At 66.6% G+C, this 224,504-nt stretch carries 215 protein-coding genes, 1 tRNA gene and 1 riboswitch (2 of these 217 running past the window's edge); of the genes, 91 read left to right on the top strand and 125 right to left on the bottom strand.

Annotation, left to right across the window (positions count from 1 at the left end):
• Positions 1-478 carry the 3' portion of a GGDEF domain-containing protein gene (locus tag HAV22_RS10745; protein WP_166859073.1) on the top strand. The gene continues 689 nt to the left of window position 1, outside the view, so 478 of the gene's 1,167 nt are visible here — the last part of the coding sequence; the start codon falls outside the window, past its left edge; its stop codon occupies positions 476-478.
• Positions 479-506: 28 nt separating this feature from the next.
• Entirely contained in the window at positions 507-1,205 is a 699-nt protein-coding gene (locus HAV22_RS10740) for a 2'-5' RNA ligase family protein (protein WP_166859072.1), read from the top strand.
• A 44-nt stretch (positions 1,206-1,249) separates the two neighbouring features.
• On the opposite strand, the gene HAV22_RS10735 is transcribed toward HAV22_RS10740, so the two are convergent.
• Both HAV22_RS10735 and apbC read right to left on the bottom strand, forming a co-directional pair.
• Positions 1,250-2,293, bottom strand: a complete 1,044-nt coding sequence (locus HAV22_RS10735) for an RNA methyltransferase (protein WP_166859071.1) — start codon at positions 2,291-2,293, stop codon at positions 1,250-1,252.
• Between the two features lie 90 nt (positions 2,294-2,383).
• A complete protein-coding gene (gene apbC / locus HAV22_RS10730; RefSeq protein WP_166859070.1) occupies positions 2,384-3,472 on the bottom strand; it encodes an iron-sulfur cluster carrier protein ApbC in 1,089 nt (362 codons plus the stop codon).
• Between the two features lie 147 nt (positions 3,473-3,619).
• Between apbC and metG the strand changes: the two genes are divergently transcribed.
• The 6 genes from metG to HAV22_RS10700 all read left to right on the top strand — a co-directional run bounded on the left by metG (position 3,620) and on the right by HAV22_RS10700 (position 10,297).
• Entirely contained in the window at positions 3,620-5,758 is a 2,139-nt protein-coding gene (metG, locus tag HAV22_RS10725) for a methionine--tRNA ligase (protein WP_166859069.1), read from the top strand.
• A gap of 279 nt (positions 5,759-6,037) precedes the next feature.
• Positions 6,038-7,372 (top strand): enoyl ACP reductase FabMG family protein, encoded by a 1,335-nt coding sequence (locus HAV22_RS10720; RefSeq protein WP_166859068.1) that lies wholly within the window; start codon positions 6,038-6,040, stop codon positions 7,370-7,372.
• 83 nt (positions 7,373-7,455) lie between these two features.
• Positions 7,456-7,653, top strand: a complete 198-nt coding sequence (locus HAV22_RS10715) for a DUF3460 family protein (RefSeq protein ID WP_166859067.1) — start codon at positions 7,456-7,458, stop codon at positions 7,651-7,653.
• Between the two features lie 30 nt (positions 7,654-7,683).
• Complete coding sequence (locus HAV22_RS10710) at positions 7,684-8,568, top strand: segregation and condensation protein A (RefSeq protein ID WP_166859066.1); 885 nt, start codon at positions 7,684-7,686, stop codon at positions 8,566-8,568.
• A gap of 24 nt (positions 8,569-8,592) precedes the next feature.
• Complete coding sequence (gene panC, locus HAV22_RS10705) at positions 8,593-9,432, top strand: pantoate--beta-alanine ligase (RefSeq protein ID WP_166859065.1); 840 nt, start codon at positions 8,593-8,595, stop codon at positions 9,430-9,432.
• A 133-nt stretch (positions 9,433-9,565) separates the two neighbouring features.
• A complete protein-coding gene (locus HAV22_RS10700) occupies positions 9,566-10,297 on the top strand; it encodes a flagellar regulator YcgR PilZN domain-containing protein (protein ID WP_166859064.1) in 732 nt (243 codons plus the stop codon).
• 73 nt (positions 10,298-10,370) lie between these two features.
• On the opposite strand, the gene HAV22_RS10695 is transcribed toward HAV22_RS10700, so the two are convergent.
• The 15 genes from HAV22_RS10695 to flhD form a co-directional block, all read right to left on the bottom strand.
• On the bottom strand, positions 10,371-11,579 hold the full coding sequence (locus tag HAV22_RS10695; RefSeq protein WP_166859063.1) for an EAL and HDOD domain-containing protein: 1,209 nt from the start codon (positions 11,577-11,579) through the stop codon (positions 10,371-10,373).
• 59 nt (positions 11,580-11,638) lie between these two features.
• The gene (gene cheZ, locus HAV22_RS10690) at positions 11,639-12,274 is read right to left on the bottom strand and encodes a protein phosphatase CheZ (protein ID WP_166859062.1); all 636 of its coding nucleotides are present in this window, start codon (positions 12,272-12,274) and stop codon (positions 11,639-11,641) included.
• Positions 12,275-12,670 (bottom strand): chemotaxis response regulator CheY, encoded by a 396-nt coding sequence (gene cheY / locus HAV22_RS10685; protein ID WP_036230336.1) that lies wholly within the window; start codon positions 12,668-12,670, stop codon positions 12,275-12,277.
• 167 nt (positions 12,671-12,837) lie between these two features.
• Positions 12,838-13,911, bottom strand: a complete 1,074-nt coding sequence (locus tag HAV22_RS10680; RefSeq protein WP_166859061.1) for a protein-glutamate methylesterase/protein-glutamine glutaminase — start codon at positions 13,909-13,911, stop codon at positions 12,838-12,840.
• 17 nt (positions 13,912-13,928) lie between these two features.
• Positions 13,929-14,528 carry a chemoreceptor glutamine deamidase CheD gene (gene cheD, locus HAV22_RS10675; RefSeq protein WP_166859060.1) on the bottom strand — a complete coding sequence of 200 codons (600 nt, stop codon included), beginning with the start codon at positions 14,526-14,528 and terminating at the stop codon, positions 13,929-13,931.
• A gap of 14 nt (positions 14,529-14,542) precedes the next feature.
• A complete protein-coding gene (locus HAV22_RS10670; protein ID WP_166859059.1) occupies positions 14,543-15,424 on the bottom strand; it encodes a CheR family methyltransferase in 882 nt (293 codons plus the stop codon).
• A 64-nt stretch (positions 15,425-15,488) separates the two neighbouring features.
• Positions 15,489-15,986 (bottom strand): chemotaxis protein CheW, encoded by a 498-nt coding sequence (locus tag HAV22_RS10665; RefSeq protein ID WP_166859058.1) that lies wholly within the window; start codon positions 15,984-15,986, stop codon positions 15,489-15,491.
• Positions 15,987-16,025: 39 nt separating this feature from the next.
• On the bottom strand, positions 16,026-18,185 hold the full coding sequence (cheA, locus tag HAV22_RS10660) for a chemotaxis protein CheA (protein ID WP_166859057.1): 2,160 nt from the start codon (positions 18,183-18,185) through the stop codon (positions 16,026-16,028).
• A gap of 58 nt (positions 18,186-18,243) precedes the next feature.
• Positions 18,244-18,609, bottom strand: a complete 366-nt coding sequence (locus HAV22_RS10655) for a response regulator (RefSeq protein WP_036230353.1) — start codon at positions 18,607-18,609, stop codon at positions 18,244-18,246.
• A gap of 105 nt (positions 18,610-18,714) precedes the next feature.
• Positions 18,715-19,266: a chemotaxis protein gene (locus HAV22_RS10650; protein WP_166859056.1), complete on the bottom strand. Its 552-nt coding sequence runs from the start codon at positions 19,264-19,266 to the stop codon at positions 18,715-18,717.
• 24 nt (positions 19,267-19,290) lie between these two features.
• Positions 19,291-20,292: a flagellar motor protein MotB gene (motB, locus tag HAV22_RS10645; protein WP_166859055.1), complete on the bottom strand. Its 1,002-nt coding sequence runs from the start codon at positions 20,290-20,292 to the stop codon at positions 19,291-19,293.
• A 48-nt stretch (positions 20,293-20,340) separates the two neighbouring features.
• Positions 20,341-21,201, bottom strand: a complete 861-nt coding sequence (gene motA / locus HAV22_RS10640; protein ID WP_166859054.1) for a flagellar motor stator protein MotA — start codon at positions 21,199-21,201, stop codon at positions 20,341-20,343.
• A gap of 134 nt (positions 21,202-21,335) precedes the next feature.
• Positions 21,336-22,067, bottom strand: a complete 732-nt coding sequence (locus tag HAV22_RS10635; RefSeq protein WP_371869602.1) for a class I SAM-dependent methyltransferase — start codon at positions 22,065-22,067, stop codon at positions 21,336-21,338.
• Between the two features lie 88 nt (positions 22,068-22,155).
• The gene (gene flhC / locus HAV22_RS10630; RefSeq protein WP_166859053.1) at positions 22,156-22,701 is read right to left on the bottom strand and encodes a flagellar transcriptional regulator FlhC; all 546 of its coding nucleotides are present in this window, start codon (positions 22,699-22,701) and stop codon (positions 22,156-22,158) included.
• A gap of 125 nt (positions 22,702-22,826) precedes the next feature.
• Positions 22,827-23,144, bottom strand: coding sequence for a flagellar transcriptional regulator FlhD (gene flhD / locus HAV22_RS10625; RefSeq protein ID WP_036230363.1), 318 nt, complete (start codon positions 23,142-23,144; stop codon positions 22,827-22,829).
• A gap of 175 nt (positions 23,145-23,319) precedes the next feature.
• Between flhD and HAV22_RS10620 the strand changes: the two genes are divergently transcribed.
• From HAV22_RS10620 to HAV22_RS10590, 7 genes are all read left to right on the top strand, one after another.
• Positions 23,320-23,883, top strand: a complete 564-nt coding sequence (locus tag HAV22_RS10620) for a hypothetical protein (RefSeq protein ID WP_166859052.1) — start codon at positions 23,320-23,322, stop codon at positions 23,881-23,883.
• Positions 23,880-25,154, top strand: coding sequence for a kynureninase (kynU, locus tag HAV22_RS10615; protein ID WP_166859051.1), 1,275 nt, complete (start codon positions 23,880-23,882; stop codon positions 25,152-25,154). The genes HAV22_RS10620 and kynU overlap by 4 nt, the downstream gene beginning before the upstream one ends.
• A gap of 8 nt (positions 25,155-25,162) precedes the next feature.
• Complete coding sequence (kynA, locus tag HAV22_RS10610) at positions 25,163-26,002, top strand: tryptophan 2,3-dioxygenase (protein ID WP_166859050.1); 840 nt, start codon at positions 25,163-25,165, stop codon at positions 26,000-26,002.
• Positions 26,003-26,050: 48 nt separating this feature from the next.
• Positions 26,051-26,596 (top strand): RBBP9/YdeN family alpha/beta hydrolase, encoded by a 546-nt coding sequence (locus HAV22_RS10605; RefSeq protein WP_166859049.1) that lies wholly within the window; start codon positions 26,051-26,053, stop codon positions 26,594-26,596.
• Between the two features lie 16 nt (positions 26,597-26,612).
• Positions 26,613-27,728 carry an acyltransferase family protein gene (locus tag HAV22_RS10600; RefSeq protein WP_166859048.1) on the top strand — a complete coding sequence of 372 codons (1,116 nt, stop codon included), beginning with the start codon at positions 26,613-26,615 and terminating at the stop codon, positions 27,726-27,728.
• A 135-nt stretch (positions 27,729-27,863) separates the two neighbouring features.
• Entirely contained in the window at positions 27,864-29,096 is a 1,233-nt protein-coding gene (locus HAV22_RS10595; RefSeq protein WP_166859047.1) for an energy transducer TonB, read from the top strand.
• Positions 29,093-30,178, top strand: coding sequence for a DUF4034 domain-containing protein (locus HAV22_RS10590; RefSeq protein ID WP_229421178.1), 1,086 nt, complete (start codon positions 29,093-29,095; stop codon positions 30,176-30,178). The genes HAV22_RS10595 and HAV22_RS10590 overlap by 4 nt, the downstream gene beginning before the upstream one ends.
• A gap of 15 nt (positions 30,179-30,193) precedes the next feature.
• Here HAV22_RS10590 and htpG read toward each other — a convergent pair whose 3' ends face one another.
• The gene (gene htpG / locus HAV22_RS10585; protein WP_166859046.1) at positions 30,194-32,116 is read right to left on the bottom strand and encodes a molecular chaperone HtpG; all 1,923 of its coding nucleotides are present in this window, start codon (positions 32,114-32,116) and stop codon (positions 30,194-30,196) included.
• Between the two features lie 250 nt (positions 32,117-32,366).
• Between htpG and HAV22_RS10580 the strand changes: the two genes are divergently transcribed.
• The 6 genes from HAV22_RS10580 to HAV22_RS10555 all read left to right on the top strand — a co-directional run bounded on the left by HAV22_RS10580 (position 32,367) and on the right by HAV22_RS10555 (position 36,818).
• Complete coding sequence (locus HAV22_RS10580; RefSeq protein ID WP_208296137.1) at positions 32,367-32,855, top strand: VOC family protein; 489 nt, start codon at positions 32,367-32,369, stop codon at positions 32,853-32,855.
• Entirely contained in the window at positions 32,852-33,277 is a 426-nt protein-coding gene (locus HAV22_RS10575; RefSeq protein WP_166859045.1) for a YciI family protein, read from the top strand. The genes HAV22_RS10580 and HAV22_RS10575 overlap by 4 nt, the downstream gene beginning before the upstream one ends.
• A gap of 11 nt (positions 33,278-33,288) precedes the next feature.
• Positions 33,289-34,191 (top strand): YciI family protein, encoded by a 903-nt coding sequence (locus tag HAV22_RS10570; RefSeq protein WP_166859044.1) that lies wholly within the window; start codon positions 33,289-33,291, stop codon positions 34,189-34,191.
• Positions 34,192-34,585: 394 nt separating this feature from the next.
• Complete coding sequence (locus tag HAV22_RS10565; protein ID WP_166859137.1) at positions 34,586-35,836, top strand: RNA polymerase sigma factor; 1,251 nt, start codon at positions 34,586-34,588, stop codon at positions 35,834-35,836.
• Positions 35,833-36,201, top strand: a complete 369-nt coding sequence (locus tag HAV22_RS10560) for a hypothetical protein (protein WP_166859043.1) — start codon at positions 35,833-35,835, stop codon at positions 36,199-36,201. Before HAV22_RS10565 ends, HAV22_RS10560 begins: the two co-directional genes overlap by 4 nt.
• Positions 36,202-36,209: 8 nt before the next feature.
• Positions 36,210-36,818 (top strand): GyrI-like domain-containing protein, encoded by a 609-nt coding sequence (locus tag HAV22_RS10555; RefSeq protein ID WP_166859042.1) that lies wholly within the window; start codon positions 36,210-36,212, stop codon positions 36,816-36,818.
• Here the strand turns inward: HAV22_RS10555 and HAV22_RS10550 are convergent.
• Positions 36,796-37,692, bottom strand: coding sequence for a LysR family transcriptional regulator (locus tag HAV22_RS10550; RefSeq protein ID WP_166859041.1), 897 nt, complete (start codon positions 37,690-37,692; stop codon positions 36,796-36,798). The genes HAV22_RS10555 and HAV22_RS10550 overlap by 23 nt on opposite strands.
• Positions 37,693-37,790: 98 nt before the next feature.
• Here HAV22_RS10550 and HAV22_RS10545 point away from each other — a divergent pair, with 98 nt between their 5' ends.
• A complete protein-coding gene (locus tag HAV22_RS10545; protein ID WP_166859040.1) occupies positions 37,791-38,405 on the top strand; it encodes a glutathione S-transferase family protein in 615 nt (204 codons plus the stop codon).
• A gap of 142 nt (positions 38,406-38,547) precedes the next feature.
• Here HAV22_RS10545 and HAV22_RS10540 read toward each other — a convergent pair whose 3' ends face one another.
• On the bottom strand, positions 38,548-39,978 hold the full coding sequence (locus HAV22_RS10540; protein WP_166859039.1) for an aminotransferase-like domain-containing protein: 1,431 nt from the start codon (positions 39,976-39,978) through the stop codon (positions 38,548-38,550).
• Between the two features lie 111 nt (positions 39,979-40,089).
• On the opposite strand from HAV22_RS10540, the gene HAV22_RS10535 reads away from it, so the two are divergent.
• From HAV22_RS10535 to HAV22_RS10520, 4 genes are all read left to right on the top strand, one after another.
• The gene (locus HAV22_RS10535; RefSeq protein WP_229421177.1) at positions 40,090-41,010 is read left to right on the top strand and encodes a DMT family transporter; all 921 of its coding nucleotides are present in this window, start codon (positions 40,090-40,092) and stop codon (positions 41,008-41,010) included.
• Between the two features lie 93 nt (positions 41,011-41,103).
• The gene (locus HAV22_RS10530; protein WP_166859038.1) at positions 41,104-41,565 is read left to right on the top strand and encodes a RidA family protein; all 462 of its coding nucleotides are present in this window, start codon (positions 41,104-41,106) and stop codon (positions 41,563-41,565) included.
• A 140-nt stretch (positions 41,566-41,705) separates the two neighbouring features.
• The gene (locus tag HAV22_RS10525) at positions 41,706-42,899 is read left to right on the top strand and encodes an aminotransferase-like domain-containing protein (protein ID WP_166859037.1); all 1,194 of its coding nucleotides are present in this window, start codon (positions 41,706-41,708) and stop codon (positions 42,897-42,899) included.
• 187 nt (positions 42,900-43,086) lie between these two features.
• A complete protein-coding gene (locus tag HAV22_RS10520) occupies positions 43,087-44,418 on the top strand; it encodes a diguanylate cyclase (RefSeq protein WP_166859036.1) in 1,332 nt (443 codons plus the stop codon).
• 2 nt (positions 44,419-44,420) lie between these two features.
• Here the strand turns inward: HAV22_RS10520 and HAV22_RS10515 are convergent, their stop codons facing one another.
• From HAV22_RS10515 to HAV22_RS10505, 3 genes are read right to left on the bottom strand one after another with little or no spacing between them, the layout of a single operon-like run.
• Positions 44,421-45,986: an FGGY-family carbohydrate kinase gene (locus HAV22_RS10515; RefSeq protein WP_166859035.1), complete on the bottom strand. Its 1,566-nt coding sequence runs from the start codon at positions 45,984-45,986 to the stop codon at positions 44,421-44,423.
• The gene (locus tag HAV22_RS10510; protein WP_166859034.1) at positions 45,976-47,571 is read right to left on the bottom strand and encodes a glycerol-3-phosphate dehydrogenase/oxidase; all 1,596 of its coding nucleotides are present in this window, start codon (positions 47,569-47,571) and stop codon (positions 45,976-45,978) included. Before HAV22_RS10510 ends, HAV22_RS10515 begins: the two co-directional genes overlap by 11 nt.
• Positions 47,568-49,160, bottom strand: a complete 1,593-nt coding sequence (locus HAV22_RS10505) for an FAD-binding oxidoreductase (RefSeq protein ID WP_166859033.1) — start codon at positions 49,158-49,160, stop codon at positions 47,568-47,570. The genes HAV22_RS10510 and HAV22_RS10505 overlap by 4 nt, the downstream gene beginning before the upstream one ends.
• A 104-nt stretch (positions 49,161-49,264) precedes the next feature.
• On the opposite strand from HAV22_RS10505, the gene HAV22_RS10500 reads away from it, so the two are divergent.
• Positions 49,265-50,290 carry an AraC family transcriptional regulator gene (locus tag HAV22_RS10500; RefSeq protein ID WP_229421176.1) on the top strand — a complete coding sequence of 342 codons (1,026 nt, stop codon included), beginning with the start codon at positions 49,265-49,267 and terminating at the stop codon, positions 50,288-50,290.
• 130 nt (positions 50,291-50,420) lie between these two features.
• A complete protein-coding gene (locus HAV22_RS10495; protein ID WP_166859031.1) occupies positions 50,421-52,691 on the top strand; it encodes a glycoside hydrolase family 31 protein in 2,271 nt (756 codons plus the stop codon).
• A gap of 169 nt (positions 52,692-52,860) precedes the next feature.
• Here HAV22_RS10495 and HAV22_RS10490 read toward each other — a convergent pair whose 3' ends face one another.
• A complete protein-coding gene (locus tag HAV22_RS10490) occupies positions 52,861-53,619 on the bottom strand; it encodes a YoaK family protein (protein WP_166859030.1) in 759 nt (252 codons plus the stop codon).
• A 106-nt stretch (positions 53,620-53,725) separates the two neighbouring features.
• Between HAV22_RS10490 and dapC the strand changes: the two genes are divergently transcribed.
• From dapC to HAV22_RS10470, 4 genes are all read left to right on the top strand, one after another.
• Complete coding sequence (gene dapC, locus HAV22_RS10485) at positions 53,726-54,946, top strand: succinyldiaminopimelate transaminase (RefSeq protein ID WP_166859029.1); 1,221 nt, start codon at positions 53,726-53,728, stop codon at positions 54,944-54,946.
• 23 nt (positions 54,947-54,969) lie between these two features.
• Entirely contained in the window at positions 54,970-55,794 is an 825-nt protein-coding gene (gene dapD, locus HAV22_RS10480) for a 2,3,4,5-tetrahydropyridine-2,6-dicarboxylate N-succinyltransferase (protein ID WP_166859028.1), read from the top strand.
• A gap of 124 nt (positions 55,795-55,918) precedes the next feature.
• A complete protein-coding gene (locus tag HAV22_RS10475; protein ID WP_166859027.1) occupies positions 55,919-57,058 on the top strand; it encodes a PilT/PilU family type 4a pilus ATPase in 1,140 nt (379 codons plus the stop codon).
• 635 nt (positions 57,059-57,693) lie between these two features.
• Positions 57,694-58,278 (top strand): hypothetical protein, encoded by a 585-nt coding sequence (locus tag HAV22_RS10470; protein ID WP_166859026.1) that lies wholly within the window; start codon positions 57,694-57,696, stop codon positions 58,276-58,278.
• 77 nt (positions 58,279-58,355) lie between these two features.
• Here HAV22_RS10470 and HAV22_RS10465 read toward each other — a convergent pair whose 3' ends face one another.
• A complete protein-coding gene (locus tag HAV22_RS10465; RefSeq protein ID WP_229421175.1) occupies positions 58,356-58,544 on the bottom strand; it encodes a hypothetical protein in 189 nt (62 codons plus the stop codon).
• Positions 58,545-58,959: 415 nt separating this feature from the next.
• On the opposite strand from HAV22_RS10465, the gene HAV22_RS10460 reads away from it, so the two are divergent.
• From HAV22_RS10460 to HAV22_RS10445, 4 genes are all read left to right on the top strand, one after another.
• Positions 58,960-59,322, top strand: coding sequence for an ArsC family reductase (locus HAV22_RS10460; protein ID WP_166859024.1), 363 nt, complete (start codon positions 58,960-58,962; stop codon positions 59,320-59,322).
• Positions 59,319-60,470 (top strand): succinyl-diaminopimelate desuccinylase, encoded by a 1,152-nt coding sequence (gene dapE / locus HAV22_RS10455; RefSeq protein ID WP_166859023.1) that lies wholly within the window; start codon positions 59,319-59,321, stop codon positions 60,468-60,470. The genes HAV22_RS10460 and dapE overlap by 4 nt, the downstream gene beginning before the upstream one ends.
• A 15-nt stretch (positions 60,471-60,485) precedes the next feature.
• Positions 60,486-61,373 carry a 50S ribosomal protein L3 N(5)-glutamine methyltransferase gene (gene prmB / locus HAV22_RS10450; protein ID WP_166859022.1) on the top strand — a complete coding sequence of 296 codons (888 nt, stop codon included), beginning with the start codon at positions 60,486-60,488 and terminating at the stop codon, positions 61,371-61,373.
• Between the two features lie 98 nt (positions 61,374-61,471).
• Positions 61,472-63,442 (top strand): ATP-binding cassette domain-containing protein, encoded by a 1,971-nt coding sequence (locus HAV22_RS10445; protein ID WP_166859021.1) that lies wholly within the window; start codon positions 61,472-61,474, stop codon positions 63,440-63,442.
• Positions 63,443-63,445: 3 nt separating this feature from the next.
• Here the strand turns inward: HAV22_RS10445 and HAV22_RS10440 are convergent, their stop codons facing one another.
• The gene (locus HAV22_RS10440) at positions 63,446-63,925 is read right to left on the bottom strand and encodes a chemotaxis protein CheW (RefSeq protein ID WP_166859020.1); all 480 of its coding nucleotides are present in this window, start codon (positions 63,923-63,925) and stop codon (positions 63,446-63,448) included.
• A gap of 140 nt (positions 63,926-64,065) precedes the next feature.
• On the opposite strand from HAV22_RS10440, the gene HAV22_RS10435 reads away from it, so the two are divergent.
• Positions 64,066-65,166 (top strand): HDOD domain-containing protein, encoded by a 1,101-nt coding sequence (locus HAV22_RS10435; protein ID WP_229421174.1) that lies wholly within the window; start codon positions 64,066-64,068, stop codon positions 65,164-65,166.
• 129 nt (positions 65,167-65,295) lie between these two features.
• On the opposite strand, the gene HAV22_RS10430 is transcribed toward HAV22_RS10435, so the two are convergent.
• The 3 genes from HAV22_RS10430 to HAV22_RS10420 form a co-directional block, all read right to left on the bottom strand.
• A complete protein-coding gene (locus tag HAV22_RS10430) occupies positions 65,296-67,164 on the bottom strand; it encodes a M2 family metallopeptidase (RefSeq protein WP_166859134.1) in 1,869 nt (622 codons plus the stop codon).
• 234 nt (positions 67,165-67,398) lie between these two features.
• A complete protein-coding gene (locus HAV22_RS10425; protein ID WP_371869600.1) occupies positions 67,399-69,318 on the bottom strand; it encodes a flagellar assembly protein A in 1,920 nt (639 codons plus the stop codon).
• Positions 69,319-69,446: 128 nt separating this feature from the next.
• Complete coding sequence (locus HAV22_RS10420; RefSeq protein WP_166858835.1) at positions 69,447-69,830, bottom strand: hypothetical protein; 384 nt, start codon at positions 69,828-69,830, stop codon at positions 69,447-69,449.
• A 206-nt stretch (positions 69,831-70,036) separates the two neighbouring features.
• On the opposite strand from HAV22_RS10420, the gene ompR reads away from it, so the two are divergent.
• The 4 genes from ompR to HAV22_RS10400 all read left to right on the top strand — a co-directional run bounded on the left by ompR (position 70,037) and on the right by HAV22_RS10400 (position 73,664).
• On the top strand, positions 70,037-70,804 hold the full coding sequence (gene ompR, locus HAV22_RS10415) for an osmolarity response regulator transcription factor OmpR (protein WP_308789211.1): 768 nt from the start codon (positions 70,037-70,039) through the stop codon (positions 70,802-70,804).
• Positions 70,805-70,854: 50 nt separating this feature from the next.
• Positions 70,855-72,180: a sensor histidine kinase family protein gene (locus HAV22_RS10410; RefSeq protein ID WP_166859131.1), complete on the top strand. Its 1,326-nt coding sequence runs from the start codon at positions 70,855-70,857 to the stop codon at positions 72,178-72,180.
• Between the two features lie 106 nt (positions 72,181-72,286).
• Positions 72,287-72,646, top strand: coding sequence for a YXWGXW repeat-containing protein (locus HAV22_RS10405; protein ID WP_166859019.1), 360 nt, complete (start codon positions 72,287-72,289; stop codon positions 72,644-72,646).
• A gap of 292 nt (positions 72,647-72,938) precedes the next feature.
• Positions 72,939-73,664 (top strand): helix-turn-helix transcriptional regulator, encoded by a 726-nt coding sequence (locus HAV22_RS10400; RefSeq protein ID WP_166859018.1) that lies wholly within the window; start codon positions 72,939-72,941, stop codon positions 73,662-73,664.
• 24 nt (positions 73,665-73,688) lie between these two features.
• Here HAV22_RS10400 and HAV22_RS10395 read toward each other — a convergent pair whose 3' ends face one another.
• Positions 73,689-74,009 carry a hypothetical protein gene (locus HAV22_RS10395; RefSeq protein WP_166859017.1) on the bottom strand — a complete coding sequence of 107 codons (321 nt, stop codon included), beginning with the start codon at positions 74,007-74,009 and terminating at the stop codon, positions 73,689-73,691.
• A gap of 207 nt (positions 74,010-74,216) precedes the next feature.
• Between HAV22_RS10395 and HAV22_RS10390 the strand changes: the two genes are divergently transcribed.
• The 3 genes from HAV22_RS10390 to HAV22_RS10380 all read left to right on the top strand — a co-directional run bounded on the left by HAV22_RS10390 (position 74,217) and on the right by HAV22_RS10380 (position 76,906).
• Entirely contained in the window at positions 74,217-75,209 is a 993-nt protein-coding gene (locus HAV22_RS10390; protein ID WP_371869598.1) for a DMT family transporter, read from the top strand.
• A gap of 524 nt (positions 75,210-75,733) precedes the next feature.
• The gene (locus tag HAV22_RS10385) at positions 75,734-76,546 is read left to right on the top strand and encodes an alpha/beta hydrolase family protein (protein ID WP_166859015.1); all 813 of its coding nucleotides are present in this window, start codon (positions 75,734-75,736) and stop codon (positions 76,544-76,546) included.
• 123 nt (positions 76,547-76,669) lie between these two features.
• Positions 76,670-76,906 (top strand): hypothetical protein, encoded by a 237-nt coding sequence (locus HAV22_RS10380; protein WP_166859014.1) that lies wholly within the window; start codon positions 76,670-76,672, stop codon positions 76,904-76,906.
• 78 nt (positions 76,907-76,984) lie between these two features.
• On the opposite strand, the gene HAV22_RS31660 is transcribed toward HAV22_RS10380, so the two are convergent.
• Positions 76,985-77,473: a gluconate 2-dehydrogenase subunit 3 family protein gene (locus HAV22_RS31660; RefSeq protein WP_308789210.1), complete on the bottom strand. Its 489-nt coding sequence runs from the start codon at positions 77,471-77,473 to the stop codon at positions 76,985-76,987.
• 153 nt (positions 77,474-77,626) lie between these two features.
• On the opposite strand from HAV22_RS31660, the gene HAV22_RS10370 reads away from it, so the two are divergent.
• A complete protein-coding gene (locus HAV22_RS10370; RefSeq protein WP_166859013.1) occupies positions 77,627-77,968 on the top strand; it encodes a DUF4124 domain-containing protein in 342 nt (113 codons plus the stop codon).
• Between the two features lie 107 nt (positions 77,969-78,075).
• Here HAV22_RS10370 and HAV22_RS10365 read toward each other — a convergent pair whose 3' ends face one another.
• The 3 genes from HAV22_RS10365 to HAV22_RS10355 all read right to left on the bottom strand — a co-directional run bounded on the left by HAV22_RS10365 (position 78,076) and on the right by HAV22_RS10355 (position 82,921).
• A complete protein-coding gene (locus HAV22_RS10365) occupies positions 78,076-81,033 on the bottom strand; it encodes a putative bifunctional diguanylate cyclase/phosphodiesterase (RefSeq protein WP_166859012.1) in 2,958 nt (985 codons plus the stop codon).
• Between the two features lie 98 nt (positions 81,034-81,131).
• Positions 81,132-81,917, bottom strand: coding sequence for a hypothetical protein (locus HAV22_RS10360; protein ID WP_208296135.1), 786 nt, complete (start codon positions 81,915-81,917; stop codon positions 81,132-81,134).
• Between the two features lie 134 nt (positions 81,918-82,051).
• Complete coding sequence (locus HAV22_RS10355; protein WP_166859011.1) at positions 82,052-82,921, bottom strand: PhzF family phenazine biosynthesis protein; 870 nt, start codon at positions 82,919-82,921, stop codon at positions 82,052-82,054.
• A gap of 136 nt (positions 82,922-83,057) precedes the next feature.
• Between HAV22_RS10355 and HAV22_RS10350 the strand changes: the two genes are divergently transcribed.
• Positions 83,058-83,696, top strand: coding sequence for an SdpI family protein (locus HAV22_RS10350; RefSeq protein ID WP_166859010.1), 639 nt, complete (start codon positions 83,058-83,060; stop codon positions 83,694-83,696).
• 10 nt (positions 83,697-83,706) lie between these two features.
• On the opposite strand, the gene HAV22_RS10345 is transcribed toward HAV22_RS10350, so the two are convergent.
• Positions 83,707-84,603: a LysR family transcriptional regulator gene (locus HAV22_RS10345; protein WP_166859009.1), complete on the bottom strand. Its 897-nt coding sequence runs from the start codon at positions 84,601-84,603 to the stop codon at positions 83,707-83,709.
• A gap of 104 nt (positions 84,604-84,707) precedes the next feature.
• On the opposite strand from HAV22_RS10345, the gene HAV22_RS10340 reads away from it, so the two are divergent.
• Positions 84,708-85,913: an MFS transporter gene (locus tag HAV22_RS10340; protein ID WP_166859008.1), complete on the top strand. Its 1,206-nt coding sequence runs from the start codon at positions 84,708-84,710 to the stop codon at positions 85,911-85,913.
• A 20-nt stretch (positions 85,914-85,933) separates the two neighbouring features.
• A complete protein-coding gene (locus HAV22_RS10335) occupies positions 85,934-86,248 on the top strand; it encodes an aldo/keto reductase (protein ID WP_208296134.1) in 315 nt (104 codons plus the stop codon).
• Between the two features lie 149 nt (positions 86,249-86,397).
• Here HAV22_RS10335 and HAV22_RS10330 read toward each other — a convergent pair whose 3' ends face one another.
• Positions 86,398-87,105, bottom strand: a complete 708-nt coding sequence (locus tag HAV22_RS10330) for a glutathione S-transferase (RefSeq protein WP_166859007.1) — start codon at positions 87,103-87,105, stop codon at positions 86,398-86,400.
• Between the two features lie 240 nt (positions 87,106-87,345).
• Between HAV22_RS10330 and HAV22_RS10325 the strand changes: the two genes are divergently transcribed.
• Both HAV22_RS10325 and HAV22_RS10320 read left to right on the top strand, forming a co-directional pair.
• Positions 87,346-88,299, top strand: a complete 954-nt coding sequence (locus HAV22_RS10325; RefSeq protein WP_166859006.1) for a DUF535 family protein — start codon at positions 87,346-87,348, stop codon at positions 88,297-88,299.
• 101 nt (positions 88,300-88,400) lie between these two features.
• Positions 88,401-88,499: riboswitch (TPP riboswitch) on the top strand.
• An 80-nt stretch (positions 88,500-88,579) separates the two neighbouring features.
• On the top strand, positions 88,580-90,712 hold the full coding sequence (locus HAV22_RS10320; protein WP_166859005.1) for a TonB-dependent siderophore receptor: 2,133 nt from the start codon (positions 88,580-88,582) through the stop codon (positions 90,710-90,712).
• Between the two features lie 123 nt (positions 90,713-90,835).
• Here the strand turns inward: HAV22_RS10320 and HAV22_RS10315 are convergent, their stop codons facing one another.
• Together HAV22_RS10315 and pnuC are read right to left on the bottom strand one after the other, a co-directional pair.
• Positions 90,836-91,363, bottom strand: coding sequence for an AAA family ATPase (locus tag HAV22_RS10315; protein ID WP_166859004.1), 528 nt, complete (start codon positions 91,361-91,363; stop codon positions 90,836-90,838).
• Positions 91,360-91,980 (bottom strand): nicotinamide riboside transporter PnuC, encoded by a 621-nt coding sequence (gene pnuC, locus HAV22_RS10310; RefSeq protein ID WP_166859003.1) that lies wholly within the window; start codon positions 91,978-91,980, stop codon positions 91,360-91,362. Before pnuC ends, HAV22_RS10315 begins: the two co-directional genes overlap by 4 nt.
• A 202-nt stretch (positions 91,981-92,182) precedes the next feature.
• On the opposite strand from pnuC, the gene HAV22_RS10305 reads away from it, so the two are divergent.
• From HAV22_RS10305 to HAV22_RS10280, 6 genes are read left to right on the top strand one after another with little or no spacing between them, the layout of a single operon-like run.
• Positions 92,183-93,430 carry an efflux RND transporter periplasmic adaptor subunit gene (locus HAV22_RS10305; protein WP_166859002.1) on the top strand — a complete coding sequence of 416 codons (1,248 nt, stop codon included), beginning with the start codon at positions 92,183-92,185 and terminating at the stop codon, positions 93,428-93,430.
• Positions 93,431-93,444: 14 nt separating this feature from the next.
• Positions 93,445-94,128: an ABC transporter ATP-binding protein gene (locus HAV22_RS10300; protein ID WP_166859001.1), complete on the top strand. Its 684-nt coding sequence runs from the start codon at positions 93,445-93,447 to the stop codon at positions 94,126-94,128.
• Positions 94,118-95,359 carry an ABC transporter permease gene (locus HAV22_RS10295; protein WP_166859000.1) on the top strand — a complete coding sequence of 414 codons (1,242 nt, stop codon included), beginning with the start codon at positions 94,118-94,120 and terminating at the stop codon, positions 95,357-95,359. Before HAV22_RS10300 ends, HAV22_RS10295 begins: the two co-directional genes overlap by 11 nt.
• Positions 95,359-96,555, top strand: coding sequence for an ABC transporter permease (locus HAV22_RS10290; protein WP_166858999.1), 1,197 nt, complete (start codon positions 95,359-95,361; stop codon positions 96,553-96,555). Before HAV22_RS10295 ends, HAV22_RS10290 begins: the two co-directional genes overlap by 1 nt.
• Before the next feature lie 17 nt (positions 96,556-96,572).
• Positions 96,573-97,967, top strand: coding sequence for a sigma-54-dependent transcriptional regulator (locus HAV22_RS10285; protein ID WP_166858998.1), 1,395 nt, complete (start codon positions 96,573-96,575; stop codon positions 97,965-97,967).
• A complete protein-coding gene (locus HAV22_RS10280; RefSeq protein ID WP_166858997.1) occupies positions 97,964-99,352 on the top strand; it encodes a sensor histidine kinase in 1,389 nt (462 codons plus the stop codon). The genes HAV22_RS10285 and HAV22_RS10280 overlap by 4 nt, the downstream gene beginning before the upstream one ends.
• 123 nt (positions 99,353-99,475) lie before the next feature.
• On the opposite strand, the gene HAV22_RS10275 is transcribed toward HAV22_RS10280, so the two are convergent.
• From HAV22_RS10275 to HAV22_RS10265, 3 genes are all read right to left on the bottom strand, one after another.
• Entirely contained in the window at positions 99,476-101,614 is a 2,139-nt protein-coding gene (locus tag HAV22_RS10275) for a S46 family peptidase (protein ID WP_166858996.1), read from the bottom strand.
• Between the two features lie 164 nt (positions 101,615-101,778).
• Positions 101,779-102,453: a hypothetical protein gene (locus HAV22_RS10270; protein ID WP_166858995.1), complete on the bottom strand. Its 675-nt coding sequence runs from the start codon at positions 102,451-102,453 to the stop codon at positions 101,779-101,781.
• Positions 102,450-104,186, bottom strand: coding sequence for a rhamnogalacturonan lyase B N-terminal domain-containing protein (locus tag HAV22_RS10265; RefSeq protein WP_166858994.1), 1,737 nt, complete (start codon positions 104,184-104,186; stop codon positions 102,450-102,452). Before HAV22_RS10265 ends, HAV22_RS10270 begins: the two co-directional genes overlap by 4 nt.
• 292 nt (positions 104,187-104,478) lie before the next feature.
• On the opposite strand from HAV22_RS10265, the gene HAV22_RS10260 reads away from it, so the two are divergent.
• Positions 104,479-105,471 carry a bile acid:sodium symporter family protein gene (locus HAV22_RS10260; protein ID WP_166858993.1) on the top strand — a complete coding sequence of 331 codons (993 nt, stop codon included), beginning with the start codon at positions 104,479-104,481 and terminating at the stop codon, positions 105,469-105,471.
• Between the two features lie 235 nt (positions 105,472-105,706).
• Here HAV22_RS10260 and HAV22_RS10255 read toward each other — a convergent pair whose 3' ends face one another.
• The 10 genes from HAV22_RS10255 to HAV22_RS10210 all read right to left on the bottom strand — a co-directional run bounded on the left by HAV22_RS10255 (position 105,707) and on the right by HAV22_RS10210 (position 121,692).
• Positions 105,707-106,096 (bottom strand): hypothetical protein, encoded by a 390-nt coding sequence (locus HAV22_RS10255; RefSeq protein WP_166858992.1) that lies wholly within the window; start codon positions 106,094-106,096, stop codon positions 105,707-105,709.
• Between the two features lie 3 nt (positions 106,097-106,099).
• The gene (locus HAV22_RS10250; protein ID WP_166858991.1) at positions 106,100-107,554 is read right to left on the bottom strand and encodes an efflux transporter outer membrane subunit; all 1,455 of its coding nucleotides are present in this window, start codon (positions 107,552-107,554) and stop codon (positions 106,100-106,102) included.
• Positions 107,551-110,820, bottom strand: a complete 3,270-nt coding sequence (locus tag HAV22_RS10245) for an efflux RND transporter permease subunit (protein ID WP_166858990.1) — start codon at positions 110,818-110,820, stop codon at positions 107,551-107,553. Before HAV22_RS10245 ends, HAV22_RS10250 begins: the two co-directional genes overlap by 4 nt.
• Positions 110,817-113,933 (bottom strand): efflux RND transporter permease subunit, encoded by a 3,117-nt coding sequence (locus HAV22_RS10240; protein ID WP_166858989.1) that lies wholly within the window; start codon positions 113,931-113,933, stop codon positions 110,817-110,819. Before HAV22_RS10240 ends, HAV22_RS10245 begins: the two co-directional genes overlap by 4 nt.
• Positions 113,934-114,039: 106 nt before the next feature.
• Positions 114,040-115,371: an efflux RND transporter periplasmic adaptor subunit gene (locus tag HAV22_RS10235; protein ID WP_166858988.1), complete on the bottom strand. Its 1,332-nt coding sequence runs from the start codon at positions 115,369-115,371 to the stop codon at positions 114,040-114,042.
• Positions 115,372-115,679: 308 nt separating this feature from the next.
• Positions 115,680-117,551, bottom strand: a complete 1,872-nt coding sequence (gene sppA / locus HAV22_RS10230; RefSeq protein ID WP_166858987.1) for a signal peptide peptidase SppA — start codon at positions 117,549-117,551, stop codon at positions 115,680-115,682.
• 15 nt (positions 117,552-117,566) lie between these two features.
• The gene (locus HAV22_RS10225) at positions 117,567-119,054 is read right to left on the bottom strand and encodes a sodium:solute symporter (protein WP_166858986.1); all 1,488 of its coding nucleotides are present in this window, start codon (positions 119,052-119,054) and stop codon (positions 117,567-117,569) included.
• 58 nt (positions 119,055-119,112) lie between these two features.
• Positions 119,113-119,553, bottom strand: coding sequence for a hypothetical protein (locus tag HAV22_RS10220; RefSeq protein ID WP_229421173.1), 441 nt, complete (start codon positions 119,551-119,553; stop codon positions 119,113-119,115).
• A 121-nt stretch (positions 119,554-119,674) separates the two neighbouring features.
• Positions 119,675-121,177 (bottom strand): NYN domain-containing protein, encoded by a 1,503-nt coding sequence (locus HAV22_RS10215; RefSeq protein ID WP_166858985.1) that lies wholly within the window; start codon positions 121,175-121,177, stop codon positions 119,675-119,677.
• A 92-nt stretch (positions 121,178-121,269) separates the two neighbouring features.
• Positions 121,270-121,692: a DUF1810 domain-containing protein gene (locus HAV22_RS10210; RefSeq protein ID WP_166858984.1), complete on the bottom strand. Its 423-nt coding sequence runs from the start codon at positions 121,690-121,692 to the stop codon at positions 121,270-121,272.
• 54 nt (positions 121,693-121,746) lie between these two features.
• Between HAV22_RS10210 and HAV22_RS10205 the strand changes: the two genes are divergently transcribed.
• From HAV22_RS10205 to HAV22_RS10170, 8 genes are all read left to right on the top strand, one after another.
• Positions 121,747-121,956 (top strand): DUF3820 family protein, encoded by a 210-nt coding sequence (locus HAV22_RS10205; RefSeq protein WP_166858983.1) that lies wholly within the window; start codon positions 121,747-121,749, stop codon positions 121,954-121,956.
• Between the two features lie 101 nt (positions 121,957-122,057).
• Positions 122,058-122,759: a pirin family protein gene (locus tag HAV22_RS10200; RefSeq protein ID WP_166858982.1), complete on the top strand. Its 702-nt coding sequence runs from the start codon at positions 122,058-122,060 to the stop codon at positions 122,757-122,759.
• Between the two features lie 466 nt (positions 122,760-123,225).
• A complete protein-coding gene (locus HAV22_RS10195) occupies positions 123,226-123,609 on the top strand; it encodes a response regulator transcription factor (RefSeq protein ID WP_166858981.1) in 384 nt (127 codons plus the stop codon).
• Positions 123,606-124,712, top strand: coding sequence for a HEAT repeat domain-containing protein (locus HAV22_RS10190; protein ID WP_166858980.1), 1,107 nt, complete (start codon positions 123,606-123,608; stop codon positions 124,710-124,712). Before HAV22_RS10195 ends, HAV22_RS10190 begins: the two co-directional genes overlap by 4 nt.
• Positions 124,712-126,133, top strand: a complete 1,422-nt coding sequence (locus HAV22_RS10185; protein WP_166858979.1) for a glycosyltransferase family 2 protein — start codon at positions 124,712-124,714, stop codon at positions 126,131-126,133. The genes HAV22_RS10190 and HAV22_RS10185 overlap by 1 nt, the downstream gene beginning before the upstream one ends.
• A gap of 2 nt (positions 126,134-126,135) precedes the next feature.
• Positions 126,136-127,770, top strand: coding sequence for a hypothetical protein (locus tag HAV22_RS10180; RefSeq protein WP_166858978.1), 1,635 nt, complete (start codon positions 126,136-126,138; stop codon positions 127,768-127,770).
• A 75-nt stretch (positions 127,771-127,845) separates the two neighbouring features.
• Positions 127,846-129,489, top strand: coding sequence for a family 43 glycosylhydrolase (locus tag HAV22_RS10175; RefSeq protein ID WP_166858977.1), 1,644 nt, complete (start codon positions 127,846-127,848; stop codon positions 129,487-129,489).
• 69 nt (positions 129,490-129,558) lie between these two features.
• Positions 129,559-131,751 carry a sensor domain-containing protein gene (locus HAV22_RS10170; protein ID WP_229421172.1) on the top strand — a complete coding sequence of 731 codons (2,193 nt, stop codon included), beginning with the start codon at positions 129,559-129,561 and terminating at the stop codon, positions 131,749-131,751.
• On the opposite strand, the gene HAV22_RS10165 is transcribed toward HAV22_RS10170, so the two are convergent.
• Complete coding sequence (locus HAV22_RS10165) at positions 131,724-134,009, bottom strand: ATP-binding protein (protein WP_166858976.1); 2,286 nt, start codon at positions 134,007-134,009, stop codon at positions 131,724-131,726. The genes HAV22_RS10170 and HAV22_RS10165 overlap by 28 nt on opposite strands.
• 213 nt (positions 134,010-134,222) lie before the next feature.
• Here HAV22_RS10165 and ribA point away from each other — a divergent pair, with 213 nt between their 5' ends.
• From ribA to HAV22_RS10145, 4 genes are all read left to right on the top strand, one after another.
• Positions 134,223-134,870: a GTP cyclohydrolase II gene (gene ribA, locus HAV22_RS10160; protein WP_166858975.1), complete on the top strand. Its 648-nt coding sequence runs from the start codon at positions 134,223-134,225 to the stop codon at positions 134,868-134,870.
• A 33-nt stretch (positions 134,871-134,903) separates the two neighbouring features.
• Positions 134,904-136,331 carry a S1 family peptidase gene (locus HAV22_RS10155; RefSeq protein ID WP_166858974.1) on the top strand — a complete coding sequence of 476 codons (1,428 nt, stop codon included), beginning with the start codon at positions 134,904-134,906 and terminating at the stop codon, positions 136,329-136,331.
• On the top strand, positions 136,328-137,296 hold the full coding sequence (locus HAV22_RS10150) for an FHA domain-containing protein (protein ID WP_166858973.1): 969 nt from the start codon (positions 136,328-136,330) through the stop codon (positions 137,294-137,296). The genes HAV22_RS10155 and HAV22_RS10150 overlap by 4 nt, the downstream gene beginning before the upstream one ends.
• A gap of 85 nt (positions 137,297-137,381) precedes the next feature.
• Positions 137,382-138,029 carry a dihydrofolate reductase family protein gene (locus HAV22_RS10145; RefSeq protein ID WP_166858972.1) on the top strand — a complete coding sequence of 216 codons (648 nt, stop codon included), beginning with the start codon at positions 137,382-137,384 and terminating at the stop codon, positions 138,027-138,029.
• Positions 138,030-138,032: 3 nt separating this feature from the next.
• Here HAV22_RS10145 and HAV22_RS10140 read toward each other — a convergent pair whose 3' ends face one another.
• A complete protein-coding gene (locus HAV22_RS10140) occupies positions 138,033-138,344 on the bottom strand; it encodes a YciI family protein (RefSeq protein WP_166858971.1) in 312 nt (103 codons plus the stop codon).
• Positions 138,345-138,451: 107 nt separating this feature from the next.
• Between HAV22_RS10140 and HAV22_RS10135 the strand changes: the two genes are divergently transcribed.
• Both HAV22_RS10135 and HAV22_RS10130 read left to right on the top strand, forming a co-directional pair.
• Positions 138,452-139,507: a sensor histidine kinase gene (locus HAV22_RS10135; RefSeq protein ID WP_166858970.1), complete on the top strand. Its 1,056-nt coding sequence runs from the start codon at positions 138,452-138,454 to the stop codon at positions 139,505-139,507.
• Between the two features lie 7 nt (positions 139,508-139,514).
• Positions 139,515-140,228, top strand: a complete 714-nt coding sequence (locus tag HAV22_RS10130) for a LytR/AlgR family response regulator transcription factor (RefSeq protein WP_166858969.1) — start codon at positions 139,515-139,517, stop codon at positions 140,226-140,228.
• Positions 140,229-140,231: 3 nt separating this feature from the next.
• Here HAV22_RS10130 and HAV22_RS10125 read toward each other — a convergent pair whose 3' ends face one another.
• Positions 140,232-141,842 carry a S53 family peptidase gene (locus HAV22_RS10125; protein ID WP_166858968.1) on the bottom strand — a complete coding sequence of 537 codons (1,611 nt, stop codon included), beginning with the start codon at positions 141,840-141,842 and terminating at the stop codon, positions 140,232-140,234.
• A 252-nt stretch (positions 141,843-142,094) separates the two neighbouring features.
• Here HAV22_RS10125 and HAV22_RS10120 point away from each other — a divergent pair, with 252 nt between their 5' ends.
• Positions 142,095-143,204: a Gfo/Idh/MocA family protein gene (locus HAV22_RS10120; protein WP_166858967.1), complete on the top strand. Its 1,110-nt coding sequence runs from the start codon at positions 142,095-142,097 to the stop codon at positions 143,202-143,204.
• A 1-nt stretch (position 143,205) separates the two neighbouring features.
• Here the strand turns inward: HAV22_RS10120 and HAV22_RS10115 are convergent, their stop codons facing one another.
• A complete protein-coding gene (locus tag HAV22_RS10115; protein WP_166858966.1) occupies positions 143,206-144,141 on the bottom strand; it encodes an SMP-30/gluconolactonase/LRE family protein in 936 nt (311 codons plus the stop codon).
• A 143-nt stretch (positions 144,142-144,284) separates the two neighbouring features.
• Here HAV22_RS10115 and HAV22_RS10110 point away from each other — a divergent pair, with 143 nt between their 5' ends.
• A complete protein-coding gene (locus HAV22_RS10110) occupies positions 144,285-145,772 on the top strand; it encodes a DUF5666 domain-containing protein (RefSeq protein ID WP_166858965.1) in 1,488 nt (495 codons plus the stop codon).
• A gap of 3 nt (positions 145,773-145,775) precedes the next feature.
• On the opposite strand, the gene bluB is transcribed toward HAV22_RS10110, so the two are convergent.
• The 3 genes from bluB to HAV22_RS10095 all read right to left on the bottom strand — a co-directional run bounded on the left by bluB (position 145,776) and on the right by HAV22_RS10095 (position 147,894).
• Entirely contained in the window at positions 145,776-146,438 is a 663-nt protein-coding gene (gene bluB / locus HAV22_RS10105) for a 5,6-dimethylbenzimidazole synthase (protein ID WP_166858964.1), read from the bottom strand.
• 85 nt (positions 146,439-146,523) lie between these two features.
• Positions 146,524-147,063, bottom strand: coding sequence for a hypothetical protein (locus tag HAV22_RS10100; RefSeq protein ID WP_166858963.1), 540 nt, complete (start codon positions 147,061-147,063; stop codon positions 146,524-146,526).
• Between the two features lie 342 nt (positions 147,064-147,405).
• The gene (locus HAV22_RS10095; RefSeq protein WP_229421171.1) at positions 147,406-147,894 is read right to left on the bottom strand and encodes an RNA-guided endonuclease InsQ/TnpB family protein; all 489 of its coding nucleotides are present in this window, start codon (positions 147,892-147,894) and stop codon (positions 147,406-147,408) included.
• Between the two features lie 4 nt (positions 147,895-147,898).
• Here HAV22_RS10095 and HAV22_RS31505 point away from each other — a divergent pair, with 4 nt between their 5' ends.
• On the top strand, positions 147,899-148,030 hold the full coding sequence (locus tag HAV22_RS31505) for a hypothetical protein (protein ID WP_267874759.1): 132 nt from the start codon (positions 147,899-147,901) through the stop codon (positions 148,028-148,030).
• Between the two features lie 253 nt (positions 148,031-148,283).
• On the opposite strand, the gene HAV22_RS10090 is transcribed toward HAV22_RS31505, so the two are convergent.
• The gene (locus tag HAV22_RS10090; protein ID WP_371869595.1) at positions 148,284-148,814 is read right to left on the bottom strand and encodes a phasin family protein; all 531 of its coding nucleotides are present in this window, start codon (positions 148,812-148,814) and stop codon (positions 148,284-148,286) included.
• Positions 148,815-149,037: 223 nt separating this feature from the next.
• On the opposite strand from HAV22_RS10090, the gene HAV22_RS10085 reads away from it, so the two are divergent.
• From HAV22_RS10085 to HAV22_RS10065, 5 genes are all read left to right on the top strand, one after another.
• On the top strand, positions 149,038-149,796 hold the full coding sequence (locus tag HAV22_RS10085; protein ID WP_166858961.1) for a hypothetical protein: 759 nt from the start codon (positions 149,038-149,040) through the stop codon (positions 149,794-149,796).
• 328 nt (positions 149,797-150,124) lie between these two features.
• The gene (locus HAV22_RS10080; protein ID WP_229421170.1) at positions 150,125-151,705 is read left to right on the top strand and encodes a flavin monoamine oxidase family protein; all 1,581 of its coding nucleotides are present in this window, start codon (positions 150,125-150,127) and stop codon (positions 151,703-151,705) included.
• On the top strand, positions 151,702-152,097 hold the full coding sequence (locus tag HAV22_RS10075) for a c-type cytochrome (RefSeq protein ID WP_166858960.1): 396 nt from the start codon (positions 151,702-151,704) through the stop codon (positions 152,095-152,097). The genes HAV22_RS10080 and HAV22_RS10075 overlap by 4 nt, the downstream gene beginning before the upstream one ends.
• A 20-nt stretch (positions 152,098-152,117) precedes the next feature.
• Positions 152,118-152,627: a RidA family protein gene (locus tag HAV22_RS10070; protein WP_166858959.1), complete on the top strand. Its 510-nt coding sequence runs from the start codon at positions 152,118-152,120 to the stop codon at positions 152,625-152,627.
• Between the two features lie 41 nt (positions 152,628-152,668).
• A complete protein-coding gene (locus HAV22_RS10065; protein WP_166858958.1) occupies positions 152,669-155,161 on the top strand; it encodes a TonB-dependent receptor plug domain-containing protein in 2,493 nt (830 codons plus the stop codon).
• A gap of 31 nt (positions 155,162-155,192) precedes the next feature.
• Here HAV22_RS10065 and HAV22_RS10060 read toward each other — a convergent pair whose 3' ends face one another.
• The 29 genes from HAV22_RS10060 to HAV22_RS09920 form a co-directional block, all read right to left on the bottom strand.
• Positions 155,193-157,130: a two-component system response regulator gene (locus tag HAV22_RS10060; RefSeq protein WP_166858957.1), complete on the bottom strand. Its 1,938-nt coding sequence runs from the start codon at positions 157,128-157,130 to the stop codon at positions 155,193-155,195.
• Between the two features lie 113 nt (positions 157,131-157,243).
• A complete protein-coding gene (locus tag HAV22_RS10055; RefSeq protein ID WP_371869606.1) occupies positions 157,244-158,134 on the bottom strand; it encodes an ion transporter in 891 nt (296 codons plus the stop codon).
• On the bottom strand, positions 158,134-158,553 hold the full coding sequence (locus HAV22_RS10050; protein ID WP_229421169.1) for a VOC family protein: 420 nt from the start codon (positions 158,551-158,553) through the stop codon (positions 158,134-158,136). Before HAV22_RS10050 ends, HAV22_RS10055 begins: the two co-directional genes overlap by 1 nt.
• 4 nt (positions 158,554-158,557) lie before the next feature.
• Positions 158,558-159,112 (bottom strand): NADPH-dependent FMN reductase, encoded by a 555-nt coding sequence (locus tag HAV22_RS10045; RefSeq protein ID WP_166858954.1) that lies wholly within the window; start codon positions 159,110-159,112, stop codon positions 158,558-158,560.
• A 76-nt stretch (positions 159,113-159,188) separates the two neighbouring features.
• A complete protein-coding gene (locus tag HAV22_RS10040; protein ID WP_166858953.1) occupies positions 159,189-159,497 on the bottom strand; it encodes a hypothetical protein in 309 nt (102 codons plus the stop codon).
• A 5-nt stretch (positions 159,498-159,502) separates the two neighbouring features.
• The gene (locus HAV22_RS10035) at positions 159,503-160,717 is read right to left on the bottom strand and encodes an MFS transporter (RefSeq protein ID WP_166858952.1); all 1,215 of its coding nucleotides are present in this window, start codon (positions 160,715-160,717) and stop codon (positions 159,503-159,505) included.
• A gap of 157 nt (positions 160,718-160,874) precedes the next feature.
• Complete coding sequence (gene ispF / locus HAV22_RS10030; RefSeq protein ID WP_166858951.1) at positions 160,875-161,387, bottom strand: 2-C-methyl-D-erythritol 2,4-cyclodiphosphate synthase; 513 nt, start codon at positions 161,385-161,387, stop codon at positions 160,875-160,877.
• A gap of 8 nt (positions 161,388-161,395) precedes the next feature.
• Positions 161,396-162,100, bottom strand: a complete 705-nt coding sequence (gene ispD, locus HAV22_RS10025) for a 2-C-methyl-D-erythritol 4-phosphate cytidylyltransferase (protein ID WP_166858950.1) — start codon at positions 162,098-162,100, stop codon at positions 161,396-161,398.
• 12 nt (positions 162,101-162,112) lie between these two features.
• Positions 162,113-162,820: a hypothetical protein gene (locus tag HAV22_RS10020; RefSeq protein WP_371869594.1), complete on the bottom strand. Its 708-nt coding sequence runs from the start codon at positions 162,818-162,820 to the stop codon at positions 162,113-162,115.
• Complete coding sequence (locus HAV22_RS10015; protein ID WP_166858949.1) at positions 162,821-163,378, bottom strand: NUDIX domain-containing protein; 558 nt, start codon at positions 163,376-163,378, stop codon at positions 162,821-162,823.
• Positions 163,379-163,426: 48 nt separating this feature from the next.
• Positions 163,427-163,747, bottom strand: coding sequence for a DUF2818 family protein (locus HAV22_RS10010; RefSeq protein WP_166858948.1), 321 nt, complete (start codon positions 163,745-163,747; stop codon positions 163,427-163,429).
• A gap of 7 nt (positions 163,748-163,754) precedes the next feature.
• A complete protein-coding gene (nuoN, locus tag HAV22_RS10005; protein ID WP_208296133.1) occupies positions 163,755-165,281 on the bottom strand; it encodes an NADH-quinone oxidoreductase subunit NuoN in 1,527 nt (508 codons plus the stop codon).
• A gap of 23 nt (positions 165,282-165,304) precedes the next feature.
• A complete protein-coding gene (locus HAV22_RS10000; RefSeq protein WP_166858947.1) occupies positions 165,305-166,831 on the bottom strand; it encodes an NADH-quinone oxidoreductase subunit M in 1,527 nt (508 codons plus the stop codon).
• Between the two features lie 16 nt (positions 166,832-166,847).
• Positions 166,848-168,971, bottom strand: coding sequence for an NADH-quinone oxidoreductase subunit L (gene nuoL / locus HAV22_RS09995; protein ID WP_166858946.1), 2,124 nt, complete (start codon positions 168,969-168,971; stop codon positions 166,848-166,850).
• A 45-nt stretch (positions 168,972-169,016) separates the two neighbouring features.
• A complete protein-coding gene (nuoK, locus tag HAV22_RS09990) occupies positions 169,017-169,325 on the bottom strand; it encodes an NADH-quinone oxidoreductase subunit NuoK (protein WP_029757428.1) in 309 nt (102 codons plus the stop codon).
• Positions 169,322-169,984: an NADH-quinone oxidoreductase subunit J gene (locus tag HAV22_RS09985; protein ID WP_166858945.1), complete on the bottom strand. Its 663-nt coding sequence runs from the start codon at positions 169,982-169,984 to the stop codon at positions 169,322-169,324. Before HAV22_RS09985 ends, nuoK begins: the two co-directional genes overlap by 4 nt.
• A gap of 25 nt (positions 169,985-170,009) precedes the next feature.
• On the bottom strand, positions 170,010-170,498 hold the full coding sequence (gene nuoI / locus HAV22_RS09980; protein ID WP_029757430.1) for an NADH-quinone oxidoreductase subunit NuoI: 489 nt from the start codon (positions 170,496-170,498) through the stop codon (positions 170,010-170,012).
• 13 nt (positions 170,499-170,511) lie between these two features.
• Positions 170,512-171,579, bottom strand: a complete 1,068-nt coding sequence (gene nuoH / locus HAV22_RS09975; RefSeq protein WP_371869592.1) for an NADH-quinone oxidoreductase subunit NuoH — start codon at positions 171,577-171,579, stop codon at positions 170,512-170,514.
• 36 nt (positions 171,580-171,615) lie between these two features.
• Positions 171,616-173,946, bottom strand: a complete 2,331-nt coding sequence (gene nuoG, locus HAV22_RS09970) for an NADH-quinone oxidoreductase subunit NuoG (protein WP_166858943.1) — start codon at positions 173,944-173,946, stop codon at positions 171,616-171,618.
• A gap of 21 nt (positions 173,947-173,967) precedes the next feature.
• The gene (nuoF, locus tag HAV22_RS09965; protein ID WP_166858942.1) at positions 173,968-175,263 is read right to left on the bottom strand and encodes an NADH-quinone oxidoreductase subunit NuoF; all 1,296 of its coding nucleotides are present in this window, start codon (positions 175,261-175,263) and stop codon (positions 173,968-173,970) included.
• Positions 175,260-175,736 (bottom strand): NADH-quinone oxidoreductase subunit NuoE, encoded by a 477-nt coding sequence (gene nuoE / locus HAV22_RS09960; RefSeq protein ID WP_166858941.1) that lies wholly within the window; start codon positions 175,734-175,736, stop codon positions 175,260-175,262. The genes nuoF and nuoE overlap by 4 nt, the downstream gene beginning before the upstream one ends.
• 16 nt (positions 175,737-175,752) lie before the next feature.
• Complete coding sequence (locus HAV22_RS09955) at positions 175,753-177,006, bottom strand: NADH-quinone oxidoreductase subunit D (RefSeq protein WP_166858940.1); 1,254 nt, start codon at positions 177,004-177,006, stop codon at positions 175,753-175,755.
• Complete coding sequence (locus HAV22_RS09950) at positions 177,006-177,599, bottom strand: NADH-quinone oxidoreductase subunit C (protein ID WP_166858939.1); 594 nt, start codon at positions 177,597-177,599, stop codon at positions 177,006-177,008. Before HAV22_RS09950 ends, HAV22_RS09955 begins: the two co-directional genes overlap by 1 nt.
• Before the next feature lie 18 nt (positions 177,600-177,617).
• Positions 177,618-178,094, bottom strand: a complete 477-nt coding sequence (locus tag HAV22_RS09945; protein ID WP_036230641.1) for a NuoB/complex I 20 kDa subunit family protein — start codon at positions 178,092-178,094, stop codon at positions 177,618-177,620.
• A 3-nt stretch (positions 178,095-178,097) separates the two neighbouring features.
• Positions 178,098-178,457, bottom strand: coding sequence for an NADH-quinone oxidoreductase subunit A (locus HAV22_RS09940; RefSeq protein ID WP_166858938.1), 360 nt, complete (start codon positions 178,455-178,457; stop codon positions 178,098-178,100).
• Positions 178,458-178,749: 292 nt separating this feature from the next.
• A tRNA-Leu gene (locus tag HAV22_RS09935) sits at positions 178,750-178,834 on the bottom strand.
• A gap of 208 nt (positions 178,835-179,042) precedes the next feature.
• Positions 179,043-179,474 (bottom strand): preprotein translocase subunit SecG, encoded by a 432-nt coding sequence (gene secG / locus HAV22_RS09930; RefSeq protein WP_166858937.1) that lies wholly within the window; start codon positions 179,472-179,474, stop codon positions 179,043-179,045.
• A 100-nt stretch (positions 179,475-179,574) separates the two neighbouring features.
• The gene (tpiA, locus tag HAV22_RS09925; RefSeq protein WP_166858936.1) at positions 179,575-180,321 is read right to left on the bottom strand and encodes a triose-phosphate isomerase; all 747 of its coding nucleotides are present in this window, start codon (positions 180,319-180,321) and stop codon (positions 179,575-179,577) included.
• Positions 180,322-180,423: 102 nt separating this feature from the next.
• A complete protein-coding gene (locus HAV22_RS09920) occupies positions 180,424-181,410 on the bottom strand; it encodes an NAD(P)H-quinone oxidoreductase (RefSeq protein ID WP_166858935.1) in 987 nt (328 codons plus the stop codon).
• A 57-nt stretch (positions 181,411-181,467) separates the two neighbouring features.
• On the opposite strand from HAV22_RS09920, the gene HAV22_RS31500 reads away from it, so the two are divergent.
• The gene (locus tag HAV22_RS31500; protein WP_267874758.1) at positions 181,468-181,590 is read left to right on the top strand and encodes a hypothetical protein; all 123 of its coding nucleotides are present in this window, start codon (positions 181,468-181,470) and stop codon (positions 181,588-181,590) included.
• 134 nt (positions 181,591-181,724) lie between these two features.
• On the opposite strand, the gene HAV22_RS09915 is transcribed toward HAV22_RS31500, so the two are convergent.
• From HAV22_RS09915 to rpsO, 15 genes are all read right to left on the bottom strand, one after another.
• A complete protein-coding gene (locus HAV22_RS09915) occupies positions 181,725-182,051 on the bottom strand; it encodes a KGG domain-containing protein (RefSeq protein ID WP_166858934.1) in 327 nt (108 codons plus the stop codon).
• A 168-nt stretch (positions 182,052-182,219) separates the two neighbouring features.
• On the bottom strand, positions 182,220-182,834 hold the full coding sequence (locus tag HAV22_RS09910; RefSeq protein ID WP_166858933.1) for a tetratricopeptide repeat protein: 615 nt from the start codon (positions 182,832-182,834) through the stop codon (positions 182,220-182,222).
• A gap of 76 nt (positions 182,835-182,910) precedes the next feature.
• Positions 182,911-183,672, bottom strand: a complete 762-nt coding sequence (locus HAV22_RS09905) for a GIN domain-containing protein (RefSeq protein WP_166858932.1) — start codon at positions 183,670-183,672, stop codon at positions 182,911-182,913.
• A gap of 287 nt (positions 183,673-183,959) precedes the next feature.
• A complete protein-coding gene (locus HAV22_RS09900) occupies positions 183,960-184,148 on the bottom strand; it encodes a hypothetical protein (RefSeq protein ID WP_166858931.1) in 189 nt (62 codons plus the stop codon).
• A gap of 627 nt (positions 184,149-184,775) precedes the next feature.
• Positions 184,776-186,686, bottom strand: coding sequence for a hybrid sensor histidine kinase/response regulator (locus HAV22_RS09895; RefSeq protein WP_166858930.1), 1,911 nt, complete (start codon positions 186,684-186,686; stop codon positions 184,776-184,778).
• Between the two features lie 10 nt (positions 186,687-186,696).
• Entirely contained in the window at positions 186,697-188,034 is a 1,338-nt protein-coding gene (locus HAV22_RS09890) for an ATP-binding protein (RefSeq protein ID WP_166858929.1), read from the bottom strand.
• Positions 188,031-189,062 carry an ATP-binding SpoIIE family protein phosphatase gene (locus tag HAV22_RS09885; protein WP_166858928.1) on the bottom strand — a complete coding sequence of 344 codons (1,032 nt, stop codon included), beginning with the start codon at positions 189,060-189,062 and terminating at the stop codon, positions 188,031-188,033. Before HAV22_RS09885 ends, HAV22_RS09890 begins: the two co-directional genes overlap by 4 nt.
• Positions 189,050-189,517 (bottom strand): anti-sigma regulatory factor, encoded by a 468-nt coding sequence (locus HAV22_RS09880; RefSeq protein ID WP_166858927.1) that lies wholly within the window; start codon positions 189,515-189,517, stop codon positions 189,050-189,052. The genes HAV22_RS09885 and HAV22_RS09880 overlap by 13 nt, the downstream gene beginning before the upstream one ends.
• The gene (locus HAV22_RS09875) at positions 189,517-189,873 is read right to left on the bottom strand and encodes an STAS domain-containing protein (protein WP_056137019.1); all 357 of its coding nucleotides are present in this window, start codon (positions 189,871-189,873) and stop codon (positions 189,517-189,519) included. The genes HAV22_RS09880 and HAV22_RS09875 overlap by 1 nt, the downstream gene beginning before the upstream one ends.
• Before the next feature lie 9 nt (positions 189,874-189,882).
• The gene (locus tag HAV22_RS09870) at positions 189,883-190,752 is read right to left on the bottom strand and encodes an STAS domain-containing protein (RefSeq protein ID WP_166858926.1); all 870 of its coding nucleotides are present in this window, start codon (positions 190,750-190,752) and stop codon (positions 189,883-189,885) included.
• A gap of 415 nt (positions 190,753-191,167) precedes the next feature.
• A complete protein-coding gene (locus HAV22_RS09865) occupies positions 191,168-191,389 on the bottom strand; it encodes a hypothetical protein (protein ID WP_166858925.1) in 222 nt (73 codons plus the stop codon).
• Positions 191,390-191,757: 368 nt separating this feature from the next.
• On the bottom strand, positions 191,758-193,482 hold the full coding sequence (locus tag HAV22_RS09860; protein WP_166858924.1) for a hybrid sensor histidine kinase/response regulator: 1,725 nt from the start codon (positions 193,480-193,482) through the stop codon (positions 191,758-191,760).
• Between the two features lie 7 nt (positions 193,483-193,489).
• A complete protein-coding gene (locus HAV22_RS09855; protein WP_166858923.1) occupies positions 193,490-194,662 on the bottom strand; it encodes an FIST signal transduction protein in 1,173 nt (390 codons plus the stop codon).
• Between the two features lie 240 nt (positions 194,663-194,902).
• Positions 194,903-197,011: a polyribonucleotide nucleotidyltransferase gene (gene pnp, locus HAV22_RS09850; protein WP_166858922.1), complete on the bottom strand. Its 2,109-nt coding sequence runs from the start codon at positions 197,009-197,011 to the stop codon at positions 194,903-194,905.
• Positions 197,012-197,349: 338 nt separating this feature from the next.
• Positions 197,350-197,619, bottom strand: a complete 270-nt coding sequence (gene rpsO, locus HAV22_RS09845) for a 30S ribosomal protein S15 (RefSeq protein ID WP_036230908.1) — start codon at positions 197,617-197,619, stop codon at positions 197,350-197,352.
• Positions 197,620-197,807: 188 nt separating this feature from the next.
• On the opposite strand from rpsO, the gene HAV22_RS09840 reads away from it, so the two are divergent.
• The 4 genes from HAV22_RS09840 to HAV22_RS09825 all read left to right on the top strand — a co-directional run bounded on the left by HAV22_RS09840 (position 197,808) and on the right by HAV22_RS09825 (position 200,584).
• The gene (locus tag HAV22_RS09840; protein WP_166858921.1) at positions 197,808-198,311 is read left to right on the top strand and encodes a hypothetical protein; all 504 of its coding nucleotides are present in this window, start codon (positions 197,808-197,810) and stop codon (positions 198,309-198,311) included.
• Between the two features lie 17 nt (positions 198,312-198,328).
• Positions 198,329-198,847, top strand: a complete 519-nt coding sequence (locus HAV22_RS09835; protein ID WP_229421168.1) for a hypothetical protein — start codon at positions 198,329-198,331, stop codon at positions 198,845-198,847.
• A 74-nt stretch (positions 198,848-198,921) separates the two neighbouring features.
• Positions 198,922-199,644, top strand: coding sequence for a hypothetical protein (locus HAV22_RS09830; RefSeq protein WP_166858920.1), 723 nt, complete (start codon positions 198,922-198,924; stop codon positions 199,642-199,644).
• 322 nt (positions 199,645-199,966) lie between these two features.
• Entirely contained in the window at positions 199,967-200,584 is a 618-nt protein-coding gene (locus tag HAV22_RS09825; protein WP_166858919.1) for a phasin family protein, read from the top strand.
• Between the two features lie 107 nt (positions 200,585-200,691).
• Here HAV22_RS09825 and pssA read toward each other — a convergent pair whose 3' ends face one another.
• The 6 genes from pssA to HAV22_RS09795 form a co-directional block, all read right to left on the bottom strand.
• Positions 200,692-201,537 carry a CDP-diacylglycerol--serine O-phosphatidyltransferase gene (gene pssA, locus HAV22_RS09820; RefSeq protein WP_166858918.1) on the bottom strand — a complete coding sequence of 282 codons (846 nt, stop codon included), beginning with the start codon at positions 201,535-201,537 and terminating at the stop codon, positions 200,692-200,694.
• A gap of 92 nt (positions 201,538-201,629) precedes the next feature.
• A complete protein-coding gene (locus HAV22_RS09815) occupies positions 201,630-202,406 on the bottom strand; it encodes an SIMPL domain-containing protein (protein ID WP_166858917.1) in 777 nt (258 codons plus the stop codon).
• A gap of 171 nt (positions 202,407-202,577) precedes the next feature.
• Complete coding sequence (gene ilvC, locus HAV22_RS09810; RefSeq protein WP_166858916.1) at positions 202,578-203,594, bottom strand: ketol-acid reductoisomerase; 1,017 nt, start codon at positions 203,592-203,594, stop codon at positions 202,578-202,580.
• 160 nt (positions 203,595-203,754) lie between these two features.
• Positions 203,755-204,246 carry an acetolactate synthase small subunit gene (gene ilvN / locus HAV22_RS09805; RefSeq protein WP_056136997.1) on the bottom strand — a complete coding sequence of 164 codons (492 nt, stop codon included), beginning with the start codon at positions 204,244-204,246 and terminating at the stop codon, positions 203,755-203,757.
• Entirely contained in the window at positions 204,246-205,970 is a 1,725-nt protein-coding gene (locus HAV22_RS09800; protein ID WP_166858915.1) for an acetolactate synthase 3 catalytic subunit, read from the bottom strand. Before HAV22_RS09800 ends, ilvN begins: the two co-directional genes overlap by 1 nt.
• Positions 205,971-206,467: 497 nt before the next feature.
• A complete protein-coding gene (locus HAV22_RS09795) occupies positions 206,468-207,103 on the bottom strand; it encodes a glutathione S-transferase family protein (RefSeq protein WP_166858914.1) in 636 nt (211 codons plus the stop codon).
• Between the two features lie 187 nt (positions 207,104-207,290).
• Here HAV22_RS09795 and HAV22_RS09790 point away from each other — a divergent pair, with 187 nt between their 5' ends.
• The 4 genes from HAV22_RS09790 to HAV22_RS09775 are packed head-to-tail and all read left to right on the top strand — an operon-like array spanning position 207,291 to position 209,591.
• On the top strand, positions 207,291-207,860 hold the full coding sequence (locus tag HAV22_RS09790) for an RNA polymerase sigma factor (protein WP_166858913.1): 570 nt from the start codon (positions 207,291-207,293) through the stop codon (positions 207,858-207,860).
• Entirely contained in the window at positions 207,857-208,282 is a 426-nt protein-coding gene (locus HAV22_RS09785) for a DUF3619 family protein (RefSeq protein ID WP_166858912.1), read from the top strand. The genes HAV22_RS09790 and HAV22_RS09785 overlap by 4 nt, the downstream gene beginning before the upstream one ends.
• Positions 208,283-208,285: 3 nt before the next feature.
• Positions 208,286-209,050: a DUF3106 domain-containing protein gene (locus HAV22_RS09780; RefSeq protein ID WP_229421167.1), complete on the top strand. Its 765-nt coding sequence runs from the start codon at positions 208,286-208,288 to the stop codon at positions 209,048-209,050.
• Between the two features lie 7 nt (positions 209,051-209,057).
• Positions 209,058-209,591 (top strand): RDD family protein, encoded by a 534-nt coding sequence (locus HAV22_RS09775; protein ID WP_166858911.1) that lies wholly within the window; start codon positions 209,058-209,060, stop codon positions 209,589-209,591.
• 1 nt (position 209,592) lies between these two features.
• Here HAV22_RS09775 and HAV22_RS09770 read toward each other — a convergent pair whose 3' ends face one another.
• Together HAV22_RS09770 and HAV22_RS09765 are read right to left on the bottom strand one after the other, a co-directional pair.
• Positions 209,593-210,093, bottom strand: a complete 501-nt coding sequence (locus HAV22_RS09770; protein WP_166858910.1) for a thioredoxin family protein — start codon at positions 210,091-210,093, stop codon at positions 209,593-209,595.
• Positions 210,094-210,103: 10 nt separating this feature from the next.
• Positions 210,104-210,802, bottom strand: coding sequence for a cytochrome c biogenesis CcdA family protein (locus HAV22_RS09765; protein WP_166858909.1), 699 nt, complete (start codon positions 210,800-210,802; stop codon positions 210,104-210,106).
• A 173-nt stretch (positions 210,803-210,975) separates the two neighbouring features.
• Between HAV22_RS09765 and HAV22_RS09760 the strand changes: the two genes are divergently transcribed.
• Both HAV22_RS09760 and HAV22_RS09755 read left to right on the top strand, forming a co-directional pair.
• Entirely contained in the window at positions 210,976-211,719 is a 744-nt protein-coding gene (locus HAV22_RS09760) for a response regulator (RefSeq protein ID WP_166858908.1), read from the top strand.
• Positions 211,716-213,026 (top strand): ATP-binding protein, encoded by a 1,311-nt coding sequence (locus tag HAV22_RS09755; protein ID WP_166858907.1) that lies wholly within the window; start codon positions 211,716-211,718, stop codon positions 213,024-213,026. Before HAV22_RS09760 ends, HAV22_RS09755 begins: the two co-directional genes overlap by 4 nt.
• A gap of 143 nt (positions 213,027-213,169) precedes the next feature.
• Here HAV22_RS09755 and HAV22_RS09750 read toward each other — a convergent pair whose 3' ends face one another.
• Positions 213,170-213,517, bottom strand: coding sequence for a glutathione S-transferase N-terminal domain-containing protein (locus tag HAV22_RS09750; protein WP_208296132.1), 348 nt, complete (start codon positions 213,515-213,517; stop codon positions 213,170-213,172).
• Between the two features lie 152 nt (positions 213,518-213,669).
• Here HAV22_RS09750 and HAV22_RS09745 point away from each other — a divergent pair, with 152 nt between their 5' ends.
• Entirely contained in the window at positions 213,670-214,140 is a 471-nt protein-coding gene (locus HAV22_RS09745; protein ID WP_166858906.1) for a MarR family winged helix-turn-helix transcriptional regulator, read from the top strand.
• Positions 214,141-214,151: 11 nt separating this feature from the next.
• On the opposite strand, the gene HAV22_RS09740 is transcribed toward HAV22_RS09745, so the two are convergent.
• The 13 genes from HAV22_RS09740 to HAV22_RS09680 all read right to left on the bottom strand — a co-directional run.
• Positions 214,152-215,102, bottom strand: coding sequence for a DUF2268 domain-containing putative Zn-dependent protease (locus HAV22_RS09740; protein ID WP_166858905.1), 951 nt, complete (start codon positions 215,100-215,102; stop codon positions 214,152-214,154).
• Positions 215,103-215,142: 40 nt separating this feature from the next.
• Positions 215,143-215,853 (bottom strand): RNA pseudouridine synthase, encoded by a 711-nt coding sequence (locus HAV22_RS09735; RefSeq protein ID WP_166858904.1) that lies wholly within the window; start codon positions 215,851-215,853, stop codon positions 215,143-215,145.
• Positions 215,850-216,887: a low-specificity L-threonine aldolase gene (gene ltaE / locus HAV22_RS09730; RefSeq protein ID WP_166858903.1), complete on the bottom strand. Its 1,038-nt coding sequence runs from the start codon at positions 216,885-216,887 to the stop codon at positions 215,850-215,852. Before ltaE ends, HAV22_RS09735 begins: the two co-directional genes overlap by 4 nt.
• Positions 216,888-216,894: 7 nt before the next feature.
• The gene (locus HAV22_RS09725; protein ID WP_166858902.1) at positions 216,895-217,758 is read right to left on the bottom strand and encodes a class I SAM-dependent methyltransferase; all 864 of its coding nucleotides are present in this window, start codon (positions 217,756-217,758) and stop codon (positions 216,895-216,897) included.
• Positions 217,745-217,939 carry a Fe-S cluster assembly protein IscX gene (gene iscX / locus HAV22_RS09720; RefSeq protein WP_166858901.1) on the bottom strand — a complete coding sequence of 65 codons (195 nt, stop codon included), beginning with the start codon at positions 217,937-217,939 and terminating at the stop codon, positions 217,745-217,747. Before iscX ends, HAV22_RS09725 begins: the two co-directional genes overlap by 14 nt.
• Before the next feature lie 17 nt (positions 217,940-217,956).
• A complete protein-coding gene (gene fdx / locus HAV22_RS09715; protein WP_166858900.1) occupies positions 217,957-218,295 on the bottom strand; it encodes an ISC system 2Fe-2S type ferredoxin in 339 nt (112 codons plus the stop codon).
• A 107-nt stretch (positions 218,296-218,402) separates the two neighbouring features.
• Complete coding sequence (gene hscA, locus HAV22_RS09710) at positions 218,403-220,292, bottom strand: Fe-S protein assembly chaperone HscA (protein WP_166858899.1); 1,890 nt, start codon at positions 220,290-220,292, stop codon at positions 218,403-218,405.
• Between the two features lie 134 nt (positions 220,293-220,426).
• Positions 220,427-220,942 carry a Fe-S protein assembly co-chaperone HscB gene (gene hscB / locus HAV22_RS09705; RefSeq protein ID WP_166858898.1) on the bottom strand — a complete coding sequence of 172 codons (516 nt, stop codon included), beginning with the start codon at positions 220,940-220,942 and terminating at the stop codon, positions 220,427-220,429.
• Positions 220,943-220,958: 16 nt separating this feature from the next.
• Positions 220,959-221,282 carry an iron-sulfur cluster assembly protein IscA gene (gene iscA / locus HAV22_RS09700; protein ID WP_166858897.1) on the bottom strand — a complete coding sequence of 108 codons (324 nt, stop codon included), beginning with the start codon at positions 221,280-221,282 and terminating at the stop codon, positions 220,959-220,961.
• A gap of 119 nt (positions 221,283-221,401) precedes the next feature.
• Positions 221,402-221,803: a Fe-S cluster assembly scaffold IscU gene (gene iscU, locus HAV22_RS09695; protein WP_166858896.1), complete on the bottom strand. Its 402-nt coding sequence runs from the start codon at positions 221,801-221,803 to the stop codon at positions 221,402-221,404.
• Positions 221,804-221,831: 28 nt separating this feature from the next.
• Positions 221,832-223,088 (bottom strand): IscS subfamily cysteine desulfurase, encoded by a 1,257-nt coding sequence (locus HAV22_RS09690; RefSeq protein WP_166858895.1) that lies wholly within the window; start codon positions 223,086-223,088, stop codon positions 221,832-221,834.
• Positions 223,088-223,585 (bottom strand): Fe-S cluster assembly transcriptional regulator IscR, encoded by a 498-nt coding sequence (iscR, locus tag HAV22_RS09685; protein WP_166858894.1) that lies wholly within the window; start codon positions 223,583-223,585, stop codon positions 223,088-223,090. The genes HAV22_RS09690 and iscR overlap by 1 nt, the downstream gene beginning before the upstream one ends.
• 439 nt (positions 223,586-224,024) lie before the next feature.
• Positions 224,025-224,504: the 3' portion of a uracil-DNA glycosylase family protein gene (locus HAV22_RS09680; protein ID WP_166858893.1), read on the bottom strand. Its footprint extends 282 nt past the window's final position; 480 of the gene's 762 nt are visible here — the last part of the coding sequence; its start codon lies beyond the right edge, outside the window — the gene reads right to left on this strand; it ends in the stop codon at positions 224,025-224,027.

Here is a 224,504-nt window from a genome sequence, read left to right as displayed (position 1 = left end):
GCTCGACGGCGAGATCGCGCGCGCGCGCCGCTACGGCCTGGACCTGTCGCTGATCATGTGCGACCTGGACGGCTTCAAGGCGATCAACGACACGTACGGCCACCATGCGGGCGACGAATTGCTGCGCTGCTTCGGCCACCTGCTGCAAGCCCTGACGCGCGACGCCGTCGACACGGTCGTGCGCTACGGCGGCGAAGAATTCCTCATCATCCTGCCCGAGACGCAACTGGACGGTGCCGTCGAACTGGCCGAGCGCATCCGCACGGCGTTCGCCGCCCGGCGCGTCGACTGCGGTGACGCGGTGCTCGCGACGACGGCCAGCTTCGGCGTCGTCGGCGTGGATTTCGGCGCCGGCGCGGCCGTCACGCCGCAAGCCCTGATCGCCGTTGCGGACGAGCTGATGTACGACGCCAAGCGCGCCGGCCGCAACCGCGTCTGCGCGCGCCAGCTGGCGCCCAGCATCGGACGCGCGGCATAACACGCCCGGAGCAGCGATAATCGCCACGATGAGCGCTTCCCTACTCCACTTGCAATCCCACTACGATGCGATGTGGGACCGTGCCTGGCCCGCCGTCTCCCGCGGCGACGTCGAATGCGACCTGCACCTGACCGGCGGCCTCGATCCGCGCCGCGGCATCAGCCTGGTCGCGCGCCCCGACCCGGCGCTGGCGGCGCGCCTCGCGGACCTGCAGGACCGGCTGGCCGACGCCGACCCGCGCCAGTACCGCCAGCCCCTGTCCGACTTGCACATGACGGTGCTGTCGCTGTTCACCGTCACCGAACATTGCGCGCCGCACCTGGCGCGCAGCGCAGATTACGCCACGGCCGTGCGCGCCGCCGTGGCAGGCGTGCCCGCGTTCGACGTGGACCTGGCCGGCATCACGACGTCGCGCGGCGCCGTGCTGGTCCGCGGCTTTCCCCGCGACGACACACTGGAACGGCTGCGCACGCGCCTGCGCGACGTGCTGCGCGTGTGCGGCCTGGGTGCCGGGCTGGACCAGCGCTACCGGCTCGTGACGGCGCACATGACGGTGTTGCGCTTCGTGACGCCGCCCGCCGATCCGGCACGGCTCGCCGCGGCATTGGCCGCACTGCGCGACACGCCGCTCGGCACGATGACCGTGGATACGCTGGAACTCGTCGTCAACGACTGGTACATGTCGAGCGCGGCGGTCGAACCCATCGAACGATTTGCCCTGGTGTAGGGTGGGCATCCCATGCCCACGCGGACGTTTGCGACAAGTTGGCGCTACCCGTCGCACGCCCCGTTCGCGCGACGCAGCGTGACCGTACGCTCCCCCACCGCCCGCGCCCGCAACTGCCCGCAGCCGCCATCGACGTCCTGCCCGGCCGAATCGCGCAGCTTGGTCAACACCCCGCGCTCGAACAGCATTGCTGCGATCGCGCGCGCCTTGTCCCAGCCGGGCCTTTGAAACGGCAAGCCGGGATTCGTGTTGTAGGGGATCATGTTCAGCACGGCGTACTTGCCGCGCAAGAGGTCAACGAGGGCATCGAGCTCGTCGTGCCCGTCGTTGACACCGTCCAGCAACGTCCACTGGTACTGGATCGGATAGCCGGTCAGGCGGGCATAGCGTTCGCCCTCCTCGACCAGTTCGCGCGCCGTGAAGCGCGGTGCGCGCGGCAGCAGGCGCGCGCGCAGGTCCGGTTTCGTCGTGTGCAGCGACAGCGCCAGCGCCGGCTTCACGCGGCCGGCAGGCAGGCGCTCGAACACGCGCGGGTCGCCCACCGTCGAGAACACGAGATTCTTGTGCGCGATATTGCCTTCGATGCCCAGCAGGTCGATGGCTTCGAGCACATTGTCGAGGTTGTGCGCGGGCTCGCCCATGCCCATGAACACGACCTTCTTGACGGGCCGCAGCCGGCGCGCCAGCACGACCTGCGCGACGATCTCGCCACTCGTCACTTGCCGGATCAAGCCGCTTTGCCCCGTCATGCAGAACTGGCAGCCGACGGCGCAACCGACCTGGCTCGACACGCACACGCCGTCGCGCGGCAGCAGCACGGTTTCCACCGTCTGGCCGTCCGCGAGGCCGACCAGGAGGCGCGCCGAGCCATCGTCGGCCGGGTGCGTGCTGAGCACGCGCGCGAGCGCATCCAGCTCCGCATCGAGTTGCGGCAGTGCGGTGCGCACGGGCTTCGGCAGGAAATCGTCGGGGCGCCGCCGGCCACGGTCGTGGTCCATCACGCGGACCCAGTCGCGCAGCACGCGGTCGACGTGCAGCGGCTGGGCGCCCAGGTCGCGCAGGCGCGCGCGGAACGTTTCAATCCTCATAGGGTCATCGTAGGGTGGGCACCATGTGCCCACGCGAACGCATGCGTCGCGCGAACGTCCGCGTGGGCACGGTGTGCCCACCCTACCCGTTCAGTCGTTCTTGACGACGATCGTCGGAAACTTCGCCGACATGTCCTTGGCCTGCTCCGCCACCTTGACGGCGACCTTGCGCGCGATGTCCTTGTAGATCGCGGCGACGGAACCATCCGGCTCCGCGACGACGGTCGGCGTGCCGGAATCGGTCTGCTCGCGGATCGACAGCTGCAGCGGCAGCTTGCCGAGGAAGTCGACGTGGAAGTCGGCGCACATCTTCTCGCCGCCGCCCTGGCCGAAGATCGCCTCGACGTGGCCACAGTTGGAGCAGATGTGGGTGCTCATGTTTTCCACGACGCCGACGATCGGGATGCCGACCTTCTCGAACATCTTGAGACCCTTGCGGGCGTCCAGCAGGGCGATGTCCTGCGGGGTGGTGACGATCACGGCGCCCGTGACGGGCACTTTCTGCGACAGCGTCAGCTGGATGTCGCCCGTGCCCGGGGGCATGTCGACGATCAGGTAGTCGAGGTTGCGCCAGTTCGTCTGCTCCAGCAGTTGCTGCAGCGCCTGCGTGACCATCGGGCCGCGCCACACCATCGGCTCGTCCGGATCGATCATGAAGCCGATCGACGACACCTGCACGCCGTGGTTTTCCAGCGGCTCCATCGTCTTGCCGTCCAGGCTTTGCGGACGGCCGGTCACGCCCAGCATCATCGGCTGCGACGGACCGTAGATGTCGGCGTCGAGCAGGCCCACCGACGCGCCCTCGGCCGCAAGCGCAAGCGCCAGGTTGACGGCGGTCGTCGACTTGCCGACGCCGCCCTTGCCGGATGCGACGGCGATGATGTTCTTCACGTTCGGCATCACCTTCAGGCCCCGCTGCACGGCGTGCGACAGGATCTTGCTCGTGACGTTCACGCTGACGTTGTCCACGCCGGGCAGCTTGCGCAGCGCGTCGACGACGGACGCGCGGATGCCCGCGACCTGGCTCTTCGCCGGATAGCCGAGCTCGATGTCGAAGGCGACGTTGCCGCCATCGACCTGGATGTTCTTGACTGACTTGGAGGTGACGAAATCTTTATTGGTATTGGGATCGACGACAGCGGCCAGGGCGGCCTTGACGTCTTCAAGCGTGATGCTCATTGGGTTCTCCGGATGTGATGCGCAAGTTTAGCGCAAAACGGGGGAACGACTGTTGCCAGGCTGGCAAATGGGCAAAGTACCCCCTGCGCGCTCAGGGTCATCCGCTGGTAAAATGCCTTTTTTCATATACCTTCCAAACCATCGACCATGACACGCAAGCTGTTCGTCACCACCGCCCTGCCCTACGCCAACGCTGCCTTCCACATCGGCCACATGATGGAGTACATCCAGGCCGACATCTGGGTCCGCTTCCAGCGAATGCAGCGCGACGCCGGTGCCCAGCGCGTGGTGCACTTCGTCGGCGCCGACGACACGCACGGCACGCCGATCATGATCGCCGCCGAGAAGGAAGGCGTGACGCCGCAGGAATTCGTGGCGAAGATCGCGGCCGGCCGCGCGCAATACCTGGACGGCTTCCACATCGCGTTCGACAACTGGCATTCGACCGACTCGCCCGAAAACGTCGACCTGTCGCAGAGCATCTACCGCCGCCTGCGCGACAACGGCCTGATCTACACGAAGACCGTCGACCGCTTCTACGACACGGCGAAGGGCATGTTCCTGGCCGACCGCAACATCAAGGGCGAATGCCCCGTCTGCCACGCGAAGGACCAGTACGGCGACAACTGCGAAGTGTGCGGCGCCGCCTACCAGCCAACCGAGCTGATCAACCCGTACTCCGTGTTCACGGGCTCGACGCCGATCCTGAAGCCGTCCGAGCAGTACTTCTTCAAGCTGTCCGACCCGCGCTGCTTCCAATTCCTCAAGGAGTGGCTGAACACGCCGGGCCGCCTGCAGCCCGAGATGGTCAACAAGGTCTCGGAATGGCTGGGCGAGAACGGCGAAAAGCTGGCCGACTGGGACATCTCGCGCGACGCCCCGTATTTCGGCATCCCGATCCCGGACGCGCCGGGTAAATTCTTCTACGTGTGGCTGGACGCGCCGGTCGGCTATCTCGCCAGCCTGAAGAATTACTTCGAAAAGCAGGGCATCGACTACGAAGCGTTCCTGAACGATCCGTCCGCCGAGCAAGTGCACTTCATCGGCAAGGACATCGTGTCGTTCCACCTGCTGTTCTGGCCGGCGATGCTGAATTTCTCGGGCCACCCGATCATCGACAAGCTGAAGGTCAACGTCCACGGCCACCTGACCGTGAACAACGAAAAGATGTCGAAGTCGCGCGGCACCGGCATCTCGCCGCTGCGCTACCTCGATCTGAAGATGAATCCGGAATGGCTGCGCTACTACCTCGCGTTCAAGCTGAACGCCAAGGTCGAAGACCTGGACTTCACCGGCGAGGACTTCGTCGCGCGCGTCAACAGCGACCTGATCGGCAAGTACGTGAACATCGCCAGCCGCTGCGCCGGCTTCATCGCCAAGCGCTTCGACGGCAAGCTGGCGTCCACGTTGTCCGATGATGCGAAACAATGGATCGCGCGCGCACTGAACGGCGAAAACGGCGAGCGCCAGGCGTCGATCGCGGCGAACTTCGAAGCGCGCGAGTTCGGCAAGGCGCTGCGCGAGATCATGGAAGTGGCCGACGTCGCCAACCGCTACGTCGACGAGAACAAGCCGTGGATCCTCGCGAAGGACGAGACGAAAACGGCCGAGCTGCACGACGTGTGCACGGCGGCGCTGATCCTGTTCCGCCAGCTGACGATCCTGCTGTCGCCGGTGCTGCCGCACGTGGCCGCGCAGGTGCGCGAATTCCTCGGCGACGACGCGTACTCGTGGGACGACACCCAGGGCGAGCGCGTGTACGCCCCGCTGCTGGGCCGCACGATCAACGCGTACAGCCACCTGATGCAGCGCGTGGACGCGAAGATGGTCGAGGACCTGTTCGACAAGCCGGCCCCGGCTGCTGCGCCCGCCGCCGAGACCGCGGCTGCGCCCGCTGAAGCGGCGGTGGCGCCCGCTGTGGCGTCCGACATCGAGCCCCTGGCGCCGGAAATCTCGATCGACGACTTCACCAGGATCGACCTGCGCGTGGCGAAAATCGTCAATTGCGAGCACGTGGAAGGTGCGGGCAAGCTGCTGCGCCTCACCTTGGATGTGGGCGAAGGCCGCTATCGTAATGTGTTCTCGGGTATCAAGTCGGCCTACCAGCCAGAGCAATTGATCGGCAAGCTGACCGTGGTCGTGGCCAACCTGGCGCCCCGCAAGATGAAGTTCGGCGTGTCGGAAGGCATGGTGCTGTGCGCATCCGCCCAGGACGAGAAGGCGAATCCGGGCCTGTACCTGCTCGAGCCGGTGAGCGGCGCACAGCCGGGCATGCGTATCCGCTAACCAGCTATCCCAGTAGGGTGGGCGGCCTCCGCCCACCGAAGGTATGCGCTGCGGCAATGCATGGTGGGGACGTTTCATTTGAGGCCCCCGGCCTCAAATGCCCACCCTACCAATCCGCGCTGACCGAGATGGGTGCCAAGGGGTGTCGCGCATTACTATTGCCGGGTTGACATCATTTTTCGCGGACCGGTAGCAGTATAATGCGCTGTTTTTAGAAAAATAGGACGCAGGTAATGTCCTGACGTCCATCCTCCACACTTTAGAGTAGTAGCGACTAATATGACCGAATACAAAGCCCTGAGGCACATCCCCCAAGCGAACCTGTTCCGCCAAGGCGACGTCTTCGTCCTGTTCGGCGAACTGTTCGGCCGCGGCTATGTGAACGGCCTGATCGACGAGGCGCGCGCCGCCGGCATGACGATCCTCGGCATCACCGTCGGCCGCCGCAACGACGACGGCACCCTGCGCGCCCTGACGCCGGAAGAACACGCGGAAGCGGAAGCGAAGCTGGGCGGCCGCATCATCAATGTGCCCCTGATGGCCGGTTTCGACATGGACGCGCCCCCGGGCGAGCAGAATCCGACGGAGATGCTGTCCGGCATTACCCTCAAGAGCTGGCAAGAAGACAAGCTGGACTGGGCGAAGATCGAAGCCTGCCGCACCGCCGGCGTGAAGCGCTTCACCGATTCCGCCCAGGCCGTCATGGCCGAGATCGACAAGCTGATCCCGGACGGCGCCAACGTGTTCTTCGCGCACACGATGGCTGGCGGCATCCCGAAGATCAAGGCATTCCTCGCCATCGCCAACCGCATCTATAAAGGCCGGGGCGACCGCTTCATGTCGTCGCGCGCCCTGCTCGACAGCGACCTGGGCAAGCTGATCCTGATGAACTTCGACGAAGTGTCTGCCAACACGCTGAAATACCTGATCGACGCGTCGGCCGGCATCCGCGCGCGCGTGGAAGCCAAGGGCGGCCAGGTGCGCTACACGGCGTACGGCTACCACGGCACCGAGATCCTGATCGGCGACGAATACGTGTGGCAGACCTACACGAACTACACGCAGGGCTATGCCAAGATGCGCCTGGAGTCGATCGCCGCGGCCGCGTGGGCCCAGGGCATCGCCGCCACCGTGTTCAACTGCCCGGAAATCCGCACGAACTCGTCCGACATCTTCGTGGGCGTGGAACTGTCGCTGTTCCCCCTTCTGCTCGCGCTGAAGAAAGAAGGCGGCGAAGGAAAGAGCAATGAGTGGGCGCAGAAACAATGGGACATCTGCCAGGGCCTGCTGGGCGACGGCGTGTCGCTGCAATCGATCCTGGACAAGCTGGAAGCCTATCTGCAGACGGCCACCAGCGCGTCGTTCCGCAACTTCGACGCCTGGCCGATGGACAACACGCCGGAACTGGCCGACCTGATGATCGGCACGTCCGACGAAATCACGTCGCTGCACACGGACAAGAAGGCGCTGATCACCGACCACCTCTCCGCTCTGGTGCTGGAAGGCACCGGCCCCCTGATGTTCCACGGCGCCGCGGAAAAGATCGCGCCCGTGCTGTGGCTCAACCACGACATCATTGCGCGCCAGCTCAATGCGCTGCACACGCAGGGCTAACTCAGAGTATCATTCCTTGTTTTTATGACGCGGCGGCTCCCGATAAACGGGGCCGCCGTTTGTACGACCTGCCTAGATAAGCCATGAAACACACCCAGTACGAATCCGAGCACACCAAGTTCATCAAGCAACTGAAGGAACAGACCCCGGGCATGGAAGAGCGCCAGCAGGCCGGCCGCGCCCTCCTGTGGGACAAGGCACCGCTGTCGCTGGACGAGCAGCGCCGCATCGACGAGTCGCGTATCCGCCAGCAGGCCTACGTGTACCAGACGAAGTACTGATCCACCGGAACTTTTCCGAGGCCGACGACGATGGTGCCCGCGCAGGCGACGCCCGAAGGGCACGCCGATCCCGACACGGGCGACGGCACCACGCTTCCGGCCGACACGGCGGGCGCTGACGGCGATGCGCATGCCGACGCCGCGATTGCGCGCCTGTACGGCGAACCGCTGCTGCACCTGCCCACCGACCTGTACATCCCGCCCGATGCGCTCGAGATCTTCCTCGACGCGTTCGAAGGTCCGCTCGACCTGCTGCTGTACCTGATCCGCAAGCAGAACTTCAACATCCTGGACATCCCGATGGCCCAGGTCACGTTGCAGTACCTGGAATACGTCGAGCAAATCCGCAAGACCAACCTGGAACTGGCGGCGGAATACCTGCTGATGGCCGCGATGCTGATCGAGATCAAGTCGCGCATGCTGCTGCCGAAGCGCGTCGACACGCTGGTCGAGGAAGCGGAAGACCCGCGCGCGGAACTCGTGCGGCGCCTCCTGGACTACGAACAGATCAAGCTGGCCGCCCAGCAGCTGGGCGCCCTGCCCCAGCTGGACCGCGACTTCCAGCGGCCGCAGCTGCCGATCGAACAGGCGCCGGGCCCGATCCTGCCGCACGTCGATCCGCACGACCTGCAGCGCGCCTGGATGGACGTGCTGCGCCGCGCGAAGCTGACCCAGCACCACCGCATCGGCCGCGAGGAATTGTCCGTGCGCGAGCACATGTCGGCCATCCTCCGCACCCTGCAGTCGGCCCGCTTCGTCGAGTTCTCGGAATTGTTCGGCGGCCAGGCCACCGTGCCCGTCGTCGTCGTGCACTTCGTCGCCATGCTCGAACTGGCGAAAGAAACTTTGATCGAAATCACCCAGGCCGAACCTTTCGCCCCCATCTACGTGCGGCTCGCCTATTCGCCGGCCTGACGTTTCCACCAAGCAACTGATACCATGAAAATCATCTCCACCATTGACGAACTGCGCGACCAGCTGCGCGGCCAACTGCGCACCGCCTTCGTGCCGACGATGGGCAATCTGCACGAAGGCCACTTGTCGCTGATGCGTCTTGCGCGCCGTCATGGCGACCCCGTCGTCGCCTCGATCTTCGTCAACCGCCTGCAGTTCGGCCCGAACGAGGATTTCGACAAATACCCGCGCACGTTCGAAGCGGACGTTGCCAAGCTGGAGAAGGAAGGCGTGTACGTGCTGTTCGCGCCGACCGAGAAAGACCTGTATCCTGAACCGCAGGAATACCGCGTGCAGCCGCCGGACGACCTGGGCGGCATCCTGGAAGGCCATTTCCGTCCCGGCTTCTTCAATGGCGTGTGCACCGTCGTGACGAAGCTGTTTTCCTGCGTGCAGCCGCGCGTGGCCGTGTTCGGCAAGAAGGATTACCAGCAACTCATGATCGTCCGCAACATGGCACGCCAGTTCGCGCTGCCGACGGAAATCATCGGCGCCGAGACGTTCCGCGCCGAAGATGGCCTCGCGCTGTCGTCGCGCAACGGCTACCTGAGCACGGCGGAGCGTGCGGAAGCACCGTTCCTGTACCAGACGCTGCAATACGTGGCGGAACGCAGCCGCGCCGGCCACCCCGACCTCGTCGCGCTGGAACGCGATGCGATGGAACGCCTCGCCGGGCACGGCTGGCAGCCCGACTACGTGTCGATCCGCAAGCGCATGAACCTGCAGGCACCGAGCCGCGAGGAATACGAAGCGGGTGCGCCGCTCGTCGTCTTGGCTGCGGCCAAACTCGGTGCGACGCGTTTGATCGATAATCTTGAAATCTGACTCTAAACGTTCCTTTGTTGCAAATGCGCTGTAGGAATTGACAACACTTCTTGTTAGACTCGGGGTAAGGGCTTTTTACCCAATCCACGTAAAAAGAAGGAGTAGCGCTTTGACAGATCTCGTGACGCCGCTCATGCGTAAGGGTCCGCCCAACCTGGTGGACGCCATCGACCGGATCAAACCCGATTCCGGTGCCCATGAAATGCGCGACCCGTTCGACATCGGCGACGCGTTGACGTCGCTCGCCCTCAGTGGCGAGGCCGTGACCGTCTATCGGCGCGGCCAGGACTTCGTCATGGCGCGCATCGACAGCGTCGATCCGGAAGGAAAGGTCTTCACCTTGGATCTGGCCGAGCCCGGCGCGGTACTGCAAGGCAAGGTCGTGTTCGTCGCCGGCCTCGGCGGCAACGCGAAGATCCAGTTCGAACTCGACGCGGCCTCCAGCATCAGCGCCGACCGTGCCGACCTGCTGCAATTCCCGCTGCCGGAAACCTGCCAAGTGCTGAACCGGCGCGCCGAGCCGCGGCTCGAATCGCCGGTGGGCATGAACTACGGCGCGCGTTTCGCGATGATGGGCAAGGTCTTCGAAATGCCCTTGTACGATTTTTCGCGCGGCGGCGTCGGCCTCCGCGCGACCCCGGAACAGGCGTTGGAATTGTACGTGGGAAAGAAACTGGAGGGCGTCCAGTTGGAAATGGGCGGGTCGCTCGTCGTCACGGCCGACCTGGAAGTGCGCCTGCTGCGGCCGTTCCGCACGTTCCTGCTGGGCCAGCAGGTGCAGGTCGGTTGCCGCATCTCGAACATCTCCATGCAGATGCACCAGACGTTGGGGCGAGCCGTCGAGAAAATCCAGAAGCGCAGATAAAGGAGCGCAGATAACCCGTCCCGGCAAATGAAATGGGCCCGTCACGGGCCCGTTTTCATTGAATGCTGTGCAACTACGCCGCCACGTTCTGCGCCCACGCCAGCGCGGACAGATGGGCCTTGTTGACGTCGTGCGGACTGATCCCGAGCGACGCCGCCAGCGATGCCACGAGGTCGGAATCGAGTTCGCACGCCTCCGCCAGCGCCAGATAGGGTCCGTACTTGCCTTCGCGGCCCAGCAAGGCACTGACGACCACGGTCGGCAGCTGGATCGTGTCCAGCACTTCCGCCATCGGCAGGCCCAGCAGACGGTCAAGCAGCGAAAACATGCCGGCGACGAACAGGTGTTCGCCCTCGCCGCGCGGCAGCGCCGTCAGGCCCAGCAGTTCGCACAGGCGCGCGCGCACGACGGCCGTTTCCATCAGCACGGGCGAATAGCCGCTGCTGCTCGCGGTCGCCAGCAGCAGCACGAGCCAGCGGTACAGCGGCGCATAGCCCAGCATGGCGATGGCCTGGCGCAGCGACTGGATGTCGCGGCCCGCGCCGAAGCCGGCCGAGTTGATGAAGCGCAGCAGTTTATAGATCAGCGCCGGGTCGCGCTTCAGGACGGCCTCGATCTTCGGCACGTCCTCGTTGTTCTGCACCATCTGCATCAGCTGCAGGATGATGGTCTGCGCGGGATTCATGCCCTTGGCGGGGTTGCCCGGCCGCGGCGTCAGGTGCAGCTTGCCGACGAAGGCGTCGAGGCCCAGCGCGGCGCAGGCGTCGAAATCCTGCCACGTCGACACGGGACGCCCCACCATGCGCAGCGCCGACTGCTTCGCCGCGGCATACGTGCGCGCCTGCGCGGCCACGTCCGCGCCCGTGAAGCGCACTTCCGCGTACGACGCGAACGGCGCCAGGTTCTTGCCCAGCAGCGTGAGGTCGGCGCCACGGATCGCGATGCCGACGCCGCCCGCGCGCAGCGCCTGCACGGCGGCGCGCGTATCCGTGTTCGCCAGGTCGCGCACGCGCAGCGACAGCACGGTGCGCTCCGGCGGAAGCGCGTGCAGGGCGTCCAGCGACAGCATCGCGGGCACGGCCTCGAGGAACAGGATCTTGTCGCGCAGCAGCCAGCCCTGCTCGTCGTCGACCACGTGTTCCGCGACGAAGGCGACGAGGCGTTCGAGATCGGCATCGCCGATCGCCTGCCCGTCGCGCTGTTGCCAGCAGAGCTCGTAGCCGATCACGCGCTGCTTCGGATCGAGCAAGGGTTCACGGACGATGAAATTGGTCTGGTGCATGTCTTGAAACGATCGCCGGGTGAAATGAAACAGCGACGGCCGCGGCCGCCGCGACGGGATCAGAAACCGAGGCTGTCCAGCAGGTCGTCGACCTGACCCTGGTCGGCAACGACGTCGGTATTGCCTTCCGGATTGATCTGCGGACCGTTCAGCAAGCCATTGTCGAGCTCGCGCTTGATCTCGCTGGGGGCGAAATCGACGAGCACCTGCACCAGCTGCTTTTCCAGGTTCTGGGCGATGCCCGTGATGCGCGAGATCACCTGGCCGGTCAGGTCCTGGAAGTCCTGGGCCATCATGATGTCCATCAAATGGGACTTCGTCGCCGTGGCGGCGTCGCGCGATTCCGCGAGGCTGGCCACGGTGCGCTCGGCCAACGCACGCCAGGGCGCGTCGCCATTGGCCGGATCGGCCAGCAGCCCCTGCCAGGAACGGGTCAGTTCGGCGGCACGGTCGTCGATGCCGTCCTGCAGCGGATTGGCGGCATCGGTCGCGTCGAGCACACGCTTGGCCGATTGCTCGGACAGCCGGACCACGTAATCGAGGCGGTCGCGCGCATCGGGGATGTCGCTGGCCGCCTTTTCGATCAGTTTGTCCAGGCCCAGCCCGCGCAGGCTTTCGTGCAGTGCGCGGGTCATGTGGCCGATCCGGCTCAGGACCTCGTCTGGCGAAGTCGAGTCGGCGGTGTACTCGGTCATTTACGCGGCCTTTTCCATCTTTTCGAAAATCTTGTTCAGCTTTTCGTCCAGCGTGGCCGCGGTGAACGGCTTCACGACGTAGCCGTTGGCGCCGGCTTGTGCCGCCGCGATGATGTTTTCCTTCTTGGCTTCCGCGGTCACCATCAGCACCGGCAGCTTGGCCAACGCGGGATCGGCGCGGATGTTCTGCAGCATCGTCAGGCCGTCCATGTTTGGCATGTTCCAGTCGGACACGACGAAATCGAACTGTTCGCTGCGCAGCTTGGCCAGTGCCTGGACACCGTCTTCTGCTTCGTCGACATTGCCGTAACCCAGTTCTTTCAGCAGATTCTTGACGATGCGTCGCATCGTCGAAAAATCGTCAACAACCAGGAAACGCATCTTAGGATCAGCCATGAAATACTCCGTTGTTTCTGTAACTCGTTGATGAGGGTTCGCTCAACCGGACACCGGTTGCAAGCCTCTTGTACATGTTGGTAGGTTCGGCACTGCGATACAAGCTAAAGGATAGCATTTTTGTTGCTCTACGGCGATAAAACCGCAGTGAATGCATCGTACGCGGATCAAACGCGCAACGCCCGGCCCCCGTGCGTTGCCAGATGGCCAAGCACGAGGCCCGGCAGCGCCGTCAACGGGGCCACCTCGTGGGAGGCACCGATGGCGATCGCTTCACGCGGCATGCCGAACACGACGCACGAGGCTTCATCTTGCGCGAAATTGTAAGCACCCGCGTTCTTCATCTCCAGCATACCCTGTGCGCCGTCCTTGCCCATGCCCGTCAGGATCACGCCGACGGCGTTCTTGCCGGCCGCCTGGGCCGCCGAACGGAACAGCACGTCGACGGACGGGCGGTGGCGGTTGACGGGTTCGCTCTGCTCGATCTTCGTCATGTAGTTCGCGCCGGAACGCGTGAGCAGCAGGTGCGAGTGGCCCGGTGCGATGTACGCATGGCCGGGCAGCACACGTTCGTTGCCGGCGGATTCCACGACGCTGATCTTGCACAGCGAATCCAGGCGGCGCGCAAACGACGTTGTGAAACCTTCCGGCATGTGCTGGGCGATCAGGATGCCGGGGCAGTCGGACGGCATCTGCATGAGGAATTCGCGGATGGCTTCCGTGCCCCCCGTCGAGGCGCCGATGATGATCAGCTTTTCCGACGACGTCAGCGGGCTGCGCAGTTGCGGCAGCGGCGTCGGGCTGGCCGTGCCCGGCGCCTGCACGGTGCGCGCCTTGACGCGGGCGCGCGCCGTGGCGCGGATCTTGTCGGCGATGAGTTCCGTGTACTCGCGCATGCCGCTCTGGATCGAGATCTTGGGTTTCGTGACGAAATCGACGGCGCCCAGTTCCAGCGCGCGCATCGTGATCTCCGAGCCGCGCTCCGTCAGCGACGACACCATCAGCACGGGCATCGGGCGCAGGCGCATCAGTTTTTCGAGGAAGTCGAGGCCGTCCATTTTCGGCATCTCGACGTCCAGCGTCAGCACGTCCGGGTTCGTGCGCTTGATCAGCTCGCGCGCGACGAGGGGATCGGGCGCGACGCCGACCACTTCCATGTCCGGTTGCGAATTGACGATCTCCGTCATCACGCTGCGGATCAGGGCGGAATCGTCGACGATCACCACTTTGATCTTGGTCATTGCTCAGGCCTTTCTCTTCAGAACAGGTCGACGTCGCCCGCGACGGGGGTGACCTTGAGGCGGCTGGCGTAGGCGAGCTCCCGCTTCGCCAGCGTATCGTTATGGGTTTGCATCAGTTTCTTGACGAGCACCTTGCCCGTGCGCGGAAAGAAATACACCTTGCGCGGATAGATGTCGTTCAAGTCCTCGGCGAGCACGGGGATGCGTTCCGTCTTGAGGAAGTTGATGACGAAGGCGGCGTTGCGTTCGCCCACGTTCATCGCCGAAAACCCGCGCAGCACGGCGCCGCCGCCGAACACTTTCGCTTCCAGGTTCTCGCGCCGCGCGCCCGCCTTCAGCAGGTCGTTGATCAGCACTTCCATCGCATACGTGCCATAGCGCATCGACGCCGAGACCGGGTTGCCGGGATCGCCGCCGTCCGGCAGCATGAAATGGTTCATGCCGCCCAGGCCCCTGACGCGGTCGCGCACGCACGCGGACACGCACGAACCGAGCACCGTCACGATCAGCATGTCCTTGGCCGTGTAGTAGTACTCGCCGGGCAGGATCTTGGCCGCGTCGCAGTCGAACGTGCGGTCGTAATAGACGTTGGTGGCGAATTGGCTGTTCGTATCCATGGGTGTGATGGGCGTCAGCCGTGGTTCAATTCATAGACCGTCTTGCCGCGCAGGCGCAGCGCGTCGGACACGTACAGGAAGTTTTCGGAATGGCCGGCAAACAGCAGCGCGTCGGGCTTCATCAGCGGCACGAAGCGCGCGAGGATCTTGCGCTGCGTGGTCTTGTCGAAGTAGATCATCACGTTGCGGCAGAAGATCGCGTCGAACGGGCCCTTGACGTCCCAGCCGTCGGCCAGCAGGTTCAACTGGCGGAACGCGATCAGCTGGCGCAGTTCGGGGCGCACGCGTACGAGGCCTTCCTGGGCGCCCTTCCCTTTCAGGAAAAAGCGGCGCAGGCGTGCCTGTTCCATCTTGTCGACCCGCTCGATCGGATAGACGCCGGCACTCGCGGTGGCCAGCACGTTCGTGTCGATGTCGGTGGCGATGATCTGGACCGGGGGCGTCAACGTGTCGAACGCCTCGCACACGGTCATCGCGATCGAGTACGGTTCCTCGCCGGTGGAGCTGGCCGAGCACCAGATCGTCAGCGGTGCCCCGCCGTGCGCGGCGCGCTCCTTCAGCGCGTGTTCGGCCAGCAGCGGGAAATGGTGCGCCTCGCGGAAGAACGACGTCAGATTCGTCGTCAACGCGTTCGTGAACGATTCCCACTCGGCCGGCATGCGGCCCGCTTCCAGCGCGTCGAGGTAGGAAGCGAACGAGGCGATGCCGTTCGCGCGCAGGCGGCGCGCGAGGCGGCTGTAGACCATTTCCTGCTTGCTGTCGGCCAGCGAGATGCCGGCGCGCTCGTAGATCAGGCCGCGCACGCGCTCGAAATCGGCACGGGTGAAGTCGAACTCCTTGCCCGTCTCGTGCTTGGTGACCTGCTTCGTCGTATTGGGCGGCACGTTCGTTACCATGGGTTGCGTGAAGTCTGCGGACCGCGTACGGTCCGGGTGTTTCCCTTGCGCCGCGCTGCGTTTCTTATGCTGCCAAGCGGTCCATCAGGCCCATCTCGCTGGACGACATCAGCTTGTCGATGTCGATCAGGATGAGCATGCGTTCGTCGACGGTGCCGAGGCCGGTCAGGTAATCGGAGTTGAACGCCGAGCCCATCTCCGGTGCCGGCTTGATCTGGTCCGGCGTCAGCGTGGTCACGTCCGAGACGCTGTCCACGACCATGCCCATGATGCGGCCGCCGATGTTCAGGATGATCACGACGGTGAACTGGTCGTACGTCGGCGTGCCCAGGTTGAACTTGATGCGCATGTCGACCACGGGGATGATGATGCCGCGCAGGTTGATGACGCCCTTGATGAATTCCGGTGCGTTGGCGATGCGGGTCACGGTCTCGTAGCCGCGGATCTCCTGCACCTTCAGGATGTCGATGCCGTATTCCTCGGAGCCGAGGGTGAAGGCGAGGTATTCGCTGCCGCTGCCGTCGTGGGCATCGGTCGGCTTGTTCGTCGGTTGAGTGGACATGTCGGTTCCTTATCGGAGCAAATGGTACGGTTGATGCATTTAAAAAACGACGGATTCGTCGGACAGCTGGCGCGACGAGCGCAGCAGCGCGCCCACGTCCAGGATCAGCGCCACGCCGCCATCGCCGAGGATGGTGGCGCCGGAAATCCCGGCCACCTTGCGGTAGTTCGCCTCCAGGTTCTTCACGACGACCTGCTGCTGGCCGACCAGTTCGTCGACGAACAGCGCGGCCTTGCGCCCTTCCGCCTCGAGGATCACGAGGATGCCCTCGCACGGGTCGGTGATGCGCGGTTCGATGTTGAACATCTGGTACAGCGGGATCAACGGCAGGTATTCGCCGCGCACCTTGACGACGCGGCCCTGGCCCGCGATTTCCTTGACGTCGGCGCGCGCCGGCTGCAAGGACTCCACGACGAAGCCCAGCGGCAGGATATAGATCTCTTCGCCGCTGCGGATCGACATGCCGTCCAGGATCGCCAGCGTCAGGGGCAGCGAGATCAGGATCGTCGTGCCGAAGCCGCGCGCCGAGCGGATGTCGATCGTGCCGCCCAGCGCCTGGATGTTGCGCTTGACGACGTCCATGCCGACGCCGCGGCCCGACACGTCGGTCACGACATCCGCCGTCGAGAAGCCCGGCGCGAAGATCAGCTGCCAGACGTCGGCGTCGCTCATGTTGTCGGACACGGGCAGGCCGTTCTGCTTGGCCTTGGCGAGGATGCGTTCGCGATTCAGGCCACCGCCGTCGTCCGCGACCTCGATCACGATGTTGCCGCCCTGGTGCGCGGCCGACAGGAACAGGCGTCCCGATTCCGACTTGCCGGCGGCCACGCGCGCGGCGGGCAGCTCGATGCCGTGGTCGATCGAGTTGCGGACCAGGTGCGTGAGCGGGTCGACGATGCGCTCGATCAGGCCCTTGTCCAGTTCCGTCGCGGCGCCGTTCGTGATGAAGTCGACCTTTTTGCCCAGCTTGCCGGCGAGGTCGCGCACCATGCGCGGGAAGCGCGAGAACACGAAGTCCATCGGCATCATGCGGATCGACATGACGGCCTCCTGCAGGTCGCGCGTGTTGCGCGTGAGCTGCGACACGGACGCCAGCAGGCGCTGGTGCACCATCGGATCGAGGCCGTCGGTGCGCTGCTCGATCATGGCCTGCGTGATCACGAGTTCGCCCACGAGGTTGATCAGCTGGTCGACCTTCTCGATCGACACGCGGATCGACGACGATTCGCCGCCCTGCGCGTGGCCGCCTTCGGCAGACTTCTTGGCGGCCTTCTTCTCGGCGGCCACTTCGGTGATTTCGAGCGGCTCCGGCCGCACCGGAGCAGGCGGCGGCGCCTCGGCCACGATGCCGGCTTCGAGACGGATCTGTTCGATTGGCTGGAAGAACCCGTAGCCCAGTTCGTCCTCCGACGGGCTCGTGTCCGCGTCGAGCGGCTCGGCGGGGTCGAAGAAACCGTAGCCCTGCTCTTCCTCGATGCGCGCGCGCTCCGTCGCTTCGCGGGCGCGCTGCTCGGGCGTCAGCGGCGGCGCTTCGAAAATCTTCAGGTCGCTCGGGTCGAGCACGAACGAGCAGATGGCGATGATGTCGTCCAGGCCCTCGTGCGTCATGATGATCAGCGCCGTGCGTCCCGCAGCGAGCGGCACGACGGACACGCGGCCCAGCAGGCCGAGCTCGTCCACGAGCGCATCGACGTCGCGCTTGGCGAGGTCGGGCAGCTCGATCTTGTAGCGGTGCGCGCCTTCGGCGACCTGCTGCTTCTGTTCGGCGTGCAGGAACGACGGCACGGTCGGCTGGAGCGCGGGCGCGATCACGCCTTCGGACAGGTCGTGCAGCATCATGCGCACGTTCGCGACTGCTTCCTGGTCGACCTCCGCACCGTTGCGGTGACCGTCGAGCTGCATCTTGAGGATGTCCTTGGCTGCCAGGAAGGCGTCGACGTGCTGCGCGGTGAGCGCCATCTCGCCCTTGCGGATGCGGTCCAGCAGGGACTCGAGCACGTGCGTCACTTCGCTCATGTCGTTCAGGCCGAACGTCGATGCCCCGCCCTTGATCGAATGGGCGGTACGGAAGATCGCGTTCAGGTCTTCCGGGTCCGGCGCTGCGATGTCGACGGCCAGCAGCAGACGCTCCTTCTCGGCGAGCAGCTCTTCCGCCTCGTCGAAAAAGACCTTGTAAAACTGGCTGATGTCGATGGTCATGTCAAATTTCCGTCTGGTGCGATCGGCGTGGCGCCCGGCGGGCGGCCCATCCGATTCCTTAGCCGATGACCTTCTTGACCACCTCGATCAGGCGCTGCGGATCGAACGGCTTGACCAGCCAGCCGTTGGCGCCGGCGGCGCGGCCCTTCGTCTTCATGTCCTCGGACGATTCGGTCGTGAGCATCAGGATCGGGGTCTTCTGGTAGCCGGGCAGGCCGCGCAGCGACTTGATCAGGGTGAGGCCGTCCATCTTCGGCATGTTCTGGTCGGTCAGGACCAGGTCGACGGTCTGAAGCTTCGCCTTTTCCAGGCCATCCTGTCCGTCGACGGCTTCCACAACCTGGTAGCCGGCGGCCTTCAGGCTGAAAGCCACCATCTGGCGCAGGGAACTGGAATCGTCGACTGCGAGAATAGTTTTTGCCATCTTTTTGCTCCTGCTGTTTTTTCTGTTTGCCGTTACCGGCTGCTCGTTCATCTAGTCAGACGGGGTCAGAGCCCAACCGGGAAATTCGGGCTCTGACCCCGTCGATTAAAATAGCTCGACGTCGCCGCTCTCGAGGTGGCGCTGTTCGACCGACTTGCGCAGCATGCTGCGCAGCTCCAGCGACTGGATCGCCAGCGCCATGCTGACCTTGCCCAGGCGCTCGACGATCTCGTCGCCATCGCTCTCCGGCATGATGTCGTCGCCATGCTCGGACAGCGTCGTCAGGAAATCGCGCAATCCCGTCACCCGGCGCAGCGTGCGGTCGAGCAACTGGCTCGTCATGTCCTGGAACTGCATGCTCGTCACCGCCGCGTTCACGTGGCCCGCGATCTCGCCCGACATCGCCGTCAGACAGGCGCTGTCCTCCGCGGTCGGCGCCTGGCCCGCCAGCAGGCGGTTGATTGCTTCCTGGCGCGCATCGACCACGTGGTGGATCGCCATGAAGCTGCTCGTCAGTTTCTCGACGGCTTCCTCCAGCAACAGCGTCGTCTGCACGAGGTCGGTCTCGACTTCGGACAGGTGACGCCGGCCATGGTCGGACACGCCCGACAAGAGGCGCTTGACGTGTGAGCCGAGAATCTTTTTTCTTGTCGTCATAAAATCCCCCAAACTTCCCGCCCGTTATTGTTTCCCTGCCGGCGTCGCCGCCGGCTGCGCCAATCCACCAGCCTTTTCGACGGGTGCCGCCACCCCGGCACCCGTCGCCTCTGCCACAGCTTTCACGGCCGCGTCCGCGCTTTCGCCCGGCACGTCCAGCGGCGTGCCGTCGTGCAGCACGGCGTTCTCTGTCCGCTTGTTCATCACGAGGATGCTGATGCGGCGGTTGATCGGGTTGAACGGATCGGCACGGTCGAGGTGGACGGCCGAGCCGAGGCCCACCACGCGCAGGATTTTCGCATCCGCCAGGCCGCCACGCACCAGCTCGCGGCGCGAGGCATTGGCGCGGTCGGCCGACAATTCCCAGTTCGTATAGCCCGCGGGCGTCGAATACGGCGTCGAATCCGTGTGGCCCGACAGGCCGATGCGGTTCGGCACGTCGTTCAGCACGAGACCCAGCACATCGAGGATGTCGCGGGTGTACGGCTGCAGCTCGGCGCTCGCGGACGCGAACATGGGACGATTCTTTTCATCGACGATCTGGATGCGCAGGCCTTCGCTCGTCACGTCGAGCAGCAGCTGGTTCTTGTACTTGCGCAGCAGCGGATTGGCGTCGATCGTCTGCTGGATGCGCTGCTTGAGCTGCTCGAGGCGCATCGCCTCCTCTTTCTCGAGGGCTTCGCGCGCGGACTTCAGGTCCATCGACTTCCGGTTGGCTTCGATGTCGCCATTCTTGACCTGGCCGTTGCGGCGCGTCAGGTCCTTGCCGCCGCCCTGCAGGATCGAATTGCTGTTGCCCGCGCCCGAGCCGCCTTGCATGGCGACCTTCAGCGGCGTCTTGAAATACTGCGCAATACCTTCCATGTCGCCCTTCGTCGTCGAGCCAAGCAGCCACATCAGCAGGAAGAACGCCATCATCGCCGTCACGAAGTCGGCGTACGCAATCTTCCAGGCGCCGCCATGATGGCCATGGCCGCCCTTCTTGACGCGCTTGACGATGATGGGCCGCTGGCCTTCGTCAGCCATGCCGCACTCCCGCGCCGATGTGGATGTGTCGCACCATGTGTCGCACCATTACTTGCTCTTGGCCTTCTTGATATGGTCCTCGAGTTCCGCGAACGTCGGGCGCTCCGTCGAGTACAGCACCTTGCGGCCGAACTCGACGGCCAGCGCCGGGGCGTAACCGTTCAGGCTGGCCAGCAGCGTCACTTTCACCGTCTGGAACATCTTCGTCGACTCCTCCAGCTTCTGTTCGAGCAGGCTGGACAGAGGACCGACGAAGCCGTACGCCAGCAGGATGCCGAGGAACGTACCGACCAGCGCGTGCGCGATCAGGATGCCAAGCTCGGCCGGCGGCAGGCCTACGGATTCCATCGTGTGCACGACGCCCATGACGGCCGCCACGATACCGAATGCCGGCAGGCCATCGCCCAGCTTCGCAATACACTGTGCCGGGACCGCACCTTCATGATGGTGGGTCTCGATCTCGTTGTCCATCAGGTTCTCGATCTGGAACGCGTCCATGTTGCCCGAAACCATCAAGCGCAGGTAATCGGTGATGAATTCGACAATGTGGTGATCGGCCAGCACGGCCGGGTACTTGGAGAACACGGGGCTCTGCTCGGGGCTCTCGATGTCGCCTTCGATCGACATCAGGCCTTCCTTGCGCACCTTCGACAGCACGTCGAACAGCAGCGACATCAGCTCCATGTACATCTCGCGCGTGTACTTGGAACCCTTGAACAAGGTGGGCAGCGCGGCCAGGGTCGCCTTCACGGCCTTCGGATTGTTGCCGACGAAGAAGGCGCCGAGTGCGGCGCCGCCGATCATGACGAGTTCCAGCGGCTGCCACAGCGCCGCCAGGTGACCGCCATTCATCGCGAAGCCGCCGAACACGGCGGCGAGCACTACAACGTAACCAACAATGACAAACACGGGACTCCCGATGCGTGATTCCGGGACAGGCCCGGTTTGGACTCAAGTCGATGAATCCAAAGAGAAATATTTACGTAGGGAATTAGATTAGCTTGAGAATGGCCCACGGGCAAGTAAAAGTGGCCCGCGCACCGTCAAAATTGCCAAAGATAGAGAATTTTCTTACTGTTAGTCGTCACAATGCGACGGTCCGGCAATCTGCCTGGAATGTCGAATTCGTAACTTAACAGGATGCTACCCGGGCGCATTTCGCTCTCCGCCTTGCGCCACAACCCTGCCATCGCGGCGGGTGACAGATAGGCGAACACCACGTCATAGTGACCAAAATTCAACGCTTCGTAGTCGCCGAGCACGAAGCGCGCCCGGCTGCCGGACAGCTTCGCGCGCAGCCGGCTGACGAACCACGGCAGCGGCGCCAGTTCGATGCCGTCCACCCGGGAATCGGGCCGGCGCCGCGCCAGGTCGAGCACGAGGCCGCCCAGGCCGCTGCCCACGTCGGCGATGGCGAGAGGACGGTCCCCCGGCAACGCGTCCGCGACGGCGTCCCACGCGCCGCGCCCGGACGGATAGTACGGCACCTGGGTGCGGAACGTGGACCAGTACACGAGCAGGAACAGCACGAACAGGACGAGGAACACGCTGGGCGGCAGGTCGAGGCCGCGCGCCATCAGCACACAAGACGGGAACACGAGCTCGATCGCGCGCCACCAGACTGCGAGCCCGAGCCACCACGCCAACAGCGCGGCCAGGCCGCCCTGGGCCAGCGCGACGCCTTCCCACGACATGGGGACGCCCGCGCGCGCGAGGAGCCACACGGCAATGAGGGTCAGGGGAAAGGCGCCGGCCTGCGCGAGCAGCGCGCGCACGGACGGGGCGCCGAAAGCGCGACGCGGAGCGGCCGCGCATGGCCTGCCCCGCGGGGAGAAGATACGGCTCACGAACAGGGAAAACGACTCAGGCGGCGGCCAGTGCGGCGTCCTTGGCCTTGCGGGTCTTGCCGGCGCGCGAAGGCATGTGGCACAGGCCGCACTGGTAATCGTTGTTCAGGTCGAGGGCGTTGACGACGAACTTGCCCTGGCATTTGCCGCACGGTGCCAGCATGAGCATATTGCCCTGGAAGAAGCGCACGAGGGTCCAGGCACGGGTCAGCGACAGCAGCGGCTCTTCGCCCGGTGCCGGCGGCATCTGCTCCAGGTACAGCTTATAAGCCTTCATCACGGCCTCGATGCCCGTCGCACCGGCGTACTCGACGAGAAACTTATAGATATTGACGTACAGCGAAGCGTGGATGTTCGGCTGCCAGGTCAGGAACCAGTCGGTCGAGAACGGCAGCATGCCCTTCGGCGGCGACACGCCCTTCAGTTCCTTGTACAGCTTGATCAAGCGCTCGCGCGACAGGGAGACTTCGCTTTCCAGCAGCTGGAGACGGGCACCGAGCTGGATCAGTTCGATGGCGAGCTGGATTTCCTGGGCTTCCGAGACGACGCTTTTCTTGGTCATGCTTGACTCCGTTGACTGGGTGCGACTTCGATGGGGCTGCTGGCTGAAATTCGGGGTCAGAGCACAAAAAACCAACTTCGTGCTCTGACCCCCGGCTTCGATTCTGGCGGCGGCGTGCCGTGCTGTTAGGCGATTTCTTCGGCGGGCTGGCCAGCCATCAGGATCGCAGCGTGCGACTGGGCCAGCGCGCGGTCCTTGCTGTGGCTCGTCAGCATGCCGAGGATGGCGGCGTCGTCGAAGCGGAAGCGGGCCAGCATCATGTTGCCGCCGGCGAGTTTCAGGATCTGCGCGTTGCTCATGCCTTCGATCAGGTCGGCGATGTCGGCCGAGATGCCGAGGCGGAAAATTGCGGTGACCTTGTCTGCGCGGATCATCTGCTGTGCCAGCATCAGGTAGCTCAGGTTCGCATCACGAATTTCAGCCATCATGTCGTTCGCAGTCATTTCATCTCTCCGTTGATCGTATCTGTGAGGCGTTGTGTGTTGCCGTTGAGATAGATTCTGACTGTGAGGAAACTTTTGGAGAATTGGAGAGTGTCTGTATTTTTCGTCCGGAAAAGGCGAACGCGACCCGTAGGAGTTTGTCTGACAAACCCTGCCGAATCGTGGGGGCGTCCCTATGAAAAAGGGGCAGAAGTGTTATGTGAAACCGGGGCGTTTCCTGCCCTTTGACGCTGCCGACAACCTACCGCTGTGTTGGTTTACGTCAACGATTTCGGGAACTTTAGGGTTCCTCAAAAAAATTTTTGTCCTTAAGCATCCCTGCAAAGCCGTTATCGGATGGTTTTTGCCGAACTTTAGGGTTTCGACAAACTTTTTTCCGATCCAGTTCCGGACATCTAAGAGGGTTATCGGACGGCTTTTGCGAAACTTTAGGGCTCCTGCAAAAATTTTTCCAAGACCCAATCCCGGTCATCTAACTGGGTTATCGGACGGGTTGCGCGGAACTTTAGGGCTGCAGCGAAAAAAAATTCGAAAATTTTTCGATGGCGCCTGCGCGATGCAAAAATGGCAACGCTCACCCGTCGCGCCGCCGATGATTTTCTTGCTACACTTCCCGCACCCCTACCCTGGAGGAACTCCAATGCCCGTTCCAACCCTCCGGCACGGCAGCCCGACGATCTCGGCCGCCGCCCCGGTCCCGCCCGGCGCCGCCCCCCTCACCCATGGGACGGCCGCATGAGCAACACGACCCATGACATCGCCGGCGCCACGACGCGCGCCGCCTGCGTCGCGCTCGATGCCGCCGACCCGCTGGCGCCGCTGCGCACCCGTTTCGACCTGCCCGACGGCGTCATCTACCTGGACGGCAATTCGCTGGGCGCCCGCCCGCGCGCGGCGCTCGAGCGCGCGCGCGACGTCGTCGCCCAGGAATGGGGGCAAGGACTGATCCGCAGCTGGAATACGGCTGGCTGGTTCGCCCTGCCCGGCCGGCTCGGCGATCGCCTCGCGCCCCTCATCGGCGCAGGGGCCGGCGAAGTGGTCGTCACGGACACGACGTCGCTGAACCTGTTCAAGGCACTGGCCGCGGCGCTGGCCCTGCAGGCGGAGCGCGACCCGGCGCGCAAGGTCATCGTCACCGAACGCAGCAACTTCCCGACCGATATCTATATGGCGGACGGCCTTGCGCGCTGGCTGGACCGCGGCTACCGGATCCACCTCGTCGATTCGCCCGAGGAACTGGAAGGGGCCGTCGATGCGAACTGCGCCGTCCTGATGCTCACGCACGTGAACTACCGGACGGGGCGCATGCACGACATGGCGGCGCTGTCCGCCCACGCGCACGCGCGCGGCGCGCTGGCCGTGTGGGACCTCGCCCATTCCGCCGGCGCCGTGCCGCTCGACCTGCACGGGGCCGGCGCCGACTTCGCCGTGGGCTGCACGTATAAATACCTGAACGGCGGCCCGGGTGCCCCCGCGTTCATCTGGGTGCCGCGCCATCACCAGGCCGCATTCCGCCATCCGCTCACGGGCTGGTGGAGCCACGCGGCGCCGTTCGCGATGTCGCACGGCTTCGAAGCGGCCGAAGGCATCGGCCGCGCCTTGTGCGGCACGCAGCCGGTGGTGTCGCTGGCGCTCGTCGAATGCGGCCTGGAGGTGTTCGAGGCCACGAGCATGGCCGCCCTGCGCTCGAAGTCGCTCGCCCTCACCGACCTGTTCATCGCGCTGGTGGAGCGGCGCTGCGCCGCGCATCCGCTGGGGCTCGTCACGCCGCGCGCGCATGCACAGCGCGGCAGCCAGGTGAGTTTCACGCATCCGCACGGCTATGCGGTGATGCAGGCGCTGATCGCGCGCGGCGTCATCGGGGACTATCGTGAGCCGGAGATCATGCGCTTCGGCTTCACGCCGCTGTACACCAGCTTCGCGGACGTGTGGGACGCGGTGGAAACCCTGCGCGACATCCTCGACCGGGAAGCATACGACACCCGCGCCGCCCGCAGCGCCGTCACTTGAGGAGCGCCATGGACGAGACCAAGAAGGACGCCGACTGGCACGGCGCGCAGATGGACTTCAGCCGCAGCATGAGCTACGGCGACTACCTGGGGCTGGACAAGATCCTGTCCGCGCAGGCCCCGCTGTCGCCGAACCACAACGAGATGCTGTTCATCATCCAGCACCAGACGAGCGAATTGTGGATCAAGCTGATGCTGCACGAGCTGCAGGCCGTCCGCACCCACATCCGCACCGACGACCTGCCGCCCGCCTTCAAGATGCTGGCCCGGGTGGCGCGCATCATGGACCAGCTCGTGCACGCGTGGGACGTGCTGGCCACGATGACGCCGCCGGAATACAGCGCGATCCGTCCGTACCTGGCGTCGTCGTCCGGCTTCCAGTCGTTCCAGTACCGCGAGCTCGAATTCATCCTGGGGAACAAGAACGCCGCCATGCTCGCCGTGCACCAGACGTCGCCCGAACACCACGCGCTGCTGGAACGCGAGCTGCACGCGCCGTCGATCTACGACGAAGCCGTGCGCCTGCTCGGGCGCAGCGGCCTCGCCATCGCGCCTGCCCGGCTCGATGCAGACCCGACGCGGCCGACCGTCCAGGACGATTCCGTGATGGCCGCGTGGCTGGAGGTCTATCGCGATCCCGAGCACCACTGGGCGCTGTACGAGCTGGCCGAGAAGCTGGTCGACCTGGAGACGGCATTCCGCTTCTGGCGCTTCCGCCACGTGTCGACGGTGGAGCGCATCATCGGCTTCAAGACGGGCACCGGCGGCACGGCGGGCGTCAGCTACCTGCGCAAGATGCTGGACGTCGTGCTGTTTCCGGAGCTGTTCGCGTTGCGCACGGCACTGTAGCGCAGCATCTTCATCGTACAATGCCCGCGTGACCACACTGGAGCGAACATGAAGTGCGACATCCTGACCCTGGCCGGCCTGTGGAACTCGGGACCGCAACACTGGCAGACCCACTGGGAGCAACAGCACCCGTGCTGGACGCGGGTGCCGCACCGCGACTGGAACAATCCGGATCGCGACGAGTGGGTGGCCGAACTGGATGCCGCCATCGCCCATTGCGAAGGCCGGCCCATCCTCGTCGCGCACAGCCTCGCGTGCATGCTCGTGGCGCAGTGGGCGCAATCGTGCTCGACGCTGAAAGTGGCGGGCGCCTTCCTCGTCGCGCCGAGCGACGTGGAGGCGCCGTCCTACCCGATCGACGCGAACGGCTTCAAGCCGATCCCGCTCGCACGGCTGCCGTTCCCGTCGATCGTCGTCGCCAGCAGCAACGATGAATACGTCGCGCCGGACCGCGCGCGCGCGTTCGCGCAGGCGTGGGGCAGCAAGCTCGTGGAAATCGGCCCGGCGGGCCACATCAACGGCGGCAGCGGCTATGGCCCGTGGCCGGAGGGTTTCGCGATGCTCGACGAATTCTGCCGCGACCTGAACCCCTGACCCTCCGGACGGCACCATGACGCCAGCGCGGGCCGGTGCGCTCGACGCGCGCTTCTCCCTCTACCTCGACTGCGCGCGCGGGTGCGCGGCGCTGGCCGTCGTCATGGCGCACTTCGGCTTTTTCCACATCTTCGACGACGCGCAGATCGCGGCCATCCCCGACTTCGGCCGCGAGGCCGTGATCGCATTCTTCGTGCTGTCCGGCTTCGTGATCGCCTACAGCGCGGAACACAAGAACGTCACTGCACGCAGCTACGCCGTGGCGCGGGCGGCGCGCCTGTTCTCCGTCGTGTTGCCCGTGCTGGCGCTGTCGTTCGTGCTTGCGACGTTCGTGCGCGACGTGCTGCATCTGCCGGTCGAAGACGGTTATGAACTGCGCCGTCCGTGGCTGTACGTGCCCTTCCACCTCGCATTCCTGGGCGACGTCTGGCATTTCGTCGAGCGTCCGCCCTGGCTGATCCCGTACTGGTCGCTCGATTACGAGGCGTGGTATTACGTGCTGTTCGGCGTCTTTCACTACCTCTCCGGGCGGCGCCGCTGGATCGCCACGGCCGTCGTGCTGGCCTTCGTCGGGCCGCGCCTGTGGCTCCTGCTGCCCGTGTGGCTGTCCGGCGTCGCGCTGTACCGCCTGCACAACCGGTTGACCTTCGGCCCCGGCGTCGCGCGCGCGGGCTGGCTGCTGAGCGTCATCCTCATTGCCCTGTGGGGCTGGCAAGATCCGGAGCCTTACCTGCGCGGCGTCGCGCAAGGCCTGTGGCCGTTCGCCGGTATCCGCATGGGCAGCGCGGACCGCGTGCTGGCCGATTACGCCGTCATGCTGCTCGTGCTGCTGAATTTCGCGTGCGCGCGCCAGGCCGGGTTCGACAGCCTGCTGCGTGTTGCGCGTCCCATCCGGTTCCTGGCGGGTCACACGTTCACGCTGTATCTGTCGCATGGCATTGTGATCGGCTTGTGGGAGGCGGTGTTGGCGGTCGAGCGCGGGGCGGCGTATCAGATCGTCGCCATTGCCGTTGCCATTGCGGTCGTCGCGCTGGCGTTGAATCCGTTGACGGAGGTGTTGCAGCGGGGGTTGCGGCGCACGTTCGATGCGGCGTTTGCGCTGGGGGCGCGCGGTCTAGGGCAGAAAGCCTGAGTGCCGGGGTATCGTTTTTCCCTGCGCGCTACGTCGGTTAGTTGCAAATTTTTGCCGTGAGAAAGTGCGTATTTTGTGCCGCCACGGCTGCGCTATCCTGTGCAGTTCTGATAATCCACACACACATTCCCTGACGTGAACATCTTTTTCAGGATTTGCCCGCTCCCGATGTCATTCGCCTCGACGAGCAAGGCCCTCCTCGCGGTGGCGTTGGCTTGCACCCTTGGGTGCGCACAAGCGGCCACCGCACCCGAATTCTCCGACGACATGCGGACGCTGATAACACAAGGCCTGCGTCACGAAGTCGTCCGCATCTTCACGCTCGACAAGGATCTCCCGCTGGACCCCGCATTACGCGCCGCGGCCGAGAAGATCGCCGAAGAGCATGTGGCGCGCTTCGACAAGCTGCTTCCTGTCTGGCTGAGCGAGGAGGCCGCCCTCGAATCGCTCGCCGGCAAGGCGCCGTCGTTCCGCGAGGCTTCCAGCGCCCTCCTCGCCCGGCTGCTCAATGAGCTGGCGTTGTGGCAGCTCGAACCTGGCGACGCCCATTACGAGACCGCGACCCTGACCGCGCTACGCAATGGCCCCGATGCGTGCTACGGCATCCCCGATTCTCTCGCTGCGGATTTCACGGTACGCATCCTCCGCATCCAGGCGCTGCCGGCCGGGGAGCGCGAGGCGATGTTGGCCAGCGAACGCCAGCTGTTGACGCATTGGGGACAGGCGCGCGCGAATCTGGCGCCGTGGCCGGATCCGCTGCCCCAGGAGGCGGCATATGCGTTGCTCCGGCGCGGCCCACCCGCGGGCGACCATCCCAGGCTGGCGCTGCCACCCGGGCTGGCGTCCGACGTGATGGGCAAGGGCGCCGACTACGCCGCTTTGCAGCCCGGTGAACGTTGCGTCCTACAACATTGGTGGGTGCGGGAAAGCCTGCGCCAAGGTATTGCGCCAGCCGCGGTGCTGAATGCCTTCCGGTACGGCACGATGCTGACCGCAGTCGCCCGCTACGGCAGCACGTTCGACAAGTCGGGCGCCGCAACCGGCAAAGACGTTGCGGGCCCGCCGCCGTATCCGAGCGTTGCGAAGTTTTTCGCCGTGACCGGCGTCACGACGGTCAGCGTGCAACTGGATCGCGACGGCAACCCTCTGCAGGCGTCCGTCATCGGCCGGAAAATCCAGGTGCCGGGCATCCGCGGTGTGCGGCCGGTCGCGTTCGAAAACGCCTTCGATGACGCGATCGTCAAGTATGCGATGCAAGAAGACCGCCACTACCACAAGCCGTCGGGTGATGCACCGTTCAAGTTCCAGATGGTGTGGAATCTGGATGACGATACAGACGCCAAGGCGTCGAAAGGAACCAAGCAATGACGCCGATTCCACGTTCCCGTCGTCCGCTGCTGCGCCGCCTGACGATCTGGGCGCTGGCCGTCTGCGCGGCCATGCCGGTCTTGGCCCGCGCGGAAACGGCGGCGCTGACGACCGAGACCATCGACGCTTTTTCGAAAGGCGATTTCGCGGCACTGGACAAAGAAAACGAGCATCTCAAGCACGGCAAACATATCGAGGCCGACGGCGGGATCGAGCTCGAGTATTTCAGGCTCGGCTTGAATGCGGTGATTAAGAATCGGGGCGATCACCGAGAGCCATACCTGCGCGAGATGGAGGCGTTGACCTTGCAATGGGCGACCGAGCACCCGAAGTCGTCGCTGGCCCACATTCTGCATGCTCAGGTCCTGGAGGCCCACGCCTGGTCCTATCGCGGCGGCGGCTACGCCAAGGACGTTCCGCCCGAAGCCTGGGCAGACTTTCGCAAGTACCTGCAGCGCGCCGCCAAGTACTTGCAGGACCATGCCGACGTCGCTTTAGCGGACTCTTCCGCCCACGACCTGTTGTTGGACATCGGTAACGGTCTCGGATGGGATATCGGAACACTCAGGACAATCCAGCAGGAAGGACTAAAGCGCAATCCAAACGACGTCATGCTGTATTTCGACATGCTCATTCCGCTCCTACCGAAATGGCAAGGCGATGCGAAAATTCTGGACCAGTACATTCGCGAAGTCACGAAGCAGACGCAGGCCGACTACGGCACAGGGATGTATGGACGGCTGTACGCACTTGCGGCCGAAAGGGAGTACGGTCACGCTCTGTTCGAGAACAGCCTGGCCGACTGGCCGACGATGAAAAAGAGCTACGAAGACATGCTGGCCCGCTTCCCCAGTCCCGGACGACTCAACCGCTACGCGTACATGGCGTGCCTGGCCAAGGACCGGCCCACGCTGGTGGCCGTGCTGGCACAGATCGGCAAGAAGATCGATGCGTCGCTGTGGGGCCCGAACCCTGAGCGCAGCCTGGAATCCTGCCAGCGCTGGGCAAAGGAACCGCCAGGCGAGACCAAGGACGACGCGAAAGCCGACAAAAAAGGCCGGGCGAACCCGGCCTCCCTGTAGCGACGTCGCCGGCGCTTATTTGGCGCTGGTCGCCAGCAGCATCTCGTTCAACCGCTTCACGAACGCGGCCGGATCGCTCAGGCTGCCGCCCTCGGCCAGCATGGCCTGGTCGAACAGGATGTGCGACCAGTCGGCGAAGCGCGGGCTCGCCGCGTCCTCGTATTTCAGGCGCGTGACGAGCGGGTGGTTCGGGTTGATCTCGAGGATGGGCTTCGACTCCGGCGCGTTCTGGCCGGCCGCCTTCAGCATGCGCACGAGGTTCGCGGACAGTTCGTGCTCGTCCGCCACGAGGCAGGCCGGCGAATCGGTCAGGCGGAACGTCACGCGCACGTCCTTGGCCTTGTCGGCAAGCGCGCCCTTCATCTTCTCGACGAGATCCTTGTACTGCGATTCCGTCTCCTCGTGTTCCTTCTTCTCGGCCTCGTCCTCGAGCTTGCCCAGGTCCAGGCCGCCCTTCGCGACGGACACCAGTTCCTTGCCGTCGAAATCGTTCAGGAACGACAGCATCCACTCGTCGACGCGGTCCGTCAGCAGCAGCACTTCGACGCCCTTCTTGCGGAAAATCTCAAGGTGCGGGCTATTCTTCGCCGCGGTGTAATTGTCCGCCGTGACGTAATAGATCTTTTCCTGGCCTTCCTTCATGCGGCCGATGTAGTCGGCGAAGGACACCGTCTGGTCCGACGAATCCGTGTGCGTCGACGCGAAGCGCAGCAGCTTGGCGATGCGGTCCTTGTTGGTGGTGTCCTCGCCGATGCCCTCCTTCAGCACCTGGCCGAATTCCTTCCAGAAGGTCGCGTACTTGTCCTTGCCTTCCTGCTCGTCGCTGTTGGCCATTTCCTCGAGCATGCCCAGAACGCGCTTGGTCGAACCTTCGCGGATCACGCGCACGTCGCGCGACTCCTGCAGGATCTCGCGCGACACGTTCAGCGGCAGGTCGTTGGAGTCGATCACGCCCTTCACGAAGCGCAGGTAGACGGGCATCAGCTGCTCGGCGTCGTCCATGATGAAGACGCGCTTCACGTACAGCTTGATGCCGCCGCGCTTGTTGCGGTCCCACAGGTCGAACGGGGCGTGGCCCGGCACGTACAGCAACTGCGTGTATTCGCTGCGGCCCTCGACGCGGTTATGCGTGTACGCGAGCGGCGGCTGGAAGTCGTGCGAGACGTGCTTGTAGAACTCTTCGTACTGTTCCTGCGTGATGTCGGACTTGCTGCGTGCCCACAGCGCGGACGCCTGGTTCACGGTCTCGAATTCATCCTTGACAACGGTTTCCTTCTTCTCCTCGTCCCACTCTTCCTTGTGCATCACGATCGGCAGCGAGATGTGGTCGGAGTACTTGCGGATGATGGATTTCAGCTTCCACGACGACAGCAGCTCGTCCTCGCCTTCGCGCAGGTGCAGGATGATGTCGGTGCCGCGGTTCGTCTTCTCGATCTGCTCGACCGTGTAATCGCCCTCGCCCGCCGATTCCCAGCGAACGCCGTCGGCCGCGTCGGCGCCCGCGCGGCGGGTCTCGACGGTGACGCGGTCGGCCACGATGAAGGCCGAGTAGAAGCCCACGCCGAACTGGCCGATCAGCGCGGCGTCGGCCTGCTGGTCGCCCGACAGCTTGCTGAAGAATTCCTTCGTGCCCGACTTGGCGATGGTGCCCAGGTGCGAGATCACTTCGTCGCGGCTCATGCCGATACCGTTGTCGGAAATGGTGACGGTGCGCGCGGCCTTGTCGAACAGGACCTTGATCTTCAGTTCATGGTCGTTGCCGTACAGGCTGTCGTTGTTGATGGCCTCGAAGCGCAGCTTGTCGGCCGCGTCGGACGCATTGGAAATCAGTTCTCGGAGGAAAATCTCCTTGTTCGAGTACAAGGAGTGGATCATCAGTTGCAGCAGCTGTTTGACTTCTGCTTGGAACCCAAGGGTTTCTTTTTCGGCGACAGCCATCTCTTATATCCTCGTTACTAACAGGGGTTGGACAGACCGGTCCGATATAGGGATGCCAACACGGATTTCAAGGGCTAATTTTTTCCTCGCCACATTTTCTTATGCATATACTAAGATTCTCGACTTTTTGACCGAGTCGGCATAACGTGTCGATCCGCCGAAATTTTTTTATGCGGGCGTGTCGAAACCATGGAAGCCCGATCGTCGTAAGGACAGCAGCACCGATCCATTCACCGAACAGGAGATCATCATGACCCAGCAAGTGCGTCCCATCCCCGAAGGCTTCCACACGCTCACCCCGCACCTCATCTGCAGCCGCGCGGCCGAGGCGCTGACGTTCTACACGAAGGCCTTCGGCGCCGTCGAGACGAGCCGCATGCCCGGCCCCAACGGCAAGCTCATGCACGCGCAGATGCGCATCGGCGACTCCGTGTTCATGCTCGCGGACGACTTTCCCGACTTCGGCAGCGTCGGCCCGGCCGCGCTGAAGAACACGCCCGTCTACCTCCACCTGTACGTCGAGGACGTCGACACGGCCTTCGCGCGCGCCGTCGAAGCGGGCGCGAAGCCGATCATGCCCGTGTCCGACATGTTCTGGGGCGACCGCTACGGCCAGCTCGAAGACCCGTTCGGCCACCGCTGGTCGATCGCCACGCACAAGCGCGACATGACGCCCGAGCAGATGCGTGCAGAAATGGAAAAGTCGATGAGCGAGAACTGCGCGGGAGCACAGCCATGAAATTCATGGTCATCGTCAAGGCCACACCGGCCTCCGAAGCGGGCATCGCGCCGAGCGAAAAACTGTTCGTCGACATGGGCAACTTCAACGAGGAACTCGTCAAGGCCGGCATCCTGCTGGCGGCCGAAGGCCTGCAGCCCAGCAGCAAGGGCGCCCGCATCCGGTTCGACGGCGCGCAACGCACCGTCATCGACGGGCCGTTCACGGAGACGAAGGAACTCGTCGCCGGATTCTGGATGATCGAAGTCGGCTCGAAGGAGGAAGCGATCGAGTGGTTCAAGCGCTGCCCGAATCCGCACGAGGGCGTCGCCAGCGAGATCGAGATCCGCCAGCTGTTCGGCCCCGACGACTTCGGCACCGACCTGCCACCCGACGTGCGCGCGCAGGAAGACCGCATGCGCGAACAACTCGCCACCCGCTGAAGGAGACGGCCATGCAGTTCATGCTCATCCGCACCGACAACGACACCCGCACGGCCGCCGCCGACCCGCAAGCCGTCCTGGACGACCTGCTGCGCCGGCTGCCGGGCGCAAACCCGGGCGCAGCGCCGGTGGGCTCTGCCATCGAAGGCGTCCCGCGCGCACCGGCACTGGCACTCGCCTTCGCCCCCGATGCCGAGGCATTGCGCCTGAAGCTGTGGCCCGGCGGCGAAGCCGTGACGTCCGGGCCGTTCCCGGCCGCGGAACGCCTGCCGGCTGGCTTCGCCGTGTTCGAGGCCCCGTCGCGCGCCGCTGCGCTGGCATGGCTGCAAGACCAGGGCCTCGCGCCCGCAGCCGGCACCGTCACGCTCGAACTGCGCGAGACGGGCTGCCCGGGCGGTTGCGCCGGCATCCCGCCCAGTGCCGCGGGTGACGATGCGTGCTACGCGATCCTGCTGCGCTCCGACGCCGGCACCGAGCGCGACGCCATTCCGCTGCAGGAAAAACTCGACCGGCTGAACGCCTTCAACGCCATCCACGCGGCGGCCGGCACGCTGCTGGCCGGCGATGGCCTCAAATCCACGGCGCGCGGCGCCCGCGTGCGCGTGACACATGGCGGCGCCAGCGTGTTCGATGGCCCGTTCGCGGAAGCGAAGGAATTGATCGCCGGGTTCTGGATGACCAGGGCATCGTCGATCGAGGCGGCGCTCGACTGGGCGCGCACGCTGCCGTATCCGACCGGGCCCGAGGTCGAGGTCGAGGTCCGGCGCGTCGCCCTGATCGCGCCACTGGGCGCGGCGGCGATGCCGGCCGGCGCGGCGGCCCGCTTGCGCGAAGACGCCAGCGTGCGCGCCGAACAGCTCGACGCCGCGCTGCGCGCCGAACTGGCGCCGCAAGCGGCGTGGGAGCGGCCGTGACGGCAACCGGCGCCGGAGCTTGCGCATGAAGGACGCCGGGCGGAGCCGGCCCGCTGCCGGCACGTCGGTCGACAGCGGGTTCGTCGGTTCGATCGACGACCCGGACGAACTCACGCTGGACGACAGCAACGACGACGGCGGGAGCGGCGGTGACGACGAAAACCGCGGCGACGCCGGAAGCGACGGCGACGGTGGGACCGACGGCGGCGACGAGAACCACGGCGCCGACGAGACCGACGGCGACGGCTGGCGCCACGGTGGCGACGAGACCGACGGCGACGGCGGAAACCTTGGCGGCAACGCGCACGGCACGCCGGCGCACGGCGCGTCGGACGCACGCCCGCGCGCGCAACCCGCCGCCGACACGGGCCGCATCGTCGAAGCCGTCTGGCGCATGGAATCGGCGCGCATCGTCGGCGCGCTGACCCGCATGCTGCGCGACCTCGGCCGCGCGGAGGAACTCGCGCAGGACGCGCTGCTGGAAGCGCTGGAGCGCTGGCCCACGGACGGCGTGCCCGATCGGCCGGGCGCCTGGCTGATGCAGGTGGCGAAGCGGCGTGCGCTCGACCATTTGCGCCATCACGCCATGCACGCCAGCAAGGAAGGCGAACTGAGCTGGGAAATGGACAACATGCTGGGCACCAGCATCAGCTTCCGCGACCCGGCCGAAACGGCAGCGCTCGCCGGCGAAGCCGCGGGCGAGATCGACGACGACGTGCTGCGCCTGATCTTCGTGACGTGCCACCCCGTGCTGTCGGCCGAGGCCCGCGCGGCGCTCGCGCTGAAACTGCTGGGCGGCCTCGCGACGGGCGAGATCGCGCGCGCGTTCCTCGTGCCGGAAGCGACGGTCGCGCAGCGCATCGTGCGCGCGAAGCGCACGCTCGCGGAGGCGCGCGTGCCGTTCGAAGTGCCGCGCGGCGAGGCGTTGACACCGCGCCTGGCCTCCGTGCTGCAAGTGATCTACCTGATCTACAACGAAGGCTATTCCGCCAGTGCCGGCAACGAATGGCTGCGGCCCACGCTGTGCCGCGAGGCACTGCGCCTCGGTCGCGTGCTGGCCGGCCTGATGCCCGACGAAAGCGAAGCGCACGGCCTCGTCGCGCTGATGGAAATCCAGTCCTCGCGCGAGCGCGCCCGCACGGGGCCGGATGGCGAACCGATCCTCCTGATGGACCAGGACCGCTCCCGCTGGGACCGCCTGCTGATCGGACGCGGCCTGGCGGCGCTGGAGCGCGCGGGCCGCCTCGGCGCACTCGGGCCGTATGCGCTGCAAGCCGCCATCGCCGCGTGCCACGCGCGTGCGCTCACGCCGGAGGCGACGGATTGGGCCCGCATCGCCGCGCTGTACGACGCGTTGGCGCAGTTGCTGCCGTCACCCGTCATCGAGCTGAACCGCGCCGTCGCACTGGGCATGGCGTACGGCCCTGCGGCCGGGTTGGCCCTCGCCGACACGCTGCAGGGCGTACCCGCGCTGCGCAACTACCACCTGCTGCCCAGCGTGCGCGGCGACCTGCTGTCGAAACTGGGCCGGCATGCGGAAGCGAAGGCCGAATTCGAACGGGCCGCGAGCCTCACGCAGAACGAGCGCGAGCGTACGCTGCTGCTGGAACGGGCGCGCACGAGCACGCCCGCCGTGGAACGGTGAGCGCACACAATAGCGCCCCGCGCGACGCGGCCGGACCGATCGCGTCGCTGATCGCGAAGTCGGAAAAGGCCCTGCACAAGCTCCCGCCGGGCACGTGGCAACACGCGATGTTGAGCGACAACCTCGACGCGCTGCGCATCGCGACCGCGCTGATGTCAGCCGACACGGACGCACGCAGCGGCATCGCACCGGAAGCGATGCGGCACGCGCTGCGCGCGTTCGCGTCGATGATCGCAAAGACGGAACGGGCCGCGGCCAGGTCGAGGCCAGGCACCGCCCAGCATACGCTGCTGGCCAACCGGCTGCACGCGCTGGGCCTGGCAGAGGCCCTCATCGTGGAGACGCTGGACGCAGGACATACGTGAAGGAACCCATGCCGAAGATCGATCTCAAGAAAGAGCTCAAACATCTCTACCGACCATCCGCGCGGGACGTGGTCCGGGTCGACGTCCCCGCGTTCCGCTACTTAATGATCGACGGCGCCGGCGATCCGAACATGTCGCCGGATTACGCGCGCGCCGTGGAAGCGCTGTTTTCCGTGTCGTATGCGGCGAAGTTCATGGTCAAGAAAAGTCCGTCCGGCGTCGACTACGCCGTGATGCCGCTCGAGGGCCTGTGGTGGTCGGACGACATGGCGTCGTTCGTCGCCAACGACAGGACCAGGTGGCAATGGACGATGATGATCCACCAGCCACCCTGCGCGGACGATGCCGTGCTGCATGCGGCGATGGCGGAGGTCAAGCGCAGGAAGGGTCTGGCCGCGGTCGATCTGCTGCGCCTTGAAACGTTCACGGAGGGCCCATGTGCGCAGACGCTGCACGTGGGGCCGTTCACGGAGGAAGGCCCGACGATCCAGCGCGTCCACGACTTCATCGAGGCACGTGGCGCCCTCGCCGGCAAGCACCACGAAATTTATTTGAGCGACATCCGGCGTGCCGACCCCAGCCGCTGGAAGACGATCATCCGCCAGCCGATGGCGTGAATGCGGCGTGCCGGGACAGGCGGTCGAACAGGAACGCCGTGAACAAGCGGATGCGGTTGACGCGTCGCAGGTCCGGGTGCGTCAGGATCCACACATCCGTGTCGAGCGCGGGATCGGGATCGGCCAGGCGCACGAGCGCGGGTTTCGCGTCCGCGAGCAGGCACAGCAGCATGCCGGCGCCCAGGCCCGCCTCGACGGCCGCGACCATCCCCAGCAAGGAATCGACGCTGGCCGCATGGCGCTCCGCCGGCACGTGCTCGCGCAGCCAGCGGGCCTGGCGCAGGTGCGCGAGGCTCTCGTCCGGCGCCACCCAGTCGTAGCGCGTCCAGTCGTGGCCGGGCGATCCGTCCGCCGCGCTGCCCCGCAGGTACGCATGGGCCGCATACGGCGCCGTGCGCAGCACGCCGAGCTTGCGTCCCACCAGGTGGTCCGGCGGCGTGTTCGATGGCCGCACCGCGACGTCGGCATCGCGGCGCGACAGGTTCAAGAAGCTGTTATTGACCGTCACTTGCAAGCGGATGCCGGGGTACGTCGTGCGGAAGTCGGCCAGCGCGGGCAGCAGCAGGTCCATCAGCGTGTCGGTGGTCGTCACGCGGATCGTGCCGTGCAGCGCCGCGTCCTGCCCGGAGAGCTTCCGTTCGATCTCCTGCATGCCTTCGTCGATGGGCGCCAACAACTCCCTCAGCTCTTCGCCATTGGTCGTCAGCACATAGCCCGTCTGGAAGCGCTCGAACAGGCGCACGTCCAGTGCCGTCTCCAGCTTGTCGAGCCGGCGCAGCACCGTCGAATGGCTTTGGCCGAGCCGGCGCGCGGCCGCGGACACGGAACCGCTGCCCGCCACCGCAAGAAAATATTGATAGTCGTCCCAGTCCATGGATGCGCAAAAACCGACAAGCACTGTGCGAAACAATCGAATGTTCAGACATTTTTGCACAAGTTACGCTGGCGGCACCATTCATCACAGGAGCCAACATGGTCACCGCCTACGTCGCCGACACCCCGAACGGCAAGAAAATCGTCATCGCACTGGAAGAGCTCGGCGTGGACTACCAGTTGCACCACGTCGATCTCGGCGCCGGCGAGCAGTTCGCGCCGGAATTCCAGCGCATCAGCCCCAACAACAAGATTCCCGTGCTCGTCGACGCGCGCACCGGGACGAGCTTGTTCGAATCGTGCGCGATCCTGTTCCATCTCGGCGTCACCAGCGGCAAGCTGATGCCCGGCGATGCCGTCGGGCGCGACGTCGTGCTGCAATGGCTGTTCCTGCAAGCCGCGAGCGCCGGGCCCATGCTGGGGCAGCTGTGGTGGTTCCGCCATGGCGCACCGGAACGGAACGAGCTGGCGCTGGAGCGCTATACGCGGGAAACGAAGCGGATCTATGGCCTGATCGAACGCCGCCTCGGCGAATCGGCCCACATCGCCGGCGCCGAGTACACCATGGCCGACGTCGCGTTCTATCCGTGGCTCGCCAGCCATGACGAGCTGGGCCTCGACCTCCAGGCCTATCCGCGCGTGGCGGCGTGGCTGGACGGCATCCGCGAGCGCCCGGCCGTCGGGCGCGCCCAGCGGAAGATGAGGAAAGCCTGATGGCGACGGCGCGCTCGGCGTCAGCCTCGTCGGCGTTGCCGTGTTCGCCGAACCGCTGTCGCCGGCGAAGGTGCTGCGCATGGTCCTCGTCTTCGGCGGCATTGCCGGCCTGAAGGCGCTCACGCCGGATTGACGGTAGCCGTCACCCCAGCACCCGCTCCAGCCCGCGCCACGCTTCATCATCCTCCAGCGCCGCCACGTTCAGCCGCAGCTTCGTGGACGGCAGCTGGTCCGGCGAGAACAGGCTGCCGGGCGCCAGCAGCAGGCCCTCGTCCATCGCGCGCGCGGCCAGCACGTTGGTGTCGCGGCCGCAATCGGCCCATGCGAACATGCCGGCCGTCGGCGCGGGCTCCAGCGTCATGCCGAGCGACTCCGCGCGGCGCAGCACCTGCGGGCGCACGGCGTCGAGGCGGGCGCGGATGCGGTCCAGGTGCTTGCGGTACACGCCTTCGGACAGGATCTTGTAGACGACGCGCTCGCCCAGGTCGCTCGTGCTCAACGTGGCCAGCATCTTGCGGTCGGCCAGGCGCTGCACGGTCTCGCTCGACGCGGCGATGAAGCCCACGCGCAGGTTCGCCGCCAGCGATTTCGAGAAGCCGCCCAGGTAGATCACGCGCTGCAGCTGGTCCAGCGCGGCGAGGCGCGTCGCCGGCTGCGCGCCGCCCGGGTGCAGGTCGCAATAGATGTCGTCCTCGACGAGCGTGATGTCGTGGCGCTCCGCGATGCGCAGGATCTGGAACGCCTTCGCGGCCGACAGCGACGTCGAGCTCGGGTTGTGCAGTACCGACACAATGATGTACAGGCGCGGCTGGTGCAGCGCGGCCAGCGCCTCCAGCTGGGCCAGGTCGGGGCCGTCGGCCTGGCGCCGGATGCCCACCACTTTCAGCCCCATCGCGGCGAACGAGCCGAACATCAGGAACCACGCCGGGTCGTCGACGAACACCGTGTCGCCGGGGCGGCAGAATTCGCGCGCGACGAGGTCGAGGCCTTGCGTGACACCCAAGGTCGTCACGAACTGGTCCGGCGCGGCCGCGATTTCCAGCTCCGCCAGCTTGCGCTGCAATTGCTCGCGCAGCGGGGCATAGCCCTGCGGCGTCGCGTAGTTCAGCAGAACGCTGCTGTTCTGGCGGCTGACGGCGCGCAGCGCGTTGGCCACGCCCGTGCCGTCCAGCCACGCGGTCGGCAGCACGCCCGCCGCGCTCGACGGCTGGCCGGGCATTTGCCGGAACATGTGGCGGATCAGCCAGACGACGTCCAGTGCGCGCTCTTCGACGGCGGCGGCGCCCTGGCCCGCGCGGCGCAGCGCCGTGTTCAGCGGTGCGCGCTCGCGCACGAAGAATCCGGCCCCGCGGCGCGATTCCAGGTAGCCCTGGGCGACGAGCCGGTCGTAGCTGGCCACGACGGTGAACGGCGACACGCCGTGATCGGACGCGAACCGGCGAATCGACGGCATGCGGCTGCCGACCCGCAGCTGCTTGTCGTCGATGCGCGCGGACACGGCGCGGAAGATCTGGTCGGCCAGCGGTTCGCCGGAATCGCGCGACAGCAGCGCGGGCATGAGTGTATCGGTCATTTCACCATCACAGTATGCAAAAGGATATCGGCAAGTGTATCGGGACTGTACTGCTCGCCCGGTCTAGCATAACCCTGACCAAGGTTTGCTGCAACGACAACAGGAGAACCCATGCGTCCCACCACCCTCGCCCCACCCCACGTCCCCGCGGCGGCATCCGACGACACGCGCGGCATGCTGCTCGGACTGGCCGGCGTCGCCATCTTCAGCCTCACGTTGCCGTTCACGCGGCTCGCCGTGCGCGAACTCGATCCGCTGTTCCTCACGCTGGCCCGCGCGCTGGGCGCCGCCGCGCTGGCGGCGGGCTGGCTGCGCCTGCGCCGCGTCGCGTTTCCGGGACGGTCCGCGCTGTGGCCGCTGACCATCGTGGCGCTCGGGTGCGTGCTCGGATTTCCGCTGCTGAGCTCGATCGCGATGCGCACCGTGCCCGCGTCGCACGGCGCCGTGCTGGCCGGCATGCTGCCGCTGGCGACCGCGCTGTACGCGGCACTGCGCGGCTACGAGCGGCCGTCGAACGGATTCTGGCTCGTGGCGCTGCTGGGGTCCGGCCTCGTCGTCGTATTCGCGCTGAGCCAGGGCGGCGGCGCGCTGCAGGCGGCCGACGTGCTGATGTTCGGCGCCATTGTCGCCGCGGCGGCCGGCTATGCGGAAGGCGGCCGCCTCGCGCGCACCTTGGGCGGCCAGGAAACGATCTGCTGGGCGCTCGTGCTGGCCGCCGTCCCGGCCGCCGTCCTTCTGGCCGCGCTCGAAGGCGACCAGCTGGCCCGGCTGGGATCGGTCGGCGCGGCCAGCTGGCTCGGGTTCGGCTACATCACGGTCGGCTCGATGTTCATCGGCTTCTTTTTCTGGTATCGGGGCCTCGCGCTGGGCGGCGTGGCACGCGTGGGCCAGGTGCAGCTGCTGCAGCCGTTCCTGTCGCTGGCCGGCGCCGCGGTGCTGCTGGGCGAGGCGTTGACCCCGGCCAACGTCGGCTTCGCCCTGGCCGTGATCGCGACCGTGGCGCTGGGCCGACGGATGCAGGTCAGGCGCTGATGAACCCGCACCGCGCAACGTGCACGACAGTGGGCATGCCCGCCGCCGCGTCGTACAATAAACGCTTTCTTTTCACGCAACCCTGGGGAATTCATGTCCGTCTACGACAAACTCAAAGCACTGAACATCACCCTCGCCGCGCCAGCCACGCCAGCCGCCGCCTACGTCATGTATGCGCAGACCGGCAATCTGGTCTTCCTGTCCGGTCATATCTCGAAGAATGCGGACGGCACCGTGAATGCGGGCCTGCTGGGCCGCGAAAAAACGACGGAACAGGGCAAGGCGGCGGCGCGTGCCGTTGCGGTCGACCTGATCGGCACCTTGCAGGCAGCCGTCGGCGGCGACCTGCACCGCGTGAAGCGCATCGTCAAGGTGATGAGCCTCGTCGCGTCGACGCCGGACTACACGGAACAGCACCTCGTCACGAACGGCTGCTCGGAACTGCTGGGCGAAGTGTTCGGCGACGCCGGCAAGCACGCGCGCTCGGCCTTTGGCGTGGCGTCGCTGCCGCTGGGCGCCTGCGTCGAGATCGAATTGATTGCGGAAGTAGCGTAAGCTATTGTCCGGCAACGATATTTTCTGCCAAAATTTAACCGGAGCGCGTCTACCAGGCGTGCTCCTCTTTGAGAGAGCAGCCTATCCGGCGTGCTTTATAATGGCCGACGCACCAACGTGGCCCTTCCTGTGAGACAAGTATGAAAATCGAAAATCCCAATCCCATCCAGTGGCAGTTCTCGGAACGCGCGCAGCAGCTGCAAAGCTCGGCGATCCGCGAGATCCTGAAGATCACGCAGCGTCCGGAAATCATTTCCTTCGCCGGCGGCCTGCCCTCGCCCGCCACGTTCCCCGTCGAACGCATGAAAGCCGCCTACGACAAGGTGTTGTCGGAAAACGGCAAGCAAGCGCTGCAGTACGGCCCGACGGACGGCTACGCGCCGCTGCGCGAATGGGTGGCGAACTACCTGTCCACGGAAGGCACGAAGATCGTGCCGGAGCAGATCCTGATGGTGTCCGGCTCGCAGCAGGCGCTCGACCTGCTGGGCAAGGTCCTGATCGACGAAGGTTCGCGCGTGCTGGTGGAAACCCCCAGCTACCTCGGCGCGCTGCAGGCCTTCTCCGTCTACCGCCCGGAATTCCAGTCGGTCGAGACCGATGACCACGGCCTCGTGCCCTCGTCGATCGAGCCGCTGGCCAAGGGTGCGCGCCTGCTGTACTCGCTGCCGAACTTCCAGAATCCGACCGGACGTTCGCTGTCGATCGAGCGCCGCCTGGAACTGGTCGAGACCTGCGCCCGCCTGGGCCTGCCGCTGATCGAGGACGATCCTTACGGCGCGCTGTCGTACAAGGGCGAGCCGATGCCGCGCATGCTGTCGATGAACCCGGACGGCGTGATCTACATGGGCTCCTTCTCGAAAGTGCTGACGCCGGGCATCCGCCTGGGCTACGTCGTCGCCCCGCTGCCGCTCGTGCGCCGCCTCGAGCTCGCGAAGCAGGCCGCCGACCTGCACACGGCCACGCTCACGCAGATGGTCGTGCACGAAGTCGTCAAGGACGGCTTCCTGGACGAGCACATCCCCACGATCCGCAGCCTGTACGCGAACCAGTGCCAGGTGATGCTGGACGCGATGGCCGAGCAATTCCCCGAAGGCGTGACGTGGACCCGTCCGGAAGGCGGCATGTTCGTCTGGGTCACGCTGCCGAAGCACATCGACGCGATGAAGCTGCTCGACCAGGCCATCGCCGCGCGCGTGGCGTTCGTCCCGGGTGGTCCGTTCTATGCGAACAAGCCGGAAACGAACACGCTGCGCCTGTCGTTCGTGACGGTGCCGCCGGAGCGCATCCGCGAAGGCATCGCCACCCTCGGCAAGCTCATCAAGGACCAGATGTAAGGTCCTGTTCAAAGGGCGGTACCATGGTGCCGCCCGTCTACGACAATTGTCGAACTGACTAAACAATTGTCAGTTGCGCAAAAGTTACATATTTTCCCGATAGTAAAAAAACTTATTGCCCGCCGCAGCTCTGCGGGGTGTATGATTTTGCACGCAATCTAACGTGCATCCCCCCGCCAAGCACCGTATGACCAACCCTGCGACCGCGCCGCTTGCCGACTCGCGCAAGCCCGCCATTCTCATTGTCGACGACGCGCCCGACAACCTCGGCGTGCTGCGGTCGATGATGCTGCGCCAAGGCTATCAGACGTTCGTCGCCACGTCCGGCGACCGCGCGCTCGACATCGCCCAGCGCGTCAAACCCGATGTGATCCTGCTCGACGTCGTCATGCCCGGCCTCGACGGCCTGGAGACGTGCCGCCGCCTGAAGGCGCATCCGGCCACGGCGCGCATTCCCGTGATCTTCATGAGCGCGCGCGGCGACACGGCCGACATCGTCGCCGGCTTCGACACGGGCGCCGCCGACTACATCCCGAAGCCGCTGCGGCTGGAAGAAGTCTGCGCGCGCGTGCGCGCCCAGCTGCGCCTGCGCAGCAGCACCGACACGCAGTCGGAACAGGCCGACCGGCTACGCATGATCGTCAACAGCATGGACCAGGGTCTGTTGATCGTCGAAGGCTGCGGGCGCGTGCAGTACGCGAACCCGGCCTGCGACCGCTACCTGGGCTATGCGCCCGACGAACTCGTGGGCCTGTCGCTGAAGGACTTGCTGGACTGCCCGGAGGCCGGCTGCTGCGAGGGCCTCGATGCGATCGGTTATGGCACGCGCGAAGTCAAGATCCGCCACCGCGACGGTGGCCTGCGCGCGATGGACCTGACGATGACGCCGATGCACGCGGCAGACGGCCTGTTCGTCGCGCTGCTGCACGACATCACGCACCACAAGCAGTCCGAAGATGCGCTGCAGCGCGCGGCGCTGCTCGATCCGCTCACGAAGATCGCCAACAGGCGCCACTTCGACGCGTTCCTGGAGAAGGAATGGCAGCGCGCGATCCGCAACGCGCAGCCGCTGTCGCTCGTCGTGCTCGACGTCGACCACTTCAAGCTGTACAACGACACGCTCGGCCACGCGGCCGGCGACGTGTGCCTGCAGCGGGTCGCGCAGACCCTGCAGGACCACGCCGCGCGTCCAACCGATCTCGCCGCGCGCTACGGTGGCGAGGAATTCGTGCTGCTGTTCGCGGAGACGCCGGCGGAAAGCGTGGCGCGCCTCGCGGAGATGATCCGCGCGGCCGTGGAGGCGCTGGAGATCCCGAACCCGCGCTCACCGACGTCGACGTGGCTTACCGTGTCGGTCGGTGTGGCCACGATCGTGCCGACACAGCTGGATGCGACCGACAACCTGTTCGTGTGCGCCGACCGCGCCATGTATGCCGCCAAGGCCGGGGGCCGCAACCGCGTCGAGGCAACCATCGTCGGTACGGCGTGGGACGTCGTGCAGGACGCGGCGCTGTACTGACGCTAGCGCGCGGGATACCCGGTGATCGCCGCGATCTCGCGGTACAGCGGCTGCAACTGCCGGTACATCTTGAGATAGACCTGCCGATACAGCCGGTCGTACACGTCGCGGTGCGCCGGCACCGGTTCGAACACCCGGCCCACCCGCGTCATCGCATCCATCGCCGCCGCGAAATCGCGGTGCAGGCCCAGGCCCGCCGCGGCGTCGATGGCGGCGCCCAGGGCCGACGTCTCGTACACGTGCGGCCGCGCCGTCGGCAGCCCGAAGATGTCGGCCGTCAGCTGCATCGCGCAATCGCTCTGCGAGCCGCCGCCGGACACGCGCAGCGCCGTGATCGGCACGCCGCTGCGCTGTTCGATGCGCTCCTTCCCTTCGCGCAGCGCGTACGCGAGGCCTTCCAGGATTGCGCGGTACACGTGCGCCCGCGTGTGCACGTCGCCGAAGCCGATGATGGCGCCTTTCGCTTCACGTCCCGGCACGCGGATGCCGGGTGTCCAGTACGGCTGCAGCATCAGCCCCATCGAGCCCGGCGGGACGGCGCTCGCGAGCTGGTCGAACAGGTGTTCGGGCGCCACGTCTTCCGCCAGCGCGCGCTGCTGCTCGCGGTGGCCGAACTGCTCCTTGAACCAGTTGACCATCCAGTAACCGCGGAACACCTGTACCTCGCTGCTGTACGCACCGGGAATCGCGGCCGGATACGGCGGCAGGAACGGCGTCACCTCGACGTAGCGCGTGCCCGTCGTGTTGATGGTAGCCGTCGTGCCGTAGCTGAGGCACCCGACGTGCGGCTCGCGGCAGCCGGCGCCGATCACTTCGCACGCCTTGTCCGCGGCGGCCGCCAGCAGCGGCGTGCCGGCCGGGATGCCGGTCGCCTCCGCGGCGGCGCGGCCGATCTCGCCCAGCCGGTCGCCCGGCTCCACGAGTTCCGGCAGCATGCGCGGTTCGACGGCCAGCGCCTGCCACTTCCAGTCGCGCGGCCCGGCCCAGCGCCGGCGCTTGTAGTCGAACGGGACGTACGCGACCTGCGACCCGGACGAATCGGCGAAGCGCCCGCACAGCCGCCAGTTCAGGTAACCGGACAGCAGCAGGAATTTGTCCGTCGCGGCCCACACCTCCGGCTCGTGCGCGCGAATCCAGTTGATCTCGGCCTCGCCGCGAAAATAATCGATGGTGCCGTCCACGCGCGCCAGCTTGAACGCCGTGCGCCACCACCAGGCCAGGGGCGGCACCGTGTCCGTATGGCGCTGGTCGAGCCACGTGATGGCGGGGCGCAGCGGGCGGCCGTCACGGTCCAGGTTGACGACGGTGCCGCGTTGCGTCGTCACTGCGACGCCGGCGATCGACTCGCGCCGCACGCCGGGCTGCGTCCACAGGCCCTGGCACGCGCGGCACAACGATTGCCAATAGTCTTCGGGGTCGTGTTCGGCCCAGCCGGGCTGCCGGGAAAAATAAGCGTCCAGCATCACCTGCGACTTGGCGACGATGTTCCCGGCGAGATCGAACAGGATCGCGCGCACGCTCTGGGTGCCGTTGTCGATGGCGAGGATCGTCGTCGTGTCAGTCTTCATGGGGCAGGCCGTGGTGAAGGGTCCAGTGGGCGCGGTACGCCGTCTCTTCCCGCGCCCAGTGTACGTCGTCCCAGCCGAGTTCCGGCTGGCAGATCGCGCGGATGCGCGCCAGGTGCGCCGCGCCGCCGTCGCGCAGCAGGAGGCCCAGCCGGGTGCGGCGCAGCAGCAGGTCGTCCAGGTGCCGCACGGCTTCGCTGCGCGCGGCCCAGCGCAGCTCGGCCCATGCCGTTTCCGTGCCGGGAATGCGTTCCAGTTCGCCGGGCCCCGCCGCATCGATGAGCGCAGCAGCGCACGCGCCATAGCGCCCGTGCAGCCGGCGCAGCGTGCCGGCATCGACGTCGACATCGACCGGCACGGCCGGCAGCGGGACCGGCGCGAACACGGGGCACGCGTCGAGCGGATCGTCCCAGCCGGGCAGTTGATGCTTTACGAGCCGCAGCGCGTCGAGCGCAATGGCGCGGAACGTCGTCAGCTTCCCGCCGGCGATCGCCACGAGACCGGGACTGCTCCACGCCACGTGCTCCCGCCCTTCCTGCGACGGCGCCCCGCCTTCCTTGCCCGCGATGACGGGCCGGACACCCGCATACGTCGACACGACGTCATCGTCGGTTAGTTGCAGGTGCGGGAACTGCGCCTGCAGCGCCGCCATCAGGTAATCGACTTCCGCGCGCGTGATGCGGGGCTCGCGCTCCATGCCGTCGTCGTGGTCGAGGTCCGTCGTGCCGACGAGCGTCGCACCTTCCCACGGATATGCGAACACGGGCCGGCCGTCGTGGGGATGCATCAGGCTGACGGCGCGCGCCAGCGGCAGCCGCCACGCGGGCAGGATCAGATGGCTGCCGCGCAGCGGACGCAGGCGCGGGCCCTGGCCGTGCAAGGCGCCGGACCAGGCACCCGTCGCATCGACGACGACGCGCGCGCGCACCGTGTAGGTCGTGCCGTCGTCGGCGCTGGCGAGCGTCGCGCCGCACACGCGGCCGCCCGCCCGCAGCAGCTCGCGCGCGCCCAGGTGGTTGACGGCCGCCGCGCCGTGGTCCAGCGCCTCGCGCAGCACGCGCAGCACGAGGCGGGCGTCGTCCGTGCGGGCGTCCGTGTAGACGATGCCGCCGGCCAGGCCGTCGCGCTTCACGTTCGGCGCCGCCAGCAGGAAGTCGTCGGCGGCGAGCCAGTGCGGTTCGCGCCGGTGTGCCATCGCATCGTACAGCGCGAGGCCCGTGAGGAAGCTGCGGCGGCCGCGCGCGCCCTCGTACTGCGCGAACGCGAAGCCCTGCGGCTCGACGAGGCCGGGCGCGGCGCGCAACAGCATCTCGCGCTCGCGCACGGATTCCGCCGTCAGCCGCAGGTGGCCGCCCTTCAGGTAGCGCAGCCCGCCGTGCACGAGCTTCGACGAGCGGCTCGACGTTCCCCACGCGAAGTCGCGGCGCTCGACGAGCAGCGCACGCAAGCCGCGCCGCGCGGCCTCCAGCAGCACGCCGGCGCCACTGATGCCGCCGCCGATCACGATCAGGTCCCACTCGCCCGCCAGCACCTCCGCCAGGCCTGCGCGCCCGTCCCGCTGCCACAGCGCGGCGTGATCTGCCGTCATGGCGTCACCAGCTTGCCCGGATTCATGCGTCCATCCGGATCGAACTCGCAGAACAGCGTGCGCAGCGCCGCCATGCCCAGTTCTCCCTTTTCGTGCGCGAGCCATGGCGCGTGGTCGCGGCCCACGCCGTGCTGGTGGCTGATCGTGCCGCCACCCGCGACGATCGCCTCCGACACCGCGGTCTTCAACTGGCGCCAGCGCGCGAGGTCCGCGTCGTAGTCGCCGGCCAGGCGCCAGATGAACGTCGAGTAGACGCTGGCGCCTTGCGGATACAGGTGCGACAAGTGCGTGTACGCGTGCACGCGCTCGCCGTCACGCGCGAGCGCGCCGTGCGCGGCCCGCTCGATCGCGTGCATCGCGGGCGTGACGCGGGGCCAGTCGAGCGCCGTCTCCACCGTGTCGATCGCATACCCGTGCGCCCACGCGCTGTTGCGCAGGTACACGTTGCGGAAGCGGTTGCGCTTCCAGCGCTCGCCCAGTCCACGGCCCGCGTGCACGCCGCCGTCGCGTCGCGCCAGCGCCAGCGCGGCCTTCAGCGCGGCGCGTGCCTGCGCCTTCTCGCCGCTCGCGCCGACGAGCAGCATGCATTTATCGGCGCGCGCGCCGCGCATCTTCAGCCACGCTTCCAGCAACGCGACCTGGCGGCCGTGGCCGGCCAGCATCAGCATCGTGGCCGTCTCCGTCGCATTCGACAGGCGCAGCATCGACAGGCCCAGGCGCGCTTGCACGATCATGCGCACGGCGCGCTCGGCGCCATGCCAGTCGGGGAAGAACACGGCGTGGAAGGCTTCGTACGGCGGCAGGCGGCTGATGCGCACCGCGGCTTCCGTCAGGATGCCGAGCCGGCCTTCCGACCCCAGCACCAGTTCGCGCAAGTCGGGGCCCGCGGCGGACGCGGGGAACGTGGGCATGGCGAGCGTGCCGGACGGCGTCTCCACGCGGCCGCCCGCGAACAGCTGCTCGATGCGGCCGTAGCGCAGCGATTGCTGGCCGGACGAGCGCGTGACGACCCAGCCGCCCAGCGTGGAGTAATCGAACGATTGGGGGAAGTGGCCCAGCGTATAGCCGTGCGCGCGCAGCTGCGCTTCCAGGTCCGGCCCCGCCACGCCCGCCTCGAACACCGCGAGCTGCGCCTCCTCGTCGAGCGACACGAGGGCGCGCATGCGCGCCATGTCGACGCAGAGTGTGGGCCGCGCGCCGACGGCGTCCAGGTGGCCCGCGACGCTCGTGCCGCCGCCGTACGGCACGACGGCCGCATCGTGCGCCGCCGCGAAACGCAGCAAGGTGCGCACGTCGTCCGCGCTTTCCGGGTACGCGACGCCGTCCGGCGCCGCGTCGATGCGGCCGTAGCGCAAACGCAGCCAGTCCTGCAGGCTCTGGCCCGCCGCGTGCGCGAGCCGCGCCGGCGCGCCCGCATCGATGAGCGGATGCGGCGGCAGGCGGCCGGGCGGCAGGCTTCCGCACAGCGCGTCGAACGCGGCATCGCGCGGCGCCGTGCCCGCGCCGATGGCGCCGCGCAGGAATGCCAGTGCGCCCTCGCCCACCGGCACATCGATCGTATCGTCTCCCCAACCGTTCCAGCGTCGCATCTGCCGTTCTCCCCGTCGTGTTATGCGGCTATACTCGTTTGCGGCCACTTTAAGAAAAACGACGACCCGAGTATTGCGGATTCATGCCAAGCGCTTGTTCGAACATGCCAGCCACACCGTCGCGCGTCACCGCGGCCTATCTGCAGCCGCTGCTGGAGACCGCGGCCGCGCTGGGCATCGCCCCGTCCGCGCTGGCGCAAGCCGCCGGCCTCGCACCCGACCTGCCCGACCCGCTGCCGGACGCGCTGGCGGCATCCGACTACATCGCACTGCTGGACGCGGGCAGCCGCCTGGCCGGCGACCCGCATTTCGGCCTGCACGTGGGCGAGCGCGTGCGGCCCGGCACGTACAGCGTCTATGGCCTCGTGCTGCTGGCCTGCCGCGACATCGGCCAGGCGCTGGAACAGACGCAGCGCTACGAACAACTGTCGCACGACCTCGGGCGCTCCCGCCTCGAGGCCCATGGCGCCCACGCGCGCTACACGTGGATCAGCCATTATCCGCACGCGAGCCGGCACCTGGCGGAAAGCGTGTTCGCCGGCATCCGCACGTTCGGCTCGTGGCTCGCGGGCCGACCGCTGGCGCCGCACGCCCTCGCGTTCGCGCACGCGCGGCCCATCGACGCCGACCCGGCCGAGTACGCGCGCGTGCTGGGCGGCGTGCCCGCGTTCGGCGCGTCCGCACACACGGTCGATTTCGACGCGGCCCTGCTCGCGCTGCCGCTGCCCGCCGCCGACACCGCGCTGTATCCGCTGCTGCAACAGCACGCCGAACGCCTGCTGCGCGAACGGGCGCAGGCGACGAGCGGCATCGTCGCGCAGGTACACGCGGCCATCGTGCGCACGCTCGCGCGCGAACCCGTGCGGCTGGCGGGCATCGCCGCCGAACTCGCGCTGTCGCCGCGCACCCTGCAGCGCAAGCTCGCGGACGCGGGCGCGACGTTCCAGCAGGTGCTGGACGCCGCGCGCTACGCGCTGGCGATGGACTATCTGCGCCAGGACGGCCTGTCGCTCGTCGACATCGCCTTCCTGCTCGGCTTCCAGGAACAGAGTGCGTTCACGCACGCGTTCCGCGAATGGTCGGGCGTGAATCCGGGCGCGTGGCGCGAACGGGCCTTGACCTCCTCATGATGCTCTTCATTTCAGTATGTTTGCGATAACATTTCATGTTAGACTTTGAAACTACGTCAACATGACGTGTAACGCACCTGCCACCGGGGACAACCGGCAGGTTCACCAACACGAACAGGAAGAACAACAAATGTGGAAGTCCTTATTCATTGGGAGCGTGTCCGCCTGGACGCTGACGGCGCATGCGGCGGCGCCGTCGATGCAGCGCGTCGACACGGGCATGCAGGTGCGCACCGACGCGGGCGTGCTGACGATCGAACCGGTGGCGCCACGCGTCATCCACGTCCGCTTCGGCCCGGCGGGCTTTGCCGGCAACTACAACCCGGCCGTCATCGCCAAGCCTGAAAAGATCGGGTTCCAGATCGCCGAATCCGCCGACGCGTGGACGCTGTCGACGGCCGACCTGAAGGTGCGCGTGGGACGCGCAGACGGCAACGTCGTCTTCCAGACGCCGGACGGCAAGGAGATCATCAAGGAAGGCGGCCGGGACCTGTCGCACGGCGTCGCGCAGCGCTTCTATACGGGCGAACACGGGAACATCGTGTACGGCCTCGGCCAGCACCAGAACGGCCTGCTCGACTACGGCGGCACCACCGTCCGCCTGCAGCAGGCGAACCGCGACGTCGCGGTGCCGATGCTCGTCTCGCCGCAGGGCTACGGCATCCTGTGGAACAACGCGGCCGTCACGGACGTCGACGTCGACCTGCCGTCCGGGCCGCCGATCATGATCCGCTCCGAAGCGGGGGGCGTCGATTACCACTTCATGTACGGCCCCGAACTCGACGACGTGATCAAGGGTTACCGCCGCCTGACGGGCACCGCGCCGCTGATGGCGCGCTGGACGTGGGGCCTGTGGCAGTCGAAGGAACACTACGCGACGCAGGACGAACTGCTCGGCATCGCGGCGAAATACCGCCAGATGAAGGTGCCGCTCGACGCCGTCATCCAGGACTGGCAGTACTGGCTGCCGGGCCAGTGGGGCAGCCATGAATTCGACAAGGCGCGCTACCCCGACCCGGCCGGCATGGTCAAGAAGCTGCACGACGAAAACGTCCACGCGATCATCTCCGTGTGGGCCCGCCTCGATACGGACACCGCGAACACGAAGGCGCTGGACGCCATCGGCGGCCTGTATCCGGCCACGTACCCGAACGTCTACCCGGCCGGCAAGGGCCGCTGGTACGACGCGTACAACCCGCGCGCCCGCGACCTGTACTGGCGCCAGGTGATGCGCGGCCTCGGCACGCTCGGCTTCGACGGCTGGTGGCTGGACGCGTCGGAAGCGGAACTGGGCGGCTGGTGGGGCCAGATGCGCGAGGTCACGACGGCCGCCGGTCCGGGCAGCGCCGTCTACAACGCGTACCCGCTGCTGCACACGACGGCCGTGCATGACGGCATGGTGCGCGACCAGGCCGGCAAGCGCGCGTTCATCCTGACCCGCTCCGCGTACGCGGGCCAGCAGCGCAACGCGGCCATCACGTGGTCGGGCGATACGATGGGCACCTGGGACGTGTTCCGCCGCCAGATTCCCGCCGCGCTGAACTTCACGCTGTCCGGCATCCCGTACTGGTCGGCCGACATCGGCGGCTTCTTCGGCGGCAAGCCGGCGGACCCGGCGTACGCGGAACTGTTCACGCGCTGGTTCCAGTTCGGCGTCTTCAATCCGATGTTCCGCGTGCACGGCACGGGCGACGGCAAGGAGATCTGGCAGTTCGACGCGGCCACGCAGAAGATCATGCGCGACTACATCGACGTGCGCTACCGCCTGCTGCCGTACATCTATTCGGCCTCGTGGGACGTCACGCACAACGACGGCACGATGATGCGCGCCCTCGCCTTCGACTTCCGCGACGACGAGCACGCGCTGCACGTCGCCGACGAGTACATGTTCGGCAAGGCCCTGCTCGTGGCACCGGTCGTGCAGCCGAAGTCGCAGGCGCGCGAAGTCTACCTGCCCGGCAAGGACGCGTGGTACGACTTCTGGACCGGCGCGAAGCTGGCCCCGGGCCAGGTGGTGACGGCGAAGGCCGACATCGCGACGATTCCCGTCTACGCGCGCGCCGGCAGCATCGTGCCGCTGGGCCCCGTGAAGCAGTTCGCGGACCAGAAGTCGGATGCGCCCGTCGACCTCGTCGTCTATCCGGGCAAGGACGGCACGTACGAGCTGTACGACGACGGCGGCGACGGCTACGCCTACCAGAAAGGCGCGTACGCCCTCGCGCGCATGACGTGGACCGACGGCGCGAAACGCCTCGACATCGCGCCGCGCCAGGGTCGCTACGACGGCATGCCGGCACGCCAGTCCTTCGCCGTGCGCTGCGGCACGAAGACGGGCGAGGTGCGGACGGTCGCCTACGACGGCAAGGCCACGTCCGTCACGCTGCCGGAGTGCGGCGGCTGACTCGAGGGTCACGCGTGGGCTCGGGGAGCCCCCCCTACTTGCTACACGGTAGGGTGGGCACCCCGTGCCCACGCGAACGCATCCGCCCCGTCAGCGCGGTAGGGTGGGCATTTGAGGCCGGGGGCCTCAAATGAAACGAGCCCACGCGCACATATGCGATTCGTCGACGTTACTTGACCCTGCGGGCCCGCGCGCGCAAGTCGTCCAGCGCGGGCACGATGGCGAGGCCGGACAGTAGCAGCGCCAGCGGCACCGTCGCCACGTAGCCGAGCATCTTGAACCCGACGGCGCCGGCCACGCCACCGCAGAAGAAGCTGCCGAGCAGCCCGCACAGTACGGCCAGCCGTCCATGGTTGGCGGCGACGTAAGGACGGGCCGCCGCGTCGGCATTCCAGTACAGCATCTTGCCCAGCTCGATGCCGATGTCGGTGACGATGCCCGTCATGTGCGTCGTGCGGATCTCCGCGTGCGACAGCTTCGTGACCAGGGCGTTCTGCAGCCCCATCGTGTAACACAGCAGCATCACGGTGACGGGCACGAACAGGCCCGCGATGCTGGACAGGCGCGCGCCGAGCACGCCGAACGCCAGCAGCAGCATGGCTTCGAACAGCAGCGGCAGCGCGTATTCGCTCGCGAGGGCGCGGCGGCGGCCGTAGTTGACGAGCAGCGCCGTGCTGGCCGCGCCCAGCAGGAACGACACGATGGCGCCCAGCGCATCGAGCACGAGGTCGGCGGCGCCGAGAGCGAGGTTGTCGGCGGCCGACGAGACGATGCCCGTCATGTGCGACGTGTACTGGTGCACGGCGAGGAAGCCGCCCGCGTTCATGGCCCCGGCCACGCCGGCCAGCGCGAAGCCGAGGTGACGGTTGGCGCGCGCGCTGCGCGCCTGGGCGGTGAGAGTGCGGACGTAGTCGACGGAGCGCTGCATTAGTCAATACTAACCCAGCCCGACGGCCCCGGAAAGCCCGGCGTGGCACAGGATCTCGCTATAATTGCCCTTCTCACACGAACATCGCCAAGAAAAACTCATCGCCGTGAACCCACATCTCGACCGCCTGCACCCCTATCCGTTCGAAAAGCTGCGCCAGCTGTTCGCCGGCGTCACGCCGAATCCCGACCTCGCCCACATCAGCCTGGGCATCGGCGAGCCGAAGCACGCGACGCCCGCCTTCATCCAGAAAGCGCTGACGCACGCCATGGCCGGCCTCGCCACGTATCCGACGACGCACGGCGGCGAACCGCTGCGCGCCGCGATCGCCGGCTGGCTGGAACGCCGCTACGGCATCCCGACTATCGACGCGGCCACGATGGTGCTGCCCGTGAACGGATCGCGCGAGGCACTGTTCGCGATCGCGCAGACGGTGATCGATCCGCGCAAGGCGGGCGCGCTCGTCGTCAGCCCGAACCCGTTCTACCAGATCTACGAAGGCGCGGCCTACCTGGCGGGCGCAGAGCCCTATTTCGTGAACTCGCAGCCGGGCCGCAACTTCGGCTGCGATTACGCGAGCGTGCCGGACGACGTGTGGCAGCGCGTGCAGCTGCTGTACCTGTGCTCCCCCGGCAATCCGACGGGTGCCGTGCTGTCGCTGGACGACTGGCGCGAGCTGTTCGCGCTGTCCGACCGCCACGGCTTCGTGATCGCGGCGGACGAGTGCTATTCCGAGATCTATTTCGGCGCCACGCCGCCGCTGGGCGCGCTGGAAGCGGCGCACCAGCTGGGCAGGAGCGGCGGCGCGCGGCCGTACACGAACCTGATCGTGTTCTCGAGTCTTTCGAAGCGCTCGAACGTGCCGGGCATGCGGTCGGGCTTCGTCGCCGGCGATCCGGAACTGATGAAAAAATTCCTGCTGTACCGCACCTATTGCGGCGGCGCGATGTCGCCGCCCGTGCAGGCAGCGTCGATCGCCGCATGGAACGACGAGGCCCACGTGCAGGAGAACCGCAACCTGTACAAGGAAAAATTCACGCTCATCACACCGTTGCTGAAGCAGGTGATGGACGTCGAGCTGCCGGACGCGGGCTTCTACCTGTGGGCCGACGTGCGCCGCACAGGCCTGTCGGACACGGAGTTCGCACGCGGCCTGTACGCCGAATATAATGTAACGGTTCTACCCGGCAGCTATCTCGCGCGCGACGCGCACGACAGCAATCCGGGACGCAACCGCATCCGCATGGCGCTCGTCGCCGGCGTGGACGAAGGACTGGAAGCGGCGAACCGCATCGTCCAGTTCTGCAACGACCTCAAGTCTTCCTGACACACCACCTGAATAGACAAATCATGACCCAACAACTCCAGACCATCATCGACACCGCGTGGGAACAGCGCGCAGAGATCAGCCCGGCCTCCGCCAGCGCCGAAGTGCGCGACGCCGTCGCCCACGTCCTGGCCGGCCTTGACGACGGCAGCCTGCGCGTGGCCCAGAAGGACACCGGCAGCTGGGTCGTCAACCAGTGGATCAAGAAGGCCGTGCTGCTGTCGTTCCGCCTCGAAAACAACGTGCCCGTCGAAGGCGGGGGCATGCAGTTCTACGACAAGGTTCCGACCAAGTTCGCGAACTACACGGCGGAAGACTTCGCGAAAGGCGGCTTCCGCGTCGTGCCGCCGGCCGTGGCCCGCCGCGGCTCGTTCATCGGCAAGAACGTCGTCCTGATGCCGTCGTACGTGAACATCGGCGCCTACGTCGACGAAGGCGCGATGGTCGACACGTGGGCCACCGTCGGCTCGTGCGCGCAGATCGGCAAGAATGTCCACCTGTCGGGCGGCGTGGGCATCGGCGGCGTGCTGGAACCGATGCAGGCCAACCCGACCATCATCGAAGACAACTGCTTCATCGGCGCCCGCTCGGAGATCGTGGAAGGCGTGATCGTCGAAGAGAACTCGGTGATCTCGATGGGCGTGTACATCGGCCAGTCGACCAAGATCTACAACCGCGAGACGGGCGAAGTGACGTATGGCCGCATCCCGGCCGGTTCCGTCGTCGTGTCGGGCAGCCTGCCGTCCGCGGATGGCAAGTACAGCCTGTATTGCGCCGTGATCGTCAAGCAGGTCGATGCGAAGACCCGTGCGAAGACGGGCATCAACGAGCTGCTGCGCGGCGTGTAATCCAGCGTTCTCATCCTGGATGCATCTGGTGGGCACGGGGTGCCCACCTTTCGTTTGCATCCCCGCTCCCTCAGGTTAGAATCCCTTAATCGCAGAAAATTACTGCGCAGCAAGGGAGAGCACCATGATGATGGAACGCCTGTTCCAGTTGATGAAGGAAAAGAACGCGTCCGACATGTTCTTCGCGGTCAATTCCCCAGTCCACATCAAGATCAACGGGAACCTCATCCCGATCAACCAGAACAAGCTCGAACCGGAAAACATCCGCGTGCTGCTGGCGGAAATCGCGAGCCCGGAGCAGATGGAAGAGCTGGAGCGCGAGAACGAGCTCAACATGGGCATCTCGGTGCCGAACCTGGGCCGCTTCCGCCTGTCCGCATTCCGCCAGCGCGGCAGCATCTCCGCCGTGTTCCGTTTCGTCCCCGCCACGATCCCGCCGCTGGCCGAGCTGGGCCTGCCGCCCGTGCTGTCGGAACTGATCATGGAAAAGCGGGGCCTGATGCTGATCGTGGGCGCGACGGGCTCCGGCAAGTCGACGACGATCGCGTCGATGCTCGACCACCGCAACGAGCAGCGCCACGGTCACATCCTCACGCTGGAAGACCCGATCGAGTACCTGTTCAAGAACAAGAAGTCGATCGTCAACCAGCGCGAGATCGGCAGCGACGCGAAGGATTTCGAGGTCGCCCTGCGCAACTCGATGCGCCAGGCGCCCGACTGCATCCTGATCGGCGAGATCCGCGACAAGGACACGATGGCCGCCGCCCTCGCATACGCCCAGTCCGGCCACCTCGTGCTGGCGACCTTGCACGCCAACAACAGCTACAACGCGCTGAACCGCATCATCAGCTTCTATCCGATCGAGAACCGCCCCGCCCTGCTGCAGGACTTGTCGTCGGCGGTGAAGGCCATCGTGTCGCAGCGCCTCGTGCGCGCAAAGGCCGGCGGGCGGCGCCAGGCCGCGGTGGAGATCATGGTCAACACGCGTTATATCGCGGACCTGATCGAAAAAGGCGACATCGGCGAGATCAAGGACGCGATGGACAAGAGCCTGTCGCCCGGCTCGCAATCGTTCGAAAAGGCGCTGCTGGAACTGGTGCAGGCCGACCTCGTCACACAGGAAGAGGCGCTCGCCAACGCCGATTCGGCCACCAACCTGCTCTGGCTGATCAATAACGGGCCGGACAGCAAGGCCGAACAGGAGCAGGCGAAACCGGCCGAGCCGGACGGGCCGTCATTCACGGAATTCACGCTGGACAATTGACCAGGATCGCCTCACCGTTTCGCGTCCTCCCGAGTGGGCTATCGATGAATCGTTACCGTCCAGGACACACGATTTCCGTTTCACGCTAGAGCCTGACTGGCGAGTGGCGCCGCTGGCGTTTTGGGTTCATTTGCCGGTAGAAGGATCGACAACGGAGTACGCTCCGCCTGCGCCGGCAGCGATATTGCATAAAGGCTTCGCGTTCCTTCACGTCGATGTGGACGGGGTGGATTTAGCGTTCAGCTCCTTGGCACAGTTGAACCACTTCATCGAAGTCATGGAGGCGAAACCGCTCCCGACCAGTCGCCAGCTGTCCAGGAAACGGCAAGCATCGGTTGGCCCGAACAGTCACTGGTTAAGCCGTCTGCCAGCGACGCTAAAGACCCCGAAGAAGCGCACGAAACTGGTCAGCAAACTGCAGGCCGTGCGGGAGCAACTGTTGCCGTTGGGTGGTTCATGGCACAGTGATCCGCATTTTCGCTAGCGACCCGGTTTTTTAAGACGGGCATCCGCTTTGGGTGGGTCGCGCCTGCCGTGATAGTTCGAGATATTTCGAGCTCGGCAAACTGCTATGCTGGGTCGAATGGCCGAGTTCGGCCTGATCACCCACTCAACCTGCGGCAAGCGAGACGAACATGCAACTCACACGCGCTGGACTCCCGGTCACGAAAGCATTACATCTCCTCATCGCCGGATCCCTATTATTTTGTTCCGCTTCTGTTGCAGCGCAAACTGCACCGTCCAAGTTTGTCGTCCAGACCCTTGAACCGACCGGCGGCAAGATCGAGCGCCCAAGCGAGTGGTTCTATGCCGAAGCGCATGGCGGCCCGGTGTACAGGTGGACGTTATCCCGGGAAGACACGTCGGGAAATCGCCCCTATACCACGGGTGTCAAGATCCAGGCATTCACTGGGGTCAAGCAGGGAACGGGAAAGACGGCCAAGGAGTTTGCCCTCGAGTTTGCGGAGGCGAAGAAAAAGGAAAGCAAGGTAATCAGGTCGTGCCCGGAGGTCAATCAAGGCTTGTTCACACGTACATGTCTCGAAACTGAGGAAGGTCCTCACCGCATCCTTTACTCCCTGTTCTGGGGAAGCAATGGCCTGGATATCGCGGTCATTTCGATTGCCGGGACGACCAAGGAACTCTGGCAAACCTACGCTGCTACGTTCGACAGAATGAGCACTTTTGAACTCATCGATATGAAGCGCTTCACGCAGTGATTCCACGATTGATGCGCTCACAAGTTCGCTACGGGTCGGTTCCGGCTGGTCGAGACAGGCCGTAACTTGATTCGGCGCTATTGCGCCGCCGTGAGCTTGAGCCCCGGCCGCAGTGCCTGAGAAGCTTCCTGTTGACGTTTACGCTGATCGGATACCTGCTCGATTCCCTTCGTTGTTACCTCTTCCAGAAAAGCAATACGAGCCCGGTAGTAATCTGCGCGTAACTGCATTTCAAGCAAATGTTGCTCGGATTGATACAGCTCCATGCGCAGGTCGTTGAGCGACCGTTTTGCGTGTTTCTCAGGTGTAGGAGCGTGATGAGAAATTAAGTTTGCCAGCCACCGTAGCATAATGCAGCCCTCCTGTCGTCAGGTGCTTTCCCGCTGCTATCAAAACGGAAATCACGCCACTGTTACACACCGACTCGATGCGATTTCCAGCTAGACACAGTCTATCAAACATTTATGCAAGATTCGTGAGCACCGCACCAATCTGTTGTTAAAATTACACTGCCCCGATATTCCCTTCGAATAGGCGATTGACGCGCTCGCCGAAAAGCGCCGCAGGACGACCGCCCCGCGATGCGGACTCCTTCCCGGCCTCGACATTGCTAAACTAGCCGGTGGACACCCGCCCTGTGCTATCCTTCCCGCCTTCCAGAATTGCAACACCCGCCCCGCCATGAAAAAGACCCTCTACGGCATCCCCAACTGCGACACCGTCAAGAAAGCCCGCACCTGGCTCGCCGACAACGGCCAGGAATTCGAGTTCCACGACTTCAAGAAGCAAGGCCTGGACCGCGCCACCGTCGCGCACTGGCTCGAACAGATCGATTGGGAAACGCTCGTGAACCGCAAGGGCACGACGTGGCGCAAACTGTCCGACGACCGCCGCGCGCAGGTCGTCGACAAGGCCAGCGCCCTCGACCTGATGCTGGAAAACCCGTCCGTCATCAAGCGGCCCGTGCTGGAAGGCGCAGGCAAGCTGTCCGTCGGCTTCTCGGCCGAGCAGTACGAAAACCTGTTCGGAGACTGGCCCGCATGAAACCGTCGCGCACGCAACTCCTCACGGAAGAGCTGATCGCGCTCGATTCCGTCACGCCGCAGGACAAAGGCTGCCAGCAGAAGCTGCAGGCGCTGCTCGCGCCGCTCGGCTTCCGCTGCGAGACGATCGAGTCGAACGGCGTGACGAACCTGTGGGCCCGGCGTGGCGACGCGGCGCCCGTGTTCGTGTTTGCCGGCCACACGGACGTCGTGCCGACGGGCCCCGCGAACCAGTGGGCATCGGCGCCGTTCGAGCCCACGCGGCGCGACGGCAAGCTGTACGGCCGCGGCGCGTCCGACATGAAAACGTCGATCGCCGCCATGGTCGTCGCCGTCGAGGAATTCGTGGCCGCCCACCCGGACCACATGGGCTCGATTGCCTTCCTTCTGACGTCCGACGAGGAAGGCCCGGCCACGGACGGCACCGTGATCGTCTGCGAGCTGCTGAAAGAACGGGACGAGGCGATCGACTATTGCCTCGTCGGTGAGCCCACGTCCAGCCACGTGCTGGGCGACATGATCAAGAACGGCCGCCGCGGCTCGCTGTCCGGCTGCCTCATCGTCAAGGGCGTGCAGGGCCATATCGCGTACCCGCACCTGGCGCGCAATCCGATCCACCTGGCCGCACCGGCACTGGCCGAGCTCGCGGCGGAGAAATGGGATGACGGCAACGAATACTTCCCGCCGACGAGCTGGCAAGTGTCCAACGTCGCGGCCGGCACGGGGGCGACGAACGTGATCCCGGGCGAGATCAGGATCGACTTCAATTTCCGCTTCTCCACGGCCAGCACGGCCGAGAGCCTGCAGGCGCGCATGCACGCGATCCTCGACCGCCACGGCCTCGACTACGACCTGAAATGGACGTTGTCCGGCCACCCGTTCCTCACGCCGAAAGGCACCTTGTCGGACGCGATCTGCGGCGCGATCAAGCAGGAACTGGGCGTCACGACGGAACTCTCGACGACCGGAGGCACGTCGGACGGCCGCTTCATCGCCCGCATCTGCCCCCAGGTGATAGAATTCGGGCCACCCAACGACAGCATCCACAAGATCGACGAGCACATCGAAGTGCGGTACATCGATCCGCTCAAGAACATCTACCGGCGCACGCTGGAGCGCTTGCTGACCATCCCGCCGTCCGCGGCATAACGACGAAACCTGGCCATGACCACGACCCAATTCTGCACGCCGCGCGACCTGCTGCGCTACGCCGTCACCCGCTTCAACGGCGCGAAGCTGTTCTTCGGCCACGGCAGCGCCGAAGCGTTCGACGAGGCCGCCTACCTGATCCTGCACACGCTGAAGCTGCCGCTGGACAAGCTCGAGCCGTTCCTCGACGCGCGCCTGCTGCCGGAAGAGATCCTGCAGGTGATGGCCGTCATCGAGCGCCGCGTCAACGAACGCGTGCCGGCCGCCTACATCACCAACGAGGCGTGGCTGGGCAGCTACAACTTCTACGTCGACGAACGCGTGCTCGTGCCGCGCTCGTTCATCGCCGAGCTGATTCCGAATTTCTTCAGCCCGTGGGTGGCCGATCCGGACGGCGTCGAGAACGTGCTCGAACTGTGCACGGGTTCCGGCTGCCTCGCGATCATGCTGGCGGACGCGTTCCCGAACGCCGTCGTCGACGCCGTCGACATTTCGAAGGATGCGCTGGCCGTCGCCGAGCGCAACATCCGCGACTACAAGCTGGAAGGCCGCGTGAACCCGATCGAGTCCGACCTGTACCAGCACGTGCCATTCAAGAAGTACGACCTGATCGTGACGAACCCGCCGTACGTGAACAGCGATTCGATGGGCAAGCTGCCGCCGGAATACCTGCGCGAACCGCAGATCGCCCTCGCGGGCGGCGAGGACGGCATGGACCTCGTGCGCAAGATCGTCGACGGCGCCGCCGAGCGCCTGAGCCCCGAAGGCGTGCTGATCGTCGAGATCGGCAACGAGCGCGAGTACGCGGAAGCGGCGTTCGGCCACCTGGGCCTCACCTGGTTGACGACCAGCCAGGGCGACGACGCCGTGTTCCTGCTGACGGCCGAGCAGTTATCCCAGTAGAGTGGGCACCCCGTGCCCACGCGAACGTTTGCGTGATGGATGCGTACGCGTGGGCACAGGAGTGCCCACCCTACGGTCCGAGCTAGATTCCAGGTAATATGATCCGATTTTCCAACGTGAGTCTCATGCGCGGCACCAAGCCGCTGCTGGAAGACGCCGACCTCACCCTCAATCCCGGCGACAAGATCGGCCTGATCGGCGCGAACGGCGCCGGCAAATCCAGCCTGTTCGCGATGCTGCGCAACGAGCTCCATCCGGACCAGGGCGAGATCGACTTCCCCGCGCGCTGGCGCATGGCCTACGTGGCGCAGGAAACGCCGGCGCTGGACCGTCCCGCCATCGAGTACGCGATCGACGGCGACGCGCATTTGCGCGACCTGCAGGCCGAGCTGGATCGGCTGGAGGCCCTGCCGCACACGACGGAGAACGGCATCGCCATCGGCCATGTGCACTCGGGCCTCGCGGACGCCGACGCGTACACGGTGCAGTCGCGCGCGGAGCAGTTGCTGCTGGGCCTGGGCTTTTCGCTGGAACAGATGCGCCAGCCCGTCGCCAGCTTCTCGGGTGGCTGGCGCATGCGCCTGAACCTTGCGCAGGCGCTGATGTGCCCTTCCGACCTGCTGCTGCTGGACGAACCCACGAACCACCTGGACCTGGACGCCATCATCTGGCTCGAGGACTGGCTCAAGCGCTATGCGGGCACCCTGATCATCATCTCGCACGACCGCGACTTCCTCGACGAAATCGTGAACGTCATCGTGCACATCGACGAGCGCAAGTTGAAGCGCTACTCGGGCAACTACTCCGCGTTCGAGCGCCAGCGCGCCGCGCACCTCGTGCTGGCCGCAGCCGCATACGAAAAGCAGCAGCGCACGCGGGCCCACCTGCAGTCGTTCGTCGACCGCTTCAAGGCCAAGGCGACCAAAGCGCGCCAGGCGCAGAGCCGCATGAAGGCGCTGGCGAAGATGGAAGAACTGGCACCGCTGCGCGCGGCCGCGGAATTCTCGTTCGAGTTCCGCGATCCGCTGTCGGCGCCGAATCCGCTGCTCGTGATGGAAGACGTCGATGCCGGCTATGCTATCCTCGACGGCCACGGCGACAAGGTCGGCGGCAAGACCATCGTCCACAAGGTGAATTTCTCGCTGCAGACGGGCCAGCGCATCGGCCTGCTGGGCGTGAACGGCGCCGGCAAATCCACGCTGATCAAGACCGTCGCTGGCGAGCTCGCGCCGCTCGCGGGCACGGCCACGTTGGGCAAGGGCCTCGTCATCGGCTACTTCGCCCAGCACCAGGTCGAGATGCTGCGCCACGACGAATCGCCGCTGTGGCACCTGCAGAAGATCGCGCCGACCACGCGCGAGCAGGAGTTGCGCAACTTCCTCGGCGGCTTCAACTTCCCCGGCGATATGGTGACCAGCTCCATCGCGCCGTTCTCCGGCGGCGAGAAGGCCCGCCTCGCGCTCGCGCTGATCGTGTGGCAGCGCCCCAACCTGCTGCTGCTGGACGAACCGACGAACCACCTGGACCTGGAAACGCGCGAGGCGCTCACGCTGGCGCTGGCGCAGTTCGAAGGCACGCTCGTCGTCGTCTCGCACGACCGCCACCTGCTGCGCGCGACGACCGACCAGTTCATCATCGTCGCGGACGGCCGCCTGCAGCCGTTCGACGGCGACCTGGACGACTACAAGGACTGGCTGTTCCAGACCAAGTTGAAGGCCGACGGCGCCGCGAGCGCCCCGCTGCCCGCGTCCGCGGCCGCGCCGGCGCCCGTCCCCACGGTCGACCGCAAGGAGCAGAAGCGCCAGGAAGCGGAAGAGCGCCAGCGCCTGGCCGCGCTGAAGAAGCCCATCGAGAACCGCATCAAGCGGCTGGAAGAGCAGATGGCGAAGCTGAACGCGAAGAAGGCCGACGTCGACGCCCGGCTGCTTGAGCCGGGCATCTACGAGGCGGACAAGAAGGAAGAACTGAAGAACCTCGTGGCCGACCAGGCGTTCCTCACGCGCGACCTGGGCAACCTCGAGAACGAGTGGCTGGAATTGCAGGAGCAGCTGGAAAGCCTCGTCGCCTGACGGTCATGCCACCTGGCGCGCGCCGTCCTGCCTGGGGCGGCGCACGGACATCAGCCGGTCGATGTCGACGAGGATCAGCCGGCGCGTCCCCGTCTGCCCCAGCCCGATCAGGTAATCGACCTGCGCGTCGTCCGCGCCGGGCACGGGCGAGACCTGCTCGGGCGCCAGCGACACGACGCCCGTCACGCCATCCACCACCATCCCCATCACGCACGTCGACAACCGGAGGATGATCACGTCCGTCATCGGATCGGGCGCGCGCGCCGCCGTGCCGCAGGCGGCGCGCATGTCGACGAGCGGCATGACGACGCCCCGCGATACGGCCACCCCGCCGATGATCTCGCCGTCCGATGCGAAGCGTTCGAGGGCCTTCAACACGCGCAATTCCTGCACCTTGGCGACGTCGAGCCCGTATTCGAGCCCGCCGAGGGTGAAGCTCAGGAATTGCGTCGTTGGCGTGGCGGCGGTCGTGGTCGTGTGCATGGCGAATCCTTTCTTCAAGATCGACATGCTATGGCGGTGACGCTTGGAAATTGTTGAGTACAGTCAACAATCTATGAGACATTTCCTAACTTGCGTTCGGCGCCTGCGCCCGTACAATGCTCGGAATTGACCTAAGGGGGATGACGATGTTCCGGTGGCTGCAACGCCTGATTTCCGGCCCGGCCGCCGTGCAGACGCAGCCGGGCACCGCTTTCGCCGCCGACGCGGCGCCCGTGCCCGAGGTGCTCGACCCGCCGGCGGCCGCGCCCGAGCCTGCACCTGCAACTGCTGCGCCGTCCCCGTCCCCGTCCGTCGTCTCGTTCGAGCAGCTGGAGCGCATCAACGGCACGTGGAACGCGTGGCTGTTCGACCGCGCGGACGGTGGCCTGGAATTGTCCGACGCCGAGACCCGCGTACTGGATGCGCTGGCCGCGATCATGGCATCGCAGCAGTCCGGCGCGGCGCTCGTGCGGCGCATGCCGGGGCTCATTCCGCAACTGCTGCAAAGCCTGCGCAGCGAGACGTTTTCCGGCGCGGCCCTGTCGCGCACCATCGCGACCGACCCCGTGCTCGTCGCGGCGGTCGTCCGCCTCGCGAACAACTGCTACCAGGGCACGGGGAATTCGATCACGAGCGTCGAGCACGCGGTGATCCTGATCGGCCAGGAAGGCTTGCGCCAGCTGATCACGACGGTCGCGTTCCGCCCCATCATCGACATCAATTCGGGCTTCTACACGCGCCGGCTGGCGCCGCACCTGTGGGCCCATTCGGAGCGTTGCGCGATGGCCGCGCGCCAGGTGGTGGCCACGCTCGGCCCGGACGGCGGCATCGTACCGTTCGACGCCTTCCTCGCGGCGCTGCTGCAGAACGTGGGCCTGATCGTCAGCCTGCGCGTCATGGACCAGGCCGTGCGGGAGGGCGAGCGCCTCGGCTCGGACGTGTTCCTCGCCCAGCTCGCACGCGACACGCGCCGGCTGTGCGCGAGCATCGCGCGCGAATGGAATTTCCCCGACACGGTGGCGCAGGCGCTGCTGGAACAGGGCACGCTGCGGCGCGGCACGGCCGTGTCGCCGCTGGGGCGCCTGCTCAAGCTGACGGATTATCTGGGGAAGGTGCGGATGCTCGTCGAGCAGGGCTTGCTCGACGAGGCGGATGGCGGCGTTTTCGCGGGGCTGCCGCCGGAAGCGGCGCAGTGTTATGCGGCGCTGGTGGCGAATGGAGACGCCGCACCGGCCGCGTGAACGCGTGCAACTGGTGGGCTCAGGGAGCCCACCCTACGAGATACGGCCGCGTGAAAACATGCATCTAGTTGATTTGGGTTCGTAGGGTGGGCACCCCGTGCCCACCATGCCGTAACGGCACCGTGACGATCAATGCTTGGCCAGTTTGGCGTCCTCAATGGCCAGCTGCTTGTTCTGCTCATCCAGCCAGGTCTTGAGCGGCGCGAAGTATTCCAGCATCGCCGACGCATCCATCTTGTCCGACCCGGTGACGACCTTCAGCGCTTCCGGCCACGGCTTGCTCGTGCCCATCGCCAGCATCTGCTGGAACTTGGCGCCAGCCTTCTTGTTGCCGTAGATCGAGCAGCGGTACAGCGGCCCCGTGTCGCCCGCTTCCTCGCACAGCGCGCGGTGGAACTGGAACTGCAACACGTGGGCGAGGAAGTAGCGGGCGTACGGCGTGTCGCTCGCCACGTGGTACTTGGCGCCGGCGTCGAAGCCGCCGTCGATCATCGGTGCCGGGCGCGCCACGCCCTGGTACTGCTCCGTCAGCGCCCACCAGGCCTTGTCATAGTCGGCCGGCTTGACCTGGCCGGCGTACACCTGCCAGCGCCACTTGTCGACCTTGTACGCGAACGGCATGAACGCGATCTTCTGCAGCGCCGTGTACAGCAGCGGGCCGATCTCCTGCTTCGGATCGGGGTCCGTTTTCATCAGGCCGATCCGCTTCAGGTACGCGGGCGTGATCGACAGCGCGATCGTGTCGCCGATGGCCTCGTGGAAGCCGTCGTTGGCGCCATTCTTGAACATGGGCGGCTGGTTGCTGTACGCGAGGTCGTAGTACAGGTGGCCCAATTCGTGGTGGATCGTACGGAAGTCCTCGAACGTCGGCGTGATGCACATCTTCACGCGCACGTCGTCCTTGCCGTCCAGGTCCCACGCGGACGCGTGGCACACGACGTCGCGGTCGCGCGGCTTCGTCAGCAGCGAGCGTTCCCAGAACGTCTCCGGCAGCTTCCGCATGCCCAGCGACGTGTAGAAGCCTTCCGCGTAGCGCGTCATCTCGACGGCGCTCGTCTTGCGCTCTTCCAGCAGCGCCGTCAGGTCTTCGCCCTTCTCCAGGCCGGCCGGTTTCAGCATGGGGTACAGGTTGTCCCAGCTCTGCGCCCACATATTGCCCAGCAGGTGGGCGGGGATCGGACCGTCGGCCGGCACGGCGTCGGGGCCGTAGGCCTGGCGCAGCTTGTAGCGCGTGTAGGTGTGCAGCGATTCGTACAGCGGCTTCACCTGCTGCCACAGGCGTTCCATCTCGGCCGAGAATGCATCCGGCGCCATGTCGTAACGCGAGCGCCACAACGCGCCCGTATCGGCATAGCCCATCGCGCGGGCGCCCTTGTTCGACAGCTCGACGTATTTCGCGTAGTCCTGCTTGTACGCGGGCGACTGCGCGTGCCAGCCGAGCCAGACTTCCTTCAGGCGCGCCGGGTCATGGTTCGTCGCCAGCACTTTTTCCAGTTCGCCCAGCGGCATGCAATCGGGCTTCGCGGCGCCTGCGGCGGCCGCCGGACAGTATTTGGCCTTGCCGTACGCGGCCGTCATGCTCGCTGCCAGGCGCGCGTAGGCGGCGCGGTCGTCGGCGCTTTCCAGCATCAGTGACTGCTGCAACAGCATCAGCTTGCGCGCGGTCGCTTCCGGGACCTTCAAGCCGTTGTAGCGGCGCGCCTTGAGGGCGAAGTCGCCGCTCGCGGTCAGGTATTGTTCGTTGGCCTGCGCGGTGATCGTTTCGGTGTCGAGCGTGATGAAGTTCTCGGCCACCCACTCGGCGCGGCCGGCGTCGAGGCCCAGCAGGTCGAGCTTCTTCTCGGCGTCGGCGACGAAGCGTTCCGCATCAAGTGCGGTCGGCTTGCCTTTGGCACTGGCGGCCTTGGTTGCAGCATTTGCCGGGTTGGCGAGCAGCGCGCCGGCGCACAGCGCGGCGACCAGCGCGCCGATCGGGCTGCGCTGGTGGATGGGACGCATGTTGTTCAAGGTTTCCCCTCTTCTCGATTTACGGGGTCGGAGCACGAATTTGTCGTTTGTGCTCTGACCCCACTATATATTCATGGGGTCAGAGCACGAATTTCTCGTTTGTGCCCTGACCCCACTATATACACGGGGTCAGAGCACGAATTTCTCGTTTGTGCCCTGACCCCACTATATTGCGGCCTCGCGGCCGCCCACAAGTATATGCGCTCGCGGGCGCGAAGAGAGGGTTTATGCGACGGCCGATTCGACGGCGGCAGGCACCGCGTCGCTGCTCCACGCAAAGGCGCCGGCGCCGCCCATGAACAGCAGCTCGCCCGCCTGCGGCCCGCGCAGGCGCGTGCGGACGTCGCGCGGCGTCCAGCGATGCGGCAGTCCGTCCGCCGGGCTGTAGGCGAGGATGCGCACCTGCGTGTCGCCCTGCACCGACTGGATCGCCACGCCGGCGATGCTGGCGGCGTCGCTGCGCTGCGCCTCCAGGTTCGCGAGCATCTGCGTGCCGGCCTGCTGTTCCACCTCCGCGGCCTTGAGCTTCGCGGAGACGTCGCCGATCGTTTTCAGCGCAGGCCCCACGTCCTGTCCCATCTTCTGGAACTGGCGCGTCTGGTCGGACGTCAGCACGACCTCGCCCTTGCGCACGCGCGTGGCCAGCATCAGGTAACGGCGCACGTCGGGGCTGGACGTCAACGTGTCCATCGCGGCCTTCAGCTGCGCCGCGAGCGCGGCGAACTGGGCGACGCGCTGCGTGACCGCGGCGATCACCTCGTCGATCTGCCGTCCTTCCGGGCGCAGCACGGCCACCAGCATCTCGCTCTGCTTGCGCGGCACCGTGCATTCGACCGCCACGCGCCGTCCGGCCAACGCGCAGCCCTCGGCGATACCGACGACGACCTCGTCGCCGACGATCTCGCAGTTGACGGCATGCGCCACCTCGACCCGCGTACCGGCGATGACGCAGCTCTCGGCGCGCTCGATGAAGATCGTGCCCTCGTCCGCGCTCAGCACGGCGGCCGATGCGACGCCGCGCACGCGGATGTCGCCGCGCGCGTTGCGGGCGCTGCCGCCCACGAGGTTCGCGTTCATGACGATGGTGCCGCCGCGCGACACGAGCAGGCCGAACACGTCGGCATGCACGGTGATGCTGTCGGCCTCGATGACGCGCTTTTCCTGCACCTCGCCGAATTCCTCGTAGTCGCCCGTCAGGCACAGGTTGCCCGTCGTCTTGGCGCTGACGCCATCCCGGCTGACGACCTTGTCGCCGATCGAGATCCGGCTCGTCTTCGAGTCGACCATCAGGAAGCCGGCCTGGCTCGACACGAGGAACTCGCCGTCGGCCATGCGCTCGACCTTCGTGCCGGGGCCCGCATAAGGCAGCAAGTCGGCATCGCGGCCCGGCGCGGCCGGCAGCGGCGTGCCCGACATCTCGAAGCCCGGGGTCCCGGCCGTCGCGGGCTGTTTCTTCAGGAGGCGGACACCAGGCTGGATCTGCGGGAAGCGGTTCTGGAAGCTGTTCAGGTCGAGGCGGCCGTTGGCCAGTTCGAGCGGCGCGTCGTTGCGGTGGATGTCGTCGGACACTTCGACGATGTGCGCATCCTCGCCCGGCACCGGGTCGCACTGACGGGCGACCGTGACGCGGTCGGCCTTGTTCGAGGCGATCGCGGCGCGGATGGCCGGCAGGTCCAGCCCGAAACGGATGCCCTTGCCCCACATGTCGGCGATGAATTCGTCGACGTCGAGGCGGGTGGGGAAACCCTCGCCGTCGAGGTCGACGGGGTTCGGCAGCCAAACGGGCTCGAAGTAGTATTCGGCGCGCCCGCCGCCGATCTTGGCGGCGCGGTACAGCGCGCGCCGCACGGGGTCGAACGCCTGGATGTCGGCGGCGATGCGCACCATCGTCCCGCCGTCCGGCCCGCGCGGCAACTCGGGACCGTGGCCGAACAAGGCCTTCATCAGCACGGGATAGTCGACGCCGACGAAGTAATTGCCCGCGCGGTAAACGTTGTCGACGGCGGCGACGAGCGTCGTGCCGAGCACGGAGGGATCGGCATACACGCCATCGTCGCGCTTGGCGAGGCAATGTTCGGGGCCGGTCGCGGCGATCCGGGTCGCGGTCGCCGGCGATTGCGAGGCGGCGGAAAGATCTGTGGTCACGATACGCTCCGTGCGGTTGATGCCGCGGCGAAGGCTGGGCCGGGGCGAATCCGGCTAGCGTATCATGTTGTCACCCGAAAATAAACAACAAGCAACAAAGTTGATTTGAGGTAACTTTAACAGATCGATCAGCGACGCTGTGGGTACAGGTCCATGCCCGCTTCGTTGATCTGGCGGCGCAGGTCGCGCCGTTCGTCCGGCGTCATGCGGCTGCTGCTGCGGCGCGCATCGTGCTGCGGCTCGCGCTGTTCCTGCGGGGCGCGGCGCGGTTCGAAGCGCGGTTCGTCGAACGGGCGCTGGTCGCCGCGCTGGTCGCGCTGCTGCGGAGGAAGACGGAAGCGGGGAAATTGCTGCGTGGCCTGGCCCTGGTCGTCGCGGCGGTCGCCGTGCTCCTGGGCCCAGGCACTGCCCGCCCCCAATACCAGGGCGCACGCCAGCGCGGCGAGACGCACGCCGCGGGCCAGCCGGCCTGCTTTCGTCTCCGCGTGGTGGTGGGTGAACGCACTGTTCATGGTGGTGTTCCTCTTCCGCGATGCTCTGTTAGGAGATAAGCTGTACTCTCATACTGCGATCCGATGAGGGCAGTGTATGAGGAATCGGCTCCAGGCATAAGGCGAATTGGGTAAAGTTTGTAACACAATGTAATGGCTCAGCGATACCCTCTTGGCGCCGAGCCATAAGACGTTACCATAGCGACATTAATCTGACAAATCACAGAATGATGAATGCAACGAACTCGAATGCGGGCACGGCCGGCACAAACGGCGGCCATTCGGCCCGGATCATGGTCGTCGACGACGACGTGCGCCTGCGCGACCTGCTGCGCCGCTACCTGACCGAACAGGGCTTCCAGGTCGTGACGGCGGAAAGCGCGCCGGCGATGAACAAGCTGTGGCTGCGCGAGCGCTACGACCTGCTCGTGCTGGACCTGATGCTGCCCGGCGAGGACGGCCTGTCGATCTGCCGCCGCCTGCGCGGCGCCGGCGACCAGACCCCGATCATCATGCTGACGGCAAAAGGCGAGGACGTCGACCGCATCGTCGGCCTGGAAATGGGTGCGGACGACTACCTGCCGAAGCCCTTCAACCCGCGCGAGCTGGTGGCACGCATCAACGCCGTCCTGCGCCGCAAGGGCCCGGACGAGATCCCCGGCGCACCGAGCGAAACACCGCAGACGTTCGAATTCGGTGACTTCGTGCTGGACCTCGGCACGCGCACCTTGAAGAAGAACGGCGAGACCGTGCCGTTGACGACGGGCGAATTCTCCGTGCTCAAGGTGTTCGCGCGCCATGCGCGCCAGCCGCTGTCACGCGAGAAGCTGATGGAACTGGCGCGCGGCCGCGAATACGAAGTGTTCGACCGCTCGCTGGACGTGCAGATCTCGCGCCTGCGCAAGCTGATCGAGCCCGATCCATCGAGCCCGCTGTACATCCAGACCGTGTGGGGCCTGGGCTACGTGTTCATCCCTGAAGGCCAGCCGCGCTAGTGTTCGCATCAACCTCGAAGGAACAGCCCGTGCCGCGCCTGATCGGCAGGATGAAGAGCGGCCTGTTCTGGCGCACCTTTTTCCTGTTGTCCGTCCTCACGGGCCTGTCGATGGCCTCATGGATCGGCATGCTCAACGTGTTCCAGCGCGGTCCGCAGGTGGAGCAGACGGCCGAGCTGCTCGTCTCCGTCGTCACCATCACGAAGGCCGCGCTGACGCACTCCGCGCCCGACCTGCGGCGCGAGCTGCTGTTCGAGCTCGTGTCGAACGAAGGCATCCGCATCTACGACGTGAAGCCGACGGACACCGTCGAGCCGCCGCCGCCGAATTCGCTGATGCCGGAAGTGGCCGCGATCGTGCGCGACAAGCTGGGACCGGACACGCGCTTCTCGCGCATGGTCAACGACATCCCCGGCTTCTGGGTCAGCTTCGACATCGACGGCGACAAGTACTGGCTCATGCTGGAGCGCGACAAGCTCCCCGGTCTCACGCGCGTGCAATGGCTCGGCTGGGCCACCGTCGTCGGCGTGCTGTCGCTGCTGGGCGCCGCGCTGATCTCGAGCCTCGTGAACCTGCCGCTCGCGCGCCTGACCGCGGCCGCGCGCGCGATCGCACAAGGCAAGCGCCCCGCCGCGCTGCCGGAAAAAGGCCCGCAGGAGATCATCGAGGCGAACCGCAGCTTCAACCAGATGGTCGACGACCTGCAGCAGCTCGAGAAGGACCGTGCCATCATCCTGGCCGGCATCTCGCACGATTTGCGCACGCCGCTCGCGCGCATGCAGCTGGAAGTGGAAATGGCGCCGCTGTCGGACGAGGCGCGCACCGGCATGCAATCGGACATCGCCCAGATGGACGCCATCATCGGCCAGTTCCTCGATTTCGCGCGCCCCACCGAAAGCGCGACGTTCGTGCCCGTCGACCTGTCGGCGCTGCTGGAAGACTGCGCGCACGCCGCGGGCCGCATCGCGGACGTGCGCACGACGACGGACATCGAGCCGGACGTCCACGTGATGGGCAACGCGACGGACTTGCGCCGCGTGATCAACAACGTCATCGAGAACGCGCGCCGCTACGGCAAGACGCCGGGCGCGGACGTGACGGAAATCGACATCGGCCTGCACGTGAAAATGACGGGCCACGGCCGCCGCGCCGTCGTCGAGATCAACGACCACGGCACAGGCGTGCCGGACGACCAGATCGAGCAGTTGCTGCGCCCGTTCACCCGCCTGGACAGCGCCCGCGGCCAGGCCAACGGCGCGGGCCTGGGCCTCGCGATCGTCGAGCGCGTCATCACGCGCCACAACGCCGAGCTCACGGTACGCAACCGCGACGGCGGCGGCCTCGTGCTGCAGTTCGCGCTGCCGCTCGCCACCTGATTTTTCTTCTCGGCACCTCGACTTGCACCGTTATGCGCGCCGTCGCACGGTCGCGCCCGCAACGCGGCAGTACAGTTGGCCCACAACCATTTTCGAGGAGGCCAAGATGAAAAAACTGTTGATTGCCGCACTGGTCGCCGGCTCGTTCGGCAGCGTCGCACTGCCCGCGAGCGCCGACGTCATCATCCGCACCGCGCCGCCGCCGCCGCGTGAGGAAGTCGTGCCCGCGCCGCGTCATGGTTACGTCTGGGCACCGGGTCACTGGGAATGGCGCCACCGCCACCACGTGTGGGTTCCAGGCAAATGGCTGCGCGAGCGCCGCGGCTACGTCTACCATGTACCGACCTGGGTCGAACGCGACGGTCACTGGGTGATGGAGCGCGGCGGCTGGCGTCGTGGCGACCGCGACGGCGACGGCATCCCGAACCGCGAGGATGCGCACCCGAACAATCCGAACCGCGGCTGAGCCGACGGCGCCCCGGCAGGCTGGCCGGGTCGACGACGAGGGCGGTGTCCGCGAGGATGCCGCCCTTTTCACGTCCACATAAAAGAAACCGCCCGCGCATCGCTGCGCCGGGCGGTAAATCCAAGTTTGCACTTGGAGGAGACAGAGGAGACTGACGGCGGACCGTCATATCAGGATGGCAAATTGGGACGACGGCCTGGCCTGCAAGGGGTCGCCGACTTTATTTTTTCTTGTCGACGTGTAGGCTTGGTCGGACAATCACATCGGCCCTTCGATGCTAGACTTGCGGGTTATGGAAACTTCCTTGCACGTGCGCAGCTACGGCGCCGACACCGGTGCCGACCGCCACGCCTACGCCCAGCTCGTGCTGCCCCTCGGCGGCACCGTGCTGCTCGACATCGAAGGCCGCCAGGACCGCCTCGATCCGCTGCGCGGCGCCTGCGTCGCGCCGGGCGCCTGGCACGCGCAGTGTGCGCACGGCCCGAACGAATCGCTGATCCTCGACGTCGACGCGGACGCCCTGTCCCACCCGGCCTGGGACCGTCTGCTGGAGCGCCCGTTCATGCCGCTGGGCCCCGGCGCGCGCAAGCTCGTCGAATTCATGGGTGTCATGCGCACGCAAGCCGCGTCCGCGTTGGTGCAGGGCTGGGTGCCGCTGCTGCTCGACACGCTCGCGCTGGACGCGCCCCGCCCTGCGTCGCGCCTTGCCGTTCTGCTGGCCCGCGTCGAGGCGGAGCCCGGCCTCGCGTGGACGACGAACGCGATGGCCAAGAGCGCCGGCCTCTCCGTCAGCCGGCTGCACGCGCTGTTCCGCGCGGAACTCGACACGAGCCCGCATGCGTGGCTGCGCGACGTCCGCCTCGCCCGCGCCCGCGCGTGGCTGGCCGACACCTCTCGTCCCATCGCGGAGATCGCGCTCGCAGCCGGATTTTCCGACCAGACCGCGCTGACGCGGGCGTTGCGCGACGCGACGGGCATGACGCCGGGGACGTACCGCCGCGCGAACGCCGGCCGGTAGATGCCCGGGTAATGCGTGCGGTCGCTAGCCGTTGTCGCGCAGCCAGGACGATTTTTTTGCGTCGGCCGTCACGCTTTCCTGCTGCGCCTCGTAGGTCGTCGCCGTGAACGCGCGGTCGACTTCTTGCGGCGGCGCTGGCGGCGCGCTCGACTTGCGCGTTACGTACGACGCCGCGCCGGCCGTGCAGCGGTAGACGAGCGCGCATACCGCCACGACGATGGCGCTGACCGTGATCGCCAGCCCGTCGGGCCGCCCCGCGACCACAAGGATGCAGGCAACGACGATCACGTCGAGGACGACGAGGTAATCGAAACGTGGTTTGGGATCGGTTTTTTTGACAGACATGAAAGTTCCGGGATGCTGTGCGCACTGCATGCGCCGCACGACGGCGCCGATGCGCAATGCATAATCCTAACATTTCCATGTGGAAATTATCTAGGCCGATTTGACAACGGTTTTGAGCGAGAGCAGGTCAATAATCCAGGAGCCCATGCCAAGACGAGCCGCCCGGCCACGCGGACAATAACGGCTTTCCGCATCGGAGCACCACCCGTGACCGCCCATAACACCTTCCTCGGCATCGCGGCCGGCATCGTCGCCGGCGCGTTCTGGGGCCTCGTCTTCCTCGCGCCGAAGCTGGCCGCCGATTTTCCGCCGCTGCAACTGGCGGCCGGACGCTACCTGGCGTACGGCCTCGTCGCCGCCGTGCTCGTGGCACCGTCGTGGCGCCGGCTGCGCGGGGCGCTGGGCTGGGCCGAGTGGCGCGCCCTCGCCTGGCTCAGCTTCATCGGCAACATCCTGTATTACGTCCTGCTGGCGCAGGCCGTCCAGACGGGCGGCGTCGCGATGACGGCCTTCGTGATCGGCCTGCTGCCGCTCGCCGTCACCCTCGTCGGCAGCCGCGCGCAGCACGCGCCGTCGCTGCGCGCACTGCTGCCGTCGCTGGCCTGCAGCGCGGCCGGGCTGGTCTGCATCAGCTGGCAGACGCTGGCGTCGTCCGGCTGGGGCTCGCTGACGGGCCTGCTGTGCGCTGGCGGCGCCCTCGTGTCGTGGACGAGCTATGCCGTCAGCAACAGCCGCTGGCTGGGCCGGCTGGGGCACGTGTCGGCGCAGGACTGGAGCCTGCTGACGGGCGTCGTCACGGGCCTCGAAGCCATCGTGCTGGCTGTGCCCGCGTTTTACGGCGACACGCTCGTCCATCCCGGCGGCGAATGGCTTCGTTTCGCCGGCCTCGCGGGCGCGATGGCGCTGTTTTGTTCCGCGCTGGGCAATGGCTTGTGGAATATTGCGAGCCGTGCGCTGCCGCTGGCCCTCACGGGGCAGATGATCGTGTTCGAGACGATCTTCGCGTCGCTGTACGGCTACCTGTGGGAGGGGCATTGGCCGACGGTGTTCGAGGGATTTGCGCTCGGCCTGCTGGTGGCTGGCGTCGTCATGTGCGCGCGGGCGCATCGCGGGGAGGCGCCGGCGCGCGCAGGTTCAGGCGATGATCTACCGACGAGCAAACGCGATAGCGGGAAACTCTTGAAACACGGAGCGCTCTGAAGCGGGCACGGCTGCGAAGCGGAGCACTACCCGGCGGCCAAACTTTTCTTGTATTTCCGATACTCTTTCGTGACTTGGGAGGCGATGACAATCGCACCGACAAGGAAGAAAGTCCACTTCAATTGCGCTGGGACCGCAGTCGGCCACACTCTGTCGGGAATCGTGAACGCAGCAAAGCACGCGGACGAAAATGCGTCTATCCACCTACGTTTCAGAAGACATAGGAGGGTTGCGAGTGTCCAGCAGACGATAGGCCAGTCGTTCCAGTGCATGCAATCTCCAACTCAGGTATCAGCGAATGAACGCCCTGACATCATAGCAATCGGGGGCGCTCAATAATACGCGGATTGTCACAGCCGATATGTAGGCGTCGAGGGCGAAGATGGCCGATCGTGACCATCCGTGACTTTTCCCCGTTTGCAACCTGTTATGCTGGCTGAGGCCCGGGCAGCTTCGCCTGAACTCAACTTCCAGCACGCTCTACAACGGTGGGATTATCAATGCAAAATATTCGAACAAGGCAAATGAAGCGTATTGTCGTCGGATTGGGGATGTTATTCGCAGCCACAGCATGGGCGGGCGAACCGCAAGGGCCGGCGGGTCATGCAGCCGTGCCATCTGGTGAATTGTTGACCGTGCCGAGTCGTGATGGGGTCACCGACAATCTCTATATCCAAGCGCCGAGCGCGACGCCGCCATGGGTCGTCATTTTATTTGCCGGCGATGACGGCGCCTTGCATTTGAAACCCGACGGTCCCACCACCCTTCGCGGGAATTTCCTCATCAGAACAGCGTCGTATTGGGTCCAGCAGGGTGATGCCGCCGTGATGATCGACACGCCATCCGATTACGCAAACGGCGTCGAGGACGCATTCCGTCACAGCAAGGAGTCACTGCGCGACGTTGAGGCGGCGGTGCAAGCGCTTCGAAAACGCTTCCCGTCGTCCAGAATCGCGCTGGTCGGGACGAGCCGTGGAACGAGTTCCGTTGGCAACGTGCTTGAACACAATTCCGGTCTCGCTGACGCATTTGTGCTGACATCACCCGTGGCAATCGCCCGGAAAGACCGAGCAGGCGTCTCCGGCCTGGAAGCAGACGGAACGAAGCTCCGCGTACTGGTTTTATCAAACCGTAATGACGGCTGCCCGGCAGCGATGTTCTACGCTGCGAAGCAGCTGGCCGACAAAAATCATTTCAATTTCATCGCCGCAGAATCGACCGACGGCGGTGGTGACAGGCAGGCCGAATGCAGCGGGCACTCACCGCATGGCTTTCTTGGGATCGAGGACAAAGTGCTTGGAGAAATCAATCGCTGGCTGGCAGGCTTGCCGCACTAGTCGTTACCGAGGGATCCCGCTCGTTACAACGCAGGCAAGGTCAGAAGGATTGATAGAAGAAGGTGGAATTTATTATCGCTGGTCGACGTTTAACCATATTACGCTGCAGCCACGTACGAACATATGTTTTCGACTGACTCCCAAGGAAGCGCTAAACAATTCACTTTCGTGCTCGGCGTGGCAGCGCATTATGAATTCGTCGCCCTGGAAGCGGCACGTCTGGCCGTTCCGATGCACGGCCGCGCCGCCCAGGCCCGTGCCAGGCAACGCCGGGTCGGCAGCGCGACCTGGTTCACGTTGTTACGAAAGGTCATCGCCTCCTTCGTGCTGTCCTGCATGAAGGCCTCGCGCACGGCGTAGCGCAGCTCGTCGTGCATGTGCGGGCCCTGAAAGTCGGGCACGGTGGGCTGCGCGTTGCGCGCTCGAGGCCGACGACTTTCAGGCCGCCTTCGTCTGCTCGCGTCGGAGCATCGCGCCGACGAGGCACACGCCCACGAGCTCGGCATCCACTTCCTTGAGACGCGTCGCCATCAGCGGCCCCCTTTCTTCTTGTTCGCCGCGCCGTGCGGCACCTCGGGCGCGCCCGCGACGGGATTCGGGCCGGCGGCCTTCGGTTGCGCGGCCACGGGCCGCACCCCACGCGCCGCGCCGCTGGCGGTCGATGTAGTTCGGCAACCCGGCCTCGAGCGCGCCGGGACCGTTGACGTCGAGCGGGATCAGGCGCGCGACGGCCGCTTCGGCGAAGCGCGCCTCGTCGGGACGGAGGAACAGGTACGCGGGCTGGGCCGGTGCGCCGGACGCCGGCGCGGCGGCTGCGCCGTGTGCATGCTGGGCTTCGTCGGGCGCGAGCGCATGGGCCTTGGCCGCGGCGACCGCGGCGGTGGCGCCTGCGGCCTTGAAGAAGGTACGCCGGGTGAGTTTCTCCATCGTCGATCCTTTCGGACGGGTACGAAGCTTGGAATGGGATACGGGCCAAAGGTTCGGCGAAGTCCGCCGATGTTTGATGCGGACTGGGTGAGGCACCGAACAGATAGAACCGGCCGCGACGGGCACCATTCGAACCTAGGACAGGAGAACATCATGAAGCGCCCAGTTAGACTGCTGAGCATGATCGCCGCCGCGCTACTGGCGGCGCCGGCACTGGCCGGCGAGATCGTCAAATGTGTGGACAGCGGCGGTCACGTCACCCTGACGGACCAGCCTTGCGAGTCCGGTTCCGCCAGCGTGCCGTTGGCGCGCGACACCGGTGGGCCGGTGCGCGAACGCCACGTGCTGCCCGCGGCGGAACTGCCCCGTGTCGCATGGAAGAAGCCGAGCCTCGCGGCGCCCGTGAAGCTGGCGCGCGACGTTGCCACGTTGAAGGAAGCGCGGCGCATGTTGATGCTGCAGGATGCGAGACCGCGGCTTGCCGGTCTCAATTGACGGTTGCGTTACGCTGGCATCCGCGTGGGCACGGGGTGCCCACCCTACGATGAAATTAGCGAGTGCGCCAGCGTCGCTTGGACGCGTGGACGGGAAACCCGTCCACGCTACAGCAGATGCTCGTCGAATCCAAAGCCCAGCAGATCAGGCTCGTTGGCCGACTGGCCCAGCGTACGCACGAGCCGCAGCACGTCGTCGGCCTGGATGAAGCTGGCCGATGAGCTGGCGGTCAGCAGCTTGTCCGCCGGCTGCGAGCGCGCCACCGCATAGCCCTGCACGTAGTCGACGCCGATCTCCGCCAGGGTGCGGATCGTGGCCGCGTCCTCCGCCCACTCGGCGATGGTGCGCATGCCCAGGTTGCCCGCCAGGCTGACGATCGCTTCCACGATGGCCACGTTGGCCGGGTGCGCGTTGATGTTGACGATGAAGTTGCCGTCGATCTTGAGCACGTCGGCCGGCAATTCCTTCAGGTACGAGAACGACGTGTAGCCCGCGCCGAAATCGTCCAGCGCCACCTTCACGCCGAAGTTGCGCACCTGATCGATGAAGCGGCGCGTGTTGTCCAGGTCGTGCAGCGCCACGCTTTCCGTGATTTCGATGCACAAGCGGCTCGTCACGTGCATGTAGCGCGACAGCACATCCAGCGTGTCCTGCACGAAGCGTTCGTCGTTGAGCGACGCGCCGGACAGGTTCATGCACACGAAGCGCGTGTTGACGAGGGAATCGAGGTTGGCTTCGATCCACCCCAAGGTCGTCGCCATGACCCAGCGGTCGATCACGCCCGCACGCCCGCTCTTCTCGGCGGCGGCGATCAACGGGCCGGCCGGCGACACGCGGCCGTCCGCCTCGCGCATGCGCAGCAGGACTTCGAAATTCAGCGACTCGTACGGCGCCGACAGCGACATGATCGGCTGCATCTCGAGGAACATGCCTTCGGTCGCGTCCGGACCGGACAGGCGCGCGACGAGGTTCAGTTCGTTGGCGCGCTCCTGGAACGCGTGCGAGCCCCGCTCGTACACGACGAGGCCGTCGCTGTGGCCGCCCTTCGCCTCGCGGCAGGCGCGGTCCGCCGTCGACACGGCATCCTTCATCGGCATGCCCGGCGACACTTCGATCAGGCCCACGGAACCGCGCACGTGAAAGGCCTTGTCGCCCACGCGGAACGGCGTGCCGCCGATGCGGTCGACGATGCCGCGGCAGATCAGCGACGCCAGCGGGATCGCCGTGTCGGGCATGACGATGACGAATTCGTCGCCGCCCACGCGTCCGATCTTCTGGCCGCCGGCCAGGGTGAGTTCCATGCGCTCGCACACCTGCTTGAGGACTTCGTCGCCGGCCGCGTGGCCGAACAGGTCGTTGATCAGCTTGAAGCGGTCGAGGTCGATGTACGCGAGCGCCAGCGGCTTGCCCGCATTGAGCAGCTGCGCGGCGCCCTCGAACATCTTCTCGATGCCGCGCCGGTTGAAGACCTTCGTCAACGGATCGTTGTTGGCCATGAAGCGCAGCTGTTCCGTCGCGCGGTACTGCTCGGTAACGTCCTGCAGCACGGCTTCCACGCGCCCGCGCGCGAGCGTGGCACTGACCATGAAGCGCTGGGCGCCGTCGCGGCTGATGATCTGCATCTCGGCATCGCTGCGCAGATGCACTTTTTCCAACAGCTCGGACCACAGGCTGTCGGCGAAGAATTGCTTCCACGACGTGCGGCCGGGAACGATCTCGTCGATGCCCAGCATCTTGCGCATGGCCGGGTTGGCACTCACGATGTTGCCGTACATATCGAGCGTGAACAACCCGAGGGGCATCGCCTCGAACGCGTGTTCCAGTTTTTCCTGCGCTTCCCTGCGCTTCTGCGTCTCCATGCGCATCTGTTCGGCCACCGCGAGCGCGGCCAGCAGGCTGGAAGCAAGCGCTGCCGTGACGCTGTTGATCACGTTCAGCACCTGGTGCATGCCCAGCGCGGCAGACACGACCTCGGCCAGCGACGCCACGTACGTCAGCGCGAACGAGGCCGCGAACCACCCGGCCACGCGGTTGCGCGACCGCACGATGATCGTCAGCAGGCCCAAGGTCATCAGGGAGAACCCGAACGCCATGATCACCCACAGCATCGGCAGGAACACGCCGTACGGCAGCATGATGGCGCCGACGAGCAGCGGCACGCACGCCCACTGCGTGATGCGCAGCGGGATCGACCAGCGCGTCTTGACGAGGTCGTCGCGGAACAGGGACTGGTACAAGGTCAGGGTCGACACGCCGTACAGCGCGATCGTCAGCGAGCGCCCCAGCAGCATCCACTGGGCGGGCACGGTCATGCCGAGCCATTGCGTGTCCCAGCCGGCCGACAGCGCGCCGATGCGCAGGTTCAGGATCAGCCAGCCGGAGAACAGCACGTACAGCGGCTCGCGGTTGATGAGGGCCGTGATCAGGACGAACAGCGCCAGCACGATCATCCCGCCGTCGAGCAGGCCCGACTTGCGGTGATAGTCTTCAACGGACTGGTCGAACTCCGCGCCCGGCCACTGCACGACGGACAGGCGGGCGGGGCCGGCGAAGCGTCCGCGGCACAGGACGTCGCGCGGCAGCGCGGCCGGCTGCAGAGCGAAGCCGGCGCGGGCGGCGAACAGGGTCGGCATGCCGCGCTCGCGGCTGGCCTCGCCGAGCGGTTGCAGGGTGGTCGCATCCCAGCAGGCCACGTCGACCGCATGGCGCGACGGGAACTCGACGACGTCGGCGGCGATGGCATCGGCCGCGCGCGGCCGCGTGCTGAAGCGGAACCACACGGGTTCCTCGGACAGGTGGGTGTCGGCGTATGACACCGGCACGGCGTCGCGCAGGCGCGCGTTGGCCACGGCCGGGCTCAAGGGCATCGTTTCGCGCAGCACGCGGATAGCGCGCGCATCGCCGTTCCCCGTCACGTACTGGCTGTCCCAGCACATGAGTGCCACGATGGAAACGACACCGATCGCGATCGGAATCAGATAATAAGCGAACGCTTGGAACGTCAGGTCAAGCGCGCGTTGCGCCAGGCCCGGCAGTTTCCAGCGGCCGGATAATGTGAATTGCATGAGTATCTGCGAAACAGGTATCGGCCCGGCGGCGCGGGCGGCCGTTGTGGTTTCGCAAGGATACAGCTTTACAGTAATGCCGTCATGCAATTATTGAATCAAGCAACCGATTCGAACCGACCCGATGCATGTTGCGCAACACCCAGGCCGCTTGCAATGGCGCGCCTGGCGCTCGGCTGCGGGGGACGCACACCCGCCCGGCCGCTCACGTCGATGTCCGGGTGGTGGATGTGGCAGAAGAAATTCAGCAGCGGATGCCGTGCGGCCGTCCAGCGCTCTTCGATCGTCGTGATGTCGAATGCCATCACGCGGTGCGGGATATTGCCCACGTGGCGCAGCGGGACGAAGCCCAGGTCCGGGAACACGTCGACGAAGGTCAGTTGTTCGTACTGGCGGTCGATCGGCGCGCGGCCCGTGGCGAGTGCCCAGGCAATGTCGTTCTGCTGGCAATACATGACGCCCGCCTTCAGCAGCGCCGTCTTGACCAGGAGGCCCATGCGGCCGTTGTCCACGCCCAGGCGGCTCATCTCGGCCAGGGGCTCGCCGCGCAGCCAGTCCGGCAGCGTCACGGACTCTTCCACATGCAGCGGCTCGTGCAGGTTCGTCTGCATGCGCGCGGTGCCCAACGGGGCGCCGTCCAGCTTGGATTCGGCCAGGAAAACGATTGCGTCGTCGCCGTAGTCAGAGGCTTCCGGGCGTGCGAGCTGCCGCGCGAAGTCCGGCACGTGGCGCGCGTAGGCGGCGTGGCGCACGCGCACGGCCTTCCACAGGTCGGCTTCGTTATGCACGCGACGGATCGTGAAAGGCAAGCGTTCGGTCTGCTTGCCCGGGACCCCGATGGGGGCGAAAAGGGGGCGCAGGACGCCCGGGTGGCGCATTTCCATGATGACTCCTGAGTTGATGTTCAGAAATTTAATTTCCGCTTTGAACTTTATCAACGTTACAGGGGTTAACAAATTGTCGAAAAAGCGTGCCTTTTGCCCCTATTTCAATTTTCAATAAATCATGATCAAGAAGATTATTTTTCCGACAACTGGCGCGCCGTGCCGCTGACCCGGATCGAACCGCCCGGTTCAAGCCCGATGTCGGCGTGCAGCAGCGACCGCATGCCCATGTCCTCGCCCTGCACGACGTCGATGGCGCCGTCGTGCGGCCAGCCGAGATCGCGCAGATAGCCCGCGAGCGCGGCCGTCCCCGCGCCCGTGGCCGGGTCCTCGTAAACACCACCGACGGCGAATGGATTGCGGGTGTGGAAGCGGCGCGCGTCTTCGGCCCAGGCCAGCACGATCGTCGTCAGGCCGTGGCGCGTCATCAGCGCCCGGCCGGCGTCCAGGTCGTAGCGCATCGCGGCCAGCAGGTCGCGGCTGGCCAGCGCCAGCACGAGGTGGTTCGCGCCCGCGTGCGCGAGGGCGGGCGGGATGCGCGGGTCGAGGTCCGCGGCGTGGTATCCGAACAACAGCAGCGCGTCGGCGACGAGGTCCGGCGCGGCCGGCCGGCTCCACGTGGATGGCGATTGCAGCGCGGCGGCCACGCGCGCGCCGTCGCGCCGGCCTTCGACCGTGATGGCGGCCTCGTTCAAGGCCAGCGCGAACACGCCGTCGCCCTCGCGCCGCGCCAGCGCCGCGCCGAGTGCGATCGTCGCGTGGCCGCAGAAGGGCACTTCGGCCGCCGGCGAAAAATAGCGCACGCGCCAGCCCTGCCCCTGCGGCGCCGCGAACGCCGTCTCCGAATAGCCGACGGCATGGGCCAGGCGCAGCATCGCGTCGTCCGGCGGCAGCGCGGGGCCGATCCAGACGCCGGCCGGGTTGCCACCGGTGTCGCCGTCCGAGAACGCGGCGATGCGCAGGACGTCCTGCACGTCCGGTACGAGAGGGGATGGTGGGGTCATGGAAGCTCCTTCGCGAATGGATGGGACGATCATGATAGTGCGGCCGCGCGCGGCCTGCCGGGCTCGCTTGCGGGCACTTGACGGTTGCCACGCACCGGCCCAACAATCGTCGCGTCGGTACAGGGAAAGGAACATCATGCGAAAGCAATACGCGTTGTGGACCACGGTGCTGGTCGCCGCCCTGCTGGCCGCCACCGTCCGGGTGTACGGCCTGCTGCCCGACCAGGTGCCTGCGCACTGGAACGCCGCCGGTCACGTCGACCGCTACGGCCCGCGCGGCTGGGTCTTCGTGCATCCGCTGATCCTGCTCGGGTTCGCGCTCGCGTGGCGCATCCCGCCGGCTGTGGCGCCGGAGCGCTTCGGCGACGGCGACTTCGCCTCCACCTACTGGTTCTGCGGCATCCTGCTGTGCGCGCTGCTCGCGTACGTGCTCGGGATGGTGCTGTGGGCCGCGCACACGGGCACCGTCGACATGACGCGCGCGCTGGCGGCCGGCATCGCCATCGCGTTCGTCCTGCTGGGGAGTGTGCTGGGCAACGTGCGCCGCAATTTCTGGTTCGGCATCCGTACGCCGTGGACGCTGGCCGACGAACGCGTCTGGGACGCCACGCACCGCCTCGCGGCGAAGACGATGGTCGGCGGCGGCCTGCTCGCCCTCGCGCTGGCGCCGGCGCACGTGGCGCGCCCCTGGACGCTGGCGATCCTCGTGCTGGCCGCCGCGGCGCCGGCCGCGTGGTCGCGCGTCGTACACCGGCGCCTGCGGCGCACGCCGTAACGCGCGGCCGTCAGGCGTCGAGCACCCCGGCCAGGCGCGCCGCGAGGAAGTCGACGAACGCCTGCACGCGCGGCGCCAGTGCACCCTGTTTGTAGAACACGGCCCATACGGGCTGGGTCCAGGGCAGCGCCGCGTCGTCCAGCAGCGGCACGAGGCGGCCCGCGGCCACGTCCGCGCGCGTGAGGAAGTCCGACAGGCTGACGATGCCCGCGCCCGCGAGCGCGAGATGGCGGACCGTCTCGCCGCTCGTCGCCGTCACGTGCGGCGCGCTGCGCCAGCCCTCTTCCACGCCGGCACGCAAAGGCCACGTATTCAGCGACGCGGGCGCCACGAAACCGATGCGGCGGTGCCGCGCGAGGTCGTCCACGTGCGCAGGCGTTCCATGGCGTTCCAGGTAGCGGGGCGCGGCCAGCACGCGGATGCGGCTCGCGCCCAGGCGCCGCGCGTTCAGCGTGGAGTCGGCCAGGTGCCCGATCCGGATCGCGACGTCGGCCTTTTCCTCGATCAGGTCAACGACCGTCTCGCCGCTCGCCAGTTCGACCTGTACCTGCGGGTACGCGTCGAGGAAGTCGGGCAGCAGCGGCGCGACGAGGTGGTCCAGCGCGGGCGTCGCGGCGTTCACGCGCACGAGGCCCGCGGGCTGCGTGCGCGCGGAGGCGGCTTCGCTTTCCGTCTGTTCCAGTTCGGCGAGGATGCGGCGCGCGCGGCCCAGCAGCCAGCTGCCCTCTTCCGTCAGGTCGAGGCGGCGCGTCGTGCGGTGGATGAGGGTCATGCCCAGTTGCCGCTCCAGCCGCGAGATCGTGCGCGACACGCCGGACGGCGTCTGCCCCAGCTGCTGCGCGGCGGCGGAAAACGAGCCCGTGTCGACGACCGCGGCGAAGGCGATCAGCGAACCGACGTCCAGCATTTTTGCTCCCAAGTCAAAAGTCTATTGTACGGCCACGGGTTTTTCTTTGCGGACGGCGCGGCCAGAATGCGCCATCCCATCGCATGATCGACAAGGAGAACACCATGCCACTCGCCCTGTGGGCGCTCACGCTGAGCGCCTTCGCCATCGGCACGACGGAATTCGTGATCGTCGGCCTCATCCCCACCATCGCGGCCAGCCTGCACGTGTCCGTGCCGTCCGCCGGCCTGCTCGTGAGCCTGTACGCACTCGGCGTCGCCATCGGCGCGCCCGTGCTGACCGCGCTCACCGGCCGCGTACCGCGCAAGACCCTGCTGCTGGGTCTCATGCTGCTGTTCACGGCCGGTAACCTGACGGCATGGATGGCCCCCGGCTACGCCGCGCTGATGGCCGCACGCGTGCTGACCGGCCTCGCGCACGGCGTCTTCTTCTCGATCGGCTCGACGATCGCCACGAGTCTCGTGTCGAAGGAAAAAGCGGCCAGCGCCATCGCGCTGATGTTCAGCGGCCTCACCGTCGCCCTCGTGACGGGGGTACCGCTCGGCACGTTCATCGGCCAGCGCTTCGGCTGGCAGATGACCTTCCTCGCCGTCGCGCTGCTGGGCGTGATCGCGTTCATCGGCATCGCGCTGCTCGTCCCGCGCGGCATCGCGGACAGCAAGCCGGCCAACCTCGCCACGCAACTGGCCGTGCTGAAGAAGCCGCGCCTGCTGCTCGTGTACGCGATGACCACGCTCGGCTACGGCGGCTCGTTCATCGCCTTCACCTATCTCGCGCCGATCCTGCAACAGGTTGCGGGCTTCGCGCCGGACACCGTCGGTCTCGTGATGCTCGTGTACGGTGTGTCGGTCGCCTTCGGCAATATCTGGGGCGGGAAACTCGCGGACCGCAAGGGCCCCGTGCGTGCGCTGCAGATCGTGTTCGCGCTGCTGGCCGGCGTGCTGGTACTGCTGGAGTTCACGGCCGCGCACAAGATCGCCGTCCTCGCCACCGTGCTCGCGTGGGGCGCCGTCGCCTTCGGCAACGTACCGGGCCTGCAAGTGTATGTCGTGCGCCGCGCCGAGATCGACGCGCCCCGCGCCGTCGACGTGGCATCGGGCCTGAACATCGCCGCATTCAACGTGGGCATCGCCCTCGGCGCCTGGGGCGGCGGCCTGATCGTCGCCCACCTGGGCCTGATGCACACGCCGTGGATCGGCGCGCTGATCGTCGCCGGCGCCCTCCTCCTCACCACCTTGGCCGGCCGACTGGATCGACGCGACCCGGTTCCACAGGCTCGCTCTGCCGCCCGCGCCGTCGCCATGCATTGAATCGAATCGAAAGGAACACCATGCCCCCCATCCCGCAACTGGGCCTCGGCACGTTCCACATGCCGCTCGCCTACGGCAAGGTGATCGACGACGCGACGATCATCCGCATCGCGCGCGAACGGGACGCGACGCCGGCCCAGGTGGCGCTGGCGTGGTCGATGGCGAAGGGGTATGCCGTGATTCCGTCGTCCACGCGGCGCGCGAACCTGGAGAGCAATCTGCGGGCGCGCGACGTCGTGCTGACGCCGCAGGACATCGCCACCATCGACGCGCTGGAGCCGGGGCGAACGCCTCGTCGATCCCGACTTCGCGCCGCGCTGGGATTAAGGGGATGACGTTCGCGTACTCACGTAGGGTGGGCTGATGGATGCCGGGGCATCAATCACGTGCCCACGCGAACGTATGCGCGGTTCTAACGTCCGCGTGGGCTCGGGGAGCCCACCCTACCCCTACTCATCCAGCGGAACGCCGCGTGTCGTTGGCGTTATTTGTCGAGCTCTTTGTAATGGCGGAAGATCCCTTCCTCGTTGAAGGGTATCCGTCGCGGCGATTTCAGGTAAGCCGCGATCCGCGGCCGCGCCGCCACCCGGTCGCGCAGGGCCATCAGCAGCGGGTAGCCGGCATCGATGCGGGCCAGGGTCTTCGGGAACGCGTAGCGCAGGCCCTCGACGACCTGGAACAGCGACAGGTCCGCATACGTGACCGTGTCGCCCAGCAGATAGTCCTTCGGCTCGGGCCGCGACAGGATGTTCTCGAACCAGTCGAAGAACTTCGGAATGCGGGTGTCGAGGAAGTCGGCCGCGCGGCGCTTGGCTTCCGGGCGCTGGTCCTCGTAGTACAGCGACGTGGCGATCGGATGATGCGTGTCGTGCGTCTCCGCCACCAGATCGGCGATCGTCAGCTGGATCTGGCTCACCCAATATTTACCCTGCACGTCCTGCGGCGCCAGGCCGTGGCGCTCGCCCAGGAACATGAGGATGCTGGCCGTCTGGCCCACCGTCACGTCACCCGCCTTCAGGAACGGTGGCGCGAACGACGGGTGGTCGGCGCCGTCCATCGCCGCCATCATGCGCGCCATGCCGCCCCGCCCGCGCGCCACGTCCACGTAGTCCACCCCCGCTTCTTCCAGCGCCAGCCGCACGAATTCGCCGCGGCCCTGGATACTCGGCCAATAAAAAAGTTCATACGTCATGCCGCACTCCTCCACTTGTTCGGTCCGACGCAATTATTGAGCAGCTTTTCGAAGTATGGCGCGGCAATCGTGCTAGTCTTGCGTCTGGCGCGTGCCTGACAAAATATCAATAAAGAGAGACATGAAGACAATAACAAGAACGCAGGGCATCAATTATCGACGGACGACATTCTTGATCTGCTGAACGTTTCATTCCGCTTCAGCACTATCCACCGATAACAAATCGCCCGGAGCGCACCGATGATTTTCGCTCACCTCACCCAACACTGGATGGCCCGCCGGCGGCAGCACAGCCTGTCCGCGTGGTGCTCGTGCGTCGCCAGCAGCCTGCGCGTGCTGGCCCATTACCGCGACCACCGCTCGCTGTGCGGGCTCGGCGTGTACCGCAACCACGTGGCGGCGACGAACGCCGATCCGTTCCACCACCTCAGCCACCGCGACTACCTGATCAAGGGCCTGAGCCCGCGCGAGCGCGTACGGGCCGTGCTGAGCCACTACCGCTTCGAGGACGCGACGTTCGACGAGGGCTACCTGGGCGCCGTGTACGGCCGGCGCAGCCTGCCGCTGTGGCAGCACGAGGCCGACGGCAGCGCGTTCACGATCCAGCTCGAGATGACGGCGCGCGGCAATGCGGAAGGCGACCTCACCATCGCGCTCGTCGCGGACGGCAGATGCCTGCACCGCCTCTCGTTCAACTGGCTCCCCGGCGACATGGCCGGCGTCGGCCTGCCCGTCGTCCCGTTCATCGCGCGCAACGAGGGCCGCTGGGCCGATTCCGGTCCCGCGTTCGACGCGTTCGAGCGCGTGTTCCCGAACAACTCGCCCAGCTTCTTCTGCTTCGCCGCGATGCAGGGCGTCGCGCTGGCGCTCGGCATGGACAAGATCGTCGGCATCCGCGCCGAAGCGCACGTCGCCTACGATCCCGATCCCGACAAGCACTTCGCCAACGCGTACGACGGCTTCTGGAAGATCCTCGGCGGCACCGACATGCCCGGCCGCGACGGCTACCTGATCGCGCTGCCGTTCTACGTCAAGCCGCTGGCCGAGATGCCGTCCAAGCACCGCAAGCGCGCGGCGCTGCGGCGCGAGCACTGGCGCCTGATCGGCGACTCGGCCCAGGCCGTCATCCAGCGCCATCTGCTGCCCGCGCGCGCGCGCGTGACGCAACGGACCGCGATTCCCGAGCCGGCCTGACGGCATCACCCCGCGCGGCCACGGCGTCGCGCGGGAACCTTCGCCTTTACAACATGTCTATTGGCAGACGCACCACGACGGGGCGCGCTGTGCTACACTCGCGCCTTCGCTAGGGGTCCTGGAAGCGTGCTTCCGGGTGAGAGATACCCTCCGTACCTGATCTGGATAATGCCAGCGAAGGAAAGCGCAACGCCGTTCCCTCCTTGTTTGCCCTTCCCCCGTTGGCTCCGGCTTTTGAGAAAAGCAGCGTGCCGCCTCCGGCGCGCGAAACGAGCAAACCATGACATCACATCTGAAGTACACCGTCGTCGCGTGTGCGATCGCGCAGGCATTCGTCGCGCAGGCGCAAGCGCAGGACACCACCCACCCCGTGGCCGAAGTCGTCGTCACGGGCAACCGCTTCGTCGCCGTCGACCGCGCCAGCGTCGGCAGCTTCGGCGAGGCGTCGCTGTTCGACACGCCCGCGTCCATCATCTCGATGGGCCGCACGCAAATGCAGGACCTGTCGATCCGCTCGACCACTGACGCCGTGCGCTTCGACGCTTCCGTCGCGGACGCCTACAACGCCGTCGGCTATGCCGAGCAGTTCTCGATCCGCGGTTTCGCGCTGGACAACAACTACAGCTACCGCAAGGACGGCTTCGCGATCCCCGGCGACACTCAGATCCCGCTGGAAAACAAGGAACGTTTCGAAACCCTGAAAGGCATCGCGGGCCTGACGTCCGGCATCGCCACGCCGGGCGGCATCGTCAACTACGTGACGAAGCGCCCGACGAATGCGCCGCTGCGTTCGGCCCTCGTCGAAGTCTCCGAGCGCGGCACGCTGTACTCTACCCTCGACCTCGGCGGCCGCTTCGAGGACCGGAGATTCGGCTACCGCATCAACGCGGCCGCCGCCGACATCCACCCGTACGTGCGCGGCGCCAACGGCGACCGCCAGTTCGTGTCGGCCGCGTTCGACTGGCAGATCACGCCGGACGCGCTGCTGCAGCTGGACATGGATTACCAGCGCAAGTCGCAGATCACCGCACCCGGCTTCCAGCTGATCCGCAACGAGACGCTGCCGACGGGCGTGTCGCCGAAGATGCTGCTGAACGACCAGCCGTGGACGCGCCCCGTCACGACGAAGGACAGCAACCTCGGCCTGCGCTTCGAGTACAAGCTCGCGCAGGACTGGCTTGCGACGGTGTCCGGCAACAAGCACTGGTTCAAGCGCGACGACTTCACCGCGTTCCCCTACGGCTGCAGCAACGAAGGCGCGGGCTATTATCCGGGCTATTGCGGCAACGGCGACTACGACGTCTACGACTACCAGAGCACGGGCGAGCGCAAGACGCCGTGGGGTGTGCAGGCTCTCGTGAACGGCAAGTTCGCGACGGGTGCAATCCGCCACGCGGTCGCCATCGGCGCGTCGTACTCGGAGCGCCACGACAGCTTCGGCGACTACGTGTACGACTACGTCGGCTACAGCAACCTGTGGCATCCGCTCGTGACGCCGCACGTCGCAGCCGACCGCGTGACGGGCCCCGTGATCGGGCGCCGCAGCGACGAGGAACGCGCGCTGTTCGCACAAGACGTCATGAAGCTGACGGACCAGTTCACGCTGCACGCTGGCCTGCGCCACGTACAAATCAAGCGCAGCGAATTCGTCGACGAAGCCACCGGCTATGTGCGCAGCGACGCGTCGTTCCTGCTGCCGCAAGTTGCCCTGATGTTCAGCCCTTCGCGTGCGTGGAACGTGTACGCCATGGTCGGCCATGGCCTGCAGCACGGCGGCGTTGCCCCGATGCAGACGACGAACGAGAACCAGGTGCTGGCGCCGCAGCGTTCGCACCAGGTCGAGATCGGCGCGAAGGCCGCGCTGGACAACGGCATCAACCTGTCGGCCGCGCTGTTCGACATCCGCCAGGGCCTCGAGTACACGGACGCGAACAACACGTACGTGCGCAATGGCCGCGAGACGCACCGCGGCCTCGAGCTGACCGCACAAGGCAGCGCCACGCCGGCGCTGGACTGGAGCCTGTCGCTGATGGCGCTGAACACGCGCCAGCAGGGCACGGGCCAGGCAAGCATCGACGGCAAGCGCGTGACGGACGTCCCCGCGTTCAAGTCGGTCGCATGGGTGCAGTATGCCGTGGCCGCCGTCCCGGGCCTGAAACTGGACGGCACGTGGCAGTACTCGGGCAAGAAGGCGTTCGACGTCGACAACACAGTGTTCGTGCCGGACTACCACGTGTTCGGCATGGGCGCGTCGTACGGCATGAAATGGGGTGCGACGAACGTCACGTTGCGCGCGCGGGCCGAGAACCTGTTCGACAAGTTCTACTGGCGCGACGTGACGCCGGACCTGGGCGGCTACTTGCTGCCGGGCGCACCGCGCACCTTCAGCGCGTCGGCGCAGTTCGACTTCTAGGAACCCAAGTAGGGTGGGCACCCCTGTGCCCACGCGAACATCGGCATGACGCAAACCTTATGCGTGGGCACGGGGTGGCCACCCTACCGGTCCGCACCGACCAACATGGGTTCTACGTGAACGTCAGGCGCCGGGCGCGCCGATCACGGCCGCGACCTGGCGCAACCGCGCATCCAGCGCCCCCGTCAGCAGCGTGAACGGAATGCGCCGCTCATCGAGCACCGCGACGAGCTGCGCATGCACGCGCTGGCGCACTTCCTCAGACTCGCGCTGCAGTCCGTCCGGCACCCATGGCAGATCGGGCGCCGCGACGAGCGTGTGCGCGTAATCGTGCGCCGCTTCCCAAGCAAGCAGCTCGGGCGGGACGCGGCCCCAGTAGATGCGGCTGTACACGGCCGTCATCAGCGGCGTCGTGTCGACGAACAGGAAGTCCCGTACGCGGGCGTTGCGCGCGAGCGCCTCCTCGCGCGCATGCTGCGTGCGCGCGATGCCCACCTGGTCATCCTCGCGCGGCACGCGCGCGTTCACCTCGACGAATTCACGCAGGTATTCCGGCACCCACAGCGTGCCGTAGCTCGTTGCCAGCGCCTGCGCCAGCGTGGACTTGCCCGTCGATTCCGCGCCCAGCAGGGCGATCCTTGCCACGGTCATCGGATGGCCTCGCCCAGCGGCATGTCCGCATCCTCGTCCGCGGCGGCCGACCACGCGCGCAGGCCCAGCACCGCGAGCACGACGAACACGGCGTACAGGATCGCCGTCAGGTGCAGTCCCTTGTACACGTAGAGCCCCACGTACAGCACGTCGACGACGATCCACGTGTGCCAGTTCTCGATCTTCTTCTTCGCCGTCAGCAGTTGGCCCAGCAGGCTGCCGGCCGTGAGGAAACCGTCCATGTGCGGCACGTCCGTGTCCGTGTACGCCTTCAGGAACGCGGACAGCGCGACGAAGCCGATGGCCCAGCCGGCGAGCGCCGCGATCCAGCCGGCGCGCGCGAGACGCGTCACCGGCAACGGCTTGCCCTCGGCCCCGCGCAACCACTGCCACCAGCCCCACACGGAAGCCGCGATGAACACGCCCTGCAGGCCCGCGTCGCCGTACAGGCGCGCGTCGTAGAACACGACGCCGTACGTGGCCGACGACACGATGGCGAAGAACCAGCCCCAGTGGTTGCGCAGGATCGTCAGGACGACCGTCGCGACGGACAGCGCGAAGCCGAGCAGTTCGAGCGGCGTGGTGGTAAAGCCGAGGAAGACGAGGGTCGAGTTCATGGTGGAGAGATGCGGGCGAGTCGGCGATTATGGAAGGTGGCGCCCGTTTATGCAACCGCGCGCGCGGCCGGGCGACTGTCCGATTCCGGACACCGCTGCCCGCCGGCGGGCAACGCTGCCGTCGTTTGTGCGGGCCGCCATTGGGAAAGCCTGCTGGCATGGGCCTTGCAATACTGGCAGCATCGTATTCACTCACGCCATCATGGACCAGGCCATCCCTCTCGACGTCGTCCGCCGCCGCACCCGCGTACGCGTCGCCACGACCCTGCTGCTGGTAGCAAGCCTGTGCGCGGCCGCGTGGGGTTTGAACCGCGTGCTGCGCCCCAGCGTATCCGCCGCCGACGTCGTCATCGCCGAAGTCCGCCGGGGGAACGTCGACAACACGATCAACGCGGCCGGCGTCGTCATCCCCGTGCACGAGGAAGTCGTCGCGAGCCCCGGCGCGAGCCGCGTCGCCAAGGTCCACGCGAAGCCGGGCCAGCAGGTGGCGGCCGGCGACCTGCTGCTGGAACTGGACGACCACGAGATCCGCCTCGCGCTGGAGGCGTTGAAGGAACAGCTGGCGCAGCAGGACAACCGCATCGCGACCCTCAAGCAGGAACAGGCGCAGAAGCACACGCAGATCGTGAGCGCCATCGAGCTGCTGGAGATCGACCTGCAGGCCGCGCGCGCCACGCTGGAACGGAGCCAGAAGCTGCGCTCGAGCGGCCTCGTATCCGGCGAAAACCTGCTCACGGCGGAGCTGAACGTCAAGCGCACGGAAATCCAGCTGCGCCAGCAGCGCGCGCTGATGGACGCGACGCAGCGCACGACCGCGAGCAATATCGCGGCCGCCGACCTGCAGAAGGCCATCCTGCAAAAGCAGATCGCGCAGCAGGAGCAACTGCTGGACCGCACCCGCGTGCGCGCGCCGTTCGGCGGCATGCTCACCTGGCTCGTCGAGGAAGAAGGCGCCAGCGTGGCCGCTGGCCAGCTGGTGGCGCGCGTCTCCGAATTGAACAACTACCGCGTCGAGGCCACGCTGTCGGACTTCCACGCGCGCCAGCTCGCGCCCGGGCAGGCCGTGCGCGTGGAGCAGAACGGCGAGGCGATGGCCGGCACCGTCCACACGATCCTGCCCGAAATCCAGAACGGCACCATCCGCCTCCTGGTCGACCTCGCGCAGCCCCGCAACGGGAGTCTCCGCAACAAGATGCGCGTGGACGTCAACGTCGTCACGGAGCGCCGCGCGAACGTGCTCGTCGTCGACAGCGGCGCCGCGTTCAACGGCCGCGGGCCGCAACCGGTGTTCGTCGTGGACGGCGGCGTGGCGCGCAAGCGCTCCGTCACGTTGGGCGCCAGCGACGGCCACGTGGTCGAAGTGGTGGCCGGCGCGCGCGCGGGCGACCGCGTGATCGCGTCGGACACGCACGCGTTCAAGGACCTGGACGCCATCCAAATATCGCATTGACTCAAGAGGACACCATGATCAGACTGCATAACGTCAGCAAGACCTACCGCACCGACAAGGTCGAGACGCTGGCATTGAAGGACATCGACCTCGCCGTCGAGCGCGGCGAATTCGTCGCGCTGATGGGCCCCAGCGGCTGCGGCAAGAGCACCTTGCTGAACCTGATCGGCCTGCTCGACCGGCCGGGCCGGGGCAGCGTGGAAATCGACGGCGCCGCCATCGGCTCGTACGGCGACAAGACCGTGGCGCGGCTGCGCAACCGGACGTTCGGCTTCGTGTTCCAGAGCTTCCACCTGATCCCCGACCTGCGCGTGATCGACAACGTGGAACTGCCGCTCCTGTACCGCAGCCTGTCCGGCGGCGAACGGCGCAAGCTGGCGCGCGAGGCGCTGACCCGCGTGGGCCTCGGCGCGCGCATGGACCATTTCCCGAACCAGCTGTCCGGCGGCCAGCAGCAGCGCGTGGCGATCGCGCGCGCCATCGTCGGCCGGCCGCACGTGCTGCTGGCGGACGAACCGACGGGGAACCTGGACAGCAAGATGGGCGCCGAGATCATGGACCTGCTGCTGCAGCTGAACGCCGAGGGCACGACCGTCGTCATGGTCACGCACGACGAACAGGAAGCGCGCCGCGTGGGCCGCATCGTGCGCGTGTTCGACGGCCAGCTCGTGGGCCAGGAGCAGCTCCATGCTGCGTAACTACCTGCTGACCGCGTACAAGGTCTTCATGCGCCGCAAGCTGTTCACCGCGATCAACCTCGCGTGCATCGTGCTCACTCTCGTCGTGCTGATGGTGATCACGGCGCTGCTGCAGACGGCGTTCCACCCGCGCGGCGTGGAAGGAAAAGGCGACCGCCTGCTGCAGGTGTACGGCATCCGCAGCTTGAGCCCGGACGGCAAGAACGTGCGCACCACGCTGATGGGCTACAAAACGATCGACAAATACCTGAAGCCGATCGCGGGCGCCGAGCGGGTGTCCGCCTTCACCTTGCCACGCGCCGTGTCGGTCTACCAGGGCGACCGCGTGAGCCAGCTCGACATGCGCCGCGTGGACGCCGACTACTGGAAAATCCTCGACTTCCACGTGCTGGCCGGCCGCCTGCCGAACGAGGACGACGACCGGCTCGGTCGCCACGTCGCCGTCGTCAACGCGTCGACGGCGCGCCAGCTGTTCGCGCACGGCTCCGCCGTGGGCCAGCGCATCAGCGTGAGCGGCCAGACGTTCGAGATCGTCGGCGTCGTCGCGGATGTCGTCCACCTCAACGCCTACGCCGACATCTGGGCCCCGCTGACGACGTTCCCGTCCACCGACTACCAGAACGACCTGACCGGCGGGTTCGCCGCCATGCTGCTGGCGCGCACGCCAGGGGACGTGCCGCGCATCCAGCGCGAGGTCGCGCACGCCGCGACCACGTTCGTCAGCGAGGATCCGCACGCGTTCTCGACCACGATGTTCTGGGCCGACAGCAAGCTGGACGTGTTCGCCCGCGTGCTCCTGTCCCGCCAGAGCGAAGCCGATTCCGGCGCGACCACGCTGCTGCTGATCATCGCCTGTGGCATGCTGCTGTTCATGCTGCTGCCGGCGCTAAACCTCGTGAACCTGAACATGGGACGCATCCTCGAACGCAGTGCGGAGATCGGCGTGCGCAAGGCGTATGGCGCCACGAGCATGCAACTGGCGGGCCAGCTCGTCGTCGAGAACGTCCTGCTGTGCCTTGCGGGCGGCCTGCTGGGCCTCGCCTGCGCGCGGCTCGTGCTGTGGTGGCTCGAAGCGTCGCAGCTGATTCCCTACCTGGAAGTCGACATCAATCTGCCCGTGTTCGGCTGCGGCATGGTGCTGGCCCTCGTGTTCGGCCTGTTGTCCGGCGCGCTGCCCGCGTGGAAGATGTCGCGCCTCGATCCCGTCCATGCCCTGAAAGGAGCCGCGTGATGCTGCGCCACCTCTTGCAACTGACCTGGCAGCGCAAGTCCAGGCACCTGATGCTGAGCCTCGAGATTCTCCTCGCCTTCGCCATCGTCTTCGGCATCGCCGCGTTCGCGCTGCGCTGCGCGCAGCTGTACCGCGAGCCGCTGGGCTTCGACGGCACCGACACCTGGTCCGTCGCGATGCAGATGTCGGACCTGCCCGCCGAGGCGATCCCCGCCGATACCTACGACCTGTTCCGCCGCAGCCTGCTGGAGCTGCCGGAGGTGCGCGCCGTCGGCTTCATGAGCTTCGCGCCATACACGCTGTCGACGTGGACCATGAGCTTCAAATCGGCGCAGACGGGTGCGGGCGTCCTGAGCGACACCATCGAGGCGAGCGATGGCGTCGCCGACGCGCTCGGCGTGCACCTCGTCGCGGGCCGCTGGTTCGACGCGACGGACGACGGCGCGCCGGATACCGCCGTCGTCCTGAACCGGCGCATGGCGGCCACGCTGTTCCCCGGCCGGCCGGCGCTGGACCAGCGCTTCACGAGCGCGGAAGAAGGTTCGTCCCGGACGTACCGGGTCGTGGGCCTCGTCGACGCCTTCCGCAACAAGGGAGCACTGATGATCCCGACGAAATTCGTCATCGCCCGCTTCGCCCCGCACACGACCAAGTCGCGCGTGCGCACGATCCTGCTCAAGGTCGCGCCGGGCACGCCGCGCGCGTTCGAAGCGAAGCTGAGCGAGCGCCTGAAGCGCGTGCGCAACGACTGGTCGTACGAGATCACGCCGCTTGCGTCGGCCCGCGCCACCTTGCTGAAGGAGCAGCTCGTGCCGCTGGCCGTCGTCGCGGTGATCGCCGCGTTCATGCTGCTGATGGTCGCCTTCGGCCTGTTCGGCGTGCTGTGGCAGAACACGACGCGGCGGATTCCCGAGATCGGCCTGCGCCGCGCGCTCGGCGCCAGCGCGGCCGGCATCTACCGCCAGATCGTGTTCGAGCAGCTGTTGCTATGCTCCCTGGCAGTCGCCGTCGGCCTCGTACTGCTCGTGCAGCTGCCGCTCACGGGCGCGCTGGGCGAGGCGCTGAACTGGCCCGTGTTCGCAGGGGCCTGCGCCCTGTCGATGGCCGTGATCTATCTGCTATCCTTCGTGTGCTCGCTCTATCCGGGCTGGCGCGCGAGCCGCCTCGATCCCGCCGCGGCGCTGCACTACGAATAACGAGAAAGACTTCGCACATGGAATCACAACGCAGGCGCGTCCTGGTCGTCGACGACGACCAGGCTGTCCAGGTCTCGCTGGCCCTGCTCCTCAAGCAGGCCGGCTTCGACGCCGCCTGCGCGGACGGCCCGCGCGAGGCGCTCGCGCAGCTCGACGCCGGCCGGTTCGACCTCGTCCTGCAGGACATGAACTTCTCGCTGCAGACGAGCGGCGAGGAAGGCCTCGATCTCCTTGCCCGCATCAAGGCGGCGCATCCGCTGCTGCCCGTGCTGCTGATGACGGCGTGGGGCTCGATCGCGCTGGCCGTGCGCGGCGTGAAGGCCGGCGCCGCGAACTTCTTCACGAAGCCGTGGGACAACGCCCAACTGGTCGACCTGATCGAGGCGACCCTGGACCTCGGCGCACCGCCGGCGGCCGGCCGCACCACGCGCGCGGCGCTCGACGCGAAATACGATTTCGCGGGCATCGTCGGCGAGCATCCGAAGCTGCTGAAGGTGCTGGAGACCATCGCGCAGGTCGCGGCCACGCGCGCGCCCGTGCTGGTGCTGGGCGAAAGCGGAACGGGCAAGGAAATGATCGCGGACGCCGTCCACCGCAACAGCCCGCGCCGGGACGCGCCCATCGTCAAGATCAATATGGGGGCCATCGCTTCTTCGTTGTTCGAGAGCGAGATGTTCGGCCATGTGCGCGGCGCGTTCACGGATGCGAAAGCCGACCGCAAGGGCCACGTGGCGAGCGCGGACGGCGGCACGCTGTTCCTCGACGAGATCGGGGAGCTGAACCGCGGCGACCAGGTCAAGCTGTTGCGCGTCCTGCAGGACCAGCGCTACCAGCCCGTCGGTGCAAGCCGCGCCGAGCAGGCCGACGTGCGCGTGATCTCGGCCACGAACCGCGAGCTGGCGGAGCTGGTCGCGGCCGGCGACTTCCGCGAAGACCTGTTCTACCGCCTGAACCTGATCACGATCCGCCTGCCGCCGCTGCGCGAGCGCCGCAGCGACATCCCGCTGCTCGCCCGTCACATCGTGGCGAACGTGGCCGACAGCTACGGGCTCGGCCCCGTCGGCCTCGCGCCGCAGGCGCTGGACTGGCTGGCCGCGCAGCCGTGGCCCGGCAACATCCGCCAGTTGAAGCAGACCCTGGAGCGCACGTTGCTGCTGGCCGGGAAGGACGTGCTCACGCATGCCGATTTCCAGGCCACGAGCGCCGTCGACGACAACGTGGGCAGCATGCGCCTCGGCGTGGACGGCATGACCCTGGACCAGGTTGAACGCTTGATGATCGAGCAGGCTTTGCGCCAGCACACGGGCAACATCTCGCGCGTCGCCAAGGCGCTCGGCCTGTCGCGCACGGCGCTGTATCGCCGTCTCGAACGCCATGGCCTCGGCGACGCGGGCGCGGACGCGGACGGATGATCCGGCTGCGGCCCCGGCTGGGCGCCTACGTACTGGCGCTGCACCTGCCCCTGTTCGCGTGCGCCACCCTGCTGTTGCCGTCACGCCCCCTGTGGTTCGTCGGCGCGGAAGCGCTGCTGCTGGCCAGCCTTGCGCTGGGCTGGCTGCTCGTGCGCCAGGCGCTGGAACCGCTCGGCTACACGCGCCGCGTGCAGGAACTGCTGCAGGACCAGCATTACGCGAGCCGCCTGGCGGCGCCCGCGTCGTCCGAACTGGACGGCCTCGTGGACACGTTCAACGCGATGCTGGCCGCCCTGCACCGCGAGCGCTTGGCCATCGGCGAACAGCAGGGCTTCCTCGACCGCCTGCTGGAAGCGACGCCTGCCGCCGTCGTCGTGTTCGACTTCGACGGCGCCATCAGCCTCGTGAACGCGAGCGCGGCGCAACTCCTCGGCCTGGATCGGCCGCAGGGCAAGCCGCTGTCCGCATGGACCGACGGCGCCGCCGGCTTCGCGGCGGGCCTGGATGCGCGGGCGCGGGCACGCGGCCGCCAGCTCGCCGCCCAGCTGGACGCGCTGCCGCTGGGCGAAGCGCGGCTGCTGGCCGACCCGGACGGGCGCCGCTACCGCGCCCAGCGCGGGCGGTTCTTCGACCGCGGCTTCGCGCGCCACTTCCTGATGGTCGAGGAATTGACGGCCGAGCTGGAAGACTCGGAGCGCGCCACGTACGAGCGCCTCGTGCGCGTGCTGGCGCACGAAGTCAACAACACCGTGGCCGCCACGGGGTCCGTGCTCGATTCGCTGCTGTTCTACCGCGGCCAGCTCGCCGAGCCGGACGCCGGCGACTTCGCGACGGCGATCGTCGCCGTCAAGCGCCGCAACAAGAGTCTCGGCGAATTCATCGAACGCTTCACGAAGGTCGTCCGGATGCCGCCGCCGGAACTGCGGCCCACGGACGTCAAAGCCGTCGTCGACGATATCCTGCGGCTGAGCCGGGAGCAGTGCAGCAGGCGCGGCATCGCGCTCGGCTGGCACCGCTGCGACGCGATCGCGCCGCTGGCGCTGGACGCGCAGCTGATCGAGCAGGCGCTGCTCAACATCGTCAAGAATGCGATCGAGGCGATCGACGAGGCCAACGCGGCGCGAGGCGCAGCTGGCGGATTCGTACGGCTGGAGCTGGCCGGCGAAGGCCGGCGCGTGCGGTTGTCGGTCGTGGACTCCGGCGACCTGCTGGCGTCAGGGCCGGCGCGGCCCCTGTTCACGCCGTTCTTCACGACGCGCAAGGGCGGCCAGGGGATCGGGCTGATGTTCGTGCGCGAGGTGCTGCAGCGGCACGGGTGCACGTATTCATTGGCAGCCGGTGCACCGGGGGAGACGCGGTTCGATATCTGGTTCCCGGCGGCGTGATGTGAACATCGGTACAGGTCGTACAGATCGTAGGGTGGGGTGATTGATGCCGGGGGCATCGGTCACGAGCCCACGCGGACGTTCGCATGACGCATGCGTTCGCGTGGGCACGGGGTGCCCACCCTACGACTTGGGATACTTGATCGTCATTTCCTTGAGCAGGTTGTCCGCATGGTCGACCTCCTTCATCAGCCACAGCATGTAGCGGATGTCGACGTGGATCGCACGCGTGATCACGGGATCGAAGTACCAGTCCTTCGTGATCGATTCATACGTCGAATCGAAGTTCAGGCCCACGAGTTCGCCCCGCTTGTTCATGACGGCCGATCCCGAATTGCCGCCCGTCGTGTCGGCGCTCGACAGGAAGTTCACGGGCACCGTGCCCAGCGCCGGGTCCTTGAACTGGCCGTAGCGCTTGTCGCGGATCGCCTGCAGCAGCGCGTTCGGCGCATCGAACGGCGGCTTGCCCGTCTGCTTTTCCAGGATGCCTTCCAGCGTCGTGAACGGTCCTTTGACGATGCCGTCGCGCGGGCTGTACGGCGCCACGGTGCCGTAGGTGACGCGTAACGTGCTGTTGGCGTCCGGGTACACGGGCTTGCCCTGCGATTTCTTCCACGCGATCACGGCGTCCATGTACTGCGGGACGACGCGCTCCAGGTTGCCGTCGACTTCCTTGCGGCGCTCTTCCAGCGCCATGCCCGTGTCGTGCAGGCGCACGGCCAGCTGGATGAACGGGTCGTTCGACTTGCGGAACGCGTCGGCATCCTTGCCGATCCACGCGAGACGCTTCGCCGTGTCGCCCAGTTCCGTCGCCTTGTACAGCGGTGCCAGCGCGTTCTGCGCGGGCAGCAGCGCGTCGAGGCCCTGCGGACGCGCCTTCGCGTCGATCTTCGCGTAGCGGACCAGCGCGGCCTGCCAGCGCGCCTGGTCGACGCTCGGCACGAACGATTGCTCGAGGCGCGTCAGGCGCGCCTTGATGAACGAGACGTCGCGGTCCTGGTAGCCCGCTTCGCGCTGCGCATCGGGCTTCTGCTGCTCGAGCGCGAGGCGGTACAAGGTGCGCGCGCTTCGCAGGAGGTCACTGTGCGTGGCTTCCGCCCATGCAGTCTCCTGCTGCGTCGTCGCCATGTCGGCGGCAATGGCCGCATCGAGGTCGGCCAGCAGGTTCTTCGAACCGGTGCCATGCTGCTTGTACCAGGCGCGGAACTGGGCGTCCTGCGCATCCTTGATGGAGGCGATGTCCTTGCGCGCAAAGCCGTCCAGCAGGCCGCGCGTCTTTTTCAGCACATTGTTCAGGCTTTTCGACACGCTCGCGTAACGCACCGTGTAATCCGGGTTCCCCATCGTGGCGGCCGCGATCACGGACAGGTCGGCCGTGATGGATGCGACCTTCGCCGGATAGTCGACGTCGCGCGCGAAGCGGATTTCGGCCGGCAGCTTGTAGCGGCTCGTGCGGCCCGGATAGCCGGCCAGCAGGATCGGGTCGCCGGCCTTCAGCCCTTCGGCCGACACGACGAGGAAGCTCTTCGATCGATAGGGCACGTTGTCCGGCGACGGATCGGCCGGGCGGCCGTCGCGGCCCACGTAGGCGCGCAGGAAAGAGAAGTCGCCGACGTGGCGGGGGAATTCGTAGTTGTCGATGTCGCCGCCGAAGTCGCCCACGCTGTTCGCGGGCGCGTACACGAGGCGCACGTCGCGAATCAACAGTTGCTTGATGCGGTAGTACGACCCGCCGCGGTTGAACGCGGGGACCGAGCAGCGGTAGGCCTTGTCGCTCTCGCACTCCGCGATCAACGCCTTGATGCGCGCCTCGACCTGCTCGTGGCGGTCCTTGCCCGACAGATTGGTCGCAAGGCCCTTCAGCACGCGGTCCGTCACGTCCTCGACCTTCTCCGTCACGTAGACGACCGTGTTCGGGCCGCCCGGCAATTCCTCCGCGCGCGTCTTCGCGAGGAAGCCGTTGGCGATGTAATTGTGTTCGGGCGTCGAGTTGCGCTGGATGGCGCTGTAGCCGCAATGGTGGTTCGTGACGACGAGGCCGTCCGGCGACACGAACGACGCGGAGCAGCCCGGCGTCGCGACGATCGCGCTCATCGGATGCTTCGTCAGGTCCGCGAGGCGTTCGGCCGGGATCGTGATGCCGATGCGTTTCAGCTCGGATTTCAGTTGCGGCAGCTGGTGCGGCTGCCACTGGCCCTCATCGGCGCCGGCGGCGGCGGCAACGCCCAGCAGGGCAACGGGAAGGACGACGGATTTGAACAAGACTGGCCTCGGATGCAAAAAAATAAACACGAGTATATCGCCAGGCCACGCCAATCCGGAAACGAAATCGTCACTAAACGCCGATCGGTAGTATGTACAGCCCGCGCAACGTCGTCGCGCGGGCACCACATGCCGGAAGGATACGCTTTAAGCGTATTTACGTTTCATATCGACCTGCTCCGCGCACGCCGCCGCACGGCCGCCATGCCGAACAGCGCGAGCGCACACAGCGCCGGCGACGCCGGTTCCGGCAGGCCGACGCGCACCTCGTCCAGCGCGGGCGCGCTGTAGCCCGCCTGCCGGTTGGCGGTCGAGAAGGCGAAGAAGCGGACCTCGTCGAAACCGGCGCCGTCGCGCAGCCCCAGCACGGCGCCGCTTGGCGCCGTGAAGTTGCCGCTGCCCGTGCGCAGGCCCGCGTCGTACGTGGCCCAGTAGCCGTTCAGCGTGCGGTAGCCGCTGCCGGCCGCGAACTCGATGCGGTGGATGTCGCCCCCGTCCGCGCGCCGCACGCTGACGTACGCGTTCATGCCGGCCGTCGCCATGTAGTTGCCGGCGAACGCGGGACTCAGGTCGGTCACGGCGTCATAACAATCGACGCCCGCGTAGCCGCAGCCGTTGTTGGCGCCGTAGCCGCTGAAGTGGAACAGCAGGCCGTCCTCGACCCAGTCGTTGGCGAGCCCCGTGTTCAGGTCGAAGTGGGCGGCGTTGGTCGTCGTGCCCACCGTGCCGCCTGCGCCGAGCGTCGCCAGCACGGTGGCGCCCGCGCCGTGGGCGGCCAGAGCGAGAGTGGCGGCGCCGAGCAGCCCGATCGTGGTGCGGTACATGGTTGTTGTCGTCATGGTGTCGGGATCAGGTCGATGGCGTCGTAGCTGTAGCCGGGGCTCAGGAAGCGCGTGCCGGTCGTGCCGCTGATGGCCGTCAGCGTGAGCACGTTCTGCCCGACGACCAGTTCACTCGCCGGAATGTCGAACGTGTACATCGTGTTGTTGCCGCGGTAGGTGCCGACCGTCAGCGTGCGCGACGACGGCTGCGTGGAAGGCGACGGATTCGCCGACACCCAGCCGTTCACCTGCGCCTTCGGCCGCCCGCCCCCATACGCCGTCGTGATGCCGACGCGCAGGCGCAGCGGCACGATCTGGCTTTGGCGCAGGTTGAAGCGCACGGTCAGCGCACCGTTCACGTCTTTCCACTGGTACGCGGGGAAGCCGGTGGCCGGCGTCGACGTGCCGACCACGTAGTCGCCCGGCGTCCACGACGCCATGCGCACGTCGGACGGGTGCATCGTCGTCACCTTGCCGCCGTTGATGAATTCCGCCGGCGAGCCATCCCAGTCGCCGATGCGCCACAGCGCGCTAGCGGCACCCGGGTCGCCCGTCACGGCGATCGTGCCCGCGCTCGTGCTGGTGCCCGCGTTCACCGTCACCGTGCGCGTGTCGACCGCGAGTTCGTTCTTGTAGACCTTCATCGTGTACGTGCCGGGAATCATGCCGGCGCTCGTGAAGTGGCCATCGGTGGCGTCGGCCGTCGCCCAGTACTGCGCCGTCGCGTTCGAAAAGCCCACCGTGTACGCGAAGCGCGGATCGCGTCCCGTGATGCCTGCCCCGCTGACGGCGCCTCGCGCTTCCGGTGCCACCCAACCTGTGAGGCCGAGGGTGCCGAGCCACGACGTGTCGACCGCGCCCGGAGCCGAGCCGTCGTTGAACACCATCGTGTAGGTATTGAGGATCTTCGTGCGCAGCGGCTCCGTCTGGCCCTCGCCGTAGTTGATGATGTACGTGATCTCCTGGTCGGTGCTCGCCTGGTTCAACAGGCTGCGGTAGAACGGGCCGCCGGAATTACCCTCGTTGTTGTCGCGGACGATCCACAGGCCGACGTTCGTCCCCGTCGCGCCGATGTATTGCCAGTCCTTCAGGCGCATGTTCGAGTAGTGCTTGGAGCGCGTCTCGCCGTTCGGCATGCCGAACACGTCGCTCGCCTCGATCGCGCCCGTGTTGCCGCGCAGGTCGGAGGGCGCCGGGCCGTTGGGCAGCCGCGCGATCGGGACGCGCACGATGAAGCGCGCGAGGTTCAGCGTGTCGGGCTCCGACGTGAAATACGTCCCCATGTAGATCTTCGCCTCGCCGCGGCGCGCGATGTAGTAATGCGTGAGGTTGCCCGCCTTGACGGTCACCTTGACGACGTCGGTGCCGACGGTGGCGGCGCTCACGTCCACCGCCGAGATGCCCGAGTACAGGAAGTCGAAGCCGGAATTGACCTGCGTGCCGCGCGACTGGTCCTGGTACTCGACGCCGTTGTAGACCATCGACGCGATGTCGCCGGCCGATTGCGTGCTCACGCCGTTGTCCAGCCGGCGCACCTTGAATACGAGGCCCGCGCCCGTGTCGATCGTGTAGAAGTTCGCGTCCTGCGTGAGGCCGAACGACGACACCGCCGCGACGGTGGCCAGCATCCGGTCGGGGCCTGCGGCCGCGCCGCCGCCCGCATCGCCGCCCGCATTTCCTCCACATCCGGTCGCCAGTACGCACAGCATGGCCGCTGCCGCGGCCGGGGTCCTGCGCAAGAACTTGTGCATCGTGCCTGTCTCCTGTTATTGGTGAGGACGTGACGCGCCCCTCCCATGCCTGCGGCGGGCTCCATGATCCCGGGACGTCCGGCCCGGTCGTCGTTGCTGTCGTTGCCTTGTTGGCACGCTAGTATTGATGGCACCCGCGCGGCGGGTCAACGGGGCGCACGGTCCGTTGCACAAAGAATCATGCGCTTGAGCGAAGCGCCCGTAGCGACGGGCGCTTCGGCATGCACGCGGGCGCGGATGCGGATAAAATGACGGGTCCGGCGCCGCCCGGAGTTCTCTCGCCGACCTCACCATGCCAAGCCTCCTCGCCCCCCTTTCCGCCCTGCTGCGCCGCCTGTCGATCGACACCTTCACCGTCCTGCTGCTGTGCACCGTCGCCCTCGCGAGCGTGCTGCCGTGCGCGGGCCACACGGCTGTCGTCCTCGGCAGGATCACCACGGTCGCCATCGGCCTGTTGTTCTTCCTGCACGGCGCCAAGCTGTCGCGCGAGGCGCTCGTCTCCGGCCTCACGCACTGGCGCCTGCATCTGCTGGTGCTCGCATCCACGTTCGTCATGTTCCCGCTGCTGGGCCTTGCGCTGAAGCCGCTGGCGGGCAGCGTCGTCACGCCGGAGCTGTACGTGGGCATCCTGTTCCTGTGCACCCTGCCCTCGACCGTGCAATCGTCGATCGCGTTCACGTCGATGGCGCGGGGGAACGTGGCGGCAGCCGTGTGCAGCGCGTCGGCATCGAACTTCGTCGGCATCTTCGTCACGCCGCTGCTCGTGTCCACGTTGATCGTGCGCGGCGCGGCGGGCGGCTCGGCGCTGGATGCCGTGATCGCCATCGTGGAGCAACTGCTGCTGCCGTTCCTGGCCGGTCAGTTCCTGCGCCCGTGGATCGGGCGCTGGGTGGACAGCCACAAGCCGATGCTGAAGATCGTCGACCAGGGCTCGATCCTGCTCGTCGTCTACACCGCGTTTTCCGAATCCGTCATCGAAGGGCTGTGGCACAAACTGTCCGGCGAAGCGCTCGCGGGCCTCGTCGCCATCAACTGCGTGATGTTGGCGATCGCGCTGGGTCTCGCCACATGGACGAGCCGGCGCCTCGGCTTCAACCGCGAGGACGAGATCACGATCGTGTTCTGTGGCTCGAAAAAGAGCCTGGCGAGCGGCGTGCCGATGGCGAAGGTGCTGTTTGCGCCGAGCGCGCTGGGCATGGTCATCCTGCCCGTGATGCTGTTCCACCAGATCCAGCTGATGGTGTGCGCCGTACTGGCGCAGAAATGGGGCCGCGAGCCGCGGTGACGCATGGTAGGCACAGGGTGCCCACCCTACGGCAGATCGGAACTTCGGGGTCAGAGCACGTTTTGCGTGCAATTCGGGGTCAGAGCAAATTTGGATTTCAGGTGAAATTGCTGCACCAGCGACCGCATTGCGGTCCGTCCCCCAATGAGGACGAAAAGATCTTTTTCTTTGACGAACTTGCGCCGAAAAGTGCTCTGACCCCGAATTTTCGGAAGAATGTGCTCTGACCCCGAATTTAGTGAGCCAGGGCGAGCCCGCCCCACCATACTTCGGGAATCGATGCGGCCAGCATCATGCCCGGTCCCAGCGCCGTGATGAGCCAGCGCCGGCGTCGCGGCAGCCATGCCGTGCGCGGGTCGGCGAGGCTCTTGCGGACGTCGCGCCAGCCGAAGCACGCCAGTGTCGCCAGCCCGACCACGAACAGACTCCATAACGCCGCATCGTCGAACAGCGCCGCCACGTCCTTGTCGAGATAGGTAAACGCGGGCAGCGCGAGACACACGCTGCCCAGCAGCTCCATCGTCGCAACAAAGGCGGCGCGGCCGCGGCGGCGGAACTCGTCGCGCAACATCCAGGCCGACAGCGCGACGTCGCCGGCCAGGTACAGCGCGCTCCACCCGGGCATCGTCTACTCCTGGCCCGCGTGCCAGCCGCCACCCAGCGACTGGATCAGCGCGACGGCCGTCGTCTGGCGATTGCCCTGCGCCTGCACGAGCGCGCGGCGCGCGTTCAGCGCCGTCACCTGCGCCTGCACCACTTCCGAATAGCTCACCTGGCCGGCCTTGTAGCGGTTCAGCACCTGCTCCTCGACCTTGTCCGCGGCCTCCGACGCCACGCGCAGCAAGTCCTGCTGCCGCGCCAGCACGCGCGTGGCGGCAAGTTGATCCTCGACGTCGGCGAACGCGGCCAGCACCGTCTGGCGATAGCGCGCGACGGCCTGCTCGCGCGCCGCCGTCGCGCCCTGCACGGCCGCGCGGTTGGCGCCGCCGTTGAAGATCGTCTCCGTCGCCGACAGGCCCAGCGCCCACGCCATGCTCGACGCCTTGAACAGGTCGCCGATGGCGCTGGCGGCCGGGCCGTACGACGCCGTGAGGCCGATCTGCGGGAAGTAGGCGGAGCGCACGATCCCGATCTGCGCATTGGACGCGGCCACGGCGCGCTCGGCAGCGGCGATGTCCGGGCGGCGTTCCAGCAGCGCGGACGGCACGCCCACCGGCACGTCCGGCACCGTCACGTTCCACGGCACGGGCGCGAGCGCGAAGTCGGCGGGCGCCTTGCCGACGAGGACCGCGATTGCGTGCTCGTACTGCGCGCGCTGGCGTGCCAGCGCCAGGTCGTCGCTCTGCGCGCTGGCGAGCTGGGTCTGCGCCTGGTAGACGTCGGAGTGCGGCACGATGCCCACGTCGAAGCGGTTCTGCGTGATCTTCAGCACGCGCTGGTAGCCCTCGATCGTCGTCGCCAGCAGCGCGCGCTGGGCGTCGACGGAGCGCAGCGAAAAATAATCGGCGGCCAGCTCGCCCTGCGCGGACAGGCGCGCGGACGCGAGGTCGGCCGCACTGGCCTGCGCATTCGCCTGCGCCGCGGACACGCCCGCGCGGAGCCGGCCCCACACGTCCGGCTCCCACGTCGAGCCGATGTTCAGCCGGTAGCTGTTCGACGTCCGGCCGCTGCCATTGCCAGCGTTGTTCGAGCCACCCCCGCTGCCGTTGCGGTTGGCGCCTCCGGTCAAGGTCACGGTAGGGAACAGAGCCGCGCGCTGCTCCGCCACGACGGCGCGCGCCTGCGCGTACGCGGCGACGGCGGCTGCCACGTTCTGGTTGCTGACCTCCACCTGGCCCATCAAGCCGTCGAGCACGGGGTCGGAGAACAGGTTCCACCATGGCCCCCGTTCGAGCGCATCGGCGGGCGCGGCGGGCGCCCAGCCGGCCGGCGCCGAGCCTTGCAGTTCCTTGAAGGCTGCAGGCCGGGGCGTCGTCGGGCGCTCGTACGCGGGCGTGAACGCGCAGCCGGACAGCACGGCGGCCGCCAGCAAGGCATGCGTCAGGGAACGGAGGATCACGGTGGTGCGCATGGTGTGGTTCATGATGGCGAAGTCGATGGCTGGTCCTCCAGCGGATGGCGGACCAGGTGGTGCTCGTCGGCGCCGCGGCGGCGCAGCTTGTCGACGTAGACGTAGACGACGGGCGTCGTGAGCAAGGTAAGGAGCTGGCTCGCGATCAGGCCGCCGATGATGGCGATGCCCAGCGGCTGGCGCAGTTCGGAGCCTTCGCCGAAGCCGATCGCCAGCGGCAGCGCGCCCAAAGCGGCGGCCAAGGTCGTCATCAGGATCGGCCGGAAGCGCAGCAGGCACGCCTCGCGCACGGCTTCCGTGGCCGAGAGGCCGCGCGCGCGCTCCGCTTCCAGCGCGAAGTCGATGATCAGGATCGCGTTCTTCTTGACGATGCCGATCAGGAGGAACACGCCGATCAGCGCGATGATGGAAAACTCCATGTGGAACAGCAGTAGCGCCAGCACGGCGCCCACGCCGGCCGACGGCAACGTCGACAGCACGGTGATCGGGTGCACGAGACTTTCGTACAGGATGCCCAGCACGATGTAGATGACGACGATCGCGGCGAGGATCAGCAGGGGTTGCTGCTGGTTCGATTCCTGCGCCTGCTTGGCCTGGCCCTGGAAGCTGCCGCGCACGTTGGTCGGCATGCCGATGTCCGCTTCCGCCTGCAGCACCGCCTGCTGCGCCTCGGACAGCGAGTACCCGTCGGCGAGGTTGAACGAGATCGTCGTCGCAAGTTCTCCGTCCTGGTGGTTGACGGAGCTGGGCGTCGCCCGTTCGGCGAAATGGGCGATGGCGGACAGCGGCACCATCGTCGTGGCGCCCGTCGACAGCGCCGATCCGCTGGCCGGATCGCGCGCGGCCGTCAGGTTCGCTGGCGCGGCCGGCGTGCCGCTGGTCGACGCCGTCGTGGCCGCGGCGGCCGTGCTGGCGCCGGCCGCGTTCTTGGCAGGCACGTACACGTCGTCCAGCGCGGCCGGCGAGCGCGCGTACTTCTGCGCGACGCCCATGATCACGTGGTACTGGTTCAACTCGTCGTAGATGTTGGCGACCTGGCGCTGGCCGAACGCGTCGTACAGCGCGTTGTCGACATCCTTCGCGGCGATGCCCATGCGGGCGGCCGTCTGCTTGTCGATGTCGACATAGGTCTCGACGCCGTTGTCCGCCTGGTCGGTGTCGACGTCGGTCAGCGCCTTCTGTGTCTTCATCGCGTCGGCCAGCTTCGATGCCCACGTCTTGAGGTCGGCGCGGTTGTCGCTCTTCAGCGTGTACTGGTACGTGGAGTTCGACTGGCGCCCGCCCATGCGCAAGTCCTGCACGGGATTCAGGAACAGCTGCACGCCCGTCACCTGGGCGAGCTTCGGACGCAGGCGCGCGATCACGGCCTGGCCGCTCTCGCCCTTCGCGCGCTGGCTCGCGGGCTTCAGATTCATGAACATGAAGCCGCCGCCCGCGCGCGAGCCTCCGGTGAAGCCGACGACGGTGTCGACGGCCGGATCGCTCTTGATGACGTTCACGAGCTGGCGCAGCTTGCCCTGCATGGCCTGGAACGAGATGCTCTGGTCGGCGCGCATGCCGCCGTTGACCTGGCCCGTGTCCTGCTGCGGGAAGAAGCCCTTCGGCGCGTTGGAAAACAGGTACACGTTCAGGCCGACGACGAACAAGAGGATCAGGATGACGAGCGGCTTCATGTCCAGCGCCCAGTCCAGCGCGTGCTCGTACGACTTCAGCGCGCCGTCGAACGCCCGCTCGGACCAGCGCGCGAGGCGGCCCTGCTTGCGCTCGACGTGGCCGTGCAGCTTCTGGCCGGGCTTCAGCAGCATGGCGCACAGCATCGGCGTCGTCGTCAGCGAGATCACGAGCGAGATCATCACGGCGGCCGACAGGGTGACGGCGAATTCGCGGAACAGCCGGCCCACCTGCCCGCCCATGAACAGCAGCGGGATGAACACGGCGACAAGCGACAGGCTGATCGAGAGCACGGTGAAGCCCACTTCCTGCGCACCCAGCAGCGCCGCCTTCATGCGGCCCATGCCCTGCTCGACGTGGCGGCTCGTGTTTTCCAGCACGACGATGGCATCGTCGACGACGAAGCCGGTGGCCACCGTCAGCGCCATCAGCGAGAGGTTGTTCAGCGAGAAGCCCAGCATGTACATGACGCCGAAGGTGCCCAGCAGCGACACGATGGTAGCCACCGCCGGCACGACGGTCGCGCGCGCGCTGCGCAGGAACACGGAAACGACGAGCACGACGAGCAGGATCGAGATCATCAGCGTCATCTCGATCTCGTGCAGCGACGCGCGGATCGAGTTGGTGCGGTCCGACGCGACCTGCATGTGCACGTCCTGCGGGAGCTGCGCCTGCAGTTGCGGCAACAGCGCGCGCACGCCGTCGACGGTCTCGATGACGTTCGCGCCGGGCTGGCTCGTGATCAGCACGACCACGGCGGGCTCGCCGTTGAACAGGCCCAGCGTGTGGATGTCCTCGACGCCGTCCGTGACGTCCGCCACGTCCTGCAGGCGGATCGCGGAACCATTGCGCCACGCGACGACGAGGCCCTTGTAGTCGGCCGCCGTGCGCCCGTTCGTCGGCGTGTTCGCCTGCGAATAGATCTGCAGCCGCATGCCCTGCCCTTCCAGCGCGCCCTTCGGCCGGTTCGCGTTGGTGGCCTGGATGGCGGCGCGCACGTCTTCCGTCGCCAGGCCGTACTGGTTCAGCTGGTACGGGTTCAGGTCGACGCGCACGGCGGGCAGCGAGCCGCCGCCCAGCTCCACGTCGCCCACGCCCTTCACCTGCGCGATCTTCTGCTGCACGATGTTCGACACTTCGTCGTAGATCTGGCCCGGGCTGCGCGCCTTCGACGTCAGCGCCAGGATCAGCACGGGCGCGTCGGCGGGATTCGCCTTGCGGTACGTGGGGTTGCTGCGCAACGTGGCCGGCAGGTCGGCCCGCGACGCGTTGATCGCGGCCTGCACTTCGCGCGCGGCGGAATCGATCTGGCGCGTCAGGTCGAACTGCAGGTTGATGCGGGTGGAGCCGTTGCCGCTGCTGGACGTGATCTCGTTGACGCCGGCGATGACGGCGAGGCGCCGCTCCAGCGGGGTCGCCACCGACGTGGCCATCGTGTCCGGACTGCCGCCCGGCAGGTTCGCCGACACGGAGATCGTCGGGTAGTCCACCTGCGGCAGCGGCGACACCGGAAGCACGAAGAACGCGGCGATGCCCGCCAGCGCGATGCCGATGGTCAGCAGCACCGTCGCGATGGGCCGCCGGATGAACGGTTGCGACAGGCTCATGCGCCCGCCCCGCCAGGCTTGGGTTCCGAGCGCGGCTTCGCGGGCTCGGCGCCGCCCCAGCGCCGCGCCATGCGGTCGAACGCCAGGTAGATGACGGGCGTCGTGAACAGCGTGAGGAGCTGGCTCACGATCAGCCCACCGAAGATGGCGAGGCCCAGCGGCCGGCGCAGTTCGGCGCCCTCGCCCCAGCCGAACATCAGCGGGATCGCGGCGAACAGCGCGGCCAGCGTGGTCATGATGATGGGACGGAAGCGCAGCATCGCGGCCTGGTGGATCGCGGTGCGCGGGTCCTTGCCTTCGTCGCGCTCGGCCTCGATGGCGAAGTCGATCATCATGATCGCGTTCTTCTTGACGATGCCGATCAGGAGGATGATGCCGATGATGCCGATGACGCCGAGGCCCTGCCCCGTCACGCCCAGCGCCAGCAGTGCACCCACGCCGGCCGACGGGAGGGTCGACAGGATCGTCAGCGGGTGGATGTAGCTCTCGTACAGCACGCCCAGCACGATGTACACGCAGACGACGGCCGCGAGGATCAGCCACAGCTGGTTTGTCAGCGACGCCTGATACGCACCGGATGCACCGAGGAAGGTCATGCTGACGGAGGCCGGCAGGCCGATCTCCTTCGCGACGTCCTTGATGGCGGCGACGGCGGTGCCCAGCTTGATGCCGTTCGCCGTGTCGAAGCCGATCGTCGTCGCGGGGTATTGCGCGACGTGCGTGATCTGCAGCGGCGCGGCCTGCTCCGTGATGGCGGCGATGGCGGACAGCGGCGTCGGCGAGCCGGAGCCCGTGCGCAGCTGCAGGTCGGCCAGCGCATCGAGCGACATGTTCTCGTCCTGCTGCGCTTCCAGGATCACGCGGTACTGGTTCGTCTCCGTGAAGATCGTCGACACGATGCGCTGGCCGAACGCGCTGTACAACGCGTCGTCGACGTTGGATGCCGTGACGGACAGCCGCGACGCGCTGTCGCGGTCGATGTTGACGTAGGCGGCGGCGCCCGTGGCGCCGGCGTCCGTGACGACGTTCGCCAGCTCCTTGCGGCGCGCCATCGCGTCGACCATCTTCTTCGCCCATTCCGTCACGGTCTTCGTGTCCGCGCCCTCGATCGACAGGCGGTATTGCGTGGGGCCCGTCTCGGCGTCGATCGTGAGGTCCTGCGTGGGCTGCAGGTACAGCGTGACACCGGCGACGTTCTGCGCCACGCGGCGGCGCAGGCGGTCCATCAGGTCGCGCTGGTCGCCGTGGCTTTTCTTCAGGTTGATGAGCATCGTGCCCGTGTGGAGCATCGTGTTGTTGGCGGCGTCCACGCCCACCGTCGACGCGAGCGATTCGACGTCCGGGTCGGCCAGGATCTCGCGCGCGGCGGCCTGCTGCATGTCGGCCATCGCGCTGTACGAGATCGCCTGGCGTGCTTCCACGCGCGCCTGCAGCTGGCCCGTGTCCTGCGTGGGGAACAGGCCTTTCGGGATGAACACCCACATCAGCGCCGTCAGCACGAGCGTGCCCAGCGCGACGAGCAAGGTCAGGCCCTGGCGTTCCAGCACCCAGTTCAGGCCGCGGTCGTAGTGGCCCACCGTCCAGTCGAACAGCGACTGGAACTTGCGCGCGAACGCGCTTTCGTGCGCCTGGTCGTGGTGCTTCAGCCAGCGGCCCGACATCATCGGCACGAGCGTCAGCGACACGACGGCCGAGATCAGGATCGTGATGGCGAGGGACACCGCGAATTCGCGGAACAGGCGACCGACGACGTCGCCCATGAACAGCAGCGGGATCAGCACGGCGATCAGCGACACCGTTAGCGAGATGATGGTGAAGCCGATCTGCGTGGCGCCCTTCAGCGCGGCGTCCATCGGCGGCTCGCCTTCTTCGATGTAGCGCGAAATGTTCTCGATCATGACGATGGCGTCGTCGACGACGAAACCGGTGGCGATCGTCAGCGCCATCAGCGACAGGTTGTTCAGGCTGTAGCCCAGCAAGTACATCACGCCGAACGTGCCGACGAGGGAGATCGGCACGGCGAGGCTCGCGATGACGGTGGCGCGCACGCTGTGCAGGAACGCGAAGATCACGAGCACGACGAGGACGACGGCCAGCACCAGCTCGATCTGCACATGTTCGACGGAGGCGCGGATGCCGTTCGTGCGGTCCGAAAGGACGTCCATGTGGACGCTCTGCGGCAGGCTCGCGGCAAGCTCCGGCAGGCGCTGCTTGATGGCGTCGACGGTGGCGATCACGTTTGCGCCCGGCTGGCGCTGCACGTTCAGGATGATCGCGGGCTTCATATTGGCCCACGCGCCCAGCTTGACGTTTTCCGCGCTGTCGACGACCTTCGCCACGTCGCCCAGGCGCACCGGGGCGCCGTTGCGGTAGGAGACGATCAGGTTCGTGTAGTCGGGCACCGTCACCAGCTGGTCGTTGGCGTTGATCGTGTACGCGCGCAGCGGGCCGTCGAAACTGCCCTTGGCACTGTTGGCGTTGGCGTTCGTGATCGCCGTGCGCAAGGTGTCGAGACCGAGGCCGTTCGCCGCGAGGGCAGCCGTGTCGGCCTGGATGCGCACGGCCGGCCGCTGGCCGCCCTGCAGCGTGACGAGGCCCACGCCCGTCACCTGGCTGATCTTCAGCGCGAGGCGCGTGTTGACGAGGTTCTGCACCTCCGTCAGCGGCATCGAGTCGGACGTGATGGCGAGCGTCAGCACGGGTGCGTCGGCCGGGTTGACCTTCGCGTACACGGGTGGCGCCGGCAGGTCGGTCGGTAGCAGCGAACCGCCCGCGTTGATCGCGGCCTGCACTTCCTGCTCCGCCACGTCGAGCGTCTGGCCCAGCGTGAACTGCAGGGTGATGACGGAGACGCCGGCCGCGCTGTTGGAACTCATGCGCGCGAGGCCCGCCATCTGGCCGAACTGGCGTTCCAGCGGCGCCGTCACGGTGCGCGCCATCACTTCCGGGCTCGCGCCCGGGTACAGCGTCTGCACCTGGATCGTCGGGAAGTCCACTTGCGGCAGCGCCGACAGCGGCAGGAATTTGTAGCCGACGAGGCCTGCCAGCACGATGGCCAGCATCAGCAGGGACGTTGCGACGGGGCGGCGGATAAAAGGGGCGGACGGGCTCACCACGCACCTCCTCTATAAACGTAGGGTGGGCTCCCCGAGCCCACGCGGACGTATGCGGCGTGTTGGCGGTACGCGTGGGCACGGGGTGCCCACCCTACGATAGCCTTCATCGCGCGGTCCCTTCCTGTTGCTGGCGACGGCGGTGCTGGCGCTGGGCGCCGCCCTGCCCACCGGCCCCCTGGCCGCGCGGATGGTCGCCCGGCAGGGTCACCGTCGCGCCATCCTTCAGCCGGTCTGCACCTTCCGTGATGACGGTCTCGCCACCCGACAGGCCGCTCGTGATCTCGACGCGCTCGGCGTTCTCCTCGCCCCGCTTCACGTTCGTCAGCGCCACCGTGCGCGCCTGCGGATTCAGCACGTAGACGTAGTCGCCGCTGGCGCCGTGGCGCAGCGCCGTCACCGGCACCGTCACGGCATTCTTGATGACGTCGACCTGCAGCCGGATGTTCACGAACTGGCTGGGGAACAGTTTCGCGCCCTCGTTGCCGAAGCGGGCCTTCGCCTTCACGGTGCCCGTCTGCGTGTCGACCTGGTTGTCCAGCGCCATGAAGCGGCCCTGCGCCAGCTCGCGCGTGCGGGTGCGGTCCAGCGCCGTCGCGGGCAGCGTGGCGTTGTCGTTGATGCGCTGCTGCAGCGAAGGCAGGCGGTCCTGCGGGACGGCGAATTCGACGTCGATCGGCGACTGCTGCGTGATGACGGCGATGCCGTTCGCGTCGGTGCTGCCCACGAGGTTGCCGATGTCCACCGTGCGCAGGCCCACGCGGCCCGCGATCGGCGCGCGCACCTGCGTGTACCCGAGATTGATGCGGGCGATGCCCTCGGCCGCCTTGTCCGTCGTGACGGTGCCCAGCAATTGCTTGACGAGGGCGGCCTGCGTGTCGACGTCCTGGCGCGCGATCGAGTCCTGCTGGAGCAAGGTCTGGTAGCGGCCCAGGGTGACCTTGGCCGTGTCGAGCTGCGCCTCGTCGCGCTGGCGCTGGCCCGTCGCCTGCAGCAGCGCCATCTGCGCCGGGCGCGGGTCGATCGTCGCGAGCACCTGGCCCTCCTTGACGAGCTGGCCTTCCGTGAACAGGATCTTCTGCAGCACGCCCCCGATCTGCGGGCGCACCGTCGCCACGGCGGCCGGGGTCACGGTGCCGAGGGCGTCCAGCACGACCGGAATGTCGGCGCGCTCGGCCTTGCCGACGCCGACCGTCGTCGCCGGCATGCCGCGTCCGCCTGGGCCGCCCTGACCTCCACGTCCCGCGCCGGGCCCGCCCGCGCCCGGCCTCCCGCCGCCCGGGCCCGCCTGCGGCGCCTGGTGTATGAGGTGCCAGGCCAGCCAGCCCAGTCCGGCCATCGCGAGCACGGCGATGATGATGCCGATGACGCGCGTGCGGCGCGTGCGCTTCGGTTGGGTGGGCGTCTTGTTCTTGTCGGGGGTGACGGTCGAATCCATGCGAGTCCTTGGCGGCCGAGTGTTCAAAAGCACAATAAATTTTCTTGAAATGTAGCACGCACCTCGGTACGTCCATGTTTCGTAACGTACCGTTGCGCCACCGCGCGGCCCGGCAGGCCGGCTTGTCACTGAGCAATAAAACGAGCGCCTTTACACGGATTTACACGGATGCCGTGCACATCCCGTCAGATCCAAACAAAAACGGGCGCGGGAAGGTCCCGCGCCCGTTTTCAAGACGGCAGCGCCATGTTTCGGCGTACGTATCCCTGCCTACATGCTGTTACAAACCTTAACGAGACGAAAAGGTTTCAAGGCACCCCGCACAGGCAGTGCGTGACGGCAGCGAACGGCTGCTTGCGGTCGGCGACGGCGGACAGCCAGCCCAGGTCCTTGCCGATGGCCGCCGCCGTGCTGCCGCCCAGCGCGGCCGCGCCGAGGTCGGCCGGCAGCAGCCCCAGCTTCACCTGCACGGTCAGCGCCTGCGCATCGGAGAGGCCCATGCGTTCCAGCAAGCGCTCGGCCAGCGTCGCCGGCTGCTCGGCATACGTGACGCGGAAATCGTCGCCCAGGTGCGCGCGCTTGGCGGCCGAGCGCAGCGCGTCGCCGTAGCCGCCCAGGCGATCGACGAGGCCGCGCTCCTTCGCCTGGGCGCCCGTCCACACGCGGCCCTGGCCCACTTCGTCGATCTTCGCCGGCGTCGTGCGGCGCGCGATGGCGGCCTTCGTCGTGAACTCGTCGTAGATGTGGTTGATGCTCGACTGGATCAACTGGCCGAAGCGCGGGTCGAGCGGGCGCAGCGGATTGTAGGCGTCGGCGAGCCACGTCGTCGTCACGCCGGCAGTGTGGATGCCCAGCTTGTCGACGACCTTGTCGGCCGTCGGCAGGATCGCGAACACGCCGATCGAGCCCGTCACGGTGGACGGGTCGGCGATGACTTCATCGGCCGCCATCGAGATCCAGTAGCCGCCCGAGGCGGCCACGTCGCCCATCGACACGACGACGGGCTTGCCCGCCGCGCGCGTCAGCTCCAGTTCGCGCCGGATCAGTTCCGAGCCGTAGGCGCTGCCGCCCGGCGAATTGACGCGCAGGACGACGGCCTTCACCGAATCGTCCTCACGCACGCTGCGGATCAGGTTCGACGTCGAGATGGCACCGACCATGCCGGGGCCGCCCGTGCCGTCCGTGATGTCGCCGGCCGCGACGACGACGGCGACGGCATCGCCGAACGGCTTGTCCGGATGGCGCCCCACGTAGTCGTCGAGGCTCACCTGGCGGAAGCTCTTGATGCGGGCGTCGTACGCGCCGCGCTTGACGAACATCTCGCGCACCTCGTCGCGCGTCTTGATGCCGTCGATCAGCTTCCAGTCCAGCGCCACCTTGGCCGCGTTGCCGTTGGCCGCGGTCAGGCGCTGCGGCAGCTCGTCGATGCCTTTCGCGATCGACCCTGCCGGCAGCTTGCGCGCCTGCTCCACTTCCGTCGTGTACGCGGTCCACAGGCCGTTGTACAGGAACGCGTCGGCCTCCTGCGCGGCCTGCGACGGGCCGTTGCCGATGAACGGCTCGGCGAAGCTTTTATATGTGCCGACCTTCATCAGGTTGACGGTGACGCCGACCTTGTCGAGCGCGTCGCGGTAGTAATTGCGGTGGCGCCCGAAGCCTTCGATCAGCACCATGCCCATCGGGTGCAGGTACACCTCGCTCGCGTGCGCGGCGATGAGGTAGCGCTTCTGGTCGAAGTTGCCGCCCCAGACCACGACACGCTTGCCGGCCGCCTTCACGCGCTCGACGGCCGCGCCGATCTCGCGCACGGACGCGAGGCCGCCGCCGCCCATCTCGTCCAGGAGCAGCAGGACGTCGCCCACGTTGGCGTCCTTCGCGGCGCTGTCCAGCGCCTTCAGCACGTCCGGCAGGCGCACGAGGCGGCGGCCGTTGCCGGACAGGCCCGCGACGACGGAATCGCGCACGCTGCCCGCCCGTTCCTCGACGAGTTCACCCTTCAGGTCGAGCACGAGCGCGGTCTTCGGCGCCAGCGGCTTCAGGCCGCCGCCGAACATGCCCCACACGAGGAAGATGAGGATCAGCAGGAAGATCAGGTTCAGCACGAAGCGGCGTGTGGCGTCGAGGCCGCGCCAGAGCGCGCCGATACCGCGGCGCAGGGAAGACAGGGGTTTGAAGGACATCGGTTCTCCGACTGGTTAGACATCGTTGGTGATTCGGACCGTGGCGACGGCCGGACTGGCCGTGGCGGGGCGCGAGATCGCGAACAGGCCGGCGAACACGAGGGCGCCGTTCACGATCAATAATTCGAGGCCGAGGCGGTAGCTGCCCAGCAGCGCGTGCTGGTGGTATTCCAGCAGCGCGCACAGGATGGGCGCGCCGACCGTCACGGCGGGCACGAGGCGATCCTGGAGTGTACGCGTCGTCATCATGCCGAACGCGAACAGGCCGAGCAAGGGGCCATACGTATAGCTGGCAAGCTTGAGGATCACGACGATCATGCTGGGATTGTCCACCCATTTGAACACGAGCACCATCGCGAGGAACAGCACGGCGAACGCGAGGTGCACGTGGCCGCGCAGGCGCACGCGCGCGCCCTCGGACAAATCGTCGCGGCGCTGGATGCCGAGGATGTCGATGCAGAACGTCGACGTCAGCGCCGTGATCGCGCCATCCGCGCTGGGAAACAGCGCCGAGATCAGCGCGACGAGGAAGACGATCTGCACGGCCGCCGGCAGGTGCCCCATGACGACGGCCGGGAAGATCTTGTCGCCCGTCGCCGTGACGCCCGCCACCGGCGCGTACAGGTACAGCAGGCCGCCGAGGAACAGGAACGCGCCGAGCACGACGACGAGGACCGCGGTGAGGCTCAGCAGGTTCTTCTGCGAATCGCCGAGGGTCTTCACGGAGATCGTCTTCTGCATCATTTCCTGGTCCATGCCCGTCATCGTCACGACGATGAACGCGCCCGCCACGACCTGCTTGAGCCAGAAACCCGGGCTGTTCGGATCGTGCGTGAACACGCGCGCGAGGCCCTGCTGCTGCATCTGCTGCAGCGCCTGCGGAATGGTCAGGTCCAGCCGGCCCAGCAGGAAGGCGACGCAGGCAAACAGGCCCGCGAGCATGCACGTCGTCTGCAGGGTGTCCGTCCACACGATGGTCTTCACGCCGCCCTGGTACGTGTACAGCAGGATCATGCCGAGGATGACGAGGGTCGTCAGCCAGAACGGCACGCCGAGGCCGTCGAGGATGATGGCCTGCAGCACGGCGACGACGAGGTACAGCCGCGCCGTCGCGCCGAACAGCCGCGACAGGATGAAGAACCCGGCCCCGCTCTGGTACGCGCGGCGGCCGAGGCGGACGTCGAGGTAGTGGTAGATCGACGTGAGGCGCAGGCGGTAGTACACCGGCAGCAGCAGGTACGCGACGGCGACGTAGCCGATCACGTAGCCGATGAGGATTTGCGCATAGCCGAAGCCGTCCGCGCCGACGGCGCCCGGCACGCTGATGAACGTGGCGCCGGACAACGTGGTGCCGACCATGCCGAACGCGACGAGCATCCAGTTGCTGCTCTTGTTACCGATGAAAAAGCTGTCATTGTTCGCGCCCCGCGCCGTGGCCCAGGCGACGCCCAGCAGCAGCGCGAAATACGCGATGAGGATGCAGAAGAGTAAAGCCGGGGACATCGACGATCCGGAATGTTGTCTATTCGCCCAGCAATATACACCCATGCAAGCGTGCCGGTCAGATCCCCTGCCCCGGTGCACGTTCGAACGGGCCGATGCACGCGTCCATCGACTCGTCCTGGCACATGACGAAGCGCGCGCCGGACGGGTGGAAACGGACGTAGTTCGTGGCCCGGGTGCCGGGCTTCATGATTTCGCCGGAACAGTCCTGCTTGCCATTGTCCTTCACGACCTTGTCCTCGAGCTTGTAGAAGCCCTTGGCGCTCGGTTGCTCGGCCACGGTGAATTCGCTTTCCGACACTTCGTCGGCGCTGCGGACGAGCGTCGTGCCGTCGCCGCGGAAGTGGTACGTCTCGGAACAGCCGAGCTGCGGGATGGTCAGGACCCAGATGCCCAGCAGCGGATGCGACGCCGACGGCGCCCCCGCGTGCACGTGCGGACAGGCGGCAAGCGTCGCGGCGAGCGACAGGCGGGCGGACAGTCCGGTAAGCGTACGCATGGTGGGCCTCTGCATGACGGTGAACGGCGTTCTTGTCATTATTGCACAGGCCCGTGCGGCGCGGGCGCGCACGCCGATGGGACGCCGCTCCCGCCCGTGCGGGAACGACGTCGCCGGCTCGTCAGCCGTTTTCCGGCGGCGTCTTCGCCTTCGCGGGACGGCGCGGCGCGCGCGTGGCAGGCTTGCGCGACGGGGCCTTGTGGGCCGGACGTGACGATTTCTTGCGCGCGGCTTTCGCAGCCTGGGACTCGCCCTCGCCGTCCGTCGCCGCCGCGTCGGCCACAGGCTCGACCTGCGTTGCGGACAGGCCGGCATCCGCACCGGCGCCATCTGCCTGCATCACCGTTGCGTCGTTCGCGGCCGCGTCGTCGGCTGCCTCGTTGGCTGCCGTTGCGCCCTTGCGCGCGGCCGGCTTGCGGGGCGTGCGCGTGGCGCGACGGCGTTCTTTCGCCGGCGCGGGCGCTTCCTCTTCCGCGACAGGTGCGGGCTGCGCGGCGACCTCTTCCTCCACCGGCTCGATCGCCTCGGCCAGGTCCGGCGTCGGCGCGGGCCACGTGGCGACGGCTGCCTCTTCCGATGCGGGGACCGTGTCCTGCGCGTTCGCTGCCTGGCCTTCGCGGCCCTTGCGTCCACGGCCGCCGCGGCGACGCGGTTCGCGTCCGCCCGCCGGCACTTCCGTCGGCTGCTCGCCCTGCGTTTCCGCGACCAGCTCGTCGACGGCCGCCACCGGTTCCGGGGCGGCCGGCTGCTCGATGTCCGGCGCGACCGTCTCGACCGGCTGCAGCTCGACCTGGGCATTCGCGCCGCGGTAGACATACGTGCCGGATTTTTCGTCGCGGCCGAATTCGAACAGGCCGCGCGTCTGCGCCTCTTCCAGCAGGTTGCCGAACGTGCGGAAGCCGTAATAGGTTTCGGAGAAATCCGGACGGCGGCGCTTCAAGGTGTCCTTCAGCAGCGACGCCCAGATCTTGCCCGTGTCGCCGCGTTCCGAGACGAGCGCGTCGAAGGTCTCGACGACCATCTCCAGCGCCTGCAGCTTGCGCGCCTCCATCTCTTCGCGCTTGCGGTTGTCGCCGTCGGACGGGCGGCGGCCCTGCTGCTGCGGCTGGGCCTTGCGCTCGTCGCGCTTGGCGGCGGCGCGGCGCTGTTCGCGCACGAGGTCGTCGTAGAAGATGAATTCGTCGCAGTTCGCGACCAGCAAGTCGGACGTCGACTGCTTGACGCCGACGCCGATCACGCGCTTCGCGTTCTCGCGCAGCTTGGAGACGAGCGGGGAAAAGTCGGAGTCGCCGGACACGATGACGAACGTGTTCACGTGCGCCTTCGTGTAGCACAGGTCGAGCGCGTCCACGACCATGCGGATGTCGGCGGAGTTCTTGCCCGACTGGCGCACGTGCGGGATTTCGATCAGTTCGAAGTTCGCTTCATGCATCGTCGCCTTGAAGCCCTTGTAGCGATCCCAGTCGCAATAGGATTTCTTGACCACGATGCTGCCCTTGAGCAGCAGGCGTTCGAGGACGGGCTTGATGTCGAACTTCTCGTAGTTCGCATCGCGCACGCCGAGTGCGACGTTTTCGAAGTCGCAGAACACCGCCATGCTGATATTGTCTGGAGATGAAGCCATGTGTGTTGTTGTGTGGTTAGTAGACAAGCTGACCAGCGATTATACGCAACAACGGCGCCGCCACCGCCGCGGACGCGTCCGTGGCGAAACGCTCAGGCCAGCCGGTCGAGGGTGGCGGGATCGGCGCGGCCGTCGAAGAACTGGTCGAGGCACGTCTGGAAGATCGCCTCGTGCGGCGCGACGTCGGCGAACAACGTCATCGACGAGTGAAATTTCAGGTTGTCGGGATGACCGAAGATCTCGTCGACGCCGCGGTCGTGATGGCTCGCCACCGCGGCCGCGCACGCGCGCAGGCGCGGCCCCAGCACCGGGTGCGCGAGGTACGCGGCGGCCTCGTCGGCCGAGCGGATCGCATACCGCTGCGCCATCGCGCTGTGCCCCAGGCCTTCGATCTGCGGAAAGATGAACCACATCCAATGGGTGCGCTTGTGGCCGGCGCGCAGCTCGGCCAGCGCCGTGTCGTAGACGCCGATCTGGGCGTCGACGAAGCGTTCCAGGTTGAAGTCGGTCGTCATCGGTCTCCCCTCCTTCGCCGCATGCTACGCCATGTTTGCTAAAGTGGCGCCACCATGACACCCGAACACCTGACCCTCCTCCTCACCCGCGAAATGCCCTACGGCAAGTACAAGGGCCGCGTGATCGCCGACCTGCCCGGCCACTACCTGGGCTGGTTCGCCCGCGAAGGCTTTCCGAAAGGTCAGCTGGGCGAGCTGCTGGCGCTCATGTACGAGCTTGACCACAACAATCTGCGCAGCCTGCTCGATCCGTTGCGGCGATGATCGAAGTTTTCGATCATAGTGCATAAAACTACTCGTTTTTCATTGCGGGGCCGCGTCCCTATACTGACTTCCATCGACAGCAATCAACGAGGAGAAACACCATGATGGAAGTCCGCAGGAGCGAAGAACGGGGCGCCGCCCACCACGGCTGGCTGATGTCCAAGCACACGTTTTCGTTCGCCGATTACTACGACCCGCGCCACACCGGCTTCGGCCCGCTGCTGGTGATCAACGAAGACCGCGTCGCCCCGGGCGCCGGCTTCGGCACGCACGGCCACCGCGACATGGAAATCATCTCGTACGTGCTCGACGGCGCGCTGGAGCACAAGGACAGCATGGGCACCGGCTCGGTGCTGCACTACGGCGACGTGCAACGCATGAGCGCGGGCACGGGCGTGCGCCACAGCGAGTTCAACGGCTCAAAGACGGACCCCGTGCACTTCCTGCAGATCTGGATCGAGCCGGACACGAAAGGCATCCCGCCCAGCTATGAGGAAAAGCATTTTTCCGTGGATAGCAAGAAGGGCAAGCTGCGCCTGATCGCCTCGCGTGACGGGCGGCAGGCGTCCGTGACCATTCATCAGGATGCGTCGATCTATGCGGCCATTCTCGACGAAGGCGATCATGCGGAGCACGCGCTGGATCGTGAGCGGTTGGCGTATGTGCACGTGATTCGTGGGGATGTTTCCGTCAACGGCGTGGCATTGAAAGATGGGGATGCGCTCAAGATTGGTGGTGAGGAGCGTGTGGTGTTCGATCACGCGGAAGGGGCTGAGGTCTTGTTATTCGATCTGCCGGCTTGAGTGGAAAATGACCGGTCTCCGCGGCGCTGGCTGCGGAGACCGGCATTTTCTCAATTAAAAAATACCGCTCAAACGCAGTCACCTGATAAGCGCAATAAAGCAGGAATGCCGAGAGAAAAACAAGAAACACGGCAACCCAGGTCTTCGCCGGATAACCGCCAAGCATCCGGGCGAACGACGTATATTTCGCCAAATCACAAGTGGCAACCCACTACGCGAAGCTCGAGGCAAACAGTCCGCCCAATGCGTAGGCAATCGAGTATCCGCTCGCAAAAAATGCGTTTATCCAGCTCATCCCTCGCCCTTCCCTGCATTCACACCGACGTTGAGTTCACCGCCCATCATGCCACTGTGTCAACCCATCCGCAAAGCCCACGTTCAGTCGCCCCTCCCGCCACAATCGCGCGTCAACTGTTAAATTCCGCCGCTATAATCGAGCCACACAGCAACTTTCGACCCAACCCGCATGAGCGCACAACCCAGCGTCCTCGTCGTCGAAGACGACGTCCACATCGCCCACGTCCTGAGCTTCATGCTCGAGCGCCAGGGCTATCGCGTGACCCACGTGGCGGATGGGCGCGCGGCCGTGCAGCACGTGATGGCGGAGCCTGCGCCCGACCTCGTCCTGCTCGACGTCATGCTGCCCTACGTCGACGGGTTCGAGATCGTCGGCCTGATCCGCGCGCAGGCCGGGTGGGAGGCCGTGCCCGTCCTCATGCTCACGGCGAAGAACACGGAGCGCGACACCGTGCGTGCCCTCGACGCCGGCGCCAACGACTTCATCATCAAGCCGTTCCAGCCGCAGGAATTGCTCGCGCGCCTGCGCCGCTTCCTGAAAACACCGGCATGATCCTGCCCGGCGGCGTCCTGCCCGCCCATGTGCTTGCCGCCGCATTGAAGGCGCCAGCCGATCCGGTCCTGGCCGCCGCGTACTGGACCGGGATCGGCGCCCTCTTCCTCACGTTGCTCCTCGCCGCCCAGATCGTCCGCCTGCGCATGGCGCTGCGCCGGCGCGAGCGGCGCGAGGCGCGTGCGCTCGCCCGGTGGCGTCCCGTGCTGAACGCCGCCATCGTCGGCGAGATGCCCGGCAAGCTGCCGCGGCTGGCGCGCGCCGAGCGCCCGCATTTCATCAAGCTGTGGGTGCACCTGCAGGCGTCGCTGCGCGGCGAGGCCAGCGTCGCGCTGAACGCCGTCGCGCGCCGCCTCGGCGTCGAGCACGACGCGCGCGCCATGCTCGCGCGCGGGCCGCGCACGGAGCGCCTGCTGGCGACCTTGCTGCTGGGCCACCTGGGCGACCGCGCGTCGTGGGACACCTTGCGCACGCTGGCCGAAAGCCCGGACGTCACGTTGTCGCTGTCCGCACTGTGGGCGCTCGTGCGTATCGACCCGCACGCGGCCGCCGCCTACCTCACGCCGCTGTTCGTCGCGCGCGACGACTGGGCCATGTCGCACGTGGCCGGCATCCTGAAGGAGGCCAGCGCGCCCGTCGCCGGCGTCCTCGCGGACCTGCTGCCGACCTTGCCGCCCGGCCGCCTGCCGCGCGCCCTGCGCATCGCGGAAGCGCTGCGCATCGACCTGCCGCCCGCGCTGCTGGCCGACGCCCTCGCCAGCCCCGACGTCGACCTCGTGACGGCCGCCCTGCGCATCGTCGCCACGCCCGGCCTGCGCGACACCGTCCGCGGCCTGCTCGCGCACCCCGACTGGCAGGTACGCGTGCTGGCCGCCAAGGCGCTGGGGCGGATCGGCGATGCGTCCGACGTCGAGCGCCTCGTCGCGCTGCTGGCCGACCGCGAATGGTGGGTGCGTTACCGCGCCGCCCAGGCCATCGCCGACCTGCCGTGGCTCGCGCGCGCCGAACTGGATGCCCTGCAGGCCGGCCTCACCGACCGCTTCGCCGCCGACATCCTCGCCCAGGTGATCGCCGAAACCCGCGCCGGGGAAAGGATCGGGTGATGTCGCACCACCTCATCATCCAGTTCATCACCTGGTTCGTGCTGTGCTACTTCGTGCTGCTCAACGGCGGTTACCTCGTGCTGAACATGCTGTCGCTGCGCGCGCTGCACCGCAAGGGCCAGGAAGCGATGCTGGACGACCTGCCGCGCGTCTACTCCGGCCTCGAGCCGCCCGTCAGCATCCTCGTGCCCGCATACAACGAGGAGGCCACGATCGCCGCATCCGTGCGCTCCATGCTGCAGCTGACGTATTCCGAATACGAAGTGCTGGTCGTGAACGACGGCTCGAAGGACGGCACGCTGGAGGTCTTGAAGCGCGAATTCGGCCTGCTGCCGTTTCCGGAAGCGTACCGGCGCCGCATCGCGACGAAGGACATCCGCCAGATCTACCGCTCCACCCGCTTTCCGAACCTGCGCGTGATCGACAAGGACAACGGCGGCAAGGCCGACTCGCTGAACGCGGGCATTAACGCGGCGCGCTATCCGCTCGTGTGCGGCGTGGACGCCGATTCGATCCTGCAGCGCGACAGCCTGGAAAAGGTGACGGAACCGTTCCTGCGCGATCCGGCCGTCGTCGCGACGGGCGGTACGATCCGCGTCGCCAACGGCTGCGAGGTGACGGGCGGCTTCCTCACGAAGGTCGGCCTGCCGCGCAACGTGTGGGCGCTGTTCCAGGTCGTGGAATACCTGCGCGCGTTCCTGTTCGGTCGCCTCGGATGGTCCTCGGTGAACGGCATGCTGATCGTCTCCGGCGCGTTCGGCGTGTTCCGCAAGGAGACCGTGATCCAGGCCGGCGGCTACCGCCCGGACACGATCGGCGAGGACATGGAACTGATCGTGCGCATGCACCGCCTGCTGCGCGCGCAGCGCCAGCCGTACAAGATCGAATTCGTGCCCGATCCCGTGTGCTGGACGGAGGCGCCGGAAGACTACAAGACGCTGAAGAACCAGCGCATCCGCTGGCAGCGCGGCCTGGCCGAGAGCTTGAATGCCAACTGGGGCCTGATGTTCTCGAGGAACGGCGGCGTACCGGGCTGGCTCGCATTCCCGTTCATGCTGCTGTTCGAGTGGCTGGGGCCCGTCGTCGAACTGGGCGGCTACGTCTTCATGACGTGGGCGGCCATCGCGGGCGGGATCTCGTGGCAGGCGTTCGCCACGTTCATGTTCGTCGCGATCGGCCTCGGCATCCTGTTGTCCGCGTCCGGCCTGCTGCTGGAAGAGATGTCGTTCCACATGTACCCGCGCGGCAAGCAGTTGCTGGCGCTGGGCGCCGTCGTGCTGCTGGAAAATCTCGGGCACCGCCAGTTGAACACGGTGTGGCGCCTGATCGGCCTGTGGCGCTGGATCGCGCAGAAGGAATCGACCTGGGGTACGATGAAACGCAAGGGCGACTGGCAGGCCGGTACGCCCAAAGGCCCCTGACCATGCGCACCCTCCTCGTTACGTTACCCCTGCTCGCGATGACGATCCCGGCCCACGCCGCCTGGCTGCACCAATGCCCCGCCGCGACGGACGGCGCGCCGCCACGCTACGTCGTCGACGACCGCGAGCACGCACCGGGCTGCACGAGCGTCGCGCTGGTGGCCGGCGCCGACGTGGACGCCGTCTACCCGCTGGCGCACGGAGAGATGCCGGAAGACGTGATCGTCTTGAACGGCAACGTGACGGACGGCCGCTTCGCCGTCAGCGAGCACGAACTGCCGTCCACCGCGCGCGGTCCGGCACGTCCGCAACCCATGCCGCTGCACGAGAACCTGCTGCGGTCGATGGACGTGCGCACGTTCGGCGCCGAGGAGCGCGTGCAGGCACACCTGGAGAACGGCCACCTGCGCGTCACCTGCCGCGCGGGCCAGCGCGCGGCAGGCGCGATCCTCACGGGGCCGTGGTTCATGACCCGCGCCAACACCGCGCTGGCCGCGGGGTATGAAGCGCGGGGCGGCGCGTTCACGTGGCAGGTCGCGGATGCGGCCCGCCAACAAAGGGGCGATGCGCTCGACATGGGCGTGCTCGCCGCCGGCGCCAAGTCCGCGCGGCTCACACCGCCCGCAGCGCTGGACCGCGCCGGCTGGCGCCAGTTCGTGCTGCTGTGCCCCGCATCGGAAGCGAGCATCGACGTGACGGCGCTCGCGCAGGAACCGGCCGCCGCACCGAAGGCCGCGCCGCGCGCGACGTGGGTCTGGCGTCCCGGCGACTGGATCGACGGCGGGCCCGCACTGCTCGACTGGGCGGCCGGCCAGGGCATCCGCGAGCTGTTCGTCACCGTACCGCTGACGGGCGGCGCCGTGCGCGACCCCGGCCACCTGGCCGCCTTCGTGCGCGCGGCGGGTGCGCGGGGCATAGTCATCTACAGCGTCGACGGCGACCCGCACATGGTGCTGCCCGGCGAAGTGCCGGCGGCCGTGCGGCGCGTGCGCGCGTATGCCGCGTACAACGCCGCGCAGCCCGCAGACGCGCGCCTGCGCGGCGCGCAGTTCGACGTCGAACCGTACCTGTTGCCGGAGACGGTGCTGGCGCCCAGCCGGCGGGATGCGGCCTACATCGGCATGGCGCGCGCGCTGAAGGCGGCCGCGGGCGAGGGCCTGCGCCTCGAATTCGTCGTCCCGTTCTGGTGGGGCCGCAATCCCGCGCTGCTGGACGCACTGGCCCCGACCGCCGACGCGCTCGCCGTGATGGATTACCGCACCGACCGCGCCCAGATCGTCTTCTTCGCCATCCCCTTCCTCGACTGGGCATCCGCGCACGGCCGGCAGGTGCGCGTCGCGCTGGAAGCGGGCGCCATCGAGCCGGAAGTCCAGCGCCGCTACGTGAAGGCGACGAGCGGTCCCGGCGACCTGCAGGCCGTCGACGTGGACGGTCGCCAGGTGCTCGTCCTGCTGCGCAAGCCCGTCGCGAGCACGGACGCGCGGATGTACCGCCTCGCGGGCACGCGCACCATCGACGGCAGCGCGACCACGTTCCACAAGGACAAGCCCGCGCTGCTGCGCCAGCTGCCCGGACTGGAACAGGAATTCGGCCTGTGGGACGGCTTCGGCGGGATCGCCATCCACGAACTGCGCTGAGGTTGCGGTCTTGCTCATGAAATCGTTTTCATATACTCTTGGAAACGATTAATACGCAAGAATCTGGAGACCCGCTTGACCAATCCATCCCGCCGCTCGGCATTCAAGACGCTGCTCGCCGGCGCCGCCGCCCTCCCCGCTGCCGCCGTTCTGCCCGCGCAGGCCGGCGCCCGCACCGCCGCACCGGCCGTCCCCGCCTGCCTGCCTGCCCCGCGCTGGGGCCGCGGCATCGAAGGCCAGCGCAAGGCCGACCTCGGCGACGGCACGTACGTGAACCCGATCATCTCGGGCGACCACCCGGACCCGACGATCCTGAAGGACGGCAAGGACTACTACATGACGTTCTCGTCCTTCCTGTCGTATCCGGGCATCGTGATCTGGCATTCGACGGATCTCGTGAACTGGGCGCCCGTCGGCCCCGCATTGAAGAAGCCGCTGGGCACGATCTGGGCGCTCGACCTGTGCAAGCACGACGGCCGCTACTTCATCTACATCCCGGCCGCGCCGGACGGCAACGCCTGGTCGATCTACGCCATCTGGGCCGACCGCATCGAAGGTCCGTGGAGCGATCCGATCGACCTGAAGATCAGCGGCTGCATCGACCCGGGCCACGTCGTGGGCGAGGACGGCAAGCGCTACCTGTTCGTGAACGGCATCCGCCGCGTGCGCCTGACGGACGACGGCCTCGCGGCGGACGGGCCCGTCGAACCGGCGTACCAGCCGTGGCGCTATCCGGAAGACTGGGTCGTCGAGAACTTCGCGCCGGAAGGCCCGAAGCTGCTGCGTCACGGCGCCTATTTCTACCTCGTGACGGCGGTCGGCGGCACGGCCGGTCCCGTGACGGGCCACATGGTGATCGCGGCCCGCTCGAAGTCGATCAACGGCCCGTGGGAACACTGCCCGCACAACCCGCTCGTACGCACGACGAGCACAAAGGAGCCGTGGTGGTCGCGCGGCCACGCGTCGCTCGTGGAGGGCCCGGGCGGCGACTGGTGGATGATCTACCACGCCTACGAGAACGGCTTCCGCACGCTGGGCCGCCAGACGGTGCTGGAGCCGATCGAGTGGACGGCGGACGGCTGGTTCCGCGCCAAGGGTGGCGACCTCTCGAAGCCTTTGCCGAAGCCGCGCGGCGGCAAGGCCGGGCCGAACGGGTTCGCGCTGTCCGACGATTTCTCGCAGGACCGCTTCGGCGTCCAGTGGAGCTTCCACGATCCGGCGCCGGACGAGATGGCGCGCGTGCGCTTCGCGAACGGCGGGCTGGAAATCAAGGGCAAGGGCACGTCGCCGGCCGACGCGACGCCACTCACGTGCGGCGTCGGCGACCGCGCGTACGAGGCCGAGATCACGCTGGACCTCATGGGCGCGGCCGAAGGCGGCCTGCTGCTGTTCTACAACCCGAAAGCCTACGTCGGCCTGGGCTTCACGCCGGACACGGTCAAGACCTACGAATATTCGGAGGAACTGCCGTGGGCGCGCCGTCCGCAAGCCATCTCCAGCGTGCGCGTGCGCCTGACCAACGACGACAACGTCGTGACTTTCCATTACTCGTTCGATGGCGGCAAGACGTGGACGCTGCACGGCACGCGCATGGAAGTGTCGGGTATTCACCACAATGTGTTCGGCGGCTTCCTGAGCCTGAAAGTCGGCGTCTACGCCGCGGGTGCGGGCACCGTGCGGCTGCGTGACTTCCGCTACCGCGCGCTGGCGCCGGCATGATGAGCTGAACGCGCGCCACGGGCGTCCGGGAACTGCTAGCATGCGCGGAAATCGTAACCAAAAGTCCACATGCACGAGAACCCGCCCCGCATGAACGGCGACGGCACCGCCCCGGACGACGCGCGGCGCCGCTTCGACGAGCTGCTTGCCCACCTGCCGGCCGGCGTGGTCATGCACGACGCACAGGGACGGGTCGTCGCCGCCAACCCGGAAGCGCTCGTCCTGCTCGGGCGCGGCGAACACGAGGTGCTGCACGCCCAGGCCAGCGACGCCTATTGGCATTTCGTGCGCGCGGACGGCACATGCATGCCGTCGCACGAATATCCCGTCAACGAAGTGCTGCGCACGGGCGCCAAGGTGTCGAACGTCGTCGTCGGCGTCCCTCGCCCCGGCCAGGGCGACGTGCGCTGGGCGCTCTGCAATGCCTACCCCGAACGCGACGAGCAAGGCACGATCCACCGCGTCGTCGTCTGCTTCACCGACTGCACGGCCCTGAAGGGCATCGAACAATCGCTGCACAAGTCCGAGGAGCGCATGCGCCTAGCGCTGCAGGGCTCGACGGACGCGCCGTGGGACTGGGACCTCGTCACCGGCGAGATCTATTATTCGGCGCGCTGGTGGGAAATGCTCGGCTACGCGCCCGACACGCAGGCTGCCGACGCCGAGGCGTGGGTGCGCCTGACGCACCCCGAAGACCGCATCCGCGTCGTCGCCTTCCTCGACGAAGTGCTGCCCGGCCCGCGCCAGACCTACGGCACGGAATTCCGTCTGCGCCACCACGACGGCCACTACGTCCCCGTGCTGAGCCGCGGCTTCATCCTGCGCGACGCCGGCGGCAAGGCCATACGGCTGTCCGGCACCAACACCGACCTCACGGAGCGCAAGCAGACCGAGCGCCGCATCCACGAACTCGCCTATTTCGACCAGTTGACGGGCCTGCCGAACCGGCGCTTCCTGCTCGAGGAGCTGGGCCAGATCCTCGCGCGCAACGCGCGCGCGAGCCGCCACGGCGCGCTGCTGTTCCTCGACCTCGACAATTTCAAATTGCTGAACGACACGATGGGCCACGACCTGGGCGACCTGCTGCTGCGCGAAGTGGCGCGGCGGCTGCGCCGGGCGCTGCGCGAAGGCGACCACCTCGCGCGCCTGGGCGGCGACGAATTCGTGATCGTGCTGGAAAACCTGGGCGCCACCCCGGCCGACGCGATGGTGGAAGTCCATGCCGTGGGGCGCAAGGTGCTCGAGGTGCTCGCCGAACCGTTCGACCTGGCCGGGCGCCAGTGCTCCACCAGCCCCAGCATCGGCGCCACGCTGTTCGACGGCCACCCGACCGACATCGACCTGCTGCTGCGCCAGGCCGACCTCGCGATGTACCGCGCGAAGGACGAAGGCCGCAACACGCTGCGCTTCTTCGACCCCGGCATGCAGGCGGCCGTCGACCGCCAGGCCGCGCTGTCGGCCGCGCTGCGCACGGGTCTCGCGCGGCGCCAGTTCGTGCTGTATTGCCAGCCGCAGTTCGGGCACGACGGCAGCCTCGTCGGCGCGGAAGCCCTCGTGCGCTGGCAGCGCGGCGCGGACGAACTGGTCGCGCCCGGCGAATTCATCGGCGCGGCCGAATCCGGCGGCCTCATCGCGGCGCTGGGCATGGACGTCCTCGAACAGGGCTGTCACGCGCTGGCGCGCTGGGCGCGCGCCCCGAACCTGCAGGGACTGAAGCTCGCCGTGAACATCAGCGTGCACCAGCTGCGCGACCCCGATTTTCCCCAGGCCGTCGCCACCCTGCTGGCCGCGACGGGCGCCCGGGCCGACCGTCTCACCCTGGAACTGACGGAGAGCGTGTTCGCGCGCAACCCGGCCGACCTCGTCGACCGCATGCAGCAGCTGCGCGGCCTCGGCGTGCATTTCGCGCTGGACGATTTCGGCACCGGCTATTCGTCGCTGGCCTACCTGGCGCGCTTTCCGCTGGCGGCGCTGAAGATCGACCGCTCGTTCGTGCAGCACGTCGACAACGACCCGAACGCGTCGTCCATCGTCGAGGCCATCATCGCGCTCGCGCGCAAGCTACATCTCGCGACGATCGCCGAGGGCGTGGAACTGGATGCGCAGCAGGCGTTCCTGACGGCGCACGGCTGCGACGTGATGCAGGGCTATCTGCTCGGACGCCCCGTCGCGCTGGACGAATTCGAGGAACGCTACGGCCGGCCGCCCGTGCCGATGCCGGTGCAGGCGCCCCTTCAGGCCGCGAGCGGCAGCTCGACGTAGAACGTGGTGCCGATGCCCTCGGCGCTGTCGAACCAGATGGCGCCGCCCAGTTCCTCGACGATCGTCTTGCAGATCGACAGGCCGAGCCCCGTCCCGCCCTGGCGGCGCGAATCGGCGCCGTCGGCCTGGGCGAAGCGCTGGAACACGCGGGCGCGGAACGTTTCCGGAATGCCGGCGCCCTCGTCCGCCACCGCGAGGCGCGCTCGGTCGCCGCGCGCCTCGACGTGCGCGCGCACCGTCGATCCCGGCCCGGAAAACTTGATCGCGTTCGACAGCAGATTCGTCAGCACCTGCGCGAGGCGGTCGCCGTCGACGTCCACGCGCGCGCCTTCCGCGCCGGGCGCGGCGACGCACGACAGCGCGATGCCGGCCTGGCCGGCGTAGCTCTGCATCGCGGCGACGGCGTCCTCGGCGAGCGGCAGCAGCGGCAGCACTTCCCGGTCGAACACCATGGCGCCCGCATCAAGCTTCTGCAGGTCGAGCACGTCGCCGACGAGGCGCACGAGGCGTCCCGAACTCGCGTTCGCGACGTCCACGAGGCCCTTCGCGTCGGGCGGCAACTCGCCGGCCATGCCGTCGGCCAGCAGCGCGAGCGACGCGGAGATCGCCGTCAGCGGCGTGCGCAGCTCGTGCGACACGGTCGCGACGAATTCGTCCTTCATCCGCTCCATTTCCTTGCGCTCCGAGATGTCGTGCACGAAGGCGGAGAAGAACAGCCCTTCTCCCGTGCCGGCCAGGCCCAGCGTCATCTCGACGGGGATCTCGCGGCCGTCGCGCGTGAGCAGCACCCGTTCGACGCGCTGCCCCAGGATCTCCATCTCGCCCGTCTCGAGGAAGTGCGCCAGCCGCGCGCGCGAATGGGCGCGGAAGCGTTCCGGCATCACGAGGTCGGAAATGATGCAGCCGACGGCCTCGGCGCGCGTCCAGCCCAGCATCGCCTCGGCCGCCGAGTTCCAATCGAGGATGCGGCCACGCATGTCGATGCCGACGAAGGCGTCCTGCGCCGTCTCGATGATGGCGGCGATGCGTTGTTCGTTGGCGCGCACCTTGGCGAGCGCCCGTTCCAGCTCGCGCGTGCGCACGGCGACGCGCTCTTCCAGCGTCGCGTTCAAGTCTTCGAGCGCGCGCCGGCGGCGCACGAGATTCGCGACGAGCGCATTCAGCGTGTGGCCCAGCGCGCGCACTTCCGCGTAGCCGCCCCGCTGCACTTCGATGCGCACCGTTTCGCCCGCGCGCATGCGGCGCGCCGCGTCGGCCAGTTCGCCGAGCGGCCGCGTGATGTGGCGCGCGAGCCCGGCGCCCACGAGCGAGAACAGCGCGGCCAGCACGACGCCTGCGCCCAGGCCGTATTCGCGCAGGCGGCGCACGGGAGCGAACGCGTCGTCGACGTTCTGGCGCACGAGCACGGTCCAACCGAGGCCGGGGTATTCGGCATAGCCGCGGCCGCGCTGGAAGCCCACGAGGTAGCGGCGGCCGTCCGGCCACGTCTCGACGAGGTAGCCGTCCCCGCGCTGGGCGCGCGCCGCCTTCAGGCTGGGCAACGTGAGGCGCTTGCCGGCCACGTCGGGCGGCCCGAGCAGCACGTCGCCCTCGGCATCGACGATCAGCGCCTCGACCTGGCGCCGCGCCGCGATCCCGGCCATGACGGAGCGCTCGACGTCGCGCGCCCATTGCCACGACAGGTGCGCGCCAAGCACGCCGCGCGTGACGCCGTGCTCGTCGACGTACGGGAAGGCGACGTCGACGAAGCGCCAGGGCTCCGGCTGCCTGGGCAGCAGGCGCGCCAGCAGCACGGCTTCGTGCACGTCGCCCGCGTGGATGCCGCGCAGCGCATTGCGGAACCACGGGCGGTGCGACACGTCGGTCCCTTCCAGCAAGCCCTGCGCGGACACCTGCACCTTGCCGTCCAGGCCGGCGTAACCGAGCCAGCTGTAGTAGCCGAGCGTACTCTGGATGGCGTCCAGGGTGGCGCGGCGCAGCGCCGGCGGCTGGTCCTCGCCGAGCGAGCGGCGACGGGCCAGCAGGCCCACCTCGCGGTAGCGCTCGAACATGCCGCGCTCCAGCTTGTCTGACGTCTGCATCGCCAGCTCGGCGAGGCCGTGCCCGATGTTCGTCTCGACCTGCTCGGACGACTTGCGTTCGATGACCGCGGTCAGGACCAACGTCAGGACGATGGACAGCAGCACGAAGGCCAGCGCCAGCCAGGCGCCGAGGGCGCGCGGCAGCAGCCGGCGGAACGATTTCAGGGGATTCGACATGGCAAACCGACAAGGACACGTGTCCGAATGGACGCTGTTACCAGCCTAGCATAGCCACGATTCCATGCGGGAATTGTGTTGCAGTGCGTGAACACTCGCGTTACCTTTCCCGCAAAAGACAGCCCCGAGGGGGCCGACTACACGGCCATGTCGGATTTCCGGTAAACTTGCCCGTTACTTCCCTGTTTTTCAGTCATCGCACCAGGATCAGCCATGCAAGACAACGCCACCGCGCCTTCCAACCTCGTCGACTACGTGACGTCGTGCAGCTTGCCGACGCCGTGGGCGCAGTTCACCATGCATGCGTTCGTCGAGCATTCCACCGGCAAGGAGCACCTGGCGATGACCTTGGGCGACCTGTCCACGGGCGAGCCGCCGCTCGCGCGCATCCACTCGGAGTGCCTGACGGGCGACGTGATGTTCTCGCAGCGCTGCGACTGCGGCGCGCAGCTGGAATCGGCGCTGCGCCGCATCGCCGACGAAGGCCGCGGCATCCTGCTGTACCTGCGCCAGGAAGGCCGCGGCATCGGCCTCGTCAACAAGATCCGCGCCTACCGCCTGCAGGAAGCGGGCGCCGACACGGTCGAGGCGAACCTGCAACTGGGCTTCCACGCCGACGCCCGCAACTATGAACTCGTGCTGCCGATGCTGGAGCAGTTCGGCATCGAGTCCGTGCGCCTGATGACGAACAATCCGCGCAAGATCGATGCGCTGGGCAAGCTGGGCATCAAGGTCGCCGAGCGCGTGCCGCTGCTCGTCAACCGTAATGCCTACAACGACAACTACCTGAACACGAAGCAGGCCAAGCTGGGCCACATGATGACCCCGGCCACCGAAGCCGCACTCGACAGCGAAGCGTAAACCCCGCCGCAAGAGTTCTGGCAAGATGGGGGCATGCGCCTCCCGTCTGCCACCCGCGTGCTGCTTGCCGCCGCCGTCATCGGCGCCGCGGCCGTCCCGCTCGCCATCGCCGCGGGCAAGGCCGGCCAGCGCGCGGCGACACCGGCGCCGCAGCCGCCGCTCGTGATCCCCCCGGCCACGCCGCCCGCGACGACGCCGCCCGCCCCCGGCCCCGGCGAGACGGACGAGACGACCGCGCTGCCCACGCCGTCCAGCGCGGCGCAGACCCTGTATTCCGCCGCGAAGGCCGACCTGCTGCAGATCCGCATGCTGCTGAGGAACGGCCGCAGCCAGTCCAGCGTGGGCTCCGGCTTCCTCGTCGGCACGAGCGACCTCGTGCTGACCAATTACCACGTCGTGTCGCAGATGGCGCTCGACCCCGACGTCTACGTGGGCGAATACGTCGACACGGACGGCAAGAGCGGCCCCGTCGAACTCCTCGCCGTGGACGTCCTGCACGACCTGGCCGTCGTGCGCGTGAACCGCAACGGCACCGGCTTCTTCAAGGTGCCGGACAAACCCGTGAAACTCGCGCAGGGGCAATATCTGTATTCGCTCGGCAATCCGCTCGACCTCGGCTTCGCCATCTCGGAAGGCGCGTACAACGGCATCGTCACGCGCAGCTTCTACGAGCAACTGATTTTTACCGGGCCCATCAACTCGGGCATGAGCGGCGGGCCCAGCGTGACGGCGTCCGGCGTCGTGGCGGGCGTGAACGTCTCCAAGCGCCGCGACGGCGAACTGGTCAGCTTTCTCGTGCCCGTGAAGTACGCGCGGGAATTGTTGGCCAAGGCCGCGGCGCAGACCCGGCCGCCGAAGAACTTCAACCCGCTGATCGGCCAGCAGTTGCTCGCGCACCAGCGCGCGCTGATCGACCGGCTGCTGGCCGAACCGCTGTCGCTGCGCACGATGGGACCGTACCAGGTGCCCGTGCGCGAATCGCAGCAGTTGCGCTGCTGGGGCCGCTCGAATTTCCGCGCCGAGGCCGAGTACACGCTGGATGCCGTCAGCTGCGCCATGGAGGCGGCCGTGTACGTGTCGGACTCGCAGCAGACGGGCCACGTGTCGATGACGCACCAGGTGCTGCGCTCGACGTCGCTGCACCCGCTGCAATTCGCCGTGCTGGCGAGCGGCAGCTTCCGCGTCGACCGCATCGGCCCCGGCCGCGACACACGCCTCACGCGCCCCGCATGCACGGAGATGTTCGTGCAGACGGCGACCTTGCCCGTGCGCGCCGTCACGTGCGTGCGCGCCTACCGCAAGTTCGCGGGCCTGTACAACTTCACCCTGCTGGCCGCCAGCACGGACGATGCGCACGCCAGCCTGCAGAGCCGCCTCGACCTCGCCGGCGTCTCCTACGAAAACGGTGTGCGCACGACGCGCGCCTTCCTATCTGCGCTCGGGCGCAGCCGCGTGAAATGAACGGGCCCTGGTACGTCGAGCTGCTCGCCCGCAACGGCGACGTGCTGCAGCGCCACTGCGTGGACACGCTCCCCATCCGCATCGGGCGCGGCTACGCGAACGACGTGATCCTCGACGACGACTACGCGGCACCGAGCCACGCCGTCGTCGAGCCGGATGCGGACGGACGCCTCGTGCTGCGCGACCTCGGCAGCCGCAACGGCATCGTCGTGCGCGGCCGGCGCGTGCAGGACGTCGCGCTGGCCGGCGACACCGTCGCGCGCATCGGCCACACGGCGCTGCGCGTGCGCGCGGCCGACTGGCCCGTCGCGCCGGAACTCGTCGACCGCACGTTCCACGGCTGGGAAGGCGTGCCGCCGGGCGCGCTGGGCTTGCTGCTCGCGGGCGCCGTCGCGCTGCTCGCGCGCTGGCTGGCCGACGCCTCGTTGTTCGAAGGTGCACGCTACGCCGAGGCGCTGGCCGCCGGCCTCGCCGTCGCGCTGCTGTGGGGCGGCGCCTGGGCGTGCGCCAACCGCCTGTTCGCACGCCACGCGCGCCTGGGCCGCCACCTGTTCGTGTTCGGTTGCGGCATCGCGGCCCTTGCCGCCTACGTCCTGCTCGGCAGCACGCTCGCCTACGCGTTGTCCGCGGAAGCCTTTACGCACTACGCGTCGCACGTCGCCGTCGTGCTGGTGGCCGGCGCCGTCTATTTTCACTTGTGCACGATCCGGCCGCAGAACCGCATGCGCTACCGCTGGATCTGCGCCGGTCTCGCCGTGCTATGCTCGAGTTTGATCCTTGCCGGCAATATCCAGCGCACGGGGCGCGTGTCCGACGAACTGTATATGGCGGTACTGATGCCGCCAACCGTCCGAGTGAGCCCCGACCACGGGCTGGACGAATTCATGCGCGGCGTGGAAGCGATGAAGGGCCCGCTCGACCGCAGCCGCGGGCGCAAGCCGGGCGATGACGATATCGACGATTGAACGCGCGGCGTTGTCGAAAGCGGCCCGCCCCGTTCGTCGTCGGAACGGGGGCGCAGTCCGCGTCCCGCCCCACAGGAGACCAGCGATGTCCAGATTAAAAGTCCAATGCTTTTCCATTTCCCTTGACGGCTACGGCGCCGGCCCGAACCAGAGCCTGGAGAACCCGATGGGGGAACGCGGCGGCGGCTTGCACCAGTGGTTCCGCGGCACGCGCACCTTCCAGCGCATGCTGGGCAACGAATCGAAAGGCAGCGACGGCCCGGACGACGATTTCGCCGCGCGCGGCTTCGACAATATCGGCGCGTGGATCCTGGGCCGCAACATGTTCGGGCCCGTGCGCGGCCCATGGCCCGACGACAGCTGGAAAGGCTGGTGGGGCGACGAGCCGCCCTATCACTGCGACGTGTTCGTCCTCACGCACCACGCCAGAGCCCCGCTCGCCATGAAAGGCGGGACGACGTTCCACTTCGTCACGGACGGCATCGACGCGGCCCTGGCGCGCGCACGCGCGGCCGCGGACGGCAAGGACATCCGGCTGGGCGGCGGCGTATCGACCGTCCGCCAGTACCTGCAGGCCGGCCTGGTGGACGAAATGCACCTGGCCATCTCGCCCGTCCTGCTGGGCGAGGGCGAGGCGCTGCTGGCCGGGATCGACTTGCCGGCGCTCGGGTTCTCCTGCACCGAGCACGTGCCGACGGCGGCGGCCACGCACGTGGTATTGAGCCGGGGCTGAACGCTAGGTCAGCGGGATCGTCAGCCTGGCGATCTCGACCGAGCCATCCTCGTCGAAGATGGGACAGCGCTCGCCGATCTCGACGGCCTCGTTGAAATCCGCCGCCTCGACGATCGAATAGCCGCACAGCGAGCTGGCGGATTCCTTCGGCCCCAGCAGCCGACGCGGCACTTCGACGGCGCTGTGCGTGAGGCTGCCGCGGTCGATGACGCGCGAGCCCATGCTGTCGAACCATGCGGCCCAGCGCGACAGGTCGTGCCGGGTGGTGGCATCGGGGCCCGGTGTGCCGTGGTACACGAACAGGAAACGTTCCATGGCTTGCTCCTGTGATGGTTTGTTCGGCTCGACGTTAGCAGAACCGCCGCGCCGATGCCGCACCCATGCCTTTTGACAAGCCGGCAAGGATGGCCGATCATCGGCGCATGACCTTCCTACGCCGCAATGCCGTCTTCATCGTCGCCTGGATCCTGTTCTGGATCCTGATGATGCTCGTCGCCGTGCAGGACTTCATGCGCAACGAACACAGTCACGCCATCTGGAAACCGCTGCTGTGGGAAGGTTCGTCGGCGCTCGTCATCAGCGTGCTCGCCTTCGTGCAACTGCGCTGGTCGCACGCGGACGACCACCTGCTCGGCAGCCCGGCGCGCTGGTTCGCGCGCCAGGCGCGCTGGCTTCCGATGTACTGGATCGCGTTCGTGCCGCTCGCCTTCGGCATCCGCGATGCCGTGTACGCACTCGTCGGCGAAACGTATTACCACGATCCCGTGCCGCGATTGTTCCTGTACGAGTCGATGAAGATCACGATCTTCTTCGGCCTGTTCATCTCGATCCGCTTCGGCGTCCAGTCCTACCGCGCGCTGCTCGACGCGCGGCTGCGCGCGGAACGGTCGACCACCCTGCTGCGCCAGGCCCAGCTGCAACGCCTCGGCCAGCAGATGCAGCCGCACTTCCTGTTCAACGCGCTGAACACGGTGTCGTCGCTGATCTGGACGGACCCCGCGCGCGCCGACGCCACGTTGGCCCAGCTGGCCGACGTGTTGCGCGAGACGCTGGCGCTGGGCGACCGCCATGCCGCCCCGCTGGCGACCGAACTGCGCCTCGCGCGCGGGTACGCGGACGTGATGGCGGAACGCTTCGCCGACCGCGTGGACATCGCCTGGCAGGTCGACGACACCTTGCTCGACCGCGAGGTCCCGGTGATGAGCCTGCAACCGCTGCTGGAAAACGTGTTCAAGCACACCGTCGAGCGGCGCCGCGGCCAGACGCATATCGACGTGTATGCCCGGCGCGACGGCGGCGAGCTCGTGCTCGGCGTCGAGGATGACGCGGGCAAGCTGGCGGCGTCCGAGCGCCCTGGCGGCATCGGCCTGTCGAACTTGCGGGCGCGGATCCAGGCGCTGTACGGCGACGCGGCGCGGCTCGACCTGGCGCCGCGTCCGCAGGGCGGGGTGCGCGCGGAACTGAGGCTCCCGTGCTGAGGGCTGCATGCGCCTGCTGATCGTCGACGACGAGCGTCCCGCGCGCGCGAAGCTGCGGCACCTGCTCGCGCAGCAGGACGGCGTCGCGGCCGTGGAGGAAGCGGCCGACGGCATCGAGGCGCTGGACCGCATCGCCAGCTTCCGCCCGGACGCCCTGCTGCTGGATATCGAGATGCCGGAGCTGTCGGGCATCGAACTGGCCGCGTCGCTGCCGGAACCGGCGCCGCTCGTCGTGTTCGTCACGGCGTACGAGCGCTATGCGGCCCAGGCGTTCGATTTCGACGCCATCGACTACCTGCTCAAGCCCTACGACGGCGCCCGCCTCGCACGCGCGCTGGCGCGCCTGAAGAAACGGCTCGAGACACAGCCGGACGGCCGCGCCGCCGCGCTGCCGCCCGCTCCGCTCGAGCAATTGCTGGTAAGCGAACGCGGCGTCACGCGCGTCGTGCGCGTCGCGGACATCCAGTGGATCGAGACGGCCGACAACTACGTCGTGCTGCACACGGCCACCGGCAGCCCAATGCTGCGCCAGACGCTGGCCGGGCTCGTCGACCGGCTCGGCAGCGGTTTCGTACGCTGCCACCGGCGCGCCGCGGTGGCCGTACCGTGGATCGAGCAGGTCGTCACCCTGGACAAGGGCGACGGCGAGCTGCTGCTGCGCGGCGGCGCACGCGTACCGTGCAGCCGCCAGTACCGCGCCGACGTGCTGGCGCGGTTGTGACCTTCAGCCTTCCAGCGCCGCCAGCAACCGCGTGCCGACGGGCGCGCCCCAGCCCGTGCACGCATCCCAGCCGGCCTTCGCCGCATAGCCGCCGTTGTCGCCGCTCGTGACGTCGCGCATGGCGCCGCTGCCCGCCAGCGGCCCGTACAGCAGCGGGTTGAGCCAGCCGACCGGTTGCGCCAGCTTCTGGTTCAACAGCGCGACAAGGCCCGCCCACAGCGGAGCGACGGCGCTCGTGCCGCCGATCGTGTACGTCATGAAGTCGACGCGCACGCGGTAGCCCGTCGCCGGCGATGCGTTGCCCGCCACGTCCGGCACACCGCGGCCGACGCGCCCGCCCGGGTTCACGGACGCGGACACACCGGCGCCCGCCTGCCACGACGGCAGGTCGAACACGTCGCTGACGCCGCCGCCCGTCGCGCTGCTCGTCGGGTCGTCGTTCCACACGGTCTCGCTGGTGATCGTCGTGCCGGTGGCCGTCAGGCGCGTACCGCCGCAGCCCAGCACGTGCGGGCTCGACGCGGGGAAGTCGGCGTGCGCGCGGCCGTCGGGCGTGCCGTTGTCCGGGTTCTGGTCGCCGGCGCCCGCGTCGCCCGCCGCGCAGCACACCGTCACGCCCAGCGCCGCGGCGGCCTGGAATGCGCCGTCCATCGCGGCGAGGCCCTGTTCCGTCCAGTCCGATTCCGGCGCGCCCCAGCTGATCGAGATCACGGACGGTTTGTTCACGTCGTCGTGGACGGCGGCGGCGATCGCGTCGACGAAGCCCTGCTCGCTGTTCGGCGCGAAGTACACGGCGATGTGCGCCTTCGGGGCGACGGCACCCGCCACTTCGATGTCGAGCATGACCTCGGCATCCGCGCTCCACGGCAGCGACGGGCTGTTCTTGCCGCCGTCGACGGACACCGCAGTGACGCTGGGCGCCTGCATGCCCAGGCTCTTGAAATACGCCTTCAGGTCCGTCGTGCGGTAGCCGCCGCCCAGTTCGATGATGGCGATGCACTGGCCGCTGCCGTCCAGGCCGGGCGGGAAATCGTACAGGTGCGCCATGTCGACGCCGGTGTAGCCGCCCGCCGCCTGCGCTTCCGGCATGGCGCCGGCCGGCATCGACGCCACCAGCGCCGCCTGCGCCGAGTCTCGCGAAAACTTGAAGTGCGGCCGCGCGATGGGCACGTCCTCGATGCCGAACACGCCTTCGACGATGCCGTCCAGCTCGGGCGGCACGTGCACGGGCGCCGTGCGGCGGCGCGAGATGCCGGCGCTGTGCTCGACCCGCTCGATCGCCGTGCCGAACGCGGCCGCCATCTGGCCCGCCGTACCGGACAGCACGATGCTGCGTGCGGCAGGCCGGCGTTCGACGACGACGAAGCCGGACCGCTGCGCGAACGCGGCGACGGCGTCGAGGTCGGCATCGCTGGCGCCGTGGCGCGCGGCGAACTCGGCGCGCGTGAGGTAGCTGCGGCCGCCGCCCTGCGCATGGGGCGCCAGCAGATCGGCCGACAGCGACGCGCGGCGGCGCACGAGAACGGTGACGTCGAAGCGTTCGTCGGCCGGCGCCGGTCCGAGCGACCGCATGTCGGCACTTAGGGGGGGCACGCTGCCCTGGAGTTTGACCATGATTCACCTCACTGGAAGATGGCCGGCGTCGAACCGGACCGGGGTTCGTCAATACGGATGTCGAACGGCGACGGCACCGCGCTTGCCGCTCACCATCTATCAGTGTGCGCGCCCCGTCGACGCGCCTATTGATTGGCGCTAACCATGCCTGCGGGAAGGCGGTTTCGTACTACAATGCCAACGCTACCGTGAGCGCTAACATTTCCAGCCCGCGGCGGACTGTTCCAGACCAAACAACAAGAAGGAGACGTGATGTTCAACAAGAATCGGCGTGGCGTGGTTCTCGCCGCCGGCGGTGCGCTGGCGGCGGGTGCGATGGGCGACCTGGCATGGGCGGCCCCGCCGGACCGCAAGCTGGGGTATGCGATCGTGGGCCTGGGCTCGTACGGCCTGGGCGTCATCATCCCGCAATTCAAGAACTGCAAGAACAGCCGCCTCGTCGCGCTCGTCAGCGGCGATGCGGCCAAGGCGAAGCGGGTGGCGCAGGAATACGGTGTCCCGGACAAGAACATCTACCACTACGACAATTACGACGAGATCCGCAACAACCCTGACATCGACATCGTCTACGTCTGCCTGCCCGTAGCTATGCACGCCGAGTACACGATCCGCGCCGCCAAGGCCGGCAAGCACGTGCTGTGCGAAAAGCCGATGGCCGTGTCGTCGGCCGAGTGCGAGGCGATGATCGCCGCCTGCCGCCAGGCCGGCAAGAAGCTCATGATCGGCTACCGCTGCCACTTCGAGCCGTACAACCTGGAAGCCGTCCGCCTCGCGCGCGCGGGCGCGATCGGCAAGCTGCGCTACTTCCGCTCCGAGCACGGGTTCACGTTCAACGATCCGAATGCCTGGCGCCTGAAGAAGGCATTGGCGGGCGGCGGGTCGATGATGGACATCGGCATCTACGCCCTCAACGCGGCCCGCTACATGACGGGCGAGGAGCCGGTCGCCGTGTACGCCCAGGAAACGACGGACCGCAACGATCCGCGCTTTCGCGAAGTGGAGGACAGGATCGGCTTCCAGCTGGAATTCCCGTCCGGCGTGATCGGCTCGTGCATGTCGATGTACAGCGCCAACCAGAACCACATCCTGCTGATGGGCGACAAGGGCCGCATCGAGATGGAACCGGCGACCGGCTACTACGGCAACCGGATGTGGATCGGCAATGGCCGCGAGAAGGAAGTCACGCCGCCGCCCGGCCCCGGCGCCACGCAATGGGCGGGCCAGCTCGATCACATGGCGCAATGCGTGCTGCACGACCGCGAACCGATCGTCGGCGGCGAGGAAGGCTTGCGCGACCTGAGCATCATCGAGGGGATCTACCGCTCGGCGCGCGAAAAAAAGCGCGTCGTGCTCAAGGCCTGATTCAGTAAGGCGATCCCGTGACGCCGAGCCGGACCTGCCAGATGGCGCCGGCGCCCGTCAGGTACAGCGTCGTGCCGTCCGCGCCGCCGAACGCGGCGTTCGTGACGTTGGCGTCCGTGCGGATCGTCGCCAGCTCCCTGCCCTGCGGCGTGAACACGCGCACGCGCCTGGCCGTGTGCTCGGCCACGTAGAGATTGCCGTGGCAATCGACGGCCATGCCGTCCGGGATCTCCAGCCCGCGCACGATGTCCTTCCCTGCCCCCGGCACGCCATCGACGATCGGGTAGGCGCGCAACATGCCGTCGCCCGCGTTCACGTACAGCACGTCGCCGGCCGGCGACAGCGAGACGCCGTTCGGATTCGGCCGGCTGCCGTCGACGAGGGTCACCGTCCCGTCCGTGCCCACGCGGTACACGCCCGTGACGGGCTGGCCGCCGGGCGCCGCCGTCTTCTGGAAATCCGGATCCGTGAAATACATCGTCCCGTCCTTGGCGATGGCGACGTCGTTCGGCGAATTGAACACGGCGCCGTGGTACGTGCCTGCGAGCGTGGCGCGCTGGCCGTCCGCGAGCGCATAGCGCGACAGGGCCTTGTACTTGTGCGTGGCCGCGACGAGGTCGCCGTGCGCGTCGACGGCGAGACCATTGCTGCCGCTGTCCTCGATGACCGTCGTCACGCGGCCGTCCAGATCCAGCTTGCGGACGCGCGACGGGTAGCCGGGCACGAGGCTGAAATCGGAAAAATACAGCGCATCCTTGATCCACACGGGCCCCTCGTACAAACCGGACTCGCTGCGCGACGGTTGCACTGCCGCGACGCGCTCCGCGCGCAGCTCGCCGGACGGGGCCGGGCCGCAGGCGGGTGCCGCGTGGACGGCGGCCCCGTGCAACAGCGCGAGCAGGGTGACGATGCGGAGACGGCGGACTGGGTTGGGCATGCGAGGTCTTTCGTTCGATGGTTGGAGAAATTGATTGTAGCGCAATGTGGCATACATACAACGCATGAATCGGCCGTAATGTTATTGCCGTACAGAAATGTTTATAGTCGAGTTCGATTCTCGATACCCACAGGAGACATTCCATGCTGAAGCGGTCCCATATTCCCTCTTACCTCGTCCTCGCGGCCATGGCCGCCGCCGTCCTCTCTGCCTGTGGCGGCGGCGGAGGGGGCAGCAGCGCGACGTCCACACCGGTCGCCACGGCACCGACGCCGGCGCCGGTCACGGCCGGCGTCTCGACGGTCGCCGGCACGGTGACGGGCTTCGGCAGCGTGATCGTGGACGGCGTGCGCATCGACGATTCCACCGTCGCTGCCGGCAAGGAACTGGACGACGGCACCGTGCAGCACGTGGAATTGAAACTGGGCCAGCACGTCGAGGTCCAGCATGACGGCCAACTCGTCGCGACGCTGGTGCGCGTCGTCGCCGAAGTCGAAGGCGCCGTGTCCGCGGTCGATACGACGGCCGGCACGCTGACCGTGGCCGGCCAGACGGTCGCCGTGAACACGGACGCAACGGCGGGCCCCGTGACGATCCTCGAAGGCTATGCATCGCTGTCGGCCGTACAAGTGGGCGACCGCATCGAGGTGCATGGCATCGCGAAGACGGATGCAACGGGCAAGGCGACGGTGCAGGCCACGCGCATCGAAAAGGCGGGCGCGACGGCCGACACCGCGGACCACGTCGACGGCCTCGTGGCCAATCTGTCGACGTCGGCCCACACGTTCCAGGTCGGCAGCCTGCTCGTCGATTACGGCACGGCCAAGGTGCTGCCGGCCGGCGCCACGCTCGCGAACGGCGTCGGCGTGCACCTGGCCATTCCGCTCGGCACGGTGGCCGCCGGCACCGCGGTGAAGGCGACCGTCGTCAAGGTGCGCGACCACAAGGCGGAAGCCGGTGCGAAGGATTCCGAGCTGGGCGGCGCCATCTCGGCAGTCGACGCGGGCGCGAAGACTATCACCATCAACGGCGTCAAGGTCGACCTGTCCAGCGCCACGTACGACCAGGCCGGCAAGTCGTTTGCGGACCTGAAGGTCAATGGCTATGTCGTGGTGAAAGGTTCGTACGGCACCGACGGCACGCTGAAGGCCACGACCGTCGTGCTGCGCGGCGCCGAGCAGAGCAAGGACAAGCAGGTCGAGCTGCACGGCAGCGTGGCCAACTTCGTGTCGGCGGCGAGCTTCACCGTGCGCGACGTGCAGGTCGATGCGACGGGCCTGACGCTCGATGCCGCGACCTGCGGCACCGCCCAGCTCGCGAACACCTTGCAGGTCGAGGTGACGGGCGTGCTGAGTGCAACCGGCCAGGTCAAGGCGAGCGCCATCACGTGCGAAAAAGCGGGTGACGCGCACGCGATCCTGGCGCGCGTCGGCACCGCGAGCAAGGTCGACACGACGGCGAAAACCTTCGCCTTGACGACGGAGAAGGAAACGCTCAACGTCCAGTGGAGCGATGTGACGCTGTTCCGCGACGCCACCGCCGACGCGCTCGCCGGCAAGAAGCTGGAAGTCCAAGGCACGAACAGCGGCGGTGTGCTGCACGCCATCAAGATCGTCGGCCAGCACGACTGACGTTCAGCCATCCGCTGCGGCAGGCGTCTCCCACGTGTCGACATACATCATGGCCGATACCGGGTGGCGCTTGTCCCAGCCTTCCGCCTCGAGCATGGGCGCGGGATAGAACTCGGCCACGTGCCCCACGCACAACACCGCGATGGGCTCGCTGCCGTCGGGCATCTTGCACAGCGCGCGGATGCGCTCGGGATCGAACAGCGACACCCACCCCACCCCGATGCCTTCGGCACGCGCCGCGAGCCAGAAGTTCTGGATCGCGCACGATGCCGACGCCAGGTCCATGTGCGGCATCGTGCGCCGCCCGAACACGTACGGCTCGCGCTTGTCCATCAGCGCGACGACGACCACTTCCGCACACTCGAGGATGCCCTCGACCTTCAGGCGCATGAAGTCCGCCGAGCGTTGGCCGAGCGCGTTCGCGGTGCGCACGCGCTCCTCCTCGACGCCTGCGTGGATACGGCGGCGCAGGTCGCGGTCGGCGATCCGGATGAACCGCCAGGGCTGCATGAGCCCCACGCTGGGCGCCTGGTGCGCCGCCGTGACGAACCGTTCCAGCTGGCCAGGCTCGAGCGGCGTCGACAGGAAATGGCGCATGTCGCGCCGCGTGCGGATGGCGCGGTAGACGCCGTCGATTTCGGACGGCGGGAAGGCATGGGGATTCATGGTCGTGACGGGGAACGGTTGAGTCGGCGGTTGTACGGGATGCGCAGTGTACGGGACGGCCTGCGCGCGCGGCAAGCCCGCCGGCTCAGGCCGCGACACCCGCGTCGCGCAAGGCCGCGCGCACGTGCTCCAGGTGTGCGCCAGCCGTCGCGCGGCCATCCTTTGCATCTTGCAGCGCCATGTGCCAGTAGCCGACGACGGCCCGCAACTGGTCCGCATCGTTCGTGCGCTCGATCCGCGCGACGACCTCCGCGGCGAGGAGGCCCAGGTGGGCTTGCGCCGTTTGCACCATGTAGCGCTTGACTTGGGCGACGTGCGCGTCGTGCTCGCCGGGCGGCGTCGCTGGCGCCGTCTGCGGCTGCGGCGCGGGAATGCCGCCATCCGCCGCACGGGGCTCGATCAAGTCCAGCACCAGCAATTGCCCGACGATGTCCGCTACCTGCCCCGCCGGCATCAGCGGCGCCAGCGCGCCACACGGCTTGTGGCCGTCGAGGAGGATGAGGACCGTGCGCTGGCGGCCGTTCAGGCCCATGCCGCGCGACGCGACTTCGCTGCGGCCTTTCGCAGTCTTGGCATACACGACGTCGTGCAACGCGGCGGTGCGGCTGGCGGATTCGAGGGACATGGCGGACCTGCGGACGGGAACGAAATAATTCTACGAAGCAATTATTACGTAGGCGTGTCAACGGCCTCCGGCCACGACCGTCCGGCTCGCCCCACTCCGCTCGCGCGGGCGCGGGGCCGGTCCTAGTCTGGCGTTGTTCCGTCATCGATCAACCACGGACGCCCGCCATGACCACTCTCCGCACGCACGCCTCACCGCTGCGGCACCGCTGCCGCGCTATCACTTCCTCGACTGGGTGCGCATCATCGCATTCTTCCCGCTATCGATTACGGGTGCAAATGTGCACAGCGTTCTCTTCCTGCCCCGAGCCGTCCTGCTGACCGTGCTCGTGCCTGACAGGCGTCACTTCCCCGCCTCCCACCGGCCCGGGACCGGCGGCAGCGCCGTGCGCGCCGCGGGGGCGCCGGTGGCGAGCCGTTGCAGGTTGATGGCGGCGTTCACGTCGCGGTCGTGCTGCGCGCCGCAGCCGGCGCAGGTCCAGGTGCGCTCGCCCAGCGCCAGCACCCCGTTGCGGATACCGCAGCCCGAACACAGTTTGCTGGACGGGTACCAGCGCTCGGCCAGCACGATGTGCGTGCCGTAGCGAGCGGCCTTGTACTGCAGCTGGCGGCGCAATTCGTACAACCCGACGTCGGCGATCGCGCGCGCCAGGCGCGCATTGGCCAGCATGCCGCGCACGTTCAGATCCTCGATCACCACCGTTTGGTTCTCGCGGCAGAGGCGCGTCGTGAGCTTGTGCGTGAAGTCGCGGCGCACGCGCGCGATGCGTGCCTGCAGCCGCGCCAGGGCCAGCGCGCCCTTGGTCAGGTTCGTCGATGCATGCAAACGCATGCCCTTGGCGATACGGCCAACGATCCCGGCCGCTGCCCTGGCGGCCTGCGGCTTCGCCCCCCTGCACCTGGACCGCGACGGCCCCGCCCGGCGCTACCTGACCGGGGCCATCCTCGCCGTCTACATCCTGCATTAGACGCTGATCGTCGTGCTGGCCCATGCGCTCAAGCCCTCGGATCGCGCGCCGGGCCTCGAAGCCGCGCTCCCCGTCGTGCTCGTGACGGTGGGCGGCTTCACTGGCTTCGAGATCGTGCGCCGCATGCCGGTGCTGCGCCCTTGTTCGGCCTCGGCCCGCGCGCGACGGTGGCTCCGGCGGCCGCGCATGCCCGGCCGCGCCGACCGTCGGAGCGTCGGCCGGCGCCGAGCCCGCTTGACCGGCTGCGCCAGCCTCAGTGCGTGGTGGCGGATCGCTGCTGCCCGCCCTGCCCCGCCGCCGGCTGGCCGCCCGGCGGCATGTGCTGCCGGGACGCGCCTTGCGGCTGGGCAGCGCCATTACCGCCCCGCGCGAACGGATCGGTGAACTGACGCGCGGTTTCCTCCTGGGCGCGCAGGCCGCGCTCCGTCTGCTCCGTCGCGTCGCGCGCCACCTCGTCGGCCAGGGCGCGCGCGGTGCGGGAGGTGTTCTGCACGTGCTGCTCCGCCACGCGCGCCAGCTCGACCTGGGCGTCGGCCGCCAGGCGTGCGATGTGCTGCTGGTAGGCGCGCAGCTTGTCCGCCGTGGGCTGCGCGCGCGACGCGGCGGCGCTCAGCAGCTCGGACTGGCGGTCCGCGCTCAGCACCTGCTTGCTCGCCAACGTCGTTTCCTCCAGCATCGTCTGCACCAGCTGGATGTTCAGGTCGCACATCTGCTGGAACGATGCGAACAGCGACTTCGACATGTCGTTCAGGAATGCGGCCTGCGCATCGATGTGGGATTTCACTGCTGGAGCTATCGCCTGTGGAAATGGATACATGGTTAGCCTCGCAAAAATAGGGGGTGAACGGCCCGCCGCATGCGCCGCGGCACGGAGCTCCAAGACTACGGTGGCAGGGCCGCCCACCTTTGATCTGGACTAATCGTGCCGCGATTGCCCGTCGCGCGCGCGAATCGCTGGCGCGATATTTGCATGAGTTCAAGTTCCTGAATTCATCCGGGAGCTGCCCATGTTTCTGCCCAACGATGTGATCCGCTATGCCGGCCCGACGCGCCTGATCCGCATCCTGTGGATCGCCCCCGACCGCGCGCTCGCCTACGCGTTCGAACTGGGCCAGGCACACAGCCAGCCCCGGGCCGTCGCGCTGCAGGTCCTGGCAGACGACGTGCTCGGCGGGCGCGCCAGGCTGCTGCCCGACGACCCGTACGCGGCGCCCGCCCCATCCGCGCAAATGCCGCAGAAATACCGCGAGCTGCAGGCGAAGGCCTGGGACATCGTCGCCAGCCTGCAGGCCCACGTGCCCGCGCTGTACGAGCGGCGCGCAAGGACCGCGCTGGTGGCGGACTGCGCGGCGGACCGCGGCGTGTCGCGGCAGAGCGTGCTGCGCTACCTGCGCCGGTTCTGGGAACGGGGCCAGACCATCGACGCGCTGCTGCCGGACTACGGCAATTCCGGCGCGCGCGGCAAGACCCGTGCGGCCAACGCGGGCGTCAAGCGGGGCCGCCCGCGCAAGTCGGGCGACCATCCCGGTCTGAACACGGACGCCGCGATGCGCGCCACCTTCCGCGCGGCCGTCGCGCGCTACACCGCCACGCACCCGGAATTCTCGCGCCGCGCCGCGTACCGGCTGATGCTGCAGGATTATTACCGCGACCGACCGCCCGCCGACCTGCCCAGCTTCGGCCAGTTCAGCTACTGGCTGGACAAGGACGGCGTAGCCGGCCCTCGGCGCGCGACCGTTGCGGTGCAGCATACCTTTCTTCCCTAGCCAATCCAGTGCGGGCCGGACCAGCATGGTGCAGCGCACCATCTGGCGCTGCGCCATCCCCTGGGCACGGTCGATAAAACAAAGTCTGATCGCCAAAAAACAAAGTGTGCGCAGCCGGCGTCCTGTCGTGCGGGTCGCGCCGGCTGACTTCCGCCGCAAAACGAACTTTATTCGACGCCAAGCGCTTACGCCAAGCTGACGTTCGACAACAGCAGAAACACACTTTATTTTTCACGACAATTTGCGCCGTTTACCGCATCCGGCTGGCATGGGTATTGCTGAAACTCAAGTGACAGACAAGTTTCTGCGAAAACCAACAGGGGGGCGGATGAAACGTTTCACACAGTCGCTGACGCGACGCGAATTCCTCTACCGGGCCGCCGCGGTCGGCGGGTCGGCCTTGGTGCTGGGTACGATGAACGCCTGGGGCATGGGCATCGCCTCGCGCGTGAGCGCGCCGCCGGCGCTGAGCGGCAGCGGCAAGGGCAAGAAGGTCGTCATCCTCGGCGCGGGCCTGGCCGGCATGACGGCCGCCTATGAACTCGGCAAACTCGGCTACCAGGTCGACGTGCTCGAAGCGCGGCCTTTCGCGGGCGGGCGCTGCCAGACGGCCCGCAAGGGGTTCACATTGCAGGAACTGGGTGGCGAGGCGCAGACGTGCCGCTTCGACGACGGTCTCTACATCAACCACGGACCGTGGCGCATCCCGCTCGACCACCAGTCGACCTTGTATTACACGAAGCAGTTCGGCATCCCGCTCGAGGTGATGGTCAACGACAACGACCACGCCTGGGTCTACATGGAAGATGCCGGTCCGTTCTCGAAACAGCGGCTGCGGCCCGCGCAAGTCAAGGCCGACCTGCGCGGCCACGTGGCGGAACTGCTGGCCAAGTCCGTGCAGGCGCAGCGCCTCGACACGGCGTTGACGGCCGACGACCAGCGCCTGCTGCTCGATTACCTCGCGCACGAAGGTGCGCTGTCCGCGCAAGACCTCGTCTACCGGGGCCGCAACGGCGCGGGTTACGCGGAGCCGCCCGGCGCGGGCCTGAAACCGGGCCGCCTGGCCGATCCGCTCGGCTTCCGCGACCTGCTCGCGTCCAAGGTCGGCAAGGTCTACAGCGCCGTGCAGGAGTTCCCCATGCACGCCACGATGTTCCAGCCCGTGGGCGGCATGGACCGCATCGCGCACGGTTTCGCCAAGCGCCTGGGCCGCACGATCCGCTACGGCGCGGAAGTGCAGTCGATCCGGCAGTCGCCGGGCCAGGTCACCGTCACCGTCCGCGACGCGAGCAGCGGCGCCGTGTCGCAAGTCACGGCCGACTACTGCCTGTGCACGATCCCCCTGTCCGTGCTGCGCACCATCGACGCGGATTTCTCGGACGGCTTCAAGGGCGCGCTGAAGGCCGTGTCGTATGCGCCCGTCGGCAAGATCGGCCTGCAGATGAAGCGCCGCTTCTGGGAAGAGGACGACCAGATCTACGGCGGGCACGTCCTCACCGACCTGAAGGCCGTCAACACGATCTCGCTGCCGTCGTCCGGATGGCAGTCGAAAAAGGGCGTGCTGCTCGGCTACTACCACTACGCGCTGGACGCCATCGAAGTGAGCGCGCTGTCGCCCGCGGAGCGCGCGGAGTTCGCCGTGAGCGCCGGCGAGAAGATCTTTCCGCCGTACCGCGCTTCGTTCGAGTCCGCATTCTCCGTCGCCTGGCACCGCGTCAAGTACAACCTGGGCGGCTGGGCCGAGTGGGACGACGCGGGCCGCGCGCAGGCGTATCCGACCTTGCTGGCGGGCGAAGGCCGCGTGCTGCTCGCCGGCGAGCACATGAGCTACCTGACGGGCTGGCAGGCCGGCGCCATCGAATCGGCCTGGCTGCAGATCGAAGAACTGCACCGGAGGGCAAGCGCATGACCCCACGACATGTCATCGCCGCCGTGCTCGCGGCAAGCGCCGCGCTGGGCCATGCGGAGCCCATGGACGGCAAGAGCCTGTTCGCGAAGAACTGCGCGGCCTGCCACCAGCCCACCGGGCGCGGCATCCCCGGCGCCTTTCCCGCCCTCGCCGGCAACGCGTTCGTGCAGGGCGATCCCGCCGCCGTGGCCACGGTGCTGCTGAAGGGACGCGGCGGCATGCCGGACTTTTCCGGGAGCCTCGACGACGGCGAGATCGCCCTTGTGCTGACCCACGTCCGGACCAGCTGGGGCAACGACGCACCGCCCGTCACGGAGCAGGACGTCGCCGGCACGCGCGCCGCGCTCGGCGTCGCGCCCGCGTCGCACGACCGCTTCGGCAACAAGCATTGATTCATCACACGAGAGGATCCATGAAGACCATCCCCCGCCCCCTGCAGCAGGCCGCCTTCGCGCTGGCCTGCGCCCTGCCCCTGTGCGCATCGGCCGCCGCGCCAGGCATCGTGCGCCACAAGATTCCCCAGTCCGACTTCCCGATTGCGCAGGCCGTCACCTTGCCGCCTGGGACGACGCTGCACTTCATCAGCGGCCAGGTGCCGCCCGCCGTCGACAAGGCGGCCGACCCGAATTCGCTCGCCGCGTTCGGCGACACGAAGACGCAGACCGTCGGCGTGCTCACGAAGATCAAGGACATCCTCCACGGCATGGGCCTGGCGATGGGCGACGTCGTCAAGATGCAGGTCTTCCTCGTCGGCGACCCGGGCAAGAACGGCCGCGCCGACGTCGCCGGCTTCATGGAGGGCTACACGCAGTTCTTCGGCGGTGCGCAACCGAACCTGCCGGCGCGCGCCGTGATCCAGGTGGCGGGCCTGTCGAATCCCGGCTGGCTCGTCGAGATCGAAGTCGTGGCCGCAAAAAAATAATCGCATCCATTCATCACACGTTGTCCTGACAAGGGGTTTACATGCACAAGGCCATCCTCCATGCCGGCGTCGCCGCCGGCGTCCTGTCCTGCGGTCTCGGGGCCGCCATCGGCGCGGAAGACGACAAGGCGCCGCTTGACGCCGCCGCGCCCGCCGCACCCGCCGCGGCACCGGCCGCCGCCGAAGCCGGTCCGCTCAACACGGGCGTCGTGATCGTCACGGGCACCCGCGCGACGGGCCTGAAGGTCGAGAACAGCGCGTCGCCGATCCAGGTGCTCGACACGACGTCGCTGCAGCGCACGGGCCAGCCGGACCTGATCCAGGCGCTCGCGCAGAACCTACCCTCGCTGACGGCGCAGGCATTCGGCGGCGACATGGCCAACATGACGCTGTCGGCGCGGCTGCGCGGCCTGTCGCCGAACAACACGCTGGTCCTCGTCAACGGCAAGCGCCGCCACGGCACGTCGAACCTCGCCGTGCTCGGGGGGCCGTACCAGGGCGGCGCGGCGGCGGACCTGAACTACATTCCCGTCGGCGCCATCGATCACATCGAGGTGCTGCAGGACGGCGCCGCGGCCCAGTACGGCACGGATGCGATCGCGGGCGTCGTCAACATCATCCTCAAGTCGAACTACCGCGGCATCACGGGCAACGTCAGCGGCGGCGGCTACGGCGACGGCGGCGGCCGCACCGGGGATGCCAGCGCCAACATCGGCCTGAGTCCGTTCGCGGACGCCTACCTGAGCCTCACGGCGGAAACGAAGTACCACGGCTTTTCCGACCGCGGCGGCATCGACCCGCGCGTCATCGACCCCGGCAAGCTGGCCGACATGCCGCAGCTGAAGGACGCGCCGGGCTACCCGAACGTGAACCACATCTCCGGCGACGCGCAATACCGCCAGCAGATCGTTGCCGCCAACTTCGGTGCCGACTTCTCGCCCGACCTCACGCTGTATGGCTTCGCCACGTACGGCCACAAGAAGGCGGCCGCGTTCGAGAACTACCGCATGCCGAACCGCCTGCCCGCGATCTACCCGCTCGGCTTCTCGCCGCAGGAGACGTTCAAGGAAAACGACTACGCGTTCACGGCCGGCATCAAGGGCAAGCTGGCAGGCACGTGGAACTGGGACCTGTCGAGCACCTACGGCCGCGACGAGGCGAAGCTGGGTGTCGCGCATTCGGGCAACGTGTCGCTGTTCGCGGACACGGGCTCGACGCCGCTCGACTTCTACGCCGGCAAGTTCGTCGCGAGCCAGTGGACGAACAACCTCGACCTGAACCACGAGTTCGACGCTGGCTGGGCCACGCCGCTGAACTTCGCACTGGGCCTCGAGCACCGCCGCGACGAGTACGAGATCGGCGCCGGCGACCCGGGCTCGCGCTACAAGGAAGGCGCGCAATCGTTCCCCGGCTTCTCCCTGACGGATGCCGGAAAGCACAGCCGCACGAACAAAGCGGCGTACGTGGACGTGTCGGGCCAGCCGGTCGCCGGATGGACGGTCGACCTGGCGGGCCGCTACGAGCACTTCAGCGACTTCGGCAACGCGAAGGTCGGCAAGCTGACGAGCCGCTACGACTTCTCGCCCGTCGTCGGCGTGCGCGCCACGTATTCGAACGGCTTCCGCGCCCCCACCCTGGCAGAGGAATACTATTCGGCGACGAACGTGTCGCCGCGCAGCGCGTTCGTGCAGCTGGCGCCGAACTCGCCGGGCGCCCGGCTCGTGGGCGTGAACGGCTTGCGGCCGGAGGCGTCGACGAACATCAGCGCGGGCATCGTCATCAACCCGTCCGCGAACGCCGCGATCACGCTGGACGCCTACCAGATCACGATCCGCGACCGCATCGTCGGCTCCGGTTCGCTGTACGGTTCCGGCGGCGCCGTGAACTCGCCGGCCGTCACGGCCGCGATCATCGCCAACGGCAACGCACTCGACCCGACGGTCGTCCAGACCGGCATCAACATCTTCTCGAACGCCGTGAACACGCGCTCGCGCGGCCTGGAATTCGTCGCCACCTTGAACAGCAGCTACGGCGGCTACGGCAAGGTCGACTGGTCGCTGGCCGCGAACTGGAACAAGGTCGAGGTCATCAAGATCAACCAGGCACCCGCGCAACTGCAGCCGCAGACCCTGCTGGACGCCACGGCGATCTCGGACCTGGAGACGGCGTCGCCGCGCGTGCGCGTGAACCTGGGCGCACTCTGGAAGTCGGGCCCGTGGACCGTCAGCGCGCGCGAAGCGTTCTATGGCCGGTCGTCGGAACTGCAGTCGTCGGACGGCGCCACGTACTACAAGACGGAAGTGAAGCCGACGGCCATCACGGACCTGGAAGTCAGCTACCAGGTCACGAAGGCGTGGATGCTGTCGGTGGGCGCGAACAACCTGTTCAACCAGTATCCGGACCACGTCAACGCGGGCCTGCTGGCCGAGCAACGCGCCAACCTGGACAACGGCGCCGTCACCGTGTACCCGTCGTTCTCGCCGTTCGGCATCAACGGCGGCTATTACTACGCGCGGCTGGGCTTCAAGTTCTGACGCCGCGGCCGTGCCGGTCGGGCGCCGCCGCCTAGCGCACGGTCGCCCCGACCTTCCCGTCGCCGTTCGGCACCAGGTTGCGCTGGTTCAGCAGCCCCGTCATGACGTCGGCCGGGACGGGCTGGCTGTAGTAATAGCCCTGCGCGGCGAGGCAGCCGTGCGCAGTGAGGAACGAGACGTGCTCGGGACGGTCGACGCCTTCCGCGATGAGGTTCAGGTGCAGGCTGTGGGCCATCGCGATGATCGCGGTGACGATCGCGGCATCGTGCGTTTCCTCGTTGATGCCGATGACGAACGAACGGTCGATCTTCAGGGCGTGGATGGGAAAGTTCTGCAGGTAGGCGAGGCTCGAATAGCCGGTGCCGAAGTCGTCGATCGACAATTGCACCCCCATGTTGTTCAGCCGGTGCATCACGGCGAGGTTGTCGTCGCTGGGCTGCATGGTGAGGCTTTCCGTCAGCTCGAGTTCCAGCGCGTCGGCGGGGATGTCCGTCTCCTGCAGCACCTGGGCCACGAACTCCGTCAGGTTCGCCTGGGTGAACTGGCGGGCCGACAGGTTGACGGCGATGCGCATGTCCGGATGGCCGCCCTCGCGCCAGCGCTTGAGCTGGGCGCACGCCTGGCGCAGCACCCATTCGCCGATCGGCACGATGATGCCCGTCTCTTCCGCGATGGCGATGAAGTCGACGCACGAGCGCGGCGCCTTGCCGGGCGGGGTCCAGCGCAGCAGCGCTTCCGCCGAAAAGATGCGCCCGCTTTCCATGTCGACCTGGGGCTGGTAGTACACGCAGAACTCGTCGTGGGCGAGCGCCTGGCGCAGGCGGTTCGTTGTCGCCATCCGCCGCTTCGCCGCTTCGTGCAGCGCGGCCGTGAAGAACTGGTAGTTGCCGCGGCCAGTCTGCTTGGCCTTGTACATCGCGGCGTTCGCGGCGCGCAGCAGCGCGGCGGCGTCGCCGCCGTCCGAGGGGAATAGCCCGACGCCGATGCTCGCGGTGAGGTGCAGCTCGTGGTCCTCGACGTCGAACGGCCGGCTCAGCGATTCGAGGATCTTGCTGGCCACCAGCGCTGCGTCGTTGCTGCTGCGCAGCGCGGCGAGGCAGATGCCGAACGCGTTGCCGCCCAGGCAGCCGAGACTGTCGCCTTCGCGCGTGCATTCCTGCAGGCGCGCCGCGACGGCTTGCAGCAGGCGGTCGCCGATGCGTTCGCCGAGCGAGTCGTTGATGGTCTTGAAGTGGTCGAGGTCAATGTGCAGCTGCGCGACCATTTCTTCCTGGTGCCGGCGCGCCTGGGCGATCGCCTGGTTGATCCGGTCTTCCAGCAGCAGGCGGTTCGGCAGCCCCGTCAGCGCATCGTGGTGCGCCATGAAATCGATGCGGCGCTCGGCCTGGTTGTAGTCGGCGATCTTCTGTTCCAGGCGGGCATTCGTGCTGACCAGTTCGGCCGTGCGTTCGGCGACGCGCGCTTCGAGCAGGTCGTTGGCGGCCTGCAAATCGGCTTCCGCGCGCCGGCGCAGCGCAATCTCCCGCTGCAGCTGCGTATTCTGCTCGGCCAGGCGCTTCCGCGCGCTGCGCAGGGCGAGGTGCGTCGTCACGCGCGCCCACACCTCGTCGATCTGGAACGGCTTGGTGACGTAGTCGACGCCACCCGCCGCAAAGCCCGCGAGCTTGTCGGGGGTCTCGGTGAGGGCCGTCATGAAAATCACGGGGATGTCGCGCGTGGCGGCCGACGCCTTCAGGCGGCGGCAGGTCTCGAACCCGTCCATGCCGGGCATCATCACGTCGAGCAGGATCAGGTCGGGCTGGACGAATTCGGCACGCGCCAGTCCCTCCTCGCCTTCTTGCGCGACGGCCACCCGGACCTGACGATCCTCCAGGTACTCGACCAGGATCCCCACGTTGGCGGGCGTATCGTCGACGATCAGGACGGTCGGGGTGCCCGCTTCCGGTGGCACGACTGAGGTCGTCATCATTGAACTGGTCCACTGACAATCGATTCGCAGGGACATACGCTTGTAACTAGATTCTAGCAAATCCTGAAACAACGGCAACCAGCAAGAAAGGCTGTGTGGCGTTTCACGCCGTTTCAGGACAGCGCCGCCCCGCAATCCTTGCAAAACCTGGCATCGGCGTCGTGGCCGCGGCTGCCGCAGGCGGCGCACGTGCGTCCTGGGCGCGACGAATCTTGCCGGCCCGCGCCGTGGCGCAAGGTCATCTCCGCCGTCACGATTCCCGTCGGCACCGCGAGGATGCCCCAGCCCAGCAGCATCATGAACGACGCGATCGCCTTGCCCAGGTTCGTGTGCGGGGTGATGTCGCCATAGCCGACCGTCGTCATCGTCACCGTCGCCCAGTACATCGCGACGGGTATGCTCGTGTAGCCGTTCTTCGGGCCCTCGACGACGTACATGATCGTACCGAGGATCAGGATCGCCATCAGCACGACGGACAGGAACACGAGGATCTTGCGGCGGCTCGCCGCGAGCGCCTCGCCCAGCCGCGTGTACTCCTCGATGTACAACGTGAGCTTGAAGATGCGGAAGACGCGCAACAGGCGCAGGATGCGGATGTCGAGCAGCAGCTCCGTGCCCGGCATCAGCAGCGAGAAATACGACGGCAGGACGGCCAGCAGGTCGATGACGCCGTAGAACCCGGTCGCGTAGCGCCACGGCCGCTGGACGCACGCGATGCGCGCAGCATACTCCACCGTGAACAGCGCCGTGAAACCCCACTCCAGGGCGTTCAACAGCCCGGCGTGGTCGTGGTGCAGCCACGGCACGCTGTCCAGCACGACGACGAGGATGCTGAGCAGGATCGCGATGACGAGCGCGACGTCGAAGCGTCGGCCCGCCGGGGTGTCCGCCTCGAAGATGACGTCGTACATGCGCCGCCGCCACCCGGACGGCGGCTTGCCGTACTCGACGGGCGATTGCGGCACGTACGGCGGCACATTCGGTGGCGCGTCGTCGTCCGGCATCATGATGCGGTAGGCGGCCCTTTCAGCTCGATCGTGTTGCCTTCCGGGTCCTGCAGGTAGATCGACGGCCCTTCGCCTTCGGCGCCGAAGCGCGATGCGGCCGGGCCCGCCTCGATGCCGTGCGCGGCCAGGTGGGCGCGGATGACCACCTCGTCGAACGGCTCGACGCGGAAGCAGAAGTGATCGACGTTGCGCCCTTCCTTGCCCGGTGCCGCGCCGCCCGCGGCGCCCAGCTTGCCGTCGATCGGAATCAGGTCGACCATCGAGCTGCCGGCGCGCAGCTGCACGAGGCCGATCTCGTCCTGGCGCCGCACTTCGCGGCAGCCCAGCACGTCGCCGTAGAACGCCTGCATGCGCGCGAGGTCGACGACGCGCAGCACGATGTGATCGATTTCGCGGATCGTGATGGCGGCTTGCATGGCGTCAGTCCGCATGGCGTTCCACCCACGTCGCGAAGCATTCCATGAATTGCTGGAGGAAGGTCTTCAAGCCGTCGTCCTTCAACGTGTCGCCGTCGAACTTGCCGGCCACGCCGCCGATGTACGCCTCGGGCGACTGCATGCACGGCATGTTCAGGAAGACGAGGCACTGGCGGATGGCGTGGTTGGCGCCGAAGCCGCCCAGCGCACCCGGCGAATTCGACACGACGGCACACGGCTTGCCCGTCCACGCGGCCTGGCCGTACGGGCGCGAACCCACGTCGATGGCGTTCTTCAGCGCACCCGGCAGCGAGCGGTTGTATTCCGGCGTGCAGAACAGGACGCCGTCGGCCTCGCGGATGCGGTCGCGGAACTCGGTCCAGGTCACGGGCGGCGTCTCGGTCTCGTCATCCTGGTTGTACAGCGGCAGCTGGCTGATGTCGACGATTTCCAGTTCCAGCGTGGGCGGCGCCACGAGCATCAGGCTCTTCGCCAGCTTGCGGGTGAACGAGTCCTTGCGGAGGCTGCCGACGAGCACTGCAATCTTCCTAGTTGCCATGACGGTCCTTTCGGTCGTGAAGAGGTCTTGCGGAGACCTGAGTGTAACGATTTTCCGTCGGGTCCGTGCGCGCTGCTCAGATGCGCCGCCGGCGGTATTCGTCGAGGAAGCTGCGGACTTCGCGTGGCGTCAGCACCCGCACCGGGTCGCCATGCCACGCGTACAGGAACGGCGGCCCGCCCGCGCGGTCCGTCAGCTTGGCACGGATGAGGAAGCGCGTACCGGCCGGGTAGCGGTCGGGGTCGGACAACCCGCGCGCGCACTGCACGCGCATCGACGTCGCGTACGCCTGCCCTGCCATCGGCTTGATGCGCAGCCGGCCCGTGCGCGGGTCCGCCACCGATTCGACGGCCACGTCGCGGTAGGCCCACGGATCGCGCGCCATGCGCTTTAAGCCGCGGCCGTCGCGCGGTGCGGCACGGCTTCGCGGATCGGCAGGTTGACGAGCGCTGCAGCCAGCGCGAGCGCGATGTCCGCGTACCACATCCACGAATAGTCGCCGAAGCGCACGAACGCGAGTCCACCCAGCCACGCGCCGAAGAAGCCGCCGATCTGGTGCGACAGCAACGTCAGGCCGAACAGGGTGGCCAGGTAGCGCGTGCCGAACAGCTTGCCGACGAGGCCCGCCGTCGGCGGCACCGTCGCGAGCCACGAGAAGCCGAGGGCGGCTGCGAACAGGTAGAACGTCCACGCCGTCTTCGGCGCCAGCAGGTACAGGGCGATGATGACGGCGCGGCTGCCGTACGTGACCGCGAGCAGCCACTTCATGCGGTAGCGCTGCGCGAGCGCGCCCGCCGTCAGCGAGCCGGCGATGTTGAAGAGGCCGATGAGGCCCAGGGCCGTGGCCGAGACGCCCGCCGGCAGGCCGCACAGCGCCACTTCGCCCGGCAGGTGCGTGACGAGGAAGGCGATGTGGAAGCCGCACGTGAAGAAGCCCGCGTGCAGGCACAGGTAGCTGCGGTCGCGCATCGCTTCGCGCACCTGGCGCCCGAGCGAGAGGTCACCGTGGCCGACCGTCGCGTGCGCCTGCGGCTTGCCGCGCAGGGGCCAGGACAGCGGAATCGTGAGCAAGGTTGTCGCGGCCAGCGCGAACATCGCGGTGGCCCAGCCGGCGGTGGCGATGAGGAACTGGACGAGCGGCGCGAACACGAACTGGCCGAACGAGCCGCCCGCGTTGATGAAGCCGGATGCGAACGCGCGCCGCTCGGGCGGCAGGCGCTGCGCGGTGGCGCCGATGAGGATCGAGAAGCTGCCCGCGCCCGCCCCGCTCGCCGACAGGATGCCGAGGGTGACGAGCAGGCCCATCTGCGTCGAGACGAACGGCGTCGCCGCGAGGCCCGCGGCCAGCAGCACGGCACCCAGCACGATCACGGGCACGGAGCCGTATTTGTCGGCGACGGCGCCGAACACCGGCTGCGACGCGCCCCACATGAACTGGCCGACGGCCATCGCGAAGCTGATCGACGCGATGCCGAGCCCCGTCGCCGTGTTCAGCGGCGACAGGAACAACCCCGTCGTGAGGCGCGCGGCCATCGTGATCATCAGGATGGCGCTGGCGGCCAGGATCAAGCCCCAGGCCGCGCGCCGTGTCGTCGTGGTCGTCATGTCGTCCCCGTTCTATTGCGGAGCCGACATGATGCCATCATTCGAATAAATGCGTAGGGTGGGCACCCCGTGCCCACGCGGACGTTCGCGGTCCGCATGCGTTCGCTTGGGCACGCATTTCAAGCCCCCGGCTTGAAATGCCCCACCCTACAACAGATCAGCCCGCGGCACGGATCAGCAAGGCGGTGGCCTGCGCCGCCATGCCTTCCTCGCGGCCGAGGAAACCGAGCTTTTCGTTCGTCTTGGCCTTGATGTTCACCTGCTGCGGCGACACGCCAAGGTCTTCGGCGATGCGCGACACCATCTGCGGGATGTGCGGCGCCATCTTCGGCTGCTGGGCGATGATCGTCGCATCCACGTTGCCGATCGTGTAGCCGGTGCCGAGCACGCGGTTCGCGGCCTCGCGCAACAGCACGCGCGAGTCGGCGCCGGCGAACATGGGGTCGGTGTCGGGGAAATGCTTGCCGATGTCGCCCAGGCCGGCGGCGCCCAGCAGCGCGTCGATGACGGCGTGCAGCAACACGTCGGCGTCGGAGTGGCCGAGCAGGCCGAGCCGGTGCGGGATGGTGACGCCGCCCACGATCAGCTTGCGGCCCTCGACGAGGGCGTGGCAGTCATAGCCGGTGCCGATGCGGAACGGCAGAGTCGGGTTGTACGATGCGAGAGCCATGATGTTCTTTATACGAGTTCAGGTTGGGACACTGCCAGGTACATCTCGGCGATCCGGATATCGTCCGGCAGCGTCACTTTGAGATTGCGGGGATGCCCTTCCACCAATTTAGGGCTCAAACCGAGGGCTTCAACCGCACTGGCATCATCGGTAATCGATTCGGGGTCGGTCGCGGCCGCCAACGCGTCGCGCAGCAATGCGTAGCGGAACATCTGCGGCGTCTGCGCGAGCCACAGGCCGCTGCGCGGCACCGTCCCGCACGCTTCACCGTCGATGCAGCGCTTGACCGTGTCGACGACGGGCAGCGCCAGCAGGCCGCCGCCCGGATGGTCGCCCGTGCCCGTGATGAGTTTTTCGATCAGCCCGGCCGTGAGCCCAGGGCGCGCCGCGTCGTGCACGAGCACCCAGTCCGTCGGCGCCAAGGTGCTGGCCAGTACGGCAAGACCGTTGCGCACGGACTCCATGCGGCTGGCGCCGCCGCAGCGCAGGATCGTCACGCCGTGATTGGGCGCGACCGTGTCGATATAGGGGTCGTCCGGGCTCACGACGACGAAGGTATGGGCGATGAGTTCGCTGGACAGGAACGCGTCGAGCGTATGCCTGAGCATCGGCTTGCCGCCGATCTTGAGGTATTGCTTGGGGCTCGTGGCCCCCATCCGGGCGCCGACGCCGGCGGCGGGAATCAGCGCGAAATAACGTGGAGCTTGGGTCATTGTATTTTGTTTCTACGATCGGGAACGTCTTGTCGATCCAATAAGAGACTGTACCTCACCTTGGCAAACTTTGCTCAGACGCGCGTATTCCCGCGGACTGTCGATGGCGGCCTGCATTTGTTCGACGCGCCCCATCTCGCCCCTAATGTACGGCATCCAGTTGCGGTCGATGTCGCGCTGGAGCAGCAAGCGCGATGCACCGGCGCGCGCATACAACGGTCGGCCCGCGAAGCGCCCGCCGAGCCGGGCTCGCACGCGCTCTTCCACTTTCGGCAGATAGTCCAGGTAGGACTTGAGGTGGCGCATTTCGTGCGCAAGTATCGCGTCGTACGCGCACGAGCCCGGCATGAATTCGCGGCTGACGTACACGACGATGGGCTGGTAATACAACGTGACGGCGATGCGCGGCAGCACGCATTCCATCGTGCCGTCGGGCGATTGCAGCAACGTGCCGTCGGCCTGGATCGCCACGCGCGACTCGGTGCGCGTGAGGCCCAGCACGAACCCGTTGCGTATGCCCGGCCGCTTCATCCGGGTCAGGTCGCGGTACGACAGCGTGTTGTCGATCCTCCAGCCGCTCGCGCGCGTGGCGAACGTCGTGACGGCCTCGTGCCCCGCATCGATGCAGCGCGACTCGAACGCCGGGCGCGCGGCGGCCGGCCCCGCCCAGGCCGCGAGCGCCAGGCCGAACATCACGGCGCGGACGCGCGCGGCGGCCACTTACTCGGGCTTCCAGGTGCCGGCGGCGAACTTTTCGAGCCAGAATGCGCCGATGACGGTCTTCACGTCCGTGACCTCGCCCCGCTTGACCATGTCGAGCAGCTCGGGAAGCGTCGTCGTGAACGGCTCTAGGAATTCGCCGTCGTCCAGCGTCGCTTCGCCGGCCGTCAGCCCGCGCGCGAGGTACAGGTCGAGGTGCTCGTCGGAGTAGGCAATGGCATTGTGGATCTTGCAGACGAAGTGCCAGTCCGTGGCCGTATAGCCCGTCTCTTCCTGCAGTTCGCGCTTGGCGCACGTGAGCGCCTCTTCGCCCGGATCGATCTTCCCGGCCGGGAATTCGATGAAGACCTGGTCGTTCGGATAGCGGAACTGGCGTACGAGCAGCACGCGGCCGTCGTCGAGCAGCGGAAGGATCGTGACGGCGCCGGGATGGCGGATGAATTCGCGGTGCGTGATCTTGCCGTTTGGGAGCGTCACGCGGTCGCAGGAGACTTTGAGGAAGCGGCCGTCATAGACCATCTGGCCGTCGACACGCGTTTCTTTGAGATGTTCGTCCATGGAGACTCCGGTGGTTAGTCGATGCACCGGCGCCATGGACGCCGGTACTCAGCCGTGGCGCTTGCGCAGATATCTCAGAACGAAACCTGGGAAGGCCAGCACGAGGAACAGACAGGCGGTGATCGCGTAGAACTCCCAGGTCTGGGGAAACGCGTTACCGATGCGGGACTCGAGGGCGTGGGCCAGCGCGCCGACGACGAAGTATAAGACAATCAGCTCGAGCAGGCGCACGGCGAAGTATTTCGCGTGCTTGCCGTTGCGTGCCGGCTCCACGGGAATGAAGCCGAGCACGTTCTCGTTGACGAACGGCAGGTTGGCGAACGCGAATGCAACCGCGATCACCAACCAGCTGGCCAGGGAAACGTCCACCGAGGCCTTACGACTTCAAGGTGAGGGTCATCGCCGACAGGCAAGCCGCCAGCAGCGGGCCCGGCAGCACGCCCAGGATCACGACGAGGATGCCGTTCAGCGACAGCACGACGCGCATGTCGAGCGGGGTCGCGATCGGCGACGCGTCGACCGCGTCATCGAACCACATGACCTTCACGACGCGCAGGTAGTAGAACGCACCCACCAGCGACGCGGCGACGGCGATGATCGCCAGCGGCAGGTGGCCGGAGCCGACGACGGCGTCCAGCACGGCCCACTTGGCCATGAAGCCCATCATCGGCGGCACGCCGGCCAGCGAGAACATCAGCGCGGTCATCACGAGCGCGTACCACGGGCTGCGCTTCGCGAGGCCCTTGAAATCGGCCAATTGTTCCGCTTCGTGGCCCGAGCGGGCCAGCAGCATGATGGTGCCGAAGCTGCCCAGCGTGGTCAGCACGTAGGTGATCGTGTAGTACATCGACGCGCTGTACGCGGTGGCGATGTTCGCGGCGTTCGCGGCATCGCGCGAGCCGACGACGCCGGCCATCATGCCCAGCAGGACGAAGCCCAGCTGTGCGATGGTCGAGTACGCCAGCATGCGCTTCAGGTTCGTCTGCGCGATCGCGGTCAGGTTACCGACCAGCAGCGACAGCACGGCCAGCGCCAGCAGCATCTGCTGCCAGTCGATCGCCAGCGGCAGCAGGCCTTCGACGAGGATGCGGATCATCATCGCGAACGATGCCAGCTTCGGCGCGGCGCCCAGCAGCAAGGTGACGGCGGTCGGCGAACCCTGGTACACGTCCGGGACCCACATGTGGAACGGCACGGCGCCCAGCTTGAATGCCATGCCGGCCACGACGAACACGAGGCCGAACACGAGGATCGTGTGGTTGGCGGCGTTGCTCGACACCAGCTTGGCGATCGTCGTGATGTCCAGCGAACCGGTGGCGCCGTAGATCATCGAGATACCGTACAGCATGAAGCCCGATGCCAGCGAACCGAGGATGAAGTATTTCATCGCGGCTTCGGTCGAGATCGCGTGGTCGCGGCGCATCGCCACCAGCGCGTACAGCGACAGCGACATCAGTTCCAGGCCCAGGTAGATCGGCAGCATGTTGTTACCAGAGATCATGATCATCTGGCCCAGCATCGTGAACAGCGCGAGCACGTAGAACTCGCCGCCCATGTTGCCGGACATCATGCCGCGCTCACCCGTGTACTGGCGCGAGTACACGAGCGTGACGCCCACGGCCAGGTAGGTGAACAGCTTGAGCAGGTTCGCCATCGGGTCCGACACGAACATGTTGTAGAACGTGTAGGTCGTCGTGCCGGCCTTGAAGTCGGCGTAGGTGATCACGGCGCAGCCCACCAGGGTGAGCAGCGACAGTGCGTAGGTCAGCGTACGCTTGCCTTCCTTCTGGAACATGTCGATCAGAAGGATGGCGCAGGACGCGATGACCAGGAAGATTTCTGCAGAGACCGGCCCCAGGTTGTTGGCGGCCAGCACGGCTTGGGTGTTAATCATCGGATTCATATCGTTGTTGATGCCCTATCGTCTCAGTGCGCGGCGACAGCAGCGACTGCCTGCGGCAGCTTGCTGACCGACACGTGCTGCAGCAGGTCCGCGACGGACACTTGCATCGTGTCGGTGAACGGCGCCGGATACAGGCCCATGTAGATCGTCAGCAGGGCGAGCACGCCCAGCATGAAGAACTCGCGGCCGTTCAGGTCGACGAGCTCGGCGACGTGCTTGTTGCCGATCTTGCCGAACACGACGCGCTTGACCATCCACAGCGAGTACGCCGCGCCCAGGATCAGGGCGGTGGCGGCCAAGAGGCCCGTCCAGAAGTTGAACTGCACGGCGCCCAGGATGACCATGAATTCGCCCACGAAGCCCGACGTCGCCGGCAGGCCGCAGTTGGCCATCGCGAACAGCACGGAGAACGCGGCGAACTTCGGCATCACGTTGACGACGCCACCGTAGTCGGCGATCTGGCGCGAGTGCAGGCGGTCGTACAGCACGCCGATGCACAGGAACATGGCGCCGGAGACGAAGCCGTGCGAGATCATCTGCACGATGCCGCCCTGCACGCCGATCGTGTTGAAGATGAAGAAGCCCAGCGTGACGAAGCCCATGTGGGCGATCGACGAATATGCGACCAGTTTCTTCATGTCGGTCTGGACCATGGCGACGAGACCGATGTAGATGACGGCAATCAAGGAAAGCACGATGATCAGCGGCGCCAGGTAGTGGCTAGCGTCAGGCGCGATCGGCAGCGAGAACCGGAGGAAACCGTAGCCGCCCAGCTTCAGCATGATCGCGGCCAGCACGACGGAACCACCGGTCGGCGCTTCCACGTGGGCGTCCGGCAGCCACGTGTGCACCGGCCACATCGGCACCTTGACGGCGAAGGCCATCAGGAACGCGACGAAGATCAGGACCTGTTCCTTCATCGTCAGCGGCAGGTTGTGCCATGCGAGGATGTCGAAGCTGCCGTTCGATTTGTTGTACAGGTAGATGATCGCGATCAGCGTCAGCAGCGAGCCCATGAACGTGTACAGGAAGAACTTGAATGCCGCGTACACGCGATTCGGGCCGCCGAACACGCCGATGATGATGAACATCGGGATCAGCGTCGCTTCGAAGAAGAAGTAGAACAGCAGGCCGTCCAGCGCGACGAACACGCCGATCATCAGGCCCGACAGCAGCAGGAACGAACCCATGTACTGGGCGACGCGTTCCTCAATCACTTGCCACGCGGAGATCACGACGATGATCGTGATGAACGCCGTCAGCGGCACGAACCAGAGGCTCAGACCGTCGATGCCGAGGTAGTACTGGATGTTGAAGCGCGAGATCCAGGCGGCCTTCTCCACGAACTGCGGGCCGTGGGCCGTGTTGCTGAACTGCGTCATCAGCGGGATCGTCGGCAGGAAGCTGATGATCGAACCCGCCAGCGCCAGCAGCCGGGTGAAGCCCGCGCGGCTGTCGCGCCCGACGGCCAGGATGATGATGCCGCACAGGATCGGCACCCAGACCGACAGGCTCAGGTAAGGAGGAAAGGTAGAAATCGTAGACTGCATCTTGTTTTTCTCTCTTTTAAGCGTGCCAGAACGGGAAGAAGTACAGCAGCGTACCCAGCACGCCCAGGATCATCACGAACGCATAGTGGTAGATGTAACCAGTCTGGAACGTACGGACGATGGTCGAGAACCAGCCCACGACCTTCGCGGAACCGTTGACGACGAGACCGTCGATCAGCGCACGGTCGCCCACTTGCCACAGGCCCTTGCCCAGCAGGCGGGCACCGCCGGCGAACACGACTTCGTTGAACTTGTCCATGTAGTACTTGTTGTCCAGCAGCGTGTGGATCGGACGCAGCGCCTTGTAGAAGGCGGCCGGCACGCGCGGATTGATCATGTAGCAGTAGAACGCGGCAACGACGCCGCCCAGGGCGAGCCAGAACGGCAGCGACGTGAACGCGTGCACGCCCATCGTGGCGGCGTCGTGGAACTCGTGTGCCAGTTCTTCCATCGCCGGGTGACGCTCGGCGCTGACGTAGATGACGTTCTTGAAGAAGTCGCCGAACAGCATCGGCTTGATCGTGAAGAAGCCGATGACGGCGGACGGGATCGCCAGCAGGATCAGCGGCAGGGTCACCACCCACGGCGACTCGTGCGGCTTCTGGCCCGGGGCCAGGCCGTGGTGGCCGTGGTCGTCCTCGTCTTCTTCGTGATGGGCAGTGGCCTCGTGCAATGCAGTCGGGTCCTTGCCTTCGCCGAGTTCAGCGTGGTGGTCATCATGCGCGTGATGGTGATCGTGCGCATGGGCCTTGCCGAAACGTTCTTCACCATGGAACACGAGGAAGTACATGCGGAACGAGTAGAACGCCGTGACGAACACGCCGGCGACGACGGCGACGTAGGCGAAGCCCGCACCGGCCATGCCAGCGTGGTGGGCCGCGGCGACGGCTTCGATGATCGAATCCTTCGAGTAGAAGCCGGCGAAGAACGGCGTACCGATCAGCGCCAGCGAACCCACCAGCGACGTGATCCACGTGATCGGCATGTACTTGCGCAGGCCGCCCATGTTGCGCATGTCCTGGTCGTGGTGCATGCCGATGATGACGGAACCGGCACCGAGGAAAAGCAGCGCCTTGAAGAACGCGTGCGTCATCAGGTGGAACACGGCGACGTTGTACGCCGACACGCCCAGCGCGACCGTCATATAGCCTAGCTGCGACAGCGTGGAGTACGCGACGACGCGCTTGATGTCGTTCTGGATGATGCCCAGGAAGCCCATGAACAGCGCGGTGATCGAGCCGATGACGACGACGAACGACAGTGCCGTGTCCGACAGTTCGAACAGCGGCGACATGCGGGTCACCATGAAGATGCCGGCGGTAACCATCGTCGCGGCGTGGATCAGTGCCGAGATCGGGGTCGGGCCTTCCATCGAGTCAGGCAGCCAGACGTGCAGCGGGAACTGCGCCGACTTGCCCATCGCGCCGATGAACAGGCAGATGCAGGCAGCCGTCAGCAGCGGCCAGCCGAGGCCGGGCACGTGCATCGCGGCCAGTTGCGTCGACTTGGCGAACGTCTCGTCGTAGTTCATCGTGCCGGTGGCGGCCAGCAGCAGGCCGATGCCGAGGATGAAGCCGAAGTCGCCGACGCGGTTCACGAGGAACGCCTTCATGTTCGCGAAGATCGCGGTCGGACGCGTGTACCAGAAGCCGATCAGCAGGTACGAGACCAGGCCCACCGCTTCCCAGCCGAAGAACAGCTGCAGGAAGTTGTTGGACATGACCAGCATCAGCATCGAGAAGGTGAACAGCGAGATGTACGAGAAGAAGCGGTTGTAGCCGTCGTCTTCCGCCATGTAGCCGATCGTGTAGATGTGGACCATCAGCGAGACGGACGTGACGACGCACATCATCATCGCGGACAGCGCGTCGATCTTGAAGCCGACCGTCATCTTCATGGTGCCGATCGTCATCCAGGTGTAGACGTCGCCGTTGTACGTCGCACCGCCGATGACGTCGTTCAGCGTCATGATCGAGATGACCATGGCAATGAAGACGCCCAGGATGGTCGCCGAGTGCGACACGACCCGGCCGACGACGTTGCCGAAGAACTTGGTGCCGAGCAGGCCGGCGATCGCCGAGCCCGCGAGCGGCGCCAGAGGCACCGCCAGCAAGAGATTAGGGTTAATTTGCCCCGCCATGTTGAACCTTTTGTTTATTTATCAGGAGGTTGACAAGCAAACCGCTTAGCCCTTCAGGCTGTCGAGGTCTTCCACGTTGATCGTGTCCAGGTTACGGAACAGGACCACCAGGATCGCCAGGCCGATCGCCGATTCGGCGGCCGCGACAGTCAGGATGAAGAACACGAAGATCTGCCCTGCCGCGTCGCCCAGATAATGCGAGAACGCCACAAAGTTCAGGTTCACCGCCAGCAGCATCAGTTCGATGGCCATCAGCAGGATGATGATGTTCTTCCGGTTCAGGAAAATGCCGATCACGGAGATTGCGAACAGGATCGCGCCCAGGATCAGGTAGTGAGCGAGCGACAACGTCATTGCGCCTCCTTGTTGGCAGTGGCGGCAGCGGCGGCAGCGATTGCCGCATCGTCGATCGCCTTCTGGTTCACCGTCTGCATCTTGACGATCTTCAGACGGTCGTTACGCTTGACGCGGACGGCGAGGCCCGGGTCGATGGCTTTGGTGTCCTTGCGCTTGCGCAGGGTCAGCGCGACGGCGGCGATGATGGCGACCAGCAGGATCAGGCCGGCGATCTCGAAACCGTAGATGTACTGGGTGTAGATCAGGCGGCCCAGTTCATGCGTGCCGCCGATATGGCCCACGGCCGACTCGGCCGGCGCCTCGCCCTGGCCCAGGAAGCCGCGCCACAGCACGGCAGCCATTTCCAGCACGATCAGCGCGCCCACGCCCGACGCGACGGGGAGGTAGCCCCAGAAGCCTTCGCGCATGCGGTCGATATTAATGTCGAGCATCATCACGACGAACAGGAACAGCACCATCACGGCGCCGACGTAGACCAGTACCAGCACGATGGCCAGGAACTCGGCCTTGAGCAGCATCCAGATACCGGCAGCGTTGAAGAACGCGAGCACCAGGAACAGCGCGGCATGCACCGGGTTCTTGGCGGTAATGACGCGCAAGCCGGCCAGCACCATCACGGCCGCGAACACGTAGAACAGAACAGTTGTGAAATCCATGACTTACGCAGGAGCCCTTTTATTGTTAGCGGTACTTGGCATCGGCTTCGCGAGCGGCGGCGATGTCGTTCTCGTAGCGATCGCCCACGGCCAGCAGCATTTCCTTGGTGTAGTACAGGTCGCCGCGTTTTTCGCCGTGGTATTCCAGCACTTGCGTCTCGACGATCGAGTCGACCGGGCACGATTCTTCGCAGAAGCCGCAGAAGATGCACTTGGTCAGGTCGATGTCGTAGCGCGTCGTGCGGCGGGTGCCGTCTTCGCGCTGCGCCGATTCGATCGTGATGGCCATCGCCGGGCACACGGCTTCGCACAGCTTGCACGCGATGCAGCGCTCTTCCCCGTTCGGGTAGCGGCGCAGTGCGTGCAGGCCGCGGAAGCGCGGCGAGATGGGGGTCTTCTCTTCCGGGTACTGGACCGTGATCTTGCGCGAGAACGCGTACTTGCCGGTCAGGGCCAGACCTTTAATCAGCTCGGACAGCATCAGGCTGCCGAGGATCTCTTTAACTCGTGTCATTTTGTGTGCTTCCTTACTTCCAGATATTCCACGGCGTCTGCATCCAGCCGGCGACCAGCACCAGCCAGACCAGGGTCAGCGGAATGAACACTTTCCAGCCGAGACGCATGATCTGGTCATAGCGGTAGCGCGGGAACGTGCCGCGGACCCAGATGAACAGCGAGACGATCAGGAACATCTTGGCGAACAGCCAGAAGAAGCCGCCGATCGGGCCGAATTCGAGGAACGAGAACGGTGCGGACCAGCCGCCCAGGAACATGATCGCTGCCAGGGTGCCGACGAGGATCATGTTGGCGTACTCGGCCAGCATGAACATCGCGTACGACATGCCCGAGTATTCGACCATGTGGCCGGCCACGATTTCCGATTCGCCTTCCACCACGTCGAACGGGTGGCGGTTGCACTCGGCCAGGCCGGACGTGATGTAGATGATGAACAGCGGCAGCAGCGGCAGCCAGTTCCACGACAGGATGTTCACGCCGTGGGCGGCGAACATGCCGCGTTCCTGGCCTGCAACGATGTCGGAGAAGTTCAGCGAGCCCGACACCATCAGCACGACGACCATCACGAAGCCCATCGGGATTTCGTACGAGATCATCTGCGCCGATGCGCGCATCGCGCCCATGAACGAGTACTTCGAGTTCGCGGACCAGCCGGCGATGATGATGCCGTACACCTCCATCGACGTGATCGCCAGCAGCAGCAGCAGGCCGGCGTTCACGTTGGCCAGCGCGGCCTGCGGACCGAACGGGATGACGGACCAGGCGGCCAGCGCCGGCATGATGGTCATCAGCGGGCCGATCACGAACAGGCTCGCCGTGGCTTTCGCCGGGATCACGATTTCCTTCAGCAGCAGCTTCAGGGCATCGGAAATCGGCTGCAGCAGGCCGCCGGGACCCACGCGGTTCGGGCCGATACGGATGTGGATCCAGCCGATCAGCTTGCGCTCCCACAGCACGAGATAGGCCACGAGGCCCATCAGCGGCAGCAGGACGACGACGATTTTCAGCAGCGTCCACACGAGCGGCCATGCCGTCGCGCCGAGCAGGCTCGCGCCGCTGCTGTTCAGGTTGTTGATCATGTCAGGTACCGACATTTTGCTTGGGCTCCCCTGCTTTTATGCTTTAGCTACGTTGATCGGACCGAACATGTCGCCCAGTACCGAAGTCGATTCGTGGGCGGCCGCGACGCGCACGACGTTCGCCGGCAGGCGCGCGTCGATGTTCGCCACCAGCACGACACTGCCCTGCCCTTGCGATACCGTGACCGCATCGCCGGCGTTCACGCCCAGCTTCTCGGCCAGCTTGGCCGACAAGGTGGCGCGCGGCGCCTGGCCGTCGGCCGTGCGCAGCAGCGGTTCGGAACGGCGCGCGACGGCGTCGGCGAAGTGGATCGGCACGTCGGCCAGGCGTTCCACCTGCTCGCCATTGCCGAAGAAGGCGCCGGCCACGGCAACCTTGGCCACGTTGTTCAGCTTCGCGGACACGTCCATGTTGCCTTTACCGAGGGCTTCGTCGCGGATCGTTTCCGAGTTCTCGTAATCGAAGCCTTGCAGGCCCAGCAGGTTGCCCAGCACGCGCAGCACCTTCCACGCCGGACGCGTCTCGCCCAGGGGCTTGACGGTGCCGTTGAAGCTCTGTGCGCGGCCTTCGCAGTTGACGAACGTACCGGCCGTTTCGCTGAACGGCGAGATCGGCAGCAGCACGTCGGCGTAGTCGGTGCCGTGCTTGAATGCGGACATCGCGACGACCATCTCCGCGCCACGCAGCGCCTTGACGGCTTGCGCCGGATTCGCCGCATCCAGTTCCGGTTCCGCGTTCAGCAGCACGTACGCCTTCTTCGGCTGAGCGAACAGGTTCGCCGCGTTCTTCGACGTGGCGTTCACGACGTAGCCGCCGACCGTGTTGGCGGCGTCGACGAAGTAGCCGAACTTGGCGCCCGTCTGCTCGGCGATCCATTGCGAGATTGCGTGCAGCTTCGAGGCCTGCGGGTGGTACATCGCCGAGTTGCCCAGCAGGACGGCGCCCGGCAGGTCGGCGGCGTTGTCGACGGCCAGCGTCGCGGCGATGGCCTTGGCGATGTCGCCGGCGGTCACGCCTTCGAGGCCCGCCGGTGCGGCGATACCTTTGGCGGCAGCGACGGCGACGGCGATTTCCGACAGCGCGGCGAGCCAGTCGCTCGGCGCCGCGATGAAGCGGTTCGCGGTCGGGATCAGGTTGTCGTCAGCGGAGCCGTGGACGATCGACAGCTTGGCACCGGCCTTGACGGCGGCGCGCAGGCGCGTCGCGGCCAGCGGGTGATCCTTGCGCAGGAACGAGCCGACGACCAGCACGCGTGCCAGGGTCGACAGTTCGGCGATCGGCATGCCCAGGTGCGGCACCACTTGGCCGTCCAGCGCGAAGTCGGTCTGGCGCAGGCGGAAGTCGACGTTCTCGATGCCGAAACCGCGCATGGCTTTCTGCAGCAGGAACAATTCTTCGACGGTCGAGTGCGCGGTGCCGATGGCGGCGATGCTGTCCGCGCCGTGCTCGTGGCGGATGTTGCGCAGGCCGTGGGCGACGTATTCCAGCGCCGTCTGCCAGTCGGTCTCGATCCACTTGCCGTCCTGCTTGAGCATCGGCGTGGTCAGGCGCGACGCGTTGTCGAGGGCTTCGTACGAGAAGCGGTCCTTGTCGGACAGCCAGCACTCGTTGATGGTCTCGTTTTCCAGCGGCAGCACGCGCATCACCTTGCCGCCCTTCACCTGGACGATCAGGTTCGAGCCCAGCGAGTCGTGCGGCGACACCGAGCGGCGGCGCTGCAGTTCCCACGGACGTGCGGAATAGCGGAACGGCTTGGAGGTCAGCGCGCCGACCGGGCACAGGTCGATCATGTTGCCCGACACTTCCGAGTCGACGGACTTGCCGACGAACGTCGTGATTTCCGAGTGCTCGCCGCGGCCGACCATGCCGAACTCCATCACGCCGGCCACTTCCTGGCCGAAGCGCACGCAGCGCGTGCACTGGATGCAGCGGCTCATCTCTTCCATCGAGATCAGCGGGCCCGCTTCCTTCGGGGCCACGACGCGTTTTTCTTCCGCGTAGCGCGACTCGCCCTTGCCGTAGCCGACTGCGAGATCCTGCAGCTGGCATTCGCCGCCCTGGTCGCAGATCGGGCAATCCAGCGGGTGGTTAATCAGCAGGAATTCCATGACGGACTTCTGCGCCTGCACGGCCTTGTCGCTGTGCGTGCGCACGATCATGCCCGGCGAGACCGGGGTGGCGCAGGCAGGCAGCGGCTTCGGCGCTTTTTCCACTTCCACGAGACACATGCGGCAGTTGGCCGCGATGGACAGCTTCTTGTGGTAGCAGAAGTGCGGGATGTACGTTCCCAGTTTGTTTGCGGCGTCCATCACCATCGAACCCGGTGGGACTTCGACTTTCTTGCCGTCTAATTCGATTTCAACCATTTGATCGTTACCTGACCTGGTTTAGAGGTAAGTCGGCACCAGGCAGTGCTTGTGCTCGACGTGATATTCAAATTCTTCGCGGAAGTTCTTGATCATGGCGCGAACCGGCATCGCGGCGGCATCGCCCAGCGCGCAGATGGTGCGGCCCTGGATGTTGTCGGCGATCGAGTTCAGCATGTCCATGTCTTCCGGACGACCCTGGCCGTGTTCGATGCGGTGGACCATGCGGTACATCCAGCCCGTGCCTTCGCGGCACGGCGTGCACTGGCCGCACGATTCCTCGTAGTAGAAGTACGACAGGCGCAGCAGCGACTTGACCATGCAGCGGGTCTCGTCCATGACGATCACGGCGCCCGAACCCAGCATCGAACCGGCCTTGGCGATCGAGTCGTAGTCCAGGTCGGTCTGCATCATGACGTCGCCGCGCACGACCGGTGCCGACGAACCGCCCGGGATGACGGCCTTGATTTTCTTGCCGCCGCGCATGCCGCCGGCCAGTTCCATCAGCTTGGCGAACGGGGTACCGAGCGGGACTTCGTAGTTGCCCGGACGCTCGACGTCGCCGGAGATCGAGAAGATCTTCGTGCCGCCGTTGTTCGGCTTACCGAGCCCCATGTACTCCGCGGCGCCCATGTTCAGGATGAACGGGACGGCTGCGAACGTTTCCGTGTTGTTGATCGTGGTCGGCTTGCCGTACAGGCCGAACGACGCCGGGAACGGCGGCTTGAAGCGCGGCTGGCCCTTCTTGCCTTCCAGCGACTCCAGCAGCGCGGTCTCTTCGCCGCAGATGTAGGCGCCGTAGCCGTGGTGCGCGTGCAGCTGGAACGAGAAGTCCGAACCGAGGATGCGGTCGCCCAGGAAGCCGGCGGCGCGCGCCTCTTCCAGCGCCTCTTCGAAGCGCAGGTATTCCTGGAAGATCTCGCCGTGGATGTAGTTGTAGCCCACGGTGATGCCCATCGCGTACGCGCCGATGGCCATGCCTTCGATCAGTGCGTGCGGGTTGTAGCGGATGATGTCGCGGTCCTTGAACGTGCCCGGTTCGCCTTCGTCCGTGTTGCAGACGAGGTATTTCTGGCCCGGGAACTGGCGCGGCATGAAGCTCCACTTCAGGCCGGTCGGGAAGCCCGCGCCGCCGCGGCCGCGCAGGCCGGACGTTTTCAGATCGGCGATGATCTGTTCGGGGGTGATCTTCTCTTCCAGGATGCGGCGCAGCGCGGAATAGCCGCCGCGCTTGACGTAGTCTTCCAGGTGCCAGTTGTCGCCGTTCAGATCCTTCAGGATCAGCGGGTTGATGTGGCGGTCGTGCAGGCTGGTCATTTGTTCAGTTCCTCCAGCAGGGCGTCGATCTTCTCGTCCGACATGAACGAGCACATGCGGTGGTTATTCACCAGCATGACCGGCGCATCGCCGCAGGCGCCCATGCACTCGCCTTCCAGCAAGGTGAACTGGCCGTCTTCGGTCGTTTCGCGGAAATTGATGCCCAGGGCATCCTTGATGCGGTGGGCGGCACGCTCCCCGCCCGACAGCGCGCATGGCAGGTTGGTGCACACGGTGATCTTGTGCTTGCCGCCCGGCTTCAGGTTGTACATGTTGTAGAACGTGGCGACTTCCTGCACGGCGATGGCGGGCATGCCGATGTAGTCGGCGACTTCCTGCATCGTTTCCGGCGACAGCCAGCCCAATTCGACTTGCGCGTGGGCCAGCGCGGCCATCACGGCCGACTGGCGCTGGTCGGCCGGATACTTGGCCAACTCGCGGTCGATTTTTTTCAAGCACTGCTCAGATAACATAATCTTTCTACCCTTCTTATCGGTCGATCGAGCCGAACACGATGTCCTGCGTGCCGATGATGGTGACGGCGTCGGCGATCATGTGGCCGCGCGCCATTTCATCCAGCGATTGCAGGTGGACATAGTCCGGGGTGCGGATCTTCAGGCGGTACGGCTTGTTGGCGCCGTCCGACACGATGTAAATGCCGAACTCGCCCTTCGGATGTTCGACGGCCGCATACGCTTCGCCCGGCGGGACGTGGAAGCCTTCGGTGAACAGCTTGAAGTGGTGGATCAGCGATTCCATATTGGTCTTCATGTCCACGCGCGACGGCGGGGCGACCTTGTGGTTGTTCGTCATGACCGGGCCCGGGTTCGCCTTCAGCCAGGCGACGCACTGCTTGATGATGCGGTTGGCCTGGCGCATTTCCTCGATGCGAACGAGGTAGCGGTCGTACGAGTCGCCGTTGGTGCCGACGGGGACGTCGAATTCGACCTTGTCGTACGCGGCGTACGGCTGCAGCTTGCGCAGGTCCCAGGCGATGCCCGAACCGCGCAGCATCGGGCCCGAGAAGCCCATGCCCATCGCGTCTTCCGGCGTCACGACGCCGATGCCGACGGTACGCTGTTTCCAGATACGGTTGTCGGTCAGCAGGGTCTCGTATTCGTCGACATAGCCGTCGAAGCGCTTCGTGAACGACTCGATGAAGTCCAGCACGGAGCCGTGGCGCGTCTCGTTCAGTTCGTCGATGGCCTTCTTGCTGCGCAGCGGCGATTCGCGGTGCTTCGGCATCACGTCCGGCAGGTCGCGGTACACGCCGCCCGGGCGGTAGTACGCCGCGTGCATGCGCGCGCCCGACACGGCTTCGTACACGTCGAACAGGTCTTCGCGGTCGCGGAACGCGTACAGGAACGGGCCCATCGCACCGATGTCCAGCGCGTGCGCGCCCAGCCACATCAGGTGGTTCAGGATACGGGTGATCTCGTCGAACATCGTGCGGATGTACTGCGCACGGATCGGCACCTCGATGCCCAGCAGCTTCTCAATGGCCAGCACGTAGCCGTGCTCGTTGCACATCATCGAGACGTAGTCGAGGCGGTCCATGTACGGCACGGACTGCAGGTAGGTGCGGGTCTCGGCCAGCTTCTCGGTGCCGCGGTGCAGCAGGCCGATGTGCGGGTCGGCGCGCTGGATCACTTCGCCGTCCAGTTCCAGCACGAGACGCAGCACGCCGTGCGCCGCCGGGTGCTGCGGACCAAAGTTCAGGGTGTAATTCTTAAGCTCAGCCATTATTTCATCCCGTAGGTTTCTTCGCGGATCACGCGCGGAATGTTCTCGCGCGGCTCGATCGTCACGGGTTGGTAGATCACGCGTTTCTGCTCGGGGTCGTAGCGCATTTCGACATAGCCCGAGATCGGGAAGTCCTTGCGGAACGGGTGGCCGATGAAGCCGTAGTCGGTGAGGATGCGGCGCAGGTCGCCGTGGCCCTCGAACAGGATGCCGAACAGGTCGAACGCTTCACGCTCGAACCAGTTCGCGTTGCGCCAGATGCTCGTGACGGAGTCGACCAGCGGCATGTCGTCGTCCGGGCAGAACACGCGGACGCGCACGCGCCAGTTGTGCTCGATCGACAGCAGGTGCGACACGACGGCGAAACGCAGACCGTCCCACGTGCCTTCGCCGTAGGACGAGTAGTCGACGCCGCACAGGTCGACGAGTTCCTGGAAACGCAGCGCGGGATCGTCGCGCAGCGTTCGCATGGAGGCCAGATATTCGGAGGCCTTCACTACTACCGTTACTTCGCCCAGCGCCACGGTAATGGCAGCGCCCTCGCCCAGAGCATTCTTCAGGGCGAGTTCGAGGGCTTCGAGTTTAGTCGTCATGGTTGAAACCGGCTTGGATTATCGCGCGATGGTATTGGTGCGCTGGATCTTGTTCTGGAGCTGGATGATGCCGTACAACAGGGCCTCGGCCGTCGGCGGGCAGCCCGGGACGTAGACGTCGACCGGCACGATGCGATCGCAGCCGCGCACGACGGAGTACGAGTAGTGGTAGTAGCCGCCGCCATTGGCGCACGAACCCATCGAGATGACCCAGCGCGGCTCGGCCATCTGGTCGTACACCTTGCGCAGTGCCGGGGCCATCTTGTTGCACAGGGTACCGGCCACGATCATCACGTCGGACTGGCGCGGCGACGGGCGGAACACGACGCCGAAGCGGTCGAGGTCGTAGCGCGCGGCGCCCGCGTGCATCATCTCGACTGCGCAGCAAGCCAGGCCGAACGTCATGGGCCACATCGACCCGGTACGCGCCCAGTTGATCAGCTTGTCGGCTGTGGTGGTGACAAAACCTTCGTTTAAAACGCCTTCAATAGCCATGGCTTATTCCCAATCAAGGGCACCTTTCTTCCAGATGTACCAGAAGCCGACGATGAATTCGACGATGAACACCATCATCGTGACGAACCCGGTCCAGCCCAGGTCGCGCATCGAAACGCCCCAAGGGAAGAAGAATGCCGTTTCCAGATCAAACAAAATAAACAGGATCGCGACCAGGTAGTACCGGACGTCGAACTTCATGCGCGCGTCTTCGAACGCTTCGAAGCCGCATTCATACGGGGAGAGTTTCGCCGCATCGGGGCGATGGGGACCGATCACGCGGCCAAGGACCTGCGACGCGACGCCGACGACGGTGCCGATCACGATGAAGAGTAAGACGGGGAAATAGTTCTCGAGGTTCACGATGAAGCCTTAGTTGAACGATCGGTTGAAAAAACACTGCAGTGCTGCAGTACCGCATCGCGCAATCCCGGCCTGTTGCCTGAGCCAGGATCGTACGACTGGAGACACTGAATCATCTTCGCGTTGCCGATCCCGACCTTCGAGGCTCGCCGCACGTTCGTACGACTGGGCTTCTCGGGCCAGAAGCGCCGCCGCTGGGACGGTTCTTCAAAGCCTCCGACATATCCTCGTAAAAAAGCCAGCTAGTGCTTGCGAGCGGAAGCTCATGCGCCCTAGCTGGCTTCTTGTATCTTGGTGCCGACGGCGAGACTCGAACTCGCACAGCTTGCGCCACTACCCCCTCAAGATAGCGTGTCTACCAATTTCACCACGTCGGCTGGAGACCAGTATTCTACTCTGACTTAGCAGCATTTTTCAATGCTCAAATTGCGCTAAACCAAGAAAAAATACTCTTTTTCTCAACTTTATAAAACTTGTGTTTACGGCGGGCCGGGTTGAGAGTCCGGTCGCCGGCGCTGGCGGACCGAAGCCCGCGCATGTTACACCACCCTGCTCGCGCGTGCAGGAAGTGGTCGCACCGCAAAATTACTTGGCGGGCGCGGGTGCCGGTGCTGCTGCCGGCGCAGGCGCCGGCACGTCCTGCGGCGCTGCCGGCACCGACGCGGCCGGGGCGGCAGGCGCCGGCACGGTCGTCGGGATCGCATCACCGGCGGTCGGCGCTTTCTTCACGGGCACGGTCACGTGTTCCATCACACCGCCACCGACGCTCGCATGCGGACGGTTGCTGCCGAAGTACGCGAGGCCCAATGTGGACGCGAAGAAGATCGCGGCGGCGACAGCCGTCGATTTCGACAGGAAGTTCGACGAGCCGCTGGCACCGAACAGGCTGCCGGACGCGCCGGAACCGAAGGCCGCGCCCATATCGGCGCCCTTGCCGTGCTGGACGAGCACGAGACCGATGATGGCCAGCGCGGAAACGACCTGCACGACGACGATCAGATTGAACAACACGTTCATTGTTTATTCCATTCCAAGGTTGAAACTACGTTACTAAAAACGAATCCCGGCACACCGGGAGATATTCCTCGCCTGGACTGGATGACCAACCCGGCGTTGTTCAGGCCGCGTGAATGATGGCAAGAAAATCTTCCGCCTTCAAGGCCGCGCCCCCGATCAGCCCGCCGTCGATATCCGGCTGGGCCAGCAAATCCTTCGCGTTCTCCGGCTTCATGCTGCCACCGTACAGGATCGGTACGACGGCCGCCGCCTCCGCGTTGCGCGCCTTCAGTTGCGCGCGCAATTGCGCGTGCACGTCCTGCGCCATCGCCGGTGTCGCGTTCCTGCCGGTGCCGATGGCCCACACGGGTTCATAGGCCACGACGATTCGATGCACCGATGCCGCGTCGAGCGCTTCCAGCACGGCGTCGAGCTGGGCGCCGACCACTTGCGCCGTCTCGCCCGCCTCGCGCTGTTCCAGCGTTTCGCCGACGCACACGATCGGGGTCATGCCCTCGGCCAGCACCGCCACCGCCTTCTTCGCCACCAGCGCGCTGTCTTCGCGATGGTAGGCGCGGCGCTCGGAATGGCCGACGATCACGTAGCGGCAGCCGAACTCCGACAGCATCGTCGCGCACACTTCGCCCGTGTAGGCGCCGCATGCGTGAATCGACACGTCCTGCGCGCCCCACGCGACCCGCGTCCCCGTCAACACGTCCTCGCATTGCTGCAGATACGGGGCCGGCACGCAGACGGCGCACTGCGCCTTCGCCTTGCCGAGTCCTGCGACGATACCTTCCAGCAGCTTTGCATTGACCGCGCGGCTGCCATTCATCTTCCAGTTGCCTACGATGAGTTTGGCACGCATTACAACCTCACGGTCAAATAACCCGCTATTGTAACGGGCGTTGAAAAACCGGTCAAACCGGGCCTGGCATGGCTGTTCAATGGATTGTTCATTCTTGTTGTCTCAGTTCGCGGCGACATTCAGCATGATCTTGCCGACGTGCGCACTGCTTTCCATCAGCGTGTGCGCATCGGCGGCCGCCTCGAGTGGGAAAGTCTGGTAGATGACGGGCTTGATGCGGCCGGCGTCCAGCAGCGGCCACACGCGCTCGCGCAACTCGCGCGCGATTCCAGCTTTGAACGCGACGGGACGCGGACGCAACGTGGAGCCCGTGATGGTGAGCCGGCGGCGCAGCACCTGGCCCAGGTCGACGTTGGCCTTCGCGCCGCCCAGCAGCGCGATGACGACGATGCGGCCGTCGTCGGCGAGGCACGAGATTTCGCGCGCCACGTAGTCGCCGCCGACCATGTCGAGTACGACGTCGACGCCCTTCCCGTTCGTCAGTTCCTTGACGACGGCGGCGAAGTCTTCCGTCTTGTAATCGATCGCGCGCTCGGCGCCCAGGTCTTCGCACGCGCGGCATTTGTCCCGGCTGCCGGCCGTGGCGAACACGCGGTGGCCCAGCGCCGTGGCCAGCTGGATCGCCGTCGTGCCGATGCCGGAGCTGCCACCCTGCACGAGCAGGCTCTCGCCTTCCGCCAGCGCGGCGCGCTGGAACACATTGCTCCACACGGTGAAAAAGGTTTCGGGCAGCGCGGCCGCTTCGAGGGGCGTCAGGCCCTTCGGCACGGGCAGGCATTGGTCCAGCGGGGCCGCGCAGTATTCCGCGTAGCCGCCGCCCTGCACGAGCGCGCAGACGAGGTCGCCCTTTTCAAAGCCGCTGGCGCCCAGGTCGCCGTCGACGATCTCGCCGGCCACTTCCAGGCCCGGCAGGTCGGACGCGCCGGGCGGCACGGGATACTGGCCGAGACGCTGGAACACGTCGGGCCGGTTGACGCCGGCCGCGAGCACGCGGATGAGGACTTCGCCCGGCTTCAGCAGCGGTACGGGGCGCTCGCAGGGCGTGAGCACTCCCGGCCCGCCGGGCTGGGTGATTTCGATTGCACGCATGGCATACCCTAGTTAAATAAAGAGCAATTGTACGCGAGCGGCCGGGATCACCCAAGCATGAGCAAGCAGAAAATGGCGGGTAACGCTAACAATGAGCAAGAAAATGCTCGCTTATATAACAAATGTAGTAAATTTACGGCTCAGGGCGCGATTTGTAAGAACCGTGGTGGTGGCGGATGAAAAAACACCGCCAGCCCGGAGGCTGGCGGTGTCGGTCACGTCGTGTGTGCGATACGGAACTACGGGACGGGATGCGATCTCACCAGCACTGCCGGTGCACGCGATCCGCCGCGGCGTTCACGATCGGCGCATCATCACTTCTTGTTGTCGTTCTTGTGGCTCTGCGAGCCTGCCTTGGCGTGCTGTTCCGGCGTACCGCCGCGGGTGCCGCCGCCGCTTTGCTGGCTGCCGCCACCCTGGCTTTGCTGGCTGCCGTCGTTCTTGTGGCTCATCGAGCCTGCGCGGCGTGCTTCTTCCGAAGTGAACTCGTGGGCATTGCCGGAAGCGTGTGCGGCCTTGCCGCCTTCCGAAGCGATTTCACGCTGCTTCTGCGGGTCCATCGATGCGAAACCGCGATTGCTCGTGTCGCCGCTCTGGTTGTTGCCGCCCTTGTTGCCGCCCTGATTGCCTTGGTTTGCCATGATTGCCTCCAATGGTTGAGTTGTCGTACGGCTCATGAAAACTGCTTGAGGGTCCCCATCGTAGTCCGGCCGAGACGACCGGAACACCAAGGATTCGCCATGCGCGCGTAGGACTACACCCCATACCACTGTGGGCTTGGTCCTTACATCTTGGAGCAACTTAACTGTTCAGGAACCGCCGCCGCCCGTGTGCGACGACGCCGGCAATGGCGTGCCCGGCTTCCAGTTGCGTGACAGCGCCTGGGCCTCGTCGATCTGTTCCTGGCTCATCTGTTTGGCGAGCGACGCGCGCTGTTCGATGGCGTTGCGGTGACCGTTGGCGGCGGCCAGGTTGCACAGCATGTACGCGATGACGACGTCCTGCGGCATCCCCGCCACGTGGTAGCGGTACATGAGGGCGAGTGCGTGCTGCGCGTCCGGATGGCCCTGCTCCGCGGCCTTGCGGAACCATTGCACGGCCAGCTTCTGGTCCTGGGGTACGGCATTGCCCGTGTAGTACATGGCGCCGATCACGTACTCGGCGTCGGCCTTGCCCTGCACGGCGGCCTTGTAGTGCCAGGCGAATGCCTGCTTGTAGTCGCGCGGCACGCCGCGCCCCATGTAGTACATCAGGCCCAGCAAATGCTCCGCGTCCGCGTTGCCGGCCTTGGCAAGCGGAGTGATCTCCTTCAGCGCCAGCGCGTAGTTGCGGGCATTGTAGGCATTGGCGCCCTCCGTGAGGCCCGCCATCGCACTACCGTTCAGGCCCAGTGCGAGCAGGATCGCAACGGTCAGTTTTCTCATTGTCTCGTTCGGATCTTGAGGCTTGCGCCTCTTCGTTTTTCTACTTCTTGTCGAGATACGGCTACGTCCAGCGCACTTACTTCCAGCTCACCTTGCCCAGTCCATCGACGGCCACCGTGCGGTTCTGCGGCTTGCCGTACACCGTCACCGAGCCCATGCCGGACAGGTTCAGGTTCGCGTTCTGGCGCGCCGTCACGCGCGCATTGCCCAGGCCCGACAGGTCGATGTCGACGGAGTCCACGTTGCACTGCTGCGCATCCAGGTTGCCCAGGCCGCCCAGGTCGGCCTTCAGCCACTTGGCGCGCCCGCTGAGCGAGATATACCCGGCCCCCTGCAGGTTCAGCTCCACGCCCTCCCCGTTCAGCCCCTGCATCTGCATGCTGCCGATGCCGCCCAGGCTCGCCTTCACGATGCGGTAGTTGCAGGCGATCTTCATCGAACCCGCGCCGTCCAGGGTCAGTTCCAGTTCGTCGCCGGAAAAGCCCGAGATGTCCGTCGTGCCCAGGCTCTCGGACGTCACCGAGCGCAGCGCCGGCAGCACGAGCTCCGCATGCAGCGACCCGCCGTGCACGTGACCGCGGATGTCCGTGTCGATGGTCAGCGTGTCGCCGTTCTGCGCGGTCGTCGTGCGCGTCAGGTAGCGCGGTTCCCCGGTCAAGGTCAGCGCGGCAGTGCCGCCCTGGCGGATCTTCAGGTCGACGGCACCGTCCACCTTGACCCGCACGACACGGGCATCGACGGGACGCGTCTCGGTCGCGAGGTCGGGCGCGGCGTGCGCGAACCCGAGGATGGTACACAGGGCAACGCCCACCGGAGCGAGCGCGAAAATCTTGTTCATCCGATTCTCCGAATTCCTGTTCTTTTTTGTAGAAACCACAATGTATTGATGACAGGATAGACGGATCCGGCCGCGCCTCCCAGCGGATTGCGACGAACTGCAAAAAAGGCCACCTGAGCGACATGGGGACGGGGCTGGCATGCATAGGCGAGCCGGTCATTATCGCGCGCCGGACCCGTTCAAAATGTCACGGTTTGTCACCGTTTGTCATCGATGTATGCACGGACGTGCGCAAGCCCCCCGGGCGCTGGCGCGGGAGGCTGTACTCTGCAGATGGCGGTGCGGGGTTACTTCTTGGCGGACTGCTTCGAGCCGCCGCTCGACGACTGCTTCGCCTCGCCGTGCTCGGCGCGCTGCTTGTTCACGATGCGCGACGCGACCTCTTCCTCGCGGCCCGGATAGCGGTGCTCCTTCTTGAATTCCGTCTCGAGCTTCTTGTACTCGCGCTCGCGTTTCGGGCTGGCTCCCTTGGGCATGATGGCCTCCGTTGGTGGCAATGATGCCGCCAGATTAGGCCTATGCCGAGGCGATGTTCGTGCGATGACGCACGCTTCACCGCAAAGTGCAAGGTGGGCACAGGGTGCCCACCCTACGGCAACATCGGCAACGTACGGTGGCGAAACCCCATGCCCGCGCGTTCGGCAAGATCGACATCGTAGGGTGGGCACCCCGTGCCCACCGTTCGGCAACATCGACAACGTACGGTGGCGAAACCCCATGCCCACGCGTTCGGCAAGATCGACATCGTAGGGGTGGGCACCCCGTGCCCACCGTTCGGCAACATCGGCAACGTACGGTGGCGAAACCCCATGCCCGCGCGTTCGGCAAGATCGACATCGTAGGGTGGCGAAACCCCATGCCCGCGCGTTCGGCAAGATCGACATCGTAGGGTGGGCACCCCGTGCCCACCGTTCGGCAACATCGACAACGTACGGTGGCGAAACCCCATGCCCGCGCGTTCGGCAAGATCGACATCGTAGGGTGGGCACCCCGTGCCCACCGCTCGGCAACATCGACAACGTACGGTGGCGAAACCCCATGCCCGCGCGTTCGGCAAGATCGACATCGTAGGGTGGGCACCCCGTGCCCACCATTCGGCAACGTTAACCTTGGAGGGCTTTTTCCAGGTCTTTCAGTTCCGCCGGCTTGACGAGGTGCGCATCGAACCCCGCCGCCAGCGCCTTGCGCCGGTCCTCCGGCGAGCCGTAGCCCGTGTGCGCGACGAGGCGCGTGGACGCCAGTTGCGGATTCCCCTTGAGCCTGCGCGCGAGCTCGTACCCGTCCACGCCAGGCAGGCCGATGTCGAGCACGATCACGTCCGGCCGCAGCGCCAGCGCCATTTGCACGAGGTTGCCCGCGTCGGCCGTCGTGTGCGCCTCGTAGCCCATCTCGGCCAGCAGGAAGGCCATCATCTCCATCGCATCCACGTTGTCGTCGACGAGCAGCACCTTGCGCCCACCCGACGCCGCCGCCGGCTGGCCGGGCGCGGCGTCCGGTTCAGCCGCGTCCCGCGCCGCTTGCGCCGTGCGCAGCACGGGCAGTTCGACGACGAACGTGGAGCCCAGGCCGATGCCGGGGCTCGTGGCCGACAGGCGGCCGCCGTGCATCTCGAGCAGGCGCGAGACCAGCGACAGGCCGATGCCGAGGCCTTCCGGCGCGCGGTCCGGCGGGACGGCGGCCTGGGCGAACATGCCGAAGATGCGCGACAGGCTGTCCTCCGCGATGCCGATGCCGTTGTCCTGGACGGCGATGCGCACGACGTCGCCGTCGAGCGTGACCTCGACCTTGATCCGGCCGCCCTTCGGCGTGAACTTGGCCGCGTTGTGCAGCAGGTTGCCCATCGACTGCGCCAGGCGCACGGGGTCGCCCCTCAGCCAGATCTGGCAGTCCGGCTGGACGACGTCGAGCTTGTGCCCGCGCGCCGCGATCAACGGGCCGGCCGTCTCCACGGCCTGCGCGATCACACCCTGCAGCTCGACCTCTTCCTGGCGCAGGACGATCTTGCCTTCGGAGATGCGCGCCACGTCGAGCAGGTCGTCGACGAGGTGCGCGAGGTGGTCGACCTGGCGCGTGATCACGTCGCGCGCGCGCGCCTGGCGCTCGACCGCGCCCGCGTCCGTGCCCAAGCTTGATGCACCCAGCAGCGCGGCGGCATTGCGGATCGGCGACAGCGGATTGCGCAGTTCGTGCGCGAGCGTGGCGAGGAATTCGTTCTTGTTGGCGTCGGCCGCGCGCAGCAGCGCTTCCATCTCCTTGCGGCGCGTGACGTCGCTCGTCACGCGCGCCACGCGATACACCTCGTCGCGGGCATCGCGCACGGCGAACATGCGGTCGCGCACCCAGCGCAGCGTACCGTCCGGCATCGTCACGCGGAACTCCGCGTCGTAGTGCGGCGTCGACGGCAAGGCATCCCACAGCGACGCCACGTAGGCGCGGTCGTCCGGATGCACGGCCGCCATCCAGCTCCCCGGCTCGCGCTCGATCGTCTCGACCGGCCGGCCCCAGATCGTCGCGTACGCGGGGCTCACGTACTCGAGCGCGCGCGCGGGAACGGAGAACATCCAGAACACGTCCTCGATGTTGTCGGTGAGCTGGCGGAAGCGTTCCTCGCTGTCGCGCAGCGCGCTCTGCGTCTGGCGCATGCGCAGCAGCGCGTTGACGTTGGCGACGAGCTCGTCGGCCTCGATCGGCGCGGCGAGGTAGTTGTCGGCGCCGCCTTCCAGGCCGCGGATCTTGTCGGCGCGGCCCGTCAGCGCGGCCGACGTCTGCAGCACGAGCACCAGCGCGCTGTCCGGGTCGGCCTTGATGCGGCGGCACACCTCGATGCCGTTGATGTCGGGGAGCTTCACGTCGAGCAGCACGAGCGCGACGCCGCCGCGCTTGACGACGGCCAGCGCATCGGTGCCGTTGCTCGCCTCGACGACGTCGAAGCCGGCGCCCTGCAGGATGCGGGTCTTGGCGTAGCGGGCGCCATCGTTGTCGTCGACGTTGAGGATCAAGGTCGGGATCGTCATGTTGCGTTCCTCAGGTTGCATCGTTGCGCGGCGAAGAATGGCGCGGGAAAACGCGCGGCAGCACGAGGCTGAACGTCGAGCCCGCGCCGGGCTGGCTGACCACGTCCACGCGGCCGCCGAGCAGTTCCGCCAGCTTGCGGCACAGCGGCAGGCCGAGACCTGTGCCCTTGCAGCGCCGCTGCAGCGGGTGTTCGATCTGGCTGAACTCCTCGAAGATCAGCTGCAGGTTCTCCGGACTGATGCCGATCCCGGTGTCGGCCACCGCGAAGGTGATCGTGTCGGTGTCCGGATCGTGGAAGGCCGACACGGTCACGGCGCCCTGCTCGGTGAATTTCAGGGCGTTCGAAATGAAGTTGCGCAGCACCTGCGAGATCTTGCCCTCGTCCGAATCGAACGCCGCCGTGAAGGCGCACGGTTCGAAGACCAGGTCCACGCGCGCATCGTCGACGAGCGGGCGCAGCATCGCCTTCAGTGCGCGGAACAGGTTGTCGATGACGACGGGCGCGACCAGCACCTCGACGCGCCCCGCCTCGATCTTGGCCAGGTCGAGGAGGTCGTTGACGAGTTCCGACAGGTCGGCCGCGGCGGCCTCGATATAGCGCACCTGGCGCTCCTGCTCCGGCGTCAGCTCGCCGTCCATGCGGTCGAGCAGCAGCTTGGCCAGCGCGCGGATCGACGACAGCGGCGTGCGCAGCTCATGGCTCGTGTTGGACAGGAAGCGCGACTTCATCTCGTCCGCCTTGCGCAGGCGCTCGGCCTTGTCCTCGATTTCCGCGTACAGCGCGACGATGCCGCGGTTCGTGTCTTCCAGTTCGCGCGTCAGCGACAGCAGGTCTTCCTGGCGCTCGCGCAGCTCGGCCAGCGTGGTGACCAGCTCGCGGTTCTGCAGCTGCAATTCGTTGTAGGTGTTCGCGACGGGGCTGTCCTTGACCAGCTGCGCCGCGATCTCGGCCAGGCGCGCGTTGTCGACACGCGATTGCGGCGGCAGCGCCTTGCACATCGTGATCGCGGCAGCACCCTCGTGGTCCCGTACGGCGTCGCAGTCGTCCATCAGGCGGTGCGCCGTGACGATGGCGTCGTCCGACAACGGCCCGGGCGCGCCGGGGCCTGCGCTGATCGTCACTTCGAGCACCTGGCGCCGGCCGCTGTCGCGGATCAGGAATGCCGTGCGGCCGCCGAAAGCAAGCTGGCAGGCGCCGCGCGCCACTTCCGAGACGGCGGTGGCGATGCGCACCTGGTCCTGCTGCGAGAACCCGAGCAGGTGCGAGATCTGGCGTGCGCGCTGGCGCACGAGCACGACGTCCTGCTCGTCGCCCAGGCCCACCGCGAGGATGCGCTGCACGCTCATGACGTCACCTTGCGCCGCGCGACCAGCACCATCGCGTCGTCGCGGCGGCGGATGAAGTCGCGCATCAGCACGGCCGCCACGAGCGCGGGCGCGCGCGTATGCAGGCCGGGATATGCGGCCAGGTCCCATTGCGACTGGATGCCGTCCGAGTACAGCACGCACAGCGCGCCTTGCGGGAACGGCGCCGCGAATTCCTGCACCTTGCGCATATTGTGGCCGACGATGCCGTTGTGCGAGACGAGCGCGCGACGCGCCAGGCCGTCGTGGACGACGGCATTCACGTTGCCGATGCCGGCGAAGCGTACCTCGTCCGAACCGTAGTCGATGCGCGCCACCGACAGCGCCGCGCCGCGCGTGGGGCGCAGCAGGCCGTGCGCGGTCTGCACCACGTCGGCGGGCGTGTCGGCCGGGCGCTGTTCCAGCGCGCGGATCGCGCCCGCGGCGGCCTTCGCCGCTTCCGGGCCATGGCCAAGGCCGTCGACGCCGAGCAGGGTGGCGCCGTCATGATTGCAGGCGACGGCCCAGCCGTCGCCGCACGCGTCCTCGCCCGCGAGCGGTGTGCACAGGGCGCCGACTTCGATGCCGCACGGCTCCGGTGGTGCCGCGCCCTGCCAGACGCGCATGAAGAACGCGCTGCCCTGGCCGTGCGCGGTCCAGACGTCGAAATCGTCGGCCTGGCGGCGCAGCGCGCCCAGGCCCGTGCCGGCCGTGCCGGCCGTCGAGACGCCGTCGCGCTGCGCGAATTCGATGTCGCCGATGCCGGGGCCGTGGTCGATGGCGATCACGTCCACGCCCGGCAGCGCGACGGCCGACTGCGTGCGCATGACCGTGACCGTGCCTTGGCCCGCGTGCTTGAGGATGTTGGTGGCGGCTTCCGTGATCACGATGGCGAGGCGCCCGGCCTTGACGTCGTCGAAGCCCAGCGCATCGGCCAGTTTCTGCCCGGCGCGGCGCGCGGCCGCGACGTCGCTGGCGTGCGTGATCGGGAAGTTGAGCTGCGGGGACAGCGAAGTGATCAGCGTTTCCATTTGACGACCGACACCGCGGTGCCCTCTCCCGCACGGGAATCGATGTCGAACTCGTCGACGAGACGCTTCGAGCCGCCGAGCCCGAGCCCGAGGCCCCCGCCCGTCGTGAAGCCGTCGCGCAGCGCCAGCTCGAGGTCCGCGATGCCAGGACCGTCGTCGACGAAGATCAGGCCCACACCCTTGCGGAACCCGTCCTCCAGCGCATCGAGGTACACGGTGCCGCCGCCGCCGTACTTGAGCGTGTTGCGCGCCAGTTCGCTGGCGGCCGTCACGAGCTTGGTCTGGTCGACGAGCGACAGCCCGATCGCGACGGCGCGCTCGCGCACGTGCTTGCGCAGGGCGACGACGTCCTCGTCCGACCGCAGCGGCAGCGCCGTGCGTTCGGTGCGATGCTGGCGGTGCCGCTCGATCAATCCGGACTCGAAGTTCGCCGCATTATTCAGAGCCGCGCTCATCAAAAATCAGTCTTTCCCAGCAGGGCCATGCCCTTCTCGACGTTGAGTGCCGTCTTCACGCCATGCAGCGTGAGGCCCAGTTCGACCAGCGTGATCGCGACGGCGGGCTGCATGCCCACCACGACGGTCTGCGCGTCGAGCACGCGCGCCATCGCGGCCGTGTTGCTGATCATGCGGCCGATGAACGAGTCGACGAGGTCGAGCGCCGAGATGTCGATCAGCACGCCCTTCGCGCGGTCGCGCACGATGCGTTCGGTCAGGTCGTCCTGCAGGGTCATCGCCAGGCGGTCGTGCATGTCGACCTGGATCGTCACCAGCAGCAGGTCGCCCATGCGCAGAATCGGGATGCGTTCCATGCGCGATCCTTATGCGTGGGACGCGCGCTTGATGACGGACGTGCCCGTGCGCTCGAGCGCGACGAGGAACGCGTCGGCCAGGGTGGCCTTCGTGACGACGTCCTCGAGGTTCACGCCCAGGTGCACGATGGTCTGCGCGATCTGCGGGCGGATGCCGCTGATGATGCAGTCGGCGCCCATCAGGCGCGCGGCCGCGATGGTCTTCATCAGGTGCTGCGCGACGAGCGTGTCGACGGTGGGCACGCCGGTGATGTCGATGATGGCGATCGCGGCGCCCGTGTCGACGATCTTCTGCAGGATGTTTTCCATCACGACCTGCGTGCGCGCGGAATCGAGGGTGCCGATCAGCGGTAACGCGAGGATGCCGTCCCACAACTTGACGACGGGCGTCGACAATTCCAGCAATTCCTGCTGCTGGCGCACGATGATCTGGTCACGGGCGCGCTGGAACACCTCGATCGTGTACAGGCCCATCTTGTCGAGCAGCGAGCCGATGGTCCACGAGGCGTTGGCGAGCCCGGCCGGATCGTTCGCGAAGCCCTGGTTCAGGTGCACGAACAGCGGCTGCTTCAGCGAAAAGACGAAGGTCGCCGTCTCGCTGGGGGTCGAGCCGTTGCGGGCACGGCTCGACGAGATCTCGGAGAGGATGTCGCGCACCTCGTCCCACGAACGATGTTCCATGTTCTCCAGCTCGCCCCCACGCGTGGCCTGCGCGAACGCGGCCAGGAATTGCTGGCAGTGCTTGCGCAGCTGGTCTTTCGAGACGACGTTCGACCGCACCGTCAGGGCGCTCAGCTGCTCGGCCCATTCGGCGCCGATCTCGGCCTCGTGGTCCTGGATGAGCTGGCTGATGCGGTTGGCGTAGTCGTGGCTCGTCATTTGTCGTCCTTTTTCGTCGTGAAAGGTTACGCCGTTCGGATCATTTTACGATCCCGGCAATTCTGTCAAATGACCAACTATACCATCCATCGCCTGGACAATACGACACGATAGGACGTCAGAGTTTGGATTTATTTTTCAATGTAGGCGTATTAACGCCACATATTCAGCGTTGTTTCGAGTCGGTGGAATTTACGTTTGCGGATACGCGGGGCATCCGAATACCGTGCGTGTTTATGCGCGCGCTGCGACGGCATGACGCATGCCGGCAAGACGCCGGAAGGACAATGCGTGGGAGCTGGGAATCGTCCAGCGCCGAATCGGCTGGAAGGGGTGGCGGGAAACGAAGGGAACTACGTCATGCGGCCTCAGCGGGCGTCGCGTCGATCGCGACGCCGCTGTTCGGCACGGCGGCTCATACGGTGGCCGTGCGCTTGGCTTTCTGTGCGACCGTCGGACGCTTGGCGACGACGACGATCGTCATCATGGGCGCCTGGAAGACCGGCGCTTTCGCGACGATGGCCGAGCGGGCGGAGACTTTCAGCGGCGCGGCGGGCGCGGCGAACGCGTTGGCCATCGTGACGCCGACGAAGGCGGCTGCGACAAAGACGAATTCCATGTTTTTTGCGATGTTCATTTCTCTTCTCCGTTTCGTTGACTGTGAGCACATTATGGAAACGGATGAGATATAAATCCAATTCTATGTTCAAATACTGGTCATTCATGGATTAAATATATAAAGTACCAAGCCCTACTGAGACATCACTGGATTGAATGACTTTGTCTCTCGTCATGAATAAGAATGCTCACAACGTCCGTTCGACGTACCATCAACGAATGAGAGAACAGCAGGAGGTCGAGCACGTATTGCGTGCCACGGCGCTGCGCGGCTACGGCGACCGCCACGACCGAAGCGTCGAAAGTCCTGTAAGTCGTTCTGCCGCAGCGTGCGTGTAAACGCAGTGCTGGCGCGTATCCATGACGAACAATGCTACCGTTGCGTCGTCACACAGACCTTCCAAGTGCACCATGCGCTGGAAGGTCGGCGCGTTCGGGCGTCCTTCCTCCCCCGTTCGCGAGCAAGCGCAGTAACGCCGCGACATCGACTGGTTTGGTGAGGTGATGGTCAAAACCTGCAGCGATCGAACGTTTGCGATCCGAGTCCTGGCCGTAGCCCGTCAGCGCGATCAGCATCGCGTCGGCAGTCTGCGGCAGCGCACGAATCCGTTGCGCCAACTGGTAACCGTCGATATCGGGCAGCCCGATATCGAGCAAGAGCACGTCCGGCGCAGCCTCCTGCGCCAACTCAAGTCCGCGATGTCCTTCGTAGGCGACATGCGGTTGGTGCCCGACCGAACCAAGGTACATTGACAGCATGTCGGCCGCGTCCGCATTGTCGTCGACAATAAGGATGCTGAGTGGTCGGCTATCGGCTGTATTGCCGTGCTGGGGCATGTCCAGGACAGGTGCCTCTTCCTCCGCTCGAGGCAGCCGAATGGTGAATTCGCTGCCCGCCCCATGTCCTCCGCTCGTCACGCTGATGTTTCCTCGATGCTGCTCGATCAGGCTTTTCACCAGTGCGAGGCCTATCCCCAATCCGCCCTGGGAGCGATCGAATGAACGCGCGCCCTGAACGAACAGGTCGAAGATATGAGGCAGCAGCGTGGCGTCGATGCCGTTTCCATTGTCGCGCACGATGATGTGCACGATGTCGGCATCCAGTTTGAGTTCAAGCTCGATGACACCGCCTTCCGGTGTGTACTTGGCCGCGTTGTTGAGCAGGTTCGTGACAATCTGCACCAGCCGGGTGCCGTCACCGCGCACCTGCGCGGCTTGCGTCGGCACCGTGATCGACAGGCGGTGACGCCTCGCGTCAATCAGCGGCCTCGCCTGTTCGACGGCGTCCCGCACGATGGCGACGATGTCGTGCAGTCCCTGCGTCAGCACCACGAGGCCGCGGGTGACGCGCGACACATCGAGCAGGTCGTCGAGCAGTTTGATCATGTGACGAATCTGGCGGTCGATGATCTCGCAGGTCTGCATCACCCGATCAGGCGATACCTGCCCACCCCTGAGGACTTTGGCCGCCATGCCAATCGGCGCAAGCGGATTGCGCAACTCATGCGCCAGCATCGCCAGGAACTCATCCTTCCGGCGGTCGGCATCGCGCAACTTCGCCTCTGCCTCGCGTCGGAATACGAGTTCGTCTTCGACGCGCCGGTAGGCCGCCTGCAGTTCGCGTCGGCTGACGTCGAGGGCTGCGTTGAGTTCGTTGGCGCGGCGGTGGCTTTCACGCGCAGCGGCGGCGAGCCCCACGGCGGCCATTTCCGCCCGTTCGCCGGCCAGCTTGGCGCCCAGCAGAGGTAGCAAGGCAGTTATGGCGGCCCTGGTCGACGGCCCAGGTTCCGTCCCCACGAACACGGCGATGACGCTACCGCCTGAATCGCACTGCCCCCATACGGGCGAATCCGTATCGCATTCCTTCGCCGGAAGGGCTCCCGTTGCGCTGCCTTCGTCCGCACACCGGCGAAGGAAGTCTTGCCAACGTCTGCCGGCACGCAACGTCTGCGGCAATCCCGGCGCAGGCAAAAAAATCCCGATCTCCGCGTCTCGTCCAAAAATCAGAATCCGTTCGACGCCAGCGTAATGGGCAAGGTTGGCCGCCGCGGCATATCTCGTATCAGCGTTCTGCAAGTCGCTAAAGATGGATACCAACTCGAACGGAATCATCGCATGCCTAGAGCGGGATCGCGCATACGACGGCAGTGCAGTTGTGGAATCCGCTGAATTGACCCGTGCTCCGGGCAATCTGACCATACGTATTACAGCCGGCGAAATTCTCCGAACCAAGTGCGTCGACGACGGCTTTCAGCTCATCGTCGAATCCACGTCCGAGGCGCAGCCGGGTGGCGGCACAGTCAAACAGCAACGAGCCGGCGTGCTCGCCCCCTTCCAGACCCGCGAGCGCCGCCTGGGCCGCCTCGCGCGCGGCCTCACAGGCGGAGGCGGCGTCCGCGACCATGATGTGCACGGTAGCGCCAACCGGTACCTCGGCGGCACAAGAAATCGAGCCGTCGGCATTGAGCGTCAGCGGTACGCGCAACTTATAGCCGTCGCCCGTTTCGATACCGATCACGTTATGAAGAAAAAACGGGAGCGCGTCGGCACGGCTGAACGTCTGGCCAGTGGCATGGGCATGCTCTTCGAACGCTTCTACCGCGGACGTGGCGTTCAGACTGATCAGTCGGGTGCCTTCCGCTTCGGTGACGCGCAGCGGCGGGCTGCTTGGCCGCCAACCATGACGAACGCCGAGACCGAGGGGCTTCTTGGACAACATTTCGAGTACGACGATCGCATCGGTATGTGCTTCGGTTCCCATAAAAACATGCGTTTCGCTGAACCTGGCATCATCGGCCGCTCCGCCGCCAAACAGCTGATAGGTGCCGCCGGTACGCAGCATCATGTCGTGAATGATCTCGTCGACATAGCCTGCCAGCGCATCGGTCAACACCAGTGCACTGCGGTAAGGGAAATCGGGGTGATCGCTGCCCGTAAACACAGGCATGACCTGTTCGAGGGCGCCGTTCAAATCCCGACGGAGTCCTTTGCCCAGTCCGGCCCGAAACAGGATATCGTCCGTGCGGATTGCCATCGCTGACACGGAGGAATTTCCGGTGGCACAACCAGAAAACTCGCCTGCAGACGAGCAGCCGACAAGCACGCGTGGCTGGCACGCGGCGTCGAGTGCAGCCAACAGCGGCAGATAAGCAATATCGGGAGACGCGAAAACGATCAGCACGTCAGGGCGGGCGCCATGCAGTTTCTCGGAGACCGACTCGGCGAGCGCGCGACCTGCGGCTTCCGGCGAGCATAGAAGAGTGTGGCCGACCGCCACGATGGTATTTGTCATGGATGATCTAAACAGTAGATTACCGTGGGAAATTGACGGCGAGTCAACATGTCAGCGCAATCAAAATTGGCTGATTTCCAACAATAGTGTACTTAGGAAAAACATGCAAATTTATCCGTGCGGCAACAATATTACTAAAAATCGCAACCACTGCAGGTATCCGCAACGGGATGGCGGGTACAAAAAAACCGCCAGGCTCACGCACTGGCGGTTTCATTCGGCTGAACAGCCGGCAGAGGCTTACTGCGCCGCTGCCGCCGCGTCATCCGCGGCCGCTGCCTTCATCGACAGCTTCAGGCGGCCGCGCTCGTCGGTCTCGAGGACCTTCACGCGCACTTGCTGGCCTTCCTTCAGGTAGTCGGCGACGGCGTTCACGCGCTCGTTGGCGATCTGGCTGATGTGCAGCAGGCCGTCCTTGCCCGGCATGACTTGCACGATCGCGCCGAAGTCCAGCAGCTTCAGCACGGTGCCGTCGTAGGTCTTGCCCACTTCGACCGACGCGGTCAGCTCTTCGATGCGGCGCTTGGCTTCCTGGCCGGCGGCGGCGTCGACCGAGGCGATGGTCACGATGCCTTCATCGGTGATGTCGATCTGCGTGCCCGTCTCTTCGGTCAGTGCGCGGATCACGGCGCCGCCCTTGCCGATCACGTCGCGGATCTTCTCCGGGTTGATCTTGATGGTGATCAGGCGCGGTGCGAAGTCCGACAGCTCGGTCTTCACGGACGGCACGGCCTTCTGCATCTCGCCCAGGATGTGCTGGCGGGCTTCCTTGGCTTGCGCCAGTGCCACCTGCATGATTTCCTTCGTGATGCCCTGGATCTTGATGTCCATCTGCAGTGCGGTGATGCCTGCGGTGGTACCGGCGACCTTGAAGTCCATGTCGCCCAGGTGGTCTTCATCGCCCAGGATGTCGGTCAGGACGGCGAACTTGCCGCCTTCCTTGATCAGGCCCATCGCGATGCCGGCCACGTGGGCCTTCATCGGGACGCCCGCGTCCATCAGTGCCAGGCAGCCGCCGCAGACGGACGCCATCGACGACGAACCGTTCGACTCGGTGATTTCCGACACCAGGCGGACCGAGTAGCTGAACTCTTCCGGCGACGGCAGCGCGGCGACCAGCGCGCGCTTGGCCAGGCGGCCGTGGCCGATTTCGCGGCGCTTCGGCGTGCCCACGCGGCCCGTTTCACCCGTGGCGAACGGGGGCATGTTGTAGTGCATCATGAAGTCGTCGGTGTACTCGCCCATCAGCGCGTCGATCTTCTGGCTGTCGCGGCCCGTGCCCAGCGTGGCGATCACGAGGGCCTGGGTTTCGCCGCGGGTGAACAGCGCGGAACCGTGGGTGCGCGGCAGGACGCTGGTGCGGATCGAGATCGGACGCACGGTGCGGGTGTCGCGGCCGTCGATGCGCGGCTCGCCTTCCAGGATCTGCGAACGCACGACCTTGGCTTCCATGTCGAACAGGATGTTGCCGACTTCGGCTGCATCCGCTTCGACGCCCTGCTCGGCCAGGCCAGCCAGCACTTCGGTCGACAGCGACTTCAGCTTTTGCTGGCGCGCCGACTTTTCGCGGGTCTGGTAGGCGTCGCGGATTTTCGCGTCGGCCAGTTGCGCGACTTGCGCGATCAGCGCTTCGTTCTTCGGTGCCGGTGCCCATTCGACTTCCGGCTTGCCGCCTTCTTCGACCAGCGCGTGGATCGCGTCGATCACGGCCTTCATCTGCTCGTGGCCGTAGACGACGGCGCCCAGCATGACTTCTTCCGACAGTTGCTGCGCTTCCGATTCGACCATCAGCACGGCGTGCTCGGTGCCGGCGACGACGAGGTCCATCTGCGACGTCTTGAGCTGGGTCGTGGTCGGGTTCAGGATGTACTGGCCGTTCGCGTAGCCGACGCGGGCCGCACCGATCGGGCCGTTGAACGGGATGCCGGCGATGCACAGGGCGGCCGAGGCGCCGATCATCGACGGGATGTCCGGATCGATTTCCGGGTTGACCGACAGGACGTGGATGATTACCTGGACTTCGTTCAGATAGCCCTCCGGGAACAGCGGACGGATCGGACGGTCGATCAGGCGCGACGTCAGGGTCTCCTTCTCCGACGGACGGCCTTCGCGCTTGAAGAAGCCGCCCGGGATCTTGCCGGCCGCATAGCTCTTCTCGATGTAGTCGACGGTCAACGGGAAGAAGTCCTGGCCCGGCTTCGCGTCTTTCTTGGCCACGACGGTGGCGAGAACGACAGTGTCTTCCACCGACACGAGGACGGCGCCGCTGGCCTGGCGAGCGATTTCGCCGGTCTCCAGGGTCACGGTATGGTCGCCGTACTGGAAGGTTTTCGTAACTTTGTTAAACATGGGTAATCCCTTTCTATTTGCCGACAGATTTTCAGGCGCTGTCGTTCACCTCAACTACTTTTCATTCGGGGTCAGAGCACGAACTTCCATTCACTCGGGGTCAGAGCACGAATTTCTCAGATGTGCTCTGACCCCGACTGACTAAAACTGTGCTCTGACCCCGACTGACTAAAACTGTGCTCTGACCCCGACTGACTAAACAGCCTTTACTCCACTACTAAACTTACTGCAGTGCAAAACTTCAACGACGACCAAAACGAAAAATGCCCGCGGCAGTTAAAACTGACGCAGGCATTTCGAAGCTTGAGCCGTCTGGCGCAATGCTCGGGAACTGCTGATTACTTACGCAGGCCGAGTTTGGCGATCAGGTCGCGGTAACGGTTCAGATCCTTGCGCTTCAGGTAAGCCAGCAGGCTCTTACGACGGTTGACCATCATGATCAGGCCACGACGGGAGTGGTGATCCTTCTGGTGCTCCTTGAAGTGGCCGTTCAGTTCGTTGATGCGGGCGGTCAGCAGTGCAACCTGGACTTCCGGCGAACCGGTGTCGTTCTGGCCACGTGCGTTGTCCGCGATGATCGCGGCCTTGTTGATGTTTTCTACGGTCATGATGTTGCCTTTCACATGCGGTGCAAGAGTCGGAACCCAGCGCACCGTGAATTAATAAAAAACCTGGCCGGAAGGCCAAGACCGGGAAGTATAGGTGAAAAGACGTGGCGAGGCCAGTGTTTCCTCGTCTTCCGTTACAATCCCCGGGTTGGCGATGCCCATTTGGCATGCCCGAAATGCAAACGACCATGCACATCCCGCTCAAGAACACCCTCGTCGTCCTGGCGCTCGCCGCCGCCCTGTCCGCCTGCGCCTCCTTCAACCGCACGCCACCGGCCGGCACGCCGCTGGCCGACGTGACCGCGAAGCTGGGCAAGCCCGATGCCGTCTACCCGCTTCCTTCCGGCGGCCAGATGCTCGAATACCGCGGCCAGCCGATGGGCCAGTTCCAGCACATGGCGCGCATCGGGGCCGACGGTCGCCTCGTGTCGTACGAGCAGGTGCTGACGACCGAGAACTTCGCCAGGATACAGCCCGGGAACTGGACGAAGGACGACGTGCTGCGCAGCTTCGGCCGCCCCGCGGAAATGTCGCCCGACCGCACGGCCGGCGGCGACGTCTGGTCCTACCGGTACAAGCAGGACGGCGTCTGGCCCGCCTACATGAACATTTACTTCAACGGCCGCGGCGAAGTGCGCCGCACGGACAACACGCCGGACCCGGTGCTCGACGACCGTTCGAAAGGCCTGTGATCACACGGAGGATTGCGATGCCCGCCCCTTCACGCCCAACCTGTCGCACGGCCGGCCTGATGGCTGCCGCGCTGCTCGTCCTGTCGGCCTGCGCCACCGTGTTGCGGCAGCCGCCGCCCGTCGGCGCGCCGCTCACCGCCGTCACGGCCGCGCTGGGCCAGCCCACTGCGACGTATCCCGAGCCGGACGGTGGCCAGGTACTCGAATACCGCGGCCAGCCGATGGGCCAGTTCCAGTACATGGCGCGCATCGGCCCGGATGGCCGCCTGGTCTCGTACGACCAGGCGCTCACCAGCGAGAATTTCGCGCAGGTGAAGGTCGACCATTGGACCAAGGACGACATCCTGCGCCACTTCGGCCGCCCTGCCGAGGTCTCGCGGGTGTACGTGCACGACTACGAAGTCTGGTCGTACCGCTACAAGGAAGCGGGCGTGTGGAACTCGCTGATGAACGTGCACTTCGACGCGCAGGGCGTCGTTCGCCAGATGCTCAATGGGCCCGACCCGATGTACGACGAGCGCTTCCGCCACCGCTGACGCCGCCAAGGCGCCGGCCCCGGCGCGACAATGTGTGAGAATGCGGCACCTTTCGCCCGCTATACTCGGGCGACATGAGCGCCACCGTTTCCGCCTTCCTGCCACCGCGCGACCGCCGACCCGTCGGCCTCGCGGTCACCGTCGCCGTACACGCCCTCCTGCTGCTGGGCTGGCAAATGACGCGCCGGCCGCCGGCCGCCCCCGCACCCGATCCCGTCCGCACGACGATCCAGTGGATACGCCTGCCCGCGCCGCCCGCCAGGCCGCAGCCCCGCCGCGAGGACGAAGCGCGCCCGGAACCCGTGCGCGTACCGGCACACGTGCCGGCGCGGCCGAGCGCGATCACCTTGCTGCCGCCTCCGTCCATCCCCGCCGAACCGCCTGCCGCCGCGGCGCCCGCCGCATCCGCGTCCTCGGCACCGGCCCCGCCGGGCGCTGCGGGCGCGGCCGCCCTGCTCGAACGCGCACGCCGCGACGCTGGCGCCGTCGACCGCGCGCTGCGCAAGGAAAACAATCCGTACATCGTCGCGCCACTGGACAGCCCGCAGATCCGCCTGCGCAAAGGGATCGCGGCGGCGGCCGGCATGGAGCCCGGCATGGACGAACTGGTCAACAACACGGGCGATGGTGCCCGGCGCACGCGCATCGTCGCGGGCGGCCAAACCTATTGCATGACGGAGCGCTCGGCCGCGACGAGCATCGACATGATCGAGAAGCACGGCAAGTGGCGGCAGACCAACTGCCCGGCGCACGAGTCGACCGCCAACGGGCAGGCGTGGCGCACAGCCCGGGATTGAGCGCCGCCACCTCGAACGTGCCCGCCCGACAGACCTGCTGCATCGCAGCAATTTTATCGAACAAACGCTGGCGGGCCCGGCTTCAACGACGGCCAGCTCCGGTCGTCGGAAACCATGATGCAGGTCGCGTATTTCGTCCGCACGATTGAAAAAGCGGTTGAAATGTCATCGAAATCGTCTAGTCTTACGAACTCGCGTCGGAACGCATTTTGCGCCGAGCGCGATTGTGCGATGCAAAATTTCTGACGGAAATTAGTTTCTAGCATTTTTATGCTGAGGCATCGCCCCTCACACAGCGGATACACTTTTTATGAGGTCATCCATGTTCCTATTCTCGCAAGCGGTCACCCCCGCAGTCCGTTCGCACCTGGACGCCCAGGTCGCCTTCCTCAACGACATGTCGAAAACCTGGTCGCGTTCAATCCAGAGCATCGTGGAAGCGAATATCCAGCTGAGCCAGACCTTGCTCGAAGAGAGCAATCTCGCCAGCCAGCAAATGTTGACGACCAATCACCCGACGGAGGTCATCTCCGCCGCCGCCTCGCGTGCCCAGCCGGCCGCGGAAAAGCTGCGCGCCTACCAGCAACACCTGACCCGCGTCGTGGCCGACTCGCAGGCCGAGATGGCCCGCGTGGCCGAGCAGCACGTGCCGGAAACGTCACGGACGGCCCGGACATTGGCCGACGAAGTGGCGCGCGCCGCCTCCGAGGAAACGCAGAAGAGCCTGCGCACGCAGCAGGAAACACTGAAGAATTTCCGCGATCCGTTCCAGGAAGCGCGCGCCAACGGCAGCGCACAGCGCGGCAACCTGCAAAGCGGCGGTAACGGGGCCGAACAGGGCAGCCGCGCCGAAGCCGGCACACCTGAAGGCGCGTACCGCGGCAGCGTCCAGGGGAGCTCGCAATCAGGCCAAGGCAAGGGCGCCAGCAAGGCGAGCTGACTCTCGCCGCCGACTACACGGGACCCGGCGCGGTCGCGCCCAAGGTCCCGGTCGACACAGCGCCCCGCGAGGGGCGTTGTCGTATGCGCGCCCGCGCGGGCGTGCCGTCAGCGCCGCTCGCTCGGGTCCAGGCTCTCCTCGTCCGTCTGGATGATGCTGACGGGCTTGCCCTTGGCGAGGCGCCAGAAGTAGATCGTGTAGCCGGACAGGCCGTACACGACGAACAGCGGCCACAGGATGACTTGCGGCGCGATCGCCAGCAACGCGAGGCCGAGCGCGATCAGGAACACGACGATGAACGGCACCGACTTGCGGAAGTTGACGTCCTTGAAGCTGTAGAACGGAATATTCGACACCATCGTCAGGCCGGCGAACAGCGTGATGGTCCACGAAATCCAGTCGACCTTGCGCGCGTCGATATTGATGTCGGGGTCGCTCATGAACATCACGACGCCGACGACCAGCGCCGCGGCGGCCGGGCTCGGCAAGCCCTGGAAGAAGCGCTTGTCGACGACCTCGATGTTCGTGTTGAAGCGGGCCAACCGCAGCGCGGCGCCGGCGCAGTAGACGAACGCGGCGATCCACCCCAGCTTGCCCAGGCCGCGCAGCGACCATTCGTAGATGACGAGTGCCGGGGCCGCGCCGAACGACACCATGTCGGACAGGCTGTCGTACTGGGCGCCGAATTCCGACTGGGTGTTCGTCAGGCGGGCCACGCGGCCGTCGAGGCTGTCCAGCACCATCGCGATGAACACGGCCCAGCAGGCATGGTCGAAGCGCTGGTTCATCGCCATCACGATCGCGTAGAAGCCGCCGAACAGCGCGGCCGTCGTGAAGGCGTTCGGCAGCAGGTAGATGCCCCGGCGCGGACGGGCCGTACCGGGCCGACCGGAACGGCCGAAGCGTGGCGCCTTGATGGCGCCGGGTTTGCGGCGTCGGGGTAGTGTCGGCATAGGTTTCTTTTTCTTAAGCAATGCGCAGGGTCGGCGCGACGACACCATTATATCGGTCGCGCCCCTCTGTTAGCGAACGACTACCGGTCACGTCAGCGGAATTTCACCTTGCCGACGAGACGCATCTGCAAGGTCGTCTCGCCCGGCTCGAAGCTGGGCTCCGGCATCTCGGCCACGTCGGCGCGCTTGGCCGACATGCGCATCAGCGCCGGCGCCGCCTCCGCCTGGCCGCCGGCGTAGTTGCCGCTGCCTTCGAAGTCGACCGTGTCGATGATGGCGTCGTTCACGTTGCGGCCCATCGCGCGCGCGATCGATGCGATGCGCTCGTTCAGGTTGCGGTACGTGGCGGCGATGCGCTCGTCGTCGAGGCGCTTCGCCAGTTCCGGGCTCACGTGGTAGTCGATGCCGTTCAGGTTCAGCACTTTCTGCGCGGCCGCGGCCGTCTTCGGCAGCGCCTGCAGGTTGCGCGTCTTCACTTCGAGATACTGCCCGACGCGCCAGCCGATCGGCACGCGACGCACGACCGGATTCGCCAGCGGACGAGGGCCGTCCGGCACTTCCGGATACACGGGCACCGTGTAATAGCCGACCGTCTTGAGTTCCGCCTGCGGGTCTTCGCGGCGCACGATCTCGGTGCCCTGCTTCATCTTCTGGTTGACGCGCGCGGTCGCGGCCGCGCGGTCCTTGTCCTGCTCTTCGACGGCGAAGCTGACGGTCGCCTCGTCGTTCGCATGCTTGACCTCGCCGAACGCGGGCACGATCACGAGGGTGCCGCTGGTGGTGGCCGCCGCCGGCGCGGCCTGGGCGTGCACCTGCGCGGTCAGCGCCAGGCTCAGTGCGGTCAACAGGACCCGTTTTTTGATGGACATTGTTGTTCTCCTTGATTCGGTTCGCGGCGCGGTGCCGCGGCAGGAGAACGATAGCGGGTTTTGCGTAAAAGTCGAGTTTATGTAATGGAAAGTTGCAAATGAATGCAAACGAGGGACACAAAAAAAATCGCCCCCGCAAGCGGAGGCGATTTTCACATCAGCCGAAGCCGATCAGTTCTTCGACTGGTCGACCAGCTTGTTCTTGGCGATCCACGGCATCATCGCGCGCAGCTGTGCGCCGACCGTCTCGATCTGGTGCTCGGCGTTCAGGCGACGGCGCGAGATCAAGGTCGGTGCGCCGGCCTTGTTTTCCAGGATGAACGACTTGGCGTATTCGCCGGTCTGGATGTCCTTCAGGACGGCGCGCATCGCGTTCTTGGTGTCTTCGGTCACGACGCGCGGGCCGGTGACGTACTCACCGTATTCGGCGTTGTTCGAGATCGAGTAGTTCATGTTGGCGATGCCGCCTTCGTAGATCAGGTCGACGATCAGCTTCAGCTCGTGCAGGCACTCGAAGTAAGCCATTTCCGGCGCGTAGCCGGCTTCCACCAGCGTCTCGAAGCCGGCCTTGATCAGCTCGACGGCACCGCCGCACAGCACGGCCTGCTCGCCGAACAGGTCGGTTTCGGTCTCTTCACGGAAGTTGGTTTCGATGATGCCGGCCTTGCCGCCGCCGTTGGCCATCGCGTACGACAGGGCGATGTCGCGCGCTGCGCCCGACTTGTCCTGGTACACGGCGACCAGGTGCGGCACGCCGCCACCCTGGCGATAGGTGCCGCGCACGGTGTGGCCCGGGGCCTTCGGCGCGACCATGATCACGTCGAGGTCGGCGCGCGGCACGACCTGGCCGTAGTGCACGTTGAAGCCGTGCGCGAACGCCAGCACGGCGCCCTGCTTGATGTTCGGCTCGACGTTGTTCTTGTAGACGTCGGCGATGTTCTCGTCCGGCAGCAGGATCATGACGACGTCGGCGTTCTTGACCGCTTCGTTGACTTCAGCGACCTTGATGCCGGCCTGCTCGACCTTGCCCCACGAGGCGCCGCCGCGGCGCAGGCCGACGGTGACGTTGACGCCCGATTCCGTCAGGTTCTGGGCGTGTGCGTGGCCTTGCGAGCCGTAGCCGATGATGGCGACGTTCTTGCCTTTGATGAGGGAGAGGTCGCAGTCTTTGTCGTAGAAAACTTTCATGATTATTCCTGTGCGTTTCGTGTTTCGTTATATTTGTTTGGTGGGCACGGGGTGCCCACCCTACGTTCATTTGCCGGCGTTGGATGGACATCACATCCACCAATCCACCGTTGTGTCGGCCGTAGGGTGGGCGGCCTCCGCCCACCGTCTCGCGGCAATATCAAACCTTGAGGATGCGCTCGCCGCGGCCGATGCCGGAACCGCCCGTGCGGACGGTTTCGAGGATCGAGGCGCGGTCGATGGCGTCGATGAAGGCGTCCAGCTTGGTCTTCGCGCCCGTCAGCTCGATCGTGTACGTTTTTTCCGTCACGTCGATGATGCGGCCGCGGAAGATGTCGGCGGTGCGCTTCATTTCCTCGCGCTCCTTGCCCACTGCCCTCACCTTGATCAGCATGAGCTCGCGCTCGATGTGCTGGCCTTCGGTGAGGTCGACCACCTTCACCACTTCGATGAGGCGGTTCAGGTGCTTGGTGATCTGCTCGATGATGTCGTCCGAGCCCGTCGTCACGATGGTCATGCGCGACAAGGTGGCGTCTTCGGTCGGCGCCACGGTCAGCGTCTCGATGTTGTAGCCGCGTGCCGAGAACAGCCCCACGACGCGCGACAGCGCGCCGGCTTCGTTTTCCAGCAGGACGGAGATGATGTGTCGCATTACAGGTCCTCCGATCCGAGCAGCATTTCCGACAGGCCCTTGCCCGTCTTGACCATCGGCCAGACGTTTTCGCTGCGGTCGGTAATGAAGTTCATGAACACCAGGCGGTCCTTCATGGCGAAGGCATCGCGCAGCGCGCCCTCGACGTCGCCCGGCTTCTCGATGCGCATGCCGACGTGGCCATAGGCCTCGGCCAGCTTCTCGAAGTCCGGCAGGGAATCCATGTACGACTCGGAATAGCGCGAGCCGTAGTCGAGTTCCTGCCACTGGCGCACCATGCCCAGGAAGCGGTTGTTCAGGAGGATGATCTTCGGCGTCAGGTGATACTGCTTGCAGGTCGCGAGTTCCTGGATGTTCATCTGGATCGAACCCTCGCCCGTGATGCAGGCCACGGTCGCGCCCGGGTTCGCCATCTGCACGCCCATCGCATACGGCAGGCCGACGCCCATCGTGCCCAGGCCGCCGGAGTTGATCCAGCGACGCGGCTTGTCGAACGGGTAGTATTGCGCGGCCCACATCTGGTGCTGGCCCACGTCGGACGTGACGTAGGCGTCGCCGCCCGTCACTTCCCACAGCTTCTCGACGACGGACTGCGGCTTGATGAGTTCAGTCGAGGTCGCATAGCGCAGGCATTCGCGGCCGCGCCAGTCCTCGATCTGCTGCCACCATTTCTGCACGGCCGGATTCGGACGCTGTTCGGCGGCATCCAGCTGCGACAGCAGTTCGATCAGCACGTCCTTGACGTTGCCGACGATGGGGATGTCGACCTTCACGCGTTTCGAGATCGACGACGGGTCGATGTCGATGTGGATGATCTTGCGGGGATTGGTCGCGAAGTGTTTCGGGTTGCCGATCACGCGGTCGTCGAAGCGGGCGCCGATGGCGATCAGGACGTCGCAGTGCTGCATCGCCATGTTCGCTTCATAGGTGCCGTGCATGCCCGGCATGCCGACGAACTTCTTGTCGGTGGCGCGGTAGGCGCCCAGGCCCATCAGCGTGTTCGTGATCGGGAAGCCGAGCTTCTCGACCAGCTTGTTCAGTTCGTTCGATGCATTGGCGAGGATGACGCCGCCGCCCGAGTAGATCATCGGACGCTCGGCCGCCAGCAGCAACTGCACTGCCTTGCGGATCTGGCCGGCGTGGCCCTTGTCGACGGGGCGGTAGGAACGCATCTCGACCTCTTTCGGGTACGAGAACGTCGCCTTCTGCATGCTCACGTCCTTCGGGATATCGACGAGCACGGGGCCCGGACGGCCGGTGCGTGCGATATAGAAGGCTTTCTTGATCGTATCGGCAAGGTCTTTGACGTCCTTGACGAGGAAATTGTGTTTCACCACCGGGCGCGTGATGCCCACGGTGTCGCATTCCTGGAAAGCGTCCTGGCCGATCGCCGCGGTCGGAACCTGACCGGAAATGACGACCATCGGAATCGAATCCATGTATGCGGTGGAGAGGCCGGTGACGGCATTGGTGACGCCCGGACCGGACGTGACCAGGCAAACGCCGACTTCGTTCGAGCAACGCGAATACGCGTCGGCCGCGTGCACGGCTGCCTGCTCGTGGCGTACCAGGATGTGCTGGAATTTGTCCTGCTTGAAGATGGCGTCGTAGATGTAGAGAACCGCGCCGCCGGGATAACCGAAGACGTGCTTCACGCCCTCTTCCGCCAGACAACGGACTACGATCTCAGCGCCCGTGATGGGAGCTGCTGCGTCGTTACTCATGATACGTTTCCTTTCAAAACCCATAGGGAGATTGATCGGATGCTCGTCCCTGACGAGATACGTGTCACGCAACAGCGCTCATGCTTCCCTTCTTTCTGCGGTCACGTCGATCTTTCAGGATGCCGTAGGATCCTTACGAACCGGCGCTGGACGCAACTCGTTCGGCTTGAGTTACTGTAGCGGAATGCGAATCTCTCGCGCTTGTGGCACGGGTTGGAGCAAACTGCCTACATTGTGAAAGCGCGTCATGCCGAGGTTGACTTTGTGTGACAAGCTGGCTTGACAATAAGCTTCGGGGGTGCAAAGCGTTCCATACCTTACTGCGTTGCACCATTCTGGTCAAGATAAATAATTACTTTTTCATGACTTTTGACGGTATGGGTATGCAAGCGTTGTGGTGGGCACGGGGTGCCCACCCTACGGCAATCACCCCACCGCCATCGTGGAAGCGCCGAATCGACGTAGGGTGGGCACCCCCGTGCCCGCCAAGCGCTCGCTCAAGCCGTATCGTCGGGGAGCCACGCACCGGCGCCGGGCCGTGCCACAAGCCGGGACATCCACGCCGCGATGGCAGGATAATCTGGCCGCGAATCCATCGGCGTCTTGCGCCAGCGGTGCGCCGACACGCCCAGCACGACGTCGGCCAGCGAGAACGCCGCGCCCGTCACGTAATCGCCGGACGCCGCCAACTGACGTTCGAGCAGGCCCATCTGCCGGTTCCAGCCAGCGAGGCTCGCGGCGATCTGGTCCGGGTCCTGGTGCGCGGCGCTGCCTCGCACGAGCCCCATGAACGCGTAGCGCCATGCATTGTTCAGCTCAGTCGCCTGCCAGTCCATCCACTGCTCCACCTTCGCCCGGGCCAGCGCATCGCGCGGCAGCAGGCTCGCGGCCGACCCGTCGCCGTAGCGCGTGGCGAGATAGCGGCAGATCGTGTTCGATTCCCAGAGCACGGCTTCGCCGTCGACCAGCACCGGCACCATCGCGTTCGGATTCAGCGCGAGGAACGCCGGGTCCTGCGTCGAGCGAAAGCCGCTGCCCCAGTCCTCCCGTTCGAACGGGACGCCGAGCTCCGCGCAAGTCCACATCACCTTGCGCACATTGATCGAACTTGCCTTGCCGAGAAGCCGCACCATGCCTGCCTCCTAACCATGTCAATTCGACCATTTTAGATTCAAAACGGCAGGCTTGCACGGAGCATGCCGGAAACTACGTACACGCGGTTCGCCGGTTTCGGGTGCGGTCAGCCATAATTTTTGCTAGGATTCGAAAGTTTTCCGAAAAGCCACAGGCAACGTACCCGTGGCGTCCACCACATATCGCATGGCCACTGATAAAGAACTCAACGACTTCCTCGAGAGTGTCGAGCGGCGCGCCTTCAAGCAGGCGGCGTACGCGGTCCGCAAGGACGAGGCAGCGCTCGACATCGTTCAGGACGCCATGATCAAGCTTGCGGAGAAGTACGGCGACAAGCCCCTGGCCGAATTGCCGATGCTTTTTCAGCGCATCCTGCAGAACACGATCCTCGATTACTTCCGCCGCGAAAAGGTCAGGAACACCTGGATCAGCCTCTTCGGAGGCCTCGGCCGCCGGGACGAAGACGACGAGGAATTTGATATACTTGCCTCTTACGAAGCCGAGGAAGGGACGGCCGCCGCCGAGTCGAGCGCGGACCAGGTCGAACGGGCGGAAACCCTGCGATTGATCGAGGAAGAAGTACAAAAGCTACCGGCGCGTCAACGGGAAGCGTTCCTCATGCGTTACTGGCAGGACATGGACGTGGCCGAGACGGCCCAAGCGATGGGATGCTCCGAGGGCAGTGTAAAAACACATTGTTCTCGCGCAACGCATACCCTGCAGAAAGCCCTGGAGGCCAAGGGAATTAAATTATGAACACCGACGACATCAACCTGGCGTACAAAATCCGCCATGCACTGAACGACAACCTCGACAACCTGCCGGCGTCGACGACCGACCGCCTGGCGGCCGCGCGCACACAGGCGCTCGCGCGCAAGAAGGCCGACGCGCCGGCCCGTGCGAAACAGGCGCGCCAGCGCGCCGCGTTCGATGTCGGCTCGCTGTTTTCGATGCAATGGGTGGCGCGCGCCGCCGTCGTGGCCCCGCTGCTGGCGATGGTCGCCGGCATGGTCGGCGTGTACCAGTACGAACACGAGCAGCGCGCCGCCGAACTGGCCGAGCTGGATGCGGCCGTGATGTCCGACGACCTGCCCCTGACGGCCTACACCGACCACGGGTTCAACGCCTACCTGGCACAACAGCAGCAGGCACAGCAACAGCCGCAGCGAGCCCAGTAAAGGATGACGGCTAACAAGCTCAAAGTTGCCGGCGCCGTCGCTGCCGTCGTGCTCGTTGGCGCGGCCATACTGACCATCAACGAGCAAAACGCGTCCCATCCCGCCGCGTCGACGCACGCAGCGGCCGCGGGCGCCGCGCCCGCCACGCATCCCGAACCGTCGCGCGCCACGGGCAGCCGCAAGAGCGGCGACAAGCCCTTGTGGCGCAGCCTCACGCCCGCCCAGCAGGTGGCCCTGCAGCCGTTGCAGGGCGAATGGGACCCGATGGACGGCGTGCGCAAGCAGAAGTGGCTGCAGCTCGCCAACCGCTTCGCCACGATGAACCCGGAAGAACAGGAACGCGTGCACGAACGCATGCGCGAATGGGCCAAGCTGACGCCGGAGCAGCGCGAACTGGCGCGCGAAACCTATACGCGCACGCGCAAGATCGCCCCCGAGCAAAAGAACGCCACGTGGGAAAGCTATCAGCAGTTGCCGGAAGAACAGAAGAAAAAGCTGGCCGCCTCGGCCACCGCACGCAAGACGCCGCGCGTCGTGCCCTCGCAGGCCAACGGCAAGGTCGTCGCGCCGCTGGGCCAGGGGGCGACGTCGTGCCCGGCCGGCATGGTCAAGAACGCGGTGTCCGCGGCCCCGCCGTGCGTGCCGCCACCGGCGCCCGCCACGCCCGCGCCACCACCACCGGTGCAGACGCCCGCTACGCCTCAGCCGGCACCGGAGCCGGAAAAACAGGTGCCGGCAAACTGGGGCATCTCGCCCAACAACGCCTGAGACCCACATGTCCGACACCGCCGGCACCACGCCCAGCATCAAGCGCCGCCTGATCGCGATGGTCTACGAGGCCTTCCTGCTGCTGGCCGTGGACATGCTGGCGGTGGCGCTGTACCTGCTCGTCACGCGCAACAGCCACGCGCCCGTGTTCCAGTTCGGCCTGAAGGTCTGGCTGTTCGTCGTCACGGGCGCTTATTTCACCTGGGGCTGGACCAACAGCGGCCACACGCTGGCGATGAAGACGTGGCGCATGCAGGTCGTGACGAACGGCGGCACCCGCCTGCCGCTGACGACGGCCGTCGTGCGCTACCTGCTGGCCTGGGGCTGGTTCCTGCCCGCCCTCCTCGCCTGCACGGCACTGGGCCTGAAGGACAAGAGCCAGGTCGGTGTCGCCCTCATCGTCGGCATCGTCGGCTGGAGCCTGACGGCCCTGCTCGACCGCGACCGCCAGTTCCTGCACGACCGCCTCGCGGGCACGCGCGTCGTCGCGCTGCCGAAGAAGACGGCGGCCCCTGGAGCCGCACCGGCCGAAGCGTCCTGACTCAGCGCTGCGCCAGCAGCTTGCGGATCGTCGCCTCGGTCTGCGCGTAATCCCCTTCACCGAAGTGCGTGTACACGACCTCTCCCTTTTTATCGACGAGATAGAACGCGGGCCAGAACTGGTTGTTGTACGCGGTCCAGGTGACGTACCGGTTGTCCTGCGCGACCGGGAACGTGATGGCGTTGCGCTGCACGGCCGTCTTGAGGTTGTTCAGGTTGCGCTCGAAGCCGTATTCCGGCGTGTGCACGCCCACGACGACGAGGCCCTGGTCCTTGTACTTGTCGTGCCAGCCTTTCACGTACGGCAGCACGTGCTGGCAGTTGATGCAGTCGTAGGTCCAGAAATCCACGAGCACGACCTTGCCGCGCAACTGCTGCATCGACAGGGGCGCGCTGTTGATCCAGTTGTCGATGCCCGCGAACTCCGGTGCGGGGGCGGCGTGTGCGCTTGCGGCGGCGAAGGTGACGACGGCAGCGGCGAGGGAACGGATGGCGTTGTGCATGGTGAACTCCTTACAGGGTTGGGAAGATGGACGGGACGTGGGCGGCGATCTGCGTGTCGACCTGGAACCAGATGGCGGCCGCGCTGGCCAGCACGAGCACGCCGAACGCGCGCTGCAGCGCAACGGCGTGGCGGGCGACGCCGCGCACGCGTTGCACGATCGCCTGGCCGCCGTGGATCAGCACCAGCATCGGCAGCGCCGCGCCCAGCGCATACAGGCCGATGAGCGTTACGGCTCTCGCCGGATCATGCGCCTGCACGACCAAGGCGAGGATCGACGCGAGCACCGGACCGGCGCAGGGCGTCCACACGGCGCCCAGCGACAGGCCCAGCACGAACGCCCCGCTCTGGCGCGGCACGGCGTCGGCGCCCGTGCCGCGCAGCCGGGTCCACACGAGGCGAACACGTTCGACGAGCAGGTCCCACGGACGCGGCCAGATGCGCAGCAGGCCCGATACGCCCAGCAGCACGATGGCCACGTCGCGCAGCGTCTCCTGCGCCAGCTGCGCGGCGCTCGATACGGCACCCAGCGCCAGCGCGAACGCGGAGAACGACAGCACGAAGCCGGCCACGATCAGCAATGGGCGGCGCCGGTTCACCTGTTCGACGCGGACGCCGAGCAGGAACGGCAGCACGGGCAGCACGCACGGGGACGCCACCGTGGCCAGGCCGGCCAGCAGCGCGAGCGGGGATTCGACCGGGTTCGTCATGGAAGGCTCCTGAATTCGCGAGCCTCCATTGGACGCCCGCCATGTGTGCGCAATGTGTCCGCAACTCCCCGTTTTGTCAGGCCATGTGTCCCGTGCCGCCCTCGACACATTCGGACATAATGACGCCGGTGCGCCGCGCTACAGTAGGCCCCGCAACCATCCGAGGAGCGAGCATGAACGATAACGACCACGTGCTGGTCGTCGACGACGACCGCGGCATCCGCGAACTGGTCGGCGCCTACCTGGAAAAGCAGGGCCTGCGCGTCACCCTGGCCGCCAACGGCCGCGAGATGAAGAACGCGCTGCTGCAGGCGCCGCCCGACCTGATCCTGCTCGACATCATGATGCCCGGCGACGACGGCCTCACGTTGTGCCGCGAACTACGGGCAGGAAAACACCGCGCGATTCCCATCGTGATGCTGACGGCGCGCGACGACGAGACCGACCGCGTCGTCGGCCTGGAACTCGGCGCGGACGACTACGTGCCGAAACCGTTCGCCGTGCGCGAGCTGCTGGCGCGCATCCGCGCCGTGCTGCGCCGCACGCGCATGATGCCGCCGAACCTGCAAGTGACGGAGGCCGCGAAGCTGATCGCGTTCGGCGACTGGCGCCTCGACACGGTCGGGCGCCACCTGCTCGACACGAACGGCGTCGAAGTCGCGATGAGCGGCGCGGAATACCGCCTGCTGCGCGTGTTCGTCGACCACCCGCAGCGCGTGCTGTCGCGCGACCAGCTGCTGGGCCTCACGCACGGCAACGACGCGGAATTCTTCGACCGGTCGATCGACCTGCTCGTGAGCCGCCTGCGCCAGCGCCTGGGCGACGGCGCGCGCGAGCCCCGCTACATCAAGACCCTGCGCAACGAAGGCTATGTATTCTCGGCCGAGGTGACGATCCTCGAGGGCCGGACCGCATGAGCACGCGCCTGGCCGTTCCCTGGCCGCGCAGCCTGTATGCGCGCCTCGCGCTGATCCTGTTCGCCGGGCTCGCGCTGGCGCAGGGGCTGTCCGTCGCGCTCACGTTCACGGAACGCGACCAGGCGACGACGCAGCTGATGATGGGGTATGTGGAGCGCGAGGTGGCGAGCTCCGTCGCCCTGCTCGACCTGCTGCCGGCGGCCGAGCGGCCCGCGTGGCTGCCGCGGCTGGCGCGCCGCAGCTACCGTTTCATCCTCGGCCCGGGCGAGACGATCGGCGCGATGCCCGACGAGAAGCTGTCGGCGCAGATCGCCGCGTCGATCGCGCAAGGCATCGGGCGCAGCTATCCGCTCACCGTGAACGGTCTGGGCGACAGCGGACGCATGCAGGTGCACCTGCGCCTGACGGACGGCTCGCCCTTGACCATCGACGTCGTGCCGATGCGCGGCGTGCCGCTGTCGCCGTGGCTGCCGTACGTGCTCGCGGCGCAGTTGGCGATCCTCGCCGCGTGCTGCTGGCTCGCCGTGCGCCAGGCCGTGCGCCCGCTGCGCACCCTGGCCGAGGCGGCCGATGCGCTCGGCCCCGACCTGCGTCCAGTCGAGCTGCCGGAACGGGGGCCGTCCGAAGTCCTGCGCTCGGCGCGCGCGTTCAACGCCATGCAGCGCCGCATCGCCGCGTACGTCGACGAGCGCGTGCGCATCCTCGCCGCGATCTCGCACGATTTGCAGACGCCCATCACGCGCATGCGCCTGCGCGTGGACCTGATGGACGACGAGGCGCAGCAGCCGCGACTGCGCGCAGACCTCGAGGAATTGCAGGGCCTCGTCAAGGACGGCATCGGCTACGCGCGCGCGATGCACGGCGAGCGGGAGCCAGCGCGCGCCATCGACCTCGACGCGCAGCTCGACAGCCTCGTGCTGGACTACCGCGACGCGGGCAGCGCCGTGACGCTGGAGGGCCGCATCGGCGCGCCCGTGCAGACGCGCCCGAAGGCGTTGCGGCGCATCGTCGGCAACCTCGTCGACAACGCGCTGCGCTACGGCGGCGGCGCGTCCATCGTCGTGGGACGCGACAGCCAGGGCGCGGTGCTCGTGCGCGTGCTGGATAACGGTCCCGGCATCCCCGCCGAGCAGCTGGAAGCCGTGTTCGAGCCGTTCTTCCGGCTCGAGGGGTCGCGCAATCGCGACACGGGCGGCACGGGCCTGGGGCTCGCCATCGCGCGCCAGCTGGCCGGGAGTCTCGGCGGGACGCTCACCCTGCACAACCGGCCCGAGGGTGGGCTAGAGGCACGTCTTACCCTCGCGTAGGGTGGGCTCCCCGAGCCCACCCTACCGAGGCGGCAACGTGGCCTGGGCGTTGTCGGCAAACGCCGGTATGTCGGCCAACCGCCGCGCGACCGCCTCCACATGCTGCGGCCAGCGCGCCAACGGCAAGTCCACGCGTCCCGCGTTCACCGCCTGCGGAAACAGGAACACGTCCGCGAGGCGCGGCGTATCGCGACGCGCGGCGTCACGATCGCATGCGTCTCGGCCAGCACGGCCAGCACGAACGCGCGCACCCACGCCCGCGTCGCCGCTTCGAGCGGCAGCAGCGGCGGCTCGGGATACACCTCGTCCAGGTACTCGACGATGGCCAGCGATTGCGTCAGCAGCACGCCGTCGTCCGTCAGCAGCGCCGGGACGAGCCCTTGCGGATTCACGTCCAGGCAGGCCGGCCGGCGGTTTTCCGCGCTTGCACCCACGATCTCGACGGGAATGCGCTCCACCGCGATTCCTTTCAGCGCGTGGGCGATGCGCACGCGCTGCGGCGGACGAAATGGCGGCGTCGTACGGCTTCATCGGTGACTCCTCACATTAATTATCGCAATAATGATTAGCACAACAAATACCAGCATCGCATCCGAGGATTTTCAAGTACGATAACGGTTATCACGATAATTTTTTCGACACGATGGCAACCGACAACGACACCCCCGCCAAGGCCGCCCGCATGGCGGACTTCATGTGCTTCGCGATCTATTCCACGAACCTCGCGTATTCGCGCGTGTACAAGCCCGTGCTGGACGCGCTGGGCCTCACCTACCCGCAATACCTGGCCATCATCGCCTTGTGGGAAGAAGACGATCAGACAGTGAAGAGCCTCAGCGAAAAGCTGTTCCTGGAACCGAGCACCGTCACCCCGATGCTCAAGCGCCTGGAAGCGATGGGCTACCTCCGCCGCGAACGCGACAAGGAAGACGAGCGCAACGTGCGGATCTCGCTCACGGACGCCGGCCGCGCGCTGCGCGAAAAAGGGCTTGGATTCGGCAAGCAGACGGTCGCCGCGTCTGGCCTGAGCCCGGAAGAGTTCCCCGCGCTGCAGAAGGCCATCGTGCGCCTGCGCGACAACCTGATCGACGCGGCGGGCAAGGCCGCCGACTGACGGGCCGCGCCCTATTTGCCGTAGCCGCTTGCCTTGAGGATCGCGGCCGGATCGCGCAGTTCGAGCAGGTCGCGGATCGCGGCGCGCTTGTCGGCCGCTTGCGCCACGTAGGCTGCGGCGATGCGCATGCCGATCCAGTAGCCGGCCTCGCAAGGCCACCCTGCCGGCGCGGAGCCGCAGTTCGCGAACCAGCGCCGGAACTGGGGGCTGGCGACCCGCTTGTTCACGTCGTCGCGGCTACCGCGGATGGCCTCGCGGTCGCGCTGGAATTCCTGCCACAGCCTGGCTTCCTGCGGGCGCGCCCAGGCGTCGCGATCGAGATGCGGAATCGCACCGGTGACGACGGTCGCCAGGTAATCGGCGCCGCCTTCCCGCAACGCCTGGCTCAGCAACAGATCGGCCAGCGCGGCCGGCGTTTCGTCGGCCTGCCACGTGTGCACCGTTTCGTGCGCGAAGAAGCCGCGCATCGTCGTGCGGAACTGCTCGGGCGTCGTGCCGGGCGGGCAAAGCACCTCGAGGCCGAGCACCTGCCTGCCGTCGCCGGCCGTCCCGCCCGAGTTGTTGGCGCCGAAGACGACGTCGATGGCGGGCAACGGACGTTCCGGCAGCAGGCCCGCAAACGCGAGATAGATGGCGCGCAGGTCGCCGCGCAACGCCGGCAGTTGCGGCAGGCATTCGCGGATCGCGTAGCGGTAGATATCGGGCTTGCTGGCCACGACTGCGGCAAGATGCCGTGCATCGCGGATCCGTAACGGCGTGAAGACCTTCACGCCCGGCCCCGCCCCATCCAGATAGTCGCGCTGCAGCGTAGCGGCCGTCGGCACGGCGCCATCCCGCATGAGACGCGCGAAACGCAGCGCGTCGCGCGCGTCGACGTCGATCGTCAGCGGATCGACGCCCGCGGCACGCACGATGCCCGTCCACAGCGTCAGCACGGTCAGCAGGCGCTTACCGATCTTCATCCGTCGATCCTTTTGTAGCAGGCGTTGCCTGTCCGTCAAATCAGAAGCGCTCGGTCTCGTGCAGATAGCGCCAGCGCCCGGACGGCAACTGGCCCAGCGCGACGCGCCCGATGCGCAGGCGGCGCAGCGCCTTGACGGTCAAGCCGACGTCCGCGCACATGGCGGCCACCTGCCCCGGCCGGACGTCCTTGCCGGCCAGGCGCAGCCGCGCCTCGCTCTGCCAGCTGGCCTTCAGCGGGACGGTCGCCCTGCCCTGCACGCGCATGCCGGCGTTCAGGCGGGACAAGCCATCCTCTTGAATGGCGCCCGTCACCTCGGCCACGTATTCCTGTTCGACGCGCGCGCCGTCCTCGACCAGCTTGCGCGTCACGCGCCAGTCCTGGCTCAGCACGACCAGGCCGCTCGCTTCCGGCTCCAGCGGCGTGACGACGGTGAGCCGCGCCAGGTGCCGGCGCAGGAAGCGCGTGTCGCCGCCTGCCGCCAGCGTCTCCGGCGCGATCAGCGCCAGCGCGCCGGCCGCATCGACGCCGGCCGGTTTGTGCAGGACGATCGTCACGGGCGCGGGCTCCACGGGTTGCGCGCCCGGCAGCAGTGCCACCGCTTGCGCAGGCGTCACGCGCGTGGCCGGGTCTTCGACGACGGCGCCGTCGACCGTCACCCAGCCGCCCGCGATATAGCGCTCGGCTTCGCCGCGCGAGCACGGCACGATCTCGGCCACGCGCTTGGCCAGGCGGATACCTTCGTCACTCATTGTGCTTTCCAGTCGCGGAAGAAGGATTCGAATGCGGCGACGGTCGTGCGCACGTCGGCGCTCGAGACGTCCAGGTGCGTCACGAGGCGCGTGTGCGGCGCGATCGACGCGCGGATGCCCTGGCGCGCCAGCGCGTCGCGCAGGGCCGCGCACGCGGCTTCCGGGATCTCGACGTAGAAGATGTTCGTCTGCGGCGCCGTGACCTTCAAAGCCTCGATGCGTGCGAGGCCCGCGGACAAGTCGGCCGCGTTTTGATGGTCCTCCGCGAGGCGCGCGCCATTGTGCTCCAGCGCGTGATGCGCGGCGGCCGCGATGACGCCGGCCTGGCGCATCCCGCCGCCCAGCATCTTGCGCCAGCGCTTGCCCTGCTCGATGAACGCCTTCGGCCCAAGCAGCACCGAGCCGACCGGCGCGCCGAGGCCTTTCGACAGGCACACGGACACGGTATCGAAACCGGCCGCCGCGTCGCGCAGCGCGATGCCCTGCTTGACCGCGGCATTGCAGATGCGCGCGCCGTCCAGGTGCGTGGCGAGGCCTTGCGCATGCGCGAAGTCCGTCGCGGCTTTCACGTAGGCCTGCGGCAGCACGCGCCCGCCGATCGTGTTTTCCAGCGCGAGCACGCGCGTGCGCGCGAAGTGCATGTCGTCCGGCTTGATGTACGCGGCGATGTCGGCGATGGCGATGCTGCCGTCCGGCTGGTTCGCGATGGGCTGCGGCTGGATCGAACCCAGCACGGCGGCGCCGCCGCCTTCGTACTTGTACGTGTGCGCTTCCTGGCCGACGAGGTATTCGTCGCCGCGGCCGCAATGCGTCATCAGCGCGATGAGGTTCGTCTGCGTGCCGGTCGGTGCGAACAGGCCCGCTTCGAAGCCGAACAACTCCGCGGCGTAGTCCTGCAGGCGGTTGACGGTGGGGTCGTCGCCATAGACGTCGTCGCCGACGGACGCCGCCGCCATCGCGGCCCGCATCGCGGCGGACGGCTGGGTGACGGTGTCGCTGCGCAGGTCGATCCAGCGGTCGTGGTGGTCGCTCATGGGAGTTTCAAACGGTCGATGGTTCGGTGTAGAAGCGCGAGGAGAGTTCTTCGAGGCCCACTTCGGCCAGCACCTGCTGCAGGCGCTCGGCCGGCCGGCGGCGCGGCAGGTTCTTGTACGTCGCGACGATCAACTCGTTCTTCATCGAGTGCTCCCAGCCCACCAGTTCCGTGACGGTGACCTGATAGCCGTGCGCCTCCAGCTGCAGGCAGCGCAGCACGTTCGTGATCTGGCTGCCGAATTCGCGCGTGTGGATCGGGTGGCGCCAGATTTCCGTGAGCGCACTGCGGCCCAGATCCTTGCTTTTGTTCTTGCGCAGCACGGACGCGACTTCGGCCTGGCAGCACGGCACCAGCACGATGTGCTTCGCGTGCTTCTTCAGCGCGAAGTCGATGGCGTCGTCCGTCGCCGTGTTGCAGGCGTGGAGCGCCGTCACCACGTCGATCGTGGGCGGAAGCTTGTCGGACTCGGTCGACTCCGCGACGGACAGGTTCAGGAACGACATGCCGGGGAAGCCCAGGCGCGCGGCCAGCTCCGCCGACTTCTGCACGAGTTCTTCGCGCGTCTCGATGCCGTAGATGTGGCCTGCGTTCTCGCGTCCCTTGAAGAACAGGTCGTACAAAATGAAGCCAAGGTAGGACTTGCCGGCGCCGTGGTCGACGACGGTCGCGGCTTCGCCGACGTCCTTCAGCAGAGGCTCGATGAACTGCACGAGGTGATACACCTGCTTCAGCTTGCGGCGGCTGTCCTGGTTCAGCTTCCCGTCGCGCGTGAGGATGTGCAGTTCCTTCAGCAGTTCGATCGACTGGCCCGGCTTGATTTCCGGGGCCAGCTGGTAGATCGTCTGGGCTTCTTTTTTACTTTGCTTCATCGATCCATGCCGCCTGAATGGCTTCCAGTACGCGCTCGCCGCCACGCGTGCGGTCGTCGTCGAAGCCGTCCAGCGCGACGACCCAGTTATGCAGGTCGACGAAGCGCACGGTGGCCGGATCGACGTCCGGGTAGGTTTCGTACAAGGCCTCGGCGATGGCCGTGACATCGGTCCACTTCATGGAATCCTCCGTCGTGATCAGTGATTCTCGGCTGCGTGGTTGATCGTGTACTTCGGGATCTCGACGACGAGGTCCTCGTCGGCGATGATCGCCTGGCAGGACAGGCGCGAGTTCGGCTCGAGGCCCCATGCCTTGTCGAGCATGTCCTCTTCCTTTTCCTCCTGCTCGTTCAGCGAATCGAAGCCTTCGCGCACGATCACGTGGCACGTCGTGCACGCGCACACGCGGTCGCAGGCGTGCTCGATCTCGATGTCGTTCTCGAGCAGCGTGTCGCAGATCGACTTGCCGCTCTGGCCTTCGAGCACGGCGCCTTCGGGGCAGAAGACGGGATGGGGGAGGATGACGATTTGTGGCACTTCTTGACCTCTTGTGTTTTGTCGCCGGCTTTTGGTGGGCTCGGGGAGCCCACCCTACGGCCGTCCGTTACATGTCGTAGGGTGGGCACCCTGTGCCCACCATGATGTCATACCTGATCGAGCGCTTTACCTGCCAATACCTTGCGCACGCTCTTGTCCATGCGCCGCGCGGCGAATTCCTCGGTGCCGTGCGCCAGCGCCTGCACGGCGTCGTGCAATGCGTTCTGGCGCGCGCCGGCGTCGATGTCCGTATCGTTCGACCGCATCATCGCGTCGCGCACCGCGTGCACCAGCTGCGCGACCGCGGTCTGCTCTTCGTCGTTCAGCAGGTCGGCGTCCGTGTCGAGCGCGGACTGCGTCGCGAGCAGGATGCGCTCGGCCTCGACCTGTTCCTCGCGCAGCGCGCGCGCGACCATGTCGACCTGCGCCGAGTTGTACGAATCCTGCAGCATGCGCGCGACCTCTTCGTCGCCGAGGCCGTACGACGGCTTCACGGTGATCGACGCTTCGACGCCGGAACGCGTCTCGCGCGCCGACACCGACAGCAGCCCGTCCGCGTCGACCTGGTACGTGACGCGGATGCGCGCCGCGCCGGCCGCCATCGGCGGGATGCCGCGCAGCTCGAAGCGCGCCAGCGAACGGCAGTCGGACACGAGCTCGCGCTCGCCCTGCACCACGTGCACCGCGAGGGCCGTCTGGCCATCCTTGAACGTCGTGAATTCCTGCGCGCGGGCGCACGGGATCGTCGAGTTGCGCGGGATGATCTTCTCGACGAGGCCACCCATCGTCTCGATGCCGAGCGACAGCGGGATCACGTCCAGCAGCAGCCAGTCGTCGCCTGCGGCGCGGTTACCGGCGAGGAGGTTCGCCTGGATGGCTGCACCCAGCGCGACGACCTTGTCCGGGTCGATGTTCGCGTGCGGGATCGTCTTAAAAAAGTCGCCGACGGCACGGCGGATGTGCGGCATGCGCGTGGCGCCGCCGACGAGCACGACGCCATCGACGTCCTCGACGGACACGTTCGCGTCGCGCATCGCCTTGCGCACGGCATTCATCGTCTTCGCGACGAGCGGCTGCGTGATCTCGGCGAAGGTCTTCGCGGTGACGGTCACCTGCACGACCTCGCCCGATTTCAGGATCGCCTCGACGGTCGTCTCTTCGTTCGTCGACAGCAGTTCCTTGGCCTGGCGCGACTTCACCATCAACGTGGCGGTGTCGAGTTCCGACAGCGGCGCGAGGCCGGCCTGCTGCGTGATGTAGCAGAACAGGCGCTGGTCGAAATCATCGCCGCCGAGCGCGGAATCGCCGCCCGTGGACAGCACTTCGAACACGCCTTTCGACAGCTTCAGGATCGAGATGTCGAACGTGCCGCCGCCCAGGTCGTACACGGCGAACACGCCTTCCTTGCCGTGGTCGAGGCCATACGCGATGGCGGCGGCCGTCGGCTCGGACAGCAGGCGCAATACGTTCAGGCCGGCCAGTTGCGCGGCGTCCTTCGTGGCCTGGCGCTGCGCGTCGTCGAAGTACGCGGGCACCGTAATCACCGCGCCGACCAGCTCGTCGCCCAGCGCGTCTTCCGCCGTCTGGCGCAACGTGGCCAGGATTTGCGCGGACACTTCGACCGGGGACTTCACGCCGGCGACGGTCTTCAATTGCACCATACCCGGAGCATCGACAAAGTCGTAGGGCATGTTCTCCGCGTGCGCGATGTCCTTCAGGCCGCGGCCCATGAAGCGCTTGACGGAGACGATGGTGTTCTTCGGATCGGTGGTGCGGGCCGCCATGGCCTTGTAGCCGATGTTGGCGTGGCCGTTCGCGAGGTAGCGCACGATCGATGGCAGCAGCGAGCGGCCGTCCTCGTCGGTCAGCACTTCCGGAATCGAGTGACGCACGGTCGCGACGAGGGAATTGGTGGTGCCCAGGTCGATGCCCACCGCCAGCCGGTGCTGGTGCGGCGCGGTCGACATGCCGGGTTCGGAGATCTGCAGTAGTGCCATGGTCGTGTTACCTAATCTTCTTGTTAGATACTGTCGCAAATTGCGTAGGGTGGGCATCCCATGCCCACGCGGATGCCAACGTGTCGCCGGCGTTCGCGTGGGCACGGGGTGCCCACCCTACGGAACTCGTCACCTCAGCTCTCCAATGCCTCGAACGCGTAATGCAACTCGTCGCCGAACTTATCGAGGAACATCAGCGCCCGCACGCCCTGCGCCGCCTGCGGATAATCGCCCGCGTCGAGCAGCTTGCCGACCTGCGTGAGGCGCTGCTTGCGCTCGTTGCGGATGCGCGCATCCAGCTCGTCGAGCGCCTCGGCATCCTTCGCGGCGCGCGCATCGGACAGCGCTTCGCGCAGCTCCATCTGCTCCATCAGGAAGTCCATCGGCATCGCCGTGTTCGATTCCGTCTGCAGGTCGACGCCGTTCAACTCGCACAGGTAGCGCGCACGCAGCATCGGATTCTTCAGCGTTTGATAGGCCTCGTTGGCGCGCGTGGCCCATTGCATCGCAACGCGTTTTTCCGCGTCGCTCGCGTTCACGAAGCGGTCGGGATGGACGCGGCCCTGGACTTCGCGATAAGCGGCATCCAGCGCCTCCATGTCGACGTCGAACCTGGCCGGCAGCTGGAACAGCTCGAAGTGGTTTTGCACGTTCCGGCGCCCCCGGTCAGATGCGGAAGCTTTCGCCGCAACCGCAATTGTCCTTGACGTTCGGGTTGTTGAAGCGGAAGCCTTCGTTCAGGCCTTCGCGGGCGAAATCGAGCTCGGTGCCGTCGATGTACGGCAGACTCTTGGGATCGACGAACACTTTCACGCCGTGCGATTCGAACACGGTGTCTTCCGCGGCCGCCTCGTCGACGTATTCCAGCTTGTAGGCCAGGCCGGAGCAGCCGGTCGTGCGCACGCCGAAACGCAGGCCCACGCCCTTGCCCCGGCGCTCGAGGTAACGGTTGATGTGCTTTGCGGCTTTTTCGGTGAGGGTCACAGCCATTTCTGTTTCTCCAGCTTGAGTGCGATGTATTGCGATGCGGGTGCTTCACGGTGGGCTCGGGGAGCCCACCCTACGAAATTCGATTGCCGTAGGGTGGGCACCCCGTGCCCACCATGCGATCACGCGGCTTTGACGTCTTCAGCGCCGTGCTTCTGCTTGTAGTCGGCAACAGCCGCCTTGATGGCGTCTTCGGCCAGGATCGAGCAGTGGATCTTCACCGGCGGCAGCGCCAGCTCTTCGGCGATCTGCGTGTTCTTGATCGACAGCGCTTCGTCCAGCGACTTGCCCTTGACCCATTCGGTCACGAGCGAGCTCGATGCGATCGCCGAGCCGCAGCCATAGGTCTTGAATTTCGCGTCTTCGATGACGCCCGCTTCGTTGACCTTGATCTGCAGTTTCATCACGTCGCCGCAGGCCGGTGCGCCGACCATGCCGGTGCCGACGTCGTCGGCGTTCTTGTCGAACGAGCCGACGTTGCGCGGGTTTTCGTAGTGGTCGAGGACCTTGTCGGAATATGCCATGGTAGTGCTCCTTGTTCTATGCGATGAGTTAGTGGGCAGCCCACTGGATCGAGTTCAGGTCGATGCCGTCCTTGTGCATTTCCCACAGCGGCGACAGTTCACGCAGCTTGCCGACCTTTTCCTTCAACAGCTTGATGGCGAAGTCGATGTCCTCTTCCGTCGTGAAGCGGCCGATGGTGAAGCGGATCGAGCTGTGTGCCAGTTCGTCACTGCGGCCCAGGGCGCGCAGCACGTACGACGGCTCCAGGCTCGCGGACGTGCAGGCGGAACCCGACGACACGGCGATGTCCTTGATGGCCATGATCAGCGATTCGCCTTCGACGAAGTTGAACGACACGTTCAGGTTGTGCGGCACGCGGTGTTCCATGTCGCCGTTGATGTACACCTCTTCGATCTCCAGCAGGCCCTTGGCCAGGCGGTCGCGCAGCGCCTTGACGCGCGCGAGTTCCGTCGTCATCTCTTCCTTCGCGATGCGGAAGGCTTCGCCCATGCCGACAATCTGGTGCGGCGCCAGCGTGCCCGAACGCAGGCCGCGCTCGTGGCCGCCGCCGTGCATCTGCGCTTCCAGGCGCACGCGCGGCTTGCGGCGCACGTACAGGGCGCCGATGCCTTTCGGACCGTAGGTCTTGTGCGCGGAAAAGCTCATCAGGTCGACCTTCAGCTCTTCCAGGTTGATCTCGACCTTGCCCGTGGCCTGCGCCGCGTCGCTGTGGAAGATGATGCCCTTCTTGCGGCACAGTTCGCCAATTTCCTTGATCGGCTGGACCACGCCGATCTCGTTATTCACGAACATCACGGAGACGAGGATCGTGTCCGGACGGATCGCCGCTTCCAGCTGTTCCAGCGAGATCAGGCCGTTGTCCTGCGGTTCCAGGTAGGTCGCCTCGAAGCCCTGGCGTTCCAGTTCGCGCACGGTGTCGAGCACGGCCTTGTGCTCGGTCTTGACCGTGATGATGTGCTTGCCCTTGCTCTTGTAGAACTGCGCCGCGCCCTTCAGTGCGAGGTTGTTCGATTCCGTCGCGCCCGACGTCCAGATGATCTCGCGCGGATCGGCGCCGACGAGATCGGCAACCTGCGCGCGAGCTTCCTCGACGGCCGCTTCGGCGCTCCAGCCGTACGCGTGGCTGCGCGATGCCGGATTGCCGAACTGCTCGCGCAGGAACGGAATCATCTTGTCGGCCACGCGCGGGTCGATCGGCGTCGTGGCCGAATAATCCATGTAGATCGGGAAATGCGGCGCAGTCGCGAAGCTCTGCTCGATTTTTTGGTCCAAGGGCGCGTTCATCAGTTCACTCCAATATGCTTAGCTTCAGTATTGTCCGACGGCGCGTGGCGGTGCATCACCACGACGTTCTGTTCTTTTTGCTTCTGCTGGTCGACGAGGTCCTGCAGGGTGACGGAATCGAGGAAGTCGACCATCTTCGCATTCAAGGTCGCCCACAGCTCGTGGGTCATGCAGCGGGTGCCGCTGGCGGCATCGGCGCCGTGGCAGTTTTCCTTGCCGCCGCACTGCGTCGCATCGATCGGCTCGTCGACGGCGATGATGATGTCGGCGACGGTCACCTTGTCGGCATTGCGCGCCAGGCTGTAGCCGCCGCCGGGGCCGCGCACCGACTCGACGATCTCGTGCCGGCGCAGCTTGCCGAACAGCTGCTCCAGATAGGACAGCGAAATGGCCTGGCGCTGGCTGATGCCCGACAGCGTGACGGGACCGTTGCCCTGGCGCAGGGCAAGATCGATCATCGCGGTAACAGCAAAACGGCCTTTGGTGGTCAGACGCATCACAACCCCGGTTGTTGTCCAGACAGTGGTAAAATCTTGCTTCTCTTCAATCGACCGGCGTTTTCACCTGCCCTCCGGCCATTCACAAAAGCCGGATTAGTTGATCGATTTAGTCAAGTATAGCGTATTTCGCCATCCTTTGCTTGGCGCCCCAAATTCGGGGTCAGAGCACTTTTCTCGCCAAATTCGGGGTCAGAGCTAATTTTGTGGCAATGGCCTTCGCTACATATCGTCCGGCTCGTTCGCCGTTCAGTCAGCATGCGCCACAGTGCTGCGTTGAGATCGCGGCCATTTCGCCCCGCATGTCGGCCAGTGGGGACCGCCGTAAAAGCGCGGATGCCCGCATGTGGCGTCGAATCTATTCCCAAAAATGTGCTCTGACCCCGAATTTGCCTAAAAAAGTGCTCTGACCCCGAAGTGGGGCTGAATTTGGAGCGTGTCAGCAGCGCAGGAGCAATTGCATTGGCCCGAACAGTTTCTGCATGCCTTCGTGGCGGATAAACGACAGGTTGTATGGATGTTCGGCGTGGATCTGCGGGAAGCCTGCCGTCTCCGGTACCTTCTTCAACTGTTCCGCGATCTTGCCCCACAAGACCAGCGTGGGCTTGTCGGCCCGTTCCGCCAGCGCGGCGAACACGGCGCGCTGGAAGGGCACCCAGGCGCGCGCTTCCTGCACCGGCGGCACGTGCTTGCGGAACACGAGAGCTGCGTTCAACAGCAGGAAGCCGTGGCCCAGCAGGTTGTCCTGCAGCTCGGCCAAGGTCTCGATCGAGCCGTCCGCGTGCGCCGCCTGCGCGACGGGGGCCAGCGCCGCGCCGCCCGTGTCGTCCGGGCTCAACCGGCCCTCGGCCACGAGCAGCATCTTCATGAAGTTGCGCAGCGACGTGGCGCGGTTGACGGGCTTCGACAGCCCCGTGTC

Origin of the sequence: Telluria antibiotica (assembly GCF_011682055.1) — a bacterium.
In the GTDB taxonomy this organism is placed as follows: Bacteria; Pseudomonadota; Gammaproteobacteria; order Burkholderiales; family Burkholderiaceae_D; genus Telluria; species Telluria antibiotica.
This window is presented reverse-complemented; position numbering and strand designations above follow the sequence as displayed.

Excerpts from the sequence above, each read along its gene's own strand:
- HAV22_RS10740 (WP_166859072.1), top strand. The coding sequence starts at position 507 with ATGAGCGCTTCCCTACTCCACTTGCAATCCCACTACGATGCGATGTGG.
- HAV22_RS10735 (WP_166859071.1), bottom strand. The coding sequence starts at position 2,293 with ATGAGGATTGAAACGTTCCGCGCGCGCCTGCGCGACCTGGGCGCCCAG.
- apbC (WP_166859070.1), bottom strand. The coding sequence starts at position 3,472 with ATGAGCATCACGCTTGAAGACGTCAAGGCCGCCCTGGCCGCTGTCGTC.
- metG (WP_166859069.1), top strand. The coding sequence starts at position 3,620 with ATGACACGCAAGCTGTTCGTCACCACCGCCCTGCCCTACGCCAACGCT.
- HAV22_RS10720 (WP_166859068.1), top strand. The coding sequence starts at position 6,038 with ATGACCGAATACAAAGCCCTGAGGCACATCCCCCAAGCGAACCTGTTC.
- HAV22_RS10715 (WP_166859067.1), top strand. The coding sequence starts at position 7,456 with ATGAAACACACCCAGTACGAATCCGAGCACACCAAGTTCATCAAGCAA.
- HAV22_RS10710 (WP_166859066.1), top strand. The coding sequence starts at position 7,684 with ATGGTGCCCGCGCAGGCGACGCCCGAAGGGCACGCCGATCCCGACACG.
- panC (WP_166859065.1), top strand. The coding sequence starts at position 8,593 with ATGAAAATCATCTCCACCATTGACGAACTGCGCGACCAGCTGCGCGGC.
- HAV22_RS10700 (WP_166859064.1), top strand. The coding sequence starts at position 9,566 with ATGCGTAAGGGTCCGCCCAACCTGGTGGACGCCATCGACCGGATCAAA.
- HAV22_RS10695 (WP_166859063.1), bottom strand. The coding sequence starts at position 11,579 with ATGCACCAGACCAATTTCATCGTCCGTGAACCCTTGCTCGATCCGAAG.
- cheZ (WP_166859062.1), bottom strand. The coding sequence starts at position 12,274 with ATGACCGAGTACACCGCCGACTCGACTTCGCCAGACGAGGTCCTGAGC.
- cheY (WP_036230336.1), bottom strand. The coding sequence starts at position 12,670 with ATGGCTGATCCTAAGATGCGTTTCCTGGTTGTTGACGATTTTTCGACG.
- HAV22_RS10680 (WP_166859061.1), bottom strand. The coding sequence starts at position 13,911 with ATGACCAAGATCAAAGTGGTGATCGTCGACGATTCCGCCCTGATCCGC.
- cheD (WP_166859060.1), bottom strand. The coding sequence starts at position 14,528 with ATGGATACGAACAGCCAATTCGCCACCAACGTCTATTACGACCGCACG.
- HAV22_RS10670 (WP_166859059.1), bottom strand. The coding sequence starts at position 15,424 with ATGGTAACGAACGTGCCGCCCAATACGACGAAGCAGGTCACCAAGCAC.
- HAV22_RS10665 (WP_166859058.1), bottom strand. The coding sequence starts at position 15,986 with ATGTCCACTCAACCGACGAACAAGCCGACCGATGCCCACGACGGCAGC.
- cheA (WP_166859057.1), bottom strand. The coding sequence starts at position 18,185 with ATGACCATCGACATCAGCCAGTTTTACAAGGTCTTTTTCGACGAGGCG.
- HAV22_RS10655 (WP_036230353.1), bottom strand. The coding sequence starts at position 18,609 with ATGGCAAAAACTATTCTCGCAGTCGACGATTCCAGTTCCCTGCGCCAG.
- HAV22_RS10650 (WP_166859056.1), bottom strand. The coding sequence starts at position 19,266 with ATGACGACAAGAAAAAAGATTCTCGGCTCACACGTCAAGCGCCTCTTG.
- motB (WP_166859055.1), bottom strand. The coding sequence starts at position 20,292 with ATGGCTGACGAAGGCCAGCGGCCCATCATCGTCAAGCGCGTCAAGAAG.
- flhC (WP_166859053.1), bottom strand. The coding sequence starts at position 22,701 with ATGACCAAGAAAAGCGTCGTCTCGGAAGCCCAGGAAATCCAGCTCGCC.
- flhD (WP_036230363.1), bottom strand. The coding sequence starts at position 23,144 with ATGACTGCGAACGACATGATGGCTGAAATTCGTGATGCGAACCTGAGC.
- HAV22_RS10620 (WP_166859052.1), top strand. The coding sequence starts at position 23,320 with ATGAAAAAGGGGCAGAAGTGTTATGTGAAACCGGGGCGTTTCCTGCCC.
- kynU (WP_166859051.1), top strand. The coding sequence starts at position 23,880 with ATGAGCAACACGACCCATGACATCGCCGGCGCCACGACGCGCGCCGCC.
- kynA (WP_166859050.1), top strand. The coding sequence starts at position 25,163 with ATGGACGAGACCAAGAAGGACGCCGACTGGCACGGCGCGCAGATGGAC.
- HAV22_RS10605 (WP_166859049.1), top strand. The coding sequence starts at position 26,051 with ATGAAGTGCGACATCCTGACCCTGGCCGGCCTGTGGAACTCGGGACCG.
- HAV22_RS10600 (WP_166859048.1), top strand. The coding sequence starts at position 26,613 with ATGACGCCAGCGCGGGCCGGTGCGCTCGACGCGCGCTTCTCCCTCTAC.
- HAV22_RS10590 (WP_229421178.1), top strand. The coding sequence starts at position 29,093 with ATGACGCCGATTCCACGTTCCCGTCGTCCGCTGCTGCGCCGCCTGACG.
- htpG (WP_166859046.1), bottom strand. The coding sequence starts at position 32,116 with ATGGCTGTCGCCGAAAAAGAAACCCTTGGGTTCCAAGCAGAAGTCAAA.
- HAV22_RS10580 (WP_208296137.1), top strand. The coding sequence starts at position 32,367 with ATGACCCAGCAAGTGCGTCCCATCCCCGAAGGCTTCCACACGCTCACC.
- HAV22_RS10575 (WP_166859045.1), top strand. The coding sequence starts at position 32,852 with ATGAAATTCATGGTCATCGTCAAGGCCACACCGGCCTCCGAAGCGGGC.
- HAV22_RS10570 (WP_166859044.1), top strand. The coding sequence starts at position 33,289 with ATGCAGTTCATGCTCATCCGCACCGACAACGACACCCGCACGGCCGCC.
- HAV22_RS10565 (WP_166859137.1), top strand. The coding sequence starts at position 34,586 with ATGGAATCGGCGCGCATCGTCGGCGCGCTGACCCGCATGCTGCGCGAC.
- HAV22_RS10555 (WP_166859042.1), top strand. The coding sequence starts at position 36,210 with ATGCCGAAGATCGATCTCAAGAAAGAGCTCAAACATCTCTACCGACCA.
- HAV22_RS10550 (WP_166859041.1), bottom strand. The coding sequence starts at position 37,692 with ATGGACTGGGACGACTATCAATATTTTCTTGCGGTGGCGGGCAGCGGT.
- HAV22_RS10545 (WP_166859040.1), top strand. The coding sequence starts at position 37,791 with ATGGTCACCGCCTACGTCGCCGACACCCCGAACGGCAAGAAAATCGTC.
- HAV22_RS10540 (WP_166859039.1), bottom strand. The coding sequence starts at position 39,978 with ATGACCGATACACTCATGCCCGCGCTGCTGTCGCGCGATTCCGGCGAA.
- HAV22_RS10535 (WP_229421177.1), top strand. The coding sequence starts at position 40,090 with ATGCGTCCCACCACCCTCGCCCCACCCCACGTCCCCGCGGCGGCATCC.
- HAV22_RS10530 (WP_166859038.1), top strand. The coding sequence starts at position 41,104 with ATGTCCGTCTACGACAAACTCAAAGCACTGAACATCACCCTCGCCGCG.
- HAV22_RS10525 (WP_166859037.1), top strand. The coding sequence starts at position 41,706 with ATGAAAATCGAAAATCCCAATCCCATCCAGTGGCAGTTCTCGGAACGC.
- HAV22_RS10520 (WP_166859036.1), top strand. The coding sequence starts at position 43,087 with ATGACCAACCCTGCGACCGCGCCGCTTGCCGACTCGCGCAAGCCCGCC.
- HAV22_RS10515 (WP_166859035.1), bottom strand. The coding sequence starts at position 45,986 with ATGAAGACTGACACGACGACGATCCTCGCCATCGACAACGGCACCCAG.
- HAV22_RS10510 (WP_166859034.1), bottom strand. The coding sequence starts at position 47,571 with ATGACGGCAGATCACGCCGCGCTGTGGCAGCGGGACGGGCGCGCAGGC.
- HAV22_RS10505 (WP_166859033.1), bottom strand. The coding sequence starts at position 49,160 with ATGCGACGCTGGAACGGTTGGGGAGACGATACGATCGATGTGCCGGTG.
- HAV22_RS10500 (WP_229421176.1), top strand. The coding sequence starts at position 49,265 with ATGCCAGCCACACCGTCGCGCGTCACCGCGGCCTATCTGCAGCCGCTG.
- HAV22_RS10495 (WP_166859031.1), top strand. The coding sequence starts at position 50,421 with ATGTGGAAGTCCTTATTCATTGGGAGCGTGTCCGCCTGGACGCTGACG.
- HAV22_RS10490 (WP_166859030.1), bottom strand. The coding sequence starts at position 53,619 with ATGCAGCGCTCCGTCGACTACGTCCGCACTCTCACCGCCCAGGCGCGC.
- dapD (WP_166859028.1), top strand. The coding sequence starts at position 54,970 with ATGACCCAACAACTCCAGACCATCATCGACACCGCGTGGGAACAGCGC.
- HAV22_RS10475 (WP_166859027.1), top strand. The coding sequence starts at position 55,919 with ATGATGATGGAACGCCTGTTCCAGTTGATGAAGGAAAAGAACGCGTCC.
- HAV22_RS10470 (WP_166859026.1), top strand. The coding sequence starts at position 57,694 with ATGCAACTCACACGCGCTGGACTCCCGGTCACGAAAGCATTACATCTC.
- HAV22_RS10465 (WP_229421175.1), bottom strand. The coding sequence starts at position 58,544 with ATGGAGCTGTATCAATCCGAGCAACATTTGCTTGAAATGCAGTTACGC.
- HAV22_RS10460 (WP_166859024.1), top strand. The coding sequence starts at position 58,960 with ATGAAAAAGACCCTCTACGGCATCCCCAACTGCGACACCGTCAAGAAA.
- dapE (WP_166859023.1), top strand. The coding sequence starts at position 59,319 with ATGAAACCGTCGCGCACGCAACTCCTCACGGAAGAGCTGATCGCGCTC.
- prmB (WP_166859022.1), top strand. The coding sequence starts at position 60,486 with ATGACCACGACCCAATTCTGCACGCCGCGCGACCTGCTGCGCTACGCC.
- HAV22_RS10445 (WP_166859021.1), top strand. The coding sequence starts at position 61,472 with ATGATCCGATTTTCCAACGTGAGTCTCATGCGCGGCACCAAGCCGCTG.
- HAV22_RS10440 (WP_166859020.1), bottom strand. The coding sequence starts at position 63,925 with ATGCACACGACCACGACCGCCGCCACGCCAACGACGCAATTCCTGAGC.
- HAV22_RS10435 (WP_229421174.1), top strand. The coding sequence starts at position 64,066 with ATGACGATGTTCCGGTGGCTGCAACGCCTGATTTCCGGCCCGGCCGCC.
- HAV22_RS10430 (WP_166859134.1), bottom strand. The coding sequence starts at position 67,164 with ATGCGTCCCATCCACCAGCGCAGCCCGATCGGCGCGCTGGTCGCCGCG.
- HAV22_RS10420 (WP_166858835.1), bottom strand. The coding sequence starts at position 69,830 with ATGAACAGTGCGTTCACCCACCACCACGCGGAGACGAAAGCAGGCCGG.
- ompR (WP_308789211.1), top strand. The coding sequence starts at position 70,037 with ATGATGAATGCAACGAACTCGAATGCGGGCACGGCCGGCACAAACGGC.
- HAV22_RS10410 (WP_166859131.1), top strand. The coding sequence starts at position 70,855 with ATGAAGAGCGGCCTGTTCTGGCGCACCTTTTTCCTGTTGTCCGTCCTC.
- HAV22_RS10405 (WP_166859019.1), top strand. The coding sequence starts at position 72,287 with ATGAAAAAACTGTTGATTGCCGCACTGGTCGCCGGCTCGTTCGGCAGC.
- HAV22_RS10400 (WP_166859018.1), top strand. The coding sequence starts at position 72,939 with ATGGAAACTTCCTTGCACGTGCGCAGCTACGGCGCCGACACCGGTGCC.
- HAV22_RS10395 (WP_166859017.1), bottom strand. The coding sequence starts at position 74,009 with ATGTCTGTCAAAAAAACCGATCCCAAACCACGTTTCGATTACCTCGTC.
- HAV22_RS10385 (WP_166859015.1), top strand. The coding sequence starts at position 75,734 with ATGAAGCGTATTGTCGTCGGATTGGGGATGTTATTCGCAGCCACAGCA.
- HAV22_RS10380 (WP_166859014.1), top strand. The coding sequence starts at position 76,670 with ATGTTTTCGACTGACTCCCAAGGAAGCGCTAAACAATTCACTTTCGTG.
- HAV22_RS31660 (WP_308789210.1), bottom strand. The coding sequence starts at position 77,473 with ATGGAGAAACTCACCCGGCGTACCTTCTTCAAGGCCGCAGGCGCCACC.
- HAV22_RS10370 (WP_166859013.1), top strand. The coding sequence starts at position 77,627 with ATGAAGCGCCCAGTTAGACTGCTGAGCATGATCGCCGCCGCGCTACTG.
- HAV22_RS10365 (WP_166859012.1), bottom strand. The coding sequence starts at position 81,033 with ATGCAATTCACATTATCCGGCCGCTGGAAACTGCCGGGCCTGGCGCAA.
- HAV22_RS10360 (WP_208296135.1), bottom strand. The coding sequence starts at position 81,917 with ATGGAAATGCGCCACCCGGGCGTCCTGCGCCCCCTTTTCGCCCCCATC.
- HAV22_RS10355 (WP_166859011.1), bottom strand. The coding sequence starts at position 82,921 with ATGACCCCACCATCCCCTCTCGTACCGGACGTGCAGGACGTCCTGCGC.
- HAV22_RS10350 (WP_166859010.1), top strand. The coding sequence starts at position 83,058 with ATGCGAAAGCAATACGCGTTGTGGACCACGGTGCTGGTCGCCGCCCTG.
- HAV22_RS10345 (WP_166859009.1), bottom strand. The coding sequence starts at position 84,603 with ATGCTGGACGTCGGTTCGCTGATCGCCTTCGCCGCGGTCGTCGACACG.
- HAV22_RS10340 (WP_166859008.1), top strand. The coding sequence starts at position 84,708 with ATGCCACTCGCCCTGTGGGCGCTCACGCTGAGCGCCTTCGCCATCGGC.
- HAV22_RS10335 (WP_208296134.1), top strand. The coding sequence starts at position 85,934 with ATGCCCCCCATCCCGCAACTGGGCCTCGGCACGTTCCACATGCCGCTC.
- HAV22_RS10330 (WP_166859007.1), bottom strand. The coding sequence starts at position 87,105 with ATGACGTATGAACTTTTTTATTGGCCGAGTATCCAGGGCCGCGGCGAA.
- HAV22_RS10325 (WP_166859006.1), top strand. The coding sequence starts at position 87,346 with ATGATTTTCGCTCACCTCACCCAACACTGGATGGCCCGCCGGCGGCAG.
- HAV22_RS10320 (WP_166859005.1), top strand. The coding sequence starts at position 88,580 with ATGACATCACATCTGAAGTACACCGTCGTCGCGTGTGCGATCGCGCAG.
- HAV22_RS10315 (WP_166859004.1), bottom strand. The coding sequence starts at position 91,363 with ATGACCGTGGCAAGGATCGCCCTGCTGGGCGCGGAATCGACGGGCAAG.
- pnuC (WP_166859003.1), bottom strand. The coding sequence starts at position 91,980 with ATGAACTCGACCCTCGTCTTCCTCGGCTTTACCACCACGCCGCTCGAA.
- HAV22_RS10305 (WP_166859002.1), top strand. The coding sequence starts at position 92,183 with ATGGACCAGGCCATCCCTCTCGACGTCGTCCGCCGCCGCACCCGCGTA.
- HAV22_RS10300 (WP_166859001.1), top strand. The coding sequence starts at position 93,445 with ATGATCAGACTGCATAACGTCAGCAAGACCTACCGCACCGACAAGGTC.
- HAV22_RS10295 (WP_166859000.1), top strand. The coding sequence starts at position 94,118 with ATGCTGCGTAACTACCTGCTGACCGCGTACAAGGTCTTCATGCGCCGC.
- HAV22_RS10290 (WP_166858999.1), top strand. The coding sequence starts at position 95,359 with ATGCTGCGCCACCTCTTGCAACTGACCTGGCAGCGCAAGTCCAGGCAC.
- HAV22_RS10285 (WP_166858998.1), top strand. The coding sequence starts at position 96,573 with ATGGAATCACAACGCAGGCGCGTCCTGGTCGTCGACGACGACCAGGCT.
- HAV22_RS10280 (WP_166858997.1), top strand. The coding sequence starts at position 97,964 with ATGATCCGGCTGCGGCCCCGGCTGGGCGCCTACGTACTGGCGCTGCAC.
- HAV22_RS10270 (WP_166858995.1), bottom strand. The coding sequence starts at position 102,453 with ATGACGACAACAACCATGTACCGCACCACGATCGGGCTGCTCGGCGCC.
- HAV22_RS10265 (WP_166858994.1), bottom strand. The coding sequence starts at position 104,186 with ATGCACAAGTTCTTGCGCAGGACCCCGGCCGCGGCAGCGGCCATGCTG.
- HAV22_RS10260 (WP_166858993.1), top strand. The coding sequence starts at position 104,479 with ATGCCAAGCCTCCTCGCCCCCCTTTCCGCCCTGCTGCGCCGCCTGTCG.
- HAV22_RS10255 (WP_166858992.1), bottom strand. The coding sequence starts at position 106,096 with ATGCCCGGGTGGAGCGCGCTGTACCTGGCCGGCGACGTCGCGCTGTCG.
- HAV22_RS10250 (WP_166858991.1), bottom strand. The coding sequence starts at position 107,554 with ATGAACCACACCATGCGCACCACCGTGATCCTCCGTTCCCTGACGCAT.
- HAV22_RS10245 (WP_166858990.1), bottom strand. The coding sequence starts at position 110,820 with ATGAGCCTGTCGCAACCGTTCATCCGGCGGCCCATCGCGACGGTGCTG.
- HAV22_RS10235 (WP_166858988.1), bottom strand. The coding sequence starts at position 115,371 with ATGGATTCGACCGTCACCCCCGACAAGAACAAGACGCCCACCCAACCG.
- sppA (WP_166858987.1), bottom strand. The coding sequence starts at position 117,551 with ATGTCCTTCAAACCCCTGTCTTCCCTGCGCCGCGGTATCGGCGCGCTC.
- HAV22_RS10225 (WP_166858986.1), bottom strand. The coding sequence starts at position 119,054 with ATGTCCCCGGCTTTACTCTTCTGCATCCTCATCGCGTATTTCGCGCTG.
- HAV22_RS10220 (WP_229421173.1), bottom strand. The coding sequence starts at position 119,553 with ATGCGTACGCTTACCGGACTGTCCGCCCGCCTGTCGCTCGCCGCGACG.
- HAV22_RS10215 (WP_166858985.1), bottom strand. The coding sequence starts at position 121,177 with ATGGCTTCATCTCCAGACAATATCAGCATGGCGGTGTTCTGCGACTTC.
- HAV22_RS10210 (WP_166858984.1), bottom strand. The coding sequence starts at position 121,692 with ATGACGACCGACTTCAACCTGGAACGCTTCGTCGACGCCCAGATCGGC.
- HAV22_RS10205 (WP_166858983.1), top strand. The coding sequence starts at position 121,747 with ATGACACCCGAACACCTGACCCTCCTCCTCACCCGCGAAATGCCCTAC.
- HAV22_RS10200 (WP_166858982.1), top strand. The coding sequence starts at position 122,058 with ATGATGGAAGTCCGCAGGAGCGAAGAACGGGGCGCCGCCCACCACGGC.
- HAV22_RS10195 (WP_166858981.1), top strand. The coding sequence starts at position 123,226 with ATGAGCGCACAACCCAGCGTCCTCGTCGTCGAAGACGACGTCCACATC.
- HAV22_RS10190 (WP_166858980.1), top strand. The coding sequence starts at position 123,606 with ATGATCCTGCCCGGCGGCGTCCTGCCCGCCCATGTGCTTGCCGCCGCA.
- HAV22_RS10185 (WP_166858979.1), top strand. The coding sequence starts at position 124,712 with ATGTCGCACCACCTCATCATCCAGTTCATCACCTGGTTCGTGCTGTGC.
- HAV22_RS10180 (WP_166858978.1), top strand. The coding sequence starts at position 126,136 with ATGCGCACCCTCCTCGTTACGTTACCCCTGCTCGCGATGACGATCCCG.
- HAV22_RS10170 (WP_229421172.1), top strand. The coding sequence starts at position 129,559 with ATGCACGAGAACCCGCCCCGCATGAACGGCGACGGCACCGCCCCGGAC.
- HAV22_RS10165 (WP_166858976.1), bottom strand. The coding sequence starts at position 134,009 with ATGTCGAATCCCCTGAAATCGTTCCGCCGGCTGCTGCCGCGCGCCCTC.
- ribA (WP_166858975.1), top strand. The coding sequence starts at position 134,223 with ATGCAAGACAACGCCACCGCGCCTTCCAACCTCGTCGACTACGTGACG.
- HAV22_RS10155 (WP_166858974.1), top strand. The coding sequence starts at position 134,904 with ATGCGCCTCCCGTCTGCCACCCGCGTGCTGCTTGCCGCCGCCGTCATC.
- HAV22_RS10150 (WP_166858973.1), top strand. The coding sequence starts at position 136,328 with ATGAACGGGCCCTGGTACGTCGAGCTGCTCGCCCGCAACGGCGACGTG.
- HAV22_RS10145 (WP_166858972.1), top strand. The coding sequence starts at position 137,382 with ATGTCCAGATTAAAAGTCCAATGCTTTTCCATTTCCCTTGACGGCTAC.
- HAV22_RS10140 (WP_166858971.1), bottom strand. The coding sequence starts at position 138,344 with ATGGAACGTTTCCTGTTCGTGTACCACGGCACACCGGGCCCCGATGCC.
- HAV22_RS10135 (WP_166858970.1), top strand. The coding sequence starts at position 138,452 with ATGACCTTCCTACGCCGCAATGCCGTCTTCATCGTCGCCTGGATCCTG.
- HAV22_RS10130 (WP_166858969.1), top strand. The coding sequence starts at position 139,515 with ATGCGCCTGCTGATCGTCGACGACGAGCGTCCCGCGCGCGCGAAGCTG.
- HAV22_RS10125 (WP_166858968.1), bottom strand. The coding sequence starts at position 141,842 with ATGGTCAAACTCCAGGGCAGCGTGCCCCCCCTAAGTGCCGACATGCGG.
- HAV22_RS10120 (WP_166858967.1), top strand. The coding sequence starts at position 142,095 with ATGTTCAACAAGAATCGGCGTGGCGTGGTTCTCGCCGCCGGCGGTGCG.
- HAV22_RS10115 (WP_166858966.1), bottom strand. The coding sequence starts at position 144,141 with ATGCCCAACCCAGTCCGCCGTCTCCGCATCGTCACCCTGCTCGCGCTG.
- HAV22_RS10110 (WP_166858965.1), top strand. The coding sequence starts at position 144,285 with ATGCTGAAGCGGTCCCATATTCCCTCTTACCTCGTCCTCGCGGCCATG.
- bluB (WP_166858964.1), bottom strand. The coding sequence starts at position 146,438 with ATGAATCCCCATGCCTTCCCGCCGTCCGAAATCGACGGCGTCTACCGC.
- HAV22_RS10100 (WP_166858963.1), bottom strand. The coding sequence starts at position 147,063 with ATGTCCCTCGAATCCGCCAGCCGCACCGCCGCGTTGCACGACGTCGTG.
- HAV22_RS10095 (WP_229421171.1), bottom strand. The coding sequence starts at position 147,894 with ATGCGTTTGCATGCATCGACGAACCTGACCAAGGGCGCGCTGGCCCTG.
- HAV22_RS10085 (WP_166858961.1), top strand. The coding sequence starts at position 149,038 with ATGTTTCTGCCCAACGATGTGATCCGCTATGCCGGCCCGACGCGCCTG.
- HAV22_RS10080 (WP_229421170.1), top strand. The coding sequence starts at position 150,125 with ATGAAACGTTTCACACAGTCGCTGACGCGACGCGAATTCCTCTACCGG.
- HAV22_RS10075 (WP_166858960.1), top strand. The coding sequence starts at position 151,702 with ATGACCCCACGACATGTCATCGCCGCCGTGCTCGCGGCAAGCGCCGCG.
- HAV22_RS10070 (WP_166858959.1), top strand. The coding sequence starts at position 152,118 with ATGAAGACCATCCCCCGCCCCCTGCAGCAGGCCGCCTTCGCGCTGGCC.
- HAV22_RS10065 (WP_166858958.1), top strand. The coding sequence starts at position 152,669 with ATGCACAAGGCCATCCTCCATGCCGGCGTCGCCGCCGGCGTCCTGTCC.
- HAV22_RS10060 (WP_166858957.1), bottom strand. The coding sequence starts at position 157,130 with ATGATGACGACCTCAGTCGTGCCACCGGAAGCGGGCACCCCGACCGTC.
- HAV22_RS10055 (WP_371869606.1), bottom strand. The coding sequence starts at position 158,134 with ATGCCGGACGACGACGCGCCACCGAATGTGCCGCCGTACGTGCCGCAA.
- HAV22_RS10050 (WP_229421169.1), bottom strand. The coding sequence starts at position 158,553 with ATGCAAGCCGCCATCACGATCCGCGAAATCGATCACATCGTGCTGCGC.
- HAV22_RS10045 (WP_166858954.1), bottom strand. The coding sequence starts at position 159,112 with ATGGCAACTAGGAAGATTGCAGTGCTCGTCGGCAGCCTCCGCAAGGAC.
- HAV22_RS10040 (WP_166858953.1), bottom strand. The coding sequence starts at position 159,497 with ATGGCGCGCGATCCGTGGGCCTACCGCGACGTGGCCGTCGAATCGGTG.
- HAV22_RS10035 (WP_166858952.1), bottom strand. The coding sequence starts at position 160,717 with ATGACGACCACGACGACACGGCGCGCGGCCTGGGGCTTGATCCTGGCC.
- ispF (WP_166858951.1), bottom strand. The coding sequence starts at position 161,387 with ATGGCTCTCGCATCGTACAACCCGACTCTGCCGTTCCGCATCGGCACC.
- ispD (WP_166858950.1), bottom strand. The coding sequence starts at position 162,100 with ATGACCCAAGCTCCACGTTATTTCGCGCTGATTCCCGCCGCCGGCGTC.
- HAV22_RS10015 (WP_166858949.1), bottom strand. The coding sequence starts at position 163,378 with ATGGACGAACATCTCAAAGAAACGCGTGTCGACGGCCAGATGGTCTAT.
- nuoN (WP_208296133.1), bottom strand. The coding sequence starts at position 165,281 with ATGAATCCGATGATTAACACCCAAGCCGTGCTGGCCGCCAACAACCTG.
- HAV22_RS10000 (WP_166858947.1), bottom strand. The coding sequence starts at position 166,831 with ATGCAGTCTACGATTTCTACCTTTCCTCCTTACCTGAGCCTGTCGGTC.
- nuoL (WP_166858946.1), bottom strand. The coding sequence starts at position 168,971 with ATGGCGGGGCAAATTAACCCTAATCTCTTGCTGGCGGTGCCTCTGGCG.
- nuoK (WP_029757428.1), bottom strand. The coding sequence starts at position 169,325 with ATGACGTTGTCGCTCGCTCACTACCTGATCCTGGGCGCGATCCTGTTC.
- HAV22_RS09985 (WP_166858945.1), bottom strand. The coding sequence starts at position 169,984 with ATGGATTTCACAACTGTTCTGTTCTACGTGTTCGCGGCCGTGATGGTG.
- nuoI (WP_029757430.1), bottom strand. The coding sequence starts at position 170,498 with ATGACACGAGTTAAAGAGATCCTCGGCAGCCTGATGCTGTCCGAGCTG.
- nuoH (WP_371869592.1), bottom strand. The coding sequence starts at position 171,579 with ATGATCAACAACCTGAACAGCAGCGGCGCGAGCCTGCTCGGCGCGACG.
- nuoG (WP_166858943.1), bottom strand. The coding sequence starts at position 173,946 with ATGGTTGAAATCGAATTAGACGGCAAGAAAGTCGAAGTCCCACCGGGT.
- nuoF (WP_166858942.1), bottom strand. The coding sequence starts at position 175,263 with ATGACCAGCCTGCACGACCGCCACATCAACCCGCTGATCCTGAAGGAT.
- nuoE (WP_166858941.1), bottom strand. The coding sequence starts at position 175,736 with ATGTTATCTGAGCAGTGCTTGAAAAAAATCGACCGCGAGTTGGCCAAG.
- HAV22_RS09955 (WP_166858940.1), bottom strand. The coding sequence starts at position 177,006 with ATGGCTGAGCTTAAGAATTACACCCTGAACTTTGGTCCGCAGCACCCG.
- HAV22_RS09950 (WP_166858939.1), bottom strand. The coding sequence starts at position 177,599 with ATGACGACTAAACTCGAAGCCCTCGAACTCGCCCTGAAGAATGCTCTG.
- HAV22_RS09945 (WP_036230641.1), bottom strand. The coding sequence starts at position 178,094 with ATGGCTATTGAAGGCGTTTTAAACGAAGGTTTTGTCACCACCACAGCC.
- secG (WP_166858937.1), bottom strand. The coding sequence starts at position 179,474 with ATGAACGTGTTGTTCAATCTGATCGTCGTCGTGCAGGTCGTTTCCGCG.
- tpiA (WP_166858936.1), bottom strand. The coding sequence starts at position 180,321 with ATGCGTGCCAAACTCATCGTAGGCAACTGGAAGATGAATGGCAGCCGC.
- HAV22_RS09920 (WP_166858935.1), bottom strand. The coding sequence starts at position 181,410 with ATGCGTGCAATCGAAATCACCCAGCCCGGCGGGCCGGGAGTGCTCACG.
- HAV22_RS31500 (WP_267874758.1), top strand. The coding sequence starts at position 181,468 with ATGAGCAAGCAGAAAATGGCGGGTAACGCTAACAATGAGCAAGAAAAT.
- HAV22_RS09915 (WP_166858934.1), bottom strand. The coding sequence starts at position 182,051 with ATGGCAAACCAAGGCAATCAGGGCGGCAACAAGGGCGGCAACAACCAG.
- HAV22_RS09910 (WP_166858933.1), bottom strand. The coding sequence starts at position 182,834 with ATGAGAAAACTGACCGTTGCGATCCTGCTCGCACTGGGCCTGAACGGT.
- HAV22_RS09905 (WP_166858932.1), bottom strand. The coding sequence starts at position 183,672 with ATGAACAAGATTTTCGCGCTCGCTCCGGTGGGCGTTGCCCTGTGTACC.
- HAV22_RS09900 (WP_166858931.1), bottom strand. The coding sequence starts at position 184,148 with ATGCCCAAGGGAGCCAGCCCGAAACGCGAGCGCGAGTACAAGAAGCTC.
- HAV22_RS09895 (WP_166858930.1), bottom strand. The coding sequence starts at position 186,686 with ATGACGATCCCGACCTTGATCCTCAACGTCGACGACAACGATGGCGCC.
- HAV22_RS09890 (WP_166858929.1), bottom strand. The coding sequence starts at position 188,034 with ATGAGCGTGCAGCGCATCCTCGCGGTGGGCCTGGGCGACGAGCAGGAC.
- HAV22_RS09885 (WP_166858928.1), bottom strand. The coding sequence starts at position 189,062 with ATGGAAACGCTGATCACTTCGCTGTCCCCGCAGCTCAACTTCCCGATC.
- HAV22_RS09880 (WP_166858927.1), bottom strand. The coding sequence starts at position 189,517 with ATGAGCGCGGCTCTGAATAATGCGGCGAACTTCGAGTCCGGATTGATC.
- HAV22_RS09875 (WP_056137019.1), bottom strand. The coding sequence starts at position 189,873 with ATGGAACGCATCCCGATTCTGCGCATGGGCGACCTGCTGCTGGTGACG.
- HAV22_RS09870 (WP_166858926.1), bottom strand. The coding sequence starts at position 190,752 with ATGACGAGCCACGACTACGCCAACCGCATCAGCCAGCTCATCCAGGAC.
- HAV22_RS09865 (WP_166858925.1), bottom strand. The coding sequence starts at position 191,389 with ATGAACATCGCAAAAAACATGGAATTCGTCTTTGTCGCAGCCGCCTTC.
- HAV22_RS09860 (WP_166858924.1), bottom strand. The coding sequence starts at position 193,482 with ATGATTCCGTTCGAGTTGGTATCCATCTTTAGCGACTTGCAGAACGCT.
- HAV22_RS09855 (WP_166858923.1), bottom strand. The coding sequence starts at position 194,662 with ATGACAAATACCATCGTGGCGGTCGGCCACACTCTTCTATGCTCGCCG.
- pnp (WP_166858922.1), bottom strand. The coding sequence starts at position 197,011 with ATGTTTAACAAAGTTACGAAAACCTTCCAGTACGGCGACCATACCGTG.
- rpsO (WP_036230908.1), bottom strand. The coding sequence starts at position 197,619 with ATGACCGTAGAAAACATCAACAAGGCCGCGATCATCGCGGACAACGCA.
- HAV22_RS09840 (WP_166858921.1), top strand. The coding sequence starts at position 197,808 with ATGCACATCCCGCTCAAGAACACCCTCGTCGTCCTGGCGCTCGCCGCC.
- HAV22_RS09835 (WP_229421168.1), top strand. The coding sequence starts at position 198,329 with ATGCCCGCCCCTTCACGCCCAACCTGTCGCACGGCCGGCCTGATGGCT.
- HAV22_RS09830 (WP_166858920.1), top strand. The coding sequence starts at position 198,922 with ATGAGCGCCACCGTTTCCGCCTTCCTGCCACCGCGCGACCGCCGACCC.
- HAV22_RS09825 (WP_166858919.1), top strand. The coding sequence starts at position 199,967 with ATGTTCCTATTCTCGCAAGCGGTCACCCCCGCAGTCCGTTCGCACCTG.
- pssA (WP_166858918.1), bottom strand. The coding sequence starts at position 201,537 with ATGCCGACACTACCCCGACGCCGCAAACCCGGCGCCATCAAGGCGCCA.
- HAV22_RS09815 (WP_166858917.1), bottom strand. The coding sequence starts at position 202,406 with ATGTCCATCAAAAAACGGGTCCTGTTGACCGCACTGAGCCTGGCGCTG.
- ilvC (WP_166858916.1), bottom strand. The coding sequence starts at position 203,594 with ATGAAAGTTTTCTACGACAAAGACTGCGACCTCTCCCTCATCAAAGGC.
- ilvN (WP_056136997.1), bottom strand. The coding sequence starts at position 204,246 with ATGCGACACATCATCTCCGTCCTGCTGGAAAACGAAGCCGGCGCGCTG.
- HAV22_RS09800 (WP_166858915.1), bottom strand. The coding sequence starts at position 205,970 with ATGAGTAACGACGCAGCAGCTCCCATCACGGGCGCTGAGATCGTAGTC.
- HAV22_RS09795 (WP_166858914.1), bottom strand. The coding sequence starts at position 207,103 with ATGGTGCGGCTTCTCGGCAAGGCAAGTTCGATCAATGTGCGCAAGGTG.
- HAV22_RS09790 (WP_166858913.1), top strand. The coding sequence starts at position 207,291 with ATGGCCACTGATAAAGAACTCAACGACTTCCTCGAGAGTGTCGAGCGG.
- HAV22_RS09785 (WP_166858912.1), top strand. The coding sequence starts at position 207,857 with ATGAACACCGACGACATCAACCTGGCGTACAAAATCCGCCATGCACTG.
- HAV22_RS09780 (WP_229421167.1), top strand. The coding sequence starts at position 208,286 with ATGACGGCTAACAAGCTCAAAGTTGCCGGCGCCGTCGCTGCCGTCGTG.
- HAV22_RS09775 (WP_166858911.1), top strand. The coding sequence starts at position 209,058 with ATGTCCGACACCGCCGGCACCACGCCCAGCATCAAGCGCCGCCTGATC.
- HAV22_RS09770 (WP_166858910.1), bottom strand. The coding sequence starts at position 210,093 with ATGCACAACGCCATCCGTTCCCTCGCCGCTGCCGTCGTCACCTTCGCC.
- HAV22_RS09765 (WP_166858909.1), bottom strand. The coding sequence starts at position 210,802 with ATGACGAACCCGGTCGAATCCCCGCTCGCGCTGCTGGCCGGCCTGGCC.
- HAV22_RS09760 (WP_166858908.1), top strand. The coding sequence starts at position 210,976 with ATGAACGATAACGACCACGTGCTGGTCGTCGACGACGACCGCGGCATC.
- HAV22_RS09755 (WP_166858907.1), top strand. The coding sequence starts at position 211,716 with ATGAGCACGCGCCTGGCCGTTCCCTGGCCGCGCAGCCTGTATGCGCGC.
- HAV22_RS09745 (WP_166858906.1), top strand. The coding sequence starts at position 213,670 with ATGGCAACCGACAACGACACCCCCGCCAAGGCCGCCCGCATGGCGGAC.
- HAV22_RS09740 (WP_166858905.1), bottom strand. The coding sequence starts at position 215,102 with ATGAAGATCGGTAAGCGCCTGCTGACCGTGCTGACGCTGTGGACGGGC.
- HAV22_RS09735 (WP_166858904.1), bottom strand. The coding sequence starts at position 215,853 with ATGAGTGACGAAGGTATCCGCCTGGCCAAGCGCGTGGCCGAGATCGTG.
- ltaE (WP_166858903.1), bottom strand. The coding sequence starts at position 216,887 with ATGAGCGACCACCACGACCGCTGGATCGACCTGCGCAGCGACACCGTC.
- HAV22_RS09725 (WP_166858902.1), bottom strand. The coding sequence starts at position 217,758 with ATGAAGCAAAGTAAAAAAGAAGCCCAGACGATCTACCAGCTGGCCCCG.
- iscX (WP_166858901.1), bottom strand. The coding sequence starts at position 217,939 with ATGAAGTGGACCGATGTCACGGCCATCGCCGAGGCCTTGTACGAAACC.
- hscA (WP_166858899.1), bottom strand. The coding sequence starts at position 220,292 with ATGGCACTACTGCAGATCTCCGAACCCGGCATGTCGACCGCGCCGCAC.
- iscA (WP_166858897.1), bottom strand. The coding sequence starts at position 221,282 with ATGGCTGTGACCCTCACCGAAAAAGCCGCAAAGCACATCAACCGTTAC.
- iscU (WP_166858896.1), bottom strand. The coding sequence starts at position 221,803 with ATGGCATATTCCGACAAGGTCCTCGACCACTACGAAAACCCGCGCAAC.
- HAV22_RS09690 (WP_166858895.1), bottom strand. The coding sequence starts at position 223,088 with ATGAACGCGCCCTTGGACCAAAAAATCGAGCAGAGCTTCGCGACTGCG.
- iscR (WP_166858894.1), bottom strand. The coding sequence starts at position 223,585 with ATGCGTCTGACCACCAAAGGCCGTTTTGCTGTTACCGCGATGATCGAT.